The sequence below is a fragment of the Pseudomonas sp. CP-1 genome (assembly GCF_021213715.1).
In the GTDB taxonomy this organism is placed as follows: Bacteria; Pseudomonadota; Gammaproteobacteria; order Pseudomonadales; family Pseudomonadaceae; genus Pseudomonas; species Pseudomonas aeruginosa.
Map to the genome: position 1 here is coordinate 391,224 of NZ_JAJQKY010000001.1, position 224,421 is coordinate 615,644.

The following is a 224,421-nucleotide window of genomic DNA, read 5'->3' on the forward strand; positions in this document are numbered from 1 at the left end:
GACCTATTCTGGGATGAAATCGCCGGGAATTATCTCGCCATTTCGTCTCAGGTGCACGCTGCGGCCGAACATCAGTCCGGTCTTCACTTCGCCCTGCAGGCGGTAGCGGATCGGCTCCTCGGGACGCTCGAGGAGCTTGACGATGTATTTCATGTGGCGCCAGAGATTGGTTCGCACCGGCACGTCGAATACCTCGTGGCCGTGGGCGGGAACCGTGAACCACTGCCCGGACTCGCCTTCTGCGAGCTGGATGTCGTTCAGTTGCACGGCGTACTGCAGGCCGCGTACCGGCAGGCTGAAATCGTTGGGGTTGTCGATGCGGAAGCGCATCACGAACTCCTGTTCCAGCAAGCGTGCCTTGACCACTTCCACCTTCAGCAGCTTGACGTCGGGGTCTTCGAAGCTGCCGGTCATCCAGCTGCAGCCCGAGAGATTGGAGAGAACTCCCCATGCCATTATTAGGCTGATAATTCTTATCATTTGCGCCTGGTAATTCATGCTATTCCCCCCGAGACGCCTCAGTTTAACAAGCAGTGATTGTGCTGCAACTTATTGTTGTATAGAGGAAAGATGTTTCAGGTACAGGCCTGTGTCCATATGTTTCCCGTAGCGCAGTCGGGGGAGCATGGAGAAGCGCGTACGCCCGTGCAAGTCTTCCCGTCGGCTGGCGTGACCGGCTCGGCTAACCTGAACGGACCCGCCGGCCAATTTGCCGGACCCAGTCACTCCACGCGTGGCTGTCGATGGGTACAATCGTTCGACGAAACGCCAGGGCCGCCATGCCGAGCGGCCCTTCACTCGGAGAGATGCCAATGAGCCGCTTTGAAATCGCCTTTTCCGGCCAGTTGGTCGCCGGCGCCCGGCCCGAGGTGGTCAAGGCCAACCTGGCCAAGCTGTTCCAGGCCGACGCGCAGCGTATCGAGCTGCTGTTCTCCGGCCGCCGGGTGGTGATCAAGAACAACCTCGATGCCGCCTCCGCGGAAAAATACCGCAGCGTGCTGGAGCGAGCGGGAGCGATCGCCGTGGTCGCCGAGATGGAGATCGAGGAGGTGGTCATGGCGCCGCCGCCTGCGCAGCAGGCCGCCGTGGAAGCCCCACAGGCCCGCGTCGCTGCGCGGGACAGCGCGCCCTCCGGGCGTTTGCAGGTAGCGCCGCGGGACGGCTACATGGCGGCGTTCGCCGAGGTCGATGCGCCGGATTTCGGCCTGGCTCCGGTAGGCGCCGACCTACAGGACGCCAAGGCCGAAGCCGAGGCGCCGAAGCTCGACCTGAGCCGCTTCAGCGTCGCCCCGGTCGGTAGCGACATGGGCCAGGCACGCCCCGAGCCAGCGGCTCCGGCTCCGGACACCAGCCACCTGCGCCTGCAGGACTGAGGCGGGCAGCGGCCTGCGACAAGCGTGGGCGTGGGGCGGATAACCGCGTCGCGGGCCGTGGCATCGGGGACAGGCGAGGGGTTGGAGGAACGCGTCGACCAGGGGCAGGCGCTTGCTTCAGTGGTCGAAATCGTCCTGGTAGACGAACTTGGGCATTTCCCAGTGGAAGCGGATGGCCAGCAGGCGGAACAGGAAGCCGCTGAACAGGGTGATCAGCATCGCCTGTTCGGAGGGCAGTTCCAGCTCCACGCAGATCAGGTAGCACCAGGCGCTGGCGAAGGACACGCTGGCATAGAGTTCGCGGCGGAAGATCAAGGGTACGTCGTTGCACAGGATGTCGCGGAGAATGCCGCCGAACACCCCGGTGATCACCCCGCTGATCGCCGCGATCAGCAGGCTGTGGCCCATTTCCAGGCTGACCTGGCAGCCGATCAGGGTGAAGGCCACCAGGCCAACCGCGTCGAGTACCAGGAACAGCGAGCGCAGGTGGCGCATCAGCGGCGCGATGAACACTGTGACCAGCGCGGCGACTGCGGTCAGCGCCAGGTATTCCGGGTGACGGACCCAGGTCAGCGGGTAATGGCCCAGCAGCATGTCGCGTACCGAGCCGCCGCCCAGGGCGGTGACGCAGGCGATCAGCACCACGCCGAACAGGTCCATGCTGCGCCGGCCGGCCGACAGCGCGCCGGTCATGGCTTCGGCGGTGATGGCGATGATGTAGAGCACGGTCAGCAGCATGGGGATGGGGCCCGGATGAAAAGGCTGCGCATTCTACCCGAGCGCTCGTCAACGCCCAAACCGCGCCGCCTGGCGCTGTATCTCAGGCGTGCATGCGCAACCAGAAGCGTTCCTGGCAGGCGTTGACGAAGTGCTTGTGGCGTGGGCTGATTTCCTGCCCGGCGAAATCCAGCACTTCGTAGCCGATCCAGCATTCCTCGCAGGCCCCGCTGCTTGGCAGGAGGTCGCGCTCGCAGTGCTGGCGCAGGCGCACGCCGTTGTCGAAACGGTAGAGCGCTTCGCAGCTGTGGATCTCGACGCCGTCCTCGCAGCGCTGTTGCTCTTCGACCTGCGCATCGCTTATCGAGACTGGCGAGGGCAGGGCATGGATGGCGCGGATATAGCTGGCGAGCGAATGCATCAGGTGATCCATGGACCGCAGCATTTCTTCAGCTTGCCGCCGGCGCCGCAGGGGCAGGGGTCGTTGCGGCCGAGTTTCAGGGCCACGGTCGGATCGAGGAAGTACCAGCGACCGTTGCGCTGGACGAAGCCGGAACATTCGCGATGGGCATGTTCCCCCTCGGCGTCGTGCCAGCGCGCGACGAAGGTGACTCGCGCATGTTCCGGCTGGCCGCCGAGCACCTCGTGGTTTTCCACCTCCAGGCCGAGCCAGGTGCTGCCGTGGCTCCAGGCGCGGATGCCGTCGAGATCGAGGCCGGCCTGTTGCGCCGGCAGCGTGGTGTCGCGCAGGTAGTCCACCAGTCCGAGGGCATAGGCGCTGTAGCGCGAGCGCATCAGGGCTTCCGCGGTGGGCGCGGGATGTCCCTGGTGATAGCGGCCGCAGCAATCGTCGAGCGGGTCGCCGCTGCCGCAGGGGCAGGTGGGTTGGGTCATGGTTACCACCAGTACTTGCCGAAGTTTTCCGGGTTGGCCCAGAACTTGGCGTTCAGCCAATCGGGGACCTGCTTGTACTCGTACAGGTCGTAGGTGTACAGGGTCAGCGTCTGGCCTTCGCGCTGGAAGCGTTCGCTGTTCTGCATGGCGAGGGCGAAGAAGTCGGTTTCCTGCCAGTCGCTGGCCTCGAGGTCGACCAGTACGGCGACCCGGCTGGCGTTCAGGTTGCGCACGCCCGCGAGCAACTGCAGACCGGTGCGCTGCGGCAGGTGTTCCAGGCAATCGACGAACAGCGCCAGGTCGAAGCGCTGGCCGGCCAGTTCGGCGGGCAATGCCGCCGCCGGGCTGTGCGCCAGTTGGCACTGGGGATGGTTGTGGATGAAGGCCTCCACCGCCGGCAGCCGGCTGGCGCCGACCAGCAGCAAGCGCTTCGGCGCGTAGCGGGCGAGCAACGCGGCCAGGGCCTGCTGCGGGGTGCGGGGAGAAATCGGTTCGCTCATGGGAAAACACTCTCCTGGGATTCGCCAAGACTAGCCTGAAGCGCCTGCATGGCCTAGTGCTGGCGCTTTTTTCGGCTGGGGTCTTTACTCCCTATTTGTCGGTTACAACCGATCCACGAGGAGAGTTCCAATGAGCATCACGAGGACCGCTTTACCCCTGATTCTGGTCAGCGGCTTGCTGACCGGTTGCGCAGGGTTGCAGAAAAGCGACTGGCCGACCTGTGCGGCGGTCGGTGGTGTTACCGGCGCCGGCCTGGGCGCGATCGAAAGCAGCAGCTGGGCTGGCTGGGGCGCCCTGATCGGCGGTGGCGTCGGTGCCGCCTATTGCTGGGTGCACGGTGCCGGCGAACAGGTCGCGCCGCCGCCTCCGCAGCCGGTCGAGGAAGTCGCGCCGCCGCCTCCTGTCGTCAAGGAAGAAACCATTGTCGTGCGCGACCTGCACTTCGCCTTCGATTCGTCGAAGGTGGACGCCGCCGACAGCGAGAAGCTCAACGGCATCGCCGAACGCCTGAAAGGCGAGGCGGCCAGTACGCGCCTGAGTATCACCGGGCATACCGACAGCGTCGGTTCCGATGCCTACAACCAGAAGCTGTCGGAACGGCGCGCGAATGCCGTGGCGAACTATCTGATCGATGCCGGGGTGCCTTCGAGCATCATCGTCGGCGTGCAGGGATTGGGCGAAAGCCAGCCGGTCGCCGACAACAAGACTCGCGAAGGGCGGGCCGAGAATCGCCGGGTGGAAATCCTCATCAAGCGCGAATGACGCTGGCGGCGCGGAGCAGAACGGGGGCGTCGAAGCCCCCGTTTTCGTTCATGGCTGGCGCCGCGGCGGGCTGGCGAGTATGTTCCCCCGCACACGATGTATTGGGGGGAGTTCCATGAAAGCGTTTCTCGGGCTGGGCAAGCTCGTGACCCTGGTGTTCTGGGGCGCGGTGCTGGTCAATCTGCTGCATCCGTTCGCCTATCCGCTGAACTGGCTGTTGTCGATAGCCGGCGGCCTGATCCTGTTGATCCACCTGATCGAGATTCTCGTCCTCGGACGACGCCTGAAAGCGCGTGCGCATCCCTGGCTGGACCGTCTCCAGGTCTTGCTGTTCGGGGTCTTCCACATGCTTGCGTTGCCGGCGCTGAGCCCGGCCAGCGAGTTGCCGCAGGACAAGGAGGACGATCATGCGTAAGGCCATGCTCGGATTGTTCCTGGTCGTTCCCCTGGCCTGGGCTGGCGCCGCGTTTTCGGCCGAGGCGCCGACGGCACGCCAGCAGGGTATCGGCGGAACCGTGAAGGTTCAGGCGAACTCGGTGATGCGCCTGCCCAAGCGGGCCCAGGAGCTGCGCCTGCGCAGAGTGGAGATCGGCGAGGATGCCGCCCTGCTGATTCCGCTGGAGGTCAGCGTCCTGCGCATCGAGGAACTGCACATGGCGAAGAACGCCCGGATCGGCGTGGCGCCGGGCGAAGAGCGAATCAGCATCGAAGTCGTCAGCGGCCGCCTGGCCGATGGCAGCATCATTTCCGCGCCCGGCGCGACCGGCACCTTCCGGCAAAGCGCCGGTAACGGCCGCGACCTGACCTTGCGCTTGCAGGCGGTGGAGGTGGAAAGCCTGCTGCTGGACGCCCGCGGTGGCGTCGGCGCGCCAGGCTACGATGGCCTGGACGGGGCTTCCGGCAAGGCCTCCGGCTGCCTCTGGGGCAGCGCGCTGAAAGGTGGCGACGGCCAATCCGGAAGCGACGGCGGTCCGGGCGGGGCGGGCGGTCGGATTCGTCTGGAAGTGCCGGGCGATTTTCCTCTGGAGCGCTTGCAAACCCGTCTGCAAGGCGGCGTCGGCGGCGCCGGAGGCAAGGCCGGCAAACCGGGTGCGGCGGATAACGCCACCGGTTGCTGGATCTACTCGGTGGATGCCGGTCGTGCGGGGCGCAGCGGAGAGGACGGCGCGAACGGCGCCAACGGCAGCGACGGCAGCCTGGACGTCGTGCGCTTCTGAGGAGAGGCCGGCAGCACGGCTGCCGGCGCATCGCCGGTTCAGAGGCTCGGGCGTGCCGCTACCAGGGCTATCAGCAGCAGGCCGAGGAGCAGGTTGAAGCCGACGGTGCGGCGGATCTTCCCCAGCGCCTGCCCGCCTGCCGGCCAGTCCTGGGCCTGCACCGCGCGGCGCAGTTCCGGCACTTGCAGCGCCTGCACCCGCAGGAACAGTGCCAGCATGGCGACGTAGAGCCCCATCATTACCTGTACGTAGCGCGGCGCGCCGGCGAAACCGTTGAAGCTCAGGTGCAGCATGCCGACGCCGCTGATCGGCAGCAGGATCACCGCCGCCCAGACCCAATGGAAGAAACGGCGGAACACCTCCAGCCACAGGCCCAGGCGGGCTGGGGCCTCCAGCGCGGCGACGGCCGCCGGACGAAGAATCGTCCAGGCGAAGAACATGCCTCCGACCCAGACAAGGGCGGCCAGGACATGCAGGGCGTAGACGAGGGCGTAGGGGGTCATTCGGCGATCTCCGCTGGCGGTTGTGACGAAGCGCGTTATCATAGCCGCCCTGTCGAACCACTGAAAATTTATCCAGCTATGGCGCGCCGGCGGATTCGCCTTCCGCTGCGCGCCGGGCCCAGGAATTCCATGCTCAGCGCCGAACTCAAGTCCCAGATCCAGGGTGCCTACACCCGCTTTCTCGAAGCCAAGGAGCTGAAGCCTCGCTATGGCCAGCGCCTGATGATCGCCGAAGTGGCCAAGGCCCTCGGCGCGATCAAGGAGGACGAGGAGGGGCACCGCGAGGGCGAGCCGGCGGTGGTCGCGGTGGAGGCCGGAACCGGTACCGGCAAGACCGTGGCCTACAGCCTGGCGGCGATCGCCTGCGCCAAGGCCAGTGGCAAGCGCCTGGTGATAGCCACCGCGACCGTCGCCCTGCAGGAGCAGATCGTCCACAAGGATCTTCCCGACCTGCTGCGCAACAGCGGGCTGGCCTTCAGCTTCGCCCTGGCCAAGGGCCGCGGGCGCTACCTGTGCCTGTCCAAGCTCGACGTGCTGCTGCAGGAAGGCCAGGCGCAAAGCGCGACGGCGCAACTGTTCGCCGATGACGGTTTCAACATCGACGTCGACGAGACCAGCAGCAAGCTGTTCAACCAGATGATCGAACGCCTGGCCGGCAACCGCTGGGACGGCGACCGCGACAGCTGGCCGGAGGCGATCGACGACGCGCATTGGGCGCAGCTCACCACCGATCACAGCCAGTGCACCAACCGACATTGCCCGAACTTCCAGCAGTGCGCCTTCTACAAGGCGCGCGAAGGGATGACCAAGGTCGATGTGATCGTCACCAACCACGACCTGGTCCTGGCTGACCTGGCCCTGGGCGGCGGCGCCATCCTGCCCGATCCGCGCGAGACTCTCTACGTGTTCGACGAGGGCCATCACCTGCCGGACAAGGCGATTGGCCATTTCGCCCATTTCACCCGCCTGCGCGCTACCGCCGACTGGCTGGAGCAGATCGCCAAGAACCTCACCAAGCTGCTCGCCCAGCACCCGCTGCCGGGCGACCTCGGCCGCCTGATCGAACAGGTGCCGGAGCTGGCCCGGGAGATCAAGACCCAGCAGCAGTTCATGTTCACCGCCTGCGAAGAGATCGGCGATTTCCGCGCCGGCGAGGACATGGAAGGTCGCGAGCGGCCGCGTCACCGTTTCGTCGGCGGGGTGGTCCCCGAGCATATCCGCGAGATGGGCATCGAGCTGAAGAAAGGCTTCTCCAAGCTGACCGACCTGTTCACCCGTCTCACCGATATCCTCAAGGAGGCGATGGACGGCGAAGGCGCCGGCGGCATCGCCAGCCACCAGGCGGAGGAGTGGTACCCGCTGTTCGGTAGTCTTTTGGCGCGCGCCCAGGGCAACTGGGAACTGTGGACCGCATTCACCTGCGAGGACCCGCAGGACAGCCCGCCGATGGCGCGCTGGCTGACCCTCGCCGAGAGCGGCAGCTTCTACGACATCGAAGCCAACGCCAGCCCGATCCTCGCCGCCGAGACCCTGCGCCGCAACCTGTGGAACGTCGCCTATGGCGTGCTGGTGACCTCGGCGACCCTGACCGCGTTGGGCACCTTCGACCGCTACCGCATGCGCGCCGGCCTGCCGCGCAACGCGGTCACCGCGGTGGTGCCGAGCCCCTTCCACCATGCCGAGGCCGGGGTATTGCGGGTTCCCGACCTCAAGGCGGATCCGCGCAACGCCGCCGAGCACACCGCGGCGATCATTCGCGAGCTGCCGGAACTGGTGAAGGGCGCGCGCGGCAGCCTGGTGCTGTTCTCCTCGCGCAAGCAGATGCAGGAGGTCTTCGACGGTCTCGACCGCGACTGGCGCAAGCGGGTGTTCATCCAGGGCAACCTGTCCAAGCAGGAAACCCTGAACAAGCACAAGTCGCGAGTCGACGACGGTGAGGACAGCGTGCTCTTCGGCCTCGCCAGCTTCGCCGAAGGCGTGGACCTGCCGGGGGCCTATTGCGAACACGTGGTGATCGCCAAGATTCCCTTCGCGGTACCCGACGACCCGGTGGAGGCGGCGCTGGCCGAGTGGATCGAGGCGCGCGGCGGCAATCCGTTCATGGAGATCGCCGTGCCAGACGCCTCGCTGCGGTTGGTCCAGGCCTGCGGGCGGCTGCTGCGCACCGAGCAGGACCGCGGCACCATCACCCTGCTGGATCGCCGCGTGGTCACCCAGCGCTACGGCAAGGCTATCCTCAATGCATTGCCGCCGTTCCGGCGGGAAATCGCCTGACGCGCTGATCTGCGCGGAGGGCGCCAGCCTTCACGTCCGAGCCGCATCGGGAAATTCCCGGCATTTGTCCATGCCGGGATGGAGTTAAGGAAAACAGGCTTCATGATCCGTTCGCGTTGGCATCTTCCCCTGCTTCTCGGCCTGCTCGCGGTGGCCGCGCCGCTGGCGGCGAACGACACCCAGCAGGTGCTGTTCAACTTCGTCAAGCCGATGGCCGTGGTCGGCATCACCCTGGAGGATGCCGACCTGCCCAGCGTGACGGCGGAGGCCACCCCGGAGGGCGACATTCTCCGTCGCGTCACCTTCAGCCCGGCGCAACGGCCCACCTTGCGCATGAGTCCGGCGCAGGGCCGTTGGGACTGGTCCGCAGCGGACTACGTGAGCCTGCGCATCCAGAACGCCATGAGCTGGGACATGACCCTGGAGGTCGCGATCGAGGGCGAGCAGGGTGCGCCGGGGTTGCAGGCATCCATCGAGCTTCCGGCAGGCCCGCCGCAGACCCTGCTGGTGCCGTTGCGGGCGGTTTCGCCAGAGGCTCTGGGCATGCGTGCGGGGCCGCCGATGCCGCAGATGGTCGAAGGCCAGCGGGTGCTGCTGGCGCCACGCGTGGAGGGCTCGCTGGACCGCGCCAGGGTCGGGGCGCTGAGCCTGTCCCTGCGCTCGCCGCAAGCTCCCCAGAGCATCCTGCTCGGACGTTTCGGCATACGCGCAGGGAGAGCGGTGGAGCGGAGCATCCTGACCGGCCTGATCGATCGCTATGGCCAGTACAGCCGCGCCGACTGGCCGGAAAAGATTCGTTCCGACGAACAGTTGCGCAGCGCCTATGCGGCCGAGGCCGCACAGCTCCGCGACTGGGAACGGCAGACACCGGCGCGCGACCGTTTCGGCGGCCTGCTGGGTGGGCCGGTGTTCGAAGCCAGCGGTTTCTTCCGCACGGAAAAACGTGGCGGGCGCTGGTGGCTGGTTACTCCGGAAGGACATCCGTTCTGGTCGCTGGGCGTTAATGCGGTGACCGCCGACGGCAGCCGGACCTACGTCGAGGGACGCGAGCCGATGTTCGCCGAACTGCCGGCGGAGGGTGAGCCGCTGGCGGCATTCTTCGGTGAGGGCGACGACCGCCGCGGCGTCGCCGCGCAGGCCGGGCGGCGCTTCGGGCATGGCCGCTGGTTCGATTTCCTCGGTGCCAATCGCCAGCGCATCGCTCCCCAGGCGAGCGCCGACCAGCTCGCCGGCGAATGGCGCCAGCGCACCCTGGAGCGCCTCTCGGCATGGGGTTTCAACAGCCTCGGCAACTGGAGCGATCCGGCGCTCGCCGCACAGGCGCGGATGCCCTACAGCCTGCCGCTGTCGATCGCCGGCGACTACGCCACGGTCAGCAGCGGTTTCGACTGGTGGGGAGCCATGCCCGATCCCTTCGACCCGCGCTTCGCCATGGCCGCCGAGCGCGTCATCGCCATCGCTGCTCGCGACCACCGCGACGATCCCTGGCTGCTCGGCTACTACGCCGACAACGAACTGGCCTGGGCCGGGCGCGACGGCTCGGCCCAGGCGCGCTACGGCCTCGCTTTCGGAGCCTTGAGGCTGTCCATGGACAGTCCGGCGAAGCGCGCCTTCGTCAAGCAATTGAAAGCCAAGTACCTGCGCCATGAGGCATTGGCCCAGGCCTGGGGCATCGAGCTGGCCGCCTGGGAGGCCCTGGAGGCGCCGGGCTACGCGGCTCCGCTGCCGGGCGAGGGGCATCCGGCCATCGCCGAGGACTACAGCGCCTTCCTCCGGCTGTATGCCGACGCTTACTTCAAGACCCTGCGCGACGCCCTGCAATGGCACGCACCGAACCACCTCCTGCTCGGCGGCCGCTTCGCCGTCAGCACTCCCGAGGCGATCACCTCCTGCGCCCGGTATTGCGACCTGCTCAGTTTCAACCTCTATACGCCGTTGCCCGGGCAGGGCCTGGACGACTCCCTGCTGGCGCGGCTGGACAAGCCGGTGCTGATCAGCGAGTTCCACTTCGGCTCGCGGGATCGCGGTCCGTTCTGGGGTGGCGTCAGCGAGGCGGCCAATGAGCGGGCGCGCGGCGACTCCTACCGAACGTTCCTGGAGGCGGCGCTGAAGAGTCCGTATATCGTCGGCGCCCACTGGTTCCAGTACCTCGACCAACCGGCCAGCGGGCGCCTGCTGGACGGCGAGAACGGTCATATTGGCCTGGTCGGGATCACGGGCTTGCCGTTCGCCGGTTTCGTCGACACGGTGCGCCGAAGCAACCTTGCCGCCTTGTCGCGACTGTCGGCGATGGCCAGCTCCATGCCTGCCGTCGAGCCTCCGCCGCCGCGCGAGGATTCAGCCGGTTCATGAGCGCGCATTCACCGCCGCCCGCTTGCGGCGAACCCCTCTTATGTCAGGGTTCACAAGGCCGCCGAGGGCTGGAAGAATGCTCCGACCACTTTCCCACCGGAACTTGCCCATGACGCCCCAAGGCCACTGTGACAGCCGTTTCGCCCCGCTTGCCGAGGCCTTCGCCCGGCTTTTCGACAATCCGCAGGAGCGCGGTGCGGCGTTGTGCCTGGAGGTCGGTGGCGAGACGGTGGTCGACCTCTGGGGCGGCGTCGCGGACAAGGACGGCGAGCAGCCCTGGCAGCGCGACACCATCCTCAATCTGTTCTCCTGCACCAAGACCTTCACCGCCGTTGCCGTGCTGCAACTGGTGGCCGAGGGCAAGCTCGAACTGGACGCGCCGGTGGCACGCTACTGGCCCGAGTTCGCCGCGGCCGGCAAGGCAGCGATCAGCGTGCGCCAGTTGCTCTGCCATCGCGCCGGCCTGCCGGCGCTGCGCAAGCAGATGCCGCCCGAGGCACTCTACGACTGGCAGGCGATGACCGCGGCACTGGCCGCCGAGGAGCCCTGGTGGACGCCCGGCGAAGCGCACGGCTATGCACCGATTACCTACGGCTGGCTGCTCGGCGAGGTGATCCGCCGGGTCGACGGCCGCGAGCCGGGCGAGGCCATCGTGGCGCGTACCGCGACACCGCTGGGCCTGGATTTCCATATCGGCCTGGACGACAGCCAGTTCGGCCGCGTCGCCCACATGGCGCGGAGCAAGGGCAGCCTCGGCGACGCTGCCGCCCAGCGCATGCTGAAGACCATGATGAGCGAGCCATTGGCGCTGACCACCCGCGCCTTCACCAATCCGCCGTCGATCCTCACCAGCACCAACAAGCCGGAATGGCGACGCATGCAGCAGCCGGCCGCCAATGGCCATGGCAACGCGCGCGCGCTCGCCGGCTTCTATAGCGGCCTGTTGCAGGGACGTTTGCTGGAAGATGAACTGCTGGGCCAGTTGGCCCACGAACACGCGGTAGGCGAGGATCGGACCTTGCTGACCCGGACCCGCTTCGGCCTCGGCACCATGCTCGACCAACCGGGCGTGGCCAATGCGACCTACGGACTCGGCCCCAAGGCCTTCGGCCACCCTGGGGCGGGTGGCTCGATTGGCTTCGCCGATCCCGAGCGCGACCTGGCTTTTTCCTTTGTCAGCAACGCCTTGGGGCCGTACGTGCTGATGGATCCGCGGGCGCAACAGCTGGCGCGTGTCGCGGGGGAGTGTCTGTAATCCGTTGGTTAACTTTTAACCGCTTGTCGGCTCGACGCTAAATTTCATTGCCAAATAATGGCTTAGCGACACAATCTAAAGCGTCGTATGAGATAGGGCGTTGCCGGGGCAGTGGATCGACTCCGGCATCGCTGCGATGTGACCGGCGGTTGAGCCGAATGTTCCATCGGGCTCGCCTTCTTTCACTTCCAACGGACCCCGACGTATGAAACTGCTTAAGACCTCGACGCTTCTTCTCTGCATGACCGCCTCCGGCTGCAGCTATTTCCAGACCCAGGATGCTTCCTCGCAGCCAGCCAAGGCTCCGGCCGAGCAGGCTTCCAGCCATTCATGGTGGCCGTTCGGCAAGGACGACGGACAGACCGTCGCCAAGCAGGCCACGGAACAGAAGGCCGAAGCCGAGCATGTCGGCTCCAGCCACTGGTGGTGGCCGTTCGGCAAGGACGAAGGCGGTCGGGACGTAGCCGCCAAGGCTGCGGAGCAGAAGGCCGAGATCGCCGCGGCGAAGAAAGAAGTCGCCGCCGCAGCCGAGCCGAAGGCCGCCAACCCCTGGTGGTGGCCGTTCGGCGCCAGCTCGGCGAGCAAGGCGTCGGGCAAGCCGGCACTGGTCCAGCAGAAGGTCACCAAGGAGTGGCTGGATGCCCATGAGAAAGCCCTGCGCGAAGCGATCGCCGGTAGCGAGTTCACCCTCGAACGCCGCGACAACGCATTGATCGTCATCGCCCCCGCCGACTACTCGTTCAATCCCAAGCGCCATACCATGCTGATGCCGATCACCCTCAACCCGCTGGGCAAGGTCGCCAAGATGGCCCAGGCCGATCCGCAGAGCGGTATTCTGGTACTCGGCCATACCGACAGCACCGGCAGCAAGGCGGTCAACGACAAGCTGAGCTTCGAGCGTGCCCAGTCGGTGGCGGCGATCTTCCGCCTCAGCGGCCTGAAAGGCGACCAATTGCGCCTGAAGGGGGTCGGTTCCGACATGCCGCGCGCGGACAACGCCAGCGCCGCCGGCCGCGCCCAGAACCGTCGCGTCGAAGTGCTCTATACCCAGCGCGCCAGCCTGCTGTCCCTGGCCCAGGGCAACTGAGCCGAACCGGGGCAGGGCGCTTGGCGCCATTGTCCCGGATCAAGCGCGAGGCGGAGTCTGCGGTTAAGCTATGGCGCATTTCCCCCTGGAGATGCGCCATGACCCAGTCCCTGGCCGATATGCGCCGCGAGTACACCCGCGATGGCCTCAGCGAGGCCAACGCCCCTAGCGATCCCTTCAGCCTGTTCCGCCAGTGGTTCGACGACGCGGTGAAGACCGAGCGCCTGCCGGTCGAACCCAACGCCATGACCCTGGCCACCGTCGACGCCGACGGCTATCCGCATTGCCGTATCCTCCTGCTCAAGGGCCTCGACGAGCGCGGCTTCACCTTCTTCACCAACTACGAAAGCGCCAAGGGCCGGCAACTGGCGGCCAATCCGCGGGCGGCCATGACCTTCTTCTGGCCGGCGCTGGAGCGCCAGGTGCGCATCGAAGGCAACGTCGAGAAGGTCACTCCCGAGGAATCCGACGCCTACTACCAGGTGCGTCCGCTGGGCAGTCGCCTGGGCGCCTGGGCCTCGCCGCAGAGCCGGGTCATCGCCGATCGCGCCGAGCTGGAACGGCTGCTCGCGGACACCGAGCGGCGTTTCGCCGACCAGCCGCCGAGCTGTCCCGAGCACTGGGGCGGCTACCGTCTCCTGCCGCAGCGCATCGAGTTCTGGCAGGGGCGGCCGAGCCGCCTGCACGACCGTCTCGACTATCGACGCCAGGACGGCGGCTGGTCGCGCGAACGCCTGGCGCCCTGAGTCCTCCATGTTCGAACTGGATTCGACGCTGGCGCAGCACATCGTCGATCGGGCGATGGCGATCCTGCCGCACAACATCAATGTGATGGATGCCCAGGGCATGATCATCGGCAGCGGCGATCCATCGCGCCTGCATACCCGCCACGAAGGGGCGCAACTGGTGCTGGCCAACCGGCGGGTGGTGGAAATCGACGAGCAGGCCGCCGCCTGCCTGCGCGGGGTGCGGCCAGGGGTGAACCTGCCGTTGCTGCACGCCGAGCGGCTGGTCGGCGTGCTCGGCATCACCGGCGCGCCGGAGGTGGTCCGGCCCTATGCCGAGCTGGTGCGGATGGCAGCGGAAATGCTCATGGAGCAGCGCCAGATGCAGGACGAGCGACACTGGCAACGCCAGCGTCACGAAGCCTGGCTGCGCCAGTTGCTCGATCCCGGCCACGGCCTCGGGGCGCTGGCGGCCGATGCGGAACACCTGGGGCTGGCCATGCACTGGCCGCGCCAGGCGGTCTTCCTGGAGCTGCCCGAGCATGCCGATCCGCTGCCTTGCCAGGCTCGCCTGCTGGCGGCACTCGGCGGCCGGGCGGAGCACTGGAGCGCGGCGCTGGGCGAGCGCCTGGTGTTCTGGTGCCGGCCGGTAGCCCACGCAGATACGCTCGAGCACTGGCTGGAGCGCGCCGACGCGCGCGGCTGGGGCGTGGCGCGCCTGTGTGCCGGCGACCCGGCGCACGACCTGGCCGAGCTGCGCGCCTCGGCCTGCGCCGCACGCGACCTGCTGGACTATGCGCGCAGCCGGTTGCCCGGTCGGCGGGTCGTGACCCTGGACGGACACCGCCTCGCCAGCCTGCTGTTCAGCCAGCGCGACAGTTGGCAGGTGCGGCAGCTGCTGGCGCCCTTGCAGCGGTTGCTCGACCACGATCCGCAAGGTTCGCTGGCCGCTACCCTGGAGTCCTGGTGCGCCCATGACGGGCACGCCCAGGCCTGTGCCCAGGCGCTGGGAATCCATCGCAACAGCCTGCGCTACCGTCTGGAGCGCATCGCTTCGATCAGCGGGCTCGATCTCGCTCGCCTGGAGCACCGCCAGCAATTGTTGCTGGGGCTGCAATTGCTCGTTCCGCGCCGCGGGTAACGGGCGGATCAATCGATTCACTGTGCAGTCGCACAAAATGTTCCCCTTCCAGCGCCGTCTTCCTCTGGCCGTTGCACAAGGCGTGGCCGGTCCCGACGGAGCGAAAATGACCCGCCCCTGGGCGCCCATCCCACACCCATAACAACAAGGAGGCGGCTCATGACCCTGGTCCTGATCCTGCTGGCGTTGATCGCCTTTATCGTCCTGTCCACCACGCGACTCAAGCTGCACCCGTTCCTCGCCCTGCTGGCGGCCGCGCTGATCGCCGGCTTCGCCTACCAGGTACCCACGGCGGAAATCGTCAAGACCGTTACCGGCGGCTTCGGCAGCATCCTCGGCTACATCGGCATCGTCATCGTGCTCGGCACCATCATCGGGGTGATCCTCGAGCGCAGCGGTGCGGCGATCACCATGGCGGAAAGCGTGATCCGCCTGCTCGGCGAACGCTTCCCGACCCTGACCATGTCGATCATCGGCTACCTGGTGTCGATCCCGGTGTTCTGCGATTCCGGCTTCGTCATCCTCAACTCGCTGAAGAACGCCCTGGCGGCGCGGATGAAGATATCCACCATCGCCATGAGCGTGGCCCTGGCCACCGGTCTCTACGCCACCCACACCTTCGTGCCGCCGACCCCGGGACCGATCGCCGCGGCCGGCAACCTCGGCCTGGACGCCAGCCTTGGCCTGGTGATCGCGGTCGGCCTGGTGGTCGCCTTCGTCACCGCGATGGCCGGCATGTGGTGGGCCAATCGCTTCGTCGGCAAGGACATTCCCCTGGTCGACGACGGCCAGGTCGTCCAGACCGAAGAGGATTTCAGCGAGCTGCGTGCCCGCTACGGCAAGCTGCCCAGCGCGACCCAGGCGTTCGCGCCGATCTTCGTACCGATCCTGTTGATCTGCCTTGGCTCGGTCGCGGTATTCCCGAGCAAGCCGCTGGGCGAGGGCGTACTGTTCGCCTGCCTGAACTTCCTCGGTCAACCGGTGATCGCCCTGCTGGTCGGCCTGGCCCTGGCCTGCACCCTGCTCAAGGGCCAGAGCAAGCGCGAGGAATTCCATGAGCGCGTGGTGGAAGGCATCCAGTCGGCCGCGCCGATCCTGCTGATCACCGGCGCCGGCGGCGCCTTCGGTGCGATGCTGAAGATCACTCCGCTCGGCGACTACCTGGGCAGCACCCTGTCCGCGTTGGGCATCGGCCTGTTCATGCCGTTCGTGGTGGCGGCCGCGCTGAAGACCGCGCAGGGCTCGACCACCGTGGCGCTGGTCACCACCTCGGCGCTGGTCGCTCCGCTGCTGCCGCAGCTCGGCCTGGACAGCGAGATGGGCCGGGTGCTGACGGTCATGGCGATCGGTGCCGGGGCGATGACGGTGTCCCACGCCAATGACAGCTTCTTCTGGGTGGTCACCCAGTTCAGCCGCATGACCGTATCCACTGCCTATCGCGCCCAGACCCTGGCGACCCTGGTCCAGGGTATCGCCGGTATGCTCGCGGTATGGCTGCTCAGCCTTGTGCTGCTCTGATTGAAGCGGGGCCGGGGACTCCCGGCCCTGTGAGGTGACTGATGAAAATCGTGATTGCTCCTGATTCGTTCAAGGAAAGCCTGTCCGCGCCCGACGTCGCCGAGGCTATCGCACGCGGTTGGCGGCGAGTCTTCCCGCAGGCCGAGGTGTTGCTGCGGCCACTGGCGGACGGCGGCGAAGGCACGGTCGATGCGGTACTCGCCGCCACCGCCGGCGAACGTCGCGAATGCCGGGTCGAAGGCCCGCTCGGTGAGCCGACCCTGGCGCACTGGGGCTGGCTGGACGACGCCACCGCAGTGATCGAAATGGCTTCCGCCAGCGGCTTGCACCTGGTCCCGCGCGACCGCCGCGACGCCACGCGCAGCAGCAGCCGTGGTACTGGCGAGCTGATCCGTGCGGCGCTGGACGCCGGGGCGCGGAAGATCATCCTCGGCCTCGGCGGCAGCGCTACCAACGATGCCGGCGCCGGCCTGCTGAGCGCGCTCGGCGTGCGTTTCCTGGCTGCCGACGGCGAGGAACTGGCGCCCGGCGGCGCCGCGCTGGCTGGCCTGCACAGTCTCGACCTGGGCGGGCTGGATCCGCGCCTGGTGGATGTCGCGGTGGAAGTCGCCGCAGACGTCGACAACCCGCTATGCGGGCCGCGCGGCGCGTCGGCGGTGTTCGGTCCGCAGAAGGGCGCCAGCGTCGAACAGGTGGCGCAACTGGATGCCGCCCTGGCGCACTTCGCCAAGGTGGTCGCGGCGACCCTGGGCGAGGACTTCAGCCGGGTGCCGGGCGTCGGCGCCGCCGGCGGCCTGGGTTTCGCCGCGAGGGCATTCCTCCGCGCGCGTTTCCGCCCAGGCATCGAACTGGTGGCGGAGCTGGCCGGGCTGGCCGATGCGCTGGTCGGTGCCGACCTGGTGCTGACCGGCGAGGGCCGCCTGGATGCGCAGAGCCTGCACGGCAAGACCCCGGTGGGCGTGGCGCGGATCGCGCGCCAGGCCGGCGTTCCCGTGGTAGCCCTGGCCGGCAGCCTGGGCGACGGCTACCAGCGCCTGCACGATGCCGGCATCGATGCGGCGTTCAGCCTGGCGCCGGGACCGATCAGCCTGGAGCAGGCCTGTGCCGGAGCGGCGGCGGAACTGGAGGCGCGCGCCGAGCAGATCGCCCGGCTCTGGCGCCTGGCTCAGGCTTCGCGGGAAGGGTAGTCGGCGGCGGCGCGCTCCAGCCAGGCTGGCAGGTCGCGCCGCTTCACCTTGCTGGCCTTGGCCTCGGCCAGTCGCTGTAACAGATAGTCACGCTTTTGCGGGTCGTCGCCGGCGAATGACAGCGCCAGGTCGCGGTCCATCCAGCGGCGGATGCGCCAGTAGATCCACCAGTGGAAATACAGGCCGGCGGCGGTGGTGACGACGATGATGAAATAGTCCATGGCTGTTCCTTCTGCGGGCGCTCACCCTAGCCGATCGGTCCCGCCGATGAAAGCGGGAGGGTTCGGTCGAAACTGAACGAACCTGTACCATTGCTGAATCGATTCGATTATCTCGCGCCGGCCAGGTGACAGGAGCGGCTGCGGGAGAGTCTAATATTCGTCAGTTATCCCTTTCGGAGATGCCGTTATGCGCAAGTCTGCCTTGATCGTTGCTTCCTTCACCGCCATGGCCCTGGCTCTTGGCGGCTGCCAATCCAGCCTCACCGGCGATACCTACAGCCGTGAGGAAGCCCGTACCGTGCAGACTGTACGCATGGGCACCATCCAGGCCTTGCGCCCGGTCAAGATCGAAGGCACCAAGACCCCGATCGGTTCCATCGCCGGTGCCGGCGTCGGCGGTGTCGCCGGCAGCGCGGTGGGTGGCGGCAAGGGTAGCTACGTCGCGGCCATCATCGGCGCGGTCGCTGGCGGTCTGCTGGGCGCGGCTACCGAAGAAGGCCTGACGCGCACCCAGGGCGTCGAGATCACCGTGCGCGAAGACGACGGCAGCACCCGCGCCTACGTCCAGCAGGTCGACCAGGGCCAGATCTTCCGCGTCGGCGAGCGCGTGCGCATCCTGACCGTCAACGGCACCAGCCGCGTCGCTCACTGATTCTTCCCTCGTTGTCCCACGGCCGGCACTTCGCCGGCCGTTTTCGTTGTGTCGCCGAGCCATTGCCGGGGTTGTCTTGCTAAGCTTCAAGTCGTTGCCGTTGCAGAGTTTTTTTCGGCTTTCCGGCAGTCGGAACGCCTGAATTTTGTAATAATTCAATCCATGACGTTCGTTCGATAGATTGCGATAATCGCAGCTCCGTTGCGCCGCGCCTGCCGGTGGCGGGCGGGGCTTCGAGCTGCTGGCGATCCGGCCGCGCACCGACAACCGCGGGGAAGCACCGCCGGCCAGGCATGCCGGGGGCTCCGCCACCGAAGAGGAGTAGCCCATGATTCTGGCGCTGATCATCGCGCTGCCGTTCATGGGGGCGTTGTTGCCCCTGCTCGCCGAGCGTGGCGGCCGCACCTTGTGCGCGGCGTCCGCCGGCGTGGCGCCGCTGATCGGCCTGGTCCTGTTGCTCGGGCAGCGCGGCACGGTGTTCGCCGGGCAGACCCTGACCGCCAGCTATTCCTGGCTGCCGGAAATCGGCATCAACCTCAGCCTGCGCCTGGACGGCCTCGGTTTCCTCTTCGCCCTGCTGATCCTCGGCATCGGCCTACTGGTGATCCTCTACGCCCGCTACTACCTCTCCGAACAGGAGCCGATGGGGCGTTTCTTCGCTTTCCTGCTGCTGTTCATGGGCTCCATGCTCGGCGTGGTGCTCGCGGAAAATCTCTTGCTGATGATGCTCTTCTGGGAGCTGACCAGCCTGTCCTCGTTCCTGCTCATCGGCTTCTGGGGCAGCCGTTCCGACGCCCGCAAGGGTGCGAGGATGGCCCTGACCGTTACCGGAGGGGGCGGCCTGGCGCTGCTGGCCGGGGTGCTGCTGCTCGGCCACATCGCCGGCAGCTTCGAACTCACCGAGGTCCTCGCGGCTGGCGAGCTGATCCGCGCCCACGCCCTGTATCCGCTGGTACTGATCCTGATCCTGCTCGGCGTGTTCACCAAGTCGGCGCAGTTCCCCTTCCATTTCTGGCTGCCCCACGCGATGGCGGCGCCGACCCCGGTTTCCGCGTACCTGCACTCGGCGACCATGGTCAAGGCCGGCGTGTTCCTGCTGGCCCGGCTGTATCCGGCGCTGGCCGGCACCGAGTGGTTCTTCTACCTGGTCAGCCTGAGCGGCCTGGTAACGCTGTTGCTGGGCGCCGGCATGGCACTGTTCCAGCATGACCTGAAGGGGCTGCTGGCCTACTCGACGATCAGCCACCTGGGCCTGATCACCCTGCTGTTCGGCCTCGACTCCCCGCTGTCGAACGTCGCCGCGGTGTTCCACATCATCAACCACGCGACCTTCAAGGCCTCGCTGTTCATGGCCGCCGGGATCATCGACCACGAGACCGGCAGCCGCGACATGCGCCTGATCAACGGGATGTGGAAGTACCTGCCGCATACCGCGGTGCTGGCCATCGTCGCCTCCCTGGCGATGGCCGGGGTGCCGCTGCTGAACGGCTTCCTCAGCAAGGAGATGTTCTTCGGCGAAACCCTCAGCCAGAACCTGCTGGGCAGCTTCAACTGGCTGGTGCCGGCGGTGGCGACCCTGGCCGGTGTGTTCTCGGTGGCCTATTCGCTGCGTTTCATCCACGACGTGTTCTTCAACGGCGAGCCGGCCCGGTTGCCGAAGTTCCCGCCCCACGAGCCGCCGCGCTACATGAAGGTACCGGTGGAGATCCTGGTGTTCCTCTGCCTGTTGGTCGGCATGCTGCCGGCCTACACCGTGGCGCCGCTGCTGGCCGCCGCCGCCAGTGCCAGCCTTGGCGGGCAACTGCCGGAATACAGCCTGGCGATCTGGCACGGTTTCAACCTGCCATTGCTGATGAGCGTGGTGGCGCTGGTTGGCGGTGTGCTGGTCTATGTCCTGCGCAAGCCGCTGTTCAACTGGTACGCCGGGTTGCCGGAGGTGGACGCCAAGCTGGTCTTCGAGCAGCAGGTGCAACGTGTGGTGGCCCTGGCCGCGCGCCTGACCGCCTGGCTGGAGAACGGGTCGCTGCAGCGCTACCTGGCCTGGCTGCTGGGCGCGGCGCTGGTCGTGGTGGCGGTCGAGCTGGCGCCGCTGGCGAGGCTGACCGGCTCGCGCGGGCTGACCCCGCTGGACGGTATCACCGCCCTGGGCATGCTGGTGCTGGCCTTCAGCGGCCTGGCCACGGCGCTGTTCCATCGCATGCGCCTGGTCGCGCTATTGATCCTCAGCGTCGCCGGCCTGCTGGTGGCCCTGGCCTTCGCTCGCTTCTCGGCCCCGGACCTGGCGCTGACCCAACTGTCGGTGGAAGTGGTGACCATGGTCCTGCTGATGCTGGCGCTGTATTTCCTGCCCTCGCGCACTCCGGCGGAGTCCTCCAGCCTGCGCGGCCTGCGCGACGTGGCGCTGGCCGGCGGGGTCGGCATGCTGGTGGCGCTGCTGGCCTACGCGGTGCTGACCCGGCCCTACGAGAGCATCGCCGGATTCTTCGTCGAGAACAGCGTCTCCGGGGGCGGCGGCTACAACGTGGTCAACGTCATCCTGGTGGACTTCCGTGGTTTCGATACCCTCGGCGAGATCAGCGTGCTGGCGATCGCCGGTGTCGGTATCTACGCGATGCTCTCCGGTTTCGCCCTGCACAAGCCGACCTGCGACCCGCAGGGGCGCAACTGGGCCCACGCCAAGCACCCGCTGATCCTGGAAACCCTGTCGCGGGTGCTGCTGCCGCTGGCGTTGCTGATCTCGGTGTTCATCTTCCTGCGCGGCCACAACCTGCCGGGCGGAGGTTTCATCGCCGGCCTGGTGACTGCCATCGCCCTGGTGCTGCAGTACATCGCCAGCGGCTCGCAGTGGGTCGAGCAGCGCCTGCCGCTGAACTATGCGGCCATGGCTGGCGCCGGAGTGCTGATCGCCGGGCTCACCGGGCTCGGCAGCTGGCTGTTCGGCTATCCGTTCCTGACTTCCGCGTTCGGCCACTTCGAGTTGCCGCTGATCGGCGAGATCGAGCTGGCCACGGCGATGCTGTTCGACCTCGGCGTGTACCTCACCGTGGTCGGTGCCGCGCTGCTGATCCTGTCCTACCTCGGCAAGCTCAGCCTGATGCCTGAACCCGTCGCACAAGAGGAGGCGCTCTGATGGAAGCCCTGTTCGCCATCACCCTCGGCCTGCTCACCGCCAGCGGCGTCTACCTGCTGCTGCGGGCGAGGACTTTCCCGGTGGTGCTCGGTCTCACGCTGATCTCCTACGCGGTCAACCTGTTCCTGTTCGCCATGGGCCGGCTCGGCGGCAGCGTCGCGGTGATCGGCACTCCCGGGGAGTATGGTGATCCGTTGCCGCAGGCGCTGGTGCTGACCGCCATCGTCATCGGCTTCGCCATGACCGCCTTCGTCGTGGTCCTGGCCCTGCGTGGCCTCGGTGACCTCGGCAGCGACCACGTAGATGGACGCCCGGACGAGGAGGAGCCGCGCCCATGAGCCATTGGCTGATCCTGCCGATCCTGCTCCCCCTGTTTGCCGGCAGCCTGCTGCTGTTGCCGCTGGCCGAGCGCTGGCAGCGCGGCCTGTCGTTGCTCGCGGCGCTGGCACTGATCCCCCTGAGCCTGCTGCTGATACGTACGGCCGCCAGCGGCGACCTGAGCGTCTATGCCCTGGGCAACTGGGCCGCGCCGTTCGGCATCGTGCTCATGCTCGATCGTCTCGCCGCCCTGATGCTGCTGGCCACCGCGGTGCTCGGCAGCGCCGCGCTGATCTACGCGCTGCGTGGCGACGACCGCCTGGGCAAGCATTTCCACGCATTGTTCCAGTTCCAGCTGCTCGGTATCAACGGCGCCTTCCTGACCGGCGACCTGTTCAACCTGTTCGTGTTCTTCGAGATACTCCTGATCGCCTCCTACGCGTTGCTCCTGCATGGCGGCGGCGCGGAGCGGGTGCGCTCGGGCTTGCACTACGTGATCCTAAACCTGGTCGGCTCGGCGTTCTTCCTGATCGCCGTGGGTACCCTGTATGGCCTCACCGGCACCCTGAACATGGCCGACATGGCGCAGAAGATCGCCATGGCAGATGCCGAGCGCGCGCCGCTGCTGGCGGCAGCCGGGCTCTTGTTGCTGGTGGTGTTCGCCCTGAAGGCGGCGCTGTTGCCGCTGTACTTCTGGCTGCCGCGCGCCTATGCCGCGGCCAGCGCGCCGGTGGCGGCGCTGTTCGCGATCATGACCAAGGTCGGCATCTACTCGATCCTGCGGGTCTACACGCTGGTCTTCGGCGATGCCGCCGGCGAGCTGGCCAACCTGGCGCAGGCCTGGCTCTGGCCGCTGGCCCTGGCGACCCTCGGCCTGGGCGCGATCGGTGCCTTGGCGGCGCGGACCCTGCAAGGCCTGCTGGCCTACCTGGTGGTGGTCTCCGCCGGAACCCTCCTGGCTGGCGTGGCGTTGGGCAGCGAGCGGGCGCTGGCGGCGTCGCTGTACTACCTGCTGCACAGTACCTGGATCGCCGGTGGCCTGTTCCTGCTCGCCGACCTGGTCACCCGCCAGCGCGGCGACAAGGCCGGCGACCTGGTCCAGGGCCCGGCGTTGCAGAATCCTCGGTTGCTCGGCGGGGCTTTCTTCATCGGCGGCATCGCCGTTGCCGGTCTGCCGCCATTGTCGGGGTTCTTCGGCAAGGTCATGCTTTTGCAGTCGGTCGCTCCCGGCAGCCAGGCGCTGGCCCTATGGAGCGTGGTACTGGGCAGCGGCCTGGTGGCGCTGGTGGCGTTGAGCCGGGCCGGCAGCACGCTGTTCTGGCGCACCGGGCATACCGTGCTCGGTAGCGCCGAACTGGACCACGGCCGCTTGTTCGCCTGCATCCTGTTGCTCTCCGCCGGCCCGTTGCTGGTGTTCGCCGCGAAGCCGCTGCTGGCCTACGTCCAGGCCACCGCGGCGCAGTTGCACGACCTCGACCTGTATCGCCAGATCATCACCCGCGGAGGTGCCGCATGATCAGCCGTTCGTTGCCGCGTCCGCTTCTTCGCGTATTGCCTCATCCCGTGCTTAGTGTCCTGCTGTTGCTGGTCTGGTTGCTGCTGGTGGATTCCTTCGCCATCGGCCACTGGCTGCTCGGCGCCTTCCTCGGCGTGTGCATTCCGCTGCTGACCAACCGCCTGCTGGTCGGGCGCAGCCAGGAGTGGCATCCGTTGTTGCTGCTGAAGCTGCTGGCGCTGGTGATGTGGGACATCCTCGTCGCCAACATCCAGGTCGCCCGCCTGACCCTCGGACCGATCCAGCGCTTGCGTCCGGCCTTCGTCGAGGTGCCGATCGAGCTGGAGAACGACCTCGCCATCAGCGTGCTGGTGAGCATCGTCTCGCTGACCCCGGGGTCGGTGTCGTCGGACCTCAGCGACGACCGCAAGACCCTGCTGGTGCACGGCCTCGACGTGCCGGACAAGGCGGCGCTGATCGCCGAGATCAAGCAACGCTACGAAGCGCCGCTGAAGGAGATCTTCCCATGCTCGCTTACGTGATCCCGCTGTGCCTGGCGCTGCTCGGCCTGGCCCTGTTGCTGACCCTGGCGCGCCTGGTCAAGGGGCCGTGCCTGCCGGACCGGGCGCTGGCGCTGGACACCCTCTACGTGAACGCCATCGCCCTGCTGGTGCTGTACGGCATCTGGCGCGACAGCGACCTGTTCTTCGAGGCGGCGCTGCTGATCGCGGTGCTCGGTTTCGTCGGTACGGTGGCGGTGGCCAAATACATGCTGCGCGGAGACATCATCGAATGACTGGCGAACCCCTGAGCCTGTGGGTGGAAATCCTCGTCTCGGCGTTCCTCCTGCTGGGCAGCGCCTTCGTCCTGATCGGCGCGATCGGCCTGTACCGCCTGCCGGACTTCTTCATGCGCCTGCACGGGCCGACCAAGGCCACCACCCTCGGGGTCGGCGGGGTGATCGTCGCCTCGCTGATCTATTTCTCCAACCGCCAGGCGGGCATCAGCCTGCATGAGCTGCTGATCAGCCTGTTCCTCTTCATCAGCGCTCCGGTCAGCGCCTACATGCTGGCCAAGGCCGCGGTGCTGCAGCAGTTGCCGCTGGAGAAGAAGACTCGCGGCAAGCCCTGGGAGCAGTGAGGCACGGCGCAACAGTTTTGCCCGCTTTCTGTGCCTGTCGGCGCGGCTAGTCGGCTGCCTATACTGGGAGTCCTTTTTCCGGCGCCGCGACGGCGCCCGTGGTGGAGATTCCCTTGACTCGGACGCGCTGGTTCGCCCTGGCCTGCCTGATCCTGGCGATGGCGCTGTGGGGCAGTTCGTACGTGGTGCTGAAGGTCGCTTTCCGCGAACTGCCGCCGCTCTGGGTGATCTTCGGTCGCATGGCCCTCGGCAGCCTGGTGTTCCTCGTCGCCTGGCGCTGGCGGGGACGCATCGACTACCGCTCGGGCGACTGGAAGTACCTGCTCGGCCTGGCCGTCTGCGAACCCTGCCTGTACTTCCTCTGCGAATCCTTCGCCCTGCAATACACCAGCGCGGCCCAGGCCGGGATGATCACCGCGCTGCTGCCGTTGCTGGTGGCGGTGGGGGCCTGGTTGCTGCTGCACGAACGGATCGGTCGGATGACCTGGATCGGCTTCGGCCTGGCGGTGCTCGGTTCGATCTGGCTGAGCCTCGCCGGCGAGCCCGACCTGCACGCGCCGCAGCCGCTGCTGGGCAACTTCTTCGAACTTCTCGCGATGATCTGCGCCACCGGCTATACCCTGTTGCTGAAGCACCTGTCGGCGCGCTACTCGGCATTCGCCCTGACCGCCATGCAGGCCTTCGTCGGCACGTTGTTCTTCCTGCCGCTGGCGCTGGCCAGCGCCGACCTGCCGAGCCAGCCCAGCGCGCTGGGGATCCAGGCGGTGGTGTATCTCGGCGTGGTGGTCACGGTGGGCGCCTACGGCCTGTACAACTTCGGCGTCGGTCGACTGCCGGCCAGCCAGGCCTCGGGCTTCATCAACCTGATCCCGGTCTTCACCCTGGTATTCGCCGCGCTGTTCCTCGGCGAAACCCTCAACGGCCCGCAGATGCTCGCTGCCGGCCTGGTCTTCATCGGCGTCGCCATCAGCCAGTGGCGCAGCGCTCCGCCGCCGCCTCCGGCCGGCGTCCTGAACTGAAGGAGTTTCCATGACCGTCGACCACCGCCAATGGGCCCGCGAGGCGATCCGCATCATCGAAGCGGATTTCCAGCGCAGCGCCGATACCCATTTGATCCCCCTGGAGACTCCCGGCCTGCCTGGCGTCGAACTGTACTTCAAGGACGAGTCCAGCCACCCCACCGGCAGCCTCAAGCATCGCCTGGCGCGCTCGCTGTTCCTCTATGCGCTGTGCAACGGCTGGCTCAGGCCGGCCGCGCCGGTGATCGAGGCATCGAGCGGTTCCACGGCGATTTCCGAAGCCTATTTCGCACGCCTGCTGGGCCTGCCCTTCATCGCCGTGATGCCGGCCAGCACCTCGAAGGAAAAGATCGCCCAGATCGCCTTCTACGGCGGCCAGAGCCACCTGGTGGAGGACCCCACCCAGATCTACGCCGAGTCCGAACGCCTGGCGCGGGAGAGCGGTGGCCATTTCATGGACCAGTTCACCTATGCCGAGCGCGCCACCGACTGGCGGGCGAACAACAACATCGCCGAATCGATCTTCCAGCAGATGCGCCACGAGCCGTACCCGACCCCGACCTGGCTGATCTCCAGCCCCGGTACCGGCGGCACCCTGGCGACCCTCGGCCGCTACGTGCGCTATCGCCAGCACTGCACCCGGGTACTCTGCGCCGACGCCGAGCGTTCGGTGTTCTTCGACGCCTATGTCAGCGGCGACCGTGGCCTGACCCTGGATTGCGGTTCGCGGATCGAGGGCATCGGCCGGCCGCGGGTCGAGGCGTCCTTCCTGCCGGAAGTGATCGACGCGATGGTCAAGGTGCCGGACGCCTGGTCGCTGGCGGCCATGCATTACCTGGCCCGACGCCTGGGGCGGCGGGTCGGCGGCTCCAGCGGAACCAACCTGATCGGCGCCCTGGTGGCCGCACGGCAAATGGTCGCGGCCGGCGAGAAGGGTTCGCTGGTGGCGATTCTCTGCGACGGCGGCGAACGCTATGCGACCACCTATTACGATCCGGTCTGGCTGGCCAGGCAGGGCTATGCGCTGGAACCCCTGGTCGAGGCGCTGGCTGCCTGCATCGAGCGCGGCGTGGCGTTGCCCGACGGGCTGCTGGTGGCTGGACTTTGAAGGAGTGGATATGCACCGTTTGCGAGCTGCCGAAACCGGCGATATCGAGGCCATGACCGACCTGTTGCTGCGCCACGGGCCGAATCCCTGGAACCATTTGCCGGAGGAGGGGGTGCGTGCGCATCTGCGAGCCATCGCCGACGGCGAGGTACGTGCCGTCCTGGCCGAGCGCGACGATCGGCTGCTGGGGTTCGCCAGCTTCCGTCGCACCGAGGATTTCGCCCATTACCAGCCGCAGCGTGCCGATGCGCCGCGGGCCTACATCTGCGAGGCGGTAGTGCATCCGGCGGCGGCCGGCCAGGGGCTCGGCAGCGCGTTGCTGGAGGCGGTGCTGGCCCAACTGGCCGACGAAGGCATCGAGGACGTCTATATCGATCGTCACGAAGAGAACCTGGCGTCGGCGGGAATGATGCGCAAGGCCGGCTTCGTCGAGCTGGAAACCTACGCCGATCCGGCGCGGCGACCGAACGGCTCGGGGCGCTCGACAGTGTGCCATCGCAATCTTTCCCTCCAGCGCAGAGCCGTGCGATGAGTTTCATCCGCCTCAAGGTGCGCGCCGCCTTCATGGTCCACGGCTACGACGCGGACAACCGGGAAATCGTCGAGCAGATCGGCGAGGAACGCTTCGTCGAGAAACTGCTGCGCATCGAACGGATCCAGTCGATCAGCGAGAAATACCTGCTGGTCAGCGCCTCCCACGGGCGCGTCGCCTACTGGGAGTACGAGGGCGGCCTGACGGCGCTGCGGCGGCGCCTGGAGCAGGCCGGACTGCTCTTGTAGGGAAGGGCCGCCGCTGCGCGGCCCCTCGCTTCACTTGCCCAGTGCGCCCGGATAGGCGCAGCCGCGCAGCGTCTCGCCATCGATGCGCAGTTCGGCGGAGTAGCTGCTGAAGGCGCCGCTCATGCTGTCGGTGCAGGACGACGGGGCGATCCACAATTCGACCTTCTTGCCGTTCGCCTCGCTGGAATAGCTGGTGCTGCCGTTCGGCAGTTCCTCGGCGACGTAAGGCAAGGCCAGGGTCTCGTGTTCCGGGCGGTCCAGGCGCAGGCCCTGGTTGTTCACCCTGGCGCTCCAGAAGGGTTCGTTGCCGTTGGCGGCGAAGGTCAGCAGCTTGAAGTTCGGGTCGTCGCAGCCGGGGCCCTCGTTCTGCACGCGGTACAGTCGGCTGACCTCCAGCTTGCCGTCGGTACCGCGGACCTTGGCCGGTCCCATGGTGCCGCGCAGGTCGACGAACAGGCCCTGGGCGCCGTCGTCGAACAGGCTGTCGGCTTCGCGGCGCAGGCCGGTATTGGCCACGTCCTCGATGCTGAACAGGCGCTTCTCGGTGCAGGGGCGGAATTGCAGCGCGCCGTTGATCTTCACCAGTTCGCCCTGGAAGCGGGTGTCTACACTGGTGCTCGGCGATTCGGGCTTCCACACCTGGCAGGCGGTGAACAAGGGGAGCAGGCTGTAGACCAGCAGACGGGCAGGGCGCATAGGGAAGACTCCATCGAAAATGCGCCCACGTTACCGAGCGTCCGGGCCTAGCTCAAGTCCGGATCGGACTTCATCGCAACCAGGGAGTCGATCGATGATCCAATGCAAGCGTGTATACGAACCGGCGTCGCCCGCCGATGGCCGGCGCGTACTGGTGGACCGGCTGTGGCCGCGCGGCATCCGCAAGGAAGCCCTGGCCATGGACGACTGGCTGAAGGAGGTCGCGCCCTCCAACGAGGTGCGCAAGCAGTTCTGCCACGATCCGGCACTCTTCGACAGCTTCCGTGAACACTACCGCGCCGAGTTGCAGGCGCACCCGGAACATTGGTGGGGCCTGCTCGACTGCGCTCGCGAGGGCACCCTGACGCTGCTCTACGGCGCCCACGACCAGCAGCACAACAATGCCGTGGTGCTGGCCGAGTTCCTCGAGGAAGAGCTGGACCGCCAGCAGCCGGGCAGTTCGCCGACCTGCTACGCCGACCGCCTCTCCTGAGAAATATCGCTTACCAGATGCGGTACACCTGGCCGGTCTGCGCGCCTTCCACGCTGCGTGCGTAGCCCAGCGCGGCGTCCGCCGCCGGAACCGGCTTGAAGCCACGGAAGTAGGGCGCGTAGCCGGGCAGCGCCTCGCTGACCACGGTCGGGCTGACGGCGTTGATGCGCAGGCCGCGCGGCAACTCCAGGGCTGCGCCGCGGACGAAGCCCTCGACGGCGCAGTTGACCATGCTCGCCGAACTGCCGAAGCGGATCGGCTGCTCGGCGAGCACGCCGCTGGTGAGGGTGAAGGAGCCCCCGTCGTTGGCGTACTCGCGGCCGAGCAGTACCAGGTTGACCTGGCCCATCAGCTTGTCGCGCAGGCCGAGCTGGTATTGCGCCTCGCCCATTTCCTCCAGGGCGCCGAAGTGCACCTTGCCGACCGCGGCGACCAGCGCGTCGAAGCGACCGGTCTTCTCGAACAGGGCGCGAATGGAGTCCGCGTCGCTGATGTCGACCTGGAAATCGCCGCTGCTGTGGCCTACCCGGACGATCTCGTGGCGCTCGCCGAGTTCTTTGTCGATGCCCTTGCCAAGGGTGCCGCTGGCGCCGATCAGGATGATTTTCATACAGGCCTCTCGTTGCGTGAAGGTGAGTGGTTTCCAGTGTAGAGTCGCCTTTGCTGTGGATAATCCTGTCAATCGACAACCTACCGTTTTCATAGGGAAACAATCGTGAAGGACCTGGACGATCTCGCCGCCTTCGCCGTACTCCACGACCTGGGCAGTTTCACCCGCGCCGCCGAGCGCCTCGGTTGCAGCAAGGGCCAACTGTCGAAGCGCATTGGCGTCCTCGAGCAGAAGCTCGGCGTGACCCTCTTGCACCGTACCACCCGCCGTCTTTCGCTGACCGCCGCCGGCGCCGCGCTGCTGCCCGAGGCGCAGGCGTTGCTGGTGCAGGCCGAGCGCGCGCGGCAGGCGGTGGCGCGCTTGCAGGAGCGAGCGGAAGGACGGGTGCGGGTGACCCTCCCGGTCTCGCTGGGCGAGACCCTGTTCGACGCGCTGCTGGAGGACTTCCAGGAGCGCCATCCGCTGCTGCGCGTCGAGCTGGACCTGTACAACGGCCTGCGCGACCTGGTTGGCGAGGGCTTCGACCTGGCGATCCGCTCTGGGGTCGAGCAGGACGCCCGGCTGGTGGCGCGGCCGCTGTTCGTCCTGCAGGAAATCACCTGCGCCAGTCCCGCCTACCTGGCGCGACATGGCGAGCCGCAACGCCCGGCCGAGCTGGCCGAGCGCGAGTGCCTGCTGAACTCGCACTACAGCGGCCATGAGGAGTGGCTCTATCACCGCCGCCATCGGCTGGAGCGGGTACGGGTTTCCGGCTTTCTCGCCAGCAACCACTACAGCCTGTTGAAGAAGGCCGCGCTGGCCGGCACCGGCATCGCCCGGCTGCCGTCATACATGGTCCACGACGAACTGGGCGACGGCCGCCTGGCCTGGTTGCTGCGCGACTACCAGACGCGCAGCACGCCGATGTTCCTCGTCCATCCGTTCCAGGGCGGCCTGCCGCGGCGCACCCAGGTGCTCGCCGATTACCTGCTCGACTGGTTCGAGCGCAGCCGGCGACAATTGATCGGCCTGGAGGGTTGAACATTTCGCCGCGACGCGGCTCTATTGCACTCCGGGCCGCTTCCATGCGGCCTGAAGCTCATCGCGGGCACGCCGTTGCACAAGGAACGTGACGGAACGTGGCAGAATCCCGCACCGGACCGCTCGCGCGCGAGCGGACGCCATTCATCGAACGCTTGGATAGGGACATGCAAAGCAGCTTTCCGCAATCGAACACTCCCCAGATCCGTCGCGCTGGAGTCGACCTCAACGGCGTGATGTCGGTGCTCAGCAAGCACCTCTATTCCACGCCCACCGTGGCGTTGCGCGAGCTGGTGCAGAACGCCCACGACTCGATCCTCCGTCGCCGCCTGGAGCAGCCCGACTGGCAAGGGCCGTCGCGAATCGAGGTGATCGGCGACAGCGCCAGCAACACCGTGCGCATCGTCGACACCGGCGCCGGCCTCACCGAACACGAAATCCACGCCTACCTGGCCACCGTCGGCGTCGGCTACACCCGCGGACTGCGCCAGTCCGGCCACGAGGACAGCGGGCTGATCGGCATGTTCGGCCTGGGCTTCCTCTCCGCTTTCGTCCTGGCCCGCCGGGTCAGCGTGCGGACCACGTCTTACCAGCAGCCGGAGCTGGGCTTCTGCTACGTCTCCAGCAACGCCGAGCAATACAGCGTGACGCCGATGCCGGCGCGCCCGGTAGGCACCGAGATCACCCTCGAACTGCAGGACGAATACAGTGCGCTGACCCAGGCCGCGCGCCTGCGCGAGATCCTTGAACGCTACTGCGTGCTGTTGCGCGAGCCGATCCACGTCGGCGGCGACGCCCAGCCGATCAACCCGGAGCCGCCGCCGTGGCGGCTGGCCGCCGACGCCGCGCTGCACCCGCTGCAACGGCAGCGCCGCGACCTGGAGTTCGCCGCGCGTTTCGAACATGACTTCGAACCGATCTGCTGCCTGCCGGTGCGCCCGGACGAGCGGGTCGACGTGCAGGGTCTGCTGTGGATCCAGGACGGCGGCACCTATGGCACCAGCGACAACCGCAATCTCTCGGTATTCCTTCGCGGCATGCTGCTCGACGATGACGCCCGCGACCTGCTGCCGTCCTGGGCCGGGTTCGTCGGCGGGGTGATCGAGTCGAACCGCCTGACGCCCACCGCCAGCCGCGAGGACCTGCAGCGTGACGACCATTACGCGGCGATCCAGCATGCGCTGGCCGAGGCGCTGATCGCCGGGCTCGGCGAGGTGGCGCGGCAGCAGCCGGAGGCCTGGCGGCGGGTCCTGCTGCGGCACAACGAGGCCCTGCTGGGAGCGGCGTTGTGCGACGAGCGTCTGTTCGCGCTGATGATGGACAGCCTGCGCGTACCCACCTCCCAGGGCGACCTCCCGGCTTCCGAACTCCTTTCGCGCGGAGCGGTGCATGTGCTGCTGGACAACGACAGCGGCTTCGAGGAAATGCTGTTCCGTGCCATGGGCGTACCGGTGGCCCATGGCAATCGCTATGCGGTGGTACCCTTCCTCCGTCGCTGGGCGCAGGCCAAGGGGATGCGCCTGGTGGAGCTGGGCACCGAGCAGGGCAACCGCCAGTTGTTCCGCCTCGACCGACTGCCCGAGCGCGAGACCGGCTGGCTGGCCGAACACCTGGGCGGCGCCGAGGAGCAACTGGTGATCGCCCGCTTCAGCCCCGAGGAATTGCCGCTTGTGGTGGTGCCCGACCGCGACGCCGAACTCAAGCGGCGACTGGAGGACGACGAGGCCGACAAGCGTATTTCCACCGCGGCGTTGCGCCTGGCCCGGCAGTTCACCCGCAAGCTCGACAATCGCCAGCCGAGCCGGCTCTACGTCAACCTCGACAATCCGGCGGTGCAGGCGCTGCTCGCGGCCGTCGGCGAGGAACGCGACGAAGCGGCCCATGCGGCGTTGCTGCTGCGCTCGTTCAAAGTGATCATCGCCGGACAGGGACGCGGCCAGCCCGCGACCTCGCTGAACCAGGCCCTGGCCGGACTCGCCGATTCGGTGAAGCGCCTGCTGGGGCAATAAGAAAATTCGCAACACGCCTGATGGAGACTGAAGCATATGGATATCTGGAACTGGGTGGAGAAGCTCCGCGCCGACCTGCGTGAGGCCGGCCAGGAGCAGAGTGCGCGGCTGATCGACGAACTCACCGCGTACGTCTGCGACCTCGAGGTGGAGCGCGCCGAGGCGCTGTTGCCGGAGGTCAAGGCGCTGAGCCGGACGTTGAACAACCCGTGGCTGGAAATCTTCGTCCGCCACTGGGAGATGCGTAACCGGGTCGGCAACCAACTGGAGGGCGAGACCGCCCTGGCCGACGCCGTTTCCCTGTTCGAACTGGCCAACCGCGACGACACCCAGGCCTGCCCGCAGTCGGTCTGCGTGACCCAGGACCTGGCGTCGTGCTACGCCAACGTCGACGGCCCGGGCTGGGTGGAGGAGCGCATTGAGGTGTGCGACGAGACCCTGGCGCGGATCGACCCGACCTGGGCCTGCTTCCACTGTCTGAGCAACGAGAAGGCCGAGGCGCTGCTCGACGACGGGCGCGGCGAAGATGCCCTGGCCTTCCTGGCCGAACAGGAGAAGAAGATCCTCGCCGCCGGCGAGGAGGTATTCGACAGCCTCCTGGAGATGCGCGTGGCGATCCTGCTGAACCTGGGGCGCGCGGAACAGGCGCTGGCCCTGATCGGCGAGATGGAGGAGAAGGTCGAGGGCGCGGAGTGGAACAACATCAGCCAGCCGCGGCGTCTGTACAAGGCCCACGGCCTGGCGTTGCTGGGGCGCGACGAGGAGGCCCTGGAGGCGCTGCTGCCGTTCTCCGAGATTGCCCCGCGCTACCGTACGATCTGGCTGCGCGCGGTCTACCTGCTGCTGCAACGGACCCCGGAGCGCAACACCTGGGACCTCGGCGGGCGCTTGCAGCAGATGCTCGAACACTATTCGCAGAAGGGCGCACACCGGGTGGTCATCGACGTCGCCAGCCAGGCCATCCGCCTCGCGTTGCAACGCGGTTCGGTATGGAGCGCCAGGCGCCACCTGGCGCTGGCCGAACAGCATGCTCAACAGTTGCAGCGCGATCGGGGCGCCAGCCAGTTGCTCGCCGGGTTGAGGGAGGAGATCGATGCCGCGCCGCAGCAGCAGGAGCTGCCGGTGCCGGCTGCGGAGTTGCTCGACTGGCTGGCTGCGCAGGGCAGCGAAGACGCGCCGCGCAACCCGGAGAAAGAAGTGCAGTGGCTGCTCCAGGCGCTGGCCGAGCGGCCCGACGACACCGCCTTGCGCGAAGTGGCCGCCTCGGCGCTACAGGCCTGCTCCGCCGACGACGAGGCCATCGACCTGCTCTGGGAGTACGTCGAGCGCCACACCGACGAGGAGCAGCAACTGGCCTACTACCTGCTCAATGCCTTGCTGGCGCGCGGCGAGTACGACCAGGTCAAGCGCCTCGGCCGGCTCTACGCCGACAGCGTGCCGCTGATCGCGCTGTGGAGCGAAGTCAAGCTGGCCGAGAAACTCAACGACTGGCCGGAGCTGGAGCGCGCCTGCCAATCGGTGCTGGAGATTTCTCCCGGCTCGCTGGGAGCCCACAGCCTGCTGGGTAAGGCGCTGATGGAGCAGGATCGCTTCGCCGAGGCGGCGCTGGCCTACCAGCGTCTGGCCGGCAAGCTGGAGGAGCCGCAGTCGGTGCAGTGGGACCAGATGACCGCCGCCAGCGCCGCGCGCGACTGGACGATGCTGCGCGAGGTCGCTGCCGGCATGGGCATGGAGTTCGCCGCCGGCGACGGACCGATCGAGGAAGACTGGGGCTGGGTGATCGTCCGTTACATCGAGGATGGCGAAGCGCTCGACTACTACGCCCGGCGCACCGGCCCGGTGACCGCGCGGGTCCTCGAGAACGCGCCGGGCAATCGCAGCCAGCGGGTCGGTGACTGGGTGGTGTTCGACGCCGGCCTGATCTATCCGGCTCCGGAAGACGAGGAGGAGCGCAAGCGTTTCGTTCCCACCTATGCGGTGGTGCACGTCCTCGAGAGCGGTGGTTACTCGCCGAGCTGGCTGGTGGACGGCGTCTATCCGGGCGACGAGGCCTTCGACGCCTTCCGCGAAACGCTCGACGCGCGCGGCTGGAAGGTCTGGGTGCACAGCAACCGCGACTACCAGGTCACCGATGCCAGCAGCGGCGAGGAACTGCGGGCGATCTACTTCACCGTCGCGACACCCGCGCAGCAGGCGCCGCGCGACCTGCACCAGGCGTTGCAGGAGGCCACCGGGCAATGGCCGCACCGCATGTGCTGGCTGCGCCTGGCGGAAGCGGCGGAGGTCGACACCCAGCCGCACCTGGACGCTATCGAGCGCTACGGCCTGTAGCCGGTACGCCTCGGCATAAAAAAACGGCCCGTGAGGGCCGTTTTCGTAGGCGCTGAAGTCTCCGGCGGGACGGTGCTCAGCCGCCGAGGTAGGCGTCGCGCACCTTCGGGTTGGTCAGCAGGGCGGCGCCGGTGTCGTGCATGACGATCCGGCCGTTCTCCAGCACGTAGGCGCGATCGGCGAGCTTCAACGCCTGGTTGGCGTTCTGCTCGACGAGGAACACGGTGACGCCTTCGCGACGCAGCTGCTCGATGATCTCGAAGATCTGCTGGATGATGATCGGCGCCAGGCCGAGCGAAGGTTCGTCCAGCAGCAACAGCTTTGGCTTGCTCATCAGCGCGCGGCCGATGGCGAGCATCTGCTGTTCGCCGCCGGACATGGTCCCGGCGCGCTGTTCGTAGCGTTCCTTCAGGCGCGGGAAGAGTTCCAGCACCTTGTCCATCTGCACCTGGTAGTCGTCCTTGTCGGTGAAGAAGCCGCCCATCGCCAGGTTTTCTTCCACCGTCAGGCGGGAGAAGACCCGGCGGCCTTCCGGGACCACCGCGATGCTCTTGCGCATGATGGTGGAGGAGGGCAGGCCGACCAGTTCCTCGCCTTCGTAGCGGATGCTGCCGCTGGCCGCCTGCGGCGAGCCGCAGAGCGTCATCAGCAGGGTCGACTTGCCGGCGCCGTTGGCGCCGATCAGGGTGACGATCTCGCCCTTCTTCACTTCCACGCTGACGTCGTGCAGCGCCTGGATCTTGCCGTAGTAGGTGGAAACCTTGTCGAAACTCAGCATGCTCACGCTTCCCCCAGATAAGCCTTGATCACGTCCGGGTTGTCGCGGATCTGCTCCGGCGTCCCGTCGGCCAGGGGGGCGCCCTGGTTGATCACCACGATATGGTCGGAAATGCTCATCACCAGCTTCATGTCGTGCTCGATCAGCAATACCGTCACGTTGTGCTCGCTGCGCAGCTTGGCGATCAGCGCCTTGAGGTCGTCGGTCTCCTTCGGGTTGAGGCCGGCGGCCGGCTCGTCGAGCATGAGGATCCGCGGGCGGGTCATCATGCAGCGGGCGATCTCCAGGCGTCGCTGCTGGCCGTAGGCGAGGGTGCCGGCGCTGCGGTTGGCGAACTCGGTAAGGTTGACTTCCTCCAGCCAGTGCGCGGCGTACTCCATGGCCTCGCGCTCGCTGCGGCGGAATGCCGGGGTCTTGAACAGGCCGGCGAGGAAGTTGGTGTTGAGGTGGCGGTGCTGGGCGACCAGCAGGTTCTCCACCGCGGTCATTTCCTTGAACAGGCGGACGTTCTGGAAGGTCCGCACCACGCCCTTGCGAGCGATCTTGTGGCCGGGCAGGCCCTGGATCTCCTCGCCGTCGAGGCGGATCAGGCCGCCGGTGGGCTGGTAGAAGCCGGTCAGGCAGTTGAACACGGTGGTCTTGCCGGCGCCGTTCGGGCCGATCATCGAGACCACCTGCTTTTCCTCGACCTTCAGGTTGACGCCGTTGACGGCCAGCAGGCCGCCGAAGCGCATGGTCAGGCCGCTCACTTCGAGAATCGGTCGGCTCATGGCTTCAGCTCCAGGTGCGGGCGTTGCATCGGCAGCAGTCCCTGGGGACGCCAGATCATCATCACGATCATGGTCAGGCCGAAGATCAGCATGCGGTATTCGTTGAACCCGCGCATTTCCTGGAGCAGCACCATCACCACCGCGGCGAGGATCACGCCGAGCTGCGAACCCATGCCGCCGAGCACGACGATCGCAAGGATCATCGCCGACTCGATGAAGGTGAAGGACTCAGGCGTCACCAGGCCCTGGCGGGCGGCGAAGAAGCTGCCGGCGAAACCGGCGAAGCTGGCGCCGATGGTGAAGGCGGAGAGCTTGACGATGGTCGGGTTGAGACCGAGAGCGCGGCAGGCCACTTCGTCCTCGCGCAGCGCTTCCCAGGCGCGACCGATCGGCATGCGCATCAGCCGGTTGATCACGAACAGGGCCAGCAGCACCAGCAGCAGGGCCACCACGTAGAGCAGGATGACCTTGTAGTTGGTGTTGTAGGCGATGCCGAAGAACTCGTGGAAGGTCTGCATGCCTTCCGGCGCGCGGCGTTCGAAGGTCAGGCCGAACAGGGTCGGCTTGGGGATCGAGCCGATGCCGTTGGGGCCGCCGGTGATCTCGGTCATGTTGCGCAGCAGGATGCGGATGATCTCGCCGAAGCCGAGGGTCACGATCGCCAGGTAGTCGCCGCGCAGGCGCAGCACCGGGAAACCGAGGAGGAAACCGAACAGCGCGGCCATCATCCCGGCGATCGGCAGGGCGGTCCAGAAGCCGAACCCGGCGTACTCGGCGAGCAGCGCGTAGGTGTAGGCACCCACCGCGTAGAAGCCGACGTAGCCGAGGTCGAGCAGGCCGGCCAGGCCGACCACGATGTTCAGGCCGATGCCGAGCATCACGTAGATCAGGATCAGGGTGGCGATGTCCACCGCCCCGCGCGAGGCGAAGAACGGCCAGACGAAAGCCACCACGACCAGGGCGAGTACCGCCCAGCGCTGGGTCGACGGCAGGCTGAGGAAGTTCTTCAGGCCGCTGCCGTTGACCTTGTAGCCGACGCCGCGACCCAGCTTGAGCGGGATGCGGTCGCGGAACAGCTGCCAGACGAACATGGCCAGGGCGGCCGCGGCGATGGTCCAGAGGGTCTGCGCATCGGCGCCGAGGACCTCGAGCTTGATGCCGACGGTGCGCAGCTTCAGGCCGAGGATCGGATAGGACACCAGGATCACGAGGAGGGCGCTGAACAGCGCGCGCTTGAGGGACTGGCTCATACTTTTTCCACCTCCGGACGACCGAGGATGCCGGTAGGTCGGAACAGCAGCACCAGGATCAGCAGGCCGAAGGCCACCACGTCCTTGTACTGGTCGCCGAACACGTCGGCGCCGAAGGCTTCGGCGACGCCCAGCAGCAGGCCGCCGAGCATGGCCCCGGGGATGCTGCCGATGCCGCCGAGCACCGCGGCGGTGAACGCCTTGATCCCGGCGAGGAAGCCGATTCCGGGGTTGATCACGCCGTACTGCATGCCCAGCAGCACCGCGGCGACGGCGGCCAGGGCAGCGCCGATGACGAAGGTGAGGGCGATGATGTTGTTGCTGTTGATACCCAGCAGGTTGGTCATCTTCAGGTCCTCGGCGCAGGCGCGGCAGGCGCGGCCCAGGCGGGAGCGGGAGATGAACAGGGTGAGGCCGAACATCACCAGGAAGGTGACGACGAAGATCAGGATCTGCATATAGGAGATCACCACGCCGTTCATGCTGCTTTCGCCGAACACGAAGTTGCCGGGCAGCAGGGTCGGGATGGCCTTTTCCTTGGAGTCCTGCGAGAGCATCACGGCGTTCTGCAGGAAGATCGACATGCCGATCGCGGAGATCAGCGGGATCAGGCGGTTGCCGCCGCGCAACGGGCGGTAGGCGACCCGCTCGATGCTGTAGCCGAAGGCACTGGTGACGATGATGCTGGCGGCGAACGCGGCGAGCATCATCAGCGGAACGCTGTCCAGCCCCATCATCGCCAGCAGGGTGATGGCGATGAAGGCGATGTACGAGCCGATCATGTACACCTCGCCGTGGGCGAAGTTGATCATGCCGATGATGCCGTAGACCATGGTGTAGCCGATCGCGATCAGCGCATAGGTGCTGCCGACGGTCAGGCCGTTAACCAATTGTTGTAGGTAATGATAAATCTCGGGCATGGGACTCTCTCGCTAAACGCCCGCCGTTGTACGGCAGGTAGACGTTCGGCTCGCGGGTGTGGGGCCGGAACGCTGCTGAGACCCGTCACGATCCGGCGCGCGGCGGGCCGGCGGGAGGCAGGGGAAAGCCGCGCTTCCGTCCACCAGGAGTGAACGCTGCCGGTCTTCGCCTGCCCTTGCCGGGCCGCCGCTCGCGGAATCATGCGGGTACTAAAACAAAGCCCACGGTGGGTGACGTGGGCTCCGTACTGCAACGATGCTTACTTGACCTCGGTCCGGGTGGCGTCCTTGTGCCACTCGTAGACGGTGAAGTCGAAGTTCTTCAGGTCGCCCTTCTCGTCGAACCCGAGGTTCCCGGTGGGAGTCTCGAAGGTGTTGGCGCGCAGGGCCGCGGCGACCTTCTCCGGATCGGCCTCGCCGGCTTTCTCGATGCCCTTGGCGATCACGGTGACCGCGGAGTAGGCGGGCAGGACGAAGATGCCACTCGGATCCTGGTTCTTCGCCTTGAAGGCGTCGATCAGGGCCTTGTTCTTCGGATCCTGTTCGAAAGCGCGCGGTAGGGTCGCCAGCATGCCTTCCGAGGCGTCGCCGGCGATCGCGGTGATTTCGCTGTTGCCGACCCCTTCCGGGCCCATGAAGCGCGCGTCCAGCCCGGCCTGCTTGGCCTGGCGCAGCAGCAGGCCCATTTCCGGGTGGTAGCCGCCGAAGTAGACGAACTGCACGCCGGCTTTCTTCAGCTTGCTGATCAGCGCGTTGAAGTCCTTGTCGCCGGCGTTCAGGCCTTCGAAGACGGCAACCTTGATGCCGGCGTCTTCCACGGTCTTCTTCACCTCGGTGGCGATGCCTTCGCCGTACTGCTGCTTGTCGTGCAGTACTGCGATGGTCTTGTCCTTGTAGCGTTCGGCGATGAACTTGCCGGCCACCGGGCCCTGCATGTTGTCCAGGCCGATGGTGCGGAAGATCAGCTTGTAGCCGCGCGAGGTGATTTCCGGGGCGGTGGCCGACGGGGTGATCATCAGCACGCCTTCGTCTTCGTAGATGTCGGTGGCGGGTTGGGTGGAGCTGGAGCAGACATGGCCGACCACGAACTTGACGCCGTCGTTGACCACCTTGTTGGCGACCGCCACGGCCTGCTTGGGATCGCAGGCGTCGTCGTAGATCACGCCTTCGAGTTGCGCGCCGTTCACGCCGCCTGCCTTGTTGATCTGTTCGATTGCCATCAGCGCACCGGCGCGCTGCATGTCGCCGTACTGGGCTACCGGACCGGTGACCGGGCCAGCCAGGGCGATCTTGATGGTGTCGGCGGCCATGGAGTAGCTGGCGAACCCGGCAATGGCCATCGCGGCGAACAGGCGGGATAGACGCTGAGTACCCTTCTTCATAGTGCTCCACTCTTCTTGTGTGTTGTCATTGTTGTAGTCTCGCGGCCGCGGGGGCCGGAGGAGACCGGGTGATCGTCATGGACGGACCCCGGGAACTGTACCGGTACAGTGTAGAGCGGCGCTTCGTCGCTTGAAAAGCACGGCACGGCGAGCTCCCGTGAGTCGTGTCGCCTGGTTGACATAAACGTATAGAAAAACGGCGCGGACCTGCCTCACCTCCCTGGGCCCGGTTTCCCTTCGGCTGTCGTGGGCTACCGGCGGGCGTTATCATGGCGCCCATGCAATCCAGGTAGATCCCATGACAGAACAAACTAGCACCCTCTATGCCAAGCTGCTCGGCGAGACCGCGGTCATTTCCTGGGCCGAGCTGCAACCGTTCTTCGCCCGTGGCGCCTTGCTCCAGGTCGATGCCGCGCTGGACCTGGTGGAAGTCGCTGAGGCCCTGGCCGGGGACGACCGCGAGAAGGTCGCCGCCTGGCTTTCCGGCGGCGGCCTGAGCAAGGTCGGGGAGGACGCGGCCAAGGACTTCCTCGAACGCGACCCGACCCTCTGGGCGGTGGTGGTGGCGCCCTGGGTGGTCATTCAGGAACGCGCGGAAAAAGCGACGTTGCACTGATCCAGGGCGGTTTTCTTTCGCTCGACCCTGGCTAGACTGATTCCGATTCCCACCAGGAGATTCGTCATGTTCGAACCAGGCCACCTCCATCTGGTCAGCCTGCCCGGCCTCGACCAGCAGGACATCAACATCCATATCCGCTACGAGGTGCGGCAGAACGCCGAATCCGGCGCCTATGTGCACTTCGACATGGACGGCGAGATCGATGGCAAGTCGTTCAGCGACTCCTTCGAGCTGCCGCGCGATACCGCCTTCAACTTCGCCAGCGATGCCACGCGGGTCGCCCAGAAGCACGGCCTGCACCCGAAGTTCGGCGCGATCACCCGGGTGCACAAGGAATACGATGCGATGTTCGAGGACATTCGCGCCAAGCTGCATGCCCATCCCGGCGAACCGGTGGATCTCGAGCGGATCATTCGCCACGAGTGAGCCGAGTCCCCAGCGGCCGGAAGCATGGGAAAGGCCCGATATCGACGATATCGGGCCTTTTTTCGTTTGCCGGAGAAGCCGTTCCAGGGGCTTGCCACCCTTGCCGGCAAGCGGAAACGGCTTGCCGCTTGCCGCTTCCGGGTTGTCCTGAAATAAACTCAAGTTATTGAATATAAAGGATTTTAATAATCTGGCACGGGCCTTGCTGAAGTGTTGGCGACGAAAGCCACACCGGCAAACAGGTTCGCAGCCATGAGCATCAGTTTCGACAGAGCACTCGGTATCCACCAGCAGGCCCTCAGCTTCCGCGCCCAGCGCGCCGAAGTGCTGGCCAACAATCTGGCCAACGCCGATACCCCGAACTACAAGGCTCGCGACCTGGACTTCGCCGCGGTTCTCGCCGAGCAGAAGGACAAGGCCGCCAAGGGTACCTTCGCCACCCGCACCACCAACGAGCGGCATATCGCCGCCGAAGGTTTCGGCATGGGCGAGGGCAGCCTGCAGTACCGCATCCCGGTCCAGCCGTCGATCGACCAGAACACTGTCGACGCCCAGATCGAGCAGGCCAACTACGCCGAGAACGCCATGCACTTCCAGGCGTCCTTCACCTTCCTCAACAGCAAATTCAAAGGGCTGGTCAGCGCCCTGCGTGGAGAGTAACCGCCATGTCCCTCGCCAGTGTCTTCAACATTGCCGGTAGCGGCATGAGCGCCCAGAGCACCCGCCTGAACACCGTGGCCAGCAACATCGCCAACGCCGAGACGGTTTCCTCCAGCGTCGACAAGACCTACCGCGCCCGCCATCCGGTGTTCTCCACCATGTTCCAGCAGGCCCAGGGCGACAGCGGCTCGCTGTTCGCCGACCAGGACAGCTCCGGCGCCGGCGTGCAGGTGCTGGGCATCGTCGAGGACCAGAGTTCGCTGATGCCGCGCTACGAGCCGAACCATCCGGCCGCGGATGCCAACGGCTACGTGTATTACCCCAATGTGAACGTGGTCGAGGAAATGGCCGACATGATTTCCGCCAGCCGTGCCTTCCAGACCAACGCGGAAATGATGAATACCGCCAAACAGATGATGCAGAAGGTCCTGACCCTGGGTCAGTGAGCGGAGTAGAGCATGAGCATCGATAACGTCAGCGGCACCAGCAGCAACACCGGCAACGTCAACGGCAGCAAGCGCGCCGCCGGCAGCGGCGCCACCGAGACCGGGCAGAGCGTCAAGGGCAGCAGCAACCTGGGCAAGGACGAATTCCTCAAGCTGCTGGTGGCCCAGTTGAAGAACCAGGACCCGATGTCGCCGCAGCAGAACGGCGAGTTCATCGCCCAACTGGCCCAGTTCAGCACCGTGGAAGGCGTGCAGTCGCTGAACAAGAGCATGGAAAGCATTCTCTCCAACTACCAGTCGTCGCAGGCCCTGCAAGCCTCGTCGCTGGTGGGGCGGAAGGTCATCGTGGCGACCGACAAGTCGGTGGTGGACACCAAGGACACCTTCAAGGCTTCCCTCAACCTGCCGGTCTCCAGCAGCAACGTATGGGTCAACGTCTACGACGACAAGGGCACCGTGGTCAATCGCATCAACCTCGGCCAGCAGGCTGCCGGCAGCGTCAGCTTCATGTGGGACGGCAAGGACAGCAGCGGCAACATCATGCCGCCGGGCACCTATAAGTTCGAGGCGCAGACCTCGATCGACGGCAAGACCTACGGGCTCCAGACCTACCTGCCGGCCAACGTCGACAGCGTCACCCTGGGGCAGAACGGCGGCGAGCTGATGCTCAACCTCGCAGGCCTGGGCAGCATCGCGCTGTCCAAAGTACAGATCATCGGCCAGTAAGCCGGCGTTTCCGGCAAGGAGCTATCCATGAGTTTCAACATCGGCCTGAGCGGCATCCAGGCGGCCTCCAGCGGCCTGAACGTCACCGGCAACAACATCGCCAACGCCGGCACCGTAGGCTTCAAGCAATCCCGCGCGGAGTTCGCCGACGTCTACGCCGCCTCGGTGCTGGGTTCGGGCAGCAACCCGCAGGGCAGCGGCGTGCTGCTCTCGGACGTCTCGCAGATGTTCAAGCAGGGCAACATCGACTCGACCAACAGCGTGCTGGACCTGGCCATCAACGGCAACGGCTTCTTCGTCACCAGCAACAACGGGGCGATCAGCTACACCCGCGCCGGCTACTTCAATACCGACAAGCAGGATTTCATCGTCGACAACAACGGCTACCGCCTGCAGGGCTATGCCGTCGGGCCGAACGGCCAGTTGCAGAACGGCGTGGTCACCGACCTCAAGGTCGAGCGCGCCAATCAGGCGCCGCAGGCCACCTCGAGCATCCAGCAGTCGTACAACCTCAACTCGACGCTGAAGCCGCCGACCGTGACGCCGTTCGATCCGTCCGACGCCGCTACCTACAACTCGTCCTCTTCGCTGGGCATCTATGACAGCCAGGGCAACTCCCACACCATGAGCCAGTTCTTCATCAAGAACGAGCCGGACCCGAATGCGACCCCGCCGATTCCGGAGAACAGCTGGACCATGAAAGTGCTGATCGACGGGGTCAATCCGCTCGACCCGTCGAACAAGACGCCGATGAGCTTCAACGTCACCTTCGACGCCAGCGGCCAGATGACCTCGGTACGGGCTCCGGACGGCAGCACCAGCGGGCCGGGCTTCAGCATCGACGCGACCACCAACGTGATCCAGTTCAGCCCGGCCACCGGCAATCCGCCGACTCCCGGCACCGGCTGGATTCCGGCGGCCTCGGACGGCAAGACCCCGCCGACCTACGCCTGGAACGGCGCGACCGGCGCCGCCAGCGGCATCTCCTTCGACATGCGCAAGACCACCCAGTACTCCACCGCGTTCGCCCAGAGCAACCCGATCCAGGACGGCTACACCACCGGTCAGCTGGCAGGCCTGGAAATCGACGACACCGGGGTGATCTTCGCCCGCTACACCAACGGCCAGTCCAAGGTGCAGGGCCAGGTGGTGCTGGCCAACTTCGCCAACATCCAGGGCCTGACGCCGATCGGCAAGACCTCCTGGGTGCAGTCCGCGGAGTCCGGCGAGCCGGCGGTCGGCGCGCCGCGCTCGGGCACCCTGGGGGCGTTGCAATCCGGCGCGCTGGAAGCGTCCAACGTGGACATCTCCAACGAACTGGTGAACCTCATCGTCCACCAGCGCAACTACCAGGCCAATGCCAAGACCATCCAGACCGAGGATGCGGTGACCCAGACCATCATCAACCTGCGCTGATGACGGCGTGCCGGTGCCGTCCGGGCACCGGCAAGGCCCTTGCCGCCAGCGGCAACCCCTGGCCAGGGGTTGCCCCCGAAGCCTCCGAAAGGAGGCTTTCTGTTTTATAAAATCCTTTTAAATCAATGTATTAATTGTTTTTTCGAATTCTGGCACGGCGCTTGCTGGATAACCTGCAAGAAAGCCCGGCGGATTGTGCCGGTGCCTGGAGGATTCGATGGACAAGATGCTGTACGTCTCCATGAGCGGGGCCAGCCAGAACACCCTGGCGATGCGTGCTCATGCCAACAACCTGGCGAACATCTCGACCAGCGGCTTTCGTCGCGACTTCGAGCAGGCGCGTTCGATGCAGGTGTTCGGCGACAGCTTCCCGGCGCGGGTATTCGCCATGAGCGAGCGGCCCGGTACCGATTTCAGCCATGGCAGCCTCCAGGAAACCGGCAACGAGCTGGACATCGCCATCGACGGCGACGGCTTCGTCGCGGTCCAGGCGCCGGATGGCAGCGAGGCCTACGTGCGTACCGCCGGCATGCACATCGACGCCCTCGGCATGCTGCGCACCGGCGACGGTTTGCCGGTGCTCGGCAACGGCGGACCGATCGCCGTGCCGCCGGAGGAAAAGGTGGAGATCGGCCAGGACGGCACCATCAGCATCCGCGCCCTTGGCGAGAACCCCAACGTGGTCGCCGTGGTGGACCGGATCAAGCTGGTCAACCCGAACCTGAAGCAGATGGAGAAGGGTACCGACGGCCTGCTGCACTACAAGCCGCAGCCGGGCGAGCAGGCGCCGCTGGCCGACGCCAACGTGAAGGTGGTCTCCGGTTTCCTGGAAAGCAGCAACGTGAACGCGGTGGAAGAGATGACCGCGATCCTCTCGCTGTCCCGCCAATTCGAGCTGCACGTGAAGATGATGCGCACCGCCGAGGACGATTCGGCGGCCATGGCGCGGGTTTTGCAAATCAGCTAATCACTTGAGCGTGGTGCCATAAAACCGGCACCCGAGGAGCACGACGATGTTATCGGCACTGTGGGTCAGCAAGACCGGTCTGTCCGCCCAGGACATGAACCTGACCACCATTTCCAACAACCTGGCCAACGTATCCACCACCGGCTTCAAGCGCGACCGCGCGGAGTTCCAGGACCTGCTGTACCAGATCCGGCGCCAGCCGGGCGGCCAGTCGACCCAGGACAGCGAGCTGCCTTCGGGCCTGCAACTGGGTACCGGTGTGCGCGTCGTCGGCACCCAGAAGATCTTCACCCCGGGCAGCCTGCAGACCACCGAGCAGCCGCTGGACATGGCGGTCAACGGGCGCGGCTTCTTCCAGGTCCTGCTGCCGGACGGCACCGTGTCCTACACCCGCGACGGCAGCTTCCACCTGAACTCCGACGGGCAGATCGTCACCTCCAACGGCTTCGCCCTGGAGCCAGCGATCGTGGTGCCCAACGAGACCCAGACCTTCACCGTCGGCCAGGACGGCACCGTCTCGGTGACCACCACCGGCAACGCCCAGCCGCAGGTGATCGGCAACATCCAGACCGCCGACTTCATCAACCCGGCCGGCCTGCAGGCCATCGGCAACAACCTGTTCCTGGAAACCGGCTCCAGCGGCGCGCCGCAGGTCGGCACGCCGGGTCTCAACGGCCTCGGCACGGTTGCCCAGAACACCCTGGAAAACTCCAACGTCAACGTGGTCGAGGAACTGGTGAACATGATCACCACCCAGCGCGCCTACGAGATGAACTCCAAGGTCATCTCCACCGCCGACCAGATGTTGTCCTTCGTCACCCAGAATCTTTGACGGGCCCTGACCGGGCCCTGGCTGTACGCCGCGAGGTAGCTTGATATGAACCGGCTGATGATCGTCTCCCTGCTTGGCATCGCCACCGCCCTGGGCGGTTGCGTCAATCCACCGCCGAAGCCGAACGATCCGTACTACGCGCCGGTGCTGCCGCGCACCCCGCTGCCCGCCGCGCAGAACAACGGCGCGATCTACCAGGCCGGTTTCGAGCAGAACCTCTACGACGACCGCAAGGCCTTCCGCGTGGGCGACATCATTACCATCACCCTCAACGAGAAGACCCAGGCGAGCAAGAAAGCCAACTCCGATATCCAGAAGGACAGCAAGACCAAGATGGGGCTGACCTCGCTGTTCGGCAGCGGCATGACCACCAACAACCCGATCGGCGGCGGCGACCTCAGCCTCAGCGCCGAATACGGCGGCTCGCGCGACGCCAAGGGCGACAGCCAGGCGGGGCAGAGCAACAGCCTGACCGGCTCGATCACCGTGACCGTGGCCGAGGTGCTGCCCAACGGCATCCTCTCCGTGCGCGGCGAGAAGTGGATGACCCTGAACACCGGCAACGAGCTGGTGCGCATCGCCGGCCTGGTCCGTGCCGACGATATCGCCACCGACAACACCGTGTCCTCGACCCGCGTGGCCGACGCCCGGATCACCTATTCCGGCACCGGCGCCTTCGCCGATGCCAGTCAGCCGGGCTGGCTGGACCGCTTCTTCCTCAGCCCGCTGTGGCCGTTCTGAGGACGCTCGCGATGACCAAGTTCAAGCACCTGCTGGCCCTCGCCGCGCTGCTCCTGGCCGCCGGCGCGGCCCAGGCCGAGCGGTTGAAGGATATCGCCAGCATCCAGGGCGTGCGGACCAACCAGTTGATCGGCTATGGCCTGGTGGTCGGCCTGAGCGGCAGTGGCGACCAGACCACGCAGACGCCGTTCACCCTGCAGACCTTCAACAACATGCTGGCGCAGTTCGGCATCAAGGTGCCGGCCAACGTCGGCAACGTGCAGTTGAAGAACGTCGCCGCGGTATCGGTGCATGCCGACCTGCCGCCGTTCGCCAAGCCGGGCCAGCCGATCGACGTCACCGTGTCGTCCATCGGCAACGCCAAGAGCCTGCGCGGCGGCAGCCTGCTGATGACTCCGCTGAAAGGTATCGACGGCCAGGTCTACGCGGTCGCCCAGGGCAACCTGGTGGTCGGCGGCTTCGACGCCGAAGGCCGCGACGGCTCGAAGATCACCGTCAACGTACCGTCCGCCGGACGTATCCCGGCCGGCGCCACCGTCGAACGCGCGGTGCCGAGCGGCTTCGACCAGGGCAACAGCCTGACGCTGAACCTCAACCGCCCGGACTTCACCACTGCCAAGCGCATCGTCGACCGCATCAACGAACTGCTCGGTCCGGGCGTCGCCCATGCGGTGGACGGCGGCTCGGTGCGGGTCAGCGCGCCGCTCGACCCGAACCAGCGGGTCGACTACCTGTCGATCCTGGAGAACCTCGACGTGCAGCCGGGCGAGGCGGTGGCCAAGGTCATCATCAATTCGCGCACCGGCACCATCGTCATCGGCCAGAACGTCAAGGTATCGCCGGCCGCCGTCACCCACGGCAGCCTGACCGTGAGCATCACCGAAGACCCGATCGTCAGCCAGCCCGGTGCCTTCTCCAACGGCCAGACCGCGGTGGTGCCACGCTCGCGGGTGAACGCCGAGGAGGAGACCAAGCCGATGTTCAAGTTCGGTCCCGGCACCACCCTGGACGACATCGTTCGCGCGGTGAACCAGGTCGGCGCCGCGCCGAGCGACCTGATGGCGATCCTCGAAGCCCTGAAGCAGGCCGGCGCGTTGCAGGCCGACCTGATCGTGATCTGAGGACGACGCCATGGATTCCCGTTTGCTCAGCGGTATCGGCGCAGGCCCCGACAGCGGCTCCTATACCGATCTCAACCGCCTCAACCAGCTCAAGGTCGGCAAGGACCGCGACGGCGAAGCGAACATCCGCAAGGTCGCCCAGGAATTCGAATCGCTGTTCCTCAACGAGATGCTCAAGTCCATGCGTTCGGCCAACGAAGCGCTGGGCGACGGCAATTTCATGAACAGCCAGACCACCAAGCAGTACCAGGACATGTACGACCAGCAACTGTCGGTGAGCCTGTCGAAGAATGCCGGCGGCATCGGCCTGGCCGACGTGTTGGTGCGCCAGTTGTCGAAGATGAAGCAAGGCTCCAGGGGCAACGGCGAGAACCCGTTCGCCCGGGTCGCCGAGAACGGCGCCGGTCGCTGGCCGAGCAACCCCAGCGCGCAGGCCGGCAAGGCCCTGCCGATGCCGGAAGCCGGCCGCGACGACTCGAAGCTGCTCAACCAGCGGCGCCTGGCGCTGCCGGGCAAGCTGGCCGAGCGCATGCTTGCCGGCATCGTTCCCTCCGCCTCGCCGGCCGCCAGCCAGATGCAGAGCCTGGGCCAGGACAGCTACCTGCCGGCGCAGAGCTACCCGGCGGCGAGCCGCCGCGGTTTCTCCACCGATGGCGTCGACAGCCAGGGCAGCCGGCGCATCGCCCAGCCGCCGCTGGCCAGGGGCAAGTCGATGTTCGCCTCGGCCGACGAATTCATCGCCACCATGCTGCCGATGGCCCAGAAGGCCGCCGAGCGGATCGGCGTCGATGCCCGCTACCTGGTGGCCCAGGCCGCGCTGGAGACCGGCTGGGGCAAATCGATCATCCGCCAGCAGGATGGCGGCAGCAGCCACAACCTGTTCGGCATCAAGACCGGCAGCCGCTGGGATGGTGCCTCGGCGCGCGCCCTCACCACCGAATACGAAGGCGGCAAGGCGGTCAAGGAGGTCGCGGCGTTCCGCTCCTACTCGTCGTTCGAGCAGAGCTTCCACGACTACGTCAGCTTCCTCCAGGGCAACGACCGCTACCAGAACGCCCTGGACAGCGCCGCCAACCCCGAGCGCTTCATGCAGGAACTGCAGCGCGCCGGCTACGCCACCGATCCGCAGTACGCCCGCAAGGTGGCGCAGATCGCCAGACAGATGCAGACCTACCAGGCCGTCGCCGCCGCCGGCACGCCGCCTCTGGGTTGAGCAAGGAGGAACTGACCCATGTCCGACCTACTCTCGATAGGCCTGTCCGGCCTCGGCACCAGCCAGACCTGGCTGACCATCACCGGGCACAACATCACCAACGTCAAGACGCCGGGCTACAGCCGTCAGGATGCCATCCAGCAGACCCAGGTCCCGCAGTTCAGCGGTGCCGGCTACATGGGCTCGGGCAGCCAGATCGTCGACGTGCGCCGCCTGGCCAGTGACTTCCTCACCGGCCAGTTGCGCAACGCCACCAGCCAGAACAGCGAGTTGAGCGCATTCCGTAGCCAGATCGAGCAGCTCGACGGCCTGTTGTCCAACACCACCACCGGCGTCAGCCCGGCCATGCAGCGCTTCTTCGCCGCACTGCAGGCCGCCGCCAACAATCCCTCCTCGACCGAAGCGCGCGAGGCAGTGCTTGCCCAGGCCGAGGGGCTGGGCAAGACCTTCAATACCCTCTATGACCAGTTGGACAAGCAGAACAGCCTGATCAACCAGCAACTGGGCGCGCTGGCTTCGCAGGTCAACCATCTGTCACAGAGCGTGGCCAGCTACAATGATGCCATCGCCAAGGCCAAGTCGGCGGGCGCGGTGCCCAACGACCTGATGGATGCGCGCGACGAAGCCGTGCGCAAGCTGTCCGAGATGATCGGGGTGACCGCGGTCACCCAGGACGACAACAGCGTCAGCCTGTTCATCGGTAGCGGCCAGCCGCTGGTGGTGGGCAATACCGTGTCGACCCTGAGCGTGGTGCCCGGGCTGGATGACCCGACCCGCTACCAGGTGCAACTGAGCAACGGCAACTCCATACAGAACGTCACCGGCCTGGTGTCCGGCGGCGAGATGGGTGGCTTGCTGGCCTACCGCAACAGCGCCCTGGACAGCAGCTACAACAAGCTCGGGCAGTTGGCGATCACCCTCGCCGATACCATCAACAAGCAGCTGGGGCAGGGCCTCGACCTGGCCGGCAAGGCCGGCGCCAACCTGTTCGGCGACATCAACGATCCGGACATCACCGCGCTGCGGGTCCTGGCGAAGAACGGCAACACCGGCAATGTCCACGCCAACCTGAACATCACCGATACCAGCAAGCTGAATTCCAGCGATTTCCGCCTGGACTTCGACGGCACCAATTTCACCGCGCGGCGCCTGGGCGACGACGCAAGCATGCAGGTCACGGTCAGCGGTACCGGTCCCTACACCCTCTCGTTCAAGGATGCCAACGGCGTCGACCAGGGCTTCAACCTGACCCTCGACCAGCTCCCGGCTGCCGGCGACCGCTTCACCCTGCAGCCGACCCGGCGTGGCGCGGCGGATATCGAGGCGACGCTGAAGAATGCCTCGCAACTGGCGTTCGCCGGTACCGCGCGTACCGAATCGACCACCGAAAACCGCGGCACCGGCAAGATCGGCGCGCCGACCCTCACCAGCGGTCCGTCGCCGGTGGACCCGGCGGTGCTACAGGGCGCGTTCGGGCCCAACGGGATCAGCCTGGGCGCGACGCTCAGCGCCGACGGCAAGACCTATACCCTGTCCTCGCCGTTGCCGGCCGGCTGGAGCTACGTCGACAAGGACGGTAACGCCCTGACCGGCAGCCCGACGCTGACCAGCGGCAATACCAATACCGTGCGCATGGCGTTCACCGACCCGAGCGGGCAGAAATACAGCTACGAATTCGAGCTCAGCGGCGTACCGCAGAACTCCGACAGCTTCAAGCTGGGCTTCAACGACAAGGGCATTTCCGACAACCGCAACGCTCTCAACCTGCTGGCCCTGCAGACCAAGCCGACCGTCGGCGGCACCGACAACACCGGTTCCACCTACAACGAGGCCTATGGTGGCCTGGTCGAGCGGGTCGGCACCCTGACCGCCCAGGTGCGTGCCAGCAGCGAGGCCAGCGCCACGGTGCTGAAGCAGGCCCAGGACAGCCGCGATTCGTTGTCCGGGGTGAGCCTCGACGAAGAGGCGGCCAACCTGATCCAGTTCCAGCAGTACTACGGTGCCTCGGCCCAGGTGATTCAAGTTGCCCGCACTCTGTTCGATACCCTGATTGGAGCGTTCCGTTGAGTTCTCTCGACGGGGCCTAAGCCAGCGAGACCGCCACCATGCGCATTTCCACCATCCAGGCCTTCAACAACTCGGTCAACGGGATTTCCCGCAACTACGCGGACCTGAACCGTACCTTCGAGCAGATCAGCACCGGCAAGCGCATCCTGACCCCGGCGGACGACCCGGTCGGTTCGGTACGCCTGTTGCGCCTGGACCAGGAACAGGGGTTGAACGAGCAGTACAAGACCGGCATGACCGAGGCGAAGAACAGCCTGAGCCAGGAGGAAACCATCCTCCGTTCGGTCGGCAACGTCCTCCAGCGCATCCGCGAGATCGCCGGCCAGGCCGGCGACGGCGCACTGGACTCCAACGACAAGAAGTCGCTGGCCAGCGAGTTGCGCCAGCGCGAGGACGAGTTGCTGAACCTGCTCAACAGCCGCGACGCGAGTGGCAAATACCTGTTTTCCGGGTCCCAGGGCTCGGTGCAGCCGTTCGTGCGCAACGAGGACGGCACCTACAGCTACATGGGCGACGAGAGCCAGCGCGAGGTGCAGATCGCCAGCAGCACGCGGATTCCGGTCAGCGACAGCGGCAAGGTGCTGTTCGAGGACATCGTCAATGCCGCTCGTCTCGATACCAAGGCGGCGGCTGGCAATACCGGCGACGGTCGCATCTCGGTCGGCCTGGTCGAGGACGAGCTGGCCTTCGACAGCCAGTTCCCGGCGAGCAACCCGCCTGCGGCAACCGACGGCTTCAACATCCACTTCGTCAGCGACAAGGAGTATGTGGTCTACGATCCGAAGAGCCTGCCTCCGGGCTATGACTGGACCACCTACGATCCGAATTCGCCGCCGGCCTGGCAATTGTCCAAGGGCGCCATCGACGACGACCCGAAGACCATCGACAAGGTGCTCTACGCCGGTGTCAGCGTGACGATCGACGGCACGCCGAAGGCGGGCGACGAGTTCAACGTCAACTACAAGCCGGGCAGCGAGAAGCGCAGCCTGCTGAACGTGGTGTCGGACCTGCGCAAGGCCCTGGAAAGCTCCACCGACAACCAGGCCGGCAACGACGCCATCCGCGATGCGACGGCGGTGGCCCTGACCAACCTCTCCGCCGTGGCTGCCGCCGTGGATGGCGGCCAGGGCAAGATCGGCGCGCGCCTGAATACCGTGGAAAGCACCGAGACCTTCATCGACGATGTGAAGCTGGTGAATGCGTCGGTGATGTCGCAGATCCAGGACCTGGACTACGCCGAGGCGTTGTCGCGGCTGTCGTTGCAGTCCACCATCATGGATGCCGCGCAGCAGAGCTACGTGAAGATCCAGGGGTTGAGCCTGTTCAACTACCTGAAGTGACAGTCCCTCTGTGGAACAGGGCCCATGACTCCGTCATGGGCCTTTTCGTTCGCAGGGACTGTACCTGTGTCGCTGGAGGGTATGTTCCGCAAGGTCTACGGAAACACGGGAGAATTTGTCAGAAGTTTGACTGCCGATTCGCGCCGCAGCGCCTGTGGAACAGCCAGGGGCCGCGCGACCAGGGGCTTTGACCTGCATCAAGCTCTTTGGGTACGGGCCTTGCATAGAGTGGCGTGCTCGGGTTTTTCGCCCTTTACTCGCCTGAGTATCCATTCATCAGGGCCCTACATGAACAACAAGACGATCCCGGTCACCAGCCCGCTGCTGCCGCCCCTGGAAGAGTTCATCCCCTACTTGGAAAAGATCTGGGAGAGCCGTTTCCTGACCAACGGGGGCGACATGCACCATGCGTTGGAAGAGGCCCTGTGCGAGTACCTGGGGGTGAAGCACATCGTGCTCTTCGCCAACGCCACCCTGGCGCTCATCACCGCGCTGCAGGCATTGCGGGTGACCGGCGAGGTGATCACCACGCCGTACTCCTTCGTCGCCACCAGTCACGCGCTGCTGTGGAACGGGCTCAAGCCGATCTTCGTGGACATCGACCAGGACTCCATGAATCTCGACCCGTCGCGGATCGAGGCGGCGATCACCCCGCAGACCACCGCGATCCTGCCGGTGCATTGCTACGGCAACCCCTGCGATGTCGAGGCTATCCAGCGGATCGCCGATATCCACCACCTGAAGGTCATCTACGATGCCGCGCATGCCTTCGCCGTGCGCGACGCCGGCGGCAGCGTACTGCGCCACGGCGACCTGAGCATCCTCAGCTTCCATGCCACCAAGGTGTTCAACACCTTCGAGGGCGGTGCGATCATCTGCTCGGACGAAAACACCCGGCAACGCCTCAACCACCTTAAGAATTTCGGCTTCGTCGACGAGGTCACGGTGGTCATGCCCGGCATCAACGGCAAGCTCAACGAGGTCGGCGCTGCCTTCGGGCTGCTGCAACTCAAGCACGTCGACCAGGCCCTGGAGCAGCGCAGGGAGATCGCCGAGCGCTATCGGCGCCTGCTGGCCGGCGTCCCTGGCATCCAGTGCCTCCGGCCTGGTACCCAGACCTTCGCCAACAACGCCTATTTCCCGATCCTGGTGGAAGACGATTTTCCGCTTTCGCGCGACGAGCTGTACCAGCGCCTGCGCGACAGGGATGTGCTGGTGCGGCGCTACTTCTACCCACTCATCAGCGACTTCCCCATGTACCATTCGCTGCCCTCGGCGGCGCCCGCCAATCTTCCGGTGGCGCGGTCGATTTCCTCGCGGGTGCTGTGCCTGCCGATCTATCCCGGGCTGGCCGCCGCAGACGTCGAGTTCGTCGCCGGCCTGATCGCTTCCGCCGCCATGCCGCGGCGGCGAGCATCAAGTTGAGCCCGTCGCGACCGATAACAGAATGAACAACCGCCTCACTCAGGTAGACAAGAAATGAGCCAAGCAAAATTCATCGAAGACTTCCTTTCCGCCACCGATTTCCAGAATCCCGTCGAGGTCAGCATGGACACCCAGCTCGAAGACCTGCCGGAATGGGACTCGCTGGCCGCGCTCGGGGTCATCGTCATGTTCGACATGGAATACGGCAAGACCATCACCGGCGAAGACCTGATCAAGGCTCGCACGGTGGGCGACCTCTACCAGATGCTCGGACTCTGACCATGGCCACCTCCACGCTGAAGAACGTCCGTTTCGCCGGGATGGCGACCTGCGTCCCCAAGCGCGTTATCTCCAACCTGACCGACTGCAAGCCGCAGTTGCGCGCCGAGCGCGAACGCCTGGTGCGCAACATCGGCATCGAGACGCGGCGCATGGCGCAGGAGTGGCAGTGCTTCTCCGACCTAGCCTTCGACGCCGCCGAGCGCCTGCTGGAAAGCCTGGAGTGGAAGCGCGAGGAGGTCGATGCGCTGATCGTCGTGACCCAGTCTCCCGACTACCTGGCGCCGGCTACCGCGATCATCCTCCAGGACCGCCTGGGGCTGCCGCATTCCACCGTGGCCTTCGACGTCAACCTGGGTTGCTCGGCCTATCCGTTCGCCCTCAACCTGCTGGGTTCGCTGATTGCCGCCGGCGGGGTGAAGAAGGGCCTTGTGCTGGTCGGCGACCGTGGCGCCAGTGTCAACGATCCGATCTTCTCCGACGCGGGCACCGCGACGGCGCTGGAGTTCTGCGAAGGCGCGCCGCCGATGCATTTCGACCTGAACAGCGACGGCAGCGGCTACAAGGCCATCATCCTGCCGGTAGGCGGCCATCGCGAACCGGTCGGCGTGCAGCACCTGATGCCGTTCCGTGAGGACGAGAACGACCATTGGCACCGTGCCATCGACCTGCAGCTCGACGGCACCGCCGTGCTCAGCTTCTCCACCCAGCGCGTACCGCCGGCGGTGGAAAAGCTGCTCGACTATGCCGGTGCGAGCAAGGACGAAGTGGACTACTTCGTTTTCCACCAGGCCAACCGGATGATCAACGAGACCATCCGCAAGAAGCTCGGCCTGCCGGTAGAGAAGGTGCCTTCGACCCTGCGCGACTTCGGCAACACCAGCGGCGCCTCGCTGCCGGTGACCATGACCGCGCGGATCAACCGGGAGCTCGAGGCCGGCCGCAATCGCGTGTTGCTCTGCGGCTTCGGTATCGGCCTGTCCTGGGGTACCTGCCTGGTGGATATCGAAGGGGCGAAGTTCCCCGATCTGATCGAATCCTGAGTGCCTTGAACGCGGAATCAGCCAAGTGAACGACGAGACTTCCTTCAATCCCTTCAGCCTGTCGGGCAGGCGCATCCTGGTCACCGGCGCCAGCTCCGGCCTGGGCCTGGCCATCGCGCAGAGCTGCGCGCGGATGGGCGCCGAGCTGATCGTTACCGGACGTGACCAGACCCGCCTGGATGGATGCCTGACAACCTTGCAGTCGATCTCGGAGCTGCCGCACCGTGCTGTCCAGGCCGATCTTCGGGTAGCCGAGGAGCGCGCTGCGGTGGTAGCGGCTGTCGACAGCGAAATCCATGGACTGGTGCATAGCGCCGGTATTTCCCGTCTGTGTCCAGTGCGGATGATGACCGAAGCGCACTTGCATGAAGTCCAGTCGATCAATGTCGACTCGCCGATGCTGCTTACCCAGGCGTTGCTCAAGCGCAACCTGGTAGCGCCCGGCGGTTCGATCCTGTTCATCGCTTCCATCGCCGCCCACATCGGGGTTGCCGGAGTGGGGGCATACTCGGGAACCAAGGCCGCTCTGATCGCCATGTCCCGCTGCCTGGCCATGGAAGTGGTGAAGCGCAACATCCGGGTTAACTGCCTGTCTCCATCACTGGTGGAAACACCGCTTCTGGATGCAGCCACCCAGACGGTCGGTTCGATGGACGGTCAACGCAGCAACCACCCGATGGGCTTCGGCAAGCCCGAGGATATCGCCAACGCCGCTATCTTCATGCTTTCCGATGCCAGCCGCTGGGTGACCGGCACGACCCTGGTGATGGACGGCGGCCTGACCATCAGTTGAGGACGATGCAATGAAGAGGATCATCATCCTCGGCGCCGGTGGGTTGGGGCGTCAGGTGCTGGCCCAGCTGCAGGTCGACTACGGTCACGGCATCGACTGGGTGATCGGCGGGTTTCTCGACGAGCGCGGCCCCGACGCGGTCGCGGAGTCGCTCTACTACCCGTGGCTCGGGTATCCGGAGAGCTTCGTCGCGGAGCCTGACCAACTGTTCGTCGCCGCGGTCGGCGATCCGCTCAGTCGCCAGAAGCAGGTCGCATGCCTGCTGGCGAAGGGCGCCGAGTTCGTCGCTATCCGCACCCGCTGCACCCTTGGCGTGCGGACCAGTTACGGCCCGACCTTCTTCGGCTACGACGTGAGCAGCGGCGTGGACTGCCGTATCGGCGCCTACGGTTTCATCGACCAGCAAACCATGCTCGGCCACGACGTGGTCATCGGCGACTATGTACACATCGGCCCGCGCTGCCTGCTGGCCGGCTACGTGAAGGTGGGCGATCGTGCGGTGATCAACTCCGGGGCGATGATCGCCCGCGACGTCAGTATCGGCGAAGACGCCGTGGTGGGCATGGGCGCGGTGGTGTTCAAGGACGTGGCGGCCGGACAGACCGTGGTCGGCAATCCGGCCCGGGTTATTTTCAGCAAGTGAAGGTTGTGGATGTGGACATGACTCGCCATGCGCTGGACGCAGCGCACTACACCGAGCCGCAGACGCTCGCGCTGGAGCGCGAAAGGCTGTTCGGCAGGCTCTGGATCTTCGTCGGCTTCAGTTCGATGGTGCGTGAGCGCAACCAGTTCTTCACCCGCAAGATCGCCGGCGTGCCGGTCGTGGTGCAGCGTACCGAGTCCGGCATCCGGGCCTTTCTCAACCAGTGTCCGCATCGTCTGTCGGCCATCCAGACCGAATGCACCGGCCAGCGACCGCTGGTCTGCCCGTACCATGCCTGGTCGTTCGGCGCCGAGGGGCAGCTACAGGGCATTCCGAACTCCAGTCTGTACCAGTTCAGCGCCGAGGAGCGGGCGCGGATCGGCTTGCGCAAGCTGCACCTGGAAGAGGTGGGGCAACTGCTGTTCGTCAACCTGGCGGACGACCCGCTGCCGCTGCGCGAGCAGTTTGACGATGGATTCCTGGAAACCTTGCGGGAGGTCTCCTCGCACCTGGATACGCGGCTGATCTACAGCTGCCACAAGGTGCGCTACAACTGGAAGCTGAACATGGAGAACGTGAAGGACTACAACCATGTTCCTTTCGTCCATCCGAAGACCTTCCTCCCGGTGATGACCGCCCCGGTGCGCGGTCTGGCACGCGAGGCTGCGGTGCCATCCGAGGTGCTGCGCCTGCTGCAGGAAGGCGAAACGCCGGAGCTGCGTTCGCTGAGCTTCCCCACCAAGGCGCCGATCCAGCCCTACAAGAGCTGGTTCTCCGACCTCTGTGAGGGCTACGGCGACGAGCACGCCTACTACAACTGGTTCATCTACCCGAACGTGAACTTCTGCAGCGTCCGTGGCGAGCACTTCCTGCTCCAGCAGTACGATCCGGTGGCACCCGGCGAGACCGACTACCACCTGTGGATGATGACTGCCCGGCGCAAGGATCCGAAGACCGATTTCAGCGCTTTGCTGAGCACCCTGATTCGCGGCGAGCGTAACGTGATCGGCGAGGACACCCTGGTCCTGGAACGCCTCCAGGAGGGGCTGGGCGCACATTCGCCGCCGTTCATGCACGGCGACTACGAGGTGCAGCTGGTGCGCCAGCACCTGTGGTATCGCGCGCAGGTACTGGGGGAGAGGGCATGAAGCAGGCGATCATCGTCGGGGAAGGGCGCGCGCTCGAACGGGCGGACAGTACTGCGCGGGAACGGGGACTGGAACACCGGGTCCTGGAGCTGAATGCTGCGGATCGACACAACTTCGATATTGCGCCTCTGCTCGAACGCTACCCCGCTGCGGAAAGCGAAGTATTCGTGGCGCTGGACGAGCGGGCGGTGAACTACGCCCGCCACAAGCTCATCGCGGATATCCGCCTGGCGGGCTACCGGCTATTCGATATCGTCTCGCCTCAGGCCATCGTCGGCGAAGGCGTGCGACTGCTGGGCAACGTGTTCGTCGGCGCCGGTTGCGTGCTCGCCGGTCGTGCCCGCATCGGCACTGGCAGTTGGCTGGAGCTGCAGGTCCTGGTGGAGGAGGACTGCCGGGTCGGAACCTGTAGCACGCTGCTCGCTGGCGTGCAGTTGGGACGGCGAGTGGAGATCGGCCAGGGCAGCACGCTGGGTGCGGGCAGCGTCGCGCTCGCCGACACCCGGGTGGGGCGACACTGCGAATGGTTGTTGCCGGGCAGGCTTCCCCGGGAACTACCCAATTACTCCTTTTACGATGAACTCATGCCCGATGGGGCACGCATCCTATGAGCGGGGAGCTGTCGATGATGGCGGGAAACGATATGACGCAGGCGGACTTCCTTTCGCGATGCGAACGGAGCGGATATCTATTGGTGCTGGTGCCTACTTCCTATCTTGGAGGGGTGTTCCGCTCACAGGTGGTTGCCGGTTTGTCGCAGCGTCTGCCTGGGGTTCGCCTGATTGCTGTGGATGATGTGCTTTTCGCCAGCAATAGCGTTCCCGATGGTTTCGACCAGGTGATTCCTACCGCCCAGTTGAAGGAACCATGCCACGCAGGGAAACCCGCAGTGAATTGTGCCTATTCGCTGCCTACCTGGCTGACGCTGGATCACCTGGCGAAGACTGCGCAATGCATCACCCTCGATCTGCCCGAGCTTCTCTACCTGCTGGATATTCCTTTGGTCTACCAGACCGGCGCGCTGACTCGCGAATTGGCGATGCAGCATCACGCCGAGTTCGTCTCGCTGCGCGAGCGCCTGGCCGACGAGCGAAGCCGGAAGACCCTGGAAGCCATCATGCGCCTGCGTTTGGACGGCAACCGCGCTGCGTTGCTGGACGTGTTGTGTCCGGGAGAGCAGGAATACTTTTCCCTGTACCGGGGCCCCGAGCATCCGATCGTCTTGCGAAGCGACGAGCATTACGTGGATATCGGTGCCTACGATGGCGATACGGTGAAGAAGTTCATGCTGGCGGCTCGTCATGAATATGCTTCGATCCATGCCTTCGAGCCTGATCCGGCGAATTACCGGCTCATGCATGCGTCGCTTGCTGGAAGTGTCGGTCTCCATCTGCATAACCAGGCGGTGTCCGATACCGGCGGCCATCTCGCATTCGCAGCCCACGGCACCATGGGAAGCAGGGTCGAGATAGACGGCACCGTGCAGGTGCCGTGCGTGCGGCTCGACGATGTCCTCGATGTCATGACCTTGCTGAAAATGGATGTGGAAGGCCATGAGGCACGGGTTCTGCGGGGGGCCGCGCGGCTGATCGACGAGTGCCGGCCGCGCATGGCCATCACCTGTTACCACCATGTGCAGGACCTGCTGGACATCGTCGCCGCGATCGACGGGATCGCTGCGGGAGCCCGGCTGCGCCTGCGCCATTACTCGCTGTATTTCTACGACACGATCCTCTATGTCGACTGGCCCGATGCTCTTCGTGAAGGGCGCTGACGCGCTCGTCGGAGCAGATGCTCCGCCGCGGGGAGTCGAGACCGGGAGCGGCGACACGAAGGGCCATGGCCCGGCCCTTCCGATCACCATGCGCTGCACCAATTACTCAGGAATGGCTCAATGAGCGCGAACGTTCGTGTCAGCATCGTCATGCCGACCTACAAGCTGGAGTACTTCGAGGACGCCCTCGACAGCGTGCTCGGGCAGACCTATCCGGCCCTGGAGCTGATCATCTGCGACGACAGCAGCGACGAGCGGATCGCCACGCTGGTCGAGCAGAAGCGCGCCTCCGCGGCGTTCCCGATCCGCTACTTCCGTAACGAGACGCGCCTCGGCGAGCTGGGCAGCACGGCGAAAGGCATCCGCCTGGCGGAGGGCGAGTACGTCAAGTTTCTCCACGACGACGACGTGTTGCTTCCCGAATGCGTCGAGGCGTTGGTGGGAGCGATGGAGCGCGAGCCGAACGTGGTCCTGGCCTCGTCGCGGCGGTTGCGTATCGACGAGGAAGGGCAGCCGCTGCCGGACATCCTGGCGACCTGCTTCCCGTTCGCCGGCGACGTCCTGATCGACGGTCGCGAGCTGGTCTCGTTCCTCGCCGACCACACCATCAACTTCATCGGCGAACCCAGTTGCCTGATGGCCCGGCGCGATGCGCTGCTGCAGATCTGCGAGCGCCTGATGATGCTCAACGGCCGGGCCATCGACTGGATCGGCGACCTGGCCATGTGTGCGCAGTTGCTACAGCGTGGCGACCTGGCGTTCCTGTCGCGGCCGCTGACCCGTTTCCGCGTCTCCCGCCAGCAGTTCAGCCAGATCGGGCGCGACCAGCCCGGTATCGGCGAGCAGGGCCATGCCGACTTCCGCCTGGCTATCCGCGAACTGGGTTGGTATCGCCAGGCCGGCGACAACCGCTTCGTCCGGGTGGCACCGATCACCCGCCTGGACGCCCGTGTCTTCAAGCCGGTCAACCTGCTTGCCGCGCTGAGGCGGGCGGCGGGCTTCGGTAGCGTCACGCTGTCGACCTGGCTGGAGGCGCGGCGGCCGGATGCGGTGCAGAAGGTGCTGATCGATCGATTCCTGCAGGAGCAGGGTGGTGGGCCGCGCTTCGCGGTGCTGGTGCTCGATGCCCACGGCGATACCGAGGCCGTGGAGCGTACCCTGCAGAGCCTGGAGCACGTCAATTCGTATCCACGTGTCGAGAGCCACCTGTTCGCGCCGCTGGGCACGAGTCCGCGGAACGGAGCGATGCTCTTCGATCCAGAGGTGGGGCCGGTGCCGACGATCAACCAGGCGCTTGCCCGGCTTGATACCGACTGGTTGCTCCTGGTCGAAGCGGGTGTCGAATTCACTGTCAGCGGCCTGCTGGTGGCGGCGCTGGACCTGCTGGCGGCACCGGAGAGCTGCCAGGCGGTGTACGCCGACGAACTCATGCGCCTGGATGACGGCGAGCTGGGCGCGGCGTTGCGCCCGGACCTGAATCTCGACCTTCTGCTCAGTTTCCCCGCCGGGCTGTCCCGGCACTGGTTGTTCCGCCGCGAGCCGCTGCTTGCCACGGGCGGATTCGACGAGACCGCCTGCGAGGCTTTCGAGCTGGCCTACCAGTTGCGTCTCGTCGAGCAGCGGGGCCTGGGCTGTATCGGACACATCAGCGAGCCACTGCTGTCTGGCCCAGCGCTGCGCCTGCAGGACAGCACCGCCGAGCGTGCGGCGATCGAAGGCCACCTGCGTGCCCGTGGCTACGCGCAGGCGACAGTCGGAAGCCGGCTGCCGGGGCGCTACGAGCTGGACTACGGCCACGCCGGGCAACCGCCGGTCAGCATCCTGGTGCTGGCCGGGGAGCGCCTGGCGCAGCTCCAGCGTTGCGTAGAAACCGTGCTGGAGAATACCGCCTATCCCAACTACGAGATCCTTCTGCTGGAACAGGGTGGCGAAGCGGCCGACGTTCGCGAATGGCTGCTCGCCGTCGAAGGCATGGGTGTCGAGCAGGTGCGGGTGCTGCGAGGCGATGGGCAGTTGTCCCGTGGGGCTCTGCGCAACCTGGCGGCGTCCCGGGCGCGCGGCGAATTCCTGCTCTGGCTCGATGCCGGCAGCGGCATCCTCGACAAGGACTGGCTGCAGCAGTTGCTCAACCATGGCCAGCGTCCGGAAGTCGGCGCGGTAGGCGCCAAGCTCCTGGCGGCGGACGGACGGGTCTGCCACGCCGGCTGGCTGCTCGGTTTGTGCGGACCGGCCGGGCGGGCCTTCGAAGGGCGTTCGCACGAGGACGCCGGTTACCTGCAGCGCCTGCAGGTGGACCAGAACTACTCGGCGGTGGCTGGCGAATGCCTGTTGATGCGCCGCGAGTTGTTCCTCGAATTGGGCGGTTTCGACGAGGCGCTGACGCGCTGGGACGATGTCGACATCTGCCTGCGGGCGGTCCAGGCGGGCTACCTGAACGTATGGACGCCGCGTGCGCGGCTGTTGCTCGATGCGCCTGCCACGACGGCGGCGAGCGTCGAGGAAGAAGATGCGCTGTACGCGCGCTGGCTACCGTTGTTGGCACGCGATCCCGCCTATAACCCGGGCTTTTCGTTGCAGGCCGAAGGCGGTTTCAAGCTGGCCGACCCGCAGCTGGCCTGGCGCCCGTTGCAGGGGTGGCGGCCCTTGCCCACTGTCCTGGCGCACCCCGCCGACCTGTTCGGCTGCGGCCATTACCGGGTGATCCAGCCGTTCAGCGCGTTGCGCGAGTCGGCATCCATCGATGGCGCGCTGTCGATCGGCCTGATGCACGTGGCCGATCTGGAGCGCTACGACCCGGACGTACTGGTGCTGCAGCGCCAGGTCGGCGAGGAGCGTCTCGAGGCCATGCGGCGGATGCAGGCGTTCTCGCGAGCCTTCAAGGTCTACGAGCTGGACGACTATCTGCCCAACGTGCCCCTCAAGAGCGCCCATCGCCAGCACCTGCCGAAGGACATCCTGCGCACGTTGCGTCGCGGGCTGGGTTACGTCGACCGCTTCGTGGTGTCGACGCCGGCCCTGGCAGAGGCCTTCGCCGGTCTCCACCCGGATATCCGGGTGATCGAGAACCGCCTGCCGGTGGGGTGGTGGCAGGGGCTGCGGGCGCAGCGGCGGCGCGGCGAGCGGCCACGTGTCGGTTGGGCGGGCGGCTCGAGCCATACCGGCGACCTGGAACTGATCGCCGACGTGGTCCGGGAACTGGCCGACGAAGTCGACTGGGTGTTCTTCGGCATGTGCCCGCCGTCCATCCGTCCCTTCGTCAGGGAAGTGCATGCGGGGGTGCCTATCGAACGCTATCCGCGGGCATTGGCGGCTCTCGATCTCGACCTGGCGCTGGCGCCGGTGGAGCAGAACCTGTTCAACGAGTGCAAGAGCAATCTGCGCCTGCTGGAATACGGCGCCTGCGGTTTCCCGGTGGTCTGCAGCGACGTGCGCTGCTACCAGGACGATCTGCCGGTGACGCGGGTGAAGAACCGTTTCCGCGACTGGGTGGACGCGATCCGCATGCATACCCGCGACCTGGATGCCGCGGCCAGGGCAGGGGATCACCTGCGCGAACGGGTGCTGGCGGATTGGATGCTCGACGGCGAGCGTTTGCGCGCCTGGTATCGTGCCTGGATGCCGGACTGAGCGGCCGGCGGGGCTTTCCGTCGCGCTGTCCGCAGCGCTTGGGAGGCCTTGCGCGAACCCCTCCGACGGGGACGATGCATGAAAAACGAGGATGGTCAAAAAAAAACCTAAAGCTCCCCAGGGAAGCGCCGATAAAGATCACGAATGCGAACTTTAGGGGTGCCTGGGCGATGCCCACCCGAGGTCGCAAGCTCAGGCAAACATATCGTCCTTGGAGGGCATCAAGATGGCCTTGACCGTCAACACCAACATCGCTTCGCTGAACACTCAGCGGAACCTGAACAACTCTTCCGCGTCGCTGAACACTTCGCTGCAGCGTCTGTCCACCGGTTCGCGCATCAACAGCGCCAAGGACGACGCCGCCGGCCTGCAGATCGCCAACCGTCTGACCAGCCAGGTCAACGGCCTGAACGTGGCTACCAAGAACGCCAACGATGGTATCTCCCTGGCGCAGACCGCTGAAGGCGCCCTGCAGCAGTCGACCAACATCCTGCAGCGTATGCGTGACCTGTCCCTGCAGTCGGCCAACGGCTCCAACAGCGACTCCGAGCGTACCGCTCTGAATGGCGAAGTGAAGCAACTGCAGAAAGAACTGGATCGTATCAGCAACACCACCACCTTCGGTGGCCGCAAGCTGCTCGACGGTTCCTTCGGCGTCGCCAGCTTCCAGGTGGGTTCGGCCGCCAACGAAATCATCAGCGTCGGCATCGACGAGATGAGCGCAGAGTCGCTGAACGGCACCTACTTCACGGCTACTGGCGGCGGTGCGGTCACTGCTGCAACCGCTTCGGGCACCGTCGACATCGCGATCGGCATCACTGGCGGCAGCGCCGTGAACGTCAAGGTCGACATGAAGGGCAACGAAACCGCCGAGCAGGCGGCTGCCAAGATCGCCGCTGCGGTCAACGACGCCAACGTCGGCATCGGTGCCTTCACCGACGGCGCGCAGATCAGCTACGTGTCCAAGGCTAGTGCGGATGGTACTACCAGTGCGGTTTCCGGCGTAGCCATCACCGACACCGGCAGCACCGGCGCAGGCACCGCGGCAGGCACCACGACGTTCACCGAGGCTAACGACACCGTCGCCAAGATCGACATCTCCACCGCGAAGGGCGCTCAGTCCGCCGTGCTGGTGATCGACGAGGCGATCAAGCAGATCGACGCCCAGCGTGCCGACCTCGGTGCGGTGCAGAACCGCTTCGACAACACCATCAACAACCTGAAGAACATCGGTGAGAACGTATCGGCTGCTCGCGGCCGGATCGAAGACACCGACTTCGCAGCCGAAACCGCCAACCTGACCAAGAACCAAGTGCTGCAACAAGCCGGCACCGCGATCCTGGCCCAGGCCAACCAGCTGCCGCAGTCGGTTCTGAGCCTGCTGCGCTAAGCTTCGGCGAGGTCAAGGTGAAGTCACGAGGGGGAGCGCTGGCGCGCTTCCCCTCGTATCTCATTGAGAGGTAGCGACGATGGACGTCAGCAATGTCAACAATTCGACGGCTGCTCCGGTAATCCGGCTGTTCGGCTCGGCGTCTTCTTCCGATGGCGCACGCCCGGCCGGCCAGGCCGGCGAGGCGGCCGCCAGCGCAAGCGCGCAACGGACGGGCGACGTTAGGATGGGCGACAAGGAGCAACGCGCTGCGGTCGAGGAGGCGGTTTCCTCCATCGAGAAGTTCACCCAGAGCATCCGCCGTGATCTGAGTTTCAGCCTGGACGACTCCACGGGGCGGGTAGTGGTCAAGGTGACCGATTCGACTTCCGGAGAAGTCATCCGGCAAATCCCTTCCGAAGAGGCCCTGCGCCTGGCAGAGCGACTGGACGAAGCGCGCAGCCTGCTGTTCAAGGCGGAAGCCTGAGCGGAATTGGCACGTCTTTTGACTGTCTGTTGGAATTGGAAGGACAAAGCGTCAATGAGCTGACGAGGTGAAGCAAGATGGCGAACAGTACGACGATCAACGGCTACAACTCGGGCCTTGATATCAAGAACATCGTTTCCACCCTGGTGGCGGCCGAGAAGGCGCCGAAGGAGGCGCAGCTCAAGCGCCTGGAAAGCGACACCACCGCCAAGTTCACCGGCATCGGCCAGCTCAAGAGCGCGATCTCCGACCTGCAGACCATCCTCAAGGAGCTGAACAAGCCCGAGCTGTTCCAGAAGCGCTCGGCGAGCACCAGCGACGAGAAGTTCGCCACCGCCACCGCCACCAAGGACGCCCTGCCGGGTATCTACAAGCTCGAAGTGACCCAGCTGGCCAGCGTCAGCAAGGTGGCCACCGCGTCGTTTGCCGATGGCTACAAGACCACTTCCGGTGGCACCCTGACCATCAAGCAGGGCGCCGACGATGCCGGCGTCACGGTAAACGTCGCGGCGGGCGCGACCCTCGCCGAAGTGCGCGACTCGCTCAACGCGCAGCTGAAGGACAAGGGCATCAGCGCCAACATCGTCAACAACCCTGGAGACGGAACCTCGCGACTGGTCTTCACCGGCAAGGATTCCGGCGCCGGCAAGGACGTGTTCGTCCAGGGCAGTTCCGGCCTGGAGAACTTCAACATCGGCAGCGTCGGCGCCGATGGCAAGCTGACCCTGTCCCAGTTGGACGGTACGTCCTCCAGCAGCAGCGGCTATATCACCCAGGCGAAGAATGCCAAGTTCAGCATCGACGGCCTGACCCTGGAAAGTCCGACCAATACGGTCGACAAGGTCATCAACGGCGTCACCTTCGAGCTGAAGACGGTCACCGACACCAACAAGCCGATCACCATCTCGGTCGAGCAGGACCGTGGCGGCGTCAAGGACAACATCAAGAAGTTCGTCGAGGCCTACAACAAGCTGGTCGGCGTGACTTCGGAACTGACCGGCGTGACCAAGGTGGGCGACGACAAGGCTCCCGTGGTCGGTGCCTTGGTCGGTGACAGCAGCGTGCGCAACCTGCTCACCACCATGCGCAACGAGATGGTCCAGCCGGGGCAAGGTACCGATGTCCGCATGCTCGCCGACATGGGTATCACCACCAAGAAAGACGGCACCCTGGAGATCGACGACAAGAAACTCGACAAGGTTCTGAAGGACAAGTTCGAGTCGGTTTCCGCTCTGTTCACCGGCGATACCGGCCTGATGAAGCGTCTCGACGACAAGCTCACGCCTTACACCCAGACCGGCGGTGTGCTCCAGCAGCGCCTGGATGGATTGCAGGACACCATCAAGTCGGTGGATACCCAGCGCCAAGCGCTCGATCGCCGGGTCGAGCAGTTACAGGATCGTTTGCTCAAGCAGTTCACCGCCATGGACCAGTTGATCGGCCAGCTCAACCAGACCAGCGGACGCATGGCCCAGGCTCTTAGCAGCCTGCCTGGCCTTGTGAAGAAAAGCTGATGTCGCGTCCTATCGATACCTACCGGCAGGTAGGCAGCGCACAGGACGTCCCGCCCTACCAGGTGGTCAAGCTGCTGCTGGACGGCGCGCTCGAACGCATCGCCCTGGCCCGGCGCGCGGTGCTGGAGCGCAACCCGGCGCTGCGCGGCGAAGCGGTAGGCACCACGTTGTCGATCATCGGCGCCTTGCAGGCTGGCCTCGATCACCAGCAGGGCGGCGAGATAGCCGGCAATCTGGATGCGTTGTACGACTACATGACCCGCCGCCTGGCTGGTGTCGCGCTGGACGACACACCGCGTCCGCTGGACGAGGTCGAGGCGCTGCTGGGCCAGATCAAGCAGGCCTGGGATGCCATTGGCAGCGCCGAAGCGCAGGGCGAAGACAGCGAACGGCGCTAAAGAATCGCGGTAGCCGACCGATATAGAGCGTATCAGTCACCGAACAAGGCAACCGTCGATGAACGCAATGGCAGCCATGCGGCAATACCAGAATGTCAGTACCCAGGCTCAGGCTATCGATGCCAGCCCGCATCGCCTGATCCAGATGCTGATGGAAGGCGGCCTGACCCGGATGGCGCAGGCCCGCGGAGCCCTGGAGCGCGGCGAAGTGGCGCTGAAGGGCGAGCTGATCGGCAAGGCCATCGCCATCGTCGGTGGCCTGCGCGAAGGGCTCGACTTCGAGGCGGGCGGCGAGCTGGCAGCCAACCTCGACCGCCTTTACGCCTACATGTCGATGCGCCTGACGGAAGCCAACTTGAAGAACGACGCGGGCAAGCTCGAGGAAGTTTCCGAGCTGTTGCGCAACATCAAATCCGGTTGGGATGCGATTGCCCCCTGAGAGGCATCCCCAGAGGGACCAAGCAATGAGTGCAGCTGTACAGATCCTTGAAGAAACCGGTAGCGCCCTGCGCGTTGCCCTGGCCAGCCAGAACTGGGAGGCCATCGGTGAACTCGACCAGCGTTGCCGCCAGGCCGTCGACGAGGCGATGCTCGATGTACAGGACGAAGCCACCTTGCGGGCGCGGATGGAAGAGCTGCTGGCGCTGTATCGCGAGCTGATCGATGTCTGCCAGGGCGAGCAGCGCAAGCTGGCCACCGATCTGATCCAGCTGAACCAGTCGAAGCAAGGCGCCAAGGTCTACCAGATGTTCGGATAAGTTTTTCATGGCTTTGTGCCGTTACTTTGGCGCAAGGCTTTTCGGAAAAATTTACATATCCCCCAAAACCCCTGCCAGTACTGCTTTCCATGCGGTCTGTAGGGGTTTTTTATTGCCTCTCCCTGTCGGAAACAGCAAAAAAAACACGCCATAAAATTGACTAATCGTTCACATTTGACTTAACTAGTGGCCAAATGCTGGCTGCTTATTAGAAATAGGCATTAGTCCCAGCCCTCTTTCGGGTCGAGCGAGACCCATTCGATGCAAGGCAGCTGATCAAAATGTGGCGCGAAACCAAACTCTTGCTGATTGACGACAATCTCGATCGCAGTCGCGACCTGGCAGTCATTCTCAACTTCCTCGGCGAAGATCAGCTGACCTGCAACAGCGAGGATTGGCGAGAGGTAGCGGCGGGCCTGAGCAACAGTCGCGAAGCCCTGTGCGTGCTGCTCGGTAGCGTCGAGTCGAAGGGCGGGGCGGTAGAGCTGCTGAAGCAGCTGGCCAGTTGGGACGAGTACCTGCCGATCCTGCTGATCGGCGAGCCGGCCCCGGCCGACTGGCCGGAAGAGCTGCGCCGCCGGGTGCTCGCCAGCCTGGAGATGCCGCCCAGCTACAACAAGCTGCTCGACTCCCTGCATCGCGCCCAGGTCTACCGCGAGATGTACGACCAGGCCCGCGAGCGCGGCCGTTCCCGCGAGCCGAACCTGTTCCGCAGCCTGGTCGGCACCAGCCGGGCGATCCAGCAGGTGCGGCAGATGATGCAGCAGGTCGCCGATACCGATGCCAGCGTGCTGATCCTCGGCGAGTCCGGCACCGGCAAGGAAGTGGTGGCGCGCAACCTGCATTACCATTCCAAGCGCCGCGAGGGGCCCTTCGTCCCGGTGAACTGCGGGGCGATCCCGGCGGAACTGCTGGAAAGCGAATTGTTCGGCCACGAGAAGGGCGCCTTCACTGGTGCCATCACCAGTCGTGCCGGACGTTTCGAGTTGGCCAACGGCGGCACCCTGTTCCTCGACGAGATCGGCGACATGCCGCTGCCGATGCAGGTCAAGCTGCTGCGCGTGCTGCAGGAGCGCACCTTCGAAAGGGTCGGCAGCAACAAGACGCAGAACGTCGACGTGCGGATCATCGCCGCGACCCACAAGAACCTCGAGAAGATGATCGAGGACGGCACTTTCCGCGAAGACCTCTACTACCGCCTCAACGTATTCCCCATCGAGATGGCGCCGCTGCGCGAGCGGGTGGAAGACATCGCCCTGCTGCTCAACGAACTGATCTCGCGGATGGAACATGAGAAGCGCGGGTCGATCCGCTTCAACTCGGCGGCGATCATGTCGCTCTGCCGCCACGACTGGCCGGGCAACGTCCGCGAACTGGCGAACCTGGTGGAGCGCCTGGCGATCATGCATCCCTACGGGGTGATCGGGGTCGGCGAACTGCCGAAGAAATTCCGCCATGTCGACGACGAGGACGAGCAACTCGCCAGCAGCCTGCGCGAAGAGCTGGAAGAGCGCGCGGCGATCAACGCCGGGCTGCCGGGAATGGACGCGCCGGCGATGCTGCCGGCCGAAGGCCTGGACCTCAAGGACTACCTGGCCAACCTCGAGCAGGGCCTGATCCAGCAGGCCCTCGACGATGCCGGCGGAGTGGTCGCGCGGGCCGCCGAACGCCTGCGCATCCGCCGCACCACGCTGGTGGAGAAGATGCGCAAGTACGGCATGAGCCGGCGCGACGACGACCTGTCGGATGATTGACAGGTCGTTTCGCAACGCTTTGATTTTCAAATGAAAAAAATTTAGGCACGGGTATTGCTATATCTCCGTCGACCGACAGAACCATGACGTCGCGCCGACCGAGAGAAACGCAATGCAACCAGCCCTCAACGCCTTCACCGAGCAGCCAGCCGATACGGCCGAGGCCACCAGCCGCGCCGGCCTCGAGCAGGCCTTCGCGCTGTTCAACCAGATGTCCAGCCAGCTCAGCGAGTCCTACAGCCTGCTGGAGGAGCGCGTTACCGAGCTGAAAGGGCAACTGGCCCTGGTCAGCGCGCAGCGCATGGAGGAGCTGGCGGAAAAGGAGCGCCTGGCCAACCGCTTGCAGAGCCTGCTCGACCTGCTTCCCGGCGGCGTCATCGTCATCGATGCCCATGGTGTGGTCCGCGAGGCCAACCCGGCGGCCCTGGGCCTGCTTGGCGAACCGTTGGTGGGCATGCTCTGGCGCGAGGTGATCGCCCGCTGCTTCGCTCCGCGCGAGGATGACGGCCACGAGATTTCCCTGCGCGACGGACGTCGCCTGTCCATCGCCACCCGCTCGCTGAACGGCGAACCGGGTCAACTGATCCTGCTCAACGACCTTACCGATACCCGCCGTCTCCAGGAGCAACTGGCGCGCCACGAGCGCCTGTCGGCGCTGGGGCGGATGGTCGCCTCGCTGGCCCACCAGATCCGCACGCCGTTGTCGGCGGCGTTGCTCTATGCCGGGCACCTCAGCGAGCAGGCGCTGCCGACCGACCAGCAGCAACGCTTCGCCGGGCGGCTGAAGGAGCGCCTGCACGAACTGGAGCATCAGGTACGCGACATGCTGGTGTTCGCCCGCGGCGAGCTGCCACTGACCGACCGGGTGGCGCCGAAGGCGCTGTTCGACAGCCTGCGCGCGGCGGCCGAAGTCCATGTCCAGGGGCTCCAGGTGCGTTGGCAGTGCGAGGCGCGCGGCGGCGAGCTGCTGTGCAATCGCGACACCCTGGTGGGCACCGTGCTCAACCTGGTGGAGAACGCGATCCAGGCCTGCGGGCCCGAACTGCGCCTGAAGGTGCATCTCTATGCCCGCGCCGACAGCCTGCGCCTCAGCGTCAGCGACAACGGACCGGGCATGGACCCGGCGACCCTGGCGCGCCTGGGCGAACCCTTCTTCACCACCAAGACCACCGGTACCGGGCTCGGCCTGGCGGTGGTCAAGGCCGTGGCGCGCGCCCACCAGGGGCAATTGCAGTTGCGCTCTCGGCCCGGGCGCGGCACCTGCGCCACCTTGATCCTGCCGCTGATTCCGGCGGCGCCTCTTTCTGCGATTCAGGAGTAACCCCATGGCAGCCAAAGTCCTGCTGGTCGAAGACGACCGCGCACTACGCGAAGCCCTCAGCGACACCCTGCTGCTGGGCGGTCACGAGTTCGTCGCCGTGGACTCGGCGGAGGCGGCGCTGCCGGTCCTGGCCCGCGAAGCCTTCAGCCTGGTGATCAGCGACGTGAACATGCCGGGCATGGACGGACACCAGTTGCTCGGCCTGATCCGTACACGCTACCCGCACCTGCCGGTGTTGCTGATGACCGCCTACGGCGCGGTCGATCGCGCCGTCGAGGCGATGCGCCAGGGCGCCGCCGACTACCTGGTCAAGCCGTTCGAGGCGCGGGCGCTGCTCGACCTGGTGGCACGCCATGCGCTGGGCCAGTTGCCGGGCAGCGAGGAGGATGGTCCGGTGGCCCTGGAGCCGGCCAGCCGGCAGTTACTGGAACTGGCCGCGCGGGTCGCGCGCAGCGATTCCACCGTGCTGATCTCCGGCGAGTCCGGGACCGGCAAGGAAGTCCTGGCCAACTATATCCACCAGCAATCGCCGCGTGCCGGCAAGCCGTTCATCGCGATCAACTGCGCGGCGATCCCGGACAACATGCTCGAGGCCACCCTGTTCGGCCACGAGAAAGGTTCCTTCACCGGCGCCATTGCCGCCCAGCCCGGCAAGTTCGAGCTGGCCGACGGCGGCACCATTCTTCTCGACGAGATATCGGAAATGCCCCTCGGCCTGCAGGCCAAGTTGCTGCGCGTATTGCAGGAGCGCGAGGTGGAGCGGGTCGGTGCGCGCAAGCCGATCAACCTGGATATCCGCGTGCTTGCCACGACCAACCGCGACCTCGCGGCGGAAGTCGCGGCGGGGCGTTTCCGCGAGGACCTCTACTATCGCCTGTCGGTCTTCCCGCTGGCCTGGCGGCCGCTGCGCGAACGCCCTGCGGACATCCTGCCGCTGGCCGAGCGTCTGCTGCGCAAGCACAGCCGCAAGATGAACCTCGGCGCGGTGGCGCTCGGCCCCGAGGCCGCCCAGTGCCTGGTCCGGCATGCCTGGCCGGGCAACGTACGGGAACTCGACAACGCCATCCAGCGTGCGTTGATCCTGCAACAGGGCGGCCTGATCCAGCCCGCCGACCTGTGCCTCACCGCGCCGATCGGCATGCCGCTCGCGGCCCCGGTGCCGGTGCCCATGCCGGCAATGCCACCGGCCACCCCGCCGAGCGTCGAGATTCCGTCGCCGGCCGCAGGCCAGGACGCTAGCGGCGCGCTGGGCGACGACCTGCGTCGCCGCGAATTCCAGGTGATCATCGATACCCTGCGCACCGAGCGCGGCCGCCGCAAGGAGGCTGCCGAGCGCCTTGGCATCAGCCCACGGACCCTGCGCTACAAGCTCGCCCAGATGCGCGACGCGGGGATGGACGTGGAGGCCTATCTCTACGCCATCTGAGTGCTCGCATGTTCCCCAGGCCCGCCTCGTGCGGGCCTTTTGCGTCCGCCGCCGGTCGTCGCCCGGGGCTGTTCGAGCGTGCGCGCCTGCCGATAACCGGAGCAGGGACGGACCCTGCAGCGGTCGCGGGCATTGGCGGCGAACGCCGATGCCGGGCCTTGGGGTCGACTTGGCACCCTTGTTGCTAACTCCTCTGCAAAGTGCCGGGCGGCGTCAAAAAAGCCGCGGCTGTTGGAGGAAGAGTCATGAGTCAGGGTGTCGAGTTCAATCGTCTGATGCTGGAAATGCGTTCCATGCAAATGGAAGCCATGGCCAAGGCCAAACCGGTTCAGGCGCCGGCCGAAGTGGGGGCGCCGAGCTTTTCGGAAATGCTCTCCCAGGCCGTGGACAAGGTGAACGAGACCCAGCAGGCCTCCACCGCGATGGCCAACGCCTTCGAGGTCGGCCAGAGCGGCGTCGACCTGACCGACGTGATGATCGCCAGCCAGAAGGCCAGCGTGTCGTTCCAGGCCATGACCCAGGTGCGCAACAAACTGGTCCAGGCCTACCAAGACATCATGCAGATGCCGGTCTGAGCGGCGCGAGGATAACTAGTTCATGGCCGATGCACTGATCGACAGCCAGGTTCCCGCCAAGAGCGGCGGTGCCGGGATGCTGAAGAAATCCTTCCCGGGACTGTCGTTCCTCGACAACCTTTCCGAGATGACCATGCTGCGCCAGATCGGCCTGCTGGTCGGTCTCGCCGCCAGCGTGGCGATCGGCTTCGCCGTCGTGCTCTGGTCCCAGCAGCCGGACTACAAGCCGCTCTATGGCAGCCTCAACGGGGTCGACGCGAACCGTGTGGTGGAAGCGCTGACCGCGGCGGACATTCCCTACAAGGTCGAACCCAACTCCGGCGCGCTGCTGGTCAAGGCCGACGACCTCGGCCGGGCACGCATGAAGGTGGCCTCCGCCGGCGTGGCGCCGACCGACAACAACGTCGGTTTCGAGATCCTCGACAAGGAACAGGCGCTGGGCACCAGCCAGTTCATGGAAGCCACCAACTACCGCCGCGGCCTGGAAGGCGAGCTGGCGCGCACCGTGTCGAGCCTGAACAACGTCAAGGCCGCCCGCGTGCACCTGGCGATCCCGAAGAGTTCGGTGTTCGTCCGCGACGACCGCAAGCCCAGCGCCTCGGTGCTGGTCGAGTTGTATCCGGGTCGCAGCCTGGAGCCGAGCCAGGTGATGGCGATCGTCAACCTGGTCGCCACCAGTGTGCCGGAGCTGGACAAGTCGCAGGTCACCGTGGTCGACCAGAAGGGCAACCTGCTCTCCGACCAGCAGGAACTCTCCGAGCTGACCATGGCCGGCAAGCAGTTCGACTTCACCCGGCGCATGGAAGGCCTGCTCACCCAGCGCGTGCACAATATCCTGCAACCGGTGCTGGGCAACGGTCGCTACAAGGCCGAGGTGTCCGCCGACGTCGACTTCAGCGCGGTCGAGTCGACCTCGGAGATGTACAACCCGGACCAGCCGGCCCTGCGCAGCGAGCAACGCAACAACGAGGAACGGCAGAATTCGTCCGGCCCGCAGGGCGTGCCGGGGGCGCTGTCGAACCAGCCGCCGGGCCCGGCCAGCGCGCCGCAGCAGGCCACCGCCAGCGCGCCGGCCGACTACGTCGCGCCGGGCCAGCCGCTGAAGGACGCCAACGGCCAGACCATCATCGATCCGAAGACCGGCAAGCCGGAGCTGGCGCCGTACCCGACCGACAAGCGCGACCAGACCACCCGCAACTATGAACTGGACCGCTCGATCAGCTACACCAAGCAGCAGCAGGGGCGCTTGCGCCGACTGTCGGTGGCGGTGGTGCTGGACGACCAGATGAAGGTCGACGCGAAGACCGGCGAGGTCAGCCACCAGCCCTGGAGCGCCGACGAACTGGCGCGCTTCACCCGCCTGGTACAGGATTCGGTGGGCTACGACGCCAGCCGCGGCGACAGCGTCAGCGTGATCAACGCGCCGTTCGCCCCGGCCCAGGCCGAAGAGATCGACAGCATTCCGTTCTACTCGCAGCCGTGGTTCTGGGACATCGTCAAGCAGGTGCTCGGCGTGCTGTTCATCCTGGTCCTGGTGTTCGGCGTGCTGCGTCCGGTGCTGAGCAACATCACCGGCGGCGGCAAGGGCAAGTCGCTGGCCGGCGGCGGCGGTCGCGACGGCGACCTGGCGCTGGGCGAGAGTGGCCTGGAAGGCTCGCTGGCCGACGACCGGGTGAGCATCGGCGGGCCGTCGAGCATCCTCCTGCCGAGCCCCACGGAGGGGTATGATGCGCAATTGAACGCGATCAAGAACCTGGTCGCACAGGACCCGGGCCGCGTCGCCCAGGTCGTGAAAGAGTGGATCAACGCCGATGAGTAAGCGCCATGAGTGAGAATCGTCTCGCCGCCAAACTGACTAAGGTCGACAAGGCCGCCATCCTGCTCCTGTCGCTCGGCGAGACCGACGCGGCGCAGGTGCTGCGGCACATGGGGCCGAAAGAGGTGCAGCGGGTCGGCGTGGCCATGGCGTCGATGCGCAACGTGCACCGCGAACAGGTCGAGCAGGTGATGGGCGAGTTCGTCGAAGTGGTCGGCGACCAGACCAGCCTCGGCGTCGGTGCCGACGGCTACATCCGCAAGATGCTCACCCAGGCCCTCGGCGAGGACAAGGCCAACAACCTGATCGACCGCATCCTCCTCGGCGGCAGCACCAGCGGCCTGGACAGCCTGAAGTGGATGGAGCCGCGTGCCGTGGCCGACGTGATCCGTTACGAACACCCGCAGATCCAGGCCATCGTGGTCGCCTACCTCGATCCCGACCAGGCCGCCGAGGTGCTCAGCCATTTCGACCACAAGGTGCGCCTGGATATCGTCCTGCGCGTCTCCTCGCTGAACACCGTGCAGCCCTCGGCGCTGAAGGAACTCAACCTGATCCTGGAGAAGCAGTTCGCCGGCAACTCCAACGCCACCCGCACCACCATGGGCGGGGTCAAGCGCGCGGCGGACATCATGAACTACCTCGACAGCTCCATCGAAGGCCAACTGATGGATTCGATCCGCGAGGTCGACGAAGACCTGTCCGGACAGATCGAGGACCTGATGTTCGTCTTCGACAACCTCGCCGACGTCGACGACCGCGGCATCCAGGCGCTGCTCCGGGAAGTCTCCTCGGACGTACTGGTGCTGGCGCTCAAAGGCTCCGACGAGGCGATCCGCGAGAAGGTCTTCAAGAACATGTCCAAGCGTGCCGCCGAGCTGCTGCGCGACGACCTGGAGGCCAAGGGGCCGGTACGGGTCAGCGAAGTGGAAGGTGCGCAGAAGGAAATCCTCACCATTGCCCGGCGCATGGCCGAGTCCGGCGATATCGTGCTGGGCGGCAAGGGTGGCGAGGAGATGATCTGAGGTGGTCCCCCACGACAAGGACAAAGACAATCCCAGCGAACTGATCCGCGGCAAGGACGTGGCGGCCTTCGGCCTCTGGTCGTTGCCGAGCTTCGACGAGCCGCGCGACGAGCCGGCCGTTGCCGCGCCGCAGGTGCCCGCGGTCGCCGAACCCGCGCCGGCGCCGCCGGCGGTGGAAGAGGTCGAGCTGGAGACCGTCAAGCCGCCGACGCTGGAGGAAATCGAGGCGATCCGCCAGGACGCCTACAACGAAGGCTTCGCCACCGGCGAGCGCGACGGTTTCCACGCCGGCCAGTTGAAGGCGCGGCAGGAAGCCGAGGAGGCGCTGAAGGAGCGCCTGCAAAGTCTCGAGCGTCTGATGACGCAGCTCCTGGAACCCATCGCCGAGCAGGACGCCCTGATCGAGCAGGGCATGGTCAACCTGGTCAACCACGTTGCCCGCCAGGTGATCCAGCGCGAGCTGCACATGGACTCCAGCCATGTCCGCCAGGTCCTGCGCGAGGCTCTGAAGCTGCTGCCGATGGGCGCGGCGAACATCCGTATCCATGTCAACCCGCAGGACTTCGAGCGGGTCAAGGCGCTGCGCGAGCGCCACGAAGAGAGCTGGCGGATTCTCGAGGACGATTCGTTGCTGCCCGGCGGCTGCCGCATCGAGACCGAGCACAGTCGCATCGACGCGACCATCGAGACGCGCCTGGCGCAGGCAGTGAAGCAACTGTTCGAGCAACAGCGCGAACAGGCGACCCATCCGCTGGCCAGCGACATCCGGATCGACCTCGACGCCCCCGGAGACGTCGATGCGCCTTGAGCGAACCAGTTTCGCCAGGCGCCTGGAGGGCTACACCGAGGCTGTCTCGCTGCCGGCGCAGCCGGTGGTCGAGGGCCGCCTGCTGCGCATGGTCGGCCTGACCCTCGAAGCCGAAGGCCTGCAGGCCGCGGTCGGCAGCCGCTGCAACGTGATCAACGAAAGCGGCTACCACCCGGTGCAGGTGGAGGCCGAAGTGATGGGCTTTTCCGGTAGCAAGGTGTACCTGATGCCGGTCGGCAGCCTCGCCGGCATCGCGCCTGGCGCGCGGGTCGTGCCGCTGCCGGACACCGGGCGCCTGCCGATGGGCATGTCGATGCTCGGCCGGGTGCTCGACGGCGCCGGCCGCGCCCTCGACGGCAAGGGCGGGATGCGCGCCGAAGACTGGGTGCCGATGGACGGCCCGACGATCAACCCGCTCAAGCGCCACCCGATCAGCGAACCTCTCGACGTCGGCATCCGCTCGATCAATGGCCTGCTCACGGTCGGCCGCGGCCAGCGCCTCGGCCTGTTCGCCGGTACCGGGGTGGGCAAGTCGGTGCTGCTGGGGATGATGACCCGTTTCACCAGGGCCGACATCATCGTCGTCGGTCTGATCGGCGAGCGGGGTCGCGAGGTGAAGGAGTTCATCGACGAGATCCTCGGCGAGGAAGGCCTCAAGCGCTCCGTGGTGGTCGCCTCGCCGGCCGACGACGCGCCGCTGATGCGCCTGCGCGCCGCGCAATACTGCACGCGGATCGCCGAGTACTTCCGCGACAAGGGCAAGAACGTATTGCTGCTGATGGACTCGCTGACCCGCTACGCCCAGGCCCAGCGCGAGATCGCCCTGGCCATCGGCGAGCCGCCGGCGACCAAAGGGTATCCGCCATCGGTGTTCGCCAAGCTGCCGAAGCTGGTGGAACGCGCCGGCAATGCCGAAGCCGGTGGCGGCTCAATCACCGCGTTCTACACCGTGCTCTCCGAGGGCGACGACCAGCAGGACCCGATCGCCGACGCCGCTCGCGGCGTGCTCGACGGGCACTTCGTATTGTCCCGGCGGCTGGCCGAGGAAGGCCACTATCCGGCCATCGATATCGAAGCTTCGATCAGCCGGGTGATGCCGCAGGTGGTCGAGGCCGAGCACCTGCGCGACGCCCAGCGCTTCAAGCAGCTCTGGTCGCGCTACCAGCAGAGTCGCGACCTGATCAGCGTCGGTGCCTACGTGGCCGGCGGCGATCCCGAGACCGACCTGGCCATCGCGCGCTTCCCGGTCATGCGCCAGTTCCTGCGCCAGGGCCTCGACGAAAGCGAAAGCCTGGCGGAAAGCCGTGCGCGGCTGGCGAGCCTGCTCGCCGGCGGGCAGGCCTGAGGCGCCCTGAGGCATGGAGAAGCGCGCGGCGCGGCTGGCGCCGGTGGTGGACATGGCCAGCAAGGCCGAGCGGGATGCCGCGACCCAGCTGGGCAGGTGCCAGCAGCAATTGCTCGCGGCACAGCAGAAGCTGGCGGAGCTGGAACGCTACCGCAACGACTACCAGCAGCAATGGATCAGCCAGGGCCAGAAGGGCGTCAGCGGCCAGTGGCTGATGAACTACCAGCGCTTCCTCTCGCAACTGGAGACCGCCGTCGCCCAGCAGGCCAACAGCGTGACCTGGCACCGCGAGGCGGTGGACAAGGCGCGGCTCAACTGGCAGGAGAGATACGCCCGCCTGGAAGGGCTGCGCAAGCTGGTCGAGCGCTACCTGGAAGAGGCGCGCCAGGCCGAGGACAAGCGCGAGCAGAAACAGCTCGACGAACTCGCCCAGCGTACCCGCCGCCAGGACGACTGACGACTCAGAAGAACGGACGCGACGCCTTCAGCATGAACGTGGTGTCGCAGTAGCTGTTGTGTCCCGAGTAGGCGCTGCAATCGCTGCCGGTCAGGCTGGTGCCGCTGTAGGACAGGTTCAGGTCGATGCCCAGCCAGGGCCGCGAGAGGTTCACCGACCAGTCGTTGAAGACGCTCACGTAGCCCCCGCCGCTGAGGCTCGCCGGGTTGTCCAGGCGATGGTTGCCGTACTTCAGGGTGACGTCGAAACCGAACGGCGGGTTGACCCCGAGGTCGGCGAACAGGGTGGTGTCGTTGCGCCCCGGGTCGCTGCTCAGGGCCGCGCCGAGCCGGCTGCCGAAGATCGACAGGCCGCCGTAGAGTTCGGCTGCGTCGTTGGCCGGCTGCTCCGGGCGGCTGTAGCGGATCAGGCCCATTTCGTAGCCCAGGCGGTTGTTCAGCGGGCGCTTGAAGCCGGCGTAGGAGTCGATCTCGGTGGGCTTGCCGGGGTCGAGGTTGGAGGTCCAGTTGCCGATGTACCAGCCACTTTCGTGGCTTAGGTCGAGGCCGCCGTGGAAACTGCCGGAGCTGCCCGGGGTGACCAGGCCCTGGGCCATGCTGCGGGTCGGACTGGTGGCCAGCTTGAGTTCGAAATCGCCCAGGTCGCGGGCCATCACCTGGGCCAGGGCCGAGGAACTGGCGAGCAGGGCGCAGGTGAGCACGAGCAGGTGCTTGAGCATGGTTCTCCCCTGGTAATGCGGACAACGGCGCTGCGCCGGTCTTCCCGCACGACGCCAACGGCAAGGCCGCGGCATGGGGCCGGGCGAGGTCGGGCAGGTCGGAAGGGCAGGAAGAGCGGCGAGCTAGAGCGCCACGGACCATCTTAACCAAGGTTCGGGCGGCTGACCGACCGCTCGTCAGGGCCGGCCGATCAATTGTTACCGCAGGCTTTCCGCGAGGCTGGCCAGGCGAATCACTTCCACCCGGTTGCGACCGCTGCTCTTGGCCCGGTAGAGAGCCTGGTCGGCGGCGCTGTAGAGCTGCTCGTAGCTGGCCTGGCCGCCTCCGTCGAGGCTGGCCACGCCGAAGCTGGCGGTCAGGCAGAGCACGCCGTCCTGCGTCGCCAGCGGGGTACCTTCGAGGCGTTCGCGGAGTTTTTCCGCAAGGCTGCGAGCCTGCTGCTCGGCGGTGTCGGGCAGGAGCAGGAGGAATTCTTCCCCGCCCAGGCGCGCCACGCTGTCGCTGCTACGGGTATTGCCGCGCAGCAGGTTGGCGGCATGGCGAATGACCTCGTCGCCGAAGGGGTGCCCATAGCGGTCGTTGATGTACTTGAAGTGATCCAGGTCGACCATCAGCAGGCTCAGCGGCTGCGGTTGGCGAGCGATGCGTGCGAGTTCCATGAGCACCAGCTGGTCGAATTCGCGACGATTGAACAGGCCGGTCAGCGGGTCGTGACCGGCCAGGTACTCCAACTGGCGATTCTTCTCCTCCAGCTCCTGCCGCTGCAACTCCAGCTTGCGTTGCTGGCGCAGGTTGCGCACGTGCCCGTGCCAGAGGATCAGCGACAGCAGCAGGCCGAGGCCGAACGCGGTGAGGCCGTTGGCCTGGTTCGACAGGCGCAGTTGCGGGTCGGCCTGGGCGTAGCCCATCGCCAGTTGGAAGACCAGCATGGCCAGGCCGTAGAAAGGCACGGCGTAGGCCGGGCGGATCAGGATGAACATGGCGCAGGCGAAACAGGCCAGCAGCAGCGGCGTGATGTTGCTGGTGATGCGCTGGTCGATGCAGGCGATGGCGACGCCGAAGCCTATGATCCCTGCGCCGCCCAGCAGGATCAGCAGGCGCATGCGCCACAGCTTGGGTGGCTGGCGGCGCAGCCATAGCGCGAGCAGGCCGATGCCGCCGAAGAGCAGGGCCATGGCGCCATGGGCGTACATGATTTCCTGGCGCCAGAGCTGATGGCCGAGGTCCGGGCGGAAGTCCTTCAGGGAAAACACCAGGATGTGGATCAGGTTGAAGGGGACGGTCAGCAGCGCGAGGTGGGTCAGACGCGAGAGATTCTCCAGGGCGATGGGAAGGGCCAGGGACGAATTCACCTCGATGGCGTGCTGGATCGATTCGAGCGTCGTTCTGGCCACGTTCTGCGGGTCCGTGTGGGCGCTGTGCCATCACAGCATAGCAGCGTCGCGACGGCCGCCCTATCCGGCTTTCCGGGCCGGTCGTCCGGTTTGCACGGGCGTACCTGGCGCCGCTTTCATTCCGGCAGCCGCCTGGCCAGCAGCAGTGCGACCAGGCCCAGCAGGCTCCAGTACGCCGCCAGCGGCCAGGGACGGTCGAACGGTAGCAGGGTGGACGCGCCCAGTCCGAGGCCGATCAGCAGGTAGTAGGCGAGCCCGAACAGGGCTCCGGCGCGTCCCCGGCAATCGTCGTAGGCGTGCAGCGCCGGACCCAGCAGGTTGGGAATCGCCACGCCGAAGCCGATGAAGATCGGCAGGGCTGGCAGGGCCCAGTACAGGCCTTCGGCGTATCCGCCGGCGGCCAACAGCGTCTGCGCTGTCGCGCCGGCGGCCGCCAGCGCCAGGCCCAAGCGTACCCGGCGAGCGCTGTTCCAGGTGCGCGGCAGGCGTCGGTTGAGCAAGGCGCCGAGGCTCCCGGCAATGGCGATGGCCAGGCCGATCCAGCCGAAGCCCAGGCCGGGCAGGTCGCCGACCATGAACGGCCCGGCGGCGTAGAAGGAGAACACCAGCACATTGAGCACCGCCACCAGCAGTGCGCGCGTCTGTAGCGGGCGGTCGGCCAGGACCCGTCGGAAGATCGCCAGGGTCGCGGGCTCGGGCGTGCCCGCCAGCAGCGGACGGGTTTCCGGCCAGGCCGGGACGACCAGCGCCGCCAGCGAGGCGAGCAGCACCGCCAGGGTGGCGAACACCGCCGGATGCCCGCCGAGGTCGGCCAGCCACTGGCCGCCGAGGGGACCGACTGCCGGCGACCAGGCCAGCACCGCGCCGAGCGTGACGAAATAGCTCATCAACGCCGTGCCTTGCAGTACATCGCGCAGGCTGGCCTGCACCGTCACCGAGCAGGTCGCCAGGCCGAGGCCCTGGACCAGGCGACAGGCAAGCAGGTAGGAATAGTCGGTACTGGCCCAGGCACCGAAGGTCGCCAGGGCCGCCAGGCCGAGCCCGCCGAGCAGAGCCGGGCGTCGGCCGAGGCGGTCGGCCAGCCAGCCCCAGAGCCAGATGCCGGGGGCGAAACCGACGAAGAACAGCGCCATGGTCCACTGGCTGGTAGCGTCGTCCAGTCGCCAGTGGCTGGCCAGGGCCGGCAGCGCGGGGGAAAGGATGGTTTCGGCGACTTGCGGCAGGGCTAGCAGGGCGAGCACCAGCAGCAGGGGAGGGCGAGGACGGTCAGGCATGATGGCTCCGGAAAAAAGAGCCAAGCCTAGGTCGCCTGCGCCTGGCAGAATGCTGCGGTCAGGACGGAAAACATCGCGAAGAGGACAAGGTGCCGCGCTATCCCTACGAACGGGTCGAGGATCCCGATCTCGCCCGCTGCCCGGTGGTCGGCCTCGAGGTCGACAGCACCGGCCACCGCAGCGACTGGCATTGCCACCGGCGCGCGCAGTTGCTGTACATGGCGGCCGGTAGCGTCACGCTGTATTTCGCCGAGCGCATTTGCCAATTGACGCCGCTCCAGGCCGCCTGGCTGCCGGCCGGCGTGCCGCATCGCACGGTCCTTCACGGGCGCTTCGCCTACCGTAGCCTGTACTTCGAACCCTCGGCGTTCGCCGAGCTGCCGGACAGCGTCCAGGTCCTCGAGGTCGGGCCGCTACTGCGCGAACTGATCCTGCGCATGACCGGCTGGGCAGCCGACTTGCAATTGGAAGGGCGGCACCTGACGCTGTTGCGCGCACTGTTCGATGAACTGGCGACCGCCCCGGCACACGCCGCGAGCCTGCCGATGCCGCGCGATGCGCGGGCGCTGAAGGTGGCCGAGGCGCTGCTGGCGCAACCCGCGCTGGGCTGGAGCATCGAGGCATGGGGACGCGAGGTCGGCGCCAGCGGGCGGACCCTGGCGCGTCTGTTCACCGAGCAGACCGGCCTGGGTTTCTCTCGCTGGCGAACCCAGGCTCGCTTGTTCGAAGCGCGGAGACGCCTGGCCGAAGGCCGCTCGGTGACCGAGGTCGCCCACGCCCTGGGCTACGCCAGCGACAGTGCGTTCATCGCCATGTACCGGCGGGTCTGCGGGCAGTCGCCGGGGCGCGCCCTGCGTGGCCGCGAATGAGCGCTCAGAAGCGTTCGTGGAGGCCGAGGTAGCGCCATTCGCCGAGCGGTAGCCTGGCCAGCGACAGCGCGCCGATGCGCAGGCGGCGGATGCTCCGCACTTCCAGCCCCTCGCTTTCGCACATGAAGCGCAACTGGCCGGGCAGCACGTCTTTGAGGGCGAAGCGCAGGTGGCTTTCGTTCTGCCAGCTGACCTTGCACGGCGATAGCCTGCGATCCTGGTAGGCGAGGCCGTGGCGCAGGCGCTCGAGGCCGCCGGCGGCCAGGTCGCCGGCGACCTCGACCAGGTATTCCTGCTCCAGCCGTGCACCGTCGTCCACCAGCTTGCGCAGTACGCCGTGCTGCTGGCTGAACACCACCAGCCCGGAAGCCTCGCTGTCCAGCGCGAGGGTGGGACGCTGGCGGGCGAAGTGTTTCTTCAGCGCTCGCAAGGGACTGGGGTCATCGCTCCAGCGCCGCCCCGCGGCGAGCAGACCTTCGAAATCGTCGTGGCGCCAGCCGGCCGGCTTGTGCAACAGCAGGGTGGCCGGTTCGATCGTTTCCGCGCGGGCGCCCGGCAGCAGCTCCACGCGCTGGTCGAGCACCTTGAACTGTGGCTCCTCGATCACTTCGCCGTCGACGCTGACCCAGCCGCCCTCGATGTACAGCTCGGCTTCGCGGCGCGAGCAGGCGGTGAGTTCGGCGAGGCGTTTGGACAGGCGGATCGGGTCGGTCATGGCGAGGCTACTGGAATGAAAGACCGCCAGTTTACTCGTTGTGGCGATGGGCGCCGAGGAATGATTCGGCGCCCGCTCGGTCCCAACTTAAGAAACCGGAGAGGAGACCCTCATGCAGTCACGCCTGATCGATGGCCTGGAATGGGACCTGGACGAGGATGGCAGCGGCGGCCTGTGCAACGCCAATGGCGACAAGGTCCATCTGCGCCAGGGCGACATGGACGGCGCCTGCGGGCCCTACTGCCTGGTCATGGCGATGCTGGTCCGCGGTCAACTGCGCCGGCGCCAGGCCAAGGGCCTGGAGCGGGTCGACAGTCGCAGTCGCTACGGGCGCCTGATGAAGGCGCTGGACCAGCACGGCCCGCTGCTGCGCGTCGGCACCACCGGCGTCGACCTGCTGGAGCTGCTGGCCGAGATCAACGATACCGAGCATTTCGCCCTCAAGGGCGAGGGGCGCAGGTTGGTCCGGCACACCCGCGAATACCTGGAGGCCGGCTTTCCGGTAGTGCTCGGTTTCCACGGCCGCAAGGGCAGCGATATCCGCCACTGGGGCCTGGCCATCGGCATGAGCGAGCGTGCCTTCCTGCTCCTCGACCCGGCCCACGACCTGCCGCGCGGGCAGGCCTGGAACGCGGTGATCACCAGCGAGGCGCACGGTTCCCGGTTCGGCTATCGCTATATCAATGCCAAGGGCACCTGGGCGGTGACCCTCAAGGAAATGGTCGCCTTGCTTTGAGGGGCGGGTTTGTTACAGCCCGTGTGCGGACCGCCAGGCGCGGCGGATCTGCGACTAGAGTGGTGTTTTTGCTTGGGGAAGGAGAGAACGCATGCCGGGCCTGTCTTTGAATGCCATCCTGCTGAGCGCTGTCGCACTGCTCGCCCCGTCGGCCGAGGCGGTGGACGCCGGTCGCCACGACAGCGAGCTGGGCGCCGTCGAGGTCACCCCGGTGGTTGGCGGTCTGGCCTATCCCTGGGCCGTCGCCTTCCTGCCGGACAACCAGGGCATGTTGGTCACCGAGCGGCCCGGCAGCTTGCGTTTCGTCAGTCCCGAGGGCCAGTTGTCGGCGCCGCTGGAAGGCGTACCCAGGGTCTTCGCCAGCGGCCAGGGGGGCCTGCTCGACGTCGCCTTGTCGCCGGGGTTCGCCGAGGACCGGCTGGTCTACCTGACCTATGCCGAGGCCGGCGAGGACGGCCGCGCCGGAACGGCGGCGGGACGCGGCCGGTTATCGGCGGACAAGCGACGGCTGGAGGGTTTCCACGTGATCTTCCGGCAGTTGCCGAAGCTTTCCAGCGGCCATCACTTCGGCTCGCGCCTGGTCTTCGACGGCAAGGGCCACCTGTTCATCGCCCTCGGCGAGAACAACCAGCGCAGCACCTCGCAGGACCTGGACAAGTTGCAGGGCAAGATCGTCCGCCTGTATCCGGACGGCGGCGTTCCCAAGGACAATCCCTTCGTCGGCCGTACAGACGCGCGGCCGGAGCTCTGGAGCTATGGCCACCGCAACCAGCAGGGCGCCGCGTTGAATCCCTGGACCGGCCGGCTCTGGACCCACGAGCACGGCCCGCGCGGCGGCGACGAGATCAACATACCCCAGGCCGGCGGGAACTACGGCTGGCCGCTGGCGACCCATGGAATCAACTACACCCTGCTGCCGATCCCCGAAGCCAGGGGCAAGGCCGTCGACGGTACCGAGGCGCCGCACCATGTCTGGGAGAAGTCGCCGGCGATCAGCGGCATGGCGTTCTACGATGCGCAGCGCTTCCCGGCCTGGCAGCACAACCTGTTCATCGGCGCGCTGGCGACGCAGGAACTGATCCGCCTGCAACTGGATGGCGACCGGGTCGTCCACGAAGAGCGCCTGCTGGGCGATCTCGGGGTGCGCATCCGCGACGTGCGGCAGGGCCCGGACGGCTATCTCTACCTGCTCACCGACCAGAAGGACGGGCAATTGCTGCGCCTGGGGTTGGCGCGCTAGCCTTCAGCCTTGGTTGCGCTTGAGCTGGACGTAGAGCGCCTCGACCTTTTCCCGGGCCCAGGGCGTCTTGCGCAGGAAGGCGAGGCTGGACTTGATGCTCGGGTCGTTCCTGAAACAACGAATGTCGACCCGTTTGCCAAGCTCCGCCCAGCCGTGGTGGGCGACCAGTTCGGTGAGCAGTTTTTCCAGGGTGACGCCGTGCAGTGGATCGGGATGGCCAGGCATGAAGGGCTCGGGATTCAGGCAATGAAAAAGGGGATGGAGCGTGGCACATCTGCGTGCCGGCCTGCCATCCCCTTCGTAGTCCCCGGCGAGGGGCGGGCGATCAGCGCTTCTTGCTGATGGTGATCTGCCGCGACGGGCCGTAGACCTGGCCGCTGACGCCCTTGGCGATCTTCTGGATCTCGCCGCCGGCCTGGAGGAAGGCGGCGACCTGCGCTTCGATGGATTCGCGGGTTTCGACCGCGGGAGCCGGCTTGGCGGCTTTCGGCGCGACGGTTTTCTTCATGATGGCCATATCCGGGGACCTGTCTCTGCATTAAATATGGCCGTTCATTATAACCGAAGCGGCGTTTTATTTCATCTTGAATATTGTCGATCAGATTTCGGACGTAACCTGCTGTTTTCTATAAAGTCCGTTAGGCAATACCCGAGCGAGGCGCTGCGGCATTGGCGAGCCGGCGGCGAACTGCTCGAGGTCTCCGCGGCTGGATGTCCCGCCGACCCCGGGCGACGCAGGATACCGCCAGGTGGATAACTCCTTCGCGCATCCCGGCATGAATTCCAATGTTTGCACTAATTGAGCGAGAAAGTTCTCCGGGGCTCTAACTCGCCTATATCGAGAATAATGAAAAGTTCACGATTAGTTATCGGCTAAGTTGCCCGGATATATACGTCGATATCATCGCGCTGCCGGCCGGGGCATGCATCGCCTCGCTGCGTTCCCGGTGCTAACCTGCGGAACCCCAGCCGCCGAGCGAGCGCCGCATGCCAGCCATTCTCTCCTCCCGCCAACGTATCGCCCTGCGCCTGGCCTGGCGCTTCATGGCGCCTTACCGCTGGCGCATGCTCGGGGCCCTGGTGGCGTTGCTGTTCACCGCGGCGATCACCCTGTCCCTGGGCCAGGGCATCCGCCTGCTGGTGGACCAGGGGTTCCTCACCGCCTCGCCCGAATTGCTCAATCGCTACATCCTGCTGTTCTTCGTGCTGGTGCTCGGCCTGGCCGTGGGCACCTTCGTGCGCTTCTACCTGGTGTCCTGGATCGGCGAGCGCTTCGTCGCCGATATCCGCAAGCGCGTGTTCGACCACCTGATCGAGTTGCATCCCGGTTTCTACGAAACCAACCGTAGCTCCGAGATCCAGTCGCGCCTGACCGCCGACACTACGCTGCTGCAGACGGTGATCGGTTCCTCGCTGTCGATGGCCCTGCGCAATGCCCTGATGCTGGTCGGCGGGGTGCTGCTGATGTTCGTCACCAACGCCAAGCTGACCAGCATCGTGGTGCTGGCGTTGCCGCTGGTGATCGCCCCGATCCTGCTGTTCGGCCGCCGCGTGCGCAGCCTGTCGCGGGAAAGCCAGGACCGGGTGGCCGACGTCGGCAGCTACGTCGGTGAGACCCTCGGCCAGATCAAGACCGTGCAGGCCTACAACCACCAGGCGCAGGATCGCCAGCGCTTCGCCGGCACCGTCGAGCGCGCCTTCGACACCGCGCGCAAGCGCATCGCCCAGCGTGCCTGGCTGATCACCGTGGTGATCGTGCTGGTGCTCGGCGCAGTCGGCATCATGCTCTGGGTCGGCGGCCGCGACGTGATCGCCGGCAGCATCTCGGCCGGCGAACTGGCCGCGTTCGTCTTCTACAGCCTGATCGTCGGCATGGCCTTCGGCACCCTCAGCGAGGTGATCGGCGAATTGCAGCGCGCCGCCGGCGCCGCAGAGCGCATCGCCGAGCTGCTCAGGGCGCGCAGCGAGATCCGCCCGCCAGCGCAACCACGCAAGCTGGCGGCGCGGGTGAGCGGGAGGATCGAATTGCAGGCGGTGCGCTTCGCCTATCCGACCCGTCCCGAACACTGGGCCATCGACGACATCAGCCTGGCCGTCGAACCGGGGGAAACCCTGGCCCTGGTCGGACCTTCCGGTGCCGGCAAGTCGACCCTGTTCGATCTGCTCCTGCGTTTCTTCGATCCGCAGCAGGGACGGCTGCTGCTGGACGGACAGCCGATCGTCGAACTGGACCCGGCCGACTTGCGCCGCAGCTTTGCCCTGGTGTCGCAGAACCCCGCGCTGTTCTTCGGCAGCGTCGAGGAAAACATCCGCTACGGCCGTCCGCATGCCAGCGCCGCCGAGGTCGAGGCCGCAGCGCGTGCCGCGCATGCCCACGAGTTCATCCTGGGTCTGCCGCAGGGCTACGCCACCCACCTGGGCGAGGGCGGCATCGGCCTGTCCGGCGGCCAGCGCCAGCGCCTGGCGATCGCCCGGGCGTTGCTGGTAGACGCGCCGGTGCTGCTGCTCGACGAGGCGACCAGCGCCCTGGATGCGGAAAGCGAGCACCTGATCCAGCAGGCCCTGCCAGGCCTGATGAGCGGACGTACCACCCTGGTGATCGCCCATCGCCTGGCCACGGTGCAGAGCGCCGACCGCATCGCGGTGATCGACCAGGGGCGGCTGGTGGCGATTGGTAGCCACGCCCGTCTGATCGCCGAGAACCCGCTCTATGCGCGCCTGGCGGAACTGCAGTTCGCCGTCGGCGGACGCTAGCTTCAGAGCGGCTTGTCGATGCCCGCGTACTGCTTGTCCAGCTCGTCGATACGCTGCGCGTAGGCACGGGAGAGGCAGTCGGTGTCGCCACCGCAGCGCCGGCGCTCACGCAGCCAGTCCTGCTGCCGGTCCTGCATGGCGCCGCGGCCGCCCATGGCGAACAGGCCGCGGAGGAAGTGGTACTTGACGCTCATCTCGACGTCCTTGTCGTTCAGCGCCCGGTTCGCGCAGATGGCCTTTTCGTCCGCTCGCTCAGCCTTTTCGCAATCGAAGCTGGCCGCTTCGGCCAGGGGCGCCAGCAGGAGTCCGCCGAGGGCGAGGAATGCCAGGTGCTTCATGCCGTTCTCCGTTTCGCCTGGTTGCTTGCGAATCTTCGACGCCCGCGACGGCGCTGGGTTCAGCGGGGAGCGCGCGGCGGCCGGGCGGGCCGCTCCGGCGCGGTCAGTGCGAAAGGATCAGGGCCTTCTGCTCGGGGATGACGGTGCGCTCCCGAGGGGCGTCCGCGCGTTCCGCTTCCTCGGTTTCGGGGCGGTTGGCGAACAGGCTTTTCAGGGTGCTCAGCAGCGGCTGTTCCTTCGCCGCTTCGGCGACCTGGCTGCGGCTTTCCACGGGTTCCGGGTTGGCCGCCGTGACCACGTGGAAGTCGCTGATCTCGATGATCCCGCGGCCCTCGGCGAGCAAGTGGAAGGAGAAGGCCTTGCGCGCTTCCGGGTTGTCGAAGGTGAAGCTCATGTCCAGCGGCTTGCCTTTGAGCAGGCGCGGGATGTCCGGTACCGGTATGGGAACGTCGCGTTCGAACTCCTTGGTCTTCAGCGTCACCCGGGCGCCGTTGCGGTCCATCTGCAAGGCGCGGATCTTCAGGGTGACCGTGGTCCTGCTGTTCTTCGGCATCTCCAGGTATTGCGCGCCGATCAGGTTGTCGGTCCAGTCGTTGTGGGTTTCCGGCTTCAGGCGGATGCGTTCGTGGGTGGCGAACTGGAACTCCTGGCCCAACTGGCCGGCCTGTTGCACGGAGTGGTCGAGGACGGCGGCGCGCTGGCTGACCAGGCGTGCCTGGCGTCCGCTGAAGCGACCGAGGAACTCGGCTTCGTCGGCGATGAAGCCCTCGCTGCGGTAGCGCCGGCAGACCTGCTGGAAATCGCACTCGACGAAGGTGGCCTTGCCGTCGTGGTGGCGCAGCATGCCGTTGGTGTAGGACATCATTTCGCGACCGCTGGCGTAGTCGCGGAACAGCGAGCGCCCGGAAATCCCCGCCGGCACGCGGTAGCCGAAATAGTCGAGGACGGACGCGGCGAGGTCGACGTGGCCGTAGACGCCGCTCTTGATCGGCGGCAGCGCCGCCTGTTCCGGTGCCAGCACCAGGTTGAAGCCCCAGGCCGAGGCGAGGCGCACCTGGTCGACACCGTGGGACTCGTCGGAAGTGAGCACCACCAGGGTGTCGCGCAACACGCCCTGTTTCTCCAGGTCGGCGAGGAAGGCGCCGATCGCGTCGTCGAGATAGGCCACCGCGGCCTGCTTGGCGTTCGGGTAGCGGGCCAGGTAGTCGGCAGGCGCCGAGTAGGGCTGGTGGGTGCCGACGGTGAGCAGGGTCAGCATCCAGGGTTTCTTCTGCTGGCGCAGCTGCTTCACGTAGGTCGCGGCGCCCTCGAAGAAGGCCTTGTCGTCCATGCCCCAGGGAAATTCCAGGTAGGACGTGTTGCGGAACCAGTCGCGCCCGAGGGTCTTGTCGAAGCCCATCTGCGGCATGACCTTGTCCTTGGCCATGAAGCGCAGGCCGGCACCCTGCAGGAAGTGTGTGCTGAAACCGTGCTGGCGCAGCTGGGCGGGCAGGCACTCCCTGGCCCGGGCCGGGTTGTTGAGCAGCTCGACGCCCTTCGGCGTGCCCGAGTCGAGCTTGCTGTAGTCGCCGCAGAGCATGGCGTAGAGGCCGCGGATAGTCTGGTGGCTGTGCAGCACGTAGTCCGGGGTGGTCATCGCCCGTTCGGCCCAGCCACTCAGCCTGGGCATCGGCGCTTCGTGGTAGCTGCTGTTGATGGCGGCGCGGTTGGCGGCGATATATGCGCCGGGGATTCCCTCCATGGCCACGATCAGGACGTTGCGCGCGCGCCCTCCGCCGGCCAGCAGCGGCGTTCCGGAAAGGTCGAGCTGGTTGAGCCCGGCGACGTCCGGCGGGGTGTCCGGACGGTCGCCGGCGAGCCAGTCTTCGACCGCCAGTTGGCCACTGCTGAGCGCGCTGGCCAGCAGTTTGTGCGGCAGGTTGTACTGCTGCCACTGGTCGGCATCGCTCGGACGCAGGTATTGCAGGCCGACATGCGCCGCCAGGAACGCCGCCGGCAGCGCGTAGGCATAGCGCGGCAGGCGCGGACCGCGGCGACGCCAGAGCAGCACGCAAAGCAATGTCGCGCCGCCGAGGCCGAGCGCCAGTGGCAGGTGGGCGAGGCCGCCGCCCTGGGTGGAGCTGCTGACGAACTGCGGATCCAGCAGGTACTTGAGGTCGGAAGGCTCCGGCATGCGCCCGACCGCGCCGACCAGTTCGGCATTGCCGATCAGGAACAGGCACCAGAGCAGCATGACCGGGAGCGCGAACCACAGGGAGCGTCGATGCAGGAGCAGCACCAGCAGGCTGCCGAGGGCCAGGTCCGAGAGATAGCCGAACGGCGTCGACCAGCCGAGCCAGTAGCGGCCGGCGAGGGGAACGACCAGGAACAGCGCGGCCAGCGCCAGAAGCGAGCCGCAAGATGAGAGCCAACGGCTGAGTGGACGCACAGGAACTCCTGATGAGCGGCAGCGAGAATCCTTGATAAGGATGTTCCAAAAAAGTCTTTAGGGTTCACGATTTTGAAACATCGTTGTGCTTACTGCCAGTAGACAGTCGGCATTTGGGAAATGTCCGCGTGGTTCAGGATGTTTCGGCGCGAACGGCCGGCAAGGCGATGAGCGGCGTCGGCGTACCGGCAAAAACTTCCGCCCGCCTGCGTGGCGCCCGGTAGAATGCCGCCCCTTCGACAGGGGGAGACAACATGGCGGTCATCGGGCGTTTCAATTCACTGCAGGTGGTCAAGCACACGGAGTTCGGGCTCTATCTCGACGGTACCCAGCACGGCGAGATCCTCCTGCCCAAGCGCTATGTGCCGAAGGACCAGCCCAGCGAAGTGGGTGACTGGCTCAACGTGTTCATCTACCTGGACAGCGACGACCGCCTGATCGCCACCACCCAGACGCCCAAGGTCCAGGTCGGCGGTTTCGCCAGCCTGAAGGTCGTGGAGATCAACCGGATCGGCCTGTTCCTCGACTGGGGCCTGCCCAAGGACCTGCTGCTGCCGCATTCGGAAGAGAAGCGTCCGTTGCAGGTCGGCGACTACTGCGTGGTCTACGTCTACCTGGACAAGCGCACCAACCGCATCACCGCCACCGCGCGCCTGGACCGGCAGTTGGACAACCTGCCGCCGCGCTACAGCGTCGGCCAGGCGGTCGACCTGCTGGTGGTGGAGCGTACCGAGATGGGCTTCAAGGCGATCATCGAGGGCAAGCACTGGGGCCTGATCCACAAGAACGAGGCGTTCAAGTTCCTCCGCAGCGGCATGCGCGAACAGGGCTACATCAAGGAATTGCGCGCGGACGGCAAGATCGCCCTGAGCCTGCAGCCGGTCGGCGCCGAGGCCGCCGTCGAGCTGAGCCAGCAGATTCTCGCCCGGCTGCTGGAGGCCGGCGGCAGCCTGCCGCTCAGCGACAAGAGTTCGCCGGAAGATATCCACCGGCTCTTCGGGGTCAGCAAGGGGACCTTCAAGAAGGCCATCGGCGGTCTCTACAAGAAAGGCCTGATCCTGATCCACCCGGAACGCATCGAACTGCCGCGCTGAGGTTTCCGCTCAGGGCTGGAGGAACGGGGCGAAGTCCAGGCCAGCGCCGCCGGGGCGGACGTCGCGCAGGCGCTTGCCGGGGTCCGCGCTCAGCTCCAGGCTGAGGGTCGGCCGGCGGGCGTTCTTGTCGCGCAGTTCCAGGCTGTCCTGCTGCTGGCGAAGGAAACCGGTGGGCACCTTCAGGTGCTCCACTGCATCGCCGGCCGGGTTCGCCAGCAGCAGGTTGAGGAACTTGCCGGCCTTCAGTTGGCTGAGCGGAATATCGAACCACCAGACGTTCTTGCTCTTGTTGAAGCGGGCGAGCAGGGTGTTGCCGGCATCCAGCACGGACATGCCCAAGGCCTGGTTGAGCTGTGCGATGGCTGCCGCTTTATCGAGTTTCATGGAGTTTCCTGACGGGCCGCGCCGGCCGGGATGGCGGGCGGGTAGCCGGATATTCTAGCAGCCGGAGGGACGGCGCAGGACCTGCGCGGTGCGCAGGCCCCGCCGCTCAGACCATCCGCCGGAACCGCCGCCAGCGTTGCTGCCAGCCCAGCAGCAGCGAAGAGACCGCGGGGCCGGTGCCGGCGTCCTGCAGGCGCGGGTGGTGGCTGACCACGTTGACCAGGATCGGCTCCTGGGCGTTCTTCACATCGACGAAGAACAGGTGCTGCCCCTGGTGCAGGCGTTCTTCGAAGGGGCGGAAGGCGCGGTTGGTGCGCTGCAGGCCGAAGAAGCTGCCTTCCCACAGGCAGAACGCGCAGAGCACGGCGCCGAGGAAGATCACCGGAATTCAGCCGGCGGCGGTTTCCGTCCAGCCGCTGGCATAGGCGAAGGCCACGGCGACGATGGCCAGGACGAGGCCGACCAACAGGCCGACACGGCCGGAGCGGACCACATCCTTCTTCATGAACGGAGAGACTTCGTGCAGATGGCGCTGGCCGGTCTCCGCGTCCTTTTCGCTGAGGACGTGGATCTGCTCGGTGGCGATGCCGCTGGCTTCCAGTTCGGCTTCGAGCCGTTCCAGCTCGTCGAGGTTGTCGCTGATGTAGTAATGCCGGTTCATGGCATGCCTCCCATCGTCTGACGGCCTGTTCCTTGGGCGAACAGGCAAAGGTCGATACCCCCTGTCGGTGAATCCCGGAGCACCCGCAAGCGGCAGGTCGGCCGGGATTGTCGGTTTCTTGCGCAGCATTCAGTCTAGCATCCGCGGCAGCGGCGGCCGGTACGCCGGTCTGCTGGCTTCTTCCTTCAACATAGGCCGGAAGCGGGGTGGCGGCGGGGCCGGGCGATGGACGGGCCAGGTACGGGTGGGCCGTACGCAGCCCGCGAGCGCAGGATTACTCGGCGGGAACGATGATGGCGACGCGGCGGTTCTCGCTGCGGCCGGCGCGGGTCTTGTTATCGGCCACCGGCTTGCTCATGCCCAGGCCGCGGACCTCGATGTTGGCCGCCGGCATGCCGGCTTCGCGGAACACCGCGGCTACCGATTCGGCGCGCCGTTCGGAGAGCTTCTGGTTGTAGCCTTCGTCGCCGTAGTTGTCGGTGTGGCCTTCCAGGCGGACCTTGTCGATGTCTACCGCGAGCAAGGCGTGGGCGATCTTCGTCAGGGTGTTGCGGCTGTCGGGATTGAGACGGTCGAGATTGTTGCCGAACAGCACCTTGCTGGACATGCCGAACTCCCAGCCTTCGTCGCGGAGTTCGAAGCCCTGCTCCTGGAGCACGGCGATCTGCTCGGCGCTCAGGCCGGTCTGCGGCGGTTTGGTCTGGCAACCGGTCAGACCCAGCACAAGGCTGAACAGGGCGAGGGCGAGCAATCTACTTGGGTGGAGCCTCTGGGGTAGCACTGTCTATCTCCTTTTCTTCCTGAAGGATGCGGGGGTCGTTGAGTTCCGCCAGGCGCCGGCTGCCGCGGGCCTGGCGCTTGGCGATGTACATCGCCATGTCGGCGTCGTGGAGCAGCGCCGCCGGGGTATCCGCGTGCTCGGGATAGAGGGCGATGCCGATGGTCAGCGAGGTACTCACCGTGCTGCCGTCGCTGAGCCGGATCGGCGCCTGCATGCTGGCGATGATGTTGTCGGCGATGCGCAGGGCGTCGGCGCCGGACGCCAGCGGCGCGAGCAGCACGGCGAATTCGTCGCCACCCAGGCGCGCCACCAGGTCGCTTTCGCGCAACTGCCCACGGATGCGCATGGCGATGTTGACCAGCACGGTGTCGCCGGCGGCATGGCCGAGGCGGTCGTTGATCTCCTTGAAACGGTCGCTGTCGATGAACAGTACCGCCAATTGCTCGCGGTGCTCGCTGGCATCGCGCAGCGCCCGGCTCAGGCGGCCTTCGAAGAAGGCGCGGTTGGGCAGGCTGGTCAGGCTGTCGTGGTGGGCCTGGTGCGCCAGCGAGGCGTTCTCGTCCTGCAAGCGCGCCTGCCAGGATTCGAGTTCGTCGAGCAGGGCGTTGAAGTCCTCGCCCAGTTGGCTCAGCTCGGCGATGCCGGCTTCCGGTACGCGCTTCTCGAAATCCCGTTCGCGGCGCACGGTATGCGCGACCTTCGCCAGTTGGTCGAGCGGGCCGACGATACCGCGTACCAGCCGCCGTGACAGGTAGAAGGCGCCCAGGGCGGTAAGCAGCAGGCACAGGACCATGCCGGCGAAACCGGTGAGCAGGAAGCGCAGCAGGCTGCCGCCGGAGCCTTTCACCTCCACCGAACCGATCTTCTGGCCGTCGTGCAGGATCGGTTGTTCGGTCGGCGCGCTGAGCAGCCAGTGCGCCAGTTGCTGTTCCAGCAGGTGCAGCGGCCCGGTGCTTTCCCGATGCCAGCTGGCCAGGGGCTGCCCCTGGCGGTCGTAGACGATGGCGCTGGAGACCTCTTCGCTGGAGGCGATCAGCGCCAGGGATTCCTCGGCGGCCTGGGCATCGCCGAAGACTACCGCGGCTTCGACGGTATAGCTGATGGAACGGGCGATCAGTTGCTGGTTGGGGTCCGCGTAGGCGCGCAGGGTCAGCAGGCCGACCAGGGTCACTGCCAGCCCGGCGGTGAATACCGCGACCAGCGCCACGCCCAGGTGCGCGCGATAGAGCACCCGGCGCAGCGATGGATTGGAACCCGTATAGCGACGACGGTTCATCACGGAGTGGCCTGCCGCCTTGCCAGTTTCAATACGCTCGGGTGCACGCGTACGCCGCTGCGGGCGATGGAGTCGAGATTGGCCTCGAAGGTGATGCGCGGACCGCCGACGTTGAGGCAGAACATGCTGCCGACGCTGCATTCGGTGCCACGCTCGCTGATGGACAGGACCGGATGCCCGGCCAGGCTGTGGAACACCTGCTGGCGCTCGCGCTCGTCGACCACTCCGAGGTAGATCACGTTGCAGAGCGTGCCGAGGTCCGGGTTGTCCACCGCGCGGCGTTCCGCATGCACGCGCCTGCCATTGGCCTGCACCATGCCGCGGAGCAGGCCGTCGGCGTACTCGGTCGGGCCGACCACGCAGAGTTGCAGAACCGCCGGTTCCTTCGGCCAGCGCACGTAGCTGAATATGCCCAGCAGAACCTGGCTGACCGCGTTGCTGCGTTGCTCGACCGACGTCCGTGCGTCGTCCGCCCACAGGCCTCCGCCGCCCAGGCAGGAAACCGCCAAGACCAGGCAGGCCAGGGTGCGCCTGTAGAGGTCGAGGGGCTGCAAGGTGGGCAACGAAGGCAAAAAGGTTTCCTCCAGGAAAACGTAGCGGGGTGGTACGACTGGCCAGTGTAGTCGGTGTGCGGCGAATATTACCGGATGTGCCGGGAAAGAAAGCCGTTCGGTGTCAAACCAATGACGCAATTGCCGGAGATGGAAGCTCTTTGCGTCTTGTCCTGTCTGGTTTTCTGGCTGAGCATGTAGGACGTTACTGACCTTTATCAGGGGGCGGCATGATCCGGGAAATCCTCAAGATGGGTGACGAGCGCCTGTTGCGCATTGCGCAGCCGGTGCCGTCCGAACTGCTCGGCAGCGAGGAGCTGCAACGGCTGATCGACGACATGTTCGAAACCATGCATCACGTCGGCGGGGTAGGGCTGGCCGCGCCGCAGATCGGCGTCGACCTGCAACTGGTGATCTTCGGTTTCGAGCGCAGCGAGCGCTATCCGGACGCCCCGGCCGTGCCGCCGACCATCCTGCTGAACCCGCGGATCACCCCGCTGGACGACGAGATGGAAGAGGGCTGGGAGGGCTGCCTGTCGGTGCCGGGGTTGCGCGGCGCGGTATCGCGCCATCGGCGCATCCGCTACCAGGGCCTGGACCCGCAGGGACAGCCGATCGACCGCAGCGTCGAAGGGTTCCATGCGCGGGTGGTGCAGCACGAGTGCGACCACCTGATCGGCCGCCTGTATCCCTCGCGAATCACCGACTTCAGCAAGTTCGGCTTCACCGAGGTGCTGTTCCCCGACCTGGACCCCGCCGCGGACGATTGAGCGGTTGCGCCTGCGGCTCCGCTCCGGCCTGGCTCAGCTCCGCGATGGGGTGCCGAGCGGCGCCGCCGGAGCGTGTTTTTTCGCTCGTTTCGCCAGGCGTTTCTCCTGGGCGGTTTTCAGCGGTTTCCTACGAGTTTCCTTCTTCGCGTTCAGTCCCTTGCTCATGGCGTTCACCTCCCCACGCAGCACCTGCGTGGCGCGCCGGATGGCCGATGACGTCCGCGACGCCGGACGGCGGCGGACGCTTCCAGCATAATGCGTGGCGCAGCGCCCGGCGCGGGCGGCGATCGACGGCGCTCAGCGCAACTGGCGTTGTGCGGTGATTTCCGGCAGGTCCTGGCGGCGCAGATAGACCAGTAGCGGCTCGCCGATGTTCAGTCGTTCGTTGATGTTCTGTTCCAGCAGGATCTGCAACTGCTCGCGGCCCAGGCGCATGACGTCGTCGCGTACCGAACTCCAGACGAACTCGCTGGTGGGCGTGATGCTGTCGTCGGCTACGTCCATGCCGAAGGAGTCTTCGCTGAAACGCACGATGTAGCGGCCGGTCTTGCGGTTGAAACCGACGAACCCCTTGAGGGCATCGGCGGCCTGGCAGATGTCGGTGGATGTGATGCTCATGCGGAACCTCCCTGAACGTTCCTGTTTCTATGGGCGCACGCATGATTGGCGGCGCCCCCGTTCTGCGGCGGGGGTCGCTGGTGCCGAGCGGGGTATTCTGCCAGTTGCCGCCGCCCGGGGAAGAGGGCGGATCGCGAACGGTAGTGGGACGGATTGTCGCGACCTTGGTTAAACCGCCGCCACGCGCTAGGCTCGGGGTTCGCAGCCGACCGAGTGGAGAACAGCGCCAGATGCCAGGGGCCGTGGATTTCAAGGAGCGGATATCCCGCCAGCGTCCGCATGACAGGGAAACCTACGGACATGCCGGGAATACCGATCTGCAAGACATCGTCTACCAGTTGGAAAGCGACCGCGGGCGCATCGTCAATTCCGCCGCCGTGCGGCGCCTGCAGCAGAAGACCCAGGTCTTCCCGCTGGAGCGCAACGCGGCGGTGCGCAGCCGCCTGACCCATTCCCTGGAAGTGCAGCAGACCGGGCGTTTCATCGTCCGCACGCTGTTCCGCCAACTGGGCCCGCGTGCCGCGGAGGTCGGCCTGGACGGGCTGGAAGGCGCGCTGGAAAGCCTGGTGGAAATGGCCTGCCTGATGCACGACGTCGGCAATCCGCCGTTCGGTCATTTCGGCGAGTACGCCATCAACGACTGGTTCGAACGCAATCTCGACGCCCTGTTCGAGCGCCGCGTACCGCCGGGCCAGGGCGACGGCCTGTTGCAGCAGCGCATGCTCACCGACCTCAAGCATTTCGAAGGCAACGCCCAGGCCATCCGCCTGGTGGTGAAGCTGCTGCGCCTGAACCTCACCTACACGCAGACCGCCGGCCTGCTCAAGTACGTGCGTCCGGCCTACGAGCCGAAGCCGGACAAGGCAGCGGCGAACCACTACCTGAACAAGAAGCCGGGCTTCTATCTTTCCGAGGAAGCCTTCGTCGACGAACTGCGCCAAGTCCTCGGCATGCGCCCGGGCACTCGCCACCCTGTGGCCTACATCATGGAAGCGGCCGACGATATCTCCTATTGCCTGGCCGATATCGAAGACTCGGTGGAAAAAGGCATCCTCGACATCCGTCAATTGGCGGATCTGCTGGTGAAGAAGTTTGCCGTCCACCATTCGCCGGACGCACCGATTCCCGGCGACGCGGACAACATGAGCTTCCAGCGGATGGTCGACTACTCGCTGGAAAAGGCCGAGCGGGAGCCGATCAACAAGGTCAGCGAATTCTTCATCCGCCTGCGGGTGAAAATGATCCACCCGCTGGTCCAGCACGCCGCCCAGCAGTTCATCGACAACCTCGAAGCGGTTCATGCCGGCACCCTCGGCCGCGCGCTGATGGAGGACGGCAGCCTGCCGCACGCCATCGTCCAGACGTTCAAGGACGTGGCCATGGAATGGGTGTTCTGCCATCCGGAGGTGGAAACCCTGGAATTGCAGGGCTACCGCATCATCCAGGGCCTGCTGGATTTCTACGCGCCGCTGCTGCGCCTGCCGGCCGAGGAGTTCCAGGCCCTCGCCGAAGGTCGCCAGGCCGCCGCGCCGCATCCGCAACTGCTGGTTCGGCGCCTGCCGAGCCAGCAGATCAAGGCTTACCTGGAGGCCATGAAAGGTGTGGCGGAGGACCCGTTGCAGCGGCAGTGGGAGTTCTACCACCGCTGCCGCATGCTCCAGGATTTCGTCAGCGGCATGACCGACCAGCATGCCCAGGACGAATACCGCGCGTTGTCCGCGCTGTAAGCGGAGGAGCGAGATGCGCGCTGTCGTCGAACTGCTCGCCGGCGCCCGCCGCCTGGTGATCTTCACTGGCGCCGGGGTGTCGGCGGAAAGCGGGATTCCCACCTTCCGCGATGCCCTTGGCGGTCTCTGGGCGCGCTACGATCCGGCGGCCCTGGCTACGCCCGCGGCCTTCGCCGACGATCCCGCGCTGGTCTGGGGCTGGTACGAGTGGCGCCGCCTGAAGGTGCTGGGTGTCCAGCCGAATCCCGCGCACCGGGCGATTGCCGCATTGAGCGGACGGATCGCCGACACCCGGTTGGTCACCCAGAACGTCGACGACCTGCATGAACGCGCCGGCAGCCGCGACGTCCTTCACCTGCATGGCAGCCTGCACGCGCCGCGTTGCGCGACCTGCGCGGCAGCCTACCGGGACGCCTTGCCCGATTCGGTCGAGCCGGAAGAGGGACGACGGATCGAGCCGCCGCGTTGTCCGGCCTGCGGCGGACAGGTCCGGCCGGGCGTGGTCTGGTTCGGCGAGGCGCTGCCCGAGGCGGCGCTGCGCGAGGCTTTCGCCGCGGCCTGCGAGTGCGACCTGTTGCTCAGCGTCGGCACTTCCGGCGTGGTGCAGCCGGCGGCGCGGATACCCGGACTGGCGCTGGAACACGGTGCCAGCGTCGTGCATGTGAACCCGCAACCGGTGCGCACCCGCCATCCGCGCGAGCACTGTCTCGTCGGTCCGGCCGGCGAGGTGCTGCCCGAACTGTTGCGCCGGGCGTTTCCCGGCTGAGGCGGCTCAGCCCTGGGACGAGCCGAAGAGGATCACCGCGGAACCGATCAGGATCAGCAGCCAGTAGAGCGCGCCGAGCACGATGAACAGTAGGTTGTAGCCCGAATAGCCGGCGTTGCCCGTGCCCTGCGGGTCGCCGCTGGCAAGGTTGGCCTGGCGCTGGATGTTGCGCATCGGGATAAGCGGCGTGAGCAGCAGCAGGAGCGAGGGCAGCGAGTAGGGCTCCAGCGCGGGGACCACGTCGGTGAGGTGGCTGATCAGGTTCGCCGCGACCGTCAGCAGCACCGCCCAGGTCGCATCCTTGCTCGGGCTCCATAGTGTCTGGCGCTCTTCCGGCAGGGCCTGGTGGATCCGCCGGGCGAGGGCGTGGAAAAAGAAGATGCCGAAGATCGCCCGCCATACCGGGCTGATCCGCCGCTCCATCTGCGGTTGCTGGGCCTTCCAGTGCTTGTACATCCAGTACACGCCGTAGAGCCCCAGGGTGACGAGGAAGAGCACGCTCATCTTGCCCAGCGAGGTGACGAAGAAATGCGCCCGCTTCGCGCCGCGGGTTTCCACCAGGGGCGCTTCCGGGGTCTTGTAGACGTTTTCCATAACTGATCCGGCAGTCCTTGAGAAAAACCGCCATTTTGCCTTCCGCCGCTCCGTCAGGCCAGCGGCCAGGGGCGTTGCCGCCCCGGCCGTCCGATCAGGCGTTGCGGCTGGGCGGCGCCATGAACTCGGGACCGACCGGATCCTGGATGGTCTCGGCGAGGATCCGCTCGATGCGGGCCATGGCCTCGTCGTCCAGGCGCCAGCCGAAGGCGTCGGCGATGCCGTTCAACTGCTCCGGCTTGCGCGCCCCCCACAGTGCCACCGTAGGGCCGCGATCGAGAATCCAGCGGATGGCCAGGGCCAGCACCGACTTGCCATAGCGCTCGCGAGCCAGTTCCTCCAGTTGCGCGACCGCTGCCAGGTACTGGGCGAAGCGGGGCTGCTGGAACTTCGGGTCGGACTTGCGCAGGTCGTCACCATCGAAGCGGGTCTCGGCGTTCATCCGTCCGGAAAGCAGGCCGCGGCACAGCGCTCCGTAGGCCAGCACGACGATGCCGTTACGCTCGGCGTAGGGCAACACGTCGGCGTCGATGGCGCGCTCGAACAGGTTGTAGGGCGGCTGCACGCTGGCCAGCGGAGCGAACTGGCGGAACCCGTCCATCTGTTCCGGCGAATAGTTGCTCACGCCGATGGCGAGGATCTTGCCGTCGCGGCGCAGGCGCTCCAGTTCGCCGGCGGTCTCCTCGTGCGCCACCAGCGGGTCCGGCCAGTGGATCTGGTACAGGTCGATGCGATCGGTCTTCAGCCGCCGCAGCGAGTCCTCGACCTCCCGGCGGATGCGTGCGGCGGAGGCGTTGCGGTGGATGCCCGCGTCGCTCCACTCCAGCGCCGCCTTGGTGGCGATCACCGCCTTGTCGCGCAGGCCCTGCAAGGCCTTGCCGACGACCTCTTCGGAATGGCCGAAGCCATAGACCGGCGCGGTGTCGATCAGGTTGATCCCGGATTCCACCGCACGCCGGATGGTTTCCACCGACGTCGCGTCGTCAGCGCCGCCCCACATCCAGCCGCCGATGGCCCAGGTGCCGAGGCCGATGCGCGAGACCGGCGTGTCGATACCCTCGATGCGAATGCTTTCAACGCTCATGGAAATACTCCTGCAGATCGGGAAAACGCTTGCCGGCAATGCGCTCGGCGGCACGGAGCGATTACTCTAGATCACCCGAGATTGAATGTGGCTCAATGCTGCATTGACCTCCGAGAACTGCCAGGAGCCCTGGAATGCCGGCTTTCACCCGTTCCGAACTCGCCGACCTGAACGTCTTCATGACCATCGTCCGGCGCCGCAGCTTCCGTCACTCGGCCCAGGAACTGGGTGTCAGTACCTCGGCGCTGAGCCACAGCATGCGCAACCTCGAGGCGCGGCTCGGGGTGAAGCTGCTCAACCGTACCAGCCGTTCGGTGGTGCCGACCGATGCCGGCAGCGCGCTGGCGGCCAAGCTGGAGGATGGTTTCCAGGTGATCGGCGAGGCGCTCGGCGAGCTCGATGCCTATCGCACCTCGCCGGTGGGCCGGCTGCGCCTGAACGTGCCGCGCGATGCCTCGCGGCTGCTGCTGGGGCCGGTCCTCAGGCGCTTCACCGAGGCGTATCCGGACCTGCAACTGGAACTTTCGGTGGAGGACCGCATGGTCGACATCGTCGCCGACGGCTACGACGCCGGCATCCGTTACGGCGGCACGGTGCCCCAGGACATGGTCGCGGTGCCATTGACCGGGGAGCTGCGCTGGGTGGTGGCCGCGTCGCCCGATTACCTGGCGCGCCACGGCGTGCCCCAGCGGCCGGACGACCTGTTGCGGCACGCCTGCATCCGCATGCGCCTGGGCGACAACTCGTTCTACAAATGGGAACTGGGCGACGGCGAGCGGATGGTCGAGGTCGACGTGCCCGGCCCCTTCAGCGTCAACGAAAGCAATACGGCGGTTGCCGCGGCCCTGGACGGTGTCGGCCTGGCCTACTGCCTGGAGGTGGGAATCGCCGAGGAGCTGCGTAGCGGCCGGCTGCAACTGGTATTGCCGGACTGGACCTCGATGGGCGCGCCGTTCTGCCTCTACTATCCGAGCCGACGCCAGCCGCAACCCGGCTTGCGCCAACTGATGGAAATGATCCGCGGCGACTGGCTGGGACGTGCCTGAATCGACCTCCCGCCACACCTTGCAAGGAGCCCCCATGCTTACCGGTCTCAATCACCTGACCCTGGCGGTCGCCGACCTGCCGGCCAGCATCGCCTTCTACCGCGATCTTCTCGGCTTTCGCCTGGAAGCGCGCTGGGACCAGGGCGCCTATCTCGAACTGGGTTCGCTGTGGCTGTGCCTGTCCCGGGAGCCGCAGTACGGCGGGCCGGCCGCGGACTACACGCACTACGCCTTCGGCATCGCCGCCGCGGACTTCGCCCGCTTCGCCGCGCAGCTGCGCGCGCATGGCGTGCGCGAATGGAAGCAGAACCGCAGCGAGGGCGATTCGTTCTACTTCCTCGACCCGGACGGCCATCGCCTGGAGGCCCACGTCGGCGACCTGCGCAGCCGGCTCGCGGCGTGCCGGCAAGCGCCCTATGCGGGAATGCGTTTCGCCGACTAGGCCTTGGCCTTGCCGGAAGCTACGGACGCCACGGCCGGACCGGCGAGGCGCTTCAGCAGGCGCGGGCGGTTGCGCTCCAGTGCGCCGCCGCGCCCCCGCAGGCCGTCCCACAGGCCCCAGCCCAGGCAGCGCAGCTTGAGCAGCTTGTCGCGTTCGAGCAGGAGCACCGCGAGGCCCTGGGTCAGGGTCGGCAGGTTCGCCAGCAGGGCCAGCGGCGAGGACCGGGCGTAGCGGCGCAGGACCAGCAGGCCGTTGCGCGCCAGGTAGTAGCGGCGCAGCGGGGCGTGGTTCATCGCGCTGAGGCTGAGACCGCCGAGGCGGCGGGTCTTGCGCGTGCCGATGCGGTGCTCGAGGACCAGCCGCGGGTCGACGTACAGGGGCACGTCCAGCGCCTGGGCGCGCAGGCTGTACTCGGTGTCCACGTGGTCGATGAACAGTTCCTCGTCGAAGTGGCCGAGGCGCTGGTAGGCCTCGCGGGTCAGCAGGCAGCCGGAGGAGATCAGGAACGAGGTGCGCTGTGGGGTCGTCAGGCCGTCCAGAGACAATTGCCTGAGCGTCAGTCCGTCGAGATGGATGGCCGGCAGGAAGCGCCGGTCACCCCGGTCGAAGATCCGTGGGCCGAGCAGGCAGGCCTGACCGTTGCGCGCCTGCAGGTTGCGCCACTGGGCGGCGAGGAAGGCGCCGCCGGGACGGGAGTCCTGATCGAGCAGCAGCACACCCTGCACGCCACGCCGAAACAGCGCGTCTAGCCCCTGGTTGAAGGCGCCGGCGATGCCCTGCCGGTTGCCGTGGTGCAGCACAGCGATGCCTTGCCCGCGCAGCCGGGCATTGCGCTGCGGATCGCTGTGCGGTGAGTTGTCGACGGCGAGGAAGCGCAGTTGCGGAAACGCCGCCGCCAGTTCGCCAAGGTGTTCCAGGTCGTCGTCGCCAGGATTGAACAGTACCACCAGCACGCCCATGTCTATCCGGTCCATGATCGTTCTTCTCCCGTAGGTCGAAGTTGCCAGGCCAGGACCAGCCCGGCCAGGACGAGAAGGGCGCCGGCGAGGAATGGCGCGCCGGCCAGGGGCACTGGCGCGAGCGGACCGCTGCCCCAGTGGAACAGGCCGCTCATCAGTGGCGGACCGATGATCGCGGCGAGGCTCATCAGGCTGCTCAGCACGCCCTGCAACTCGCCCTGGCGGTCGACCGGCACGCGGGCCGAGAGCAGCCCCTGCATGGCCGGGGTGGCGAGGCTGCCGAGCGCGAAGGGCAGCAGTGCGCAGACCAGCCAGAACGACGAGTCGACCAGGGCGAACAGCAGCAGGCCGCAGCCTTGCAGGGCGAGGCCCAGGCGCAGCAGGCGAGCGTCGTCCAGGCGCCGCTTGCAGAGGTTCACGCCGAGGGTCTGGGCGAGCACCGCGAGCACGCCGTAGAGGGCCAGCGAGTAGCCGATCCAGGCGCTGCTCCAGTGAAACTTCTCGATCACGAAGAACGGCCAGACCACCATCACCGCCTGCAAGCCGAGGAATACCAGGGCAAGCACCGCCAGCAGGCGTCCGACCCCCGGTTGCCGAGCCAGGCCGCTGATCGAGCGCAAGGCGTTCATCCGCCTCGGATCCAGGCGGCGGCGTTGCGCGGGGGGCAGGGTTTCCTCGAGGAACAGGCCGGCGAGCAGGGCGTTGAGCAGGCACAGGCCGGCGGCCAACAACAGCGGCAGCGTCGTGCCGTGCACCGCCAGCAGCCCACCGAGGGCGGGGCCGAGGATCATGCCCAGGGCGAGGCCGGCGTACAGCCAGCCGAAGTGCCGGGTGCGCTGCCCGTGCGTGCCGAGGTCCGCCGCGCAGGCCATCGCGGTGGCCACGCTGGCGCCGGTGAGCCCGGCCAGCGCGCGACCGAGGAACAGCATCCAGAGGCTGTCGGCCAGCGCCAGCAGCAGATAGCTGAGGGCGAAGCCGAGCATCGCCAGGACCAGGACGGGGCGGCGTCCGAAGCGGTCGCTGAGGCTGCCGAGGACCGGCGAAAAGAACAATTGCAGCAACGCGAAGGTCATCACCAGGGCGGCGCCCCAGGTGGCCGCGTCGCGGACCGCCAGCGGCGCCACGCTGCCGATCAGCGTCGGCAGCAGGGGCACGATCAGGCCGACGCCAGCGGCATCCAGCAGGCAGGTAAGGAACAGCAGAGGCAGGACGCGTTTCGCGCCGGGACCGTGTTCCCGCGTGGCGGAGGGGCAGAGGCTGGTCGTGGACACGCCAGGATCCTCCCGGCGAACACAGGAAATCCCGATCCTGGGACGCCAGCGAGGGCAAGGGAAACTACCGGAATTCACAGGTTCGACGAACGGTCGCGGCAACGCCGGCGGGCGGCGTGATGTCATAATGATGCGACCCGTGCGCCAGTCGGGTATCCTTGCCGGCCTCTCAACGTTGTTTCCTAACGATATTTTCCTCCTGTCGCGAGCAAAGGGATTTCAATGACGCCCAGAAAAGGAAAGCTACCTGCCGTGCTCGCCTGCATGGCATCGCTGGCGGGCTGCAACATCAACCCGGCGAACCAGGGCTCGGTCTCGTCCTGGTTCTCCATGCGCGCCGGCGATCCGCCCAGCTTCGTCACCGGCGTGGTCGGCTTCGAGAACACCGGCAGCAACGACCCGTCCACCCGCCTGACCCTGCGTTTCCGCGATCCCGCCTCCAAGACCCATGCGGCCCACGTCACCACCTCGTCGTACTCCGAGCTGTTCAGCCTCGCACTGACGCCGCGCTACTACGAGCTTTACGAGTTCGAGGTGAGGTACCTGTCCTATACCGTCACCCGCGAGACCGGTGCGTACGAGGAGCGCTGCGAGGCCAACGGCGAGGCGCTGGAGAAGACGGTCCAGAAAAGGAAGCGCAGCGTCACCCACACGGCGGTGAACGTGGAGTCCAACTGTCGTTCTACGCCGCTGACCAAGACCGACTACTACTACGAGACCTATACCTCCAAGCCGTTCTCCGCGCCGTTCCGTGCCGAGAGCTTCGCCACCAACTACATCGGCGACTTCCGCGTGCAGTGCAGCTACAAGGAGAAGAAGGGCAAGACCCTCGTCGATAGCTGCCGTCTCAACTACGGCGCCGTCAGCCGCGATCGGGTGGACGCCTGGGTGGCGCAGATGAACGAGGCAGACAAGGACAAGCGCGAGCCGCTGCCGCCGGTACGCCAGCAGGCGGTCGACACGAAGAAGGCCGGCAAGCTCATCCATTCGGTATTTCGCTGAGGCGCTCGCTCAAAAAGCGCCGGCGATCGCGCGCCAGGTGTCGGCGTATCGCCATCGCAGCCAGGCGACCAGGCAGCGCTCGTGCCAGCGTCGCAGGGCGCTACCCCTTTGCCGCGCCAGGCGTCGCTCGATGGCCTCTTCCAGCCAGGCCTCGTCGAAGGCGGTCCATACCGCCGGAGCGGGGCTGAGCAGGTTGCCGTGGCAGACCGGCGCCACCTCCTCGAAGAACAACCGTTCCAGCAACGCCGGGTCGACGCCCTTTATCCGCCGGGCGATATCCTCGGGCTCCAGGAGAGTGTCGACGAAGGCGTCGGATAGCGCGTGGCGCAGTCGTCGGCGTTGGCTCGGGTCAAGGGCCATGGCAGGTATGGGTTCGCAGGCTGGTGCGCAGGCAGCATAACCCGCCACGGCCAGTGCGGAGAGGCGTCAGGCCCGACGGGGACGCCAGGAGCGACGACGGAGGGGCTGGCGCTGGCGGCCGAACCAGCGCCAGCGGTTGCGCCGTAGCGCCTCGTGGCACTCGTCGCGCAGCCAGGCTGGCAGCAGGCGTAGCCAGCGCAGGTGACGCCAGGGGCCCGGCAACAGGCGCAGCACCTCGAGCAGGGCATCGTTGTCGTCGCAGGCGTAGGCGCCGTCGACGAACAGCCAGGTGTCGAAATGATCGGGTGCCAGCCCGAACCAATCGAGAATCGCCAGGCCTTCGGCGGACTGCGCGGCAAGCAGCTTCAGCCGGTGGTCGGCGCGGCGTGCCAGGAAACCGCTCCAGAGCGTGCAGAAGCGGCAGTGCTGGTCGTACAACACGACCTTGTCGCCGGGCTTGAGGTACGGCGGCAGTGACATGAGGGGCCCCCTTGGGTTCGGCTTTGTGCGCAAGCCCGGAACCGTAACGGCGGGAAGGGAGGACGACTAGTCGGTGTGCTGTCAGAGTTTTCTTTCTGTGCGGTCATCGATTCGTCTTTCGCCGGACGGCGTCGGGCAACGCGCCATTCCTCTTCCTGAAGGACGATGCTGCGCCAGGCCGGTTTAAGTTCGATGACGCCGGGACGAACGGGAGATGTCCCCGTCCGTGGGGCACGGACGGGGCGCGGCGGGGAATCAGCGGGCGAACGCTTCGAGAAGGGTCTTGGCGGCCAGCTTGCCAAGGTTGTTGGAGGCCAGCGGGCTGTCGCCGGTGAGCAGCTTGCGGTCGCGGTGGACCTGGCCGGTGATGCCCTTGTTGAGGATCTTCACCCCGAGCTTCTGCAGGTTCTCGCCCACCAGCCAGGGCAGGGGACCGGGCATGTAGCCGATCTCTAGGTTGGCGCCGGTGTCCAGGGCGTCGGGGAACACGCAGATCTCGTAGTCCTTGAACGGGTAGTCCTCCGGCTTCTCCTCGACCGCCGGTGCCAGCAGGCAGGCCGGACCGTGGCAAAGGGTAATGATGTAGCGGTCCTTGGCGAGGAAGGCATTGAGCAGCCGTTTCACCTCCCGGCTGTGCGGAATGCCCGCCAGCACGCCGTGGCCGCCGGGAACGAACACCGCGGCGTACGGCGAGTCGTCGGCGACGGCCTGCTCCAGGAGGTCGGCGAGCTTCTGCGGCGCTTTCAGCTTGGGCAGGTACTTCGCGTAGATGCTCTTCACCGCCTCGTCCTCGCCGGGCATCGCCCACATCTCCAGCTTCACCGGGTTGCCGGAGAGCGTGGCGACATCGAACTCGAAGCCGGCCTTGTCCAGGTGGTACATCGGCAGGAGCATTTCCACCGGGTGGTTGCCGGTGGAGAACATGCTGCCGTTCTGCATCAGGATGTAGCGTTCGTCGGTACCGATCATCAGCACCTTCTTGCCGCCCTTGTACGGGGTCGGGTAGTCGGCGCCGTCGAAGTCGGTCTTCGCCGAGGTGTACTGGCTCAGGGAATAGGGCGAGGGAAAGAACGCGTTGTGCTCGGCGTGGTCGGGCGTCGGGGTTCTGCTGGTGTCGCGCTCGTTGCTCATGGCTCGTTCCTTTCTGCGTGATGGAGGTCGCACCAAGACCATAGGCGGGGTCGCCGGCCGGCGAAATAGGGGAAATCCCCTAACCCACGATCGGTCGCCTGAGGGTTTTCCCCTATGGGCTTTTGCCGGCAAGCCGGGGATCATGCGGGAAAAGCCAGGAACGTCCGCTCCATGACCGACTACGCCAGCCTTCTCTTCGACAGCGTCGCCCGGCTGCGTAAGGCCGCTACCACCGAGGCGGTCTGCCGCGAGATGGTGGAGTTCGCCGCACGCCTGGGCTTCGACCGGGTGATCGTCTGCAGCCTGTTCCCCCGCCCCGGCGAGGACGAACTGATCGACGAGCTGTTCTTCGTCCATGGCGACTGGGCCGAGGGGCGCAGCGCCCAGGAGCGCGACGCCTATCTTCTGCACTGTCCGGTCACCCGGCACATCCTCGAACTGGACGAGCCGTTCTTCTGGTCGAAGAACCCCTCGGAGGATCCGGCGCGCATGACCTACCGCATCGTCCGTGGGGTCCGCGACCTCGGCCAGGTCAATGGCATGCAGGTGCCGGTGTTCGGCCGCAACGGCCTGGAGGGCGCGGTGTCTTTTGCCGGCGAGCGGCTGGACCTGAATGCCGGTTGCAAGCTCGCCGCCCAGGCCTTCTGCCCGATCCTGTTCTTCGCCCTGAAGCGCCTGCGCGGCCCTGTGTCGGCGGGCGATGCGCAAGCGCTCAGCGAGCGCGAGCGGGAAGTCCTGCAATGGATCGCCCTGGGCAAGCAGCAGGCGGAGGTGGCGGCGATCCTGATGATTTCCGAGCGCACCGTGGAGAATCACCTGCGTGCCGCCCGCCGCCGTCTCGGCGCGGCGTCCACCGCCCAGGCGGTGGCGCGGGCGCTGCGCCTGGGCGATATCGAGGTCTGAGCGGCTTCAGGGAGCGGACGTGAGGACGATCTTGCCGATGTGCTGGCCGGAGTCCATCAGTTCGTGGGCCTGGCGCGCCTGCTCTAGGGGGAAGGTGCGGAACACTTGCGGCCGGACAGCGCCGGCGCGCACGTGCGGCCAGACCTGGCGCTCCAGTTCGGCGATGATCGCGCCTTTCTCGTCGTGGCTTCGCGAGCGCAGGGTCGAGCCAAGATGGACCAGGCGCTTGCTCAGCATCGGGAACAGGTCGACTTCGGCGGCCTTGCCCTTGATCACGCCGATCTGCACGATCCGTCCGTTCATCGCCGCCGCCTGATAGTTCCGCGTCACATAGTCGCCGGCAACGATATCGACGATCACATCGACCCCGCGACCTTCGGTGCCGCGCAGCACTTCCTCGACGAAGTCCTGCTCGGTGTAGTCGATCGCCACGTCGGCGCCGAGGCGCAGGCTGGCCTCGCGCTGGGCCTCGCTGGAGATCGTGGTGAAGATCTTCGCCGCGCCGAAGGCCTTGCCCAGCATGGTCGCGGTGGTGCCGATGCCGGAGGCGCCACCGTGGACCAGCAGCGTCTCGCCGGCCTTGAAGCCACCGCGCTGGAACAGGTTGACCCAGACGGTCATGAAGGTTTCCGGCAGCGCCGCCGCTTCCTCCATGCCCAGGCCGTCGGGCAGGTGCAGGGTGGTGCGCTCGTCGGCCACCGCGAACTGCGCGTAGCCGCCGCCGGGAATCAACGCCATCACCGCCTCGCCGACGGCGAAGCGGCTGACCTCGCTGCCGACCGCCCGCACCGTGCCGGCGATCTCCAGGCCGGGAATGTCCGAGGCGCCGGGCGGCGGGTCGTACACGCCCTTGCGCTGAAGCACGTCGGGACCGTTGACGCCGGCGGCGCGGACTTCGACCAGGACCTCGCGCGGGCCGGGCGTCGGCAGCGGCCGGCTGGTCGCCACCAGTACCTCGGGGCCGCCGGGCCGGGCGATCTCGATGGCGGTCATTCGTTCGGGAAATCGGTTCGTGCTGCTCATCGCATGCTCCTGGGAAAATGGTTCGGACCTGATTCGCATGGTAATCAGCGCGGATGCCGTGGTCGCGCAGCGCTTTTTCATTAGACTGATGCGAAAATGCATCAGGAAAACCGCCATGAATTGGGACGACACCCGCGTCTTCCTCGCGCTCTGCCGCGAGCACACCCTGCGCGGCGCCGCCCGCGCGCTTCACATCGACCAGGCCACGGTGGGCCGGCGGCTGGCGTCGCTGGAGGCGGCGCTGGGCTCGACCCTGTTCCTGCGCACCTCGTCCGGCTACCTGCTGACCCCGGCCGGCGAGGCGGCCTTCGAACTGGCCGAGAAGATGGAGCGCTCGGCCCTGGAGTTGCTGCGGCGGACCCGCGGGATGGACCACCGACTGTCCGGCGAGGTGCGGTTGTCCACCACCGACTCCCTGGCCGTCGACTTCGTGCTACCCGCCCTGGGCCGCCTGCACCTTGAACACCCGGATGTCCGCGTGCTGCTCGACAGCGCTTCGGCCGTGGTCGACCTGCCCAAGCGCGAGACCGACATCGCGATTCGCACCCTGCGGCCGGAAAATCCCGATTTGATCCTGAGAAAACTCGCCAGTTGGCCCATGGGCCTGTTCGCTTCCGCGGACTACCTGCGGCGCAACGGCGTGCCGGTGCCCGGCGAGCGTTTCCGCGGCCACGACCTGGTGATGTACGAACCCTATTGGCACAGCCAGCGCGAACTGACCCTGGGCGGCGAGCCGATCCGCGACGGCCGGGTGGTCATCGCGGTGAATTCCAACATGATGGTGCGCCAGGCCCTGGCGCGCGGCCTGGGACTCTGCGAGCTGCCGCTGTACATGGGCGAGCGCGACGGACTGGTGCGGGTCTGGCCGCAGCGCGAGCGACGCCGGCCATACGAGGTGTGGATGGTTACCCACAAGGACCTGCGCCACACCGCGCGGGTCCGCGCGGTGATCGAGCGGCTGGTGGAGGCGTTCGCCGAAGCGCCGGCCTGAGCCTGCAACGCCGGCGCCGGGTTCCGGTCGAATGCGGCGGCGCGCCGCGGAATCGCGCATCATAGTCGCCATCAGATCGAGGAGATTTCCATGGCAATCCCAAGCATCCCGCGTTTGGCCGTACTGACGCTCGGACTGGCGCTCGCAGCGGCCGCTAGTGCCGCCGACGAGGCGCAACTGGTCGAGGCGATCAACGCCTACCGTGGCCAGGTGCAGTCCTGCGGCGGGCAGGCCAGCGGCGAACTGCCGCCGCTGGCCGCCGACCCGCGCCTGGCCTTGCCGGTGAATGCCGCCGGCGACCTGCAGCAGGCGATGGCACAGGCCGCCTACCCGATGGTCAACGTGCAGTCGATCAGCCTTTCCGGGCCGCGCGATGCCGGCGCGGCGATGAAGGCGCTGGAGGAAAGCTTCTGCCGCGTGGTGCTCGACCCACAGTTCGTCGACGTCGGCGTCAGCCGCCAGGACCGCGACTGGCGCATCGTCCTCGCCCGGCCATTGCTGCGCGGCGGCATGGGCGATTGGCAGGCGGAAGGGCAGAAGCTCCTGGAACGGATCAATGCCGCCCGCGGGCAAGCCCGCCAGTGCAGTGGCAAACCTTACGCAGCGACCCAGCCGCTGGCCTGGAACGCCACCCTTGGCGGCGCCGCCGAAGCGCATTCGCGGGCGATGGCCAACGGCAATTTCTTCGACCACCTCGACCGCGACGGCCGCACCCCCGGCGACCGCGCCGAGCTGGCCGGCTACAGCGGCGGGCTGATCGGCGAAAACATCGCCGCCGGCCAGGACGGGGTGGACAAGGTGGTCGACGGCTGGCTGGCCAGCCCGGGCCACTGCGCCAACCTGATGAATCCCGGCTACCGCGAGCTGGGCGCGGCCTACGCCACCGATCCGAAGAGTGACGCGGGAATCTACTGGACGGCCATGTTCGGTTCGCCCTGAAGTCCTCCGCGCCCGGAGCTGACGACGGGCTGGGCGCCTTCCGCAAACGAAAAACCCGGCGCCATGGCGCCGGGTTCCCTTTCAGCCTGTCCCGCCCTCAATGCGGCGCATTGAGAGTCAGGCGCATGTGCCGGTTGACGTCCTTGTACAGCAGGTAGCGGAAGCGCCCCGGGCCGCCCGAATAGCAGGCCTGCGGGCAGAAGGCGCGCAGCCACATGAAGTCGCCGGCCTCCACCTCGACCCAGTCCTGGTTCAGGCGGTACACCGCCTTGCCTTCCAGCACGTACAGGCCGTGCTCCATCACGTGGGTCTCGGCGAAGGGGATCACGCCGCCCGGCTCGAAGTTGACGATGTTGACATGCATGTCGTGGCGCATGTCGCTCATGTCGACGAAGCGGGTGGTGCTCCAGCGGCCTTCGGTGTCCGGCATCACCAGCGGCTGGATGTCCTGCTCGTTGGTGACGAAGGCTTCCGGCAGCGGTACGCCGTCGACCTTCTGGTAATGCTTGCGGATCCAGTGGAAGCGGGTGTGCTGGCCGGTGGTATTGCGCACCTTGTAGTCGGCGCCCGGCGGAATGAAGGCGTAGCCGCCCGGCTGCATGGCGTGGACCTGGCCCTGCAGGGTCAGGCTCAGCTCGCCTTCGACGACGAACAGCACGGCCTCGGCGTTGGGATCCTGCTCCGGTTTGTCGCTGCCACCGTTGGGCGCCAGTTCGACGATGTACTGCGAGAAGGTCTCGGCGAAGCCGGACAGCGGGCGGGCGATCACCCACATGCGCATGTTGTCCCAGAACGGCAGGTGGCTGGTGACGATATCGCGCATCACCCCCTTGGGAATCACGGCATAGGCTTCGGTGAACATCGCCCGGTCGGTGAGCAGCTCGGTCTGTGCCGGGTGCCCGCCGTGCGGCGCGTAGTAGCTGGACTTGGACATGGAGCGTTTCCTCGTTGTTGTCTTGCTGCCGGCGCACGCGCCGCCGGAGCGAAACGGGCGGGCGCGAGCCGTTGCTGACGGCAACGATATCCAGCGCCTGGCGCATGCACAAATTAAATGTTGGAATCCAGTATATTCATTTTTCGAATGCGGGCCGGCTCCGGGTATCTTCCGCCAGCACCCGCGACAGCACGCGCGCCAGCGCCTTCACCATCGGATCCGCCGCCGGCCGGTGCAGCAGCGCCACTTCGAACACGTCCACCGCCGGCAGCCCGGCGTTCTTCGGCAGCACCGCGTGGCCTGCGCTCACCGCGCGCAACGGCAGCAGGCCGATGCCCATGCCGTCGGCGATGGCCGATTGCAGGCCGCTGAGGCTGGAACTGGTGAAGCTGATGTGCCAGCGCCGGCCGACCGCTTCCAGGGCGGCGATCATCTCGTCGCGGTAGACCCCGCGCGGTGGGAAGGTGACGATGGGCAGCGGGTCGAGGTCGATGCAGGGATTCCTGGCGCTGTCCACCCAGCATGTCTTTTCCGGCCAGCAGGCCAGTGCCTCGCGGCTGGCGCGGCGCTGCTTGAGCAGCACCAGGTCCAGTTCGCCGCGGTCGTAGCTGGCGCTGAGGTCGCGGCTCATGCCGCTGGTGACTTCCAGCTTGACCTGTGGATAACGCCGGTTGAAGGCCGCCAGTCGCTCGGTGGTGCGGCCGGCGGCGAAGTCGTCCGGCACGCCGATGCGCACCGTCAGCGCCACCGTGGCGCCGGACAGCGCCTCGGCCAGTTCGTCGTTCAGCGCCAGCAGGCGACGGGCGTAGCCGAGCAGCGTATCGCCGGCGTCGGTCGGCAACACGTCGCGGTTGCCGCGCTCCAGCAGGCGGTGTCCGGCCATTTCCTCCAGGCGGCGAACCTTCTGGCTGACGGTCGACTGGGTCGAGTGCAGGCGCGCGGCGGCAGTGGTGAAGCTGCCGCAGTCGGCCACCGTGACGATGGCGCGGAGCAGGTCGAGGTCGAACAGGCGGCTATTCGATTTTTCACTGTCGCTCATGGTCGTATCGCATTTTCGAATGTCGTCGCCGCTTTTAGCAGGCCGTGCCGTCAGCGGCAACCGCTCAGCGTCGACGCAGCGTGCCCAGCGGTCGACCAATGCGCTGGAAGCGGCGGGAAACCCGCCAGGCGGTCATGCATGCGCCAGGAACAGGACTGCGGAGCGCTACTCGGGCACCTCGACGTTGACCTGTAGCGCGTCGTGGCGCCAGTACTCCAGGTCGCAGTCGATCAGGCGGCCCGCCTGGTCGCGGTTGACCCGCACGATCTGTAGCGCCGGGCTGCCCACCGAGACCCGCAGCGGCCCGGCGGCCTCCGCCGGGAGGATGGTCGGGACCATCTCGAAGCGCACCCGGCCGTAGCGGATGCCGTAGTGGTTGGCGTAGAGATCGGTCAGCGAGCGAGTCAGGTCGAAGCGCTCGATGCCGGGAAAGTAGGCGGGATTCAGGTAGTGCTCGACGTACAGCACCAGCCGCCCGTCGACCCGCCGCGCCCGGCGGATCTGGAATACCCGCGACAGCGCCGGCAGCTCCAGGCGCTGGCAGATGTCGACGCTGGCCGGGATCATCGCCGCGCCGAGCACCTCGGTCTCCGGCACCCGGCCCTGGTCGGCGACCATCGCGTGGAAGTGGCTGCGCACCAGCGGGTTGTACAGCAGCCGCTGCGGCGAGACGAACCAGCCGCGGCGTTCCTCGCGGTAGATCAGGCCCTGGTCCTCCAACTGGCCGAGCGCCTCGCGCAGGGTGATGCGGGTGGTCGAGAACAGCTCGCTCAACTGCCGTTCGCTGGGCAGCTTGCTGCCGCGCGCGAGCAGGCCGCGCTCGATCTGCTCGCGCAGGGACTGGTAGATCACCGTCAGGGGTCGGGACGGCTCGTCGCGCATATCGACGCTTCTCCGCTGGGGCTCCGGGGGGGGCTACAGGGTAATGCTTCCGGGCCGCCGGCGGTATAGCGCGGCGCGCCTTCTCAGCGCCATTGCAGCACCGGCCAGCCGGCCTCGCGGGCGTGCCCGAGCAGCGCCGGGTCGGGGTTCACCGTGTGCGGCCGGTCGACCCGCGAGAGCAGCGGCAGGTCGTTGCGCGAGTCGGAATAGAAGGTCGCGCCGGCCAGCGTCTCGCCCTCCTGGGCCAGCCAGGCGTCGAGGCGACGGACCTTGCCCTCGCGGTAGGTGAGGGTGCCGCGGGTGCGCCCGGTGTAGAGGCCGTCGCGCTCCTCGATGTCGATCGCCAGCACCTCGTCCACCCCCAGCCGGCGGCCGATGGCGCTGACCAGGAAGTGCGCCGAGGCGGAGATGATCAGCAGGCGGTCGCCTGCCTGGCGGTGGCGTTCCAGGCAGCGCACGGCGTCGGCGTGGATGCGCGGCGCAACGATCCGCGCGACGAAATCCTCGACGGCGCCGGCGATTTCCGCCGGGGTGCGGCCGGCGATGGGCGCCAGGCTGAAGTCCATGTAGTCCTCCATGGCCAGCCGGCCCTCGGCATAGAGTTCCATGAGGCGGCGTTCCTGGTGCAGGAAGGCGGTTTTCTCGACCCAGCCCAGTTCGGTCATGTAGCGCCCCCAGAGGGTCGCGCAGTCGCCGTCGATCAGGGTGTCGTCGAGGTCGAAGAGGGCAAGTGGCATAGGCGGTTCCTTGTTCGCTAGGGATTGGCCCGGCGCGCCTGGCGCCGGGCGGTGGTTCGGAGAGGTTTCAACGCGGCTTGCCGGCCGCCAGCAGCGGCCCGCCGGCATGCGCCTTCGGTTCGACGCGGCGCGCGCCCGGCCGGCTGTTCCAGAACGGCACCAGCAGCAGGCTGGCGAGCAGCGCGGTGGCGGTGAACACGAAGAACACCGTGAGGGTGTCGAAGTAGCCCGGCAGCAGGCCGCCGAGGATCGCCCCGACCGAGCCGCAGCCGTTGACGAAGCCGGTGGCGGTGCCGGCCGCCTCGCTGGTGCCGAAGTCGATGGCGGCGGCGCCGCTGATCATCGAGTCCGGCCCGTAGAGGGTGACGCCCATCATGAACAGCAGGCCGACCACCAGGTACAGGCTGCCGCTCTGCATCGCCGGGACGAACAGCGCCAGGCTCAGGGTCAGCGCCGCCAGGCTGAGCACGCAGGCCGGCATGCGGCGGGCGCCGAACAGCTTGTCCGAGGCCAGGCCGATGAGGATCGGCCCGGCCAGCCCGGCGACCTCGAAGGCCGAAGGCACGATGGCCGAGGCGACCTTGCCGATCTCCGGCATGCGTTCGTAGATGATCACCGGGCCCCAGAGCAGGATCGCGTAGCGCGCCGGCTTGAGCAGGAAGTAGGCGATGCCGAGGACCAGCACGTGGGGATTCCTGAGTGCCTTCAGCAGGGCGCCGGAATGGCTCGGCCGGGGCGCGTTGGCGGGGGGCGCGGCCTCGGCCTCCACGGGCGGCAGGCCGACGTCCTGCGGACGGTTGCGCTGGAGGAAGAAGAACAGCACGGCCACCGCCAGCACCACTCCCGCCGAGGACAGGAAGGCCATGCGCCAGTCATGCGTCAACCGGTAGGCGCACCAGCCGGCGAACGGCGTCGCCACCAGCCCGCCGAAGGCGTAGCAGGTACTCCACAGGCCGAGCACGCGGCCTCGCTCGTAGGTGGCGAAGAAGGCGCCGATGTTCTTGCACAGCCCCGACCAGCCGGTGGACTGCGCCAGGCCCTGGACCACCATGCAGGCGGCGAAGATCGGCAGGGTGGCGAAGGTACCCATCGCCAGCGCCGCCAGCGCCGAGGTGAGCAAACCGCCGAGCACCACCACGCGGGTGCCGAAGCGGTCGGCGAACACCCCCCACATGAACTGGCCCACGGCGTAGGCGGCCAGGTAGAGGGCATCGAGATCGGCCATGGCGCTCTTGTCGAGTTCGAAGGAAGGGTCTTCGGCGATGCCGAGCTTGGCCACCGAGAAGGCCTTGCGGGTGAAGTAGAAGGCGGCGTAGGCCAGCCAGGTGATGACGAAGATCTGGATGCGCCAGCGCTGGAGCGATTGCCAGCCACGGTGCAGGGTACCGTTGTGGTTGTTCATGTGGGTCCCTATGGGTCTAGACAGTGCGGGGAGGTTGTTCTTGTTGTGCTGCTGCAAAGCTGTCCGGATGCATGGTCTAGGCCAGATGCCTTTTCCATGACTTTTTTCGTGCGCAAGGTTGGCTGTCGGCGCGCTCCTGCTCGGTCCTGCCGAGGCTGAGATGGATTGTGAAGGTGTGGCGGCGGTGCGTGGCGCCGATCCGGTCAGGCTGGGCCGGCTGGCGAAGGTCAATCTAGCACCGGGTATTTTTATGGTCTAGACCAAAAATAGAGCGAAACCATTCGATTTTTTCGGGGGATTGCCCGGTATTGGTGCGTTTTCTTGTCCTGGTTGCGCCTTTGGGTGGGACTTTCCCGCGTATTTTCAAGAAATTGGAATAGACCAGATTTTCGATGATGTGCCAGCGCCTCTGGCGCGCCGTGCGCCGCCGCTGGATGGCCGTGTGTCGCGGCGCTCGGCTAGACTGCGGGACCTCGCGCCGGATCGGACCGCCATGCTGAGAAACGTCACCGACCTAGACCTGCGTCTGTTGCGCATCTTCGCCTGCGTGGTGAAGTGCGGCGGTTTCACCGCGGCCCAGGCCGAGCTGAACATGAGCCAGTCGAACATCAGCATGCACATCGCCAGCCTGGAGAAGCGCCTCGGCTACCGGCTCTGCGAGCGCGGCAAGGGCGGCTTCCGACTGACCGCCAAGGGCCGCCGGGTGCTGGAGGCTTCGCGAACGATGTTCGACGCCATCGGCCTGTTTCGCGACCAGGCGCAGGCGTTGTCCGGACGTTTGGTCGGGGAGCTGTACCTGGGCCTGGCGGACAATCTCGCGACCTTGCCCCAGGCCCGTTTCGGCGATGCGCTGGCGCGCTTCCAGCGGCGCGACCAGGATGTCCAGCTGAACCTTTTCGTCAATTCGCCCACCGAGCTGGAACTGGCGGTGATCGAAGGCGAGCTGGACCTGGCGATCTCCTATTTCAGCCGTTCGCGGCCGAGCCTCGAATACCGCCCGCTGTATCGCGAAGAGATCGGCGTGTTCTGTGGCGATCGCCATCCGCTGTTCGCCGAGGCGCAGCCGACCCTGGAGCGGATCGCCGCCTGTGACTGGGTGATGCACGGCTTCCTGCCGGAAAACCTGGTCCTGCCGCTACGCCCGTCGCGCAGCCGCGCCACCGCCTACCACATGGAAGCGGTCGCCCATGCCGTGCTGGCCGGCACCCACCTGGGCTACCTGCCGACCCATTACGCCGAAGCCTGGATCGAGCGCGGGCGGATGCGCGCGCTGTTGCCGGAGCGGCTGAGCTATCCGGTGGAGCACAGCATGATCGTCTATGCCGGGCGCCCCCTCAGCGAAGCCGCCCGCGCCTTCATCGACGACCTGCTGCAGGTCCACGGCCTGGGGTCCTGAGCGCTCAGGCGAGAGTCCCGGCCACCGCCTGGCGGTAGATGCGCGCATAATCCCGGGCATCGAGCGGCAGGGCGTTGGTCGCCGAGGACGACAGGTCGGCCAGCGCCTGCTCGCCCACCCATTGCGCGTCCTCGCCATCCAGGCCGAGGGCGGCGAGGTTCGCCGGGATGCCGATGCGCGCGCGCAGTTCGAGGATCCACGCCAGCAGGCCGTCGAAGCTCGCTTCGTCGAGTTCCAGGTAGCGCGCCAGGCGCGCGGCGTCGGCTTCTATCGCCGGGCGGTTGGCCAGCAGAACGTAGGGCAGCAGCACGGCGTTCAGCAGGCCGTGGTGCAGGTGATGGCGAGCGCCCAGCGGGTGGGCCAGGGCGTGGACCCCGCCAAGCCCCTTCTGGAATGCCACTGCGGCGCTGGCCGAGGCTACCAGCATGCCTTCCCGGGCGGCGAGGTCGTTGCCGTCGCGCACGGCGTTTTCCAGGTGCTGCCTGACCAGGCGCACGCCTTCCAGGGCGATGCCCGCCGACATCGGATGGTAGAGCGGCGAGAACAGCGCCTCCAGGTGATGGGTGAGGGCGTCCATGCCGGTGGCGGCGCTCAGCGCCGGCGGCAACCCGCGGGTCAGGCGCGGGTCGAGGAATACGCAGGCGGCCAGCAGCTCGCGATGGCCGACGACCCGCTTGATGCCCAGTTGCGTGTCGGTCAGCACCGCCTCGCGTCCCAGTTCCGAGCCGGTGCCGGCGGTCGTGGGCAGCGCCAGCAGCGGCGGCAGGCCGAGCGGCGGGTAGTCGGCGAGGGTCGGATAGCTGCGCAGCGTCTGTGTCCATTCGAAGCGTTCGAGGCCGTGCGGATCGCGGCTGAGCAGGGCGATACCCTTGGCCGCGTCGAGGGCGCTGCCGCCGCCGAGGGCGATCAGCGCGTCATGCCCGCCAGCCTCGAAGCGCCTGGCGCCGCCGTGGACTTCAGCGAGGCTGGGGTTGCTCGACAGTTCGTGGAACAGGTCATGGTCGATGCCGGCGCGTTCCAGGCATTCGCGCACCAGGCGCAGGGGCTCCAGGGCGAGCATGCCGGGATCGGTGACCAGCAGGGGCCGGCGTGCGCCCGCCAGCGCGCAACGCCTCGGCAGTTGTTCCAGGGCGCCGACGCCGCAGAGGATATCGGTGGGGTAGTTCCAGTAATGCAGGTCGCTCATGGCGATGCTCCGTGAAAGCAGGATGAGCCGGGCCCCGCCGGGCGCGAAGCCAGCGTGCGGGAACAACCGGAGGAGGCGCCGGAACGGCCGGCGCGTGCGGGTCAGTCCGCCGGCGGAGCGGCGAAGCTGAGGCTGGTGGCGATGCGCCGATGCGGCTTGGCGATGACCATGTAGAGCAGGCCGAACGCGGCCAGCGCGGAGAACACCACGACCACCGCCCAGACCTGGAACCAGGGCGCGTCGGGCGGGGCGAGGCTGGCCCGCGGCCAGGCGACGTTGAGCGCCTCGAACGACAGCCAGGCGACTGCCAGGACGTTCACCGCCAGCCCCGCGCGCCCCAGGCGCAAGGCGCCCTTGTCCGGGTCCCAGCGGCCGACGAGGCGGGCCCAGAGGGCGCAGGCGGCGACGATCAGGAAGACCACGAAGAAACCGCCGCTGCCGAACGCGATCAGCGTGCCGACCGCCGTGGCGTTCAGCCCCAGGGCCAGGCCGAGGCTGGCCAGCAGCGTGCTGCAGACCATCGCCGCCATCGGCACCTTGCGCCGGTCGACCCGGCGCAGCAGGGCGGAGCCGGGCAGGATGGCGTCGCGCGCCATGCCGAAGATCGCCCGGCCGATGTAGGTCTGCACCGACACCACGCAGGCGACGAAGGCGATCAGCACCACTGCGACGAAGGGCCGCTCGGCCCAGGCGCCGAAGGCGTCCACCACCGCCGGGGTGACCGGGTCGACCACCTGGCCGCTGACCACCGCGCCGATGTCCTGGTAGGACAGGGTCACGGCGAAGGCGGTGAGCATCACGGTGAATCCCACCACCAGCATCGAGCGCAGAATCGCCCGGGGTGTGGAGACGCGGGCATCGGTGGTTTCCTCGGAAATCTGCGAGCAGGCGTCGAAGCCGAGGAAGGCCCAGCCGCCCACCGCCAGCGCGGTCAGCACGCCGTCCAGGTAGGCGCCGTCCGCACCGCCTGTGCCGCCCGGGCCGCTGAACAGCAGATCGAGCGGATGGTTGCGGAAGAACAGCAGCAACAGCACGCCGATACCGATGGAGGCGATGGCCTCGGCGACGATCCCGGCATTGACGAAGTACTTCAACGGGTTGATCCCCAGCAGGTTCACCGCCAGGCCCAGCGCCAGCAGCAGCGCGCCGCAGAGCACCTGGCCGTTGGCCGACGGCGGCGCGCCGGTCGCCAGCAGGCCGAGCCAGAAGCCACCGAGGTAGGCCACGGTAGTCAGCGAGGCCAGCGCCGAAGCCAGGTAGAGGAAGCCGGTGAACCAGGCCAGGCGGTCGCCCACCAGGCGTCGCACCCACTGGTAGCAGCCGCCGGCCAGCGGAAACTGCGAGGACAGCTCGGCGTAGACCAGCGCCACGCCGAACTGCAGCAGCAGGCACAGCGGCACCACCCAGACCCAGGAGGGGCCCATGCTCATGGCGCCGAGGGACATCACCGAGTAGATGCCCACCACCGGCGAGATGGTGGCGAAGCCGACGGAAAAGGACGACCACAGGCTCAGCCCGCGCTCCAGTTCCTGGCGATAGCCGTGGGCCGCCAGCAGGCGTTCGTCGCGGGAGGTATCGCGGAGATCAGTCATGGCGGTCTCCGGGCGAGCGCTGCGGGGAAGGGGAAAGGCGGATGCCACCGATGCGATGGGTGAGCATGGAGAGTCCTCGTCGGCTATTGGAATTGTTATGGCCGCTTCCGGGACGAGCGAAAGCGTGGCAGACGCAGGTTAGGCGGATTACCTATCAGGATGAATTCATATTCGATTGGGCTGGCATCAGGAAAACCTGATGTATGGCCAGGCCCCGAGAAGGCCGGCTCCTGCGAAGGGAGCCGGCCGGTCGCGGCAGTTACTTCAGGTCCTCGCGCGGCGGTTTGCCGGGCTGGCTGGCGTAGTCCGGCAGGGCGCTGATCGCCTGTTCCTTGTCGGGGATGCTGGACGGGTCGAGGTCGCCGCCGACGTTGCGCGGGTCGGTGGGGATCGCCGAGGGAATCACCACGGTGCGCTCGGCCAGCGGCCAGCCGAGAATGGTCTCCAGGCGCCCGCCTTCCTCCTCGGGGCCGGTGATGGCGTCCAGGCGCAGCGGCAGCGGATGGCCGATCAGCCGTTCGACCTCGCCCGCCGCCTCCGGCGCGGCCAGGGTCAGGCTGGTGCGGTAGAAGCCCGGCAGGCTCGAGCGCGGCACATAGACCCGCAGCAGGGCACCGTTGCGGATCCGGCCGCGTGCGTCGGGTTCCTGGTCCTGGGCGTAGCCGTAGGCCAGCGCCGGATCGCCGGCGATATAGAAACCGCGCCAGATCGCGTCAAGGTCCTGGCTGCGCGCGCGCACCCCGCCGAAGACGATGCTTTGCGCCGCTTCGAGGAAGGTGCCGTGGTAGCCGACGAACACATAGCCGCGCTCCTCCAGTTGGCGGTGCGCCTGGAGCAGCCGCTCCACCGTCCAGTTCTGCGTGCCGCGGGTGCTGAAGCTGACGTCGCCGCCGTCGCCGAGGAACTCCGCGCCAGTGGGATAGTTGCGCTCCAGCAGGGCGTCGCCGCTGTCCGCCGGGCCCGCGCATTCACCGGCGGCGACCGGGCAGGTCAGGCTCACCACGTCGGCACTGGCCGCGCCGGCCTCGTCGTTGCCGGTGCCCTGCCGGACGAAGCGCTCGCTCTCGGCGGCGGCCAGGGTCAGGGCCAGACGGGCCTGCTCCGGCTGCTCGCGGATCGCTTCGCCCAGGTCGCCGCCGCTGCCGGGGCTGGCCAGGGCGTTGCGGATCACCTGGTCGACCTGGTTCCACGACAGCCGCGCCGCCAGGTAGAGGGCGACCAGCCGCTGCACCGGATAGCCGCACTGCTCCAGTTGTTCCCAGCCGCGCGGCTGGCGATGACGAGTGAAGGTCTCCAGCGGCAGGTGGCAGGCCTGGTGCGCGGTCAGCGCGGCCAGGCTGCCGCCCTCGGGGAAATGCAGGCGATGACTGATGACCGTGGGCTTGATGTCCAGGTCATGCTTCGCCGGGTTGCCGGCGAGCACCCGGTAGATCTTGCCTTCCCAGGTATCGTCGAGGTTGCAGCGCTGCTGGGCGAGGTAGTTGTAGACCCCGTCCAGCGGGTCGAGCAGGCACAACACCTTGCCGCTGGCCCATTCGCTCCAGCGCTTTTCCCGGCGCGGCTGGGCCTGGGCCATGACCACGCTGACCCCGGCATGGCTGATGGCGAGCGTCGGCTGCATCTCGTTGCTCTCGTGCGCCCTGACGAAGAAGGTGGCATCGCGCGCCAGCTTCGCCAGCAACTCGTCGCCCATCTCGATGGTGTAGATCGGCGACATGTGGCTGAGCTGGTTGCCGGCGTTCAGTTCGTGGATGAACACCTTGATGTTCGAGGGCTTCTCGTGGCCGATCGGTACCAGCCAGTTCAGCGACCAACTGCCGCGCGCCTGGCGCGTGTAGCTGTAGCGCACCGGCTTGTTCGGCTCGACGCCGCCTTCGAGGCGGATGGTCAGGCCGTCGCTGGTGATGCTGAGGGCGTTGTCGATGGCCAGCTTGAGCGCGTCGTTGCCGCCCTCCAGGACCATGGAGTAGTGCAGCACGCCCTGGCCGTTGGTGTCGGCGATGGCCGGGTCGACGCTCATGCGGCTGGAACGCACGCCGTCCTTGAGGTCGAGCACGCAGGCCTTGGCGCATTCGTTCCAGAGGTCGAAGGCTTCCTCGGCGGCGGACGCGGACGAGCCGCCGGCGAGCAGGCCGAGGCTGGCGACCAGGGGGATCCAATGGGGTATCAGGTGCATCGCGATGGCTCCTGTGATGGGTGAAGGATGAGGCTGATCGAGCGGTTGGTTTTTCTTGTCGAGCGAGCCGGCGGAGAGCGGCGGGGCGTCTAGGGTGCGGGATGCGGGGAGGCTGGCGGGGAGCGGAAGAGAGCTTTTATGGGATTTATGAACTGGATTGCAGAGTGGAAGAAATATCCATGGGCGAGGGGACGGAAAACGTTCCTGGGCTTCGGATGAGAGTACGTGGTCGAGGCACTGGGCGAGTGACGAGCCCCCCTCGGGATCGATCAAGGGGAGCTTGGTCGGGTTGGGATTGCAGCGGTTCCGACTATGCCTGTGCCAGCATCGCCGCGAAGCGTGCGGCGGGCCATTGCTTGCGGTCGGAGACCTGGCCATCGCCGAGTTCCATCAGGCGCAACTCGCCACTGGTCGACTCGACCACGTCGACGGAAAAGAACGGGCAATCGATACGTTGTGCCACCTGTTCCACTAGCGGCGGGACGGCATCGAGACGCCCGTGAGCGCGGCCGTGAAGAACGAAGTAGCGTTCCTCGGTTTCCGCCCGCAGCGCCTCGAACTCCCGAAGGCATACACCGCCTTCGATGGTGCCTCGATAACGCTCGATCGAATCGAGGACTTCCCGCACTTCCGCAGCATTGGTGGCCTTCGAGCCGCGCTGGGTGGTCAGGGATTTCACATGGTCCTTGACGAACCAGGCGCGCCACGGGCTTTGCGCCAGCACTGCCTCGAAGTCGGCGTTCCTGGACAGGAACAGGGTCGCTGGCGTGAGGTCCTCACAGAGCGGATACCACTCCGGCAAGTAATGGCAGTGCCGATATTGCTGTGGACTGGTCAGGGGCCGTCCGCCAGCGACGAGGATCGCGCCGTGCAGGCGAGCGTAGTTTTCCGGTGTGAGCATCCAGCCGCGATACAGCACCTTGGGGTTTGCCGGAAACTCCGGGCGGGCGCGAAAGCGTCCACTTTCCAGTTCCTCGTCGCAGAACAGCGAACAGGCCAAGCCTGCCGAACGGGCCGCGTCATATTCCTCGGCGAAGAGTTCATCGACCGCGTTGCTGCGGTCGGGGGCGGAGGGGTAAAGCAGGTGCATCGCGAACCTCGCTGGGTCGGTGGATGGTCATTCGGCGACGGCGCAACCAAGACGTACCACGAGCGTGCTGTCGGCCGCCAGTTGCGCATCCGCTGCCAGCGTTAGGGTACGGGTGCCTTCGTAGCGACCGTCGAGCAGACCTTCCTGAAGGACCTGTGCCTTCGCATTGGCATGCATGGTCAGCAGCCGATATCGCACCAGCGCCGAGGTACAGCCGCATTCGCCGGTGGAGCGCCGGGCCTCAAGGGTGAGTGGCAGGTGCAACTGGCCCTCCGCCGTGTGCGGTGCACCGAGCCGGGCGGCGAGGCAGGCGGAGAGGGCATTGTCGAGCGTCGCCGCGTCGGCGAATGGGGCGGCCAGGCAGAGGCTGCCGAGGAGCAGAGCTTTGGCGTCCATGTCGGGGTTCCGCTGGGGATGGAAAGGGCATCATGGCTGAGGTGGGTGGATATGTGGGGTTTTCTTGCACTACACCCTGATGTCTCTCTAGATCCTGCGCTCAAAGCCTTGCGGGCCTTTCGCGGGATCAGGCAGTCACCCAGGCTGGGATGCAGCCTTGATCTCATGAGCGTTGCGCAACTGCTCGGTCAGGCTTTATTTGCTGTCCGTGGGCGCAAGCGGGCTGGTAGTCAGAAAGCAGAGAGAGACGTTCAATGTAGTTTCGTAATACGGTATTGATCGGTCTTCTTTTGAGGGAGAAGGGGCTGTGCCGCAGTGATCGAGGCCGCAGGGCTACTTCTGTGAGTGGTTCGCCGAGACGAACAAAAAAGTATGTATTTTATCACTAACCGGCCTGCCCATAGGGCAGGCCGGTTAGTGAATAGTTTTACTGCCAGTTGGCAGCTATGATGACCTCTAGCTGTTGGCGTTGTTCTACCGTCATTTCTGATTCTCCTCCGGCGGGTACGCCAAACGACGACATGGCATTTACCAAGTTTTGTACTTGGCTTTCCAGTAAGGTTTTTCCATCGGCTGCGGTAAATTGGCTGATCTGATAGTTCTTGCCTGAATACCAATTGCTGATGCTGACCTTGTCGGATGCGCCAATCAAGTTGATTTCGAGATTATTTCCGTTCTTGCTGAACCAAAGTTTGTCTGCGGTTATGTTGTCCGTGAATTCCAGACGGTCCAACGCATTCGACTCGGTGTGGTAATTGTTAATGGTGTCTTGTCCCCAGCCATTACCTAGCTGATAGATGTCGTTGCCTGCGTCTCCTGCCAGATAGTCATTGCCTGACCCGCCAATCAAAGTATCTTCGCCGGCTCCGCCATATAACGTATCGTTACCATTATTTCCTTCGATTCGGTCATCACCATCCTCTCCATATAGGTAGTCACTGTCTGCTCCCCCTATGAGAGTGTCGTTGCCCGCACCGCCGTAGAGCGTGTCGTTGCCCTCATCACCTTGAAGGAGGTCATTGCCGGCATAGCCGTAGAGTGAGTCATTGCCCAGGCCGCCGCTGAGGGTGTCGGCCACGGCGTAGCCGAACAGGCGATCGTTTCCATCCGTGGCTTGCTGGACCAGGCTTTTCACTGTGTCGATGTTCAGGACCTGGCCATCGACGAAGCGGATTTCCTCCAGTCGATAATTGCTCGTGGCGTCCTGGCTGAAGTAGCTGCTGACGGTGATGCGGTCTGTGCTGTTCTTGAGGGTCAGCACCAGGTTGTCGCTGTCGCGATTGAGCAGGATGTCATTCGCGCTGATGCCGCTGCCGAACTCGATGGCATCGACCTTGTTGGTGTTGCTGTCGTTGTTTTGAATGGTGTCCTGGCCCCAGCCGCGGTCGAAGCGGTATACATCGTTGCCGGCTTCGCCATACAGGTAGTCGTTGCCGAGACCGCCGACGAGGGTATCGTCGCCAGCGCCACCGTAGAGTATGTCGTGGCCTTCGTCGCCTTGGAGGAGATCATTGCCGGCATAGCCGTAGAGTGAGTCATTGCCCAGGCCGCCGCTGAGGGTATCGGCCACGGCGTAGCCGTAGAGTCGATCGTTTCCATCCGTGGCTTTCTGGACGAGGGCTTTCACTGCGTCGATGTTCAGGACCTGGCCATCGACGAAGCGGATTTCCTCCAGGCGATAACTACCCGCGGCGTCCTGATTGAAGTAGCTGCTGATGGTGATGCGGTCTGTGCTGCCCTTGAGAAGCAGGATCAGGTCATCGCTATTGCGGCTGAGGGTGATGTCCTCTGCGCGAATACCGGTACCGAACTCGATGGCATCGACCCTGCTGGTGCTGCTGTCGTAGTTGTAGACGGTATCCTGGCCCCAGCCGCGATCGAAGCGGTACACATCGTTGCCGGCTTCGCCCTGCAGATAGTCGCTGCCCAGACCGCCGACGAGGGTATCGTCACCGGCGCCGCCGTAGAGCGTGTCGTTGCCCTCATCACCTTGAAGGAGGTCATTGCCGGCATAGCCGTAGAGTGAGTCATTGCCCAGGCCGCCGCTGAGGGTATCGGCCACGGCGTAGCCGTAGAGCCGATCGTTTCCATCCGTGGCTTTCTGGACGAGGGCTTTCACTGCGTCGATGTTCAGGACCTGGCCATCGACGAAGCGGATTTCCTCCAGGCGATAACTACCCGCGGCGTCCTGATTGAAGTAGCTGCTGATGGTGATGCGGTCTGTGCTGCCCTTGAGAAGCAGGATCAGGTCATCGCTATTGCGGCTGAGGGTGATGTCCTCTGCGCGAATACCGGTACCGAACTCGATGGCATCGACCCTGCTGGTGCTGCTGTCGTAGTTGTAGACGGTATCCTGGCCCCAGCCGCGATCGAAGCGGTACACATCGTTGCCGGCTTCGCCCTGCAGATAGTCGTTGCCCAGACCGCCGACGAGGGTATCGTCACCGGCGCCGCCGTAGAGCGTGTCGTTGCCCTCATCACCTTGAAGGAGGTCATTGCCGGCATAGCCGTAGAGTGAGTCATTGCCCAGGCCGCCGCTGAGGGTATCGGCCACGGCGTAGCCGTAGAGTCGATCGCTTTCAGTTGTTCCTTTCTGGACTAAGGCTTTCACTGCGTCGATGTTCAGGACCTGGCCATCGACGAAGCGGATTTCCTCCAGGCGAGAACTACCCGCAGCATCCTGGTTGAAGTAGCTGCTGACGGTGATGCGATCGCTGCTGCCCTTGAGGAGCAGGATCAGGTCATCGCTATTGCGGCTGAGGATGATGTCCTCTGCGCGAATGCCGGTACCGAACTCGATGGCATCGACCCTGTTGGCGCTGCTGTCATAGTTGTAGACGGTATCCTGGCCCCAGCCGCGATCAAAGCGGTATATGTCATTACCGGTGTCCCCATGCAGGTAGTCATTACCTGCCCCACCGATCAGTGTATCGTTGCCAAGACCACCGAACAGGGTGTCATTGCCTGTTCCCCCAGACAGAAGATCATTTCCCTGATTCCCATAGAGTGAGTCGTTACCAGCCAATCCGAACAGATAGTCTTGGCCAGAACTGCCTTTTACTAGATCGTTGCCCAGCCCCCCCATCTCCAAGCCAATACCGTTCGCTTCGATCTGCTGGATTTCGCCTGGCGTCAATGTTTGCAATTGAGCTTCAGCCAAAGGTCCTAGCAGACTTGACCCGCCGGTCGAGATTCGCTGTCCCAGGAACTCTAGAAGATCAATCGCTCCATTGACATGGGATTTCTCAAAGTTCTCCTGGAAAAGCTGAAGGACTTTCTCGAAGTTAAGAGAGACCCCTCCTGACTCTAGCGTTAAATCAATCTCTTCTACATATGGTCTGAGACGGGTTTGTAGAAGAAGAGCACTATAAATCGAGTCCTTCAATGCCTGATAGGCAGATTCAAGAAGACTAACCTGGCCAGAGTTAAAGGTCAGATCTTTCTCTGTCAGCGTAATGGTCCCGCCGATCATGATTCCGGACACTGAAAACTGGCTTGCACCAGACTGTAAACTGAATGAAGCTGGCTTGTCTGCAGATCCACTCCCCTCTTTAGGGGAGAAGTTAAAAAAGCTCTGGGCATTGAATATCTCCAGAAGCTTCACTTTTTCCAGAAGCGCCTTTCTTTCCAACTGCTCTTGGGTGGGGCCGTGATCGCCCTCGCTCAGAGAGCCGCTGCTGGTGCTACCGCCACCTGCTGCGAAGCTATCCTGTTCCCAGGACCATCCAAAGGCCACATCGTAGGTCTTGGTGCTCAGGTCAGAGATACGTTGATCGAAGGTTCGATAGTTCGATGTCTTGGCCCACTCGGTCAGTAGGCGATCCAGAAGCAACATCTGCTGGCTACGGGTATCGGCTTGCGCATACTCAGAGAGCGCTGATTTCAACCCGGTATTGAGCATGCTAGCCTCACGCAGGTCCCGGACAGCACCCGAGCCTTTCATATCTGGTAGGCTCTTGGCGGTATCATCCAGCGCAATGCGGTCCGTGTACTCGCGGTAAAATGGATTGGACGCAAGATCAAGATTGCCTGCGAGGCTTTGGTTGCCATTGACAAGACCGCTGGTACCATCACCCCTGCTATAGCTGCCGATTGCGCTGATCAGGTTGCCATTGTTATCCTCGGTGGATTTCTCAATGTCAAGATTGATTGCCGTAATGTTGTGACCGTCTAGGCTCTTGAGTTCGTTTGCCTCAGCAATACCGTCCTGGTTCAAGTCCTGCCAGATCTTCAGTTCGCCAAACTGTTCATCCTTGACGTCGAAAATACCGTCACGGTTGGAGTCCAGGTCACGCAAGGCATCGAAACCATCGCTGGCTTTCTGGCCATTACTCTTGACGAAGTCCACACCGAACAGTTCACCACCATTATCGATGGTTCCGTTGCCATTGCGGTCCCAGACAAGGAAGCCATCGTCCTTGGCTACCCATCCCGTCCCTGTCTTCAGGCCATCCCCGTCGAAGTCGAAGGTAATCCCTGAGTTGGAGGAAACGGTTTCGAGGCCATCGCCATCAAGGTCCAAAGCAAGTGGATCAACGCGCTGGACAAAGTTAAGGGCAGAGGTAAAGTTTATATTTACAGCATCAAAGATGGGGTCAAGATATGCATTCCGACTCAACCAGTCATTAAGTTCTTCCAGCCCCCACTCGGCCAAGTCCGCAAGAAGATAGTTATAGACGCTTTGGGTAGCTGCTTTATCCATTAAGTACTTTTGAAAGGATTCCTGCTTTTTTAGAGAGTCAAACACTCGATCCAATCCAGTTTTGGTCAAGGCCTTATCTAAAAACCAAAGAGGAATACCAATGCCTGCAAGTTTGGCCAACTCATTGGCAGCATCCCATAGGGCTTGCTCCCTAGTGTCTGGGTCAGTTGTCCTAAGTGCTATATCACCATAGGTGACTATTGAGTTTATCTTGTCCGCGTAATATGCGAAGAGTCCAATTTTTTGATATGCTGTACTCACTTCTGCATCCTTACATAAATTGAGATAAGTAAATCATTTATCAGCCACACCATGCCACCTAAGACAAGCCCTCCAATTAAGATCGATAACTCCTTGTTAAGCTCTGGAGTCCTTCTTAAAGACACATTATCCCCCAGCGCACCAACGCCTAAAACGGATAAGCCAAGAAGAAATAAAGCCCTGAAAAAAAGATAAGATACTGCTCCTTTGCTACCCTCTGACGTCCATCCGTTGCCGATAGCTCTGAAAATTATTATTAGCGTATGAAATAAGCAGGAGAGGGAAATGGATAAGATGAGTGCTCGGGCAATATGTCGATCCATATCAAAGCCTATGCGAGAATAAAATCGCCATACAAAATCAGTCGTATCATTCGGGCTAGCCGATGATCTTATTAGAAGAAAGCCACATATAAAATACAGTACCATCACAAAGGTAAGCCATGCCTTATTTTTGTCCATCACGCCTCCCATGAGAAGAAATACCTCTAACTATCTTTCGCCTAAACTTTCGTCCACATACTGCTTCAGCGGACTCAGGAAGTACTCAATGACTTTCCGTTTATCCGTCTTCACTTCCGCGCTCACCGCCATTCCCGGTGTCAAGGGAACCTCCCGATCACCTACGCGTATATGATTCTGCGCGAGCTGTATGCGCAGGCCATAAAGCAAACCTCTTTTCTCATCTTCGATGGCATCTTCGGAAACGCTCAGGACGGTGCCGTGGATGACGCCATACTTGGTGAACGTGAAGGTTTCCACCTTGATTTCCACTTCCTGCCCTGGTCCCACGAAGCCTATGTCCTTGTTCTCCAGCATCGCTTCCACTTCCACCGGCTGGTCCTTGGGAACGATGGCCATCAGGGGCTGGGCCTCGGTGACCACCCCGCCTTGGGTATGGATTGCCAGTTGCTGCACCGTGCCGTCGACCGGCGCGGTCAGGCGAGTCAAACGGTCCCGTTGTTCAGCCTTGAGCAGTTCTTGTGTCAAGGCTGCGGATTTCTGCTGGGACTCATGCTGCAGATCGAGCATCGTGCGCCGGGTCTGGGCAATAATGCTTTCACGGCGTTGTTCAGCCTCCCGACGGGAGGCCTGAAGCTCCAGCAGCTTCGCCTGTTGCACTGCGAGTTCCCGTTCCTGGTCGAGGCGTGACTGCTCCTTTTCCAGCCAGGCATGCTTGGCAACGAAATTGCGTGCCAGCAGACGCTTGTAGTCCTGGGCCAGTTGTTCGGCGATGGGCAAGGTCTTGCGTAGAGAGGCGATCATGGACAGGGCTGCCTGGATTTCCGCACTTCGCTGTTCGATAACGGCTTGCGCCTGATTGATATTGCTGCGTAGTTCCAGGTACTGCCCTTGCATCCAGACCTGTGCGGCGCGTTGCTGCTCCTCGTTGGCCTGACGTAGTCGCGATGCGATCGAGGCCGGTTCCTGGCCGCCCTCGATCGCCTCCAGCAAAACGGTGGCTCGTGCACTGTCCACCTGCGCGGCCATCAGGTCGCTCTTGAGTCGCTCGACGTCGGCAGTTGTCTGGCTGCCGTCGAGTTCCACCAGGAGGTCGCCGGCTTTTACCTGCTGCCCGTCATAGACATGGATCGCCTTGACCACGGCCACTTCTCTGGGCTGGATGACCTTGGTTTTGCCACTGGGGACGACTTTGCCCTGGGCACTGGCAACCACATCAATCTCGCCCAGGCAAGCCCAGAGTACGGCAAGCGCGAGGAACGCCATGATCGCCCATTTGATGTGGCGCGCCAGAGGGTTGACGGGTTGCTCCTGAAGCGACAGGGCCGCCGGCAGGAACTGTACTTCGTGCGGCAGGCGCGCCGGTGCCTCCATCGTCTGGCGGTTGTGCCAGGCCTGCGTCCAGGCCCGCCGGTAACGTTGCAGCAGTTCACGCCGGGCGTTCATGCGGCGTCCCCTTGCTGTAGGCGATACAACCGAGAGTAGTGCCCGGCCTGGTGGCTCAGCAGTTCGGAATGCGTGCCCTGTTCCACGATTTGCCCACGGTCCATCACGATGATCCGGTGGGCATCGCGCACGGCGCTTAGACGGTGCGCGATGATGATTACCGAGCGTCCCTGGCAGATGGCTTTCATATTCTGTTGGATGACTCGTTCGGACTCGTAATCCAGGGCGCTGGTCGCTTCGTCGAGGATTAGAACCCGAGGGTTGCCGATCAGCGCGCGGGCAATGGCGATGCGCTGTCGCTGTCCTCCGGAAAGGGAGGAGCCGTGCTCTCCTACCAGGGTGTCGTAGCCCTCGGGCAGTTCGAGAATAAACTCATGAGCGCCGGCCAAACGCGCAGCCTGGATCACGACCTCGATCGGTGCGCCGGGATCGGTCAGAGCAATGTTTTCTCGAATGCTGCGATTGAACAGCAGGTTATCCTGCAGCACCACGCCGATCTGCCGACGCAACGAGGATACGTCAGCCAGCGCCAGGTCCATGCCGTCGACCAGCACGCGTCCGCGCTCTGGGACGTACAGGCGCTGGAGCAACCGAGTCAGCGTACTCTTGCCGGACCCGGAGCGACCGACGATACCGATCACCTCTCCGGCCTGGACGGCAAGATTGATGCCGCGCAGCACTTCGGATCCATCCGAGCGATAACGAAAGTGCACTTGGTCGAACTCGATCCGTCCCTTCAAAGGTGGCAAGCTACTGCGCGTCGCCTGGGACAGTTCGGTCTGGCTATTGAGGATGTCTCCCAGACGTTGAACCGAGACGCCGGTCTGCTGAAAGTTGGTCCACAGTTGGGCTAGACGCATGATTGGTTGGGCGACTCGCCCGGCCAACATGTTGAAGGCGATCAGCTGTCCTACCGTCAGTTGTCCTTCTATGACAAGGCGAGCCCCCAGCCACAAGGTGGCTACCGTCACCAGCTTGCCAATCAGTGATACGCCCTCGTTGGCGAAGGTCGACAGGGTCTGGGTCTTGAAGCCGGCCGCCACGTAGCTCGCCAGTTGGTTGTCCCATTTCCGCATGGTCTGCGGTTCCACTGCCATGGCCTTGACCGTATCGATGCCGTTGATGGTCTCGACCAGAAAGGCCTGGTTTTCCGCGCCGCGATTGAAGCTTTCCTGTACCCGGGCTCGCAGCACGGGGGTAATCAACAGAGAGAGTCCGAAATATAAGGGCAAGGACAGCAGCACTACCAATGTGAGCCAGCCGCTGTAGAAGAACATCACGACGATGAACACCACGGAAAACAGCACGTCGAGCAGCAGGGTGATGGCATTGCCGGTCAGGAAGCTGCGAATGTTCTCCAGCTCCCGCACGCGTGCCACCGAGTCGCCCACCCGGCGGGCCTGAAAGTAGGCCAATGGCAGATTCAGCAAGTGACGGAACAGCCGCGCTCCCAGTTCCACGTCGATACGACTGGCAGTATGGGCAAAGACATAACTACGCAAGCCGCTCAGCAGACTTTCGAACAGCATGAGGCCGAGCAGGCCTATGGCGAGAACGTCCAGGGTGGACAGACCGCGATGGACCAGCACCTTGTCCATCACTACCTGGAAGAACAAAGGTGTCAGCAAGGCGAATATCTGCAGCACAAAGGAGGCCACCAGGACTTCGCCCAGCACCTTGCGGTATTTGACGATGGCTGGAATAAACCAAGTGAAGTCGAATCGGGAAAGCTCGGCTGACTGCGATGCTTCCGAGCGAAGCAGCACGAGTTCGCCACTCCAGCGGTTTTCCAGCGCCTCTAAGGTCAGTATCTCTGGGCGTTGCAGCAAAGGATCCTGGATCAGCGCCTTTCCTTGATCGATACGTGCAATGATGAAATATCCATTGTCGTTACCTCGGGCAATCGCCGGAAGCGGTGTGCGCGCCAGTCGGTCCGGCCGACTGCGTACCGACCGGGCTTTCAGCCCAAGCTTGCGCGCTGCCAGCAGAAGCTCGGGAGTGCCGAACTCCCCGCCAGTTGGGATGAACTCATGAGCCAACTGCTCGGGTGAGGCGGCCACCTGATGAAAGCGTGCCAGCATGACCAGGCAGGCCAAGCCACTGTCGAGGGCCGGAGGCTCAACCGTCTTGTTTTCAGGAGAGTCTTCACGCATGGAGTGTCCTTGCTTCGATAATTGCGTTCCGGATTCGGAATCGTTCAGGCCGGTGTAGGAGCAGATAGCGCCATGGCGTCCGCCAGCAGTTGGTGATAAGCCCGCAAGCCGTTGCTGACGCTGTAGCGTTGCGCGGTCAGGCGTGCTTCCTTGCGAAGTCCGGTTTGCTTCTGGGGGGCAGCGAGGAGGGCGAGTACTTGTGCGGCGATAGCATCAGGCGCAAAGAAGTCCACCAGATGGCCGTTGATGCCATCGCGAATGACCTCACGGACGGGCGCCGTATCGGATCCTACGATGGCACAGCCAGTAGCCATGGCTTCAAGCAGCGACCACGACAATACGAAGGGGTATGTCAGATACACATGGGCCGCTGAAATCTGAAGCACTTTCCGGTGGACGGAGTAGGGGACTTTGCCAAGAAAGTGAACCCTGCGGGCATCGATCTCCACTTCCGACAGCAATTTGTTCCGCCAGTTGGGGGCATCCTTGGGGCGGGGGCTGTAGCTGGACTGATCTCCCCCCACCACCACCACCTGCGCCTGCGGATGCCCTGCCAGAATTGCCGGAAGCGCCCGCATGAAGCTATGGAAGCCCCGATGGGGCTCAAGGTTGCGCGCCACATAGGTCACCACGGGCTGTCCCGCCCTGAGTGTCCGCCCATCGGGAAGCGTGAGGTTCGCCTGGGGATCGGGAAGCAACTCATCCGAGGGGATTCCCTCGTGCGCCACACGGATCTTGTCGTGATAGATCGAAGGGTGCAGCGAGTGCTGCCAGTGTGTAGGGGTGATGCCCAGATCGCATTGTTCGAGATTAAGCAGATGCTGGCTGTTACGCAGGCGTAAACGCGAGGCATCGTCCAGGCCAAGAGGGAATTGTGGATCGAAGTCCGCATCGGCTCCTTTGGCGTGGTAGTAGTATTCACAGAAATGGATCAGCGGTACGTGGGGGTATATGTCTTTGGCGAAAAGCGACTCCCCCCAACCGGGATGGGCCAATATGACATCCGGTCGATACCCTTTACTGCGCAGATTCAATAGCAGCCGAGCGACCTGCTGTCCATGCAGGACCGCATCTTCGAAGGATTTCAGATAGCCATGCGTCTGTGGGGCTGATTCCCGTGCAGGTCGATAGCGCACCAGAGGAACTCCCGGAAGGCCTGGAGCGCTATCTCTTCCGATAGCCAAGACTCGATGCAGTTGAGACCTTGACAGGTCCTGAGCGATGTAGCGGAACTGGCCTGGAAAATTCTGGTGGATCAAAAGGAGGTTCATGGGACCTCCTCAAGCGGTGAAGCAACTGGTGAGTTTTCATTCTCTTGAGCGCGGCTCGTGGGCATGGAGAAAACACCACGAGTCCACATGGAAACAGCCAATGGCATGCATTCCCATCCTTGGGTCACTGGGGGAGCAACAGCTTGTTCCTAGGAAATAAATGAATCTTGTTCAGGACTCATTCAGGTTTAAGGAACTTCAACCTATTTCATGGCTTTTTGTCATCATCTCATAGAGAGGAATGTGACGTGCTTCTCTCATCTCGGTGTGGCGTGCCGGAAATCAGACGCAGCGTCTTTCATCTTGTCAGCCTCAACTCCGTTCGAGGCCGGTGTTTGTCTTAGGCCCGGAACAGCGGGCGTGGGCTGTCGAGGAGTTGGGGGCAGTCGGAGAGGGGGATCCAGCTCTTGCCTTGCCGGTGCAGGGTGTCGATCTCGGCGGTCTGCCAGCGCGGAGCGCAAGGCCCGGTGGTGGGTGAAACGACTAGGATGGAGGTGCGGTGAGAACCGTTGGAGAATTGCCCCCTGGCGAGTTGGCTGTCGTACTCACCTCTTAAACTTCAGGATGATTGACGCAAGCAAATCACTCACTGTCCAAACCACTCCTCCCAGAATAGAAGCTCCCAGCAGAATCGATAGTTCCTTGCTGAATGAAGAAGCTCTCCTTGCGGATATATTGTCTCCCATCGCCCCAATACCCAGAATGCAAAGGCCAAGGTAAAACAGCGCTCTGAGGAAGAGATACTGCTCATGCCCCCTGAGAACCTTTGGTAGCCCTCCATTGGTGATATAAGTTGTGAGTATTATTAATGCGTGGGCCAAGCATGAAAGACTCAGAGAGAGTATGACAGCTCGCACAATGTCTCGACTCATATCGAAACCAATGCTGCTGTAGAACTTCCATACGCTTTCAACGAAGGGGGGCAGGCTGATCGGAGACCTTATCAAGAGTATTCCACTGAGCAGATAAAGCGCTGCTACAGCGATAACGCACCACTTCTTGTCGCTCACCATGTTCCTCTCATTAGTCGAATAGCGTTTCTGGTGAGCCATTCAAGTGGACTTCCAGTGGTCTTTGTGTCGCTCTGCGGGCCTTTGCCATCACTGCTTACAATAAAATGTGATCTAGATCTCTATTGGTGGTGGCATAAGTTTCAGTAAGTGCTCCGGCCGCTTGTCTGGTAACCAGACGATTCGAACGAGGGGCTTTGGAAGGACCTTGGCTTTGGTATTTCTGCGGGGCCCTGGGTAGCAACAGGGCTTGGAAATTCAGTCCTGGGATCTGTACAGACGAGCGTGCCGGGGCATTGGGGAAAGGTTGCCAAAGGTCGTGCTGTTGTTACAAGCCCTGACTCCTTTCAGGGCGTATGACGGGGTCAGGCCCGGATCAGCGGGCGTGGGCTGTCGAGGAGGTGGGGGCAGTCGGAGAGGGGGATCCAGGTCTTGCCTTGCCAGTGCAGGGTGTCGATCTCGGCGGTTTTCCAGTGCAGCACGGCGCGCTGGGGCGTGGCGTTGGGGCGGGACTGGCTGCGCAGGCGTGGCAGCACTGAGCCGCTGACCCAACGGCGCAAACTCCGTGCCGCGCCAGGCACTGCGAGCCAGAGCAGAGCGTAGAGCCCGGACTCGCTGACCAGGCAGTCCTGGCGTGGCCCGTGGCGTTCGTCATGGAGCCAGGCGAGCCGCCACTGATCGGCATCCAGGTGCCGTTCCAGTGCATGGCAGAGGGCGAACAAGCGCTCGCGCTGCTCCGCCGTCGCCAGCGGCCACGGCGCCTCGTCACACAACGCCGCCGGCGCCCGACCGCCCAGGTAACGGCCCAGCAGCCGTACCAGGTCGGAGAGCACGAACCAGCCTTCCTCATCCAGCAGCACGGCGTGCAGGACCCGATGGTGGTGGGTGAAACGGCTGGGTTGGAGGAGGGTGTCAGACATGGCGCACCTCCGGGGAGGTGGTGTTGGTGTCGTGCCGCGAGGGGATGAATGGGGTGGGTTGAAAACGAATGGCATACGCATTTCCTCAATGGAATACACCGCTACTTTCGGGAGCGGTTTGCCGCTGGGTGGTATGCGTTCTTAGCGCCGAAGAATGATTATGGAGCGCACCGATAGCGGTCAACGGTAGGGCGAATAACTGCAAAGCAGTTATCCGCCGATTCTCTGAAGCCATTGCTTGTACATCGACTTGACGAAGTTCTTTCAATCCCCCGATGCTCGGGCGTTACAGGAAAATCCTGTGTAGTTGCGGATAACGCTTCGCGTTATTCGCCCTACCTCTTCCAGAGAAACATCCGACGCTCCGGTCCGCCCCATCAGGAGGCCGAGCGGAATCGTCGTGTAGGAGGTCGAATGCAGGGGCAAGCGCTTTGGTTACTTTCTCGGGGCTGGCCATCCTGCGAGGCCGAGAAAAAGACTTGGTAGCCGGGGTAGAGCGAGTAACGGCACAGCCGTTATCCGCCAGCAGACTCAAACCCGCTCCGCCGCTCGGACCTCCAAGGAAGGATCACCGGCCCAATCCTCGGGATAAAGCCCTTCAGCCACGGCCCGGTGGAAGGTGGAGAAGGGCCAATCCTTGACCGCCGTAACCAGCCCGTGTTTCACAGGGTTGAGATGGATGTAGTCGAAATGGCGCCGGTAGTCCGTGTCATTGCGAATCAGGTGTTCCCAGTAGCGCTGCTGCCAGATGGCGCGTTGTGCTCGCCGCCGTTGCGCGAAGGTACGTGATTCGTGGCAGGGGATGCGCCGTGCGAAGCCGGACTTGATGACCTTCCAGCGGGTGGCAAAATCGGCGTCGTCGGGCGGCAGGGTCCAGAGGCAATGCATGTGCTCCGGCAGCACGACCCAGGCATCGATGCGGAAGGGATGCCGGCGCCTGGTCTGGGCGACCACGCGGCGCAGCAGGTCGATTTCGCGGGTCAGCAGGTTGGAGCGGCGGTCATGCAGGGTGACGGTGAAGAAATAGGTGCCGCCGGGGACCCAGGTTCGTCGGTAGCTTGGCATTGGGGATCGTCCGTGTATCCAGAAGGATTTCGGAGCGTACCTTGGCCAGCTGGCGGATAACGCTGCGCGTTATTCGCCCTACGGAGATTTCAGATTGAGCGAATGGTTGGGCATGTTTTTATTTCTTGTTTTCTAGGGCTGTTTGACTCAAATAGTCTGTCGATGGTGTCTTGGGGATAGTGAGCTTGGCACATATCTTCTATTTGATTTGGTGAATTAACTTGCTGAACACCTTGGGTTTTTATTTCTCTTTAATGAAGAACCCCGCACAAGGCGGGGCTCTTTATCTCTACCACTGTCCCGAAATCCCTTTCCGGCGACAGCGTCTAACGGTCTTGACCTAAATCGAGAATCTCAATCCCAGCTCAGTGCTCCGCCCGTCTGGTACTCGATAACCCGCGTCTCGAAGAAGTTCTTCTCCTTCTTCAGGTCCATGATCTCCGACATCCACGGGAACGGATTGGTGGTCCCCGGATACTCTTCCTTCAGGCCGATCTGGGTCAGGCGCCGGTTGGCGATGAACTTCAGGTAGTCCTCCATCATCGCCGCGTTCATGCCCAGCACCCCGCGCGGCATGGTGTCGCGCGCGTATTCGATCTCCAGCTGGGTGCCCTGGAGGATCATCTGGGTCGCCTCGTCCTTCATCTGGGCGTCCCACAGGTGCGGGTTCTCGATCTTGATCTGGTTGATCACGTCGATACCGAAGTTCAGGTGCATCGACTCGTCGCGGAGGATGTACTGGAACTGCTCGGCGGTGCCGGTCATCTTGTTGCGGCGGCCCATGGAGAGGATCTGGGTGAAGCCGCAGTAGAAGAAGATGCCTTCCAGCACGCAGTAGTAGGCGATCAGGTTGCGCAGGAACTGGCGGTCGGTTTCCGGGGTGCCGGTCTGGAACATCGGGTCGGAGATCGAGCGGGTGTACTTCAGGCCCCAGGAGGCCTTCTTCGCCACGCTGGGGATCTCGTGGTACATGTTGAAGATCTCGCCCTCGTCCATGCCCAGCGACTCGATGCAGTACTGGTAGGCGTGGGTGTGGATCGCCTCTTCGAAGGCCTGGCGCAGGATGTACTGGCGGCACTCGGGGTTGGTGATCAGGCGGTACACGGCCAGCACCAGGTTGTTGGCGACCAGGGAGTCGGCGGTGGAGAAGAAGCCGAGGTTGCGCATGACGATGCGCCGCTCGTCTTCGCTGAGGCCGTCCTTGCTCTTCCACAGGGCGATGTCGGCGTTCATGTTGACTTCCTGCGGCATCCAGTGGTTGGCGCAACCATCCAGATACTTCTGCCAGGCCCAGTCGTACTTGAAGGGAACGAGCTGGTTGAGGTCGGCGCGGGCGTTGATCATCTGCTTGTCGCCGACCTGCACGCGCGCGGCGGAGCCTTCGAGGTCGTCCAGGCCTTCCTGGATGTCGAGGTCGTTCAGGGCCTTCTTGGCGCGGGCGACGGCGTCGGAGTCGTCGGCGGAAACGGCGCGCGCTTCTTCCACCGAGCCGGCGGCTTCGTCGTCCAGCTTGTCATGGCCCTGGGCAACGGCCTGGGCGGCGGCGGGCGCGGCCTTGGCTTCGGTCGGGTCTTCTTTGTCGAATTCGTCCCAGCTCAGCATCTTGCTCTCTCCTGGTCTGGCGGCCGTCTCGGCGGCCTGGATATGGGGCGTGAGGTGCACGCGAAAGCGGTGGTCCGGCACGGTCTGGCCGGGCCGTTCTTCTCCCCCGGAGGGAAGAAGGGGATTGTTCCTGGCCCTGGCGAGGGGCCTTGCGCTGCCAGCGTGGCGCTGGACGAGCGACCGTCAGGCGCCGGGCAGGCCGGACCCACACGAGGAGTCCGGCTTGCCCGGCCGCGACACGGACGCCGTTCAGCGACGCGCGATCACTGGCAGGCTTCGCAGTCGGGGTTGTCGATGCTGCATGCCTGCGGCACCGGCGCCGGCTTCGGCTCGGCGGCCGGGGCGGCTTGCAGGCCGTCGTTGCCACCGGCCGACACGGCGTTGAGCTTGCCGGTGTTGATGGTGGACTTCTCGGTGCTGGTGGCGGCCAGGGCACGGAGGTAGTAGGTGGTCTTCAGGCCGCGGAACCAGGCCATGCGGTAGGTCACGTCGAGCTTCTTGCCCGAGGCGCCGGCGATGTACAGGTTCAGCGACTGGGCCTGGTCGATCCACTTCTGGCGACGGCTGGCGGCTTCGACGATCCAGCGGGTCTCGACTTCGAACGCGGTGGCGTAGAGGTCCTTGAGGTCCTGCGGGATGCGCTCGATCTGCTGCACGGAACCGTCGTAGTACTTCAGGTCGTTGACCATGACCGGGTCCCACAGGCCGCGGGCCTTGAGGTCGCGCACCAGGTAGGGGTTGATCACGGTGAACTCGCCGGAGAGGTTCGACTTCACGTACAGGTTCTGGTAGGTCGGCTCGATCGACTGCGAGACGCCGGTGATGTTGGCGATGGTCGCGGTCGGCGCGATGGCCATGATGTTCGAGTTGCGGATGCCTTTCTGTACGCGCTCGCGCAGCGGCGCCCAGTCGAGGGTTTCCGACAGGTCGACTTCGATGTACTTGGCGCCGCGCTCTTCGATCAGCTTCTTCTCCGAGTCGATCGGCAGGATGCCTTGCGACCACAGCGAGCCCTGGAAGGTCTGGTAGGCGCCGCGCTCGTCGGCCAGGTCGCAGGAAGCCTGGATCGCGTAGTAGCTGATGGCTTCCATGGACTGGTCGGCGAAGGCGATGGCCGCGTCCGAACCGTAGGGGATGTGCTGCAGGTACAGGGCGTCCTGGAAGCCCATGATGCCCAGGCCGACCGGACGGTGCTTGAAGTTGGAGTTCTGCGCCTGCGGGACCGAGTAGTAGTTGATGTCGATGACGTTATCGAGCATGCGTACCGCGGTCTTGACGGTCTTCTCCAGCTTGGCGGTGTCCAGCTTGCCGTCGACGATGTGGTTGACCAGGTTGATCGAGCCCAGGTTGCAGACGGCGATCTCGTCCTTGTTGGTGTTCAGGGTGATCTCGGTGCAGAGGTTCGAGCTGTGCACCACGCCCACGTGCTGCTGCGGGCTGCGCAGGTTGCACGGGTCCTTGAAGGTCAGCCACGGGTGGCCGGTCTCGAATAGCATGGAGAGCATCTTGCGCCACAGGTCCTTGGCCTGGACGACTTTGTGCAGCTTCAGCTTGCCGTAGCTGGCCAGGGCCTCGTAGTACTCGTAGCGCTCCTCGAAGGCCTTGCCGTAGAGGTCGTGCAGGTCGGGGACGTCGGACGGCGAGAAGAGGGTCCAGGAGCCGTCGTCGAAGACGCGCTTCATGAACAGGTCGGGGATCCAGTTGGCGGTGTTCATGTCGTGGGTACGACGACGGTCGTCACCGGTGTTCTTGCGCAGCTCGAGGAATTCCTCGATGTCCAGGTGCCAGGTCTCCAGGTAGGCGCAGACCGCGCCCTTGCGCTTGCCGCCCTGGTTGACCGCGACCGCGGTGTCATTGACCACTTTCAGGAAGGGCACGACGCCCTGGGACTTGCCGTTGGTGCCCTTGATGTAGGAGCCCAGCGCGCGCACCGGGGTCCAGTCGTTGCCCAGGCCGCCGGCGAATTTCGACAGCATGGCGTTGTCGTGGATGGCACCGTAGATGCCCGACAGGTCGTCCGGCACGGTGGTCAGGTAGCAGCTGGAGAGCTGCGGACGCAGGGTGCCGGCGTTGAACAGGGTGGGGGTGGAACTCATGTAGTCGAAGGACGACAGCAGGTTGTAGAACTCGATGGCGCGTGCCTCGCGGTCCTTCTCCTCGATGGCCAGGCCCATGGCCACGCGCATGAAGAAGATCTGCGGCAGTTCGAAGCGGATGCCGTCCTTGTGGATGAAGTAGCGGTCGTACAGGGTCTGCAGGCCGAGGTAGGTGAACTGCTGGTCGCGCTCGTGATCGATGGCCTTGCCCAGTTTCTCCAGGTCGAATTCCTTCAGCTTGGCATCGACCAGCTCGAACTCGGCGCCTTTCTCGATGTAGGCCGGCAGGGCCTTGGCGTACAGCTCGGCCATTTCGTGATGGGTGGCGCTCTCGGCCACGCCGAGGAAGCCCAGGGCTTCGGCGCGCAGGGTGTCCATCAGGAGGCGGGCGGTGACGTAGGAGTAGTTCGGCTCGCGCTCGACCAGGGTGCGCGCGGTCATCACCAGGGCGGTGTTGACGTCCTTCTCGGCGACGCCATCGTAGAGGTTCTTCAGGGTCTCGCGCTCGATCAGCGCGCCGTCCACCTCGGCCAGGCCTTCGCAGGCTTCGCTGATGATGGTGTTCAGGCGGCCCATGTCCAGCGGCGACAGGCTGCCGTCGGCGCGGGTGATGCGGATGCTCGGGTGCGGCTGGGCGACGTCGCTGGCGGCGCCGGCGTTCTTGCGCTCGGCGGCGCGGGCTTCGCGGTAGATCACGTAGTCGCGGGCGACCTTCTGCTCGCCGGCGCGCATCAGGGCCAGTTCGACCTGGTCCTGGATCTCTTCGATGTGGATGGTGCCGCCGGACGGCATGCGGCGCTTGAAGGTGGCGGTGACCTGCTCGGTCAGGCGGCGCACGGTGTCATGGATACGCGACGAGGCGGCGGCGGTGCCGCCTTCCACGGCGAGGAACGCCTTGGTGATGGCCACGGTGATCTTGTCATCGGTGTAGGGGACTACGGTGCCGTTGCGCTTGATCACGCGCAGCTGGCCCGGCGCGGTGGCGGCCAGATCCTGCGACGAATCGGCGGCCTGCGGCGCGCTGGCCTGCGGGTTCTCGCGTGTGGTGTCGGTATGCATGGGTGGGTATCTCCACGTTTTCGTAATGGTTTTGCTAGCGGGCGCCGGGGCGCCCATTCCCTTGAATCGATAAAGAGCCGGGCAGCCGGCCTTGCGGCGGCTGCTTCATTCGAATGCTGAGGGTGGGGACTGTGCGTGCCTCCCTGGCCCTGGCGGGTTCGTGGCGTTTTGCCGTCGAACACAATACCTAGTGGTGTTGACTGTCTGTTTACAGCGTCCGTTGCAACACCCGTACCGCTTTTCCATCGTCATGAAGGGCTCCTTGCGGTGAGCGCCGTCGATGCTTTCAGTACGTCTGGAAAATGCTTTTTTGCGGAGCCGCCGGAGCCATCAGAGTGGTCCGTGCGCGGTTGGTTCCGTTGTAGCCGTTCGTGCGCTCGAAACCCAAGATATAGGGGGTGGCGACGATGGGGATACAAGATAATGCGCTAATGGGGTGTTTGCAAGGTGACAGTCTGGGGGAAACCTGTGGATAAAGTGTGGGTCTTCTGTGCGTGAGTCCTAGGAAGCGTCCGTAGGCCGCGGCAGCGCTGGAGAATGCCATTCGTCGCCCTCGGAAAGCACCGGCGCAGACCTACTCCCCAACCTTTCGGGGCGCGCACCCTACCCACAATATGTAGTGTTTGCAAGATGTTCCTCGCGTGCTGCCGCGCGGCCCCCGTATTGGCTACAATGCGGGCCGCTCTGAGGGGGCCGCGCGGCGGCTCCGGGACCGCGATACGAGGAGGCTGTGTGGAGCAAGAAGCCTGGCGCATCCTGATCGTCGAGGACGATGGACGTCTGGCCGAGCTGACCCGGGAATACCTGGAAGGCAACGGCCTGAAGGTCGACATCGAAGCCAACGGCGCACTGGCGGCGGCGCGTATCCTCGCCGAACGCCCGGACCTGGTGGTGCTCGACCTGATGCTGCCGGGCGAGGACGGTCTGTCCATCTGCCGCCAGGTGCGTCCGCAGTTCGACGGTCCGATCCTGATGCTCACCGCGCGCACCGACGACATGGACGAGGTGCTCGGCCTGGAGATGGGCGCCGACGACTACGTGTGCAAGCCGGTGCGCCCGCGTGTGCTGCTGGCGCGCATCCGTGCCCTGTTGCGGCGCAGCGAGGCGCCGGAAGCGGGCGCCCAGGCGGCGGACAGCAAACGCCTGGCGTTCGGTCGCCTGGTGATCGACAACGCGATGCGCGAGGCCTGGCTGGACGGGACCACCATCGAGCTGACCAGCGCTGAGTTCGACCTGCTCTGGCTGCTGGCGGCGAACGCCGGGCGGATTCTCTCCCGCGAGGAGATCTTCAACGCCCTGCGCGGCATCGAGTACGACGGCCAGGACCGCTCCATCGACGTGCGCATCTCGCGGATCCGCCCGAAGATCGGCGACGACCCGATGCACCCGCGGCTGATCAAGACCGTGCGCAGCAAGGGCTACCTGTTCGTCGGCGAGGGCTGAGGCGCTTTTTTCCTTCGGGCCGGGGCGCGGGCGTCCCGGTCGGCCAGAATCAACAGCAGCGGACAGCGGCCGGGGGCTCGCCGATGAAATCCATCTTCCTGCGCATCTATGGCGGCATGCTCCTGGCCCTGCTGCTGGTCAGCGGCCTGGGCCTGCTCGGCCTGCACTGGATCAACGAGGTGCGCGGCGAGCACTACCGCGAGGAGCTGGCGCGCGGCACCTTCCGCCTGATGGCCGACAACCTGCAACCGATGACCGCCACCGAGCGCAAGCGCGCCCTGGCGCAGTGGAGCCGCTTGCTGGGGATTCCCCTGCAACTGCGCGGGCTGGATGAGCTGCGGATGGATGGACGCAGCCGCGCGCGCCTGATGAACGGCCAGGTGCTGGTGAAGCAGACCGCCGAGCACGCCGTCACCGTCTATACCCAGGCCAGCGCCGCCGAGAACCTGGTGCTCAGCGGCGAGGTGCAGCAGGTCAGCGAGCAACTGGCGCGGGCCACGGTCTATCTGCTGATGGACGAACTGGTGCGCTACCCGGCCAGCGAACAGCCTTACCACCTGGCGCGGATCGTCCGCGACAAGCGCTTCGGCTTCCCGGTGCACCTGCTCCAGGTCAAGGAACTGGACCTCGACGACGACCAGCGCCGGCGGGTGGTGGAGGGCGACACGGTGATGGCGCTGGGCAAGGACGGCGACTCGATCCGCATCTTCGCCGGCATCCTCGACACGCCCTGGGTGCTGGAGCTGGGCCCACTGTTCCAGATGAACCTCTATCCGCCGCAGCTGCTGTTGCTGCTCGGCGCGCTGTGCCTGAGCTTCATCGGCCTGATCACCTACCTGCTGGTGCGTCGTCTGGAGCAGCGCCTGCGCAGCCTGGAGGCGGCCGCCACGCGGATCGCCCGCGGCAGTCTGGATACCCGCGTCGAGGTGCGCGGCGGCGACTCGGTGGGACGCCTGGGCGCGGCCTTCAACCATATGGCCGAGCACATCCACCGGCTGCTGACGGTGCAGCGCGAGATGGTTCGCGCGGTGTCCCACGAGCTGCGCACGCCGGTGGCGCGGTTGCGCTTCGGCCTGGAGATGATCGAGACCGCCGAGACCGACGGCGCCCGCCTGAAGTACCTGGAGGGCATGGACAACGATATCCAGGACCTCGACAAGCTGGTCGACGAGATGCTCACCTACGCGCGCCTGGAACAGGGCTCGCCGCCGCTGACCTACCAGCGCCTGGAGCTGGGCGTGCTGGTGCGCCAGGTGGTGGAGGAGATCGCCCCGCTGCGCCGCGAGGTGCTGGTCAGTTGCGAGGAGGGCGCGCTGGTGCCTGAGGAGCTGGGCAGTTGGATCGAGGCCGAGCCGCGCTACCTGCATCGGGCCTTGCAGAACCTGCTGACCAATGCGCTGCGGCATGCCGATCGTCGGGTCAGGATCAGCTACCGGGTCAGCCTGGAGCGTTGCCGGGTGGATGTCGAGGACGACGGGCCGGGGGTGCCGGAGGCGCAATGGGAGCGGCTCTTTACGCCATTCCTACGCCTGGACGATAGCCGGACCCGTGCTTCCGGCGGGCATGGCCTGGGACTGTCCATCGTCCGGCGGATCGTCTACTGGCATGGCGGCCGGGCCTCCATCGGCCGCAGCGAGACTCTGGGCGGCGCCTGCTTCACCCTGGCCTGGCCGCGCAAGGCAGGTCTGCGCGACCGCTGAAAAGTTGACGGAAATATGGCGGCTAGCTATCTGCAAGTGCTTGCGCAGACGTATTCCAGGCGTAGCGAAAACATATCGAAAGGCCAGTCCCGCCGGGCGTGGCGGGTATTCCGCCAGGGGCTAAAAAAGTCCTTTTCAGTTGGACTCGTTTGTTTATACTCCGGGACGCGGTGGCTAGTGGAACGCCATTCGAAATGCCCGCTCCAACGGCATTTTGCCGGGGTCGGATAACAAGAACAGCGTTGCGCAGCCGAACCGTCGAAGTCTTCCCGGATTGGGAAGGCCACTTATAAAAAATTGCAAGTTGGAGAGTGTGGTAATGGCTGATCGTGAGGTCGGAACCGTCAAGTGGTTCAATGACGCCAAAGGTTATGGATTCATTCAACGCGATAGCGGTCCGGACGTGTTCGTTCACTACCGCGCCATCCGCGGCGAGGGTCACCGCTCCCTGGTGGAAGGCCAGAAAGTGGAATTCTCGGTGATCCAGGGCCAGAAAGGCCTGCAAGCGGAAGACGTCTCCAAGGTCTGATTCCCGCAAGCAAAAGCCCGTCGCGAGACGGGCTTTTGTCATCCAGCGCATCCACCCCGCCAGGCCCCCGTTGGGCGGCCCCTCGCAGCGCGGGGTTTTCGTCGTTCAGGCGGTGCGCCAGGTAATTTCCTCGACGCCCCCGGCGTCGACCCGCAGCCAGCGGTCGGCGTCCTCTTCGCCCTGGTTTTCCTCCCAGCCGCCCGGCGCGCAGCGGATCTCCACGCCGAGCGCGGCATGCGCGGCCCTGGCGCAGGCGAGGTCGTCGTCCCAGGGCGTGCTGTCGCTCTCCAAGAACAGGCTGTGCCACTTGCCCACCGCCTTCGGCAGCCAGGTGACGCGCACCGCACCGTGCTCGCCGCGGGCGGTGCACTTGAGGGTCTGGCCGTGCTCCTGCCATGGGCCGCAGGGCCCCAGCGCCTGTTCCAGCCAGGCGGCGACGGCCGCGTGCTCGGCGTCTTTCAGGTAGATCTCGATATCCGGTTGGCGCATGGGGTCCTCGGGGACGGTCAGTCGCGTTGCAGCCAATCGTAGCGCACCGCCACGCTGACTTCGAAGGGTTCGGCCAGGATTCGCGCGCGGCGCTCGGGGTTGACCCGCCAGCCGTGCGGGGTCATGGCCAGGAGGTTTTCCCGCGCGTCGTAGCTGTCCAGCGCCAGGCGGAACTCGAGGGTCTCGGTGTGGCGCAGGCTCAGTTGCGCGGGCAGGCCGGCGAGGTGCTTGTCGTCGGCGTAGTCGCGCACGTCGTCATAGAGCCGCTGGCGCAGTTCCAGCAGGTGCGCGCTGGCCGGGCCCAGGCGCAGTACGCCGCCGCCGGGGGCGAGGACGCGCACGGCTTCGTTCCAGTCGATCGGGCTGAACACGCTGGCGATCAGCTCGCAACTGGCGTCGGCTAGCGGCAGCCGGGCCATGCTCGCCACCAGCCAGGACAACTGCGGCGCGCGGCGGCAGGCGCGTTTCACCGCCTCGCGGGAGATATCCAGGGCGTAGCCCTCGGCGCCGGCCAGGGCTTCGCCGAGCCGGGCGCTGTAGTAGCCCTCGCCGCAGCCGATATCCAGCCAGCGTCGCGGCGCGCGTTCGACGGCCAGTTCGGCCAGGCGCCGGGCCAGCGGCGCGTAGTGGCCGGCGCCGAGGAACTGGCGACGGGCCTCGACCATGGCGGCGTTGTCGCCCGGATCGAGGCTTTTCTTATGCTGCACCGGCAGCAGGTTCAGGTAGCCCTGGCGGGCGCGGTCGAAGCGGTGCCCGGCGGGGCAGGCGACGCCGTTGTCGACCTCGCCCAGGGCGGCGGAGCAGAGCGGGCAGATCAGCATCAGGCGAGCAGCCTCACCAGGGTCTGGTAGTAGATTTCGGTGAGCAGCTCCAGGTCGCTGGCCAGGACCCGCTCGTTGACCTGGTGGATGGTGGCGTTGACCGGGCCGAGTTCGACCACCTGGGTGCCCATGGTGGCGATGAAGCGTCCGTCGGAGGTGCCGCCGCTGGTCGAGGGCTGGGTCTCGCGGCCGGTGACCGCCCTGATGCTGGCGGCCACCGCATCGAGCAGTTCGCCCGGCTCGGTGAGGAACGGCAGGCCGGACAGCGCCCATTCGACGTGCCAGTCCAGGCCGTGCTTGTCGAGGATCGCCTCGACGCGTTTCTGCAGGCCTTCGACGGTGGATTCGGTGGAGAAGCGGAAGTTGAACAGCGCGGTCAGTTCACCGGGGATGACGTTGGTGGCGCCGGTGCCGGAGTTCAGGTTGGAAACCTGGAAGCTGGTCGGCGGGAAGAAGGCATTGCCGTCGTCCCAGTGTTCCGCCGCCAGTTCGGCCAGCGCCGGGGCGGCCAGGTGGATCGGGTTCTTCGCCAGGTGCGGGTAGGCCACATGGCCCTGTACGCCGCGGATGGTCAGCTTGGCGCCAAGGGAGCCGCGGCGGCCGTTCTTCACCACGTCGCCGACCAGGCTGGTGCTCGACGGTTCGCCGACGATGCACCAGTCCAGGCGCTCGCCGCGTGCGGCGAGGCGTTCGACCACCGCCTTGGTGCCGTGGTGGGCCGGGCCTTCCTCGTCGCTGGTGATGAGGAAGGCGATGGCGCCCTTGTGCTCCGGGTGGTCGGCGACGAAGCGCTCGACGGCGACGATCATCGACGCCAGGCTGCCTTTCATGTCCGCCGCGCCGCGCCCGCAGAGCATGCCCTGGTCGTCGATCAGGGCGTCGAAGGGTTGGTGCTGCCAGGCCTGCAGCGGGCCGGTGGGCACCACGTCGGTGTGCCCGGCGAAGCACAGCACCGGGCCGTCGCCGCCGCGCCGTGCCCAGAAGTTGTCCACCTCCTCGATGCGCATCGGCTCCAGGGCGAAGCCGGCGGCTTCCAGGCGGCGCATCATCAGGGCCTGGCAGTCGGCGTCGAGGGGCGTGACGGAGGGGCGGCGGATCAACTCGCAGGCGAGTTCGAGGGTCGGCGAGAGACTCGGCGAAGAGGCGGTCATGGGGAGGGCATCCTGAGCGGGTCGAGCGGAAAGGGGGAATCTTAAAGCATAAACGTGGGCGAAGGGACGCCGTTTAGGCGAGCGGGGCCGGCCGTCCCGACGCCTCGCCCGACCTCAACCGCCGATCTGCTCGGCGCCGCCGGCCAGTTCCTCGCGCGGTTTCGGCAGCGACGAGAGCAAGGCCATGACCAGCGCCGCCAGGTAGGGCAACGATTGCACCAGGAGCATGGCGACCCAGATCAGCAGGTCGCGGCTCGGCACGCCCTGAACCGCCACGATGCCGGCCGCCGCGCCCCACAGCAGGAGCATCACGAAGACTTCCTCGCGGGCCTCCGCCAGGGCCACCAGCAGGCCGTGGCTGGAGCGCATCTTCGGCGTGCGGAAGAACGGGATGCCGCGGGTGACGAAGCCGTACAGCACCGCCTTGGCGATGGTGTGCGAGAGCGACAGGCCGGCGAGGGCGGCGAAGAACGAGTCGCGCAGGTCGACGCCGACGGTGCGCCGGTAGAGGAAGAGGATCTTGCCGACCTTGAAGGCGAACAGGGCCAGCGGCAGGATCGCGAAGATCAGCAGCGGCGGGTCGACGCGCTTGGGCACGATGATCATCGCCGCCGACCAGAGCAGCGCGCCGAGGGTGAAGAAGATGTTCAGGCCGTCGGCGATCCACGGCAGCCAGCCGGCCACGAAGTGGTAGCGCTGGCCGCGGGTCAGGCGGCTGCCGTCGGGACCGCGGCCGCGCAGCAGGGCGTCGGTATGCCGCTTCATGATCTGGATCGCGCCGTAGGCCCAGCGGAAGCGCTGCTTCTTGAAGTCGATGAAGGTATCGGGCATCACCCCCTTGCCGTAGCTGCGCTCGAAGTAGGCGGCCGACAGGCCCTTCTCGAACACCCGCAGGCCCAGCTCGGCGTCTTCGGTGATGCACCATTCCGGCCATCTCAGCTCGTCCAGCACGCTGCGCCGGATCATGGTCATGGTGCCGTGCTCGATGATCGCGTCGCGGTCGTTGCGGGTGACCATGCCGATGTGGAAGAAGCCCTTGTACTCGGCGTAGCAGAGCCGCTTGAAGGCGCTCTCGTGCTGGTCGCGGTAGTCCTGCGGCGACTGCACCACGGCGATCCGCGGGTCGCCGAAGTGCGGCACCATGTGCCTGAGCCAGTCGGGGTCGACGCAGTAGTCGGCGTCGATCACCGCGACCACCTCGACGTCCGCCGCCACGTGGGCCAGGGCGAAGTTCAGCGCGCCGGCCTTGAAGCCTTCCAGCGGGGCGACGTGGAAGAAGCGGAAGCGCTCGCCCAGGCGCGCGCAGTGCGCCTCGACCGGCTGCCAGACGGCCGGGTCGCGGGTGTTGTTGTCGATCACCAGGACTTCGTAGTCCGGGTAGTCGAGGCGGGCAAGGGCGTCGAGGGTCTGCTTCAGCAGTTCCGGCGGCTCGTTGTAGCAGGGTACGTGGATCGACACTTTGGGCCGATAGGCCTGCGCGGCGGTGATCGGCAGGAATGGCCGGCGCCGCTTGCGCGTCCAGACCGCCTCGGCCAGCTCGTGGGCCTCGGTGAACAGCACGATGACCACCCCCAGCGCGCCGACGCCCAGCAACGCGCCGACGGTCAGGCTGAACCAGGTGCTGTACTGCTGGCTGTAGTCGTAGGCGATCCACACCAGCACCGAGGCGCAGGCGAACGAGACCACGGCGAGGAAGGTCCTCCCGCGCTGGCGCAGCGAGGAACTGTCGATCAGCAGCAGGGTGAAGGCGAGTACCGCGAGTACCGCCGAGGCGATGGCCAGGGCGCGCCACTTGGGAATCGGCACCACCGGCCCGGTGAAGTTGAACTTGGCCTTGCGGTCGGCGTTGTAGACGCCCCAGTAGGCGCCCACCGAGCCTTCGGCGCTGACCTTCCAGGGCTGGTCGAAGGCTTCGATGACGAAGTAGCTGTAGCCTTCGCCGTTGAGCGCGTTGGTCAGGCGCCGCAGGTAGATGGCCTGGTCCGCGGGTGTCGCCTCGGCGCTGCCGCGCATGCGCCCGTTGCTCGGCCAGCCGACCTCGGCGAGCAGCAGCGGCTTCCTCGGGAAGGCGGCCTTGAGTTCGCGCGCGCGTTCGAGCACGAAGTCCACCGCGTCGGCCACCGGCGTAGCCTCCCAGTAGGGCAGGACGTGGGCGGCGATCAGGTCGACGTGTTGCGCCAGTTCCGGGTGTTCGCGGTAGACGTGCCACTGTTCGGCGGTGGTCACCGGAACCTTGACCGCCGCGCGGACCCGGTCGAGGTAGGCGATCAACTGTTCCGCCGTCACCTCGCGGCGGAACAGCGCCTCGTTGCCGACTATCACCCGCACCACGCTCGGCGACTCGTTGGCGATGCGGATGGCGCGGGCGATCTCGGCCTCGTTGCCGGCCAGGTCCGGGCCGAGCCAGATGCCCAGGCTGACGCGCAGGCCGAACGCCTCGGCCAGCGCCGGGATGTCGCCGAGCGCGCCCTGGACCGAATAGGTGCGGATGCTGTGGGTGTGCCGGGCGACCAGTTCCAGGTCGGCGCGCATCTGTTCGGCGCTGGGGTAGCGGCCGCTCTGCGGATTCTGGTTGAGGCGGAACGGCGAGAAGGAGAAGCCGGAGATGCGTTCCGGCCAGTCCGGTACGCTGACCGGACGGTTGTACAGGGCCCAGATGCCGGTGAAGAGGGCGGCCAGGGCGACGATTACCACCAGGTTGAGCCCGATCTTGCGTGAAGACATAGAGATGAAACCAGGTTCCGGATGTTTCGCTGAACACGGGGCGGCGGATGCTACCCCGCACCCCCCGGGGTGTACAGGCGCCGGGCCGGCGGGTCTGTTGCAAGTCTAGTCCGGCCTGCGCGACGAGCCGTAAGAACGCAGGCGACGCGGCGGCCGCGGCTTTTTATAATGCGCGCGGCAATCCGCGATTCGGTTTCAGAGGTGGTTGGTGATGCAGGTGGATGAACAGCGCTTCGGCGGTATCGGCCGGTTGTACGGTCGCGAGGGGCTGCAACGCCTGGCCGATAGCCACGTCGCGGTGGTCGGCATCGGCGGGGTCGGTTCCTGGGCGGCGGAAGCGCTGGCCCGCAGCGGCGTCGGCGAGATTTCCCTGTTCGACCTCGATGATGTCTGCGTGACCAACACCAACCGCCAGGTGCATGCCATCGAAGGCTCGGTGGGCAAGGCCAAGGTCGAGGTGATGGCGGCGCGCATCCGGGCCATCAACCCGGCCTGCCGGGTCCACGCGGTGGCCGATTTCGTCACCCGCGAGACCATGGCCGAGTACATCGTCGACTTCGACTACCTGATCGACTGCATCGACAGCGTGGCCGCCAAGGCCGCGCTGATCGCCTGGTGCAAGCGGCGCAAGATCCCGGTGATCACCACCGGCGGCGCCGGTGGCCAGGTCGACCCGACGCAGATCCAGGTCGCCGACCTGAACAAGACCTTCAACGACCCGCTGGCGGCCAAGGTGCGTTCCACCCTGCGCCGCGACTACAACTTCTCGCGCACGCCGGGGCGCACCTACAGCGTGCCCTGCGTGTTCTCCAGCGAGCAGCTGCGCTACCCGAAGCCGGACGGCACGGTGTGCCAGTCGAAGAGTTTCGTCGGCGAAGGGGTGAAGCTGGACTGCGCCGGCGGCTTCGGTGCAGTGATGATGGTCACCGCCACCTTCGGCATGGTCGCCGCCGCCCGCGCCGTCGAGCGCCTGGCGGAAGGCCGCGCGCTGCGGCCGTCGCGGCGCACGCCGGGGAACGCCTGATCAGGCGCCGACCGCCACCAGGCTGAGCAGGCGTTCGTCGAGCACGGCGAACTGGGCATCCAGCTCGCTGCCGTGGCGCCACTCCGGCGACAGGTCGGTGAGCAGGCGCAGCCGGGCCTGGCCGTCGGCGCGCCATTCCAGCAGTTCCGCATGTTCGAAGTAGAAGCGCTTGCCCACCAGCGGATAGAGCGCCTTGAACAGGCTTTCCTTCAGCGAGAACGCCAGGGTCACCAGCAGGCCGGTGCGTCGCTCCAGGTCGTCGGCGAAGCGCAGGCGCTCGCCTTCGGTGAGGATCTCGCCATGCAGGTAGCGCGCCCGTTCGGCTTCGAGCAGGGTTTCCACGTCCAGGCCGAGCCCGCGCCAGTCGCCGCGCGCCGCCACCAGGGCGGCGGCCCAGCGGTCGCCATGGGTGATCGAGCCGCTGATCGCGGCCGGCCAGACCGGTGCGCGGTCCTCGCCGACGGCCGGCGTCTGGGCGCGGCCATCGAGGGCGAACAGGGCGGCGCGTGCGCAGAGGCGCCCGGCGAGGAACTCGGCCTGGCGCTTGGCCACCGCGCGGAGGATGTTCGCCGGCGGCTGGATGCCGGCCAGGGCGAAGTCGCCGGGTTGCAGCAGCGCCGGGTCGAAGCGGGTGCTGCGCAGTTGCACGCCGGGCAGCGCGAGGGGCAGCGGCCAGCGGTCGTCCAGCGGGGTGCAGAAGGAGGGGAGACGGTCGTTCATGGCGCGCATTGTGCCGGTTCCCGACGTGGCCCACCAGTCACGCGACGCTTACACAAGATTGCAAAAGCGCAACAAAGGAAAACGGACCGCAAGGCCCGGTTTTGACAGACTGCGCCGCGCATTCCAGTGGAATGCAGGTGAGGTTGTTTGTTGATGACGGGATACTGTCCTGTCTCGACCTTTCAAGACGGGAGTCCCTCCGGGGACTCCCGTTTTTTTATGCGTCGGCGCTGGGTTCAACCCTGCCCGAAGATGTCCTTGAGGAACGCCTGCAGGTCTGCCCAGGAGCGTCGGTCGGCCTGGCGGTCGTAGCCGATGTCCAGGCCGTGGCCCTTGTGCGCGTCGGCGTCGGGGTTGGTGAAGCCGTGTTTGGCGCCGTCCTGGATCACCACCCGGTAGTCGGCGCCGGCGGCGCTCAGTTCCTGTTTCAGGGCGTCGAGGTCCTTGGCCGGGACCAGGCTGTCGGCGCTGCCGTGCTCCACCAGGATCTTCGCCTTGACGCTGCCCTTGCTGGCCGGGGTGGCGGTGCCGAGGGCGCCGTGGAAGCTCGCCACGCCGGCCAGCGGCAGGCCCTGGCGGGCCATGTCGAGGACGATCTTGCCGCCGAAGCAGTAGCCGATCGCGGCGATCTGGCTGGGATCGGTCTGCGGTTGCCGCTTCAGCAGTTCCAGGCCGGCGAGGAAGCGCGCCTTGGCGGCGTCGGCATCCCGGGTCGCGGCCTGCATGAAGGTCATCGCGTCCTGCGGGTGCTCGGTGTGCTTGCCTTCGCCGTACATGTCGATGGCCAGGGCGCTGTAGCCGAGTTCGGCGAGGTCGCGGGCGCGGCGCTTGGCATAGTCGTTGAGCCCCCACCATTCGTGGACCACGATGACCCCAGGGCGGATCCCCGGCTTGCTGTCGTCGTAGGCGAAATAGCCGACCATGCGCGTGCCGTCTGCGCTCCGGTAAGGCATCTCGCGGGTCTGGATAGCGGCCTGGGCGCTGGCGGCGCAGGCGATGAGCAGCAGGGCGCAGAACAGGCGCATGGCATCTCTCCGTGAAAGGGTCCCCGATCAAGATAGACGCTTGTGCGCGGGACGCGGGGAAAACCCTCGGTGCCGGCCTTGCGCCGCTCAAACGTGGGCCATTCGGCCAGGCAAAGGGTGCGCCGCTCATCTACCCTATGGGCGAGTCCCTTCCCCTCGCTAGGACACCGTCTGGATGCCTGACCTGAGTACCTGGAACCTGACCATTCCCCAGGGCCGCCCGGCCATCACCATCTCCACCAGCCAATTGCAGCGCGACTACCGCAGCGACTATTTCCAGCGCACCGCCGACGGCATTCGCTTCTGGGTGCCGGTCAACGGCAGCCACACGCGCAACAGCGAGTTTCCGCGCAGCGAGTTGCGCGAGACCTTGTCCAGCGGCAGGCCCTACAACTGGCGTTACGCCAGGGCCGACAACTGGCTGGAGGCGACCCTGAGCATCGAGGCGGTGCCCTCGACCCGGCGCATGATCATCGGCCAGATCCACAGCGATGGCAGCAATAGCGGCCAGGCCGCGCCTCTGGTGAAGCTGCTCTACCAGTTGCGGCTCGACCAGGGGCGGGTCCAGGCGCTGGTCCGCGAGCGGCCGGACGATGGCGGGACCAGGGCCTACACGCTGATGGACGGGATTCCTCTCGGCCAGTCGTTCAGCTACCGCATCGGCGTGTCTCGCAGCGGATTGCTCAGCGTGTCGGTGAATGGCAGCGCCCTGGAGCAGCAACTGGACCCGCAGTGGGCCTACCAGGGCCTCTATTTCAAGGCCGGACTCTATCTACAGGACAACCGCGGGCCGTCCAGCGAGGGCGGGCGGGCGACGTTCAGCGAGCTGCGCGTTAGCCATCAATGAGCGGTCGAGGCGTCTGCGCCGCGGACTGCGCGTTGCCGTGGCATTTTGCAACTGCCAGATCTGGCAGGCGCGGAAGAGAGGAAACCGGGCGCGGGAAAAAATATCCGTATCGTTCCAAGGGGAAATAGGTCTCACGATCCGCTGATTCTGGTACTTCAGTACATGAAATCGCCTTGGCGGATCGCCCCGAATAAATGCCACGTTCTGCGCAACGCCCTGCCGGGTTTGCACAATGGGTCGAGGCCTGGCGGGATAAAATCGGCTATTGCCGTTGTCCGGCGTAGTTCTTTGCAAGTCAAAAGTTTGCCGTCAATAATTATTGTGGATAACTATTGTTTCAGGCTTTTCCTGTCAACTGTGCGAAGCGTCAGCTTATTGCCGATTTTCCCTCTCGCTATTGCTTTCTCCACGTTCCGAAGAAGTTCGGACGTACAGGTTTCTTTGCTGTTTTCAGCGAGAACCATTCGTTTCGATCATTTGAATACGTGGAGATTCAGACATGAAAAATCAGGTGAATGCCCTGGCGGTTCTAAGTGTGGGTGAAATCGAACAAGTTTCTGGCGCCGGGACTTTCCTGGGCGATGCCATCATCAATGGCGTCTACGCGGCCAACTCCTTCCTGAACTCGCCGCTGTTCTCCAGCATCGGCAACGCGGCCAGCGCCATCGGCCTCAACCGTACCCACGAGCTGGTCGACCTGCTGGCCTTCCAGGTGCCTTCGGTGGCGGCGATCACCGTCGGCAAGATTCTCGGCGGGACCGACAACCACAATGTTCCGTTGCATTACAACAAGGAAAGCGGCGAAGGGCTTTACAGCTGATCGCAACCTGTTGAAAGAGCGATTCGATGCTCAGGCATCGAGTCGTTCCTGGTTAATGCATTGATGGAGTCGATGATATGAAACGCAGGAGTGTGCTCTTGTCGGGTGTCGCCCTGAGTGGAACCGCACTGGCCAATGACTCGATATTCTTTTCGCCCTTGAAATACCTCGGGGCGGAACAACAGCGATCTATCGATGCCTCGCGAAGTTTGCTGGACAACCTGATTCCGCCGAGTTTGCCGCAATATGACAACCTGGCCGGAAAGTTGGCGCGGCGTGCGGTATTGACCAGCAAGAAACTGGTATATGTCTGGACCGAGAACTTCGCCAATGTCAAAGGCGTGCCGATGGCCCGCTCGGTGCCGCTGGGCGAGTTGCCGAATGTCGACTGGCTGTTGAAGACCGCCGGGGTGATCGTCGAGCTGATCGTCAATTTCGTCGCCTCGTTGCCGGCGTCGGCCGCCGCGCAGTTCGAGCGGATCGCCGCCGGGCTCAGCGGCGATCTGGAAGCGGCGCGCCAGGTCCACGAGGCGTTGCTGGAGGAGGCGAAGAACGATCCGGCCGCGGCCGGCAGCCTGCTGCTGCGCTTCACGGAATTGCAGACGCGGGTGATCGCCTTGCTGACGCGGGTCGGCCTGCTGGTCGACGACATCCTCAAGAGCGCCAGCAACCTGGTTACCCAGGGTGGACAGGGCGACGGCCTGAATCGCTTCCGCGCGGTGTTCGGCACCCTGCGCCTGCCGGAGGTCGCCGACAGCTTCCGTGACGACGAAGCGTTCGCCTACTGGCGGGTGGCCGGGCCTAATCCGCTGCTGATCCGCCGCGTCGATGCGCTGCCGGCCAACTTTCCGCTGGGCGAAGAGCAGTTCCGCCGGGTGATGGGCGCCGACGACAGCTTGCTGGAGGCCGCCGCCAGCCGCCGCCTGTACCTGCTGGACTACGCCGAGCTGGGCAAGCTGGCGCCGTCGGGAGCGGTGGACAAACTGCTCACCGGGACGGGCTTCGCCTATGCGCCGATCGCCCTGTTCGCCCTTGGCAAGGATCGGGCGAGGCTATTGCCGGTGGCCATCCAGTGCGGCCAGGACCCCGCTACCCATCCGATGTTCGTGCGTCCCGCCGAGTCGGAGAGTGATCTGTACTGGGGTTGGCAGATGGCCAAGACGGTGGTCCAGGTCGCCGAGGAGAACTACCACGAGATGTTCGTCCACCTGGCCCAGACCCACCTGGTGAGCGAGGCGTTCTGCCTGGCCACCCAGCGCACCCTGGCGCCCAGCCATCCGCTGCACGTCCTGCTCGCCCCGCACTTCGAGGGCACCCTGTTCATCAACGAGGGGGCGGCGCGGATCCTGTTGCCCAGCGCGGGCTTCATCGACGTGATGTTCGCCGCGCCGATCCAGGACACCCAGGCCACCGCCGGCGGCAACCGGCTGGGGTTCGACTTCTACCGCGGCATGTTGCCGGAGAGCCTGAAGGCGCGGAACGTCGACGACCCGGCCGCGTTACCGGACTACCCCTACCGCGACGACGGCCTGCTGGTGTGGAATGCGATCCGCCAGTGGGCGGCCGACTACGTGGCGGTGTACTACGCCAGCGACGGCGACGTCATCGGTGACGTCGAACTGGCGGCCTGGGTCGGCGAAGTGATCGGCAGCGGCAAGGTGGCCGGGTTCCGCCCGATCACCGGTCGCAGCCAACTGGTCGAGGTGCTGACCATGGTGATCTTCACCGCCTCCGCGCAGCATGCGGCGGTCAATTTTCCCCAGCCTTCGATGATGACCTACGCGCCAGCGATCTGCGCCATGAGCGCGGCGCCGGCACCGGACTCGCCGAGCGGCAAGAGCGAGGCCGACTGGTTGAAGATGATGCCGCCGACCCTGGTGGCGCTGGAGAAGGTGAACATCTATCACCTGCTCGGTTCGGTCTACCACGGTCGCCTCGGCGACTACCGGCAGACCGGGTTCCCCTACGCGCCGGTGTTCTCGGACAGGCGGGTGACCGCCAGCGGCGGCCCGCTGGAGCGCTTCCAGGCACGTCTGAAAGAGATCGAGGCGACCATTCGCACGCGCAACCAGGCGCGCCGCAGGCCCTACGAGTACCTGTTGCCGAGCCGGATCCCGGCGAGCACCAATATCTGAGACGGAGAAAGAGGACGGGGCGCCCCTGGGCGCCCCGTCGCTCTTAGCGGCCTTCGCTTTCGGCGGCGGCCGTCGGCGCGGCATGCCGCTGCTTCAACTGGCGGCGCGCCAGGAGGCTACCGAGGAGGATCACGAACAGCGCGCCGAAGGCCGCCGCACCGTAGTGCAGGTAGGAATCCCATTGCGCGTAGGGCGCCAGCCAGGGTTTCAGCGCGCTGTCGGTGAGCAGCATGCCGCCGGCGATCCAGCCGAGCAGGCCGCCGCCGAAGAGGATGATCAGCGGGAAGCGGTCGATCAGGCGCAGGATCAGCTGGCTGCCCCAGACGATGATCGGGATGCTGATCAGCACGCCCAGGGAGACCAGGAAGAAATCCCCGGCCGAGGCGGCGGACAGGGCGATGACGTTGTCCAGGCTCATCACCGCGTCGGCGATGATGATGGTCTTGATCGCGCCGAGCAGGTGGGTGCTGCCCTTGATGTCGTCGCCGTCCTCCTCCTCCGGCAGCAGCAGCTTGATGCCGATCCACAGCAGCAGGAGCGCGCCGATCGCCTTGAGGTAGGGCAGGTCGAGCAGGTGCAGGGCGAAGAACAGCAGCAGGATGCGGATCAGGATGGCGCCGGCGACGCCGCCGAAGATCGCCTGCTTGCGCCGGTGCGCCGGCAGGTGCCGGCAGGCGAGGGCGATGACTACGGCATTGTCGCCGCCCAGGAGGATATCGATGGCGACGATCTGCAGCAGGGCTGTCCAGAACGTCGGGTCGCTCAACCAGTGGATCAAGGTTGTACTCCGAAACGTGTAGTGAGGGTGGAAAGCCCGGGGCGGTGGCGGGTGGCGGCCGCCCGGCTTTCCTGCGGTGGTCTGGGACCGTCGGGGCCGGCTCCGGCTTGTGGACGGAGGCGGGGAACACTGCTTGGACAGGCGAACGCCCGGCCAGTGCCCGGAAAACGGACGCGCGGGTGGCGCAGCGCGTTCGGGCACGGATGTGACGCGGCGGATCGGCCGCGAGACACCCGGCATGCGTATTCCGTCGCCAGTCTGCCCGAGCAAGGTTTCACCCGCCTTTCAGGGCGGAGATGGCGCCGCACCCGGCGGGACGGTAGGCTAGTGGCCCGTGTGGCTGACTCGACCAGTCGAACGCCGATCACCGAGTCAACCGTACAGGCCACCAGGCCTTCGGCGCCGGGGGAAGCCCGCCGGTGCCATGGATGACCGTTCACCGTACAAGGAAACCCCATGCGCAGCCTTCTTCTCTCCTCGCTGGCCCTGCTACCCGCCCTGGCCCTGGCGCAACCCGACGCCTCGAGCTTCCCTTCCTGCCTCGCCGGCCTGCAGAAGAAGGCCCAGGCGCAGGGCATTTCCGCCGACAGTTATGAGCGCTTCACCAGCGGCCTGCAGGCCGACCTCAGCGTGCTCGACCTGCTCGACGCGCAGCCGGAGTTCACCACCCCGCTGTGGGACTACCTGGCCGGCCTGGTGGACGAGCAGCGGGTCAGCGATGGCAAGGCGATGCTCGCCCAGCACGACAAGCTGCTCGACCAGGTGGCCGCGCGCTACGGCGTGGACAAGTACACGGTGGTGGCGGTGTGGGGCGTGGAAAGCGACTACGGGCGGATCTTCGGCAAGCGTCCGCTGCTGACCTCGCTGTCGACCCTGTCCTGCTACGGGCGCCGCCAGTCGTTCTTCCAGGGCGAGTTCCTCGCCACCCTGAAGCTGTTGCAGGCCGGCGACATCCGCGACGCCGGCATCACCGGCTCCTGGGCCGGGGCCTTCGGCCATACCCAGTTCATGCCATCGACCTACGCGCGGATCGCCGTGGACTTCGACGGCGACGGTCGTCGCGACCTGGTAGGCAGCGTGCCGGATGCCCTCGGTTCCACCGCCAACTACCTGAAGAAGGCTGGCTGGCGCACGGGACAGCCGTGGGGCTATGAAGTGAAGGTGCCGGCCGACTTCCCCGCCAGCCTGGCCGGGCGCGGCAAGCGCCAGCCGCTGTCGGCCTGGGTCGCCCGCGGGGTGAAGCGGGCCGACGGCCAGCCGCTGCCGGGCGGCGACGAGAAGGCCGCGATTCTCCTGCCGACCGGGGCCCAGGGCCCGGCCTTCCTGGTCTATCGCAACTACGATGCGATCTATTCCTACAACGCCGCGGAAAGCTACGCGCTGGCCATTGCCCTGCTTTCCGACCGCCTGCGCGGCGGCAGCGGCCTGGTGGCGTCCTGGCCGACCGACGACCCGGGCATCAGCCGGCTCGAGCGCAAGCAATTGCAGAAGGCGTTGCTGGCGCGCGGCTACGACATCGGCGAGGCCGACGGGCTGATCGGCACCAGCACGCGCAAGGCGATCCAGGCCGAGCAGAAGCGCCTCGGCCTGACCCCGGCCGACGGTCGCGCCGGGCGCAAGATCCTCGAGGCGCTGAAGGGCGCCCAGCCCTGATTGCGCCGCGCCGCCCGGTCCGCGGGCGGCGCTACCAGCCCTTCACCCCGGTCATGTCCGGCAGGTGGTGGGCGATCCCCTTGTGGCAGTCGATGCAGGTGGCTTCGCCGCTGGCCAGGGCGGTGGAGTGCATCTGCCGCGCGCGCACGCTCTGCCGGGTGAAGTCCATGAACTCGAAGTTGTGGCAGTTGCGGCATTCCAGCGAATCGTTGGCCTTGAGCCGCGCCCATTCGTGCTCGGCCAGCTCGCGGCGGTGGTCGAGGAATTTCTCGCGGGTGTTGATGGTGCCGAAGATCTTGCCCCAGACCTCCTTGGAGGCCTGCATCTTGCGCGCGATCTTGTCGGTCCACTTGTGTGGCACGTGACAGTCGGGACAGGTGGCGCGGACTCCGGAACGGTTGCTGTAGTGGATGGTGTCCTTGAGTTCGACGAACACGTTGTCGCGCATCTCGTGGCAGGAAATGCAGAAGGTCTCGGTGTTGGTCGCCTCCAGGGCGGTGTTGAAGCCGCCCCAGAAGACGATCCCGGCGATGAAGCCGCCGAGGGTGAGGAAGCCCAGGCTAAAATGCACGCTGGGACGACGCAGGACCCGCCAGTAACCGGCCAGCCAGGCGATGAGTGCTTTCATGCGGCCTCCCTCAGGGTTTGCGCGCCGCATTGGCGGCTTCTTTCTCGAGGATCTGGTCGATGTTCTCGAAGCGGTTGTCGACCAGCGGCTTTACGTCCTGTTGCGGCACATGGCACTGCACGCAGAAGTAGCGGCGCGGCGAGACGGCGGCCAGCGGCTGGCCGTCGCGGTCCATGTAGTGGGTGATGCTGATCATCACCGCCTGGGTTCGCGCGCTGTTGGCGCGGCTGTGGCAGGACAGGCACTTGTTGCTGTCCTTGTCGATGCGATAGCCGACGATGCTGTGGGGAATGGTCGGCGGCTGCTCGGGGTAGTTGCGCTCGCGTTTCAGGTCCTTGTTTTCCTCGGCCGCCAGCGGCGGCGCGGGGCGGCTTTCGGCCAGCGTGCCGCCGGGGCGGCGGCCGTCGGGGGCGGGCGCGTCCAGCGGGTAGCCGAGGTCGGCGGCGAAGGCCGCGGGGGCACCGAGCAGGACGAGGAGCAGGGCAGTCAGCAGAGGTTTCATGGCGCGCTCCTCAGGCCAGGTTGAGCAGTTCGATGCGAACGGCGCACTTCTTGTAGTCGGTCTGCTTGGAAATCGGGTCGGTGGCGTCCAGGGTGACCTTGTTGATCAGCTTGTTGGCGTCGAAGAACGGCACAAACACCAGCCCCTGGGGCGGCTTGTTGCGCCCGCGGGTCTCGACCCGCGCGCGGATCTCGCCGCGCCGGCTCACCACCTTGACCTCGCTGCCGCGGCGCAGCTTGAGCTGGCGCGCATCCTCCGGATGCATGTAGACCAGCGCGTCGGGCACCGCCTTGTACAGCTCCGGGACCCGCGCGGTCATGCTCCCGGTGTGCCAGTGTTCGAGCACCCGGCCGGTGGCGAGCCAGAACGGGTAGTCCTGGTCCGGCGCCTCGGCCGGCGGCTCGTAGGGCAGGGCGAAGACGATCGCCTTCTTGTCCGGATAGCCATAGAACTGTACGCCGCTGCCCTTGCTCACGTAGGGGTCGTAGCCCTCGCGGTAGCGCCAGCGGGTCTCCTTGCCGTCCACCACCGGCCAGCGCAGGCCGCGCGCCTCGTGGTAGGCGTCGAAGGGGGCGAGGTCGTGGCCGTGGCCGCGACCGAAGGCGGCGTATTCCTCGAACAGACCCTTCTGGATATAGAAGCCGAATGCGTCGACCTCGTCGTTGGCGTAGCCCTTGGCCAGGTCGCTGGCCGGGAAGCGGTCGACCTGGCCGTTGCGGAACAGCACGTCGTAGAGGGTCTTGCCCTTCAGCTCGGGGGCCTTCGCCAGCAGTTCCGCGGGCCAGACCTCGTCGGTGGTGAAGCGCTTGGAGAATTCCACCAGTTGCCAGAGGTCGGACTTCGCCTCGCCCGGTGCCTTCACCAACTGGTGCCAGAACTGCGTGCGGCGCTCGGCATTGCCGAAGGCGCCTTCCTTCTCCACCCACATGGCGCTGGGCAGGATCAGGTCGGCGGCCTGGGCCGAGACGGTGGGGTAGACGTCGGAGACGATCACGAAGTTGTCCGGGTTGCGCCAGCCGGGCAGCACTTCCTGCATCACGTTGGGACCGGCCTGCATGTTGTTGCTGACCTGGGTCCAGTAGACGTTGAGCACGCCGTCCTTGAGCATCCGGCTCTGCTGCACGGCGTGGAAGCCGACCTTCTCCTGGATGGTCCCGGCCGGCACCTTCCAGATCTTCTCCGCGGTTTCCCGGTGCTTCGGGTTGGTCACCACCAGGTCGGCGGGGAGTCGGTGGGAGAAGGTGCCGACCTCGCGCGCGGTGCCGCAGGCCGAGGGCTGGCCGGTGAGCGAGAAGGGGCTGTTGCCCGGTTCGCTGATCTTCCCGGTGAGCAGGTGGATGTTGTAGATCAGGTTGTTCGCCCAGACCCCGCGGGTGTGCTGGTTGAAGCCCATGGTCCAGAACGACACCACCTTGCGCTTGGGGTCGGCGTAGAGTTCGGCGAGGGCCTTCAGCCGCTCGGCGGGCACGCCGCTTTCGCGCGCGGTGCGCTCCAGGGTATAGGGCTTGACGAACTCGGCGAAGGCCTTGAAGTCGATGTCGCTCCAGGTGTTGGCCTTGTCGGCGTTCTTCGCCTTCTTCTCCAGCGGGTCGTCCGGGCGCAGGCCGTAGCCGATGTCCTCGGCGCCATGGGCGAAGCGCACGTGGCGCTCGACGAAGTCGCGGTTCACCGCGCCGCTCTCGATGATGTGGTTGGCGATGTAGTTGAGGATGATCAGGTCGGTCTGCGGCTTGAACACCATGGGCAGGTCGGCCAGCTCGAAGCTGCGGTGCTCGAAGGTGGACAGCACCGCGACCTTGACCTGCGGCGCGCTGAGCCGGCGGTCGGTGACCCGCGACCAGAGCACCGGGTGCATCTCGGCCATGTTCGAGCCCCAGAGGACGAAGCTGTCGGTGGCCTCGATGTCGTCGTAGCAGCCCATCGGCTCGTCCATGCCGAAGCTGCGCATGAAGCCCATCACCGCCGAGGCCATGCAGTGGCGGGCGTTGGGGTCGATGTTGTTGCTGCGCAGGCCGGCCTTGAACAGCTTGTTCGCCGCATAGCCTTCCCAGACCGTCCACTGGCCGGAGCCGAACATGCCGACCGACTCCGGTCCCTTGGCCTTGAGCGCGGCCTTGAACTTCTCGGCCATGATGTCGAAGGCCTGTTCCCAACTGATCGGCTGGAACTCGCCCTGCTTGTCGAACTTGCCGTCCTTCATGCGCAGCAGCGGGCGGGTCAGGCGGTCGCTGCCGTACATGATCTTCGACAGGAAGTAGCCCTTCACGCAGTTGATCCCGCGGTTGACCTCGGCCTTGATGTCGCCATGGGTGGCCACCACCTGGCCGTCGCGGGTGGCGACCATCACGCTGCAACCGGTGCCGCAGAAGCGGCAGGGGGCCTTGTTCCAGACCAGGCTGGTGACGTCCGCCTCGGTCACCAGGTTGCTGGCGCGGACCAGGATCGGCAGGCCGGCCGCCGCCGCGGCGATGGCGGCGGCGTTGGCCTTGGCGAATTCACGACGGGTGAGGTTCATCGATTGTCTCCTCGGGCGAGCACGGTATCGCGCGGTCGGTCATGGCCGCCGCGTCGTTGCTATCGTCGTCGTGCAGGATCTCGTGGTAGACCAGCACGGCGTTGAGCACTCCTGGCAGGTTCTGCAACTGGCCCAGGGTGTCGAGAATCTGTTCTTCGCGTTCGGCTTCCAGCACCAGGATCAGCTTGCCCTGCGGGCTTTCCTGGTAGATCTCCAGGCCGTCGAGCAGCGCCAGGTTGGCCTTCACCGCCGGCAGTCGCTCGGGCCGGCAATGCAGGATGAGGCTGGCGATCTGCAGGGCTTCAGGCATGTCGTGGAAACTCCTTGGTGGATAGCGCGCGCAGTTGGATGGCCTGGCTCGGACAGGGCGCCAGGCAGGCGCCGCAGCCGTTGCAGCGCTGGCTGTCCAGCTCGGCCAGGGCGACGCCGCCGGGAGCCGGGCGGAAGCGGATCGCGGCGGGTTCGCAGGCGTCCTGGCAACTGCGGCAGTGGATCCCGGCCAGGGCCAGGCAGGCTTCGCCGATCGTGGCGATCCAGGGGAAGGCCGGGCGCGCGCCATCGAACAGGCCGGCCTCGCAGCGGCTGGCGCATTCCCCGCACAGCGTGCAGCCGGCGCTGGAGAGGTCGAGTTCGACGAGCCGACCGGCGCCGAGCTTCAGCACGCCTTCTGGGCAGGCCTCGACGCAGGCGGCGCAGCCTGTGCAGCCTTCGGCGAAGTCGGCGGCGGTCCACGGCGGGCGCCGCGTCGGCGGGTGCCCGCCGAGGCGGCGGAACAGCTCTCGGCGACTGCTCATACCCGACCTCAGGCCGGCGGCCCGGGCGGGCCGGCCAGTAGCTGGTACATCCAGACGCAGAAACCGAAGCCGCCGACCAGGGCGACGGACAGCAGCGGGAACAGGCAGATCACGAGGAACAGGAAGAGCCTGGCTTCCATGCCCTTGACGCGTCCCTGGTCGGGTTGTTCGTTCATTGGCCCAGCCTCTGTGCAGGCGACTGTAGAAAGCCTAGACCCTACTTGCAGTACGGGCAAAAACCTCGCCGAGCCGGCGCGCGGCAGCCTGGAAACAGAGCGTTCGCCGGCAAACGCGAGTCGTTCAGCCCGGGTTCAGCAAGCGTTCAGGGGCGGTTCAGTACCCTGTCCGTACTCTGCAAGCCGTGAACGACACGACTCTCGCAGAACGGAGAAACACCATGAAAGCACTCAAGACTCTCTTCATCGCCACCGCCCTGCTGGGTTCCGCCGCCGGCGTCCAGGCCGCCGACAACTTCGTCGGCCTGACCTGGGGCGAGACCAGCAACAACATCCAGAAATCCAAGTCGCTGAACCGCAACCTGAACAGCCCGAACCTCGACAAGGTGATCGACAACACCGGCACCTGGGGCATCCGCGCCGGCCAGCAGTTCGAGCAGGGCCGCTACTACGCGACCTACGAGAACATCTCCGACACCAGCAGCGGCAACAAGCTGCGCCAGCAGAACCTGCTCGGCAGCTACGACGCCTTCCTGCCGATCGGCGACAACAACACCAAGCTGTTCGGCGGTGCCACCCTCGGCCTGGTCAAACTGGAACAGGACGGCAAGGGCTTCAAGCGCGACAGCGATGTCGGCTACGCTGCCGGGCTGCAGGCCGGTATCCTGCAGGAGCTGAGCAAGAATGCCTCGATCGAAGGCGGCTATCGTTACCTGCGCACCAACGCCAGCACCGAGATGACCCCGCATGGCGGCAACAAGCTGGGCTCCCTGGACCTGCACAGCAGCTCGCAATTCTACCTGGGCGCCAACTACAAGTTCTAAATGACCGCGCAGCGCCCGCGAGGGCATGCTTCGATGGCCGGGCCGGAAGGTCCGGCCGCATCTCATCCGGAGGAACCTCATGAAACTGCTGGTAGTGGAAGACGAGGCGCTGTTGCGCCACCACCTCTATACCCGCCTGGGTGAACAGGGGCACGTGGTGGACGCGGTACCGGATGCCGAGGAAGCCCTCTACCGGGTCAGCGAATACCACCACGACCTGGCGGTGATCGACCTCGGCCTGCCGGGCATGAGCGGCCTGGACCTGATCCGCGAGCTGCGTTCGCAGGGCAAGTCCTTCCCGATCCTGATCCTCACCGCCCGCGGCAACTGGCAGGACAAGGTCGAAGGCCTGGCCGCCGGGGCCGACGACTACGTGGTCAAGCCGTTCCAGTTCGAGGAACTGGAAGCGCGCCTGAACGCGTTGCTGCGACGCTCCTCGGGGTTCGTCCAGTCGACCATCGAGGCCGGTCCCCTGGTCCTCGACCTGAACCGCAAGCAGGCGCTGGTCGAGGAGCAACCGGTGGCGCTGACCGCCTACGAATACCGCATCCTCGAATACCTCATGCGGCATCACCAGCAGGTGGTGGCCAAGGAACGCCTGATGGAGCAGCTCTATCCCGACGACGAGGAGCGCGACGCCAACGTCATCGAGGTGCTGGTCGGCCGCCTGCGGCGCAAGCTGGAGGCCTGCGGCGGCTTCAAGCCGATCGATACGGTGCGCGGCCAGGGCTACCTGTTCACCGAGCGCTGCCGGTGATCCGTTCCTTGCGCATCCGTCTGATGCTCGGCGCCGCCGCCCTGGCGGTGCTGTTCATGCTGGCGCTGCTGCCGGCCCTGCAGCGGGCCTTCGGCATCGCCCTGGAGAACACCATCGAGCAGCGCCTGGCCGCCGACGTGGCGACCCTGGTCTCGGCGGCGCGGGTGGAGAAGGGCCGCCTGGTGATGCCCGAGCACCTACCGGTGGAGGAGTTCAACCTGCCGGAGGCCAAGGTCCTCGGCTATATCTTCGACCAGAATGGCGATCTGCTCTGGCGCTCCACCTCGGCGGCCGACGAGTCGATCAACTACACGCCGCGCTACGACGGCCGCGGCAATGAATTCCACACCACCCGCGACGCGAAGGGCGAGGAGTTCTTCGTGTTCGACGTCGAGATCGACCTGCTGCGCGGCAAGCAGGCGGCCTACAGCATCGTCACCATGCAATCGGTCAGCGAGTTCGAGAGCCTGCTCAAGGGGTTCCGCGAGCAACTCTACCTGTGGCTCGGCGGCGCCCTGCTGGTCTTGCTCGGGCTGCTCTGGCTAGGTCTGACCTGGGGCTTCCGGGCGATGCGCGGGTTGAGTTCCGAGCTGGACCAGATCGAATCCGGCGAGCGCGAGAGCCTGAGCGAGGAGCATCCGCGCGAGCTGCTGCGCCTGACCCACTCGCTGAACCGCCTGTTGCGCAGCGAGCACAAGCAGCGCGAGCGCTACCGCCACTCCCTCGGCGACCTGGCGCACAGTCTGAAGACGCCGCTGGCGGTCTTGCAGGGGGTCGGCGACCAGCTCGCCGAGGAGCCCGGCAACCGCGAGCAGGTGCGGGTGCTACAGGGCCAGATCGAGCGCATGAGCCAGCAGATAGGCTATCAGTTGCAGCGCGCCAGCCTGCGCAAGAGCGGCCTGGTACGCCATCGCGAGCAACTGGCGCCGCTGGTGGAGACCCTGTGCGACGCGCTGGACAAGGTCTATCGCGACAAGCGGGTAAGCCTGCAGCGGGACTTCTCGCCGTCCTTCAGCGTGCCGGTGGAGCGCGGCGCGCTGCTGGAACTGCTCGGCAACCTGCTGGAGAACGCCTATCGCCTGTGCCTGGGCCGGGTCCGCGTGGGCGCCCGGCTGGGGCCGGGTTACTCGGAGCTGTGGGTCGAGGACGATGGTCCCGGAGTGCCTGCCGAACAGCGCGCACGAATCATCCGCCGCGGCGAGCGCGCCGATACCCAGCACCCGGGGCAGGGCATCGGCCTGGCCGTGGCGCTGGACATCATCGAGAGCTACGACGGCGAACTGAGCCTGGACGATTCCGAGCTGGGCGGCGCCTGCTTCCGCATACGTTTCGCTACAGTCTGAGACTTGGCGGCCGTTACCTACGTCTGAGGTGTTTCCGCGCTACGCTGAAGTCTGTTCGGCTGGCGCAGTTCCTTTGACGCAGGTACCGGGGATTCGAGCGGATGTTCAGTGGCAAAACCGACGACAGGGGCTTGTGGGCGGGCATCCAGGCCGGTGTGCTGTTCTTTCTCGCCGCCCTGGCCTGCATCTACCTGTCGCGCCAGCCTGCCACCATCGCGGCGATCTGGCTGCCCAACGCGATCCTCACCGCCGCCCTGCTGCGCGCGCCGCTGCGCCAGTGGCCGGCGATCCTGCTCTGCTCCGCCGTGGCCAACCTGGCGGCCAACCGCCTGTATGGCGACAGCCTGTGGATGAGCGCGGCGTTCCTGCCGGCCAACCTGAGCGAAGCGATCTTCGCCGCGATGCTGTTACGCATCAACCGGGTGCGCGAGGACTTCGAGTTCAACCTGCATTCGGCGGTTCGCGTGCTCTGGGCCGGCGCGCTGATCCCGCCCTTGCTCGGTGCCTCGGTGGGCGCGGTGCTGGTCAGCGTCTTCGGCATGGGGCGTTTCCCGGAAATGTGGGCGCGCTGGTACGTGGGCGATGCGATGGGCATGCTCGCGCTGCTGCCGTTGTGCATGGCCAGCAACCTGGCGGCCTGGCGTCACGCTCTGTCGGGGCGGGCGGGAGTGGACAACGCGATGCTCCTGCTGGTGACCCTGGTGATCAGCTTCGTGGCCCTGACGCGCCTGCCCTACGCCTTCATCTACGTGCTCCTGCCGCTGCTGGTGGCCGCCGCCAGCACCAGCGTGTTCGGCACCGCGCTGATCGGCTGCCTGAACACCTGTTTCATCGCCGTGCTGATCGCCCTCGGCGTGTTCGTCCCCGAGTCGTCCCAGCAGCGTTTCGGCGAGCCGCTGCTGTACCTGCCGATGGCCTTGACCCTCATTCCCGCCTTCCTGGTCTCGGTGATCATGGAGCGCAGCCGCCGCGAGCAGCATCAGGTGGCCATCGGCGAGGCGCAGTTCCGCGGCGCCATGGAATTCTCGGCGATCGGCATGGCCCTGGTGTCGCTGGAGGGGCGGCTGTTCAAGGTCAACGAGGCGCTGTGCCGGATGCTCGGCTATTCCGCCGAACGCCTGGGCGAGCTGTCGTTCCAGGAGATCACCTATGTGGACGACCTGGAACTGGACCTCGACCTGGTGCGCGACCTGCTCGCCGGGCGTATCAACTCCTACCAGATGGAGAAGCGCTACCTGCGCCAGGACGGCGAAACCTTCTGGGCGCGCATCAGCGTGTCGCTGGTGCGCGACGAGGAGGGAGTCGCCCAGTACTTCGTCACCCAGGTGGAGGATATCGACAGTCGCAAGCGTGCCGAGCTGGAGCGCGAGCGCCTCGCCGAACGGATCAAGCTGGCCACCGACGCCGGGCAGATCGGCATCTGGGAGTGGGACCTGGCGCGCAACCGCCTGCACTGGGATTTCCGCATGTTCGACCTGTACGGCATCCGCAGCGGTCCCGGGGAGACCACGGTGGAGCAGTGGAAGGCGAGCCTGCATGCCGAGGATCACGACCGCGTGCTGCGCGAGCTGGAGCGCGCCGTCAGCGGGTTGCAGAAATTCGACTGCGAGTTCCGTATCGTCCGCCCCAACCGCGAGGTTCGCCACCTGCGGGCGATCGCCACGCTGACGCGCGACGAGGACAACCGTCCGGTGCGGATGATCGGCATCAACAGCGACATCACCGAGATCCGCACCCTGGCGGAAACCCTGCACGAGGAAAAGGAACGCCTGCAGGTGACCCTGTATTCCATCGGCGATGCCGTGTTGACCACCGACGCCGGCGGCCGCGTGACCTTCATGAACCCGGTGGCCGAGGCGATGACCGGCTGGACCTTGCAGGACGCCATCGGCGCGCCCCACGAACTGGTCTTCAACGTGCTCGACAGCGACACCGGCGAGGCCCTGGAAAGCCCGGTGCGACGCTGCCTGCAGAACACCCGGGTGTTCTACCTGGAGGACGGCGCCACGCTGATCAGCCGCAAGGGCGAGCAGCACGATATCCAGAATTGCGCGGCGCCGGTGCGCACCCGCGATGGCGAGATCATCGGCACCGTGCTGGTGTTCCAGAACGTCACCAAGGCCCGGGCGATGCAGCGCGAGCTGAGCTATCACGCCTCCCACGATGCCCTCACCGGGCTGTTCAACCGCACCAAGTTCGAGGAGGAGCTGCAACGCGCCCTGGCCAACGCCCAGGAGCGGGCGACCCAGCATGCGCTGTGCTTCATCGACCTCGACCGCTTCAAGGTGGTCAACGATTCCGCCGGGCACGCGGCGGGCGACATGCTGCTGCGCGAGCTGAGCCGGATTCTCGCCGACCGCACCCGCGCCTCCGACACCCTGGCGCGGCTGGGCGGCGATGAGTTCGGCCTGCTGCTGTTCGATTGCGACCTGGCGGAGGCGGAGCAGGTGGCGAGCAAGCTCATCGAGCAGATCTGCTCGGTGCGCTTCCCCTGGGAAGGGCGGCTCTACGACGTGGGCGCGAGCATCGGCATCACCGCCCTTACCGCCACCTCGCGCAGCACCAGCGAACTGATGAGCCAGGCAGACGTGGCCTGCTACGCGGCCAAGCATGCCGGGCGCAACCGGGTTTCGGTGTACCAGTTCGGCCATGAGGAAGTGGAGCGCCAGCACCGCGACATACTCCTCGCCAGCGGGCTGCGCGAGGCCCTGGAGAACGACCGCTTCCAGTTGCAGGCGCAGGAGATCGTCCCGGTCGGCCCCCGGCGCGACGGCGACCGGCACTACGAGCTGCTGCTGCGACTGTACGATCCGGATGGCCAGATGACTCCGCCGGGCGCCTTCATCCCGGCCGCCGAGCGCTTCAACCTGATGGCCAGCATCGACCGCTGGGTGATCAACGAGGCGCTGATCAACTTCGGCGCGCGGATCGCCGCGGTGGAGGGCCTGAGCATCGGCATCAACCTGTCCGGCAACTCGCTCAACGACCCGCTGTTCCTGCCTTACCTGCTGGATCGCATCGAACACTCGCCGCTGAGGCCGGAGCGCCTGTACTTCGAGCTGACCGAGACGGCGTTGATGAACCAGTTGTCGGTGGCTTCGCGGATCGTCGCCAAGCTGCGCGACCTCGGCTGCAAGGTGGCGCTGGACGACTTCGGCTCCGGCCTGAGTTCCTTCAATTACCTGAAGAATTTCGTCGTCGACGTGATCAAGATCGACGGCAGCTTCGTCCGCAACCTGGACAAGAGCCCGGTGGACCAGGCCATCGTCGACTCCATCAACCAGATCGCCCACCGCCTGGGCGCGGTGACCGTGGCCGAGTTCGTCGAGAGCCGGGAAATCCTCGATCACCTGGCGCGCCTCGGGGTGGATTTCGCCCAGGGCTACGCGGTCGGGCGGCCACAGCCGTTCGCCACGGTGCTCGACCAACTGCGCAGCGGGCTTCGTCGCCAGGAGCTGGGCTGAGCTTCAGGCTTCCGCCTGGTGCCGGTACGCGCCGGGGGTGAGGCCGGTCCACTTCTTGAACGCGCGATGGAAGGCCGAGGGCTCGGAAAAGCCGAGCTGCTCGGCGATGTCCTGGATCGACAGCTCGTCCCGACCCAGGTGGTAGATCGCCAGGTCGCGGCGCAGGTGGTCCTTGAGTTGCTGGAAGCTGCCGCCTTCCTCGCGCAGGTGGCGTCGCAGGGTCTGCGAACTCATGTGCAGCTGGCGGGCGACCTGGTCGAGGTCCGGCCAGCGCCGGCAGTCGCGGCCGAGCAGGCGGCGGATCTGGCTGGTCAGGCTGTCGCCGCCGTCCGGGCGCGCCAGCAGGTCGGCGGGAGAGTGCTGGAGGAACTGCTTGAGGGTGCGTTCGTCCTGCAGCAGCGGCATGCCCAGGTAGCGGGCGGCGAACAGCAGGCTGGTGCAGCCGGCGGAAAACCGCCGGGGGCAGGGAAACAGCAGGTCGTACTCGGCCTGGTGGTCCGGCGCCGGGTAGCTGAAGGTGGCTTCCTCCAGGCGGATGCGCTGGCCGATCAGCCAACTGGCGAGGCGGTGCCAGATCACCAGCAGGCTTTCGGCGAGAAAGTGATCCGGGTCCGACAGGTGGCGTTCCTCGAGGCTCAGGCGCACCAGGTCGCCTTCGCGCCGCAGGTGGATCAGCGGCGCCTGGGGGAACAGGCCGTAGAACAGTTCGCCGCGCTGCAGGGCCTTTTCCAGGGTCCGGCAATGAATCAGGGTGTGGCACATCATGGCGAAGGTGCCGCGCTTGCTGCGGACTTCGCCGAAGCCCATGTATTCGTCGTCCAGCACTTCCCAGAGCAACTGCATCAGGCGGGTGAACTGCTCCGGCGCGATGCGTGCCCGCGGTTCGTCCAGCAGGGCCGGCTGGATGCCGGCGCGACGCAACAGGGCGGGGCCGTCCAGGCCTTGGCGCGTGGCCCCGCGCAACGCGGCGCGGACGAAATGGCTGGCGATGGTGCGCTCACGCATGGCGGCGTCCTTGTTGTTGGAACGGCGATGGTAGGGCGCCACCCGGAAGACGACAAGGGTGGTGGCGGACTCCCGCCATGCTCGCGCGGCACAGCCGGCCCGCCGGGCGGTAATCCGCCACGCTTAGCCCGCTATGCAATTTTCATTTTTTATTTAACTTGTTGATATATAAGGATTTTATTTAGAGAAAGAGCATCCTGGCACAGCCTCTGCAATGCCTGGGCAAGGTTCCGCCGCGGCGGTTCACGACAAAAAATCTCCCCAGCAAGGGGGGTAACGCTACCGGTGAGCGCGTTCCAGGGAACTGGCGAAGCGCCCCCGTGAGGACTCTGCCCATGACCAAACAACCCTTCTACAAGAGCCTGTACGTGCAGGTTCTGGTCGCCATCGCCATCGGTATCGCGCTCGGCCACTGGTACCCGGAAACGGCGGTGGCGATGAAGCCGTTCGGCGACGGCTTCGTCAAGCTGATCAAGATGGCCATCGCGCCGATCATCTTCTGCACCGTGGTCACCGGCATCGCCGGCATGCAGAGCATGAAGTCGGTCGGCAAGACCGGCGGCATGGCGCTGCTGTACTTCGAGGTCGTCTCCACCGTGGCCCTGATCATCGGCCTGGTAGTGGTCAACGTGGTCCAGCCGGGCGCCGGCATGCACGTCGACCCGAACACCCTCGACACCAGCAAGATCGCTGCCTACGCCGCTGCCGGCGAGAAGCAGAGCACCGTCGACTTCCTGATGAACGTGATCCCCGGCACCGTGGTCGGCGCGTTCGCCAACGGCGACATCCTCCAGGTCCTGTTCTTCTCCGTGCTCTTCGGCTACGCCCTGCATCGCCTGGGCAGCTACGGCAAGCCGGTGTTCGAGTTCATCGAGCGTGTCTCCCACGTGATGTTCAACATCATCAACGTGATCATGAAGGTCGCCCCGATCGGCGCGTTCGGCGCCATGGCCTTCACCATCGGCGCCTACGGCGTGGGTTCGCTGGTGCAGCTCGGCCAGCTGATGCTGTGCTTCTACATCACCTGCATCCTGTTCGTGCTCATCGTCCTCGGCGGCATCGCCCGCGCCCACGGCTTCAGCATCCTGCGCTTTATCAGGTACATCCGCGAGGAACTGCTGATCGTGCTGGGCACCTCGTCTTCCGAGTCGGCTCTGCCGCGGATGATCGACAAGATGGAGAAGCTCGGCTGCAACAAGTCGGTGGTCGGCCTGGTGATTCCCACCGGTTACTCCTTCAACCTCGACGGCACCTCGATCTACCTGACCATGGCCGCGGTGTTCATCGCCCAGGCCACCGATACGCCGATGGACATCACCCACCAGATCACCCTGCTGCTGGTGCTGCTGATCGCTTCCAAGGGCGCCGCCGGCGTCACCGGCAGCGGCTTCATCGTGCTCGCCGCGACCCTTTCCGCCGTCGGCCACCTGCCGGTCGCCGGCCTGGCGCTGATCCTCGGCATCGACCGCTTCATGTCCGAAGCCCGCGCGCTGACCAACCTGGTCGGCAACGGCGTGGCCACGGTAGTGGTTTCCAAGTGGTGCAAGCAGCTCGACGAGGGCACCTTGCAGCGCGAACTGGCCGGCGAGGGCAACGCTTCGTCGCCTGCCAGCGATATTCCGGTGGGCGGCCGCGAAGCGGTCTAAGCTCAAACCTGTTCGGCAGGGGGAAGTGAAGAGCTCCCTGCCGCCCTTCGAACCCGCCCTCGTGGCGGGTTTTTTTATGCCTCGGCAGCGGCCTGCTCGCGCAGCCAGGCGAGGAACAGCGAGAGGGGTGCTCGTTGCGCCGCTCCTGGCAGGCTCACCGCGTAATAGGCGAAGCGGCTCGGCCAGGGCCGCTCGAGGGCGACCGCCAGGCGGCCGCTGGCGATCTCGGCGCGGGCATGGATCTCCCGTACCAGCGCGATACCCTGGCCGGCCTCGGCGGCGCGAACCAGCAGCAGGTCGTCGGCGAAAGCCGGACCTCTCTCGCTGCGCGGGTCGTCCTCCACCCCCATCGCCCGCAGCCACAGGCGCCAGTCATTGCGCTCCGACTCCTGCAACAGCGGGTAGGCCAGGCAATCGATCGCTTCGCGGATCTCAGGGCCTTCCGCCAGCAGGCGCGGGCTGGCCACCGGGATCAGCGGCGGGGCCATCAGCGCCTGCACGTCGAGTCCGGGGTAGTCGCCGAGCCCGTGGCGGATGGCGACGTCGATTCGTTCCCGGCGCAGGTCGGCGAGCAGTGCCGTAGCCTCCACGCGGACTTCCACCTGCGGGTGCGACGCGCTGAATTGACCGAGGCGCGGCACCAGCCAGGTGGCGGCGAAGGAGGGCTCGGTGCTGACCGTGAGGGTCTGGCGGGCATTGATCGCCTCCAGCTGGGCAAGGCTCGTGGTGATCTGCTCGAAGGCCTGGCGGAGGCCGGGATAGACCTGCTCGCCCTCCGGCGTCAGGCGCATGCCATGGCTGAAGCGCTGGAACAGGACGACGCCGGTGCGCGCCTGCAGAGCCCTGAGCTGCTGGCTTACCGCGCCGGGAGTGACGCCCATGGCCGCGGCCGCGCGGGTGAGATTGCCATGGCGGGCGGTTTCGACGAAAGCGCGTAGCGCGAGGAGCGGGAGGACGGCACCCATGAATTCAGTTTTTCTATAAACAGGTTGTAGAAAGGATCGTTTTTCATCCGCCGACCTGGGCTTCAGCATGTGTGGCGAAACGAGAGACTTTAGCCTAGCTGCTTTCTTCGGTGTGCGGGAAGCGGCCGAGGCGGTTTCCCCGGTCGGCGCCGCCCCCATCGCCCAGGCGCCGGATAGTCCAGCGCTGCAAGGATACTTGCCATGCCTTCCCTCCAGCTCTACAGCGACAGTTCACCCAACGGATTCAAGATCACCATCGCCCTCGAGGAACTGGGGCTGCCCTACGCACTGCACCACGTTCGCATCGACCATGGCGAGCAACGCCGCCCGGAATTCCTGCGCCTGAATCCACATGGCCGGATACCGGTGCTGGTAGACCGGGCCGCCGGCATCACCCTGTTCGAGTCGGCGGCGATCCTGCAGTACCTGGCGGAGACCAGCGGGCGGTTGCTTCCCGACGCCCCCCGGGAACGCTGGGAGGCCCTGACCTGGCTGACTTTCCATGCTTCCAGCATGGGCCCCATCCTCGGCCAGCGCGTGCATTTCGAGATCTTCGCCGAAGAGCGGTACCCGCCGGCCATCGAACGCTATCGGCGGCTCTCCGAGGAGGTTTTCGCCACCCTCGACCAGCGCCTGGCCGGACGGCCCTGGCTGGCCGGTGAGCAATACTCCATCGCCGATATCGCCACCTTCGGCTGGACCCATACGGCGCGGATCGTCGACTTCGACTTCAGCCATTATCGCCACCTGGACGACTGGCACCGGCGCATGGCCCTGCGGCCTGCGGTGCAGCGCGGGATCGTCCTGCCGGAACCGGCGGTGGGTCCATGAGCGCCCTGCTGCAAGGCGCCTCGGCGCCGGCCTTCGTCGGGCACCCTGGCTATCGGCGCATGTTCGCCGCAGACGCGCTGACCCTGGGCCTGTTCCTGCCGTTGCGTTTCTACCAGGGCGACATGCGGGTGCTGCTGGGCCAGGCGCGGCTGGTCGAAGACATCGATCGACTGGGATTCGCCGCCGTCTGGGTACGCGACGTACCGTTGTTCGACCCACGCTTCGGCGATGCCGGACAAGTGTTCGATCCGTTCACCTACCTTGGCTATCTGGCCGCGCGGACCCGCCGTATCGCCCTGGCCACCGGCAGCGCGGTGCTTTCCCTGCGCCAACCGGTCGACCTGGCCAAGGCCGCGGCGAGCGTCGACCGGTTGTCCGGCGGACGCCTGGTGCTGGGCCTCGCCTCCGGCGACCGGCCGGTGGAGTTCCCCGCCTACGGGTTGGAGCATGCGCAGCGCGGCGAGCGGTTCGCCCAGGGCCTGGACTACCTGCGCCAACTGCTGCACGGCTGCCGGCACGTCGCCTCGCCGCTCGGTACGCTGGACGACGCCGAACTGTTGCCGCGTCCGCCGGCCGGCGCCATCCCGCTGGTCGTCACCGGCTCCGCGCGGCAGCCGGCGGACTGGCTGGCACGCCAGGCGGATGGCTGGCTGACCTATCCGGAGTCGACTGTCGATGCGTCCGGACCACGTCGCCTGGCCGGGAAGATCCGCACCTGGAGGATGTCCATCGCGGACGGCGGGTTCCGCCCGCACATGACCAACGAATGGCTGGACCTGGTGGACGACCCGGCGTATCCGCGTACGCCGTTGCACGGCGGCTACGTCCTGCGCACCGGGCGCAACGGCCTGATCGAGCTGCTCGGCGAATGGCGTGCGGCGGGCGTCAACCATGCCGCCCTGGGCATCCAGTTCTCCGCCAGGCCGGCAGCGGAAGTCATCCAGGAACTGGCCGAGGAGGTGCTGCCGCTGTTCCCGTCCCACCCGGGCGTGCAGCCGGCGAGCATGGACTGGTAGCTGACCGATTCGGTCAACCGAGCCTGAGCGCTCGCGTCATTGAGGGCGCCGGCCGGCGCCGCCTACCCTGCGGAACCACTGACCGCAGGGAGTCCCCGTACATGCAACGGCAGATCTTCGAGACCGAACACAACCTGTTCCGCGATGCCTTCCGCGCCTTTCTCGACAAAGAGGTGGTGCCGCACCAGGACGCCTGGGAAGAGGCCGGGGTGGTCGACCGCGCTGTCTGGAGGAAGGCGGGGGAGATGGGCTTCCTGCTGCCCTGGGCGGACGAGGAGTACGGTGGCGCCGGGCTCAAGGACTTCCGCTACGAGCAGATCATGTGCGAGGAGCTGGCGCGGATCAACGAACCGGGCTTCATGATCCCGCTGCACTCGGCGTTGTGCGGGCCGTACATCGCCGAATACGGTAGCGCCGAGCAGAAGGCCCGCCTGTTGCCGGGGATCGTCCGTGGCGAGACCATCCTCGCCGTGGCCATGACCGAGCCGTCCGCCGGCTCCGACCTGGCCGGCATGCGCAGCACCGCGGTGGACAAGGGCGACCACTGGCTGCTCAACGGCTCCAAGGTGTTCATCTCCAACGGCCTGCTGGCCGACCTGGTGATCGTCGCGGCGAAGACCGATCCGGCGAACAAGCACGCCATGGGCCTGTTCCTGGTGGAGCGCGGCATGCAAGGCTTCGAGCGCGGGCGCAACCTGAAGAAGCTCGGCATGAAGAGCCAGGACACCGCCGAGCTGTTCTTCAACAATGTGCGGGTGCCGAAGGAAAACCTGCTGGGCGACGCCAAGGGCGGCTTCTTCTACCTGATGAACATGCTCGCCCAGGAGCGCCTGACCAACGCCTGCGGCGCGGTGGCCGGGGCCGAGGCGGCGTTGCAGGCGACCATCGACTACGTGAAGGAGCGCCAGGCCTTCGGCCGGCCGGTGGCGCACTTCCAGAACACCCGCTTCAAGCTCGCCGAAATGCGTACCCAGATCGACGTGGCGCAGGTCTTCACCGACCGCTGCGTGATGGACCACAACCAGAAGAAGCTGTCCCCCGAGGTCGCCGCCGAAGCCAAGCTGTTCACCACCGAGCTGCTGGGCAAGGTGGTCGACGAAGGCGTGCAACTGCATGGCGGCTGGGGCTACATGTGGGAGTATCCGATCTGCAGGATGTACGCCAACGCCCGCATCCAGCGGATCTTCGCCGGTACCTCGGAGATCATGAAAGAGATCATCAGCCGCGGCATGAAGCTCTGACGCCACGGCCATGTCGCGCCGCGCGGCGGGTGGATAGGCTGCTCGGCAGGCGATCCCGACCAATGCCCGGCGACCCAGAGGAGGGAGCATGAAAGGCCCGTTGTCATCGTTGAAAGTGCTGGATTTCTCGACCCTGCTGCCGGGGCCGTTCGCCTCGCTGCTGCTGGCCGACATGGGGGCCGACGTGCTGCGCGTGGAGTCGCCCGGGCGCATGGACCTGGTGCGGGTGCTGCCGCCGCACGTCGACGGCACCTCGGCCAGTCATGCCTACCTGAACCGCAACAAGCGTTCCATCGGCCTCGACCTGAAGCGGCAGGGCGCACGCGAGGTGGTGCTGGAGCTGGTACGCGAATACGACATCGTCCTCGAACAGTTCCGTCCGGGGGTGATGGACAAGCTCGGCGTCGGCTACGAGGCGCTGAAGGCGGCGAACCCGCGGCTGATCTACGTGGCCATCACCGGCTACGGCCAGACCGGGCCGTACCGCGAGCGCGCCGGGCATGACATCAACTACCTGGCGTTGGCCGGCGTCGCCAGCTACACCGGGCGCCGCGAACGTGGCCCGTTGCCGCTGGGGGTACAACTGGCGGACCTCGCCGGCGGTTCGCTGCATGGCGTGATGGGCCTGCTGGCGGCGGTCATCCACCGGCAGCAGACCGGCGAGGGGCAGTTCGTCGACATCAGCATGACCGACTGCGCCTTCAGCCTGAACGGCATGGCCGGCGCCGGCTATCTCGCGGCCGGGGTCGAGCCGGAGATGGAGGCGCTGGCGCTGAACGGCGGCAGCTTCTACGACTACTACCGCACCCGCGATGGCCGCTGGTTCTCGGTGGGCAGCCTGGAACCGCAGTTCATGCAGCAATTCTGCGCCGCCATCGGCCGCCCGGAACTGGCCGCCCGCGGCCTGTCGCCGAAGCCGGAAGAGCAGCGGGCGCTGAAGCGCGAGATCGAGATGGAGTTCGAGAAACGCGACTTCGCCGAATGGCAGGCGGTGTTCGCCGCCCTGGATGCCTGCGTGGAGCCGCTGCTGCCGCTCTCCGAGGCGCTGGAACACCCGCAGTTGCAGGCGCGCGGGCTGGTCGCCCGGGTGCCGCTGGCGGACGGCGGCAGCCAGGCGCAGATGGCCTGTCCGATCAAGTTTTCCGCCGGTCTGCCGGCGCCTCGCCACATCGGCGCGGCGCTCGGTGCCGACACCGTGGCGGTGCTCGAAGGCCTGGGCTACTCCGCCGAGCGGATCGCCGAGCTGAAGGCGGCCGGGGCCATCGCCTGAATCACTCGCGGAGCACTTCGCCGGTGAACACCAGGGTCGCCTTGCAGCGCCGGCAGTAGTAGCGGCGCCCCTTGGCCACCAGGGTGTGGCGTTGCGGGGAGAACGGGAAGTCGTTGTGCTCCGGGCAATGGCAGCGGTACAGGTAGCGGGTGGTGGCGCGGCGCTTGACCGCGTAGGTGTGGCAGCGGTCCGGCGGCAGGCCGTAGATGCCGCGCATGATCAACTGCCACTCCTCGCCGTGGGGGCGGATGCGCGGGCCGAACAACTGGTGCGCGATCAGGTGCGCGACTTCGTGGGCCACGGTCTGTTCCAGGAAGTGCTCGCGGTTCTCGCGGTACAGCTGGGGATTGAAGCGCAGCAGGTTCTCGTCGAGATGGGCGACCCCGGCTTTCTGGCCGCGCAGGCGGAAGCTGACGGTCGGGCGGGGGAAGCTGCGTTGGAAGAAGTGTTCAGCCTGCCGATAGCAGGCCTCGACGCGGGCGTTGAGGTGTTCGGGCATTCGGGAAGACTCCAGCAGCGGGCGATTATGCCGGAGACAGGAGGGCGGGCGCAGGCGTCGGGACGACCGCTCGTCCGGGGTGCAGGATCAGGCAAGCGCGGCGGCGGGCAAGAAAAAACCGGGCGGCGGTTGCCCGCGGCCCGGTCGTACGATGCGTTCGCTGGACGTCAGCTGGTGTATTCCGGACCGACCCCGCTGCCCCAGAGGATCACCGACAGGGCGATCATCGCCACCAGCACCACCAGGCCCACCGCCAGCACCGAGCTGGAGAACAGGAAGCCTTCGTCCTTGTGGATGTTCATGAAGGTGGGAATCCCCACGTAGAGCAGGTAGACCGTGTAGCTGATCGCCGCCACCCCGACGATCATTCCCAGCCAGAGGTGCGGATACAGCGCCGCCAGCCCGGCGATGAACAGCGGCGTGGCGTTGTAGGCGGCGAACACGATGCACTGGGTCAGGCTCGGGTTGGCGTCGTAGGTCCGCGCCATCCAGTGGATGAACGCGCCCATCACCGCCACCCCGGCGAGCATCGCCAGGTAGGTGAGGACCGTCATCTGCAACGCGCTGGCCTGGGTCAGCTTGACCGGATCGCCGCCGCCGACCACCCAGCCGACCTGGGTCGTGCCGATATAGGCGGAAATCGCCGGAATGGCAGCCAGGATCAGGATGTGGGTCAGGTACATGTGGCTGATGCTTTCTTCTTCGCCACGGATTTCCTGCCATTCCTGATCGGGATGGGTGAAGAGCCCCCATACATGATGGATCATGCCGTTTCCTCCTCGTTCTTATGTGGTCGCCCCCCAGCGAAGCGCCGGGCGCGCATGGACAGCGCCACCCGGTGCTCGGCCGACCTATGCGACCTTATGTCGCAGTATAGGAACGGCCCGACCCCGCGTCGCTCGCGGGGTTAGAGCAAATCGAAGCTTCACGGCCGGCTGTAATAGCGTTGCAGTATTTCCATCGCCTTGTTGATCGATTGCAGGCGCGCGGTGCTGCCGCCGCGGTCGGGATGGTGCTGGCTGACCAGTTGCCGGTAGCGCAGCTTGATGGCGGGATAGTCGACCGCGCCCTCCAGCTCGAACAGGGCAAGGGCGGCGGCCTTCTCCTCGCTGCCCTGCATGCGCGTCCAGAAACTCTGCAACAGCCGCTCGACGTCGGCCTCGCTGGTCTGGCCCAGGTGGCGCAGGTCGAGGTAGTAGTCGCGCAGCGGATCGCCCTGTCCCAGTGCCTGCGTGCCGGCCACGTAAGGGCGCAGGCACAGGTTCAGCGGGCTGATCTCCAGGTGCGCCTCGCGCTCGGCCCAGAGGTGGTCGCGCAGGTGGTAGAGCGCGTTGAACAGGAGGAAATGGGTGCGGAACAGCACCAGCTTGTCGGCCAGTTCGCGATGGGGGATATGCGTCGAATGGCGGGCCTTCAGCAGCTGGATCAACTGGTATTCGGAAAGCCCCTCGGGATGCTCGCGCAGCAGGCAGTGGATCTGCTCGGCGAGGTCGAGGCGGTGGTCGAGGTCGGGAGTCATGGGGCAAGACTAGCATCGGGCGTCGGGAGGGGCTGGGGTCGGCGTCGCTTTGTGCGTAAAATAGCCAGCTTTTCTCCTCGAACACCCGGATTCCAGAGCACCATGGGCACCCTTTCGGTCAATCAGAACAAACTGCAGAAGCGCCTGCGCCGCCTGGCCGGCGAGGCCATCACCGACTTCAACATGATCGAGGATGGCGACAAGGTCATGGTCTGCCTGTCCGGCGGCAAGGACAGCTACACCATGCTCGACATCCTGCTCTACCTGCAGAAGGTCGCGCCGATCCGCTTCGAGATCGTCGCGGTGAACATGGACCAGAAGCAGCCCGGTTTTCCCGAGCACGTCCTGCCGGAGTACCTGAAGTCGATCGGCGTGGAGTACCACATCGTCGAGAAGGACACCTACTCGGTGGTCAAGGAGAAGATCCCGGAAGGCAAGACCACCTGCTCGCTGTGCTCGCGCCTGCGCCGCGGCACGCTGTACACCTTCGCCGACGAGATCGGCGCGACCAAGATGGCTCTCGGTCACCATCGCGACGACATCCTCGAGACCTTCTTCCTCAACATGTTCTACGGCGGCACCCTGAAGGCCATGCCGCCGAAGCTGCTGGCCGACGACGGGCGCAACGTGGTGATCCGGCCGCTGGCCTATTGCAGCGAGAAGGACATCGAGGCCTATTCCCAGCTCAAGGAGTTCCCGATCATCCCCTGCAACCTCTGCGGTTCGCAGGAGAACCTGCAGCGCCAGGTGGTCAAGGAAATGCTGCTGGAATGGGAACGCAAATCGCCGGGGCGTACCGAGATCATGTTCCGCGCCCTGCAGAACGTGGTGCCGTCGCAACTGGCCGACCGCAACCTGTTCGACTTCGCCAACCTGCGCATCGACGAGAACGCCGCGCCGCGCTTCCTCGACGTGATGAACCTCTGAGCCGCGCCGCCGGTCAGTTCTTCCCTACGGTCTGCAAGGATTCCCGATGCGCGACTACGCCTGGATGTACGAATACTGCCTGAACCGCTTCGGCTCCAGGGAGGCGCTGGAAGCGCGCCTGCCGCAGCCGAAGAGCGCCGCCGAGCTGCGCACGGTGGGTGACGACCGCTACCTGTCGCTGATCAGCCTGCGGATCTTCCGCGCCGGCCTCAAGCACAGCCTGGTGGACGCCAAGTGGCCGGCCTTCGAGGAAGTGTTCTTCGGCTTCGATCCGCAGAAGGTCGTGCTCATGAGCGCCGAGCATCTCGAGCGGCTGATGCAGGACGCCCGCCTGATCCGCCACCTGGGCAAGCTCAAGAGCGTGCCGCGCAATGCGCAGATGGTGCTCGACCTGGCCCGCGAGCATGGCAGCTTCGGCAACTTCCTCGCGGATTGGCCGGAAACCGACATCGTCGGCCTGTGGAAGCTGCTGAGCAAGCGCGGCAACCAGCTCGGCGGCTTGTCGGCGCCGCGTTTCCTGCGGATGGCCGGCAAGGACACCTTCATTCCCAGCGACGACATGGTCGCCGCGCTGAAGGCCCAGGAGATCATCGACAAACCGCCCACCAGCCTCAAGGACCTGGCGGCCGTCCAGGGAGCCTTCAACCAGTGGCGCGAGGAGAGCGGTCGGCCGCTGTGCCAGCTGTCGGTGATGCTGGCGCATACGGTCAATCACTGAGCTAGAGGCTCAGCCGACCGCTGCCGATCATCCACAGCGCCGCCAGCGCGAGGACCAGCACCAGCGCCGCGACGCTGCCTTCGGCGCGATTGCCGAACGCCGGCAGGCCGCGCTGGCGACGGGCATGCAGGAAGAAGCCGAGGCCCGGCGCGTAGAGGATCATCGACAGCAGCAGGTATTTCAGCCCGGCGGCGTAGATCAGCCAAACCCCGTAGAGCGTCCCCAACAGCGCCAGCGCCAGCATCGCGCCCGAGTGCGGGCGGCGCGCCACCAGCTTCAGGCAGAAGCCGGCGCAGAGCAGGTAGGGGATCAGCGCCATCGAGGTGGCCAACTGGATCAGCGCGTTGTAGCCCGAGGCGTTGAGGAAGGCCACCAGCAGCAGCGCAGAGATCAGCGTGCTGGTCAGCCACAGTGCCGGCGCTGGGGTTTCCACCGCATTGGTGCGGCCGAACAGTGCCGGCGCGGTGTGCGTTGGGCCACGGCTGGCCAGGTAGAGCATTTCCACCGCGAGCATGGTCCAGGCCAGCAGCGCGCCGCCGACCGAAACGATCAGCCCGACGTTGATCAGCGTGGCGCCCCAGGGGCCCACCGCCGCGGCCATCACCTGGGCCATCGAGGGGTTCTTCATCTGCGCCAGTTCGTGCTGCGGCACCACGCCCAGCGACAGCACCGAGACGCAGACCAGCAACAGCAGGGTGACCACGAAGCCGAGCAGGGTTGCACGGCTGACATCGGCCGCGTGCCGCGCGTGGCTGGCATAGACCGTGGCGCTCTCGATGCCGAGGAATACCCAGACGGTGTAGAGCATGGTGGTTTCCACCTGGCGGGTGACGCTGCCCAGTGCCGGGCTGCCCCAGAAGTCCAGGTGAAAGGTCTCGATGCGGAAGGCCAGGGCTACGCAGAGGATGAACAGGGCGATCGGCACCACCTTGGCGAGGGTTACGATAGCGTTGGTGATCGCCGCGTTGTGCACGCCGTGGAGGACGAAGGCATGCATCAGCCAGAGCACCGTCAATTCGCCGAGCAGCGCCGGCCAGGTGGTTCCGTCGCCGAAGAAGGCCAGCGCGCCGAATGAGCCGAGGGCGCTGAACAGCACCACCAGGTAGCCGGCGTTGCCGACCCAGGCGGAAATCCAGTAGCCCCAGGCGGCATTGAACCCCAGGTATTCGCCGAAGCCTTCGCGGGCGTAGCCGTAGACGCCGTCGTCCAGTTCGGGGCGGGTGGTCGACAGCCACTGGAATATCCGCGTCAGGGTCAGCATGCCGACGAAGGTGATCGCCCAGGCGATCAGGATCGCGCCTGCGCCTGCGCCTTCGGCCATGTTCTGCGGCAGGCTGAAGATGCCGCTGCCGATGATGCCGCCCACCACCAGCGCGGTCAGCGCCGGCAGCCCCAGTTTTCCCTTGTCCGAATCGGCCATGTGGCACCTCCGAAACTGCATCCGGTATGTCGCGCCAGGCGCAGGCGGAGCCTGCGCCGGGGTGCGACGGCGGGAGGCGGCGGGTCGGTCCGCCGCGGCATGATTCAGAAGCGCAGCGACATGCAACTGACGCCGCCGTCGATCTTGCGGTATTCGGAGGTGTCCACCTCGATCACCCGGTAGCCGAGGCGGGCGATCTTCTCGCGGGTCCGGGGATAGCCGGCGGGCATGATCACCCTTTCGTTGACCCAGATGCAGTTGGCGGCGTAGGACTCCTCTTCGGGGATCTCGATGATGTTGAAGTCCTGGAACTCCGGCTTGCTGACGAACTCGCCGGCGGCCAGCAGGTTGTTGTGTTCCAGGTAGGCGAGCCCGGTCTTCAGGTGCAGGACCTTTTCCAGGCGCACCACCGAGCCGCTGAGGCCATGTTTCTCCAGGATCGCGATCATCTGCCGGGCGCCCTCGGCGTTGGTGCGGGCCGATTCGCCGATGTAGAAGTGGTCGCCGACCATCATGATGTCGCCGGCTTCCACCGTGCCGGGTGCCTCGATGCGCTCGACCTTGCCCGGATAGAAGCGCTGCACGGTTTCCTCGATGATCTCGGTCTCGCCGCGCCGCGATTCGGCGCCGGGGCGGGTGATGATGGCGCAGCGCGAGGTGCAGAGCACCGGGTCCTCGACGAACACCGAGTCGGGGAAGCGTTCGTCCGGCGGCAGCAGGGTGATGTCCACGTCGCAGGTCTGCAAGGCGCGGATGTAGGCGTTGTGCTGCTCCAGGGCCTTGGCGTAGTCCGGCTTGCCGAGGTGGCTGGAGGTCAGGCCGTCGACCAGGCTGCGGGCGGGCGTGCGAGCGATGATGTGCTTGAACATGACGATTTTCCTCGTGTGGGGACGACGAGGTCGTTGCAAGCCACGCGCCAGCCAACGCCCGGGAATTGCCTTGGAAATCCTTGATAAATCGGAGGATTTTCCTGGTTTTCCGAGGACTTGGTTGATCCACGCCAAGGATGCTCGGTCGCGCTGCGTCGAAGATGGGACAACTGACGAGATTTCGACATCCGGGAAACCGAGGGGGAGAGCATGGCGCTTGTCGAGGAGCCGACGATTTCCACGCGAAGCGGTGAACTGGCCTGGTTGGTGGACTGCCTGGCGCCGATTTTCGACGGCCTGCGGCAACCGGTCACGGTGGTCGACCCCTCCGGTCGCTTCGTCTACTACAACCGTGCCAGCGGCCTGCTCGATGGTCTCGACCCGCAGCGGGCGCTGGGCATGCACCTGTTGCAGAGCGCTCCCTGGCTGGCGGCCGAGCAAAGCACGCTGTTGCGTTGCCTGGCCGAAGGGCGGCCGTCGATCGATACGCTGCAGGCCTACGTGGGGGCCGGCGGCGAGCTGTTGCAGTATCGCCACCGGGCGATCCCGCTGCGCGGGCGCGACGGTTCCCTGCTCGGCGCGATGGAGCTCGGCGAAGTCGTCGCCGAGACCGAAGAGGCCGCAGGCCCGGCGGATTGCCCGAACATCCTGAGCGTGGCGCCGAGCCTGCTGCGGCAGTTGCAGCGCCTGGACGTCTTCGCGACCACCGACCTGCCGCTGCTGATCCATGGCGAGACCGGCACCGGCAAGGAACTGTTCGCCCGTCGCGCCCATGCCCTGAGCCCGCGACGCAGCGGTCCGATGATCAGCCTGAACTGCGCGGCGATTCCCGAGACGCTGCTGGAAAGTACCCTGTTCGGCACCACCCGCGGCGCTTTCACCGGCGCCGAGAACCGCAAGGGCATGTTCGCCCTGGCGCAGGGCGGCAGCTTGTTCCTCGACGAGATCAATTCCATGCCGATGGCCATGCAGAGCAAGCTGCTGCGGGTCCTGCAGGACGGCAGCTACCTGCCTCTGGGCAGCCTGAGCCCGCAGCGGGCCGACGTACGCCTGATCGCGGCGAGCAACCAGCCGCCGCGCCAGGCGATCGCCGAGGGACGCCTGCGCGAGGACCTGTACTACCGCCTGGACGTGGGCAGCCTGTACATCCCGCCGCTGCGCGAGCGCCCCGGCGATGTGGAACTGCTGGCACGGGCGTTCGTCCGTCGCGATGCGCGCAGCCTCAACCCACGTGTCACCGCCCTTGGCGAACGGGCGCTGGCGCAGTTGCTGGCCTGCGACTGGCCGGGCAACGTCCGGCAACTGGAAAACGTGATCCGACGCAGCCTGTTGCTGCACGGGGAGGGCGGCGCACTGCTGGATGAGGTGGCGTTCGCCGACGACGGCGCCGAGGCCGTGGGCGGCGAGGCCGCGCGCTCGATGAACAGCGCGGCGGTCGGAGGCCTGCGCGAGGCGCTGGCGCAACAGGAGCGCAACCTGATAGAAGACGCCTTGCGCCAGGCGCGCGGCAATCTCTCCCGGGCCGCCGCCCGGTTGCGGATTCCGCGCACGACCCTGCTCGGGCGCATGCGCCGGCTCGGCTTGCCGGCTTCCCTCGATCCGCCAGCCTGACAGGAGCCAACCATGGACAGCCACAGCCCGATCGCCACCGTCGCCCAGGCCCTGCGGCGCGCCGAACGCATCCTGGTCATCACCGGCGCCGGCCTCTCCGCGGACTCCGGTATGCCCACCTATCGCGGCCTCGGCGGTCTCTACAACGGTCGCACGGAAGAGGGCCTGCCGATCGAGGCGGCACTTTCCGGACCGATGCTGCGGCGCGATCCGGCGCTGTGCTGGAAGTACCTCGCGGAACTCGGCAAGGCTTGCGTGGCGGCCCGACCCAACGCCGGCCACGAAGCCATCGCCGAGTTGCAGAAGCGCAAGCCGGAATGCTGGGTGCTGACCCAGAACATCGACGGCTTCCATCGCCAGGCCGGCTCGCCGGCCGAGCGGCTGATCGAGATCCATGGCGAACTGGCGCCGCTCTACTGCCAGTCCTGCGGTGCCGAGAGCGGCGGCCTGGAGGAGCATCTGCACGGCCAGTTGCCGCCGCGCTGCGCCGCTTGCGGTGGGGTGCTGCGGCCGCCGGTGGTGCTGTTCGAGGAAATGTTGCCGGAAGAGGCGATCGATACCCTGTACCGCGAATTGCGCAAAGGCTTCGATGCGGTGCTGGTGGTGGGAACCACCGCGAGCTTCCCCTATATCGTCGAACCGGTGCTGCGCACGCGGCAGGCGGGAGGCTTCACCGCGGAGGTGAATCCTGGCGTGACCGACCTCAGCGAGCGGGTCGATGTGAAAATGACAGGACGAGCCTTAGACATCATGCCGCAGGTGGTAAGTCACATTTATCGATAAAAAACTTGCATAGGATTGATCGAGAAGGCAAATTAGCCCGCTAGTAAAACTAATGAGACACGGTCGTGCCCATGCTTAAACGCTTAGCACCCCTCGTGCCCATGAGTTTCGTTCTGCTGCTGGCCGCTTGCGCCAGCCATTCGCCGGAGCCGCAGGTCGCCAAAGAGCCGACCGCAGCCAAGAGCAGCATCGACGTCGAACGCGACGCGATCGCTTGGCAGGATGTTGAGGACGAAGGGGCGGACAATTCATCGGCTGGTACGCCTGCGCTGGCGTCCAGCATCCTCGAGCGCGCTTTCGAACTGATCGGTACGCCGTACCGTTTCGGCGGTACGACGGCGAAAGGCTTCGATTGCAGCGGCTTCGTCGGCTACCTGTTCCGCGAGGAGGCCGGCATCAAGCTGCCGCGCTCCACCCGCGAACTCATCGATATGGACGTGCCGCTGGTCTCCAAGGACGAGCTGCAGCCGGGCGACCTGCTGTTCTTCAACAACCGTGGCCGTGGCCGCGTCAGCCACGCCGGCATCTACATCGGCGATGGCCAGTTCATCCATTCCGCCAGCCGTCGCGGCGGCGGGGTGCGGGTGGACAGCCTGGACTCCAGCTACTGGAGCCTGAGCTACATGGAAGCCAAGCGGGTGCTCGAACCCGGCTACAAGGACGCCCTGACGAGCAAGCGCTAAACTTAAAGTTTTACTTTAAGTATTGCGTTTAACTCCTTGTCGTAGCAAAGTGGAAGCATTCCTCACCAGGAAGGCTTCCACTATGCATGCACTGGCCCGATTCTCGATCCTCGCCTTTGCTGCGCTGCTTACCGCCTGCGCCAGCAAAGCGCCGCCCCCCGCGCCCGCCAAACAGGTCGTATTCCGTCCGGCGACGAATTTCTCGCCCGCCGCCGACGATGTGCTGTTCCGTGCCCTCGGCCTGGTCGGCACGCCCTACCGCTGGGGCGGCAACACGCCCGATTCGGGCTTCGATTGCAGCGGCCTGATCAACTTCGTCTACCGCGACATGACCGGCATCAAGCTGCCGCGCTCGACCCGCGAGATGATTTCCATGCGCGCGCCCAGCGTGCCGGTGCAGGCCCTGCAGACCGGCGACCTGGTGTTCTTCGCCACCTCCGGTGGACGCACCGTGAGCCATGCCGGCATCTACGTCGGCGAGGGTCGCTTCGTGCATGCGCCGCGCACCGGCGGCACGGTGCGCCTGGACAGCCTGCAGAACAGCTACTGGCAACGCGCGTACCTGGACGCCAAGCGCGTGCTGGTCGCGCCGTCGCCCTTGGCGCGGATGCCCTGAGGCGGGGAGGTCAGGGCCGATGACCACCCGCACCCTCAACCTCGACGACAACCTCTACCGCTACCTGCTGGACGTTTCGCTGCGGGAAACCCCGCTGATGACCCGCCTGCGCGAGGAAACCGCGAAGCTGCCCAACGCGCGCTGGCAGATCGCCCCCGAGCAGGGCCAGTTCATCGCCTTGCTGCTGACCCTGATCGGTGCGCGGCGGGCGCTGGAGGTCGGCACCTTCACCGGCTACAGCGCCCTGTGCATGGCTACCGCCCTTGGCGAGCAGGGGCGTCTTACCTGTTGCGACCTGCCCGGCGACTACCATCTCACCGCGCGCCGCTACTGGCGCGAAGCCGCTGTCGAGGAGCGCATCGAGCTGCGCCTCGGGCCCGCCCTGGAAACCCTGCGTGCGTTGCTCGACGAAGGCCTGGCCGGGCAATTCGACCTGGCCTTCATCGACGCCGACAAGGCCAACTACCCCGAATACCTGGAAGCCGCGCTGGCGCTGGTGCGCCAGGGTGGGCTGGTGCTTTTCGACAACGTGCTGTGGAGCGGCCGGGTGCTCGAAGCGCAGCCGAAGAGTGCGGATACCCGCGGCATCCAGCAGCTCAACCTGGCGCTGAAGAACGACGCGCGGGTGGACTACTCGCTGCTGCCGATCGGCGACGGGCTGAGCGTCTGCCGCAAGCGCTGAGCGAGGCTCAGCGCACGCCCCACGGCGGGCTGCCCAGGGCCTGCTGGAGAAACTGGACGAACAGCTTCACCTTCGGCGAGAGGGTCGCCGCTCGCGAATACATGGCGTAGATCAGGTCGTCCAGCGGCCGCTCCTGGGGCAGGGCCTCGACCAGACGGCCGGCGGCCAGGTCTTCGGCGGCGATGAACAGCGGCAGCATCGCCAGGCCCAGGCCACGCACCGCGGCGTCGCGCATGGTCTGGCCGTTGTTGGTGTTGAAGCGTCCGCGCGGGGTGATCATCCGCGCCGGCTCGCCGGCCACCCGCGGCTCGAAGCTCCATAGCTGCGACGGGGTGTTGTGGCTGTAGCCGATGCAGGGATGGCAGAGGATGTCTTCGATACGTTGCAGCGGGCCGTGCCGTTCCAGGTATTCCGGGCTGCAACACACTACCCGGCGGCTGGTGCCCAGTTGGCGGGCGATCAGCGAGCTGTCCTGCAGGCGGGTGATGCGGATCGCCAGGTCGTAGCCTTCCTTCTCGAAGTCGACGATCCGGTCGTCCAGTTGCAGGACTACTTCCAGGCGCGGGTTGCGCGCCATGAATTCCATCACCAGCGGCCCCAGCCAGAGCGTGCCGAAGCTCATCGGCGCCATCACCCGCAATTCCCCGCACAGGTCGTTCTCGCGCAGGGCCACGCTTTCCGCGGCGTTGTTCAGGTCCTGCAGCGAGGCCTTGGCCGACTTGTAGAAGAAGCCGCCGGCCTCGGTCGGCTCGACGTTGCGCGTCGAGCGGTAGAGCAGGCGCACGCCGAGGTGGCGCTCCAGGTCGCTGACGCGTTTGCTGATCACGGACTTGGACAGGCTCATGCGTTCGGCGGCGGCGCTGATGCTGCCCAGCTCGACCACGTTGAGGAAGGCCTGTATGTCTTCAAGGCGCAGGCTCATGACGAATCTCGAAACAATCGGGAGGCAGACTGTCGCATGCGGGAGAACTCCTGGTAAGGGGACGCGCGCGTCGAACGTGCAGGAACGGCAATGGCAGGGCAAGCGTAGCGCGCCCGGGGAATGGCATTGTTCTGGTATCGAGAACACCGTTTTCGCATTTTGCCGGGCGGTAAATCGCTGTCGCTGTCACTACTCTTGATGGGCGGCGTGCGCTCCCGAGACCGCCCATGCATGCCTCCCAGGAGGCGCTTCGTTTCACACCGCGCGGCGACGGACGCCGCCCGAGACCGGAGAAACACCATGTCCTTCACCTACAAGCGACTCGACAAGAACGATGCGGCGGTGCTGTTCGTCGACCACCAGGCAGGCCTGCTCTCCCTGGTCCGCGATTTCAGCCCGGACGAGTTCAAGAACAACGTCCTGGCATTGGCCGACATCGCCAGGTTCTTCAACCTGCCGACCATCCTCACCACCAGCTTCGAGGACGGCCCCAACGGCCCGCTGGTGCCGGAACTCAAGGAAATGTTCCCGCAGGCCCCGTACATCGCCCGCCCCGGCAACATCAACGCCTGGGACAACGAGGACTTCGTCAAGGCGGTCAAGGCCACCGGCAAGAAGCAACTGATCATCGCCGGCGTGGTGACCGATGTCTGCGTAGCCTTCCCGACCCTCTCGGCGCTGGAGGAGGGGTTTGACGTATTCGTCGTCACCGACGCCTCCGGCACCTTCAACCCGGTGGTGCGCGACGCCGCCTGGGCGCGCATGACCGCCGCCGGCGCGCAACTGATGAACTGGTTCAGCGTCGGCTGCGAACTGCACCGCGACTGGCGCAACGACATCGAAGGCTTCGGTGCCATCCTCGGCGGCCACCTGCCGGCGTACGCCAACCTGATCCAGAGCTTCGGCACGAAGAAGTAAGCCGGCTTCGCCGCTGTCCCGGACACAAGGCACTCCGACCATCGGGTGCCTTGTGTCGTTTTCCGTCCAGGTGTTTTCATCGGAACGCCGCTTCGCCGGAACCCGAGGTTCCGGCACGCCCCCCATGCACAGGAGAAACCCCATGGCTACCCAGGTCGTCAACGCTTCCCTCGGCGCCACCCCTTACCGCGTGACCCTCGGCGACGACAGCCACCAGTGGCTGAGCGACGTGCCGGCCGCCCTCGGCGGCGGCGACAGCGGTCCCTCGCCGCACGAGATCCTGCTCTCGGCGCTGGGCGCCTGCACGGCGATCACCGTGGCGATGTACGCGCAGCGCAAGGAGTGGCCGCTGGAAGGCATCGACGTGCAACTGGACATCGTCGAGGAACGCACCAAGCCGGAGCCTTTCACCCATATCCGCCGCGACATCCGCCTGGCCGGCGATCTCGACGCCGAGCAACGCCAGCGTCTGCTGGAGATCGCCAATGCCTGCCCGATCCATCGTGTACTCTCCGGAGAGGTCAGCGTCAGCAGCCAACTGCGCGACTGAACCCCGCACACACATCGAGGAGCACGGCATGAGCGACGACATCAAGGTATTGGGCATTTCCGGCAGCCTGCGCAGCGGCTCCTACAACAGCGCGGCGCTGCAGGAGGCGATCGGTCTGGTTCCGCCGGGCATGAGCATCGAGCTGGCGGACATCTCCGGCATCCCGCTGTACAACGAGGACGTCTACGCCCTCGGCTTCCCGCCCGCGGTGGAACGCTTCCGCGAGCAGATCCGCGCGGCGGACGCGCTGCTGTTCGCCACCCCGGAATACAACTATTCGATGGCCGGGGTGCTGAAGAATGCCATCGACTGGGCCTCGCGGCCGCCGGAGCAGCCGTTCTCCGGCAAGCCGGCGGCGATCCTCGGCGCCAGCGCCGGGCGTTTCGGCACCGCGCGGGCGCAGTATCACCTGCGCCAGACGCTGGTGTTCCTCGACGTTCATCCGCTGAACAAGCCGGAAGTGATGATCTCCAGCGCGCAGAACGCCTTCGACGCCCAGGGCCGGTTGCTCGACGACAAGGCGCGCGAGCTGATCCAGCAGCAGTTGCAGGCCCTGCAGCTATGGGTGCGCCGCCTGCGCGGTTGAATGCCTCGTCACCGGAGAGCCTGAACATGAGCAATACCGAAGAGCGCTGCGACCTGTCCTCCTCGCGGGACTGTCCGGAGCGCCGCGAACACCTGCTGCAACGAGTCACCGCGCGTGCCGCGGAAATCGGCGGCGGGATCACCGTCAGTCGGCTGATGCCGTCGCGCCAGCGGCGGATGATCGGTGCCTGGTGCTTCCTCGACCATGCCGGTCCCGCCGAATTCGAACCCGGCGGCGGCCTGGCCGTGGGCCCGCACCCGCACATCGGCCTGCAGACCTTCACCTGGATGATCCAGGGCGAGGCGTTGCACCGCGACAGCCTGGGCAACGTCCAGGTGATCCGTCCGGGCCAGGTCAACCTGATGACCGCCGGCCATGGCATCGCCCACACCGAGGAGTCGCTGCCCGACGAGCGCCACGCCCACGCCGCGCAGTTGTGGATCGCGCTGCCCTACGAGCAGCGCGACATCGCCCCGGCCTTCGACCATCATCCCGACCTGCCGCGCTGGCAGGAGCAGGGGGTGACCTTCACCCTGCTGGCCGGCGCTCTGGACGGTCGGCAGGCGCCGTGCCGGCTCTACTCGCCGCTGCTCGGTGCCGACCTGGCCTGCGACGATGCCTCGACCCTGCAACTGACGCTCGACCCGCACTTCGAGTACGGCCTGCTGCCGCTGGAAGGCGGGTTGGAAGTGGGCGGCGAGCATTTCGCGGTGAACGAACTGGCCTACCTGGGCGACGGCCGCGACGGCCTGCAACTGCAACTCGACCCTGGCGCGCGGGTGCTATTGCTGGGTGGCGCACCGTTCGGCGCGGAGATCTTCATGTGGTGGAACTTCGTCGGCCACAGCAAGGGTGAGATCGCCCGGGCGCAGAAGGCCTGGGAGGAGGGGGATGCTCGCTTCGGCCGGCTCGACGCCCTGGAAGGGCCGCGCTTGAGCGCTCCGCCGATTCCCTGGAAGATCGACGCCGAGTGAGGTCGATGTGCCGCCGGGTGCCCCGGCGGCGTCCTCGAATGCCTGTCGGCGATCGTTGCGGACCTGCGGTCTGGCGATTCGCTGGCAGTGGGAAAACTTTCTGCACCCATCGCCGGTCAGAACTCGCCTATCGCATGCACCGAACAGGAAGTGAGCCACATGCAATTCGAACATCTGGTCCAGGTCAACGACCGGACACTTGTCGACCTGCCGGTCCTCGACCGGCTGCAACTCTGGGAAGGCCTGGTCTGCCGTGCGCGCGAGCCACAGTATTTCGTCGTCGGCCTGGAGCGTTTCGAGATCCTCGTCGATGACGGCGACCGCCTGCACCGGCGCCTGTACCTGCCGGGTCTGGTGGTCGAGGACGAAGTCGTGCTGAAGGCGCCGGACAGTGCCCACTACAGTATCAAGCCGAGCGCCGAGGTGGCCGGCGGCAGCCTCGACATGACCATTGAGGAGCCGGAACCCGGCTCGCTGTTCGTGCGTTTCGCCTACTGCACCCGCTACCTGCAGCCGCTGGGCGACGAACTGCCCTACGACGCCTTCGTCAAGCAGGCCTATATCGCCATGGATGTGGAGACCATCGCCACCATCCGCGACCGGTTCGGCGCCAGCGCCGCCAGCGGGAGTTGAGCGTGGAACACGGAAGCAGTTTTCTCCAGTCCGGCGTGGTCTTCCTGATCGCGGCGGTGTTCATGGTGCCGCTGGCCAAGCGCCTGCAACTGGGCGCGGTGCTCGGCTACCTGCTGGCCGGCGTGCTGATCGGTCCCAGCGTGCTGGGCCTGGTGGACAACCCGGAAAGCGTCGCGCAGATCTCCGAGATGGGCGTGGTGCTGCTGCTGTTCATCATCGGCCTGGAGCTGTCGCCGCGGCGCCTGTGGGTGATGCGCAAGTCGGTGTTCGGCGTCGGCCTGCTGCAGGTGCTGCTGACCGGCGTGGTGATCGGCACCGTGGCCCTGGTCGGCTTCGACCAGCCGGTGAACAGCGCGGTGGTGCTCGGCCTGGGCCTGGCGCTGTCGTCCACCGCCTTCGGCCTGCAGATCCTCGCCGAGCGCAAGGAACTGACCCAGCCCCATGGCCGCCTGGCCTTCGCCATCCTGCTGTTCCAGGACATCGCGGCGATCCCGCTGATCGCCATGATCCCGCTGCTCAGCGGTGCGCACAGCGACGCCGGCGGCAGCGAACTGACCCAGACCCTCAAGGTAGTCGGCAGCATCGCCGCGGTGGTGGTCGGTGGCCGCTACCTGCTGCGCCCGGTGTTCCGCATCGTCGCCCAGACCAAGCTGCAGGACATGTCCACCGCCACCGCGCTGCTGGTGGTGATGGGCACCGCGCTGCTGATGGAGCTGGCCGGTGTGTCCATGGCCCTCGGTGCCTTCCTCGCCGGCCTGCTGCTGGCCGACTCGGAGTACCGCCACGAACTGGAGGCGCAGATCGAGCCGTTCAAGGGCCTGTTGCTCGGCCTGTTCTTCATCAGCGTGGGGATGAGCGCGGACATCAGCCTGCTGCTCAAGTCGCCGTGGATGGTGCTCGGCCTGACCGTGCTGCTGATCGCCCTGAAGGCGCCGGTGCTGTACTTCGTCGGGCGTATTTCCGGCGGCCTCGACAAGGCCTCGGCGCTGCGCCTGGGCGTGGTCCTGGCGGCCGGCGGCGAGTTCGCCTTCGTCGTGTTCAAGATGGCCCGCGACCAGGGCCTGTTCCAGAACGACCTGCACAACCTGCTGGTGCTTTCCATCACCCTGTCGATGGCCCTGACCCCGTTGCTGGTACTCGGCCTCGCGCGCCTGCTGGCGAAGGAGCCGGAGGCGACGAAGCCGCCGCCGGAAATGGAACGCATCGACAACGACGACACCCCGCGCGTGGTGATCGCCGGGGTCGGCCGCATGGGCCAGATCGTCGCTCGCGTGCTGCGCGCCCAGCGCGTGCCGTTCATCGCCCTGGACACCTCGGTGGAGACCATCGAGCTGACCCGTACCCTCGGCGCGATCCCGATCTTCTACGGCGACCCGATGCGCCCGGAGATCCTTCGCGCGGCCCAGGTAGAGAAGGCCGAGTTCTTCGTCATCGCCACCGATGACCCGGAGACCAACATCGAGACGGCCAAGCGCGTGCGCAAGCTGTATCCGCACCTGAAGATCATCGCCCGCGCGCGTAACCGCCAGCACGTCCACCTGTTGCTCGACGCCGGGGTCGAGCCGGTGCGCGAGACCTTCTTCTCCAGCCTGGAGATGAGCCGCATGGTGCTCTGCGGCCTGGGTCTGAGCGAGGAACAGGCGGACGCGCGGATCCGTCGTTTCCGTCGGCACGACGAAGAGGTCCTGGCCTCCCAGCACCTGTTCTACAACGACCGCGACGCGCTGATCAAAAGCGCTCGCGAGGCGCGGGTCGAGCTGGAGACGCTGTTCCAGACCGACCAGTTGGAAGACCGTGGCGCGGTAGCGGCGGAGACCCCGGAGAAACCTTCCCGCGCGTCCTAGCGCCCGACCCATGCCGGTACGCCGGCATGGGTGATTCCCACGCCTGGGTCCATACTTTGCGGATATCGCAGTACGAAGGTTGGGATACCCGCGCGGCATCCCCTCTGTAGGGTGGAGGGCATCAGCCCAGCAGACGGCTGGACGCTTCCGCCGATCGAGGAACCTTATGCCTGTCGAACACCTGGACGTACTCATCGTCGGCGCCGGATTGTCCGGCGTCGGCGCCGCCTACCACCTGATGAAGCATTGCCCCGGCAAGAGCTTCGCCCTGCTCGAAGGGCGCGCGGCGATGGGCGGTACCTGGGACCTGTTCCGCTACCCCGGCATCCGTTCCGACTCGGACATGTTCACCCTCGGCTACAACTTCAAGCCATGGAGCGATCCCAAGGCCATCGCCGACGGTCCGTCGATCCGCCGCTACATCGAGGAGACCGCACGGGAGAACGGCATCGACCGGAAGATCCGCTACCGCCACCGGGTGCTCAGGGCCGACTGGGATTCCGCCAATGCGCGCTGGAACCTCGACGTGCAGCGCGGCGACGAGCCCGAGCCGCTGCGCATGACCGCGCAGTTCCTGCTGATGTGCACCGGCTACTACCGCTACGAGGCCGGCTATACCCCGGAATTCGTCGGTCGCGAGGACTTCGCCGGGCAGGTCGTCCATCCGCAGCTGTGGCCCGAGGACCTCGACTACAGCGGCAAGAAGGTGGTGGTGATCGGTAGCGGCGCGACCGCCGTGACCCTGGTGCCGTCGCTGACCGACAAGGCCGCCCACGTCACCATGCTGCAGCGCTCGCCATCCTACGTGATCACCCTGCCGCAGAAGGACGCGATCTCCAATTTCCTTCGCCGCTTCCTTCCGGAAACCTGGGTCTACCGCCAGGCGCGGGCGCGCAACGTGGCCATGCAGATGGTCTTCTTCATGCTCGCCAGGACCTTCCCCGGCCTGGTCCGCAAGGTCCTGCTCAAGCTGGCCAGCCTGCAACTGGGCAAGCGCTTCGACATGCGTCACTTCAGCCCGCGCTACAAGCCGTGGGACGAGCGGGTCTGCGCGGTGCCGGACGGCGACCTGTTCAAGGTGCTGCGCAAGGGCAAGGCGTCGGTGGTCACCGAGCACATCGACCGCTTCGTCGAGCGGGGCATTCGCCTGAAGACCGGCGAGGTGCTGGAGGCGGACATCATCGTCACCGCCACCGGCCTCGACCTGGTGATGTTCGGCGGCGCCGAGCTGGCGGTCGACGGCAAGCCGTTCCAGGTCAACCAGAGCATGGGCTATCGCGGCATCATGCTGCGCGACCTGCCAAACCTGGCGGCGGTGGTCGGCTATACCAACGCCAGCTGGACGCTCAAGGCGGACCTCTCCAGCGAATACTTCTGCCGCCTGATCAATCACATGAACGCCACCGGCATGCGCCAGGTGACCGCCCGCGACAGCACCGGCGACGTGCGCGAGGAGCCCTTCCTCAACCTCGACTCCGGCTACATCCAGCGCGCCGCCGAGCGCATGCCCAAGCAGGGCGACCGGATGCCCTGGAAGCTTTACCAGAACTACGTCCTCGACCTGGCGCTGCTGCGCTACGGTAAGGTCGAGGACGGCTACCTGGTGTTCTCCTCGCCGGCGCCGCAGCGGCAAGCCGGCGGCGCGGCGGTGCAGGCCCTGGGCTGAACCCGGCGGGCACCGCTCAGGCGTTCGCCGCGACCTGCCCGTAGGCCTTGCGCCAGGCGTCCAGGCCGCCGGCCAGCGCCCAGGTGCGGGTGAAGCCGGAGGCGTTGAGGCGCTGGGCGAGCATCGCGGCGGAAAGTTCATGGGGACAGGCGCAATAGATGACGATGCTGGCGTCCCTGAGGTCGCCGGGCAGGTCCTTCAGCGACACGTTCAGCTCCACCGGGATGGCTCCCGGAATGCCGCTCGGCTCGTCCTCGTGGTGGGCGCGAACATCGAGGATCACCGGCAATTGCCCCTGTTCGCGAAGGCTTTCCAGTTCCTCCACGCTGATTCGCGGAATCCGCCGGCTGCGCGACAGCAGGCGCTGGCGCTGCCAGAGCTTCCAGGCGATGAAGGCGGCGAAGGCGCCGGCGATCAGCAGCGCGCCGATGGCCGCGTAGTCGCTGAGCAGGGCCAGCAGGTGGTCCACCGCATCGCTGAAGATCACCCCCAGCAGCAGCGCGGAACCGGCCCAGAGTGCCGAGCCGGCGGCGTCGTAGGCGAGGAAGCGGCGCAGGTGGGTGCGGGTCATGCCGGCCAGGGTGGTGGACAACGCACTGGCGCCGGGCAGGAACTTCGACATCAGCAGCGCCCTCGGACCGACCCGCAGGTACATGTTCTGGCTCTGGCGGATGCAACTGTCCTGGGACAGCGAGACCTTGCAGATGCTGCGCAGGAGGAAGCCGCCATAGCGGCGCCCGGCCAGGTACCAGGCGACGTCCGCCAGCAGGCAGGCGAGCACCACCACCAGCAGGACCATGCCCAGCGGTGCGCCGACGCCCTGCATGGCCAGCGCGCCGGCGACGATCAGCGCCGGGTAGGCGGGGATCGGCAGCCCGGCCTGTTCGCAGAGCACGTTGAGGAACAGCAGGAGCAGCCCGTGGTTCTCCAGCAGGGGTTGCAGTTCACGCATGGCGGAGCCTCTCGAATTCTTCTGCGGGTAGTGTGAGCGCGAAGCGTGAAGCTGGGAAGAACCAAGTCGGCAGGGCCGGAGGCGTTGCGGCGGATAACGCCGCTGCGTCGAGAGAGGCGGCCCTGGGCTGGGGCGAAACGAAAGCAGCCCCTCGCCCGTGGGGGGCGAGGGGCTGTCGGGTCAGGCCACTTCCACCAGCAGCACTTCGCTGTCTTCCAGGGCCGTGACCTTCAGGGTCGGTTCGTCGCGTACCGCCAGGCCATCGCGGGCCTCGGCGCGCACGCCGTTGACCTCGATGCTGCCGGTGGCCGGCACCAGGTAGGCGCGGCGACCGTTTTCCAGGGCGTACTCGGCGCTCTGGCCGGCCTTCAGGGTCACCGCGGCGACCTCGGCGTCGGCGCGGATGTGCAGCGCTTCGCTGTCCTGCTCGTCGCCGCTGGCGAGAGTGACGAAACGACCGTCGCGCTCGGCCTTCGGGAACGGTTTGGAGCCCCAGCGCGGCTGGTCGCCGCGGCGGTCCGGGATGATCCAGATCTGGAAGATCCGGGTGGTCTCGGCTTCCAGGTTGTACTCCGAATGGACGATGCCGGTACCGGCGCTCATCACCTGCACGTCGCCGGCCTCGGTGCGGCCCTTGTTGCCCAGGCTGTCCTGGTGGGTGATCGCGCCTTCGCGGACATAGGTAATGATCTCCATGTCGCGGTGCGGGTGCGGCGGGAAGCCGCTGCCGGCGGCGATCTCGTCATCGTTCCAGACCCGCAGGCGGCCCCAGTCCTCGCGCTCCGGGTCATAGTAGTCGGCGAAGGCAAAATGATGACGCGCGTTCAGCCAGCCGTGGTTGGCATGGCCCAGACGGTCGAAGGGACGACGTTCGATCATGATCGGATCTCCATTGGGCCCGTCGCCGCTCGTTTGCGCGAGGGTGCGGGCGGTTGATGGGGTCATCATCCGTCAGATCATTGCGATAAAAAAGCGCGTATTTTCGGATTTATCTATCTAATTATTAGATTCGATCAGGGCGCGAAGGAAGCGCGGGTCCGCCAGTGCGGCGAGGTGCCCGCCCGGGTATTCCCGCACCCGAGCGTCCAGGCGACGGGCGAAGGAACGTTGCAGCGACGGCGGGCTGAGCCGGTCGGCGGCCGCCACCACGTAGGTGACCGGGCAGGCTGGACGAGTCTGCCGTGGCGAGTCGATCAGCAATTGCGCTGGCTCGCTGGCGCTGGTCGGCACCTCGGCGCCGAGCAGTTCGAGGAAGCCGGCGCGGTCTTCCAGGCGGACCCGCCCTCCGAGCGGGTCGAGGCGGCATAGCCCGAGGAGATTGTCCTGGCCGCTGTCCTGGTAGCTTTCCAGCGCGCCGCCGCCCTCGCTGACCAGCGCGCTGAACAGGTACAGGTGCGCGGCGCGCTCGCCCAGGCGGGCCGCCAGGCATTGCGCCAGGTAGCCGCCGAAGCTGTGGCCGCAGAGTATCACCCGCTCCTCGCCGGCCAGCGTGGCGGCGGCCTGGTCCAGCCAATGCGCCAGGTCGCATCCGGGCGCGTCGCGCAGATGGTCGCAGCTTCGCCAGCCGGCGCCTTCCACGGACCAGGCGGAGCGGCGCAGGAAAAATCCCGAGACCAGCAGCGCGCCGCTCATCCGCCGGCCCGCTCGGCCTGGCGCAGGCCGACTGCGCCGACCTGCAGCAGCATGATCACCCCGCACAGCGCGGCCAGGCCGAGGTACAGCGCCTGGCTGCCGGCATGGTCGAGCATGATCCCGCCGTACAGCGGTGCCAGCGCGGTGCCGAGGCTGTAGAGATTGGCCGCGCCGAAATAGCTGCCGCGCAAGTCGTCGGGGGTCAGTTGGTCGACCTCCACGCTGAAGGTCGGGAACACGATCAGTTCGCCGAGGCTGAGCACCACCGTGGCCAGCGCCAGGCCGGCGAACAGGGTCACCGGGGTCCAGGCGAAGCCTAGCTGGGCCAGGAGCATGAGCAGCATGCCGAGCATCAGGCGGCCGCCGGTGCCGGTGTTTTCCAGCAGGCGGAGGAGGGGAAACTGGGCGACCACTATGGTCAGCGCGTTGATGGTCACCAGCAGGGCGATGCTGTTGACCACGTCGGGCAGACCGCTGCGGGTGAGGTACTGCACGAGGGTCGAATCGAAGGTGGCGTAGATCAGCGCGGCCAGCATGTTGCACAGCAACAGCAGGGTGAAGGCGCGATGCCGGGCCATGCTCAGGCAGGCTTCGAGGAACCCGGTCGAGGATCGCGGGGCAAGGCTGCGCCGCTTCAGTTCGAGGTGGTGCAGCAGGCGCCAGAGCAGCAGGCCGTAGCAGAAGTAGACCAGCGCGGTGACCAGGAAGGTGCCGGCCTGGGCGGCGACGCTGAGGGTCAGGCCGATCAGCGGGCCGAGGGCGGCGCCCAGGTTGATCAGGAAGTACCGGCAGTAGAGCGCCAGTTCCCGCGAGCGGCGATCCTCGACGCGGTCGCCGATCAGCGCCTTGCAGCTCGATTCGAGCAGGGCGCAGCCGATGCTCACCCCGGAGATCGCCAGTCCGTAGGACAGCGGCTGGCCGCTGAAGCCCAGCAACACGAAGGAAAGTCCGCTGAGACTGGTGCCGAAGAAGATCAGGCGCTTGCGCCCGAAACGATCCGACAGCCAGCCGGTGTAGATGCCGCTGAGCGCGCCGCAGACGGTCGCCAGCGCCAGCAGCAGGCCGATGGCGCTGGCGGACAGCCGGAACTCGCGCCACAGCAGCAGTGCCAGGAACGGCCAGACCATGAAGTAGGCGCCGCGGGTCAGCAGCGTACCGACGAGCATCACGTGAATTTCCGTCGGCAGGGCGCGGAAGCGTTGCACGCTGAAGGTGTTGTCGCTCACGGGCGGGGCTCCTGGGCGAGGGGACGGATGCCGCCGCGCAGGCTGCCGGCGGCTACCTGGTGGAACAGCGGCAGGAAGCTTTCCGGCAGTTCGCGGGTGAACTCGCTGCTCAGCCAGCAGCGCAGCAGGCAGCGGCGCTGCCGCTCGTCGTCGCTGAACTCGGTGCGCGCGTGCAGGGTGGTGTGGTTGTTCACCAGCACCAGCATGCCCTTGCTGAAGTCCAGTTCGGCATAGCCGTCGGCGCGTTCGATCGCCTCGTCCAGGCCGTCGAGCATGCTTCGCACCTGCGGGGCGAGGCTTAGCCCGTGGCGCGTCACCGATTCGTTGAACTTGCGGATATAGCGCAAGACGAAGGTCCGTGGGGTTTCCGTGAGCAGCGGCACCAGCGCGTAGTCGGCGTCGCCTTCGTCGCGCAGGTCGTGGGGGATCGGTTGGCCGAGCAGGGGCAGCCAGGCCGGATTGGCGGCTTCCAGGGTGGCGAGGACGTCGGCCGAGGAACGGATGCGGAAGGCGCCGCCCCGGCGTGCCGGCGACCAGCAGGCGAGCACGGTGAGGTCGGCGCGATCGGAGTGGAAGGCCAGTTCCTGACTGGTCAGGTGGCCGCGCTGCGGCGCGTCGCGGGCGTCGCGCAGACCGAGGTCGCGCACTTCCTTGAGGTACTCGCCGTTGCGGTTGATCGCCACGGTGCGTCCCAGCCATTGGCAGAATGCGCGGAACACCCGCTGGAATTCGTCCTCGGCGAGTCCGCGCAGCAGCGCGGAATCGTGCAGCAGCACGCCGCTTCCATGCTCCAGTTCGTGATGCAGGCGCTGGCGCAGGAGAGCCTCCGCGCTATCCGCGGGACGCCGCTCCAGCAGGCGCGCGAACAGCGTTTCCAGGCCGGCGGCGAAAGCGGCCGAAGCGCAGAACACCGCGTTGCCCCGCCAGGGCGCGGGGCGACGATGGATGGTTGTCATAGCGAGGCTCCGTATTCCTGCTGCCAGAGCGACAGGGTGGTGAGGGTGAACAATTGGTCGCCGGGCAGCGCCGCGACGCTCGGTGCATCCAGGCCTTCCAGGCCGAGGTCGTGGAGCGCCGGCAGGCGTTCGGCGAGGTGCCGGCGCATTTCCCCGAGGGCCTGCGGCCACCGTTCGAACGGCAGGCGGAAATGCCGTTTCGGCTGCGCCTGCCAGCGTTTCTCGCGCTGCTCCAGGAGCGCCACCAGCGGTGCCTTGGCGGTGTCGCCGACGATCCGCTGGAGGCGCCCGGCGCGCTGCGCCAGGGCGCCATGCAGGTAGGGGGTGCGCGCTTCGATGGTGCGCGACATCAGCAGATGGTCGGCGCGGCGCAGCAGCGGCTCCAGCGAGTAGTGCAGGTCGAACTGGCCGATCGCCGCCTCAAGGCCCTGGCCGAGGGCCTCGTGGGCGAGTTCCTCGATCCGCTCGGCGACCCGTCGGCCCGCCGGTTCCGCCAGCAGCGCGGCCTTGCGCCGGTACTCGCCGAACCAGGCGGTGGCGAAGCGCCGCGGTTCCGGTGCGTCGCGCCGGCGCCAGAGTTCGAGATGGCGCGGGTAGCCCCAGAACAGTTCGTCGGCGCCTTCGCCGAGAAGCACGCAGTGATAGCCCTGCTCGCCGATACCGTCGGCCAGGCGCTGGTACATCAGCAGGCTGGACATCCGTGTCGCCCCGCCGAAGTTGCCGACCGCGCGACGCAGCAGCGGCATGAAGGCTTCCTGGCGCAGCTCGAAGCGTTGCAGCCGAGGGTGTGGCAGCAGGCTTTCCTCGTCGCCTTCCAGGCACAGGTGGAAGCGTTGCAACTGCGGGTCCAGGTAGCTGCCGAGCAGGTTGGAATCGACCCCGCCGCTGACCAGCAGGGCGCAGGGGCGGAAGGTCTGGCGGCAGCGTTCGAGGGTTTCACCGAGCTGCTCGTCGAGGCTGTCCGCCTCGCTGGCCGGGGCGGTGGCCAGCCGCTGGCGCTGGCAGAGGCGCGGACGCTCCTGGGAGAGATCGAAGCGCAACACCTCGCCGGGCAGCAGCAGACGGACCTGCTGGAACAGGGTCTGGCCTTCCAGCGGCACGCCGGCGGCGACCACCTGGGCGATCGCCTCGGCGTCGGCACGGGCGCCGCCGAGCAGGTGCAGCAGCGCCCGCGGCTCGGAGGCGAAGGCCAGCAGGCCGCGCTCGGGCTGGTAGCTGTAGTACAGCGGCTTGATGCCGAACTCGTCGCGCAGCAGGGTCAATTGCCGGGTCTGCGGGTCCCAGCTGGCGAGGGCGTACATGCCGTCCGGCAGTACCCCGCGCTGCAAGCCGTCGAGCAGCAGGCGGATCTCGCCATGGATTTCGCAGCCGGCCTGGTAGACCTCGCCGTTGTAGGCGACCCGCCGCAGGCCCTCCTGCGGCGGCAGCGGTACCGCCGCGGCGCCGGACATCGGCAGGCGGGTCATACCGATGGCGCCGTTCGGCAGGGCCGCGATGCCCTCGCCGAACGGACCCCGATGGGCCAGCAGGCGTAGCGCTCCGGCGAAGCGCGAGACACTGAAACCGGTGCCGACGTAACCGAGGATGCCGCACATCACGAGGCTTCCCGTTGCAGCAGCGTGGCGAGCGCACGGCGATCGTGCTTGCCGGCGCCATTCAGCGGCAGGGCCTGGTGCGACAGCACCACGCGCTGCGGCGCGCGGAGGGTGCCGAGCTGCTGCTGGAGCCAGGGCAGGAAGGCGAACGCGACCTGCGGCGCGGTGTGGATCACGGCGACATAGTCTTCGCCATAGAGCGGGCAGTCGACCTTCAGGCAGCAGACGTCGATCACCTCGTCCAGGCCGTTGAGCGCCCGTTCGCATTCATTCAGGTGGAACAGGTTGCCGCCCTTGTTGATGGTGCCGTCGCAACGGCCGAGGACGTGCACGCAGCGGTCCTCGTCGAAGTAGGCGAGGTCCTGGGTGTTCAGCCAGCCGTCCTCGAGCACCTGGGCGGTCAGGTCGGGGCGGTTGACGTAGCCGGAGAACAGGCTCGGCGTGCGCACCCACAGGCGCCCGCGTTCGCCGCTGCCCTCCAGCGGGCGGCCGTCGGGGTCGGTCAGCTTGAGTTCCAGGCCGACGGCCGGTCCCACCGAGTTGTCGAACGCGTCGCCGCGACGCTTGCCGAAGAGGAAGGCGAAGCCGCACTCGCTGAGGCCGTAGATGTTCGCCAGCGCCGCGTAGTCGCGCTGGAAGGCCGCCTGCAGGTCGGCGTCCAGGCGCGCCGAGCCGGCGACGCAGAGCAGGCGCTGCAACGGCAAGCGGCGCGGCGGCGGGGAGCCTTCCTTGACCATGTGGTTGACCACCGGCGGCACCAGGTAGAGGAAACTGATGCCGAAGCGTTCCACGTATTCCCAGAAGCCTTCGCTGTCGGCCCAGCAGTGCAGCGGCAGGAGCACCGCGCTGCCGCCGTACAGCAGCGGGAAGAGGAAATTGATGCCGAGGATGCCCAGGCCGCTGATCCGGTAGAAGCAACCGGAGCGCGTGTGCTCGCCGATGCCCAGGCAGTCGCGGCCGATGCGGTAGGCATGGAGCATGGCCTGCTGGCTGAGTTCGATGCCTTTCGGCTGGCCGGTGGTGCCCGAGGTGAACAGGATCATGTGGCTGTGCGCGGCGCGGTCGAGCCGGCGCGTCGCGCTGCGCTCGAAGTCCAGCGCCAGGCGCAGCCCGGCCAGCGCGCCCTCGAGCGGATGTTCGCTGGCCAGCGCTTCCAGGCGCATCTCGTCGACGATGGCCTGCTTCGCGGCCTCCCCCCACTCGGGATCGATCAGCACCAGATGCTTGCCCGCGCGCATGACCGCATAGATCAGGCAGAGGTTGCGGTAGCTGTTGTCGAGCAGCACGCCGACACTGCGGCAGGCATGCGCGGCGATCTGCTCGGCGAGGGCGTCGACCTGGCGGTCGGCGTCGCCCCAGGTGTATTCCAGCGGTCGCTCCGGCTCGCGGGCGTCGATCAGGAACGGCCGCCGCGGGTCGGCGCTGCCGAGATGGCGGAGGGTGCTGTCGAGCGATACGGGTACGGGGAGGCTGCTCATGCCGGCTCCTCAGCGATTCAGCGCGGTGAAGGCGTGGATGTCGAAGTTCACCGCCACCTGCGGCGCGCGCTCGATCTCGCGCACCGCGGCGATGAAGCGGTCGGCGTAGTCTTCGCCGCCTTCCTGCTCGATGTAGCGGGTCACGTAGCTGGTGGAGAGGAAGAACAGCGCGACCTCCTCCGGGCTGAGGAAGATGATGTTGGCGAACACTTCGCGGCGGCAGTCGCGCAGGTGCGGGCAACTGCCCATGATCTCCAGGGTGTCGTCATAGCGGGTCAGGCGCGGGTCGCGGTGTTTGGCCCACTTGTTCACCAGTTCGTGCTCGATGAAGTCGCGCAGCGGCCCGTAGGCGATCGGGAAGTCGTACTTGTAGGCGCAGAACAGCCCGCCGGGTGTCAGCCAGTCGGCCATGCGCGTCAGCACCTGCTTGCGGTCCATCCAGTAGAAGGAGGTGGCGCTGGTGACCAGGTCGAAGCGGCGTTGCGGCGCGAAGGTTTCCGCCGGCGACACGCTGAAGCGGATCTCCGGGTAGTTCTCGCGGGCCTTGGCGATCAGCGCCTCGCCCAGGTCGCTGCCTTCCACGTAGCGGAACCAGGGTTGCAGGCGGACGGTCGAGACGCCGTTACCGCAGCCGATGTCCAGCGCCGCTTCGCGTGCCGGGGCGCGTTCGGCGAGGTTGCGGTAGAGCGAATCCGGATAGGCGATCTTGCCGCGGACCACGTTGTAGGCGTCTGCGTGCTTGTCGAACTGCTTCATTGGGTAATCTCCAGTAGGCTCTCGTGGTAATCGCCCTTGTGGACGAAATTGATGTAGGTGCCGCTGCCGCCGAGGTAGCGGTAGCTGTGCTCGACGCCGGCGGGGATGAACACGCTGGCCGGGCTCTGCAAACGGCGCAGTTGGCCGCCGAGCAGGACTTCCACCTCCAGGCCGCGGTAGTCCTCGTCGCTGCCGAGGAACAGGAACACCGAGTCGCAGTTGTGTACGTGGCTGTCGACGTGGCCCGGCCCGCCGTCGCCGACGTCGTGGAACTGGCGGGCGATGAAGTAGAACGGCGAGCCGTCGAGCAGGCGCCGGTCGAGCATGACGAAGCGCTTGCCGGGGCCGTGGCGGTGGTACTTCAGTTCGCTGGCGGACTTCTCGAAAGGCGTGAGGAATAGGGATTGGCGGTGCATCGGCGTGTAGCGTTGCAGCGAGACGCGGCCGTTGATCAGTTCCGGATCGAAGGCGCTGTAGGCGTCTTGGTTTTCCTGCATGGCCAGCTGGTGCAGGCGGGCGACATGGACGAAGGCGTTCTCGCCGACCACCGGGTGCATCGGCGAACGCTTGATCCGGCTGTGCGCCTCGACCAGCTCGGAGACCGCGAGGACGTTCTTCAGGTTGAAGCGGTCGGCGGCGAACTTGGTGTGCAGCAGGGTCAGCAACTGGAAGGTATCGGTGATCCCGGCGCGTTCGCCGATCCCGTTGCAGCTCGCCGAGTGCCACTGGACCCCGGCCTGGATCGCCGCCAGGGTGTTGCCCAGGGCCAGGCCGCGGTCGTTGTGCACGTGGTACTCGAAGACCACGTCGGGGAACTCGTGGCGCAGCAGAGAGAGCACGTCGAAGGTCTCGTCCGGCAGCAGGATGCCGACGCTGTCGGCGAAGCAGATGCGATCGGCGCCGGCGTCGCGCGCGGTGGCGATCATGCTGACCAGGTCGCTGACCGAGGTGCGCGCGGCGTCTTCCACCGTGGCCCGGACCCGCAGGCCGCGTTCGCGGGCGTAGCGGATCGCGTCGTGGAACAGTTCGAGCACCTCCTCGCGGTTCATGCCCTTGAACTTGGTTTCCAGCGAGATCGCGTTGATCGAGGCGAACAGCCCGACCCACTGGGCACCGGTTTCCAGCACCGCGTCGATATCCTCCCGGCGCGCCCGGGCGTGGGCCAGCACCGGCGTGGAAACCGCCGCCACCACGGCGCGTACCCGCTCGCGTTCGTCCGCGGAAATCCGCGGGTGGCCGCACTCGATCATATCCACCCCCAGCGCCGCGATTTCCCTCGCCAGCTGGACCGACTGCGCGCTGTCGAAGCTGCACTGGCGGGCCTGGCACCCCTCGCGCAGGGTGCAGTCGATGACCCGGATCATCGTCTCGCTCCCGCGTCCGAGGCCGACAGCGTCGCCAGCCGCGGCTCCCTGATGAAGTCGTGGATCTTCGGCGCATGGCCGAACTGGCGGGAGAAACGGGCGAGGAAGGTGACCATCTTCAGCGAGTAGTCGCACAGCTGCGGAAGATAGTGGTCGAGGTTGTCCTCGGTGATTGCCTCGTCCGGGAACACGCTTTTCAGGTTGGAAGCGATCCAGGTTTTCATGCTGTCCTCTCGATTCAGTTGGTGGAATTCGTCGTCGTCGACGAAGACGATCGGCATGCCGATGCGCAGCTGGCCGCTGCGGTTGTTGTGGCTGCCATGTGCGGTGCGGGCGGGCCAGACCAGGACGTCGCCGGCGTCCAGCTCGGCATCCACCAGTTGCTCGCGGGAAATGCCGTTGGCCTGGAGGTCGATGCACTTGAACATCGGGTAGGCGAGGTCGAACTCGTGGGGGAAGATGGTGCGGTCGTCGGGGTAATAGAACATCCCGCCGTTGTCGTTCCGCGATGGGGTCAGGGCGACCCAGAAGGTCTGCGCGCTTTCGTAGCGCTTCTCCCACAGCGCGATGTCCTGGTGCAGCGGGATGTAGGACTCGTCGGCATGGCGCTTGATGAACGCCGCGTGGCGCAGCAGGCGCGGCTTGCGCAGATGGTCGCGGACCAGCGCGTCGAGCCCGGAACGGGCGAACCAGTCGTCCCAGAAGAGCGGATCGTGGCGGTGCAGGTTGCGCACCTTCTTCGCCTCGCGGCGCTCGTCGTCGGCGATGTCGAATTCCGGTTCCAGCGCCGGGTCCGGCCGCTGCGCCGCGGCGAGGATCCAGTCCAGCGCCTGTTGGCGCAATTGCGGGGATACCACCTGCCGATAGTGTTTCATTGGACGGACTCCTTGCTGACGGTGTGGACGATGAAATCGATCACCGCCGGGTCCTGCAGGGCCAGGTGGTGCGGACGCTCGCAGGGGAAGGTGTCGAGCTGCTCGATCAGGTCGCACCAGCGTTCGGCGGCCGGGTCGCGGCCGGCGTCGTCCCGGCAGCGCACCCAGCTGGCGCGGGCGAGGCGATGGCGGGGCTGCCAGCGGCCGAACAGCTCGACATTGCGCAGCAGGACCTCTTCGCGCAGTTCGCCAAGCTCGCTCATCAGGGCGATCCATTCGCGCATCTCGGCGCTCAGCCAGCGCTGGTATTGCTCGCTCGGAGGCATTCGCCGCAGGGCCGGCCAGGGCAGGTGGCTGTCGATCATCAGCAGGCGGCTGGCCGGCAACTGGCGGGCCATCTCGTAGCCGACCAGGCCGCCGAAGGAATAGCCGATCAGCCAGTCCGGTTCTTCCGCCAGGCCGTCGAGTACCTGGCTGGCGAGGGCTTCGATGCTGGCGTAGGCATCCAGCCGGTGGTAGTCGACCGGCCGGCAGTCCGTTGCGCCGAGGCGTGCCAGCAGCCCGCGGAAGCAGCTCGGGTGGCCGATGAAGTCAGGCAGCAGGATCAGCATGGGCGCAGCGCCTCGGCCATGGCCGCCGCCAGCGCCAGGGTCCGTTCGCGGCCGAAGCGGCTGGCCAGGCTGGCGTCCCAGCCGCCGTCGTCGCGCCGGACCAGGGTCAGGGTCAGCGGCAGGCGGCTCTTCAGTGTCGGCCGGTGGATGAACCCGGCGCTGCGGAACGGCTGGTCGATGACATTGATCATCACCTGGGCGTCGGCATAGCGCAGTCCGGCCCGTTCGGCGATGGCCTCTGCCGGCAGCAGGCTGTGCTCGAAGGCCTCGAGCCTGTGTCGTTCGAAGGTGTCCTCGGCGATCGCGGCGTCCAGCAACAGCGGCACCAGGTTCAGCCAGCAACCGGAAACCGCCGTGCCTCGGCGACTGCGCAGGCTGACCGGGGTCAGCGCCAGGACCTTGCCGGTGGCGCCCTGGCTGGCCAGGGCGAGAGCCAGGGCGCAGGCGAGCCGGGTCAGCAGGGCGGCTTCGCCGTCTCCTGGCGTGGCGGCCAAGCGGAAATCCTCGCAATGGCTGGCGCGCTCCGCCCAGGGCAGGCTCGCCAGTTCACGGAACGCCTCGCCGCGCTCGCTCCAGTAGTCTTCCAGCCTGGTCCTGCGCTCGCGCAGCTGGCGCTCCAGGCGCCATTGCTGCTGGAGGAAGCCGAACTCGGGGGCCGCCGCTTCGGTCGTGGGGTCGGCGTTGAGCACGGCCAGGCGGGCCAGCAGCACGCTGGCGAAGTCGGCGTCGGCGACCAGGTGATGCAGCCAGACGCCCCAGCGCGCACGTCCTCCGCAGCGCCCGTGGAACAGTCGCAGCAGGCCGCGCTCGAACAGGGAATGCGGGTGTTGCAGCAGCGCTGCGATGAGCGCGTCTTCGTCGGCGAAGGGGCCGACTTCCAGCGCCGGGCTCTCCTCGGGCCGCCCGTGGACGACCAGTTCGAAACCTTCCGCGCCGCTGTCCACCTGGCTGTCGAGCAACGGGAACTCTTCGCGCAGGCGCCGACCCAGGCGCGTCAGGTCGGATGCCGGCACCTCGGCCGGAGCCAGGTAGCAGAGGCCGAAGCGGGTCAGGTCGGCGCCGAGCAGCTCGCTGAAGACCATCCCGCAGGACCAGGGCGACAGGTCGACGCGCAAGGACTGCGCGGCCTCATCCGGCATCGGTTGGTGCCGCAGGCGGTCGCGCTCGGAGGGGGACAGGCGGTGCCAATCGCCGACCACCACCAGGTGCTCGCGGAACCAGTGGTAGCGCACCTCCGCGGAGAGACCGACGTTCATGCCGCGCTCCTCGACAGCACCAGCGGCTGCTCCGGCGTCGCCGCCCGTTCCAGCAGACGCTCCGGCGCCAGGCCGTGGCTGCGCAGGAGACGGCTGAACTGGTCGAGGCGCGAGTTTGCCTGCAAGTCGGCGAGTCCCAGGTTTGCTCCCGCACCTGCCGATTGACAGAGGGCGACCAGTTGCAGGGCGAGCAACGAGTTGCCGCCGCAGAGGAAGAAATCCTGGTCGGCGGCGCCGACCTCGCAACCCAGCAATTCGCTCCACAGCTGCGCGCAGCCGCGTTGGTCGGGATCGAGCGCGCTGGCGCAGCGCTCCAGCGGTTCTTCCAGGCGGCGCAGCAGGGCGGCGCGGTCCAGCTTGCCGTGCGCCGTCAAGGGCAAGGCCTCGACCCGGACGCAGGCATGCGGGCGCTGCCAGGTGGGCAGTTGGCGGAGCAGGGCCTGCGGGCTGGCGTCGGCTTTTCCCGTCCAGGCGCAGAGCAGTTGCTTGACGCCGTTGCGCTCGCGGACCAGCAGGGCGCAGTCGAGGATGCCCGGCTGGCGGCGCAAGCGCTGTTCCAGGGCGGGGAGGTCGAGGCGATAGCCGTTCAGCTTGACCTGGCCATCGCCGCGGCCGATGAAGCGCAGCCGACCCTGCTCGTCGTAGCGAGCGCGGTCGCCGGTACGGTAGGCACGCAGCAGGCGGCCGCGATAGGGCAACTCGACGAAGCTGGCGCGGGTGCGCGTCGCATCGTTCCGATAACCCTGCGCCAGGCCGGCGCCGAAGGCGACGATCTCCCCGGCCCGGTCGGGCTCGGCGATCTCCTGTCCGTGCTCGTCGAGCAGGAGCACCGCGGTGCCGGCGATGGCCTTGCCGATGGGGATGTCGTCTTCCTCGAGGTCGTCGTTGGTGACGACATGGCAGCAGGTGAAGGTGGTGTTCTCCGTCGGTCCGTAGCCATTCACCAGGTGCAGTCGCGGATGCCGCAGCAGCGCCCGGCGCACGTGCGGCACCGAGAGGATGTCGCCGCCGGTGAGCAACTGGCGAAGGCCGCCGAGGCAGTCCGGGTCGAGGTCCACCAGGGTGTTGAACAGCGAGGCGGTGAGCCAGGCGCTGTCGGCTCCGCGCTCGTCGATCAGCCGGCGCAGCACGCCCGGGTCGAGGGGGCCGAGGTCGTTCAGCACGCAGCAGCCGCCGTTGAGCAGCGCGCCCCAGATCTCCAGGGTCGCCGCATCGAAGGACAGCGGCGAGTTGACCAGGAAGCGCATCTGCGGAGCGAACGCGAGGAACGACTGGCCCAGGCACAGACGGGTAATGCCGGCGTGGGTGCAGGCGATGGCTTTCGGGCGGCCGGTGGTGCCCGAGGAGAAGTTGATGTAGGCGATCTGGTCCGCCGCGAAGCATGGCCGGGCGACCGAGGCTGGAGCGGCAGGCAGGTGCCTGACCGGGACGCAGGGAAGACCGTTGGCGGGCGTCGGCGTGGTCGAGCAGTCGAGGATCAGGCGGCAGTCGACCTGCCGGCACAACTCTGCATTCCAGGCCGCCGGTTGTTTCAGGTCTATATATAAGTAGTGATGGCCGGATAATAGTATGGCGAGCAGGCAGACAATGCTTTCCCGAGAATATTCGCCGTACACTCCAAGACAAACTCCCGGCTGCGGATAATGCTCGAGAAGATAGTCTGAAAGTTGTTCGGCGCTATGCAGGAGTTTCCGATAGTCGACACTTCCGAAACGGTCCCTGATGGCTTCGCGATGGGGATGAAGCGCTGCCATTTCGCTGAAGCGGGCCACCACCGTTGGGTGCGCGTACAGGTCGAGCAGGGAGTTCTGGGACATTCTGGCGATCGCCTTTTTTCGAAAAAATGAGTCCATCTGCCGGCTTCTTCGGCTAAATGAAGGGTTTTTGGTTTTTCGTAAGGACGGCGGCCGAGTCTTCCCGGGAACTGCCAGTCGTCCGCCGCCCACCGGCTCGCTCACGCGAGCGGCAAGCGTCGAGGCGCCTTGCCCGGAAAAAACGTTATGGAAATACGGAGTGCCGTCGACTCAAGGGCAGTCAACTGCTGCCATGCAGTCTTATCGTCAGGAAAGAGAGAAAAGCGATGAGAATGGATTCACGGTCACGCATTGCACTTCCACCTTGCGTTGGGTTTCCGAAGTGTTTCGCTGTGTGTGTTTTTATATGTTTCGTGGGTATTTAAAATAAGATACAAATTTCCCCTCACAACTATGAGAATTGGTAGTTGGCGAAAGGGCGGTATGAGGGGTGTCGAAGCGCGCCGGCTGATGGCTTTTTGCCGAGGCAGGCGGCCGCGGCTACGCCTGCCGGGGGTAGCACGGACAGGTGGTGTCGGGGGGCCTGGCCGCTGCGGCGAGGCGCGGAGGTCCGGCTGGCGCGGCGATCATCACAGAAGATTCTGCGGCGTCATTCATCGCTTGAATGGTTGCTGCCGCAAGCGCGCCCGGCGCCGTCGATGCTGGTCGGCGGTGTCGGGCGCTCGCTGGCGTTGCGTTGGCCAGCCGTCCCGGCCGGGTGCGTAGGCACCGGCCGGAGGTTTTCAGGAGGCGGGCAGCGGCGCACCCTTGGGCCATAGCAGCCAGAGCCGGCCCGGCTGCTTCATGTGTCCGGCGAGTTCGCCGGCGGCGTCGCCGGTGCCCCAGAACAGATCGGCGCGGACCTCGCCGACGATGGCCCCGCCGGTATCCTGGGCCGCCACCGGACGGACCACCGCGCTGCCGTCGTCAGGGCGAGTGGTGGACAGCCACATCAGGCTGCCCAGCGGAATCACCTTGCGGTCGATGGCTACGCTGTAGCCGTCGGTCAGCGGTACGTTCAGCGAGCCGCGCGGACCTTCGTCGCTGTCCGGGCGCAGGCTGAAGAACACGAAGCTGGGATTGCTCGCCAGCAGTTCGGAGACCCGCTGCGGATTGGCCTCGGCCCAGTCGCGGATGCGCTTCATGCTGATCTCTTCCTTCGGCACCAGGCCCTGCTCGACCAGCCAGCGGCCGACCGGCTTGTACGGGTGGCCATTCTGGTCGCCGTAGCCGATGCGCAGTTGCCGGCCGTCTTCCAGCTGGATGCGCCCGGAACCCTGGATCTGCAGGAACTGCAGGTCCATCGGGTCGCCCAGCCAGGCGAGCACCGGCGCGCTGGAGCCGTTGTCGCGGATCGTCGCGGCGTCGTCGTAGGGTTTCAGCACCCGGCCTTCCAGGCGTCCGCGCAGGCGCTTGCCCTTGAGTTCCGGGTAGACGCTTTCCAGCGCGACCACCACCAGGTCGTCCGGTACGCCGTAGACCGGCACCGGGGTTTTTTCGCCCTGGCTCAGGCTGCCGTGGTAGACCGGTTCGTAGTAGCCGGTGATCAGGCCCTGGTCGCCGTTGCTGGAGGAACGCAGGCTATAGACCTGCATCCGCTCCTGGAGGAACGCGCGCACAGCCGTCGGATCGGCGGCGACCGTCGTGGCGCTCGCACAGGGCTCGCCCCATACCGGGTCCTTGGCCAGCCGCGCGCAGGCCGAGCGCCAGGCATTGAAGCCGGCGAGCAGGTCGGCGTCGCTGGTGGCCGGCAGGGCGTCCCAGGGCACGCTGTTGTAGGTGGTGACTTCGGCGGGTTTGGGCGGGGGCTCTTTCTTGCCGTCGTCGCATGCCGTCAGCAGGGCGGCGAAAGGGAGCGCGCAGAGCAGCAGGCGGCGCCAGGGATGGAACGGAAACTTCACGCCAAGGACTTCCTGGTGGTTGATCGAAGCCCGCTAGCTTGGGCAAAGCGCAACGGTGCGTCAAACCGCGGCGACGACCGAAGCGTATCGCCGCGTTCCGCATGCCTGACGATTCGCGCCGGCGCCAGGTCCAGCACCGCCAGGCGACTGCCCGGCGCCTGGCGGCGAAGACTGGCGAGGATCGGCAGGAGGATCGCCGACTCGGCGTAGTCGGTGGCGGCGACGCGCCAGGTATGCCGCGACTGCGTCGGATCGAACGGCGCGGCCGGCGCCTCGATGACCTGCAGCGCTGCGCGCCGATCCCGTTCCGCCGGCAGAACGGCGGCGACCACCTGATCCCGGCGCTGACCTGCGCGACGAACTCACCCCGCAGCGGGTCGGTTTCGCCATGCACCTGGAGTGAGCGTTATCCGCGCCGTCCGGGGGCTGTGCGCGATGCTCCGCCAATGGTTTCTTCCAGCCATTGGCAGAATGCCCGGGTCAGGCTGTTGCGTTCGCTGTCGCGGTGCACCAGCCAGGCCCATTCGGGCCCGCGGACATTCTGTTCGCAGAGCGCGACCAACTGTCCGGCGGCTCGCGCGGGTGCGGCCAGCAACTGGCTGACCAGCGCGATGCCGAGGCCCTGGGTGGCGGCCTCCAGCAGCAGTCCGGGGTCGGAGAAGTTCAGGCCGGCACTGCGTTGGCCAACGTCCGCGCCGCCCTGTACCTGCCAGTGGCTCCAGTCCATTTCGCGCTCGCCGTGCAGGGTGCCGCGCCGTTCCGCCGGCAGCGCCAGCAGGTCGGGATGGCAGGCGGGGTAGAGGCGGTCTTCGAGGAGCGAGCGAAAGCTGCATTCGGCCTGGGCGCAAAGGTCGTCGCGGATGGCTACGTCGATGGTCTGGCTGGCCATCTCGGGTACCTCGTCGGTGGTCAATAGCCAGAGGTCCACCTGTGGGTGACGGCGATGGAAATCGCCCAGGTGCGGCACCAGCCAGTGGCGGGCGAAGGCCGGGGTGGTATTGACCACCAGTTGGTTGGGCTTGCGGTACTGGTCGAGGCGACGGACCCCCGCGGCCAGTTGCTGGAGCAGGGACTGGGTGGTGCTGAGCAGATCGAAGCCAGCGTCGGTCAGGCTCACCTTGCGTCCGTTGCGAAAGAACAGCGGTTGCTCGAGATAGCCTTCCAGGCTGCGGATCTGCTGGCTGATCGCCGACTGGGTGAGGTGCAGCTCCTCGGCGGCCTTGTGGAAGCTGCCGAGGCGGGCGGCGGCTTCGAAGCCACGAAGGGCATTCAGTGGGGGCCAGTGTTTGAGCATTGCTGATAAGCCGGGCTAATTAGGTTTGCGCAGAATTTATCGTTTGTTGAGCCTGATGCCTAGCCATAGCATCTCTTCAGGCAATCCACGCCTATTCCGCCAGATAAAAAATACTTACTGGAAGCCGACCCATGAATACGCTCGACACAGGCTGGCGCATGCCCGCCGAATGGACTCCCCATGCCGCCACCTGGATGGCTTTTCCGCACAATCGGATGCTCTGGGAGTCCGAATGGGGCGTGAGCCTGGCGGACGTACAACAGGACTTCGCCGCAGTGGCCAACGCCATCGCGCGTTTCGAACCGGTGAAACTGGTGGTCGACCCCGCCGCGCTGGACAGGGCCGGGGAGCTGTGCGCGGGCAATGTCGAACTCATCGAGCTGGCCATCGATGACAGTTGGTGCCGCGATTCCGGACCGAGTTTCGTCTGCCATCCGCAACTCGGGTTGGCCGGTGTCAGCTGGCGTTTCAACGCCTGGGGTGGAAAGTCCGCCTACGCGCAGGACGCCAGCCTGGCGCGGCGGATTCTCGATGGCCTCGGCCTGGAGTGTTTCGGCGTGCCGCTGGCCAACGAGGGCGGGGCCATCCACGTGGACGGCGAGGGCACGCTGATCACCACCGAGTCCGTGCTGCTCAATGCCAATCGCAACCCTGGCCTGAGCAAGGCCGAGATCGAGGCATTGTTCGCCCGCCTGCTCGGCGTGACCAGGACCATCTGGCTGCCCGGCGATCCCGACCGGGTCACAGGCGACATGACCGATGGCCATGTCGACGGCGTCTGTGCCTTCGCCCGGCCCGGCGCGTTGTTGCTGGACGCCACCCGCGACACCACCTCCGCCTACGCCGAGGTGGTGCGGGAGAACCGTCGCGCCCTGGAGCTGGCGCTCGACGCCCGCGGTCGGCGTTTCGAGCTGATCGAACTGTTCGATGCCGGCGAAGTGGCTCCGGAGGAGGGGGTGTTCTGTGCCTCCTACACCAATTTCTATATCGCCAATGGCGCGATCATCATGCCGGCCTACGGTGTCGCCGCCGACGACGCGGCCGCCGCGACCCTGGCCCGGGCCTTCCCCGCTCGCGAGGTGGTGCCGGTGCGCATCGACCACCTGGCCCACGGCGGCGGCGGCGTGCATTGCATCACCCAGCAGCAGCCGGCCTGGCCGGCGCGGAGGTGAGCGATGCGCCACCTGACCCTGGCCACTACCCAGTTCGCCTGTAGCTGGAATCTCGACGACAATCTCGACCGCGCCGAGCGCCTGGTCCGCGAAGCGGCTGCCCGGGGCGCGCAACTGGTCCTGTTGCAGGAGCTGTTCGCCACCCCGTACTTCTGCATCGAGCAGGACCATCGCTATCTGCGCCTCGCCGAAACCTTCCGTGGCAGCCGGGTGCTGGCGCGCTTTTCCAGCCTGGCGCGGGAGCTTGGCGTAGTCCTGCCGCTCAGCTGGTACGAGCGCGCCGGCAACGCGCGCTTCAACTCGCTGGCGGTGGCCGACGCCGATGGCCGGTTGCTCGGCGTCTACCGCAAGGCCCACGTCCCCAACGCCATCGGCTACCAGGAAAAGGAATATTTCAGTCCGGGGGATAGCGGCTTTCGCGTCTGGGACACCGCGGTCGGCCGTATCGGCGTCGGCATCTGCTGGGACCAGTGGTTTCCCGAGACCGCGCGCTGCCTGGCGCTGCTGGGCGCCGAGGTGCTGCTGTTTCCCACCGCCATCGGCTCCGAGCCTGGCGCCGCGCAGCTGGATTCCCGCGATCACTGGCAGATCGCCCAGCGCGGCCAGGCCGCCGCCAACCTGGTACCGCTGGTGGCTGCCAACCGGATCGGCCGCGAGGTCGCTTGCGGCGACCCGGCGCTGGCCATGCGGTTCTACGGTTCGTCCTTCATCGCCGACCACAAGGGTGCCTTGCTCGCCGCGGCCGGCCGCGACGAGGAGGCGGTGCTGGTCTGTGGCCTCGACCTCGAGGCGATAGGCGAAGAACGCCTGGCCTGGGGTGTCTATCGTGACCGGCGGCCAGAGCTGTATGGCCCGCTGATGAGCCTGGACGGGCGTGACCCGGCCAGCCGACACGCCTGGGAGGTGTCCCCATGAAACGTTCCGCGCGACCGCTGCTCGCCGCGCTGCTCCTGGGCCTGGGCGTGGCCCAGGCGGAAGAGAAAGTGCTGCGCCTGTATAACTGGGCCGACTACTTCGCGCCCGATACCCTCGCCGCGTTCACCCGGGAAACCGGCATCCGCGTGGTCTATGACGTGATGGACAGCAGCGAGACCCTCGAGGCCAAGTTGATGTCGGGGAACAGCGGCTACGACCTTATCTTTCCCGGCGATACCGTGGCCGAGCGGCTGATGCGCGCCGGCGCCCTGCAGAAGCTCGACCCCCGGCGCCTGGAGCATCTCGACGAGATCGAGCCGGGCCTACGCGAACTGCAAGCCCGCTACGCGCGTTCGCGCAACGCCGCGGTGCCCTACACCTGGGGCACCATCGGCCTGACCTTCAACCGCGAGCAGATCGAACGGCGCCTGGCCGACGCTCCGCTGGACAGCCTCGACCTGCTGTTCAAGCCGGAATTGGCGGCGAGATTCGCCGACTGCGGGATTTCCCTGATCGACTCGCCGGACGAAGTGCTGGCGCTGGCCCTGCATTACCTGGGGCGCGATCCGCGCAGCGGCAAGCCGCAGGACCTGGCCGCCGCGCTGGCCTTGCTGCAGCGCATCAAGCCCTACATTCGCAAGTTCCAGTCGCAGCCGGTGGCGCAACTGGTGAACGAGGAGATCTGCCTGTCGCTGGGCTACAGCGGCGATGCGATCCAGGCCCAGCGCGCCGCCGACGAAGCCGGCAAGGCACTGCGCTTCGTCTACCGGGTGCCGCGCGAAGGCACGTCTCTGTGGATGGACAGCATGGCGATTCCGGTCGACGCGCAGCACCCGGAATATGCCTATGCGTTGATCAACTTCATCATGCGCCCGCAGAACATGGCCGCGATCAGCAGCGCTACCGGCTACCCGACCTCCAGCGCCGGGGCGCGGGCCCTGGTATCCGCCGACATGCGCGACAACCCGGACATCTATCCGGACGCGGCGACCTACGCCCGGCTGTTTCCCGGCCAGGACATCCCGCAGCGCGACATGCGGGCGCGGATGCGCGCCTGGACTACCTTCAAGACCACCCGTTCCGATCCCGTTCCCGAGGACCCGAAATGATGACCCGCAGACATTTCCTCCAGCGACTCGGCGCCAGCGCCGGCCTCGGTGCCGCCCTCACGCTCGGCCTGGAGTTCGGCTCGCCGCGTGGACAGGCGGCGGCCGATCACTGGCACATGCCCGACGAGCACCTGCCGCAGGAACGGGTGTTCCTTGCCTATGCCGCGTCCCCGTCGATCTGGAAGGACCTGGCCGAGGACGTGAATCGCAGCGTCGCCCTGCTGGCCAGGACCATCGCCCGCTACCAGCCGGTCACGCTGCTCTGCCGGCCCGCGCAGGAGGCCGCGGCGCGCCGCGCATGCGGCGGCGCCAACATCGACTACCTGGCGTTGCCGCTGGACGATATCTGGGTCCGCGACTACGGCGGCTGCTTCGTGCTGAACGGGGAGGGCGAAGCGGGCCTGGTGGATTTCAACTTCAACGGCTGGGGCGGCAAGCAGCAGGCCGGCAACGATAGCCGCGTCGCCGGCGTGCTAAGCGAGCGACTGGAGGTCCGCTACATCGCCAGCCAACTGACCGGCGAGGGCGGCGGCATCGAAGTGGACGGGCGTGGCACGGCGATCCTCACCGAAAGTTGCTGGCTCAACGACAATCGCAACCCCGGCATGGACAAGGGCCAGGTCGAGGCCGAATTGAAAGCCCTGCTCGGCCTGCGCAAGATCGTCTGGCTGCCGGGTATCCGCGGCAGGGACATCACCGATGCGCATGTCGACTTCTATGCGCGCTTCGTCAGGCCGGGCGTGGTCATCGCCAATCTCGACAACGACCCGGACTCCTACGACTACGCCGTGACCCGCGAACACCTGGAGATCCTGCGCACAGCCACCGACGCCGACGGTCGCGCGCTGCAGGTGCATACCCTGTCGCCGCCCCTGAAGCCGCGCCGCGACTACTCGCGAAACAACCCGGACTTCGCCGCCGGCTACATCAACTACCTGCCGATCAACGGCGCGGTGATTGCCCCGCAGTTCGGCGACGCCAGCGCCGATCGCCACTGCGGGGAATTGCTGGGCCGCCTGTATCCGGGGCGGGACATCGTCCAGCTGAACATCGATCCCATCGCCGCCGGAGGCGGCGGCATCCATTGCGTGACCAAGCACATGCCACGTGCCTGAGTCGCCTGCGGCGGGCTCAGGCCGGCATCGGCCGCCGGGCACTGGCGAACAGCTCGGCGCCGATTCGCCGAGCCTGCTCCAGGTGCGCGGCTGGATCGGCGCTCTCCGATTCCAGCAACAGTTCGGAACGGACCACCCGTGCGCCGCAGTAATCGAAGATGCCATGGTCGATCTGGGTGCGCATCGCCCCGGCGTAGCCGTGCCGCTCGAAGGTGTCGGCATCGGCGCCGCCGACACCGACCAGCACCACGCGCAGGCGCTGCAGCTTTTTCCGCAGGTCGCCGCCGATGCTGTAGTCGAAGGCCCAGCCATTGGAGAACACGCGATCGATCCAGCCCTTGAGCAGGGCCGGCATCGACCACCAGTAGATCGGGTAGACCAGCACCAGGGTATCGGCGCGATCGATGCGCGCCTGCTCGGCGAGGACGTCGGCGGGAGGCGACGCCTGGCCGCGATGCACGGCGTGGTCGGCCAGGCCGAAGCGCGGCTCGAAGCCTTCCGCCGCCAGATCGGCGGTTTCCGCGGAATGGCCGGCGCGGACTACGCCTTCGGCGATGTGGGCGGCGAGGGCGTGGGTGAGAGAGCGAGGATGGTGATGGGCGACGACGATCAGGGCATGCATGGGCGAATTCCTCCGGGAATTGCGGGAAGGGGGGCAAGTCGATAGTCTGGGTAAAACCTACCTTTTGTAGGTTACCTTTAGTAAGTTACTTTTAGTAGGTTATCTATGTCAATGCACTCCCCAGACGACCCGTCGCCACGCCGCCGCCTGTCCCGCGACGAGCGCCAGCGCCAGTTGCTCGAGGTGGCCTGGCGGCTGGTCCGCGAAGAAGGCACCGAGGCGCTGACCCTCGGTCGCCTGGCCGAGCAGGCCGGGGTGACCAAGCCGGTGGTCTATGACCACTTCGGCACCCGCGCCGGCCTGCTGGCGGCGCTCTACCAGGATTACGACCTGCGCCAGACGGCGCTGATGGAGGCTGCCCTGGAAGCGAGCGAGGCGACCCTGGAGGGGCGCGCTGACGTCATCGCCCGCGCCTATGTCGACTGCGTGATGCAACAAGGCCGGGAGATTCCCGGGGTGGTCGCGGCCCTCGCCAGCTCGCCGGAGCTGGAGCGGATCAAGCGCGACTACGAGGTTCTCTTCATGGACAAGTGCCGCGCCGTGCTGGAGCCCTTCGCCGGCGGCGGACGGCTGACCGTCGCCGCTCTGCGCGCAATGATCGGCGCCGCCGAAGCGCTGTCGCACGCGGCCGCCACCGAAGAGATCGCCCCGGAAGAGGCGCGGCGGGAACTGTACGAGGCGATCGTGGCGATGGTCGCGCGGAGTCGTCGGTGAAGGAACCGCGTGCCCTGGAGGAATATCGCCGGGCGATAGTGGCGGCCTGTCCGGAGCTGGTGGACGCCACTTTCGCCATCCTGGCCTCGGGCTGGCATTCCACGGCGGTGGAGGTCGGAGGGCGCTGGGTGTTCAAGTTTCCGCGCGGCGCGGAGGCCGAGGCGGCGCTGCTGCGCGAGGCCGCCGTGCTACGCCTGGTGCGTCCGGCGGTGAGCCTGGCGGTGCCGGCGCCGCAGGTGTTTGCGGGACCGCCGCTGTTTTCCCGCCACGAGAAACTGCCTGGCGGTTACCTCCTGGGCGAGGACTATCGGCGCCTGGACGAACCCGCACGGCAGGCGGTCGGCGATGCGCTGGGGCGCTTCTACGCCGAGCTGCATCGACTGCCACCGGCGCGCATGCGGGCGGTTGGAGCCTTGCCGGTGCGTCCCTGGGAGTCGCCCGCGGCGATGCGCAGGCGCGCCTTGCCGCTGCTGCCTGCGGCCTGGCGCGAACGCGCGGAACGCTTGGTGCGGGAATATGCCAAGCTGCCTGCCGATCCGCTGGGTTCGATCTTCGGCTTCTTCGACGGCCATGGCTGGAACATGGCATTCGATAGCGAGGCCGGGCGGTTGAACGGTGTGTACGACTTCGCCGACGCGGGCATCGGTCCGCTGCACCAGGAATTCATCTATTCCGCGTTCATCGATGCCGACCTCACCGAGCGCATCGTCGCCGCCTACGAGCGCTTCAGCGGTCGGCGCCTGGAGCGTCGGCGGATCGCCTTGCTGACGGCGGCGCATCGGCTGTCGGAGTTGGCCGAGCTGGCCGACGAGCCGCGCCATCTGCCGGACATGCTCGCCGGCGCCCTCGACGGCCTGGCCCTGGCGGAGGCGCAGGGCCTGGCCTGATGAGGGGACGTGCGGTCGTGCTGGGCAGGACGGATATGCCCGCGTGCGGACATTCGCCGCGAAGTACCGCTACCGCTCAGAGATAGGCTTGCGCACGGCGCCGCGAGCGCGGCATGCGGTTCTTCCCGGACAATTCGTTGAGACGCGCCTGCCAGGCCTTGCGGGCGGCATCGCGGTCCTGGCGCTGCGCGGCGGCGGGCCTGGCCTCGGCTTTCGGCCGCGGCGCGGCCTTGTCGGTCACTGGCGCAGCGGCGGTGGGGGTGACAGGGGCACTGGCCGGAGCGGCGTTTTCCTGGGCCTGGGCGAAGGCGTTGGTGCGCCGGCAGGTCTTGCAACTGACCTGGCCGACGTCGCTCGAGCCGTTCACGTTGCTGTCGCCGCGCCCGCAGGCTGCCTGGCCGGATTCGCTCAAGAAGTGCGTAACCATCTGATCCTCCTGGAGAAAAAAGGGCGGCATTATTCCCAGAAGTGCCTTCGAGTGCCAGTCTCGGGGGAGAACAGCTGACGAACTGCAAGGCCGTTCCGTCGACCTCCGTTCAGTCGGCTGGCCGCCGCATGCTGTCGCGCACGTAGCGGGCCGGGGGGCTGCCGAGCGCCTTGCGGAACATGCCGATGAACGAGCTGACCGACTCGTAGCCGAGGATCTCGGCGGTGCGTTGCACCGAAACGCCGGCGGACAGTTGCTGCAGGGCGATGATGATCTGCAATTGCTGGCGCCACTGGCCGAAGGTCATGCCGGTCTCCCGGCGCACCATCCGCGCCAGGGACCGCTCGCTCATCGCCACTCGCCTGGCCCATTCGGCCATGCTGGCGCGGTCGCCGGGGGCGCGGGTCAGTTCGTCGGCGATGCGGCGCAGGCCGCGGTTGTCCGGCAGCGGCAGGTAGAGCTGTTCGGTCGGCGCCTGTTCCAGGAGTTCCAGCAGCACCCCGGCGAGACGTGCGAGCGGGCCGTCGTGCGGATAGTCCTGCGGTTGCGCGCTCAGGTGCAGGATCAGTTCGAGGACCAGCGGCGACAGGGCCAGGGTGCAGCAGTCGCTCGGCAGGCGTGCCGCCCCCGGCTCGACGAAGAGGAAGCAGACCTTGCCGTTGGCGGTGACCCGGTTGCTATGGGCGATGCCGCCGGGAATCCACACACCGAACCCGGCCGGCACCATCCACAGGCCATCGGGCACCGTGCAGGTGATGCCGCCGCGGCAGGCCACCACCAGCTGGCCCTTGCGATGCCGGTGCACCGGCACTTCGGTGTCGTTGTGCCGGGCCTCCAGCTGCAGGGCCAGGGCCGGCTGGCCGAGCGCGTCGGGATCGAAGCGTTGGGCGAGGTAGGTCTGCGGTTCACGGCTCACGGCAGGTCCTTTGGTTGTCCGAATTCGATTATTTTCTGGCTGAGTAGTCGATATTTGCAAATCGCCACGACCCGTAGCCTGTGCTCCTCAACCCGACAGGAGCGGCCGACCGCTCCGCGCCCTCGATACCCTGGTGCCCTGCATGCTGAGCGAAGTCTCCGTTTCCGGCCTCTACGTGCCGCCATTGTTCCTCTACCTGTGCCTGGCGATGCCGCTCTACCTGCTGCTGGAGCGCCTCGCCTGGCGCTGGCTGGAATGCGCCTGGCATCCCGGCCTGCTGCGTTTCTTCCTGTCGTTCATCGTGCTGTCCGTGCTGGTGCTGAAGTTCTGAGCCGAGGTCCCCATGTCCATCGTTCGTCTTTCCAAGGTGGCTGCGACCTTCGCCTGCGGCCTGCTCGCCCTGTGCCTGGCGTTGCAGTTGTGGCAAGCCTACGTGCTGGCGCCCTGGACCCGCGACGGGCGGGTCAGCGCGCAGGTGATTCGCATCGCGCCGGAAGTTTCCGGCAGCGTCGAGGCGGTGTTCGTCGCAGATAACCAGCGGGTGGCCCGCGGCGATCCGCTGTACCGCATCGATCCGCGCAGCTATCGCCTGGCCGTGCGCCAGCGCGAGGCGGAGCTGGAGCAGGCGCGGGAAACACTGCGCCAACGTGACGAGCAATGGCGCCGACGCATGCAGTTGGCCGGCGCGGTTTCGCGCGAGGAGGTCGCCAACGCCGGTCGCGCCCTGCGTATCGCCCGCGCCCGCGCCGAGGCCGCCGGGGCGGCGCTCGACCAGGCTCGGCTGGACCTGCGGCGCAGCGAGTTGCGCTCACCGGTGGACGGCTATGTGACGCAGTTGCGCGTGCAGCCCGGCGATTACGCGGCGGCGGGCCGGACCAACATCTTCATCGTCGATCGGCGAAGCTTCTGGGTCACCGGCTATTTCGAGGAAACCAAGCTGCGCAATGTACAGGTCGGCGCGCCGGCGACGATCAAGCTGATGGGGTTCGATCCGCTGCTCGACGGCCATGTCGCGAGCATCGGTCGCGGTGTCGCCGACCTCAACGAAAGCCGTGCCGACAGCGGCCTGCCGCAGGTCAGCCCGAACTTCAGCTGGATACGCCTGGCGCAGCGCGTGCCGGTGCGCATCGAACTCGACCGGGTACCGGCGGGCGTGGTGCTTGCCGCCGGCATGACCGGCAGTGTCGAGGTGCTGCAGGCGGGGACCGCGCGGCACTGGCGGCTGACCCGCTGGTTGCAGGAGTACCTTTGATGGCGGCGTCGGCGTCCGGCGGGCGCGATTGGTACGCGGCGTTGCCGTTGCCCTGGCGGACCGACAGCCTGGGCTACGTGCTGCGCAGCATCGGCGCTGCCGCTCTGGCGCTCGGCCTGGGACTCTACCTGCAACTGGATTCGCCGTTTTCCGCGGCGTCCACT

Annotated in this window: 214 protein-coding genes and 3 pseudogenes (1 of these 217 cut by a window edge); 120 read left to right on the forward strand and 97 right to left on the reverse strand. The window is 66.3% G+C overall.

Features of this window, described 5'->3' with window-relative positions:
* Window positions 1–3: 3 nt before the first annotated feature.
* Entirely contained in the window at window positions 4–498 is a 495-nt protein-coding gene (locus LT948_RS01885; RefSeq protein ID WP_003123186.1) for an LEA type 2 family protein, read from the reverse strand.
* A gap of 314 nt (window positions 499–812) precedes the next feature.
* Between LT948_RS01885 and LT948_RS01890 the strand changes: the two genes are divergently transcribed.
* Complete coding sequence (locus LT948_RS01890; protein ID WP_003123185.1) at window positions 813–1,373, forward strand: hypothetical protein; 561 nt, start codon at window positions 813–815, stop codon at window positions 1,371–1,373.
* Window positions 1,374–1,490: 117 nt separating this feature from the next.
* Here the strand turns inward: LT948_RS01890 and LT948_RS01895 are convergent, their stop codons facing one another.
* The 4 genes from LT948_RS01895 to LT948_RS01910 form a co-directional block, all read right to left on the reverse strand.
* The gene (locus LT948_RS01895) at window positions 1,491–2,111 is read right to left on the reverse strand and encodes a trimeric intracellular cation channel family protein (RefSeq protein ID WP_003081997.1); all 621 of its coding nucleotides are present in this window, start codon (window positions 2,109–2,111) and stop codon (window positions 1,491–1,493) included.
* Window positions 2,112–2,193: 82 nt separating this feature from the next.
* Window positions 2,194–2,511, reverse strand: coding sequence for a hypothetical protein (locus LT948_RS01900; protein WP_023112270.1), 318 nt, complete (start codon window positions 2,509–2,511; stop codon window positions 2,194–2,196).
* Entirely contained in the window at window positions 2,511–2,984 is a 474-nt protein-coding gene (locus LT948_RS01905; protein WP_003123184.1) for a YchJ family protein, read from the reverse strand. Before LT948_RS01905 ends, LT948_RS01900 begins: the two co-directional genes overlap by 1 nt.
* A 2-nt stretch (window positions 2,985–2,986) precedes the next feature.
* Complete coding sequence (locus LT948_RS01910) at window positions 2,987–3,484, reverse strand: DUF6231 family protein (protein ID WP_003086343.1); 498 nt, start codon at window positions 3,482–3,484, stop codon at window positions 2,987–2,989.
* A 130-nt stretch (window positions 3,485–3,614) separates the two neighbouring features.
* On the opposite strand from LT948_RS01910, the gene LT948_RS01915 reads away from it, so the two are divergent.
* The 3 genes from LT948_RS01915 (at window position 3,615) to LT948_RS01925 (ending at window position 5,464) form a co-directional block, all read left to right on the forward strand.
* A complete protein-coding gene (locus LT948_RS01915; RefSeq protein WP_003082015.1) occupies window positions 3,615–4,247 on the forward strand; it encodes an OmpA family protein in 633 nt (210 codons plus the stop codon).
* 115 nt (window positions 4,248–4,362) lie between these two features.
* Window positions 4,363–4,662, forward strand: a complete 300-nt coding sequence (locus tag LT948_RS01920) for a DUF1145 domain-containing protein (protein ID WP_003086345.1) — start codon at window positions 4,363–4,365, stop codon at window positions 4,660–4,662.
* Complete coding sequence (locus LT948_RS01925) at window positions 4,655–5,464, forward strand: hypothetical protein (RefSeq protein WP_021264415.1); 810 nt, start codon at window positions 4,655–4,657, stop codon at window positions 5,462–5,464. Before LT948_RS01920 ends, LT948_RS01925 begins: the two co-directional genes overlap by 8 nt.
* A 38-nt stretch (window positions 5,465–5,502) precedes the next feature.
* Here the strand turns inward: LT948_RS01925 and LT948_RS01930 are convergent, their stop codons facing one another.
* Window positions 5,503–5,967, reverse strand: coding sequence for a CopD family protein (locus LT948_RS01930; RefSeq protein WP_003082024.1), 465 nt, complete (start codon window positions 5,965–5,967; stop codon window positions 5,503–5,505).
* A 129-nt stretch (window positions 5,968–6,096) separates the two neighbouring features.
* Here LT948_RS01930 and dinG point away from each other — a divergent pair, with 129 nt between their 5' ends.
* The 8 genes from dinG to LT948_RS01970 all read left to right on the forward strand — a co-directional run bounded on the left by dinG (window position 6,097) and on the right by LT948_RS01970 (window position 17,506).
* On the forward strand, window positions 6,097–8,241 hold the full coding sequence (dinG, locus tag LT948_RS01935) for an ATP-dependent DNA helicase DinG (RefSeq protein ID WP_003086351.1): 2,145 nt from the start codon (window positions 6,097–6,099) through the stop codon (window positions 8,239–8,241).
* A 78-nt stretch (window positions 8,242–8,319) separates the two neighbouring features.
* Window positions 8,320–10,593: a beta-agarase gene (locus LT948_RS01940; RefSeq protein ID WP_073656902.1), complete on the forward strand. Its 2,274-nt coding sequence runs from the start codon at window positions 8,320–8,322 to the stop codon at window positions 10,591–10,593.
* Window positions 10,594–10,702: 109 nt separating this feature from the next.
* Window positions 10,703–11,848, forward strand: coding sequence for an EstA family serine hydrolase (locus LT948_RS01945; protein ID WP_003086355.1), 1,146 nt, complete (start codon window positions 10,703–10,705; stop codon window positions 11,846–11,848).
* Window positions 11,849–12,053: 205 nt separating this feature from the next.
* On the forward strand, window positions 12,054–12,935 hold the full coding sequence (locus tag LT948_RS01950) for an OmpA family protein (RefSeq protein WP_003082037.1): 882 nt from the start codon (window positions 12,054–12,056) through the stop codon (window positions 12,933–12,935).
* A gap of 98 nt (window positions 12,936–13,033) precedes the next feature.
* Complete coding sequence (pdxH, locus tag LT948_RS01955; RefSeq protein ID WP_023092132.1) at window positions 13,034–13,681, forward strand: pyridoxamine 5'-phosphate oxidase; 648 nt, start codon at window positions 13,034–13,036, stop codon at window positions 13,679–13,681.
* Window positions 13,682–13,688: 7 nt separating this feature from the next.
* Window positions 13,689–14,801 (forward strand): CdaR family transcriptional regulator, encoded by a 1,113-nt coding sequence (locus LT948_RS01960; RefSeq protein ID WP_003112517.1) that lies wholly within the window; start codon window positions 13,689–13,691, stop codon window positions 14,799–14,801.
* A gap of 159 nt (window positions 14,802–14,960) precedes the next feature.
* Window positions 14,961–16,319, forward strand: coding sequence for a GntP family permease (locus tag LT948_RS01965; protein WP_015503357.1), 1,359 nt, complete (start codon window positions 14,961–14,963; stop codon window positions 16,317–16,319).
* A 41-nt stretch (window positions 16,320–16,360) separates the two neighbouring features.
* The gene (locus LT948_RS01970) at window positions 16,361–17,506 is read left to right on the forward strand and encodes a glycerate kinase (RefSeq protein WP_003116306.1); all 1,146 of its coding nucleotides are present in this window, start codon (window positions 16,361–16,363) and stop codon (window positions 17,504–17,506) included.
* Here the strand turns inward: LT948_RS01970 and LT948_RS01975 are convergent.
* Window positions 17,485–17,727 carry a hypothetical protein gene (locus tag LT948_RS01975; protein WP_003082053.1) on the reverse strand — a complete coding sequence of 81 codons (243 nt, stop codon included), beginning with the start codon at window positions 17,725–17,727 and terminating at the stop codon, window positions 17,485–17,487. The genes LT948_RS01970 and LT948_RS01975 overlap by 22 nt on opposite strands.
* 187 nt (window positions 17,728–17,914) lie before the next feature.
* On the opposite strand from LT948_RS01975, the gene LT948_RS01980 reads away from it, so the two are divergent.
* From LT948_RS01980 to LT948_RS02030, 11 genes are all read left to right on the forward strand, one after another.
* On the forward strand, window positions 17,915–18,379 hold the full coding sequence (locus tag LT948_RS01980) for a glycine zipper 2TM domain-containing protein (RefSeq protein WP_003082056.1): 465 nt from the start codon (window positions 17,915–17,917) through the stop codon (window positions 18,377–18,379).
* 328 nt (window positions 18,380–18,707) lie between these two features.
* Complete coding sequence (locus LT948_RS01985) at window positions 18,708–21,509, forward strand: monovalent cation/H+ antiporter subunit A (RefSeq protein WP_023092131.1); 2,802 nt, start codon at window positions 18,708–18,710, stop codon at window positions 21,507–21,509.
* Window positions 21,509–21,847, forward strand: coding sequence for a Na+/H+ antiporter subunit C (locus LT948_RS01990; protein ID WP_003082068.1), 339 nt, complete (start codon window positions 21,509–21,511; stop codon window positions 21,845–21,847). Before LT948_RS01985 ends, LT948_RS01990 begins: the two co-directional genes overlap by 1 nt.
* Window positions 21,844–23,343: a monovalent cation/H+ antiporter subunit D gene (locus LT948_RS01995; protein ID WP_209364684.1), complete on the forward strand. Its 1,500-nt coding sequence runs from the start codon at window positions 21,844–21,846 to the stop codon at window positions 23,341–23,343. The genes LT948_RS01990 and LT948_RS01995 overlap by 4 nt, the downstream gene beginning before the upstream one ends.
* Window positions 23,340–23,864, forward strand: a complete 525-nt coding sequence (locus LT948_RS02000) for a Na+/H+ antiporter subunit E (RefSeq protein WP_021264419.1) — start codon at window positions 23,340–23,342, stop codon at window positions 23,862–23,864. The genes LT948_RS01995 and LT948_RS02000 overlap by 4 nt, the downstream gene beginning before the upstream one ends.
* Window positions 23,849–24,118: a K+/H+ antiporter subunit F gene (locus LT948_RS02005; RefSeq protein WP_003082079.1), complete on the forward strand. Its 270-nt coding sequence runs from the start codon at window positions 23,849–23,851 to the stop codon at window positions 24,116–24,118. The genes LT948_RS02000 and LT948_RS02005 overlap by 16 nt, the downstream gene beginning before the upstream one ends.
* The gene (locus LT948_RS02010) at window positions 24,115–24,462 is read left to right on the forward strand and encodes a Na+/H+ antiporter subunit G (protein ID WP_003086373.1); all 348 of its coding nucleotides are present in this window, start codon (window positions 24,115–24,117) and stop codon (window positions 24,460–24,462) included. Before LT948_RS02005 ends, LT948_RS02010 begins: the two co-directional genes overlap by 4 nt.
* Before the next feature lie 113 nt (window positions 24,463–24,575).
* Complete coding sequence (locus LT948_RS02015; RefSeq protein ID WP_023092129.1) at window positions 24,576–25,481, forward strand: DMT family transporter; 906 nt, start codon at window positions 24,576–24,578, stop codon at window positions 25,479–25,481.
* A gap of 10 nt (window positions 25,482–25,491) precedes the next feature.
* Entirely contained in the window at window positions 25,492–26,589 is a 1,098-nt protein-coding gene (locus tag LT948_RS02020) for a PLP-dependent cysteine synthase family protein (protein WP_003112514.1), read from the forward strand.
* A 10-nt stretch (window positions 26,590–26,599) separates the two neighbouring features.
* Window positions 26,600–27,121: a GNAT family N-acetyltransferase gene (locus LT948_RS02025; protein ID WP_003082093.1), complete on the forward strand. Its 522-nt coding sequence runs from the start codon at window positions 26,600–26,602 to the stop codon at window positions 27,119–27,121.
* A complete protein-coding gene (locus LT948_RS02030; RefSeq protein ID WP_003082096.1) occupies window positions 27,118–27,369 on the forward strand; it encodes a hypothetical protein in 252 nt (83 codons plus the stop codon). The genes LT948_RS02025 and LT948_RS02030 overlap by 4 nt, the downstream gene beginning before the upstream one ends.
* 30 nt (window positions 27,370–27,399) lie before the next feature.
* On the opposite strand, the gene LT948_RS02035 is transcribed toward LT948_RS02030, so the two are convergent.
* Window positions 27,400–28,065 (reverse strand): COG3650 family protein, encoded by a 666-nt coding sequence (locus LT948_RS02035; protein ID WP_023092128.1) that lies wholly within the window; start codon window positions 28,063–28,065, stop codon window positions 27,400–27,402.
* A 94-nt stretch (window positions 28,066–28,159) separates the two neighbouring features.
* Here LT948_RS02035 and LT948_RS02040 point away from each other — a divergent pair, with 94 nt between their 5' ends.
* Window positions 28,160–28,558, forward strand: coding sequence for a DUF488 domain-containing protein (locus tag LT948_RS02040; RefSeq protein ID WP_003086382.1), 399 nt, complete (start codon window positions 28,160–28,162; stop codon window positions 28,556–28,558).
* A gap of 10 nt (window positions 28,559–28,568) precedes the next feature.
* On the opposite strand, the gene LT948_RS02045 is transcribed toward LT948_RS02040, so the two are convergent.
* The gene (locus LT948_RS02045) at window positions 28,569–29,168 is read right to left on the reverse strand and encodes a short chain dehydrogenase (RefSeq protein ID WP_003108693.1); all 600 of its coding nucleotides are present in this window, start codon (window positions 29,166–29,168) and stop codon (window positions 28,569–28,571) included.
* Between the two features lie 105 nt (window positions 29,169–29,273).
* Between LT948_RS02045 and LT948_RS02050 the strand changes: the two genes are divergently transcribed.
* The 3 genes from LT948_RS02050 (at window position 29,274) to LT948_RS02060 (ending at window position 34,528) form a co-directional block, all read left to right on the forward strand.
* On the forward strand, window positions 29,274–30,188 hold the full coding sequence (locus LT948_RS02050; RefSeq protein ID WP_003116312.1) for a LysR family transcriptional regulator: 915 nt from the start codon (window positions 29,274–29,276) through the stop codon (window positions 30,186–30,188).
* 98 nt (window positions 30,189–30,286) lie between these two features.
* Window positions 30,287–32,197, forward strand: coding sequence for an ATP-binding protein (locus tag LT948_RS02055; protein WP_004348565.1), 1,911 nt, complete (start codon window positions 30,287–30,289; stop codon window positions 32,195–32,197).
* A gap of 36 nt (window positions 32,198–32,233) precedes the next feature.
* Window positions 32,234–34,528, forward strand: coding sequence for a hypothetical protein (locus LT948_RS02060; RefSeq protein ID WP_023092127.1), 2,295 nt, complete (start codon window positions 32,234–32,236; stop codon window positions 34,526–34,528).
* Window positions 34,529–34,604: 76 nt separating this feature from the next.
* Here the strand turns inward: LT948_RS02060 and LT948_RS02065 are convergent, their stop codons facing one another.
* From LT948_RS02065 to LT948_RS02085, 5 genes are all read right to left on the reverse strand, one after another.
* Window positions 34,605–35,306, reverse strand: coding sequence for an ABC transporter ATP-binding protein (locus LT948_RS02065; RefSeq protein ID WP_003086389.1), 702 nt, complete (start codon window positions 35,304–35,306; stop codon window positions 34,605–34,607).
* 2 nt (window positions 35,307–35,308) lie between these two features.
* Window positions 35,309–36,076: a high-affinity branched-chain amino acid ABC transporter ATP-binding protein LivG gene (gene livG, locus LT948_RS02070; RefSeq protein ID WP_003082125.1), complete on the reverse strand. Its 768-nt coding sequence runs from the start codon at window positions 36,074–36,076 to the stop codon at window positions 35,309–35,311.
* Complete coding sequence (locus tag LT948_RS02075) at window positions 36,073–37,326, reverse strand: high-affinity branched-chain amino acid ABC transporter permease LivM (protein ID WP_003082131.1); 1,254 nt, start codon at window positions 37,324–37,326, stop codon at window positions 36,073–36,075. Before LT948_RS02075 ends, livG begins: the two co-directional genes overlap by 4 nt.
* Window positions 37,323–38,246 carry a high-affinity branched-chain amino acid ABC transporter permease LivH gene (gene livH / locus LT948_RS02080; protein ID WP_003086391.1) on the reverse strand — a complete coding sequence of 308 codons (924 nt, stop codon included), beginning with the start codon at window positions 38,244–38,246 and terminating at the stop codon, window positions 37,323–37,325. The genes LT948_RS02075 and livH overlap by 4 nt, the downstream gene beginning before the upstream one ends.
* A gap of 260 nt (window positions 38,247–38,506) precedes the next feature.
* Window positions 38,507–39,628 (reverse strand): branched-chain amino acid ABC transporter substrate-binding protein, encoded by a 1,122-nt coding sequence (locus LT948_RS02085; RefSeq protein ID WP_003086396.1) that lies wholly within the window; start codon window positions 39,626–39,628, stop codon window positions 38,507–38,509.
* 298 nt (window positions 39,629–39,926) lie between these two features.
* On the opposite strand from LT948_RS02085, the gene LT948_RS02090 reads away from it, so the two are divergent.
* From LT948_RS02090 to fliJ, 37 genes are all read left to right on the forward strand, one after another.
* On the forward strand, window positions 39,927–40,244 hold the full coding sequence (locus tag LT948_RS02090) for a DUF2288 domain-containing protein (protein ID WP_003086400.1): 318 nt from the start codon (window positions 39,927–39,929) through the stop codon (window positions 40,242–40,244).
* Between the two features lie 66 nt (window positions 40,245–40,310).
* Window positions 40,311–40,673: a DUF5064 family protein gene (locus LT948_RS02095; RefSeq protein ID WP_003111391.1), complete on the forward strand. Its 363-nt coding sequence runs from the start codon at window positions 40,311–40,313 to the stop codon at window positions 40,671–40,673.
* Window positions 40,674–40,925: 252 nt separating this feature from the next.
* The gene (gene flgB / locus LT948_RS02100) at window positions 40,926–41,333 is read left to right on the forward strand and encodes a flagellar basal body rod protein FlgB (RefSeq protein WP_003082144.1); all 408 of its coding nucleotides are present in this window, start codon (window positions 40,926–40,928) and stop codon (window positions 41,331–41,333) included.
* A 5-nt stretch (window positions 41,334–41,338) separates the two neighbouring features.
* The gene (gene flgC / locus LT948_RS02105) at window positions 41,339–41,779 is read left to right on the forward strand and encodes a flagellar basal body rod protein FlgC (RefSeq protein ID WP_003082150.1); all 441 of its coding nucleotides are present in this window, start codon (window positions 41,339–41,341) and stop codon (window positions 41,777–41,779) included.
* A 12-nt stretch (window positions 41,780–41,791) separates the two neighbouring features.
* Entirely contained in the window at window positions 41,792–42,505 is a 714-nt protein-coding gene (flgD, locus tag LT948_RS02110; protein ID WP_003082153.1) for a flagellar hook assembly protein FlgD, read from the forward strand.
* Window positions 42,506–42,532: 27 nt separating this feature from the next.
* Window positions 42,533–43,921, forward strand: coding sequence for a flagellar hook protein FlgE (flgE, locus tag LT948_RS02115; protein ID WP_003086405.1), 1,389 nt, complete (start codon window positions 42,533–42,535; stop codon window positions 43,919–43,921).
* 217 nt (window positions 43,922–44,138) lie between these two features.
* A complete protein-coding gene (gene flgF / locus LT948_RS02120; RefSeq protein ID WP_003082159.1) occupies window positions 44,139–44,888 on the forward strand; it encodes a flagellar basal-body rod protein FlgF in 750 nt (249 codons plus the stop codon).
* A gap of 46 nt (window positions 44,889–44,934) precedes the next feature.
* On the forward strand, window positions 44,935–45,720 hold the full coding sequence (gene flgG / locus LT948_RS02125) for a flagellar basal-body rod protein FlgG (RefSeq protein WP_003082164.1): 786 nt from the start codon (window positions 44,935–44,937) through the stop codon (window positions 45,718–45,720).
* Between the two features lie 45 nt (window positions 45,721–45,765).
* Window positions 45,766–46,461 carry a flagellar basal body L-ring protein FlgH gene (gene flgH / locus LT948_RS02130; RefSeq protein WP_003082166.1) on the forward strand — a complete coding sequence of 232 codons (696 nt, stop codon included), beginning with the start codon at window positions 45,766–45,768 and terminating at the stop codon, window positions 46,459–46,461.
* 11 nt (window positions 46,462–46,472) lie between these two features.
* The gene (locus tag LT948_RS02135; RefSeq protein WP_003082169.1) at window positions 46,473–47,582 is read left to right on the forward strand and encodes a flagellar basal body P-ring protein FlgI; all 1,110 of its coding nucleotides are present in this window, start codon (window positions 46,473–46,475) and stop codon (window positions 47,580–47,582) included.
* Between the two features lie 10 nt (window positions 47,583–47,592).
* Window positions 47,593–48,795 (forward strand): flagellar assembly peptidoglycan hydrolase FlgJ, encoded by a 1,203-nt coding sequence (gene flgJ, locus LT948_RS02140; protein WP_003116316.1) that lies wholly within the window; start codon window positions 47,593–47,595, stop codon window positions 48,793–48,795.
* 18 nt (window positions 48,796–48,813) lie between these two features.
* Window positions 48,814–50,862 (forward strand): flagellar hook-associated protein FlgK, encoded by a 2,049-nt coding sequence (gene flgK / locus LT948_RS02145; RefSeq protein WP_016851894.1) that lies wholly within the window; start codon window positions 48,814–48,816, stop codon window positions 50,860–50,862.
* A 38-nt stretch (window positions 50,863–50,900) separates the two neighbouring features.
* Complete coding sequence (gene flgL, locus LT948_RS02150; RefSeq protein ID WP_003086414.1) at window positions 50,901–52,202, forward strand: flagellar hook-associated protein FlgL; 1,302 nt, start codon at window positions 50,901–50,903, stop codon at window positions 52,200–52,202.
* Window positions 52,203–52,490: 288 nt separating this feature from the next.
* On the forward strand, window positions 52,491–53,627 hold the full coding sequence (locus LT948_RS02155) for a DegT/DnrJ/EryC1/StrS family aminotransferase (protein ID WP_003086416.1): 1,137 nt from the start codon (window positions 52,491–52,493) through the stop codon (window positions 53,625–53,627).
* A gap of 54 nt (window positions 53,628–53,681) precedes the next feature.
* Window positions 53,682–53,906: an acyl carrier protein gene (locus LT948_RS02160; RefSeq protein ID WP_003086419.1), complete on the forward strand. Its 225-nt coding sequence runs from the start codon at window positions 53,682–53,684 to the stop codon at window positions 53,904–53,906.
* A gap of 2 nt (window positions 53,907–53,908) precedes the next feature.
* The gene (locus LT948_RS02165; RefSeq protein ID WP_003086420.1) at window positions 53,909–54,949 is read left to right on the forward strand and encodes a ketoacyl-ACP synthase III; all 1,041 of its coding nucleotides are present in this window, start codon (window positions 53,909–53,911) and stop codon (window positions 54,947–54,949) included.
* A 25-nt stretch (window positions 54,950–54,974) separates the two neighbouring features.
* Window positions 54,975–55,742: an SDR family NAD(P)-dependent oxidoreductase gene (locus LT948_RS02170; protein WP_003086422.1), complete on the forward strand. Its 768-nt coding sequence runs from the start codon at window positions 54,975–54,977 to the stop codon at window positions 55,740–55,742.
* A 10-nt stretch (window positions 55,743–55,752) separates the two neighbouring features.
* Window positions 55,753–56,385: an acetyltransferase gene (locus LT948_RS02175; protein WP_003086423.1), complete on the forward strand. Its 633-nt coding sequence runs from the start codon at window positions 55,753–55,755 to the stop codon at window positions 56,383–56,385.
* 17 nt (window positions 56,386–56,402) lie between these two features.
* Window positions 56,403–57,533, forward strand: a complete 1,131-nt coding sequence (locus LT948_RS02180; RefSeq protein ID WP_003158206.1) for an aromatic ring-hydroxylating oxygenase subunit alpha — start codon at window positions 56,403–56,405, stop codon at window positions 57,531–57,533.
* On the forward strand, window positions 57,530–58,144 hold the full coding sequence (locus tag LT948_RS02185; RefSeq protein WP_023875665.1) for an acetyltransferase: 615 nt from the start codon (window positions 57,530–57,532) through the stop codon (window positions 58,142–58,144). Before LT948_RS02180 ends, LT948_RS02185 begins: the two co-directional genes overlap by 4 nt.
* Window positions 58,141–59,307, forward strand: a complete 1,167-nt coding sequence (locus LT948_RS02190; RefSeq protein WP_015503346.1) for an FkbM family methyltransferase — start codon at window positions 58,141–58,143, stop codon at window positions 59,305–59,307. The genes LT948_RS02185 and LT948_RS02190 overlap by 4 nt, the downstream gene beginning before the upstream one ends.
* Before the next feature lie 120 nt (window positions 59,308–59,427).
* On the forward strand, window positions 59,428–62,934 hold the full coding sequence (locus LT948_RS02195; RefSeq protein WP_073656903.1) for a glycosyltransferase: 3,507 nt from the start codon (window positions 59,428–59,430) through the stop codon (window positions 62,932–62,934).
* 226 nt (window positions 62,935–63,160) lie between these two features.
* Window positions 63,161–64,324: a flagellin gene (locus tag LT948_RS02200; protein ID WP_003086434.1), complete on the forward strand. Its 1,164-nt coding sequence runs from the start codon at window positions 63,161–63,163 to the stop codon at window positions 64,322–64,324.
* A 79-nt stretch (window positions 64,325–64,403) separates the two neighbouring features.
* Window positions 64,404–64,790: a flagellar protein FlaG gene (locus LT948_RS02205; RefSeq protein ID WP_003086436.1), complete on the forward strand. Its 387-nt coding sequence runs from the start codon at window positions 64,404–64,406 to the stop codon at window positions 64,788–64,790.
* Between the two features lie 77 nt (window positions 64,791–64,867).
* Window positions 64,868–66,304, forward strand: a complete 1,437-nt coding sequence (gene fliD, locus LT948_RS02210) for a flagellar filament capping protein FliD (RefSeq protein WP_003133924.1) — start codon at window positions 64,868–64,870, stop codon at window positions 66,302–66,304.
* Window positions 66,304–66,702 (forward strand): flagellar export chaperone FliS, encoded by a 399-nt coding sequence (fliS, locus tag LT948_RS02215; protein ID WP_003086441.1) that lies wholly within the window; start codon window positions 66,304–66,306, stop codon window positions 66,700–66,702. Before fliD ends, fliS (LT948_RS02215) begins: the two co-directional genes overlap by 1 nt.
* Before the next feature lie 58 nt (window positions 66,703–66,760).
* Window positions 66,761–67,141 carry a flagellar export chaperone FliS gene (gene fliS, locus LT948_RS02220; protein WP_003158217.1) on the forward strand — a complete coding sequence of 127 codons (381 nt, stop codon included), beginning with the start codon at window positions 66,761–66,763 and terminating at the stop codon, window positions 67,139–67,141.
* A gap of 25 nt (window positions 67,142–67,166) precedes the next feature.
* The gene (locus tag LT948_RS02225) at window positions 67,167–67,460 is read left to right on the forward strand and encodes a flagellar protein FliT (protein ID WP_003086445.1); all 294 of its coding nucleotides are present in this window, start codon (window positions 67,167–67,169) and stop codon (window positions 67,458–67,460) included.
* 281 nt (window positions 67,461–67,741) lie between these two features.
* On the forward strand, window positions 67,742–69,214 hold the full coding sequence (gene fleQ, locus LT948_RS02230; RefSeq protein WP_003086448.1) for a transcriptional regulator FleQ: 1,473 nt from the start codon (window positions 67,742–67,744) through the stop codon (window positions 69,212–69,214).
* Between the two features lie 112 nt (window positions 69,215–69,326).
* Window positions 69,327–70,535, forward strand: coding sequence for a sensor histidine kinase FleS (gene fleS, locus LT948_RS02235; protein WP_003086450.1), 1,209 nt, complete (start codon window positions 69,327–69,329; stop codon window positions 70,533–70,535).
* Window positions 70,536–70,539: 4 nt separating this feature from the next.
* A complete protein-coding gene (gene fleR, locus LT948_RS02240) occupies window positions 70,540–71,961 on the forward strand; it encodes a sigma-54-dependent response regulator transcription factor FleR (RefSeq protein WP_003082202.1) in 1,422 nt (473 codons plus the stop codon).
* 245 nt (window positions 71,962–72,206) lie between these two features.
* The gene (gene fliE, locus LT948_RS02245; protein WP_003086454.1) at window positions 72,207–72,536 is read left to right on the forward strand and encodes a flagellar hook-basal body complex protein FliE; all 330 of its coding nucleotides are present in this window, start codon (window positions 72,207–72,209) and stop codon (window positions 72,534–72,536) included.
* A 22-nt stretch (window positions 72,537–72,558) separates the two neighbouring features.
* On the forward strand, window positions 72,559–74,355 hold the full coding sequence (gene fliF / locus LT948_RS02250) for a flagellar basal-body MS-ring/collar protein FliF (protein ID WP_003109118.1): 1,797 nt from the start codon (window positions 72,559–72,561) through the stop codon (window positions 74,353–74,355).
* 5 nt (window positions 74,356–74,360) lie between these two features.
* Window positions 74,361–75,377, forward strand: coding sequence for a flagellar motor switch protein FliG (gene fliG, locus LT948_RS02255; RefSeq protein WP_003082212.1), 1,017 nt, complete (start codon window positions 74,361–74,363; stop codon window positions 75,375–75,377).
* 1 nt (window position 75,378) lies between these two features.
* Window positions 75,379–76,185: a flagellar assembly protein FliH gene (gene fliH, locus LT948_RS02260; protein ID WP_003082217.1), complete on the forward strand. Its 807-nt coding sequence runs from the start codon at window positions 75,379–75,381 to the stop codon at window positions 76,183–76,185.
* Window positions 76,175–77,530, forward strand: a complete 1,356-nt coding sequence (fliI, locus tag LT948_RS02265) for a flagellar protein export ATPase FliI (RefSeq protein WP_003086458.1) — start codon at window positions 76,175–76,177, stop codon at window positions 77,528–77,530. Before fliH ends, fliI begins: the two co-directional genes overlap by 11 nt.
* Window positions 77,531–77,543: 13 nt before the next feature.
* Window positions 77,544–77,987: a flagellar export protein FliJ gene (gene fliJ, locus LT948_RS02270; RefSeq protein ID WP_003082220.1), complete on the forward strand. Its 444-nt coding sequence runs from the start codon at window positions 77,544–77,546 to the stop codon at window positions 77,985–77,987.
* Between the two features lie 4 nt (window positions 77,988–77,991).
* Here the strand turns inward: fliJ and LT948_RS02275 are convergent, their stop codons facing one another.
* From LT948_RS02275 to LT948_RS02285, 3 genes are all read right to left on the reverse strand, one after another.
* Complete coding sequence (locus tag LT948_RS02275; RefSeq protein WP_003086461.1) at window positions 77,992–78,705, reverse strand: TorF family putative porin; 714 nt, start codon at window positions 78,703–78,705, stop codon at window positions 77,992–77,994.
* 198 nt (window positions 78,706–78,903) lie between these two features.
* Window positions 78,904–80,100 carry a diguanylate cyclase RoeA gene (gene roeA, locus LT948_RS02280; protein ID WP_003086463.1) on the reverse strand — a complete coding sequence of 399 codons (1,197 nt, stop codon included), beginning with the start codon at window positions 80,098–80,100 and terminating at the stop codon, window positions 78,904–78,906.
* A 116-nt stretch (window positions 80,101–80,216) separates the two neighbouring features.
* Window positions 80,217–81,374: a multidrug effflux MFS transporter gene (locus tag LT948_RS02285; RefSeq protein WP_023092124.1), complete on the reverse strand. Its 1,158-nt coding sequence runs from the start codon at window positions 81,372–81,374 to the stop codon at window positions 80,217–80,219.
* An 89-nt stretch (window positions 81,375–81,463) separates the two neighbouring features.
* On the opposite strand from LT948_RS02285, the gene LT948_RS02290 reads away from it, so the two are divergent.
* Window positions 81,464–82,243, forward strand: coding sequence for an AraC family transcriptional regulator (locus LT948_RS02290; protein ID WP_023092123.1), 780 nt, complete (start codon window positions 81,464–81,466; stop codon window positions 82,241–82,243).
* Between the two features lie 4 nt (window positions 82,244–82,247).
* Here LT948_RS02290 and LT948_RS02295 read toward each other — a convergent pair whose 3' ends face one another.
* A complete protein-coding gene (locus LT948_RS02295; RefSeq protein WP_023092122.1) occupies window positions 82,248–82,958 on the reverse strand; it encodes an rRNA pseudouridine synthase in 711 nt (236 codons plus the stop codon).
* 112 nt (window positions 82,959–83,070) lie between these two features.
* Here LT948_RS02295 and hcuA point away from each other — a divergent pair, with 112 nt between their 5' ends.
* Complete coding sequence (gene hcuA / locus LT948_RS02300; protein ID WP_003086467.1) at window positions 83,071–83,694, forward strand: hydrophobic compound transporter HcuA; 624 nt, start codon at window positions 83,071–83,073, stop codon at window positions 83,692–83,694.
* Window positions 83,695–83,785: 91 nt separating this feature from the next.
* Window positions 83,786–84,934: a hydrophobic compound transporter HcuB gene (gene hcuB / locus LT948_RS02305; RefSeq protein WP_023092121.1), complete on the forward strand. Its 1,149-nt coding sequence runs from the start codon at window positions 83,786–83,788 to the stop codon at window positions 84,932–84,934.
* 3 nt (window positions 84,935–84,937) lie between these two features.
* On the opposite strand, the gene LT948_RS02310 is transcribed toward hcuB, so the two are convergent.
* Both LT948_RS02310 and LT948_RS02315 read right to left on the reverse strand, forming a co-directional pair.
* Window positions 84,938–85,159: a VF530 family DNA-binding protein gene (locus LT948_RS02310; protein ID WP_003082243.1), complete on the reverse strand. Its 222-nt coding sequence runs from the start codon at window positions 85,157–85,159 to the stop codon at window positions 84,938–84,940.
* Between the two features lie 100 nt (window positions 85,160–85,259).
* Window positions 85,260–85,451 carry a hypothetical protein gene (locus LT948_RS02315; RefSeq protein ID WP_003109112.1) on the reverse strand — a complete coding sequence of 64 codons (192 nt, stop codon included), beginning with the start codon at window positions 85,449–85,451 and terminating at the stop codon, window positions 85,260–85,262.
* 470 nt (window positions 85,452–85,921) lie between these two features.
* Between LT948_RS02315 and hcuC the strand changes: the two genes are divergently transcribed.
* A complete protein-coding gene (hcuC, locus tag LT948_RS02320) occupies window positions 85,922–87,688 on the forward strand; it encodes a hydrophobic compound transporter HcuC (protein WP_003086478.1) in 1,767 nt (588 codons plus the stop codon).
* Between the two features lie 2 nt (window positions 87,689–87,690).
* Here hcuC and LT948_RS02325 read toward each other — a convergent pair whose 3' ends face one another.
* Window positions 87,691–88,026, reverse strand: coding sequence for a lysozyme inhibitor LprI family protein (locus LT948_RS02325; RefSeq protein ID WP_003086480.1), 336 nt, complete (start codon window positions 88,024–88,026; stop codon window positions 87,691–87,693).
* A gap of 103 nt (window positions 88,027–88,129) precedes the next feature.
* Window positions 88,130–90,454, reverse strand: a complete 2,325-nt coding sequence (locus LT948_RS02330; RefSeq protein WP_003109109.1) for an LTA synthase family protein — start codon at window positions 90,452–90,454, stop codon at window positions 88,130–88,132.
* 254 nt (window positions 90,455–90,708) lie between these two features.
* Between LT948_RS02330 and LT948_RS02335 the strand changes: the two genes are divergently transcribed.
* Window positions 90,709–91,548, forward strand: coding sequence for a CvfB family protein (locus LT948_RS02335; protein ID WP_003082250.1), 840 nt, complete (start codon window positions 90,709–90,711; stop codon window positions 91,546–91,548).
* Window positions 91,549–91,557: 9 nt separating this feature from the next.
* On the opposite strand, the gene LT948_RS02340 is transcribed toward LT948_RS02335, so the two are convergent.
* The 5 genes and pseudogenes from LT948_RS02340 to yfiR all read right to left on the reverse strand — a co-directional run bounded on the left by LT948_RS02340 (window position 91,558) and on the right by yfiR (window position 95,222).
* Window positions 91,558–91,932 carry a hypothetical protein gene (locus LT948_RS02340; RefSeq protein ID WP_003082252.1) on the reverse strand — a complete coding sequence of 125 codons (375 nt, stop codon included), beginning with the start codon at window positions 91,930–91,932 and terminating at the stop codon, window positions 91,558–91,560.
* Between the two features lie 106 nt (window positions 91,933–92,038).
* Window positions 92,039–92,593, reverse strand: a pseudogene (locus LT948_RS02345) (magnesium transporter).
* 274 nt (window positions 92,594–92,867) lie between these two features.
* Entirely contained in the window at window positions 92,868–93,374 is a 507-nt protein-coding gene (locus LT948_RS02350; RefSeq protein WP_003145479.1) for an OmpA family protein, read from the reverse strand.
* A complete protein-coding gene (gene tpbB, locus LT948_RS02355; RefSeq protein ID WP_003109105.1) occupies window positions 93,346–94,650 on the reverse strand; it encodes a diguanylate cyclase TpbB in 1,305 nt (434 codons plus the stop codon). The genes LT948_RS02350 and tpbB overlap by 29 nt, the downstream gene beginning before the upstream one ends.
* The gene (yfiR, locus tag LT948_RS02360) at window positions 94,650–95,222 is read right to left on the reverse strand and encodes a diguanylate cyclase inhibitor YfiR (protein WP_003086488.1); all 573 of its coding nucleotides are present in this window, start codon (window positions 95,220–95,222) and stop codon (window positions 94,650–94,652) included. The genes tpbB and yfiR overlap by 1 nt, the downstream gene beginning before the upstream one ends.
* Window positions 95,223–95,431: 209 nt before the next feature.
* Between yfiR and def the strand changes: the two genes are divergently transcribed.
* A complete protein-coding gene (gene def / locus LT948_RS02365) occupies window positions 95,432–95,971 on the forward strand; it encodes a peptide deformylase (RefSeq protein ID WP_003086490.1) in 540 nt (179 codons plus the stop codon).
* A gap of 33 nt (window positions 95,972–96,004) precedes the next feature.
* On the opposite strand, the gene LT948_RS33135 is transcribed toward def, so the two are convergent.
* Entirely contained in the window at window positions 96,005–96,136 is a 132-nt protein-coding gene (locus LT948_RS33135) for a hypothetical protein (RefSeq protein WP_003086493.1), read from the reverse strand.
* Between the two features lie 132 nt (window positions 96,137–96,268).
* Window positions 96,269–96,589: a DUF2025 family protein gene (locus tag LT948_RS02370; protein ID WP_003082265.1), complete on the reverse strand. Its 321-nt coding sequence runs from the start codon at window positions 96,587–96,589 to the stop codon at window positions 96,269–96,271.
* 230 nt (window positions 96,590–96,819) lie between these two features.
* On the opposite strand from LT948_RS02370, the gene dgt reads away from it, so the two are divergent.
* Together dgt and LT948_RS02380 are read left to right on the forward strand one after the other, a co-directional pair.
* Entirely contained in the window at window positions 96,820–98,316 is a 1,497-nt protein-coding gene (gene dgt, locus LT948_RS02375; RefSeq protein WP_003109104.1) for a dGTPase, read from the forward strand.
* 13 nt (window positions 98,317–98,329) lie between these two features.
* On the forward strand, window positions 98,330–99,082 hold the full coding sequence (locus tag LT948_RS02380) for an SIR2 family NAD-dependent protein deacylase (RefSeq protein ID WP_003086499.1): 753 nt from the start codon (window positions 98,330–98,332) through the stop codon (window positions 99,080–99,082).
* A 6-nt stretch (window positions 99,083–99,088) separates the two neighbouring features.
* On the opposite strand, the gene LT948_RS02385 is transcribed toward LT948_RS02380, so the two are convergent.
* Window positions 99,089–99,676, reverse strand: a complete 588-nt coding sequence (locus LT948_RS02385) for a DUF4234 domain-containing protein (RefSeq protein WP_003109103.1) — start codon at window positions 99,674–99,676, stop codon at window positions 99,089–99,091.
* A 94-nt stretch (window positions 99,677–99,770) separates the two neighbouring features.
* Complete coding sequence (locus LT948_RS02390) at window positions 99,771–100,760, reverse strand: aldo/keto reductase (RefSeq protein WP_003082273.1); 990 nt, start codon at window positions 100,758–100,760, stop codon at window positions 99,771–99,773.
* A gap of 134 nt (window positions 100,761–100,894) precedes the next feature.
* On the opposite strand from LT948_RS02390, the gene LT948_RS02395 reads away from it, so the two are divergent.
* Together LT948_RS02395 and LT948_RS02400 are read left to right on the forward strand one after the other, a co-directional pair.
* Window positions 100,895–101,806: a LysR family transcriptional regulator gene (locus LT948_RS02395; protein ID WP_003086503.1), complete on the forward strand. Its 912-nt coding sequence runs from the start codon at window positions 100,895–100,897 to the stop codon at window positions 101,804–101,806.
* 34 nt (window positions 101,807–101,840) lie between these two features.
* Window positions 101,841–102,248: a FosA family fosfomycin resistance glutathione transferase gene (locus LT948_RS02400; protein ID WP_003082280.1), complete on the forward strand. Its 408-nt coding sequence runs from the start codon at window positions 101,841–101,843 to the stop codon at window positions 102,246–102,248.
* Here LT948_RS02400 and LT948_RS02405 read toward each other — a convergent pair.
* Window positions 102,245–103,222: a rhamnosyltransferase gene (locus LT948_RS02405; RefSeq protein WP_003082283.1), complete on the reverse strand. Its 978-nt coding sequence runs from the start codon at window positions 103,220–103,222 to the stop codon at window positions 102,245–102,247. The two genes, LT948_RS02400 and LT948_RS02405, sit on opposite strands and share 4 nt — an antisense overlap.
* On the reverse strand, window positions 103,210–104,478 hold the full coding sequence (locus LT948_RS02410; RefSeq protein WP_023092117.1) for a TCR/Tet family MFS transporter: 1,269 nt from the start codon (window positions 104,476–104,478) through the stop codon (window positions 103,210–103,212). The genes LT948_RS02405 and LT948_RS02410 overlap by 13 nt, the downstream gene beginning before the upstream one ends.
* A 264-nt stretch (window positions 104,479–104,742) precedes the next feature.
* Between LT948_RS02410 and LT948_RS02415 the strand changes: the two genes are divergently transcribed.
* The gene (locus LT948_RS02415; RefSeq protein ID WP_049320941.1) at window positions 104,743–105,480 is read left to right on the forward strand and encodes a hypothetical protein; all 738 of its coding nucleotides are present in this window, start codon (window positions 104,743–104,745) and stop codon (window positions 105,478–105,480) included.
* A gap of 9 nt (window positions 105,481–105,489) precedes the next feature.
* Here LT948_RS02415 and LT948_RS02420 read toward each other — a convergent pair whose 3' ends face one another.
* The 3 genes from LT948_RS02420 to hchA form a co-directional block, all read right to left on the reverse strand.
* Window positions 105,490–105,840 (reverse strand): DUF7079 family protein, encoded by a 351-nt coding sequence (locus LT948_RS02420; protein WP_033995886.1) that lies wholly within the window; start codon window positions 105,838–105,840, stop codon window positions 105,490–105,492.
* Between the two features lie 66 nt (window positions 105,841–105,906).
* Window positions 105,907–106,320 carry a thiol-disulfide oxidoreductase DCC family protein gene (locus LT948_RS02425; protein WP_015503334.1) on the reverse strand — a complete coding sequence of 138 codons (414 nt, stop codon included), beginning with the start codon at window positions 106,318–106,320 and terminating at the stop codon, window positions 105,907–105,909.
* A 255-nt stretch (window positions 106,321–106,575) separates the two neighbouring features.
* Window positions 106,576–107,451, reverse strand: a complete 876-nt coding sequence (hchA, locus tag LT948_RS02430; protein ID WP_003109098.1) for a glyoxalase III HchA — start codon at window positions 107,449–107,451, stop codon at window positions 106,576–106,578.
* Between the two features lie 171 nt (window positions 107,452–107,622).
* On the opposite strand from hchA, the gene LT948_RS02435 reads away from it, so the two are divergent.
* On the forward strand, window positions 107,623–108,354 hold the full coding sequence (locus LT948_RS02435) for a PA1136 family autoinducer-binding transcriptional regulator (RefSeq protein ID WP_003140557.1): 732 nt from the start codon (window positions 107,623–107,625) through the stop codon (window positions 108,352–108,354).
* Between the two features lie 6 nt (window positions 108,355–108,360).
* Here LT948_RS02435 and LT948_RS02440 read toward each other — a convergent pair whose 3' ends face one another.
* The gene (locus tag LT948_RS02440; protein ID WP_033862728.1) at window positions 108,361–109,347 is read right to left on the reverse strand and encodes an NAD(P)H-quinone oxidoreductase; all 987 of its coding nucleotides are present in this window, start codon (window positions 109,345–109,347) and stop codon (window positions 108,361–108,363) included.
* Between the two features lie 145 nt (window positions 109,348–109,492).
* Here LT948_RS02440 and LT948_RS02445 point away from each other — a divergent pair, with 145 nt between their 5' ends.
* Together LT948_RS02445 and LT948_RS02450 are read left to right on the forward strand one after the other, a co-directional pair.
* On the forward strand, window positions 109,493–110,368 hold the full coding sequence (locus tag LT948_RS02445; protein ID WP_033995888.1) for a LysR family transcriptional regulator: 876 nt from the start codon (window positions 109,493–109,495) through the stop codon (window positions 110,366–110,368).
* Window positions 110,369–110,458: 90 nt separating this feature from the next.
* Window positions 110,459–111,307, forward strand: a complete 849-nt coding sequence (locus tag LT948_RS02450) for a CAP domain-containing protein (protein WP_103119292.1) — start codon at window positions 110,459–110,461, stop codon at window positions 111,305–111,307.
* Between the two features lie 97 nt (window positions 111,308–111,404).
* Here LT948_RS02450 and LT948_RS02455 read toward each other — a convergent pair whose 3' ends face one another.
* From LT948_RS02455 to LT948_RS02475, 5 genes are all read right to left on the reverse strand, one after another.
* On the reverse strand, window positions 111,405–112,241 hold the full coding sequence (locus LT948_RS02455) for a bifunctional allantoicase/(S)-ureidoglycine aminohydrolase (protein WP_003086528.1): 837 nt from the start codon (window positions 112,239–112,241) through the stop codon (window positions 111,405–111,407).
* A 136-nt stretch (window positions 112,242–112,377) separates the two neighbouring features.
* Window positions 112,378–113,280: a LysR family transcriptional regulator gene (locus LT948_RS02460; RefSeq protein WP_003109090.1), complete on the reverse strand. Its 903-nt coding sequence runs from the start codon at window positions 113,278–113,280 to the stop codon at window positions 112,378–112,380.
* 165 nt (window positions 113,281–113,445) lie between these two features.
* The gene (locus tag LT948_RS02465) at window positions 113,446–114,162 is read right to left on the reverse strand and encodes a UTRA domain-containing protein (RefSeq protein WP_003086532.1); all 717 of its coding nucleotides are present in this window, start codon (window positions 114,160–114,162) and stop codon (window positions 113,446–113,448) included.
* An 83-nt stretch (window positions 114,163–114,245) separates the two neighbouring features.
* The gene (locus tag LT948_RS02470) at window positions 114,246–114,899 is read right to left on the reverse strand and encodes an HAD family hydrolase (RefSeq protein WP_003086534.1); all 654 of its coding nucleotides are present in this window, start codon (window positions 114,897–114,899) and stop codon (window positions 114,246–114,248) included.
* 67 nt (window positions 114,900–114,966) lie between these two features.
* Complete coding sequence (locus tag LT948_RS02475; RefSeq protein ID WP_003140556.1) at window positions 114,967–116,301, reverse strand: MFS transporter; 1,335 nt, start codon at window positions 116,299–116,301, stop codon at window positions 114,967–114,969.
* Window positions 116,302–116,794: 493 nt separating this feature from the next.
* On the opposite strand from LT948_RS02475, the gene LT948_RS02480 reads away from it, so the two are divergent.
* Complete coding sequence (locus LT948_RS02480; protein WP_003116332.1) at window positions 116,795–117,697, forward strand: LysR family transcriptional regulator; 903 nt, start codon at window positions 116,795–116,797, stop codon at window positions 117,695–117,697.
* 4 nt (window positions 117,698–117,701) lie between these two features.
* On the opposite strand, the gene LT948_RS02485 is transcribed toward LT948_RS02480, so the two are convergent.
* The 15 genes from LT948_RS02485 to LT948_RS02565 form a co-directional block, all read right to left on the reverse strand.
* Window positions 117,702–118,883: an iron-containing alcohol dehydrogenase gene (locus tag LT948_RS02485; protein ID WP_003145457.1), complete on the reverse strand. Its 1,182-nt coding sequence runs from the start codon at window positions 118,881–118,883 to the stop codon at window positions 117,702–117,704.
* A gap of 101 nt (window positions 118,884–118,984) precedes the next feature.
* A complete protein-coding gene (locus LT948_RS02490) occupies window positions 118,985–120,475 on the reverse strand; it encodes an APC family permease (protein ID WP_033984957.1) in 1,491 nt (496 codons plus the stop codon).
* A 259-nt stretch (window positions 120,476–120,734) separates the two neighbouring features.
* Window positions 120,735–122,651 carry an exotoxin A gene (gene toxA, locus LT948_RS02495; RefSeq protein WP_023099845.1) on the reverse strand — a complete coding sequence of 639 codons (1,917 nt, stop codon included), beginning with the start codon at window positions 122,649–122,651 and terminating at the stop codon, window positions 120,735–120,737.
* Between the two features lie 310 nt (window positions 122,652–122,961).
* Window positions 122,962–123,741: an ATP-grasp domain-containing protein gene (locus LT948_RS02500; protein WP_003109072.1), complete on the reverse strand. Its 780-nt coding sequence runs from the start codon at window positions 123,739–123,741 to the stop codon at window positions 122,962–122,964.
* Between the two features lie 27 nt (window positions 123,742–123,768).
* A complete protein-coding gene (locus LT948_RS02505) occupies window positions 123,769–124,137 on the reverse strand; it encodes a DUF2195 family protein (protein ID WP_023126391.1) in 369 nt (122 codons plus the stop codon).
* 427 nt (window positions 124,138–124,564) lie between these two features.
* Window positions 124,565–129,100, reverse strand: coding sequence for a calcium-binding protein (locus LT948_RS33140; protein WP_269670548.1), 4,536 nt, complete (start codon window positions 129,098–129,100; stop codon window positions 124,565–124,567).
* Window positions 129,097–129,561, reverse strand: coding sequence for a hypothetical protein (locus LT948_RS02525; protein ID WP_071537905.1), 465 nt, complete (start codon window positions 129,559–129,561; stop codon window positions 129,097–129,099). Before LT948_RS02525 ends, LT948_RS33140 begins: the two co-directional genes overlap by 4 nt.
* A 30-nt stretch (window positions 129,562–129,591) precedes the next feature.
* Entirely contained in the window at window positions 129,592–131,007 is a 1,416-nt protein-coding gene (locus tag LT948_RS02530) for an HlyD family type I secretion periplasmic adaptor subunit (protein WP_033995924.1), read from the reverse strand.
* Window positions 131,004–133,160, reverse strand: a complete 2,157-nt coding sequence (locus tag LT948_RS02535) for a type I secretion system permease/ATPase (protein ID WP_023088926.1) — start codon at window positions 133,158–133,160, stop codon at window positions 131,004–131,006. Before LT948_RS02535 ends, LT948_RS02530 begins: the two co-directional genes overlap by 4 nt.
* 44 nt (window positions 133,161–133,204) lie before the next feature.
* Window positions 133,205–134,431: a glycosyltransferase family 4 protein gene (locus LT948_RS02540; protein ID WP_023088927.1), complete on the reverse strand. Its 1,227-nt coding sequence runs from the start codon at window positions 134,429–134,431 to the stop codon at window positions 133,205–133,207.
* Window positions 134,432–134,976: 545 nt separating this feature from the next.
* Complete coding sequence (locus LT948_RS02545) at window positions 134,977–135,444, reverse strand: hypothetical protein (protein WP_023980779.1); 468 nt, start codon at window positions 135,442–135,444, stop codon at window positions 134,977–134,979.
* A gap of 362 nt (window positions 135,445–135,806) precedes the next feature.
* Entirely contained in the window at window positions 135,807–136,361 is a 555-nt protein-coding gene (locus tag LT948_RS02550) for a BRO-N domain-containing protein (RefSeq protein WP_023092107.1), read from the reverse strand.
* 531 nt (window positions 136,362–136,892) lie between these two features.
* Window positions 136,893–137,426 (reverse strand): REP-associated tyrosine transposase, encoded by a 534-nt coding sequence (locus LT948_RS02555; protein WP_003109068.1) that lies wholly within the window; start codon window positions 137,424–137,426, stop codon window positions 136,893–136,895.
* Between the two features lie 354 nt (window positions 137,427–137,780).
* Window positions 137,781–139,028, reverse strand: coding sequence for a ribonucleotide-diphosphate reductase subunit beta (locus tag LT948_RS02560; protein WP_003086547.1), 1,248 nt, complete (start codon window positions 139,026–139,028; stop codon window positions 137,781–137,783).
* Between the two features lie 263 nt (window positions 139,029–139,291).
* Window positions 139,292–142,183, reverse strand: coding sequence for a ribonucleoside-diphosphate reductase subunit alpha (locus tag LT948_RS02565; RefSeq protein ID WP_003082358.1), 2,892 nt, complete (start codon window positions 142,181–142,183; stop codon window positions 139,292–139,294).
* A gap of 732 nt (window positions 142,184–142,915) precedes the next feature.
* Here LT948_RS02565 and LT948_RS02570 point away from each other — a divergent pair.
* The 3 genes from LT948_RS02570 to LT948_RS02580 all read left to right on the forward strand — a co-directional run bounded on the left by LT948_RS02570 (window position 142,916) and on the right by LT948_RS02580 (window position 145,855).
* Window positions 142,916–143,626, forward strand: a complete 711-nt coding sequence (locus tag LT948_RS02570; RefSeq protein ID WP_023092106.1) for a winged helix-turn-helix domain-containing protein — start codon at window positions 142,916–142,918, stop codon at window positions 143,624–143,626.
* An 83-nt stretch (window positions 143,627–143,709) separates the two neighbouring features.
* Entirely contained in the window at window positions 143,710–145,326 is a 1,617-nt protein-coding gene (locus LT948_RS02575; RefSeq protein ID WP_003109067.1) for an ATP-binding protein, read from the forward strand.
* A 319-nt stretch (window positions 145,327–145,645) separates the two neighbouring features.
* Window positions 145,646–145,855: a cold-shock protein gene (locus LT948_RS02580; protein ID WP_003082372.1), complete on the forward strand. Its 210-nt coding sequence runs from the start codon at window positions 145,646–145,648 to the stop codon at window positions 145,853–145,855.
* 105 nt (window positions 145,856–145,960) lie between these two features.
* Here LT948_RS02580 and LT948_RS02585 read toward each other — a convergent pair whose 3' ends face one another.
* The 4 genes from LT948_RS02585 to ndvB form a co-directional block, all read right to left on the reverse strand.
* The gene (locus LT948_RS02585) at window positions 145,961–146,344 is read right to left on the reverse strand and encodes a hypothetical protein (RefSeq protein WP_003082373.1); all 384 of its coding nucleotides are present in this window, start codon (window positions 146,342–146,344) and stop codon (window positions 145,961–145,963) included.
* 17 nt (window positions 146,345–146,361) lie between these two features.
* On the reverse strand, window positions 146,362–147,165 hold the full coding sequence (locus LT948_RS02590; RefSeq protein ID WP_003140543.1) for a putative RNA methyltransferase: 804 nt from the start codon (window positions 147,163–147,165) through the stop codon (window positions 146,362–146,364).
* Window positions 147,165–148,316, reverse strand: a complete 1,152-nt coding sequence (gene dapE / locus LT948_RS02595) for a succinyl-diaminopimelate desuccinylase (protein ID WP_003082377.1) — start codon at window positions 148,314–148,316, stop codon at window positions 147,165–147,167. Before dapE ends, LT948_RS02590 begins: the two co-directional genes overlap by 1 nt.
* Window positions 148,317–148,430: 114 nt before the next feature.
* Window positions 148,431–151,040, reverse strand: a complete 2,610-nt coding sequence (gene ndvB, locus LT948_RS02600) for a glycosyltransferase NdvB (protein ID WP_033995925.1) — start codon at window positions 151,038–151,040, stop codon at window positions 148,431–148,433.
* A 211-nt stretch (window positions 151,041–151,251) separates the two neighbouring features.
* On the opposite strand from ndvB, the gene tcdA reads away from it, so the two are divergent.
* Complete coding sequence (gene tcdA, locus LT948_RS02605; protein WP_003086553.1) at window positions 151,252–152,064, forward strand: tRNA cyclic N6-threonylcarbamoyladenosine(37) synthase TcdA; 813 nt, start codon at window positions 151,252–151,254, stop codon at window positions 152,062–152,064.
* Here tcdA and LT948_RS02610 read toward each other — a convergent pair whose 3' ends face one another.
* Window positions 152,065–152,793, reverse strand: coding sequence for a 4'-phosphopantetheinyl transferase family protein (locus LT948_RS02610; RefSeq protein ID WP_023092105.1), 729 nt, complete (start codon window positions 152,791–152,793; stop codon window positions 152,065–152,067).
* A gap of 227 nt (window positions 152,794–153,020) precedes the next feature.
* Window positions 153,021–153,809, reverse strand: a complete 789-nt coding sequence (locus LT948_RS02615) for a dienelactone hydrolase family protein (protein ID WP_019486595.1) — start codon at window positions 153,807–153,809, stop codon at window positions 153,021–153,023.
* Window positions 153,810–153,984: 175 nt separating this feature from the next.
* Between LT948_RS02615 and LT948_RS02620 the strand changes: the two genes are divergently transcribed.
* The 3 genes from LT948_RS02620 to loxA all read left to right on the forward strand — a co-directional run bounded on the left by LT948_RS02620 (window position 153,985) and on the right by loxA (window position 157,611).
* Window positions 153,985–154,656, forward strand: coding sequence for a polysaccharide lyase family 7 protein (locus tag LT948_RS02620; RefSeq protein ID WP_019486594.1), 672 nt, complete (start codon window positions 153,985–153,987; stop codon window positions 154,654–154,656).
* A gap of 499 nt (window positions 154,657–155,155) precedes the next feature.
* Entirely contained in the window at window positions 155,156–155,476 is a 321-nt protein-coding gene (locus LT948_RS02625; protein WP_003082401.1) for a hypothetical protein, read from the forward strand.
* A gap of 77 nt (window positions 155,477–155,553) precedes the next feature.
* Window positions 155,554–157,611, forward strand: a complete 2,058-nt coding sequence (gene loxA, locus LT948_RS02630; RefSeq protein ID WP_023099838.1) for a lipoxygenase LoxA — start codon at window positions 155,554–155,556, stop codon at window positions 157,609–157,611.
* Window positions 157,612–157,654: 43 nt separating this feature from the next.
* Here the strand turns inward: loxA and LT948_RS02635 are convergent, their stop codons facing one another.
* Entirely contained in the window at window positions 157,655–158,389 is a 735-nt protein-coding gene (locus LT948_RS02635) for a TerC family protein (protein WP_009315477.1), read from the reverse strand.
* A gap of 456 nt (window positions 158,390–158,845) precedes the next feature.
* Between LT948_RS02635 and LT948_RS02640 the strand changes: the two genes are divergently transcribed.
* Window positions 158,846–160,042: a lytic murein transglycosylase gene (locus LT948_RS02640; RefSeq protein WP_003133821.1), complete on the forward strand. Its 1,197-nt coding sequence runs from the start codon at window positions 158,846–158,848 to the stop codon at window positions 160,040–160,042.
* A 31-nt stretch (window positions 160,043–160,073) separates the two neighbouring features.
* Here LT948_RS02640 and LT948_RS02645 read toward each other — a convergent pair whose 3' ends face one another.
* Genes LT948_RS02645 through napE form a run of 6 tightly spaced genes read right to left on the reverse strand, consistent with a single transcriptional unit; the run spans window position 160,074 to window position 164,657 of the window.
* Complete coding sequence (locus LT948_RS02645) at window positions 160,074–160,670, reverse strand: cytochrome c3 family protein (RefSeq protein ID WP_003082412.1); 597 nt, start codon at window positions 160,668–160,670, stop codon at window positions 160,074–160,076.
* Window positions 160,671–160,680: 10 nt separating this feature from the next.
* Window positions 160,681–161,172, reverse strand: a complete 492-nt coding sequence (locus tag LT948_RS02650; RefSeq protein WP_003082414.1) for a nitrate reductase cytochrome c-type subunit — start codon at window positions 161,170–161,172, stop codon at window positions 160,681–160,683.
* A gap of 10 nt (window positions 161,173–161,182) precedes the next feature.
* Entirely contained in the window at window positions 161,183–163,687 is a 2,505-nt protein-coding gene (napA, locus tag LT948_RS02655) for a nitrate reductase catalytic subunit NapA (protein WP_003107632.1), read from the reverse strand.
* The gene (locus tag LT948_RS02660; RefSeq protein WP_003082422.1) at window positions 163,668–163,997 is read right to left on the reverse strand and encodes a chaperone NapD; all 330 of its coding nucleotides are present in this window, start codon (window positions 163,995–163,997) and stop codon (window positions 163,668–163,670) included. The genes napA and LT948_RS02660 overlap by 20 nt, the downstream gene beginning before the upstream one ends.
* A complete protein-coding gene (napF, locus tag LT948_RS02665; RefSeq protein ID WP_073657020.1) occupies window positions 163,990–164,481 on the reverse strand; it encodes a ferredoxin-type protein NapF in 492 nt (163 codons plus the stop codon). The genes LT948_RS02660 and napF overlap by 8 nt, the downstream gene beginning before the upstream one ends.
* An 8-nt stretch (window positions 164,482–164,489) precedes the next feature.
* Window positions 164,490–164,657 carry a periplasmic nitrate reductase, NapE protein gene (gene napE, locus LT948_RS02670; RefSeq protein ID WP_003082429.1) on the reverse strand — a complete coding sequence of 56 codons (168 nt, stop codon included), beginning with the start codon at window positions 164,655–164,657 and terminating at the stop codon, window positions 164,490–164,492.
* A 221-nt stretch (window positions 164,658–164,878) separates the two neighbouring features.
* Here napE and LT948_RS02675 point away from each other — a divergent pair, with 221 nt between their 5' ends.
* From LT948_RS02675 to LT948_RS02690, 4 genes are all read left to right on the forward strand, one after another.
* The gene (locus tag LT948_RS02675) at window positions 164,879–165,481 is read left to right on the forward strand and encodes an outer membrane protein (protein WP_003082431.1); all 603 of its coding nucleotides are present in this window, start codon (window positions 164,879–164,881) and stop codon (window positions 165,479–165,481) included.
* Between the two features lie 79 nt (window positions 165,482–165,560).
* Window positions 165,561–166,238, forward strand: coding sequence for a two-component system response regulator PhoP (phoP, locus tag LT948_RS02680; protein WP_003082436.1), 678 nt, complete (start codon window positions 165,561–165,563; stop codon window positions 166,236–166,238).
* A complete protein-coding gene (gene phoQ, locus LT948_RS02685; protein ID WP_003086574.1) occupies window positions 166,235–167,581 on the forward strand; it encodes a two-component system sensor histidine kinase PhoQ in 1,347 nt (448 codons plus the stop codon). The genes phoP and phoQ overlap by 4 nt, the downstream gene beginning before the upstream one ends.
* A 101-nt stretch (window positions 167,582–167,682) precedes the next feature.
* The gene (locus LT948_RS02690) at window positions 167,683–171,045 is read left to right on the forward strand and encodes a diguanylate cyclase (RefSeq protein ID WP_003086577.1); all 3,363 of its coding nucleotides are present in this window, start codon (window positions 167,683–167,685) and stop codon (window positions 171,043–171,045) included.
* A gap of 3 nt (window positions 171,046–171,048) precedes the next feature.
* Here the strand turns inward: LT948_RS02690 and LT948_RS02695 are convergent, their stop codons facing one another.
* Complete coding sequence (locus tag LT948_RS02695; RefSeq protein WP_003133812.1) at window positions 171,049–172,050, reverse strand: AraC family transcriptional regulator; 1,002 nt, start codon at window positions 172,048–172,050, stop codon at window positions 171,049–171,051.
* A gap of 335 nt (window positions 172,051–172,385) precedes the next feature.
* Between LT948_RS02695 and dctA the strand changes: the two genes are divergently transcribed.
* On the forward strand, window positions 172,386–173,696 hold the full coding sequence (gene dctA / locus LT948_RS02700) for a C4-dicarboxylate transporter DctC (protein ID WP_003082442.1): 1,311 nt from the start codon (window positions 172,386–172,388) through the stop codon (window positions 173,694–173,696).
* A 74-nt stretch (window positions 173,697–173,770) separates the two neighbouring features.
* On the opposite strand, the gene LT948_RS02705 is transcribed toward dctA, so the two are convergent.
* Window positions 173,771–174,661, reverse strand: a complete 891-nt coding sequence (locus tag LT948_RS02705) for a LysR substrate-binding domain-containing protein (RefSeq protein WP_024947007.1) — start codon at window positions 174,659–174,661, stop codon at window positions 173,771–173,773.
* A gap of 201 nt (window positions 174,662–174,862) precedes the next feature.
* On the opposite strand from LT948_RS02705, the gene LT948_RS02710 reads away from it, so the two are divergent.
* The 4 genes from LT948_RS02710 (at window position 174,863) to LT948_RS02725 (ending at window position 179,019) form a co-directional block, all read left to right on the forward strand.
* The gene (locus LT948_RS02710; RefSeq protein ID WP_003140525.1) at window positions 174,863–175,492 is read left to right on the forward strand and encodes a glutathione S-transferase family protein; all 630 of its coding nucleotides are present in this window, start codon (window positions 174,863–174,865) and stop codon (window positions 175,490–175,492) included.
* Entirely contained in the window at window positions 175,489–176,508 is a 1,020-nt protein-coding gene (locus tag LT948_RS02715) for an LLM class oxidoreductase (RefSeq protein WP_209364654.1), read from the forward strand. Before LT948_RS02710 ends, LT948_RS02715 begins: the two co-directional genes overlap by 4 nt.
* 101 nt (window positions 176,509–176,609) lie before the next feature.
* A complete protein-coding gene (locus LT948_RS02720) occupies window positions 176,610–177,749 on the forward strand; it encodes an acyl-CoA dehydrogenase family protein (RefSeq protein ID WP_003082447.1) in 1,140 nt (379 codons plus the stop codon).
* Between the two features lie 88 nt (window positions 177,750–177,837).
* Window positions 177,838–179,019: a CaiB/BaiF CoA transferase family protein gene (locus tag LT948_RS02725; RefSeq protein ID WP_003082450.1), complete on the forward strand. Its 1,182-nt coding sequence runs from the start codon at window positions 177,838–177,840 to the stop codon at window positions 179,017–179,019.
* A 1-nt stretch (window position 179,020) separates the two neighbouring features.
* Here LT948_RS02725 and LT948_RS02730 read toward each other — a convergent pair whose 3' ends face one another.
* The 3 genes from LT948_RS02730 to LT948_RS02740 form a co-directional block, all read right to left on the reverse strand.
* Window positions 179,021–179,518, reverse strand: a complete 498-nt coding sequence (locus LT948_RS02730; RefSeq protein ID WP_003082453.1) for a SprT family zinc-dependent metalloprotease — start codon at window positions 179,516–179,518, stop codon at window positions 179,021–179,023.
* A 167-nt stretch (window positions 179,519–179,685) separates the two neighbouring features.
* Entirely contained in the window at window positions 179,686–180,285 is a 600-nt protein-coding gene (locus tag LT948_RS02735; RefSeq protein ID WP_003082455.1) for a Yip1 family protein, read from the reverse strand.
* Window positions 180,286–180,443: 158 nt separating this feature from the next.
* Window positions 180,444–181,037, reverse strand: coding sequence for a DNA-J related domain-containing protein (locus tag LT948_RS02740; protein ID WP_023436280.1), 594 nt, complete (start codon window positions 181,035–181,037; stop codon window positions 180,444–180,446).
* Between the two features lie 102 nt (window positions 181,038–181,139).
* On the opposite strand from LT948_RS02740, the gene ttcA reads away from it, so the two are divergent.
* Together ttcA and LT948_RS02750 are read left to right on the forward strand one after the other, a co-directional pair.
* Window positions 181,140–181,964: a tRNA 2-thiocytidine(32) synthetase TtcA gene (gene ttcA / locus LT948_RS02745; RefSeq protein ID WP_009315486.1), complete on the forward strand. Its 825-nt coding sequence runs from the start codon at window positions 181,140–181,142 to the stop codon at window positions 181,962–181,964.
* Between the two features lie 46 nt (window positions 181,965–182,010).
* Window positions 182,011–182,682 (forward strand): DNA-3-methyladenine glycosylase I, encoded by a 672-nt coding sequence (locus LT948_RS02750; protein WP_009315487.1) that lies wholly within the window; start codon window positions 182,011–182,013, stop codon window positions 182,680–182,682.
* Window position 182,683: 1 nt separating this feature from the next.
* Here the strand turns inward: LT948_RS02750 and LT948_RS02755 are convergent, their stop codons facing one another.
* On the reverse strand, window positions 182,684–184,102 hold the full coding sequence (locus LT948_RS02755; RefSeq protein WP_003082465.1) for a basic amino acid/polyamine antiporter: 1,419 nt from the start codon (window positions 184,100–184,102) through the stop codon (window positions 182,684–182,686).
* A 104-nt stretch (window positions 184,103–184,206) separates the two neighbouring features.
* On the reverse strand, window positions 184,207–184,971 hold the full coding sequence (ddaH, locus tag LT948_RS02760; protein ID WP_003086612.1) for a dimethylargininase: 765 nt from the start codon (window positions 184,969–184,971) through the stop codon (window positions 184,207–184,209).
* A gap of 210 nt (window positions 184,972–185,181) precedes the next feature.
* On the opposite strand from ddaH, the gene ddaR reads away from it, so the two are divergent.
* The 5 genes from ddaR (at window position 185,182) to LT948_RS02785 (ending at window position 189,346) form a co-directional block, all read left to right on the forward strand.
* Entirely contained in the window at window positions 185,182–186,582 is a 1,401-nt protein-coding gene (gene ddaR, locus LT948_RS02765; RefSeq protein ID WP_073657019.1) for a transcriptional regulator DdaR, read from the forward strand.
* Between the two features lie 12 nt (window positions 186,583–186,594).
* Window positions 186,595–187,365, forward strand: coding sequence for an NAD-dependent deacylase (locus LT948_RS02770; protein WP_023092099.1), 771 nt, complete (start codon window positions 186,595–186,597; stop codon window positions 187,363–187,365).
* Window positions 187,366–187,430: 65 nt separating this feature from the next.
* Window positions 187,431–188,048 carry a C40 family peptidase gene (locus tag LT948_RS02775; RefSeq protein ID WP_003082470.1) on the forward strand — a complete coding sequence of 206 codons (618 nt, stop codon included), beginning with the start codon at window positions 187,431–187,433 and terminating at the stop codon, window positions 188,046–188,048.
* Window positions 188,049–188,130: 82 nt separating this feature from the next.
* On the forward strand, window positions 188,131–188,664 hold the full coding sequence (locus LT948_RS02780) for a C40 family peptidase (protein ID WP_003086623.1): 534 nt from the start codon (window positions 188,131–188,133) through the stop codon (window positions 188,662–188,664).
* Between the two features lie 19 nt (window positions 188,665–188,683).
* Window positions 188,684–189,346 (forward strand): O-methyltransferase, encoded by a 663-nt coding sequence (locus LT948_RS02785; RefSeq protein ID WP_003086626.1) that lies wholly within the window; start codon window positions 188,684–188,686, stop codon window positions 189,344–189,346.
* Between the two features lie 7 nt (window positions 189,347–189,353).
* On the opposite strand, the gene LT948_RS02790 is transcribed toward LT948_RS02785, so the two are convergent.
* Window positions 189,354–190,268 (reverse strand): LysR family transcriptional regulator, encoded by a 915-nt coding sequence (locus LT948_RS02790; protein ID WP_003082475.1) that lies wholly within the window; start codon window positions 190,266–190,268, stop codon window positions 189,354–189,356.
* Window positions 190,269–190,568: 300 nt separating this feature from the next.
* On the opposite strand from LT948_RS02790, the gene ycaC reads away from it, so the two are divergent.
* The 7 genes from ycaC (at window position 190,569) to LT948_RS02825 (ending at window position 197,439) form a co-directional block, all read left to right on the forward strand.
* Window positions 190,569–191,186 (forward strand): isochorismate family cysteine hydrolase YcaC, encoded by a 618-nt coding sequence (gene ycaC / locus LT948_RS02795; RefSeq protein WP_003082476.1) that lies wholly within the window; start codon window positions 190,569–190,571, stop codon window positions 191,184–191,186.
* Between the two features lie 142 nt (window positions 191,187–191,328).
* Window positions 191,329–191,736, forward strand: coding sequence for an OsmC family protein (locus tag LT948_RS02800; protein ID WP_003086631.1), 408 nt, complete (start codon window positions 191,329–191,331; stop codon window positions 191,734–191,736).
* Between the two features lie 28 nt (window positions 191,737–191,764).
* The gene (locus LT948_RS02805; RefSeq protein ID WP_003082483.1) at window positions 191,765–192,322 is read left to right on the forward strand and encodes an NAD(P)H-dependent FMN reductase; all 558 of its coding nucleotides are present in this window, start codon (window positions 191,765–191,767) and stop codon (window positions 192,320–192,322) included.
* Between the two features lie 26 nt (window positions 192,323–192,348).
* Window positions 192,349–193,296: a pirin family protein gene (locus LT948_RS02810; RefSeq protein ID WP_003140488.1), complete on the forward strand. Its 948-nt coding sequence runs from the start codon at window positions 192,349–192,351 to the stop codon at window positions 193,294–193,296.
* Window positions 193,297–193,455: 159 nt separating this feature from the next.
* Window positions 193,456–193,929 carry an SRPBCC family protein gene (locus tag LT948_RS02815; protein ID WP_003082488.1) on the forward strand — a complete coding sequence of 158 codons (474 nt, stop codon included), beginning with the start codon at window positions 193,456–193,458 and terminating at the stop codon, window positions 193,927–193,929.
* Between the two features lie 2 nt (window positions 193,930–193,931).
* Complete coding sequence (kefB, locus tag LT948_RS02820) at window positions 193,932–195,773, forward strand: glutathione-regulated potassium-efflux system protein KefB (RefSeq protein WP_003086638.1); 1,842 nt, start codon at window positions 193,932–193,934, stop codon at window positions 195,771–195,773.
* 166 nt (window positions 195,774–195,939) lie between these two features.
* A complete protein-coding gene (locus LT948_RS02825; protein ID WP_034036090.1) occupies window positions 195,940–197,439 on the forward strand; it encodes a flavin-containing monooxygenase in 1,500 nt (499 codons plus the stop codon).
* Between the two features lie 16 nt (window positions 197,440–197,455).
* Here the strand turns inward: LT948_RS02825 and LT948_RS02830 are convergent, their stop codons facing one another.
* The 15 genes and pseudogenes from LT948_RS02830 to LT948_RS02900 all read right to left on the reverse strand — a co-directional run.
* Window positions 197,456–198,391 (reverse strand): DedA family protein/thiosulfate sulfurtransferase GlpE, encoded by a 936-nt coding sequence (locus tag LT948_RS02830; RefSeq protein ID WP_003109223.1) that lies wholly within the window; start codon window positions 198,389–198,391, stop codon window positions 197,456–197,458.
* A gap of 180 nt (window positions 198,392–198,571) precedes the next feature.
* Window positions 198,572–199,270: a pirin family protein gene (locus LT948_RS02835; protein ID WP_003140486.1), complete on the reverse strand. Its 699-nt coding sequence runs from the start codon at window positions 199,268–199,270 to the stop codon at window positions 198,572–198,574.
* Between the two features lie 117 nt (window positions 199,271–199,387).
* Window positions 199,388–200,023: an alpha/beta fold hydrolase gene (locus LT948_RS02840; RefSeq protein ID WP_003140485.1), complete on the reverse strand. Its 636-nt coding sequence runs from the start codon at window positions 200,021–200,023 to the stop codon at window positions 199,388–199,390.
* Window positions 200,020–201,249, reverse strand: coding sequence for an MDR family MFS transporter (locus LT948_RS02845; protein ID WP_022580203.1), 1,230 nt, complete (start codon window positions 201,247–201,249; stop codon window positions 200,020–200,022). Before LT948_RS02845 ends, LT948_RS02840 begins: the two co-directional genes overlap by 4 nt.
* Window positions 201,246–202,205: a clavaminate synthase family protein gene (locus LT948_RS02850; protein ID WP_003082503.1), complete on the reverse strand. Its 960-nt coding sequence runs from the start codon at window positions 202,203–202,205 to the stop codon at window positions 201,246–201,248. The genes LT948_RS02845 and LT948_RS02850 overlap by 4 nt, the downstream gene beginning before the upstream one ends.
* Complete coding sequence (locus LT948_RS02855) at window positions 202,202–203,800, reverse strand: asparagine synthase-related protein (protein ID WP_022580204.1); 1,599 nt, start codon at window positions 203,798–203,800, stop codon at window positions 202,202–202,204. The genes LT948_RS02850 and LT948_RS02855 overlap by 4 nt, the downstream gene beginning before the upstream one ends.
* A complete protein-coding gene (locus tag LT948_RS02860) occupies window positions 203,800–205,278 on the reverse strand; it encodes a long-chain fatty acid--CoA ligase (RefSeq protein WP_024007606.1) in 1,479 nt (492 codons plus the stop codon). Before LT948_RS02860 ends, LT948_RS02855 begins: the two co-directional genes overlap by 1 nt.
* Window positions 205,279–205,287: 9 nt before the next feature.
* Window positions 205,288–206,034 (reverse strand): class I SAM-dependent methyltransferase, encoded by a 747-nt coding sequence (locus tag LT948_RS02865; RefSeq protein ID WP_003086673.1) that lies wholly within the window; start codon window positions 206,032–206,034, stop codon window positions 205,288–205,290.
* A complete protein-coding gene (locus LT948_RS02870; protein WP_003086676.1) occupies window positions 206,031–207,398 on the reverse strand; it encodes a 2-isopropylmalate synthase in 1,368 nt (455 codons plus the stop codon). The genes LT948_RS02865 and LT948_RS02870 overlap by 4 nt, the downstream gene beginning before the upstream one ends.
* Window positions 207,395–208,273 carry a phytanoyl-CoA dioxygenase family protein gene (locus tag LT948_RS02875; RefSeq protein ID WP_003116358.1) on the reverse strand — a complete coding sequence of 293 codons (879 nt, stop codon included), beginning with the start codon at window positions 208,271–208,273 and terminating at the stop codon, window positions 207,395–207,397. The genes LT948_RS02870 and LT948_RS02875 overlap by 4 nt, the downstream gene beginning before the upstream one ends.
* Entirely contained in the window at window positions 208,270–208,884 is a 615-nt protein-coding gene (locus LT948_RS02880; protein ID WP_003133668.1) for an alpha/beta fold hydrolase, read from the reverse strand. The genes LT948_RS02875 and LT948_RS02880 overlap by 4 nt, the downstream gene beginning before the upstream one ends.
* Window positions 208,878–210,140 (reverse strand): hypothetical protein, encoded by a 1,263-nt coding sequence (locus tag LT948_RS02885; protein WP_034036092.1) that lies wholly within the window; start codon window positions 210,138–210,140, stop codon window positions 208,878–208,880. The genes LT948_RS02880 and LT948_RS02885 overlap by 7 nt, the downstream gene beginning before the upstream one ends.
* Window positions 210,137–211,957 (reverse strand): non-ribosomal peptide synthetase, encoded by a 1,821-nt coding sequence (locus LT948_RS02890; RefSeq protein ID WP_170869351.1) that lies wholly within the window; start codon window positions 211,955–211,957, stop codon window positions 210,137–210,139. Before LT948_RS02890 ends, LT948_RS02885 begins: the two co-directional genes overlap by 4 nt.
* Before the next feature lie 719 nt (window positions 211,958–212,676).
* The gene (mltA, locus tag LT948_RS02895) at window positions 212,677–213,834 is read right to left on the reverse strand and encodes a murein transglycosylase A (protein WP_003082509.1); all 1,158 of its coding nucleotides are present in this window, start codon (window positions 213,832–213,834) and stop codon (window positions 212,677–212,679) included.
* A gap of 86 nt (window positions 213,835–213,920) precedes the next feature.
* Window positions 213,921–214,106 (reverse strand): annotated as a pseudogene (locus LT948_RS02900) (LysR family transcriptional regulator); the annotation flags it as partial.
* Between LT948_RS02900 and LT948_RS02905 the strand changes: the two are divergent.
* A pseudogene (locus tag LT948_RS02905) lies at window positions 214,089–214,237 on the forward strand (hypothetical protein); the annotation flags it as partial. The pseudogenes LT948_RS02900 and LT948_RS02905 overlap by 18 nt on opposite strands.
* Before the next feature lie 3 nt (window positions 214,238–214,240).
* Here the strand turns inward: LT948_RS02905 and LT948_RS02910 are convergent.
* Window positions 214,241–215,128, reverse strand: coding sequence for a LysR substrate-binding domain-containing protein (locus LT948_RS02910; protein WP_003133659.1), 888 nt, complete (start codon window positions 215,126–215,128; stop codon window positions 214,241–214,243).
* A 131-nt stretch (window positions 215,129–215,259) separates the two neighbouring features.
* On the opposite strand from LT948_RS02910, the gene LT948_RS02915 reads away from it, so the two are divergent.
* The 4 genes from LT948_RS02915 to LT948_RS02930 are packed head-to-tail and all read left to right on the forward strand — an operon-like array spanning window position 215,260 to window position 219,439.
* Window positions 215,260–216,300 (forward strand): agmatine deiminase family protein, encoded by a 1,041-nt coding sequence (locus LT948_RS02915; RefSeq protein ID WP_003086692.1) that lies wholly within the window; start codon window positions 215,260–215,262, stop codon window positions 216,298–216,300.
* Between the two features lie 3 nt (window positions 216,301–216,303).
* The gene (gene aguB, locus LT948_RS02920) at window positions 216,304–217,215 is read left to right on the forward strand and encodes an N-carbamoylputrescine amidase (protein ID WP_022580209.1); all 912 of its coding nucleotides are present in this window, start codon (window positions 216,304–216,306) and stop codon (window positions 217,213–217,215) included.
* Window positions 217,212–218,324 carry an extracellular solute-binding protein gene (locus tag LT948_RS02925; RefSeq protein ID WP_103119335.1) on the forward strand — a complete coding sequence of 371 codons (1,113 nt, stop codon included), beginning with the start codon at window positions 217,212–217,214 and terminating at the stop codon, window positions 218,322–218,324. Before aguB ends, LT948_RS02925 begins: the two co-directional genes overlap by 4 nt.
* A complete protein-coding gene (locus tag LT948_RS02930; protein WP_023094820.1) occupies window positions 218,321–219,439 on the forward strand; it encodes an agmatine deiminase family protein in 1,119 nt (372 codons plus the stop codon). Before LT948_RS02925 ends, LT948_RS02930 begins: the two co-directional genes overlap by 4 nt.
* A gap of 16 nt (window positions 219,440–219,455) precedes the next feature.
* Here the strand turns inward: LT948_RS02930 and LT948_RS02935 are convergent, their stop codons facing one another.
* Complete coding sequence (locus tag LT948_RS02935) at window positions 219,456–220,061, reverse strand: NAD(P)H-dependent oxidoreductase (RefSeq protein ID WP_003133653.1); 606 nt, start codon at window positions 220,059–220,061, stop codon at window positions 219,456–219,458.
* A 105-nt stretch (window positions 220,062–220,166) separates the two neighbouring features.
* Here LT948_RS02935 and LT948_RS02940 point away from each other — a divergent pair, with 105 nt between their 5' ends.
* Together LT948_RS02940 and LT948_RS02945 are read left to right on the forward strand one after the other, a co-directional pair.
* The gene (locus tag LT948_RS02940; RefSeq protein ID WP_003133652.1) at window positions 220,167–220,775 is read left to right on the forward strand and encodes a TetR/AcrR family transcriptional regulator; all 609 of its coding nucleotides are present in this window, start codon (window positions 220,167–220,169) and stop codon (window positions 220,773–220,775) included.
* Between the two features lie 38 nt (window positions 220,776–220,813).
* Window positions 220,814–221,662, forward strand: coding sequence for an aminoglycoside phosphotransferase family protein (locus tag LT948_RS02945; RefSeq protein ID WP_003133650.1), 849 nt, complete (start codon window positions 220,814–220,816; stop codon window positions 221,660–221,662).
* A gap of 76 nt (window positions 221,663–221,738) precedes the next feature.
* Here the strand turns inward: LT948_RS02945 and LT948_RS02950 are convergent, their stop codons facing one another.
* Window positions 221,739–222,089, reverse strand: coding sequence for a hypothetical protein (locus tag LT948_RS02950; protein WP_003086702.1), 351 nt, complete (start codon window positions 222,087–222,089; stop codon window positions 221,739–221,741).
* A 109-nt stretch (window positions 222,090–222,198) separates the two neighbouring features.
* Window positions 222,199–223,005 carry an AraC family transcriptional regulator gene (locus LT948_RS02955; RefSeq protein ID WP_003082516.1) on the reverse strand — a complete coding sequence of 269 codons (807 nt, stop codon included), beginning with the start codon at window positions 223,003–223,005 and terminating at the stop codon, window positions 222,199–222,201.
* A gap of 133 nt (window positions 223,006–223,138) precedes the next feature.
* Between LT948_RS02955 and LT948_RS02960 the strand changes: the two genes are divergently transcribed.
* The 3 genes in view from LT948_RS02960 to LT948_RS02970 are tightly spaced (at most 12 nt apart) and all read left to right on the forward strand, a layout consistent with a single transcriptional unit that may run on beyond the window.
* Complete coding sequence (locus tag LT948_RS02960; RefSeq protein ID WP_003082517.1) at window positions 223,139–223,336, forward strand: DUF1656 domain-containing protein; 198 nt, start codon at window positions 223,139–223,141, stop codon at window positions 223,334–223,336.
* A gap of 12 nt (window positions 223,337–223,348) precedes the next feature.
* Window positions 223,349–224,257, forward strand: coding sequence for an efflux RND transporter periplasmic adaptor subunit (locus LT948_RS02965; RefSeq protein WP_003112442.1), 909 nt, complete (start codon window positions 223,349–223,351; stop codon window positions 224,255–224,257).
* A protein-coding gene (locus LT948_RS02970; protein WP_003133648.1) for an FUSC family protein crosses the window boundary here: on the forward strand, window positions 224,257–224,421 show its 5' portion. Its footprint extends 1,875 nt past the window's final position; only the first 165 of its 2,040 coding nucleotides appear in the window; the start codon lies at window positions 224,257–224,259; its stop codon lies off the right edge, out of view. Before LT948_RS02965 ends, LT948_RS02970 begins: the two co-directional genes overlap by 1 nt.

Coding starts and splice junctions, on each gene's coding strand:
- LT948_RS02555 (WP_003109068.1), bottom strand. CDS start 137,426: ATGCCAAGCTACCGACGAACCTGGGTCCCCGGCGGCACCTATTTCTTC.
- LT948_RS02780 (WP_003086623.1), top strand. CDS start 188,131: ATGCATGCACTGGCCCGATTCTCGATCCTCGCCTTTGCTGCGCTGCTT.
- flgK (WP_016851894.1), top strand. CDS start 48,814: ATGTCCGACCTACTCTCGATAGGCCTGTCCGGCCTCGGCACCAGCCAG.
- LT948_RS02380 (WP_003086499.1), top strand. CDS start 98,330: ATGCGCGCTGTCGTCGAACTGCTCGCCGGCGCCCGCCGCCTGGTGATC.
- LT948_RS02085 (WP_003086396.1), bottom strand. CDS start 39,628: ATGAAGAAGGGTACTCAGCGTCTATCCCGCCTGTTCGCCGCGATGGCC.
- LT948_RS02705 (WP_024947007.1), bottom strand. CDS start 174,661: ATGGGTGCCGTCCTCCCGCTCCTCGCGCTACGCGCTTTCGTCGAAACC.
- LT948_RS02885 (WP_034036092.1), bottom strand. CDS start 210,140: ATGAACGTCGGTCTCTCCGCGGAGGTGCGCTACCACTGGTTCCGCGAG.
- LT948_RS02950 (WP_003086702.1), bottom strand. CDS start 222,089: ATGGTTACGCACTTCTTGAGCGAATCCGGCCAGGCAGCCTGCGGGCGC.
- LT948_RS02875 (WP_003116358.1), bottom strand. CDS start 208,273: ATGAAACACTATCGGCAGGTGGTATCCCCGCAATTGCGCCAACAGGCG.
- LT948_RS02730 (WP_003082453.1), bottom strand. CDS start 179,518: ATGCCCGAACACCTCAACGCCCGCGTCGAGGCCTGCTATCGGCAGGCT.
- LT948_RS02440 (WP_033862728.1), bottom strand. CDS start 109,347: ATGACCGCCATCGAGATCGCCCGGCCCGGCGGCCCCGAGGTACTGGTG.
- ddaH (WP_003086612.1), bottom strand. CDS start 184,971: ATGTTCAAGCACATCATCGCTCGCACGCCCGCCCGCAGCCTGGTCGAC.
- LT948_RS02550 (WP_023092107.1), bottom strand. CDS start 136,361: ATGTCTGACACCCTCCTCCAACCCAGCCGTTTCACCCACCACCATCGG.
- LT948_RS02005 (WP_003082079.1), top strand. CDS start 23,849: ATGCTCGCTTACGTGATCCCGCTGTGCCTGGCGCTGCTCGGCCTGGCC.
- LT948_RS02735 (WP_003082455.1), bottom strand. CDS start 180,285: ATGATCCATCATGTATGGGGGCTCTTCACCCATCCCGATCAGGAATGG.
- LT948_RS02560 (WP_003086547.1), bottom strand. CDS start 139,028: ATGCTGAGCTGGGACGAATTCGACAAAGAAGACCCGACCGAAGCCAAG.
- flgH (WP_003082166.1), top strand. CDS start 45,766: ATGAACCGGCTGATGATCGTCTCCCTGCTTGGCATCGCCACCGCCCTG.
- LT948_RS01985 (WP_023092131.1), top strand. CDS start 18,708: ATGATTCTGGCGCTGATCATCGCGCTGCCGTTCATGGGGGCGTTGTTG.
- LT948_RS01980 (WP_003082056.1), top strand. CDS start 17,915: ATGCGCAAGTCTGCCTTGATCGTTGCTTCCTTCACCGCCATGGCCCTG.
- LT948_RS02805 (WP_003082483.1), top strand. CDS start 191,765: ATGAGCGACGACATCAAGGTATTGGGCATTTCCGGCAGCCTGCGCAGC.
- LT948_RS01930 (WP_003082024.1), bottom strand. CDS start 5,967: ATGACCCCCTACGCCCTCGTCTACGCCCTGCATGTCCTGGCCGCCCTT.
- LT948_RS02370 (WP_003082265.1), bottom strand. CDS start 96,589: ATGAGCATCACATCCACCGACATCTGCCAGGCCGCCGATGCCCTCAAG.
- hchA (WP_003109098.1), bottom strand. CDS start 107,451: ATGAGCAACGAGCGCGACACCAGCAGAACCCCGACGCCCGACCACGCC.
- LT948_RS02545 (WP_023980779.1), bottom strand. CDS start 135,444: ATGGTGAGCGACAAGAAGTGGTGCGTTATCGCTGTAGCAGCGCTTTAT.
- fleQ (WP_003086448.1), top strand. CDS start 67,742: ATGTGGCGCGAAACCAAACTCTTGCTGATTGACGACAATCTCGATCGC.
- fliI (WP_003086458.1), top strand. CDS start 76,175: ATGCGCCTTGAGCGAACCAGTTTCGCCAGGCGCCTGGAGGGCTACACC.
- LT948_RS02675 (WP_003082431.1), top strand. CDS start 164,879: ATGAAAGCACTCAAGACTCTCTTCATCGCCACCGCCCTGCTGGGTTCC.
- LT948_RS02200 (WP_003086434.1), top strand. CDS start 63,161: ATGGCCTTGACCGTCAACACCAACATCGCTTCGCTGAACACTCAGCGG.
- fliF (WP_003109118.1), top strand. CDS start 72,559: ATGGCCGATGCACTGATCGACAGCCAGGTTCCCGCCAAGAGCGGCGGT.
- LT948_RS02455 (WP_003086528.1), bottom strand. CDS start 112,241: ATGTCCAAGTCCAGCTACTACGCGCCGCACGGCGGGCACCCGGCACAG.
- LT948_RS02615 (WP_019486595.1), bottom strand. CDS start 153,809: ATGCGCCTGTTCTGCGCCCTGCTGCTCATCGCCTGCGCCGCCAGCGCC.
- LT948_RS02575 (WP_003109067.1), top strand. CDS start 143,710: ATGAAATCCATCTTCCTGCGCATCTATGGCGGCATGCTCCTGGCCCTG.
- LT948_RS01940 (WP_073656902.1), top strand. CDS start 8,320: ATGGAGTTAAGGAAAACAGGCTTCATGATCCGTTCGCGTTGGCATCTT.
- LT948_RS01910 (WP_003086343.1), bottom strand. CDS start 3,484: ATGAGCGAACCGATTTCTCCCCGCACCCCGCAGCAGGCCCTGGCCGCG.
- LT948_RS02325 (WP_003086480.1), bottom strand. CDS start 88,026: ATGAAGCACCTGGCATTCCTCGCCCTCGGCGGACTCCTGCTGGCGCCC.
- LT948_RS02095 (WP_003111391.1), top strand. CDS start 40,311: ATGTTCGAACCAGGCCACCTCCATCTGGTCAGCCTGCCCGGCCTCGAC.
- LT948_RS02315 (WP_003109112.1), bottom strand. CDS start 85,451: ATGGCCATCATGAAGAAAACCGTCGCGCCGAAAGCCGCCAAGCCGGCT.
- tpbB (WP_003109105.1), bottom strand. CDS start 94,650: ATGAACCGTCGTCGCTATACGGGTTCCAATCCATCGCTGCGCCGGGTG.
- LT948_RS02445 (WP_033995888.1), top strand. CDS start 109,493: ATGAATTGGGACGACACCCGCGTCTTCCTCGCGCTCTGCCGCGAGCAC.
- LT948_RS01915 (WP_003082015.1), top strand. CDS start 3,615: ATGAGCATCACGAGGACCGCTTTACCCCTGATTCTGGTCAGCGGCTTG.
- LT948_RS02825 (WP_034036090.1), top strand. CDS start 195,940: ATGCCTGTCGAACACCTGGACGTACTCATCGTCGGCGCCGGATTGTCC.
- LT948_RS02535 (WP_023088926.1), bottom strand. CDS start 133,160: ATGCGTGAAGACTCTCCTGAAAACAAGACGGTTGAGCCTCCGGCCCTC.
- LT948_RS02295 (WP_023092122.1), bottom strand. CDS start 82,958: ATGACCGACCCGATCCGCCTGTCCAAACGCCTCGCCGAACTCACCGCC.
- phoP (WP_003082436.1), top strand. CDS start 165,561: ATGAAACTGCTGGTAGTGGAAGACGAGGCGCTGTTGCGCCACCACCTC.
- LT948_RS02335 (WP_003082250.1), top strand. CDS start 90,709: ATGGCGGTCATCGGGCGTTTCAATTCACTGCAGGTGGTCAAGCACACG.
- LT948_RS02385 (WP_003109103.1), bottom strand. CDS start 99,676: ATGGAAAACGTCTACAAGACCCCGGAAGCGCCCCTGGTGGAAACCCGC.
- LT948_RS01920 (WP_003086345.1), top strand. CDS start 4,363: ATGAAAGCGTTTCTCGGGCTGGGCAAGCTCGTGACCCTGGTGTTCTGG.
- LT948_RS02190 (WP_015503346.1), top strand. CDS start 58,141: ATGAGCGGGGAGCTGTCGATGATGGCGGGAAACGATATGACGCAGGCG.
- LT948_RS02590 (WP_003140543.1), bottom strand. CDS start 147,165: ATGCTGATCTGCCCGCTCTGCTCCGCCGCCCTGGGCGAGGTCGACAAC.
- LT948_RS02565 (WP_003082358.1), bottom strand. CDS start 142,183: ATGCATACCGACACCACACGCGAGAACCCGCAGGCCAGCGCGCCGCAG.
- napA (WP_003107632.1), bottom strand. CDS start 163,687: ATGAACCTCACCCGTCGTGAATTCGCCAAGGCCAACGCCGCCGCCATC.
- LT948_RS02790 (WP_003082475.1), bottom strand. CDS start 190,268: ATGAGCCTGCGCCTTGAAGACATACAGGCCTTCCTCAACGTGGTCGAG.
- fliS (WP_003158217.1), top strand. CDS start 66,761: ATGAACGCAATGGCAGCCATGCGGCAATACCAGAATGTCAGTACCCAG.
- LT948_RS02855 (WP_022580204.1), bottom strand. CDS start 203,800: ATGTGCGGCATCCTCGGTTACGTCGGCACCGGTTTCAGTGTCTCGCGC.
- fliS (WP_003086441.1), top strand. CDS start 66,304: ATGTCGCGTCCTATCGATACCTACCGGCAGGTAGGCAGCGCACAGGAC.
- LT948_RS02925 (WP_103119335.1), top strand. CDS start 217,212: ATGAAACGTTCCGCGCGACCGCTGCTCGCCGCGCTGCTCCTGGGCCTG.
- LT948_RS02030 (WP_003082096.1), top strand. CDS start 27,118: ATGAGTTTCATCCGCCTCAAGGTGCGCGCCGCCTTCATGGTCCACGGC.
- LT948_RS02420 (WP_033995886.1), bottom strand. CDS start 105,840: ATGGCCCTTGACCCGAGCCAACGCCGACGACTGCGCCACGCGCTATCC.
- LT948_RS02625 (WP_003082401.1), top strand. CDS start 155,156: ATGAAAAATCAGGTGAATGCCCTGGCGGTTCTAAGTGTGGGTGAAATC.
- flgF (WP_003082159.1), top strand. CDS start 44,139: ATGGACAAGATGCTGTACGTCTCCATGAGCGGGGCCAGCCAGAACACC.
- LT948_RS01960 (WP_003112517.1), top strand. CDS start 13,689: ATGTTCGAACTGGATTCGACGCTGGCGCAGCACATCGTCGATCGGGCG.
- LT948_RS02045 (WP_003108693.1), bottom strand. CDS start 29,168: ATGAAAATCATCCTGATCGGCGCCAGCGGCACCCTTGGCAAGGGCATC.
- LT948_RS02755 (WP_003082465.1), bottom strand. CDS start 184,102: ATGGCCGATTCGGACAAGGGAAAACTGGGGCTGCCGGCGCTGACCGCG.
- LT948_RS02530 (WP_033995924.1), bottom strand. CDS start 131,007: ATGAACGCCCGGCGTGAACTGCTGCAACGTTACCGGCGGGCCTGGACG.
- LT948_RS02195 (WP_073656903.1), top strand. CDS start 59,428: ATGAGCGCGAACGTTCGTGTCAGCATCGTCATGCCGACCTACAAGCTG.
- LT948_RS02710 (WP_003140525.1), top strand. CDS start 174,863: ATGCCTTCCCTCCAGCTCTACAGCGACAGTTCACCCAACGGATTCAAG.
- LT948_RS01990 (WP_003082068.1), top strand. CDS start 21,509: ATGGAAGCCCTGTTCGCCATCACCCTCGGCCTGCTCACCGCCAGCGGC.
- LT948_RS02650 (WP_003082414.1), bottom strand. CDS start 161,172: ATGAAACCTCTGCTGACTGCCCTGCTCCTCGTCCTGCTCGGTGCCCCC.
- pdxH (WP_023092132.1), top strand. CDS start 13,034: ATGACCCAGTCCCTGGCCGATATGCGCCGCGAGTACACCCGCGATGGC.
- LT948_RS02585 (WP_003082373.1), bottom strand. CDS start 146,344: ATGCGCCAACCGGATATCGAGATCTACCTGAAAGACGCCGAGCACGCG.
- LT948_RS02225 (WP_003086445.1), top strand. CDS start 67,167: ATGAGTGCAGCTGTACAGATCCTTGAAGAAACCGGTAGCGCCCTGCGC.
- LT948_RS02770 (WP_023092099.1), top strand. CDS start 186,595: ATGGACAGCCACAGCCCGATCGCCACCGTCGCCCAGGCCCTGCGGCGC.
- LT948_RS01945 (WP_003086355.1), top strand. CDS start 10,703: ATGACGCCCCAAGGCCACTGTGACAGCCGTTTCGCCCCGCTTGCCGAG.
- LT948_RS02415 (WP_049320941.1), top strand. CDS start 104,743: ATGGCATCGCTGGCGGGCTGCAACATCAACCCGGCGAACCAGGGCTCG.
- tcdA (WP_003086553.1), top strand. CDS start 151,252: ATGCAGGTGGATGAACAGCGCTTCGGCGGTATCGGCCGGTTGTACGGT.
- ndvB (WP_033995925.1), bottom strand. CDS start 151,040: ATGTCTTCACGCAAGATCGGGCTCAACCTGGTGGTAATCGTCGCCCTG.
- fleR (WP_003082202.1), top strand. CDS start 70,540: ATGGCAGCCAAAGTCCTGCTGGTCGAAGACGACCGCGCACTACGCGAA.
- LT948_RS02815 (WP_003082488.1), top strand. CDS start 193,456: ATGCAATTCGAACATCTGGTCCAGGTCAACGACCGGACACTTGTCGAC.
- LT948_RS01890 (WP_003123185.1), top strand. CDS start 813: ATGAGCCGCTTTGAAATCGCCTTTTCCGGCCAGTTGGTCGCCGGCGCC.
- LT948_RS02285 (WP_023092124.1), bottom strand. CDS start 81,374: ATGCCTGACCGTCCTCGCCCTCCCCTGCTGCTGGTGCTCGCCCTGCTA.
- LT948_RS02810 (WP_003140488.1), top strand. CDS start 192,349: ATGAGCAATACCGAAGAGCGCTGCGACCTGTCCTCCTCGCGGGACTGT.
- LT948_RS01995 (WP_209364684.1), top strand. CDS start 21,844: ATGAGCCATTGGCTGATCCTGCCGATCCTGCTCCCCCTGTTTGCCGGC.
- LT948_RS02180 (WP_003158206.1), top strand. CDS start 56,403: ATGACTCGCCATGCGCTGGACGCAGCGCACTACACCGAGCCGCAGACG.
- LT948_RS02465 (WP_003086532.1), bottom strand. CDS start 114,162: ATGCGCGACGAGCCGTCCCGACCCCTGACGGTGATCTACCAGTCCCTG.
- LT948_RS02165 (WP_003086420.1), top strand. CDS start 53,909: ATGGCCACCTCCACGCTGAAGAACGTCCGTTTCGCCGGGATGGCGACC.
- LT948_RS02135 (WP_003082169.1), top strand. CDS start 46,473: ATGACCAAGTTCAAGCACCTGCTGGCCCTCGCCGCGCTGCTCCTGGCC.
- fliJ (WP_003082220.1), top strand. CDS start 77,544: ATGGAGAAGCGCGCGGCGCGGCTGGCGCCGGTGGTGGACATGGCCAGC.
- LT948_RS02505 (WP_023126391.1), bottom strand. CDS start 124,137: ATGGACGCCAAAGCTCTGCTCCTCGGCAGCCTCTGCCTGGCCGCCCCA.
- LT948_RS01885 (WP_003123186.1), bottom strand. CDS start 498: ATGAATTACCAGGCGCAAATGATAAGAATTATCAGCCTAATAATGGCA.
- hcuB (WP_023092121.1), top strand. CDS start 83,786: ATGCCGGGCCTGTCTTTGAATGCCATCCTGCTGAGCGCTGTCGCACTG.
- hcuC (WP_003086478.1), top strand. CDS start 85,922: ATGCCAGCCATTCTCTCCTCCCGCCAACGTATCGCCCTGCGCCTGGCC.
- dapE (WP_003082377.1), bottom strand. CDS start 148,316: ATGACCGCCTCTTCGCCGAGTCTCTCGCCGACCCTCGAACTCGCCTGC.
- dinG (WP_003086351.1), top strand. CDS start 6,097: ATGCTCAGCGCCGAACTCAAGTCCCAGATCCAGGGTGCCTACACCCGC.
- LT948_RS02395 (WP_003086503.1), top strand. CDS start 100,895: ATGCCGGCTTTCACCCGTTCCGAACTCGCCGACCTGAACGTCTTCATG.
- LT948_RS02010 (WP_003086373.1), top strand. CDS start 24,115: ATGACTGGCGAACCCCTGAGCCTGTGGGTGGAAATCCTCGTCTCGGCG.
- LT948_RS02020 (WP_003112514.1), top strand. CDS start 25,492: ATGACCGTCGACCACCGCCAATGGGCCCGCGAGGCGATCCGCATCATC.
- LT948_RS02205 (WP_003086436.1), top strand. CDS start 64,404: ATGGACGTCAGCAATGTCAACAATTCGACGGCTGCTCCGGTAATCCGG.
- LT948_RS02425 (WP_015503334.1), bottom strand. CDS start 106,320: ATGTCACTGCCGCCGTACCTCAAGCCCGGCGACAAGGTCGTGTTGTAC.
- LT948_RS02915 (WP_003086692.1), top strand. CDS start 215,260: ATGAATACGCTCGACACAGGCTGGCGCATGCCCGCCGAATGGACTCCC.
- LT948_RS02060 (WP_023092127.1), top strand. CDS start 32,234: ATGGATATCTGGAACTGGGTGGAGAAGCTCCGCGCCGACCTGCGTGAG.
- LT948_RS02740 (WP_023436280.1), bottom strand. CDS start 181,037: ATGACTCCCGACCTCGACCACCGCCTCGACCTCGCCGAGCAGATCCAC.
- toxA (WP_023099845.1), bottom strand. CDS start 122,651: ATGCACCTGATACCCCATTGGATCCCCCTGGTCGCCAGCCTCGGCCTG.
- LT948_RS02580 (WP_003082372.1), top strand. CDS start 145,646: ATGGCTGATCGTGAGGTCGGAACCGTCAAGTGGTTCAATGACGCCAAA.
- LT948_RS02830 (WP_003109223.1), bottom strand. CDS start 198,391: ATGCGTGAACTGCAACCCCTGCTGGAGAACCACGGGCTGCTCCTGCTG.
- flgD (WP_003082153.1), top strand. CDS start 41,792: ATGAGCATCGATAACGTCAGCGGCACCAGCAGCAACACCGGCAACGTC.
- def (WP_003086490.1), top strand. CDS start 95,432: ATGATCCGGGAAATCCTCAAGATGGGTGACGAGCGCCTGTTGCGCATT.
- LT948_RS02660 (WP_003082422.1), bottom strand. CDS start 163,997: ATGCCTGAAGCCCTGCAGATCGCCAGCCTCATCCTGCATTGCCGGCCC.
- LT948_RS02910 (WP_003133659.1), bottom strand. CDS start 215,128: ATGCTCAAACACTGGCCCCCACTGAATGCCCTTCGTGGCTTCGAAGCC.
- LT948_RS02645 (WP_003082412.1), bottom strand. CDS start 160,670: ATGAAAGCACTCATCGCCTGGCTGGCCGGTTACTGGCGGGTCCTGCGT.
- LT948_RS02175 (WP_003086423.1), top strand. CDS start 55,753: ATGAAGAGGATCATCATCCTCGGCGCCGGTGGGTTGGGGCGTCAGGTG.
- LT948_RS02865 (WP_003086673.1), bottom strand. CDS start 206,034: ATGAAGCAGTTCGACAAGCACGCAGACGCCTACAACGTGGTCCGCGGC.
- LT948_RS02275 (WP_003086461.1), bottom strand. CDS start 78,705: ATGCTCAAGCACCTGCTCGTGCTCACCTGCGCCCTGCTCGCCAGTTCC.
- LT948_RS02390 (WP_003082273.1), bottom strand. CDS start 100,760: ATGAGCGTTGAAAGCATTCGCATCGAGGGTATCGACACGCCGGTCTCG.
- LT948_RS02620 (WP_019486594.1), top strand. CDS start 153,985: ATGCCTGACCTGAGTACCTGGAACCTGACCATTCCCCAGGGCCGCCCG.
- livG (WP_003082125.1), bottom strand. CDS start 36,076: ATGAGCCGACCGATTCTCGAAGTGAGCGGCCTGACCATGCGCTTCGGC.
- LT948_RS02695 (WP_003133812.1), bottom strand. CDS start 172,050: ATGCGTGAGCGCACCATCGCCAGCCATTTCGTCCGCGCCGCGTTGCGC.
- LT948_RS02725 (WP_003082450.1), top strand. CDS start 177,838: ATGAAAGGCCCGTTGTCATCGTTGAAAGTGCTGGATTTCTCGACCCTG.
- LT948_RS02785 (WP_003086626.1), top strand. CDS start 188,684: ATGACCACCCGCACCCTCAACCTCGACGACAACCTCTACCGCTACCTG.
- LT948_RS02470 (WP_003086534.1), bottom strand. CDS start 114,899: ATGCCACTTGCCCTCTTCGACCTCGACGACACCCTGATCGACGGCGAC.
- LT948_RS02185 (WP_023875665.1), top strand. CDS start 57,530: ATGAAGCAGGCGATCATCGTCGGGGAAGGGCGCGCGCTCGAACGGGCG.
- LT948_RS01965 (WP_015503357.1), top strand. CDS start 14,961: ATGACCCTGGTCCTGATCCTGCTGGCGTTGATCGCCTTTATCGTCCTG.
- LT948_RS02090 (WP_003086400.1), top strand. CDS start 39,927: ATGACAGAACAAACTAGCACCCTCTATGCCAAGCTGCTCGGCGAGACC.
- LT948_RS02880 (WP_003133668.1), bottom strand. CDS start 208,884: ATGCTGATCCTGCTGCCTGACTTCATCGGCCACCCGAGCTGCTTCCGC.
- LT948_RS02435 (WP_003140557.1), top strand. CDS start 107,623: ATGACCGACTACGCCAGCCTTCTCTTCGACAGCGTCGCCCGGCTGCGT.
- LT948_RS02930 (WP_023094820.1), top strand. CDS start 218,321: ATGATGACCCGCAGACATTTCCTCCAGCGACTCGGCGCCAGCGCCGGC.
- LT948_RS02750 (WP_009315487.1), top strand. CDS start 182,011: ATGCGCGACTACGCCTGGATGTACGAATACTGCCTGAACCGCTTCGGC.
- LT948_RS02890 (WP_170869351.1), bottom strand. CDS start 211,957: ATGTCCCAGAACTCCCTGCTCGACCTGTACGCGCACCCAACGGTGGTG.
- ddaR (WP_073657019.1), top strand. CDS start 185,182: ATGGCGCTTGTCGAGGAGCCGACGATTTCCACGCGAAGCGGTGAACTG.
- LT948_RS02025 (WP_003082093.1), top strand. CDS start 26,600: ATGCACCGTTTGCGAGCTGCCGAAACCGGCGATATCGAGGCCATGACC.
- LT948_RS02500 (WP_003109072.1), bottom strand. CDS start 123,741: ATGCACCTGCTTTACCCCTCCGCCCCCGACCGCAGCAACGCGGTCGAT.
- LT948_RS02400 (WP_003082280.1), top strand. CDS start 101,841: ATGCTTACCGGTCTCAATCACCTGACCCTGGCGGTCGCCGACCTGCCG.
- LT948_RS33135 (WP_003086493.1), bottom strand. CDS start 96,136: ATGAGCAAGGGACTGAACGCGAAGAAGGAAACTCGTAGGAAACCGCTG.
- LT948_RS02450 (WP_103119292.1), top strand. CDS start 110,459: ATGGCAATCCCAAGCATCCCGCGTTTGGCCGTACTGACGCTCGGACTG.
- flgC (WP_003082150.1), top strand. CDS start 41,339: ATGTCCCTCGCCAGTGTCTTCAACATTGCCGGTAGCGGCATGAGCGCC.
- LT948_RS02940 (WP_003133652.1), top strand. CDS start 220,167: ATGTCAATGCACTCCCCAGACGACCCGTCGCCACGCCGCCGCCTGTCC.
- LT948_RS02850 (WP_003082503.1), bottom strand. CDS start 202,205: ATGACAACCATCCATCGTCGCCCCGCGCCCTGGCGGGGCAACGCGGTG.
- LT948_RS02460 (WP_003109090.1), bottom strand. CDS start 113,280: ATGAGCGACAGTGAAAAATCGAATAGCCGCCTGTTCGACCTCGACCTG.
- dctA (WP_003082442.1), top strand. CDS start 172,386: ATGACCAAACAACCCTTCTACAAGAGCCTGTACGTGCAGGTTCTGGTC.
- LT948_RS02475 (WP_003140556.1), bottom strand. CDS start 116,301: ATGAACAACCACAACGGTACCCTGCACCGTGGCTGGCAATCGCTCCAG.
- LT948_RS02870 (WP_003086676.1), bottom strand. CDS start 207,398: ATGATCCGGGTCATCGACTGCACCCTGCGCGAGGGGTGCCAGGCCCGC.
- LT948_RS01975 (WP_003082053.1), bottom strand. CDS start 17,727: ATGGACTATTTCATCATCGTCGTCACCACCGCCGCCGGCCTGTATTTC.
- livH (WP_003086391.1), bottom strand. CDS start 38,246: ATGCCCGAGATTTATCATTACCTACAACAATTGGTTAACGGCCTGACC.
- LT948_RS01895 (WP_003081997.1), bottom strand. CDS start 2,111: ATGCTGCTGACCGTGCTCTACATCATCGCCATCACCGCCGAAGCCATG.
- hcuA (WP_003086467.1), top strand. CDS start 83,071: ATGCAGTCACGCCTGATCGATGGCCTGGAATGGGACCTGGACGAGGAT.
- LT948_RS02835 (WP_003140486.1), bottom strand. CDS start 199,270: ATGATCGAACGTCGTCCCTTCGACCGTCTGGGCCATGCCAACCACGGC.
- LT948_RS01950 (WP_003082037.1), top strand. CDS start 12,054: ATGAAACTGCTTAAGACCTCGACGCTTCTTCTCTGCATGACCGCCTCC.
- LT948_RS02715 (WP_209364654.1), top strand. CDS start 175,489: ATGAGCGCCCTGCTGCAAGGCGCCTCGGCGCCGGCCTTCGTCGGGCAC.
- LT948_RS02155 (WP_003086416.1), top strand. CDS start 52,491: ATGAACAACAAGACGATCCCGGTCACCAGCCCGCTGCTGCCGCCCCTG.
- flgL (WP_003086414.1), top strand. CDS start 50,901: ATGCGCATTTCCACCATCCAGGCCTTCAACAACTCGGTCAACGGGATT.
- LT948_RS02480 (WP_003116332.1), top strand. CDS start 116,795: ATGCTGAGAAACGTCACCGACCTAGACCTGCGTCTGTTGCGCATCTTC.
- LT948_RS02035 (WP_023092128.1), bottom strand. CDS start 28,065: ATGCGCCCTGCCCGTCTGCTGGTCTACAGCCTGCTCCCCTTGTTCACC.
- LT948_RS02690 (WP_003086577.1), top strand. CDS start 167,683: ATGTTCAGTGGCAAAACCGACGACAGGGGCTTGTGGGCGGGCATCCAG.
- LT948_RS02640 (WP_003133821.1), top strand. CDS start 158,846: ATGCGCAGCCTTCTTCTCTCCTCGCTGGCCCTGCTACCCGCCCTGGCC.
- LT948_RS02840 (WP_003140485.1), bottom strand. CDS start 200,023: ATGAGCGGCGCGCTGCTGGTCTCGGGATTTTTCCTGCGCCGCTCCGCC.
- flgJ (WP_003116316.1), top strand. CDS start 47,593: ATGGATTCCCGTTTGCTCAGCGGTATCGGCGCAGGCCCCGACAGCGGC.
- fliG (WP_003082212.1), top strand. CDS start 74,361: ATGAGTGAGAATCGTCTCGCCGCCAAACTGACTAAGGTCGACAAGGCC.
- LT948_RS02310 (WP_003082243.1), bottom strand. CDS start 85,159: ATGCCTGGCCATCCCGATCCACTGCACGGCGTCACCCTGGAAAAACTG.
- napE (WP_003082429.1), bottom strand. CDS start 164,657: ATGAACGAACAACCCGACCAGGGACGCGTCAAGGGCATGGAAGCCAGG.
- fleS (WP_003086450.1), top strand. CDS start 69,327: ATGCAACCAGCCCTCAACGCCTTCACCGAGCAGCCAGCCGATACGGCC.
- LT948_RS01970 (WP_003116306.1), top strand. CDS start 16,361: ATGAAAATCGTGATTGCTCCTGATTCGTTCAAGGAAAGCCTGTCCGCG.
- LT948_RS02525 (WP_071537905.1), bottom strand. CDS start 129,561: ATGGACAAAAATAAGGCATGGCTTACCTTTGTGATGGTACTGTATTTT.
- fliE (WP_003086454.1), top strand. CDS start 72,207: ATGAGTCAGGGTGTCGAGTTCAATCGTCTGATGCTGGAAATGCGTTCC.
- LT948_RS02065 (WP_003086389.1), bottom strand. CDS start 35,306: ATGCTGAGTTTCGACAAGGTTTCCACCTACTACGGCAAGATCCAGGCG.
- LT948_RS01905 (WP_003123184.1), bottom strand. CDS start 2,984: ATGACCCAACCCACCTGCCCCTGCGGCAGCGGCGACCCGCTCGACGAT.
- ttcA (WP_009315486.1), top strand. CDS start 181,140: ATGGGCACCCTTTCGGTCAATCAGAACAAACTGCAGAAGCGCCTGCGC.
- LT948_RS02800 (WP_003086631.1), top strand. CDS start 191,329: ATGGCTACCCAGGTCGTCAACGCTTCCCTCGGCGCCACCCCTTACCGC.
- LT948_RS02965 (WP_003112442.1), top strand. CDS start 223,349: ATGTCCATCGTTCGTCTTTCCAAGGTGGCTGCGACCTTCGCCTGCGGC.
- dgt (WP_003109104.1), top strand. CDS start 96,820: ATGCCAGGGGCCGTGGATTTCAAGGAGCGGATATCCCGCCAGCGTCCG.
- fliD (WP_003133924.1), top strand. CDS start 64,868: ATGGCGAACAGTACGACGATCAACGGCTACAACTCGGGCCTTGATATC.
- LT948_RS02490 (WP_033984957.1), bottom strand. CDS start 120,475: ATGACTGATCTCCGCGATACCTCCCGCGACGAACGCCTGCTGGCGGCC.
- flgG (WP_003082164.1), top strand. CDS start 44,935: ATGTTATCGGCACTGTGGGTCAGCAAGACCGGTCTGTCCGCCCAGGAC.
- LT948_RS02000 (WP_021264419.1), top strand. CDS start 23,340: ATGATCAGCCGTTCGTTGCCGCGTCCGCTTCTTCGCGTATTGCCTCAT.
- LT948_RS02610 (WP_023092105.1), bottom strand. CDS start 152,793: ATGCGCGCCATGAACGACCGTCTCCCCTCCTTCTGCACCCCGCTGGAC.
- LT948_RS02540 (WP_023088927.1), bottom strand. CDS start 134,431: ATGAACCTCCTTTTGATCCACCAGAATTTTCCAGGCCAGTTCCGCTAC.
- flgB (WP_003082144.1), top strand. CDS start 40,926: ATGAGCATCAGTTTCGACAGAGCACTCGGTATCCACCAGCAGGCCCTC.
- LT948_RS02040 (WP_003086382.1), top strand. CDS start 28,160: ATGATCCAATGCAAGCGTGTATACGAACCGGCGTCGCCCGCCGATGGC.
- LT948_RS02075 (WP_003082131.1), bottom strand. CDS start 37,326: ATGAGCCAGTCCCTCAAGCGCGCGCTGTTCAGCGCCCTCCTCGTGATC.
- LT948_RS02485 (WP_003145457.1), bottom strand. CDS start 118,883: ATGAGCGACCTGCATTACTGGAACTACCCCACCGATATCCTCTGCGGC.
- napF (WP_073657020.1), bottom strand. CDS start 164,481: ATGAGCAGTCGCCGAGAGCTGTTCCGCCGCCTCGGCGGGCACCCGCCG.
- LT948_RS02720 (WP_003082447.1), top strand. CDS start 176,610: ATGCAACGGCAGATCTTCGAGACCGAACACAACCTGTTCCGCGATGCC.
- LT948_RS02160 (WP_003086419.1), top strand. CDS start 53,682: ATGAGCCAAGCAAAATTCATCGAAGACTTCCTTTCCGCCACCGATTTC.
- LT948_RS02935 (WP_003133653.1), bottom strand. CDS start 220,061: ATGCATGCCCTGATCGTCGTCGCCCATCACCATCCTCGCTCTCTCACC.
- LT948_RS02860 (WP_024007606.1), bottom strand. CDS start 205,278: ATGAGCAGCCTCCCCGTACCCGTATCGCTCGACAGCACCCTCCGCCAT.
- flgE (WP_003086405.1), top strand. CDS start 42,533: ATGAGTTTCAACATCGGCCTGAGCGGCATCCAGGCGGCCTCCAGCGGC.
- LT948_RS02405 (WP_003082283.1), bottom strand. CDS start 103,222: ATGGACCGGATAGACATGGGCGTGCTGGTGGTACTGTTCAATCCTGGC.
- LT948_RS01925 (WP_021264415.1), top strand. CDS start 4,655: ATGCGTAAGGCCATGCTCGGATTGTTCCTGGTCGTTCCCCTGGCCTGG.
- loxA (WP_023099838.1), top strand. CDS start 155,554: ATGAAACGCAGGAGTGTGCTCTTGTCGGGTGTCGCCCTGAGTGGAACC.
- LT948_RS01900 (WP_023112270.1), bottom strand. CDS start 2,511: ATGCATTCGCTCGCCAGCTATATCCGCGCCATCCATGCCCTGCCCTCG.
- aguB (WP_022580209.1), top strand. CDS start 216,304: ATGCGCCACCTGACCCTGGCCACTACCCAGTTCGCCTGTAGCTGGAAT.
- LT948_RS02340 (WP_003082252.1), bottom strand. CDS start 91,932: ATGAAACTCGATAAAGCGGCAGCCATCGCACAGCTCAACCAGGCCTTG.
- ycaC (WP_003082476.1), top strand. CDS start 190,569: ATGTCCTTCACCTACAAGCGACTCGACAAGAACGATGCGGCGGTGCTG.